216 protein-coding genes, 1 other RNA gene, 1 pseudogene and 1 riboswitch are annotated in these 225,843 nt (G+C 61.2%); of the genes and pseudogenes, 128 read left to right on the plus strand and 90 right to left on the minus strand.

The window, feature by feature from the left end; genetic code table 11:
- Positions 1-146 precede the first annotated feature (146 nt).
- Positions 147-614: a TIGR02444 family protein gene (locus BMX59_RS05615; protein WP_092241734.1), complete on the minus strand. Its 468-nt coding sequence runs from the start codon at positions 612-614 to the stop codon at positions 147-149.
- A 50-nt stretch (positions 615-664) separates the two neighbouring features.
- Here BMX59_RS05615 and BMX59_RS05620 point away from each other — a divergent pair, with 50 nt between their 5' ends.
- The 5 genes from BMX59_RS05620 (at position 665) to BMX59_RS05640 (ending at position 6,406) form a co-directional block, all read left to right on the plus strand.
- Positions 665-2,575, plus strand: coding sequence for an ATP-binding cassette domain-containing protein (locus BMX59_RS05620; protein ID WP_093120463.1), 1,911 nt, complete (start codon positions 665-667; stop codon positions 2,573-2,575).
- Positions 2,575-3,147 carry a mechanosensitive ion channel family protein gene (locus tag BMX59_RS05625; protein ID WP_028618427.1) on the plus strand — a complete coding sequence of 191 codons (573 nt, stop codon included), beginning with the start codon at positions 2,575-2,577 and terminating at the stop codon, positions 3,145-3,147. The genes BMX59_RS05620 and BMX59_RS05625 overlap by 1 nt, the downstream gene beginning before the upstream one ends.
- 88 nt (positions 3,148-3,235) lie before the next feature.
- Entirely contained in the window at positions 3,236-3,868 is a 633-nt protein-coding gene (locus tag BMX59_RS05630; protein WP_028618426.1) for a LysE family transporter, read from the plus strand.
- 184 nt (positions 3,869-4,052) lie between these two features.
- A complete protein-coding gene (locus BMX59_RS05635) occupies positions 4,053-5,948 on the plus strand; it encodes an FTR1 family protein (protein ID WP_093120465.1) in 1,896 nt (631 codons plus the stop codon).
- A gap of 2 nt (positions 5,949-5,950) precedes the next feature.
- Positions 5,951-6,406, plus strand: a complete 456-nt coding sequence (locus tag BMX59_RS05640; protein ID WP_071490476.1) for a YaiI/YqxD family protein — start codon at positions 5,951-5,953, stop codon at positions 6,404-6,406.
- A 180-nt stretch (positions 6,407-6,586) separates the two neighbouring features.
- On the opposite strand, the gene elbB is transcribed toward BMX59_RS05640, so the two are convergent.
- Positions 6,587-7,252 (minus strand): isoprenoid biosynthesis glyoxalase ElbB, encoded by a 666-nt coding sequence (gene elbB, locus BMX59_RS05645; RefSeq protein ID WP_071490475.1) that lies wholly within the window; start codon positions 7,250-7,252, stop codon positions 6,587-6,589.
- Positions 7,253-7,368: 116 nt separating this feature from the next.
- On the opposite strand from elbB, the gene BMX59_RS05650 reads away from it, so the two are divergent.
- Positions 7,369-8,604: a sterol desaturase family protein gene (locus BMX59_RS05650; RefSeq protein ID WP_092241740.1), complete on the plus strand. Its 1,236-nt coding sequence runs from the start codon at positions 7,369-7,371 to the stop codon at positions 8,602-8,604.
- Here BMX59_RS05650 and BMX59_RS05655 read toward each other — a convergent pair.
- Positions 8,585-9,220 carry a DedA family protein gene (locus BMX59_RS05655; RefSeq protein ID WP_071490485.1) on the minus strand — a complete coding sequence of 212 codons (636 nt, stop codon included), beginning with the start codon at positions 9,218-9,220 and terminating at the stop codon, positions 8,585-8,587. The genes BMX59_RS05650 and BMX59_RS05655 overlap by 20 nt on opposite strands.
- 208 nt (positions 9,221-9,428) lie before the next feature.
- Here BMX59_RS05655 and hemB point away from each other — a divergent pair, with 208 nt between their 5' ends.
- Both hemB and ppk1 read left to right on the plus strand, forming a co-directional pair.
- Positions 9,429-10,442: a porphobilinogen synthase gene (gene hemB / locus BMX59_RS05660; RefSeq protein ID WP_093120468.1), complete on the plus strand. Its 1,014-nt coding sequence runs from the start codon at positions 9,429-9,431 to the stop codon at positions 10,440-10,442.
- 18 nt (positions 10,443-10,460) lie between these two features.
- Positions 10,461-12,683: a polyphosphate kinase 1 gene (gene ppk1 / locus BMX59_RS05665; protein ID WP_058426437.1), complete on the plus strand. Its 2,223-nt coding sequence runs from the start codon at positions 10,461-10,463 to the stop codon at positions 12,681-12,683.
- A 134-nt stretch (positions 12,684-12,817) separates the two neighbouring features.
- On the opposite strand, the gene ppx is transcribed toward ppk1, so the two are convergent.
- A complete protein-coding gene (gene ppx / locus BMX59_RS05670; protein WP_092241744.1) occupies positions 12,818-14,320 on the minus strand; it encodes an exopolyphosphatase in 1,503 nt (500 codons plus the stop codon).
- Positions 14,321-14,763: 443 nt separating this feature from the next.
- Between ppx and BMX59_RS05675 the strand changes: the two genes are divergently transcribed.
- The 4 genes from BMX59_RS05675 to BMX59_RS05690 all read left to right on the plus strand — a co-directional run bounded on the left by BMX59_RS05675 (position 14,764) and on the right by BMX59_RS05690 (position 19,295).
- The gene (locus BMX59_RS05675; RefSeq protein WP_092242381.1) at positions 14,764-15,417 is read left to right on the plus strand and encodes a DUF1120 domain-containing protein; all 654 of its coding nucleotides are present in this window, start codon (positions 14,764-14,766) and stop codon (positions 15,415-15,417) included.
- 186 nt (positions 15,418-15,603) lie between these two features.
- Complete coding sequence (locus BMX59_RS05680; protein WP_093514186.1) at positions 15,604-16,251, plus strand: fimbria/pilus chaperone family protein; 648 nt, start codon at positions 15,604-15,606, stop codon at positions 16,249-16,251.
- A 7-nt stretch (positions 16,252-16,258) separates the two neighbouring features.
- Positions 16,259-18,775 (plus strand): fimbria/pilus outer membrane usher protein, encoded by a 2,517-nt coding sequence (locus BMX59_RS05685; protein WP_256572935.1) that lies wholly within the window; start codon positions 16,259-16,261, stop codon positions 18,773-18,775.
- Positions 18,765-19,295: a DUF1120 domain-containing protein gene (locus BMX59_RS05690; RefSeq protein ID WP_175486659.1), complete on the plus strand. Its 531-nt coding sequence runs from the start codon at positions 18,765-18,767 to the stop codon at positions 19,293-19,295. The genes BMX59_RS05685 and BMX59_RS05690 overlap by 11 nt, the downstream gene beginning before the upstream one ends.
- On the opposite strand, the gene BMX59_RS05695 is transcribed toward BMX59_RS05690, so the two are convergent.
- The 4 genes from BMX59_RS05695 to BMX59_RS05710 are packed head-to-tail and all read right to left on the minus strand — an operon-like array spanning position 19,276 to position 22,116.
- Positions 19,276-20,013: an amino acid ABC transporter ATP-binding protein gene (locus BMX59_RS05695; protein ID WP_092241746.1), complete on the minus strand. Its 738-nt coding sequence runs from the start codon at positions 20,011-20,013 to the stop codon at positions 19,276-19,278. The genes BMX59_RS05690 and BMX59_RS05695 overlap by 20 nt on opposite strands.
- A complete protein-coding gene (locus tag BMX59_RS05700) occupies positions 20,000-20,650 on the minus strand; it encodes an amino acid ABC transporter permease (protein ID WP_092241748.1) in 651 nt (216 codons plus the stop codon). The genes BMX59_RS05695 and BMX59_RS05700 overlap by 14 nt, the downstream gene beginning before the upstream one ends.
- Positions 20,647-21,315 carry an amino acid ABC transporter permease gene (locus tag BMX59_RS05705; protein WP_017736949.1) on the minus strand — a complete coding sequence of 223 codons (669 nt, stop codon included), beginning with the start codon at positions 21,313-21,315 and terminating at the stop codon, positions 20,647-20,649. The genes BMX59_RS05700 and BMX59_RS05705 overlap by 4 nt, the downstream gene beginning before the upstream one ends.
- Positions 21,316-21,330: 15 nt before the next feature.
- Complete coding sequence (locus BMX59_RS05710) at positions 21,331-22,116, minus strand: transporter substrate-binding domain-containing protein (RefSeq protein ID WP_071490465.1); 786 nt, start codon at positions 22,114-22,116, stop codon at positions 21,331-21,333.
- 256 nt (positions 22,117-22,372) lie between these two features.
- Between BMX59_RS05710 and BMX59_RS05715 the strand changes: the two genes are divergently transcribed.
- From BMX59_RS05715 to BMX59_RS05740, 6 genes are all read left to right on the plus strand, one after another.
- A complete protein-coding gene (locus tag BMX59_RS05715) occupies positions 22,373-23,068 on the plus strand; it encodes a FadR/GntR family transcriptional regulator (protein WP_093120474.1) in 696 nt (231 codons plus the stop codon).
- Between the two features lie 121 nt (positions 23,069-23,189).
- Positions 23,190-23,519, plus strand: coding sequence for a thioredoxin TrxA (trxA, locus tag BMX59_RS05720; RefSeq protein ID WP_003213989.1), 330 nt, complete (start codon positions 23,190-23,192; stop codon positions 23,517-23,519).
- Positions 23,520-23,754: 235 nt separating this feature from the next.
- Positions 23,755-25,014 (plus strand): transcription termination factor Rho, encoded by a 1,260-nt coding sequence (gene rho, locus BMX59_RS05725; RefSeq protein ID WP_016973082.1) that lies wholly within the window; start codon positions 23,755-23,757, stop codon positions 25,012-25,014.
- A gap of 153 nt (positions 25,015-25,167) precedes the next feature.
- Positions 25,168-27,150, plus strand: a complete 1,983-nt coding sequence (locus tag BMX59_RS05730; protein ID WP_093120476.1) for an acyltransferase family protein — start codon at positions 25,168-25,170, stop codon at positions 27,148-27,150.
- A 59-nt stretch (positions 27,151-27,209) separates the two neighbouring features.
- Positions 27,210-28,676 carry a 4-hydroxy-3-polyprenylbenzoate decarboxylase gene (gene ubiD, locus BMX59_RS05735; protein WP_092241754.1) on the plus strand — a complete coding sequence of 489 codons (1,467 nt, stop codon included), beginning with the start codon at positions 27,210-27,212 and terminating at the stop codon, positions 28,674-28,676.
- Complete coding sequence (locus tag BMX59_RS05740; RefSeq protein WP_092241756.1) at positions 28,676-29,644, plus strand: CDP-6-deoxy-delta-3,4-glucoseen reductase; 969 nt, start codon at positions 28,676-28,678, stop codon at positions 29,642-29,644. The genes ubiD and BMX59_RS05740 overlap by 1 nt, the downstream gene beginning before the upstream one ends.
- Here BMX59_RS05740 and BMX59_RS05745 read toward each other — a convergent pair.
- Entirely contained in the window at positions 29,641-30,123 is a 483-nt protein-coding gene (locus BMX59_RS05745; RefSeq protein WP_093120481.1) for a sn-glycerol-3-phosphate transporter, read from the minus strand. The genes BMX59_RS05740 and BMX59_RS05745 overlap by 4 nt on opposite strands.
- A 329-nt stretch (positions 30,124-30,452) precedes the next feature.
- Between BMX59_RS05745 and BMX59_RS05750 the strand changes: the two genes are divergently transcribed.
- A complete protein-coding gene (locus BMX59_RS05750; protein WP_092241760.1) occupies positions 30,453-32,840 on the plus strand; it encodes a TonB-dependent receptor plug domain-containing protein in 2,388 nt (795 codons plus the stop codon).
- Between the two features lie 26 nt (positions 32,841-32,866).
- Positions 32,867-33,520 carry a gamma-glutamylcyclotransferase gene (locus BMX59_RS05755; protein ID WP_092241762.1) on the plus strand — a complete coding sequence of 218 codons (654 nt, stop codon included), beginning with the start codon at positions 32,867-32,869 and terminating at the stop codon, positions 33,518-33,520.
- Here BMX59_RS05755 and glpT read toward each other — a convergent pair.
- Both glpT and BMX59_RS05765 read right to left on the minus strand, forming a co-directional pair.
- Positions 33,517-34,854 carry a glycerol-3-phosphate transporter gene (gene glpT / locus BMX59_RS05760; RefSeq protein ID WP_025857408.1) on the minus strand — a complete coding sequence of 446 codons (1,338 nt, stop codon included), beginning with the start codon at positions 34,852-34,854 and terminating at the stop codon, positions 33,517-33,519. The genes BMX59_RS05755 and glpT overlap by 4 nt on opposite strands.
- A gap of 187 nt (positions 34,855-35,041) precedes the next feature.
- The gene (locus BMX59_RS05765; RefSeq protein ID WP_093120485.1) at positions 35,042-36,019 is read right to left on the minus strand and encodes an NADPH:quinone oxidoreductase family protein; all 978 of its coding nucleotides are present in this window, start codon (positions 36,017-36,019) and stop codon (positions 35,042-35,044) included.
- Between the two features lie 150 nt (positions 36,020-36,169).
- Between BMX59_RS05765 and BMX59_RS05770 the strand changes: the two genes are divergently transcribed.
- Positions 36,170-36,577 (plus strand): flagellar basal body-associated protein FliL, encoded by a 408-nt coding sequence (locus BMX59_RS05770; protein WP_093120488.1) that lies wholly within the window; start codon positions 36,170-36,172, stop codon positions 36,575-36,577.
- 97 nt (positions 36,578-36,674) lie between these two features.
- On the opposite strand, the gene BMX59_RS05775 is transcribed toward BMX59_RS05770, so the two are convergent.
- From BMX59_RS05775 to BMX59_RS05790, 4 genes are all read right to left on the minus strand, one after another.
- A complete protein-coding gene (locus BMX59_RS05775) occupies positions 36,675-37,793 on the minus strand; it encodes an ABC transporter permease (RefSeq protein WP_092241763.1) in 1,119 nt (372 codons plus the stop codon).
- Positions 37,793-40,510, minus strand: a complete 2,718-nt coding sequence (gene rbbA, locus BMX59_RS05780) for a ribosome-associated ATPase/putative transporter RbbA (protein ID WP_093120491.1) — start codon at positions 40,508-40,510, stop codon at positions 37,793-37,795. Before rbbA ends, BMX59_RS05775 begins: the two co-directional genes overlap by 1 nt.
- Positions 40,507-41,472 (minus strand): HlyD family secretion protein, encoded by a 966-nt coding sequence (locus BMX59_RS05785; protein WP_093120494.1) that lies wholly within the window; start codon positions 41,470-41,472, stop codon positions 40,507-40,509. Before BMX59_RS05785 ends, rbbA begins: the two co-directional genes overlap by 4 nt.
- 69 nt (positions 41,473-41,541) lie before the next feature.
- The gene (locus tag BMX59_RS05790) at positions 41,542-41,991 is read right to left on the minus strand and encodes an EVE domain-containing protein (protein ID WP_093120496.1); all 450 of its coding nucleotides are present in this window, start codon (positions 41,989-41,991) and stop codon (positions 41,542-41,544) included.
- 195 nt (positions 41,992-42,186) lie between these two features.
- On the opposite strand from BMX59_RS05790, the gene BMX59_RS30410 reads away from it, so the two are divergent.
- Positions 42,187-42,336 (plus strand): hypothetical protein, encoded by a 150-nt coding sequence (locus tag BMX59_RS30410; RefSeq protein WP_010207387.1) that lies wholly within the window; start codon positions 42,187-42,189, stop codon positions 42,334-42,336.
- A gap of 7 nt (positions 42,337-42,343) precedes the next feature.
- Here BMX59_RS30410 and BMX59_RS05800 read toward each other — a convergent pair whose 3' ends face one another.
- From BMX59_RS05800 to BMX59_RS05815, 4 genes are all read right to left on the minus strand, one after another.
- Positions 42,344-42,973: a 5-formyltetrahydrofolate cyclo-ligase gene (locus BMX59_RS05800; protein ID WP_093120499.1), complete on the minus strand. Its 630-nt coding sequence runs from the start codon at positions 42,971-42,973 to the stop codon at positions 42,344-42,346.
- Between the two features lie 56 nt (positions 42,974-43,029).
- Positions 43,030-43,208, minus strand: a non-coding RNA gene (gene ssrS, locus BMX59_RS05805) — 6S RNA.
- Positions 43,209-43,238: 30 nt separating this feature from the next.
- Complete coding sequence (locus BMX59_RS05810) at positions 43,239-43,556, minus strand: cell division protein ZapA (protein ID WP_058426457.1); 318 nt, start codon at positions 43,554-43,556, stop codon at positions 43,239-43,241.
- Positions 43,553-43,762, minus strand: a complete 210-nt coding sequence (locus BMX59_RS05815) for a TIGR02449 family protein (RefSeq protein ID WP_007982902.1) — start codon at positions 43,760-43,762, stop codon at positions 43,553-43,555. The genes BMX59_RS05810 and BMX59_RS05815 overlap by 4 nt, the downstream gene beginning before the upstream one ends.
- Positions 43,763-43,900: 138 nt before the next feature.
- Here BMX59_RS05815 and BMX59_RS05820 point away from each other — a divergent pair, with 138 nt between their 5' ends.
- The 9 genes from BMX59_RS05820 to gcvH all read left to right on the plus strand — a co-directional run bounded on the left by BMX59_RS05820 (position 43,901) and on the right by gcvH (position 53,297).
- Positions 43,901-44,458 carry a YecA/YgfB family protein gene (locus tag BMX59_RS05820; RefSeq protein WP_058426458.1) on the plus strand — a complete coding sequence of 186 codons (558 nt, stop codon included), beginning with the start codon at positions 43,901-43,903 and terminating at the stop codon, positions 44,456-44,458.
- 20 nt (positions 44,459-44,478) lie between these two features.
- Positions 44,479-45,801, plus strand: coding sequence for a Xaa-Pro aminopeptidase (gene pepP, locus BMX59_RS05825; protein WP_071490452.1), 1,323 nt, complete (start codon positions 44,479-44,481; stop codon positions 45,799-45,801).
- Positions 45,798-46,985, plus strand: coding sequence for a 2-octaprenyl-6-methoxyphenyl hydroxylase (gene ubiH / locus BMX59_RS05830; protein WP_093120501.1), 1,188 nt, complete (start codon positions 45,798-45,800; stop codon positions 46,983-46,985). The genes pepP and ubiH overlap by 4 nt, the downstream gene beginning before the upstream one ends.
- On the plus strand, positions 46,978-47,463 hold the full coding sequence (locus BMX59_RS05835) for a DUF4442 domain-containing protein (RefSeq protein ID WP_093120504.1): 486 nt from the start codon (positions 46,978-46,980) through the stop codon (positions 47,461-47,463). The genes ubiH and BMX59_RS05835 overlap by 8 nt, the downstream gene beginning before the upstream one ends.
- Before the next feature lie 9 nt (positions 47,464-47,472).
- Entirely contained in the window at positions 47,473-48,690 is a 1,218-nt protein-coding gene (locus BMX59_RS05840) for a 2-octaprenyl-3-methyl-6-methoxy-1,4-benzoquinol hydroxylase (RefSeq protein WP_175486661.1), read from the plus strand.
- Positions 48,691-48,850: 160 nt separating this feature from the next.
- Positions 48,851-49,855, plus strand: coding sequence for an extracellular solute-binding protein (locus BMX59_RS05845; protein ID WP_071490448.1), 1,005 nt, complete (start codon positions 48,851-48,853; stop codon positions 49,853-49,855).
- Positions 49,856-50,004: 149 nt separating this feature from the next.
- The gene (locus BMX59_RS05850; protein WP_092241776.1) at positions 50,005-51,621 is read left to right on the plus strand and encodes an ABC transporter permease; all 1,617 of its coding nucleotides are present in this window, start codon (positions 50,005-50,007) and stop codon (positions 51,619-51,621) included.
- 156 nt (positions 51,622-51,777) lie between these two features.
- Complete coding sequence (gene gcvT / locus BMX59_RS05855) at positions 51,778-52,860, plus strand: glycine cleavage system aminomethyltransferase GcvT (RefSeq protein ID WP_093120511.1); 1,083 nt, start codon at positions 51,778-51,780, stop codon at positions 52,858-52,860.
- 53 nt (positions 52,861-52,913) lie between these two features.
- On the plus strand, positions 52,914-53,297 hold the full coding sequence (gene gcvH, locus BMX59_RS05860; RefSeq protein WP_071490445.1) for a glycine cleavage system protein GcvH: 384 nt from the start codon (positions 52,914-52,916) through the stop codon (positions 53,295-53,297).
- Between the two features lie 42 nt (positions 53,298-53,339).
- Here the strand turns inward: gcvH and BMX59_RS05865 are convergent, their stop codons facing one another.
- From BMX59_RS05865 to BMX59_RS05890, 6 genes are all read right to left on the minus strand, one after another.
- Entirely contained in the window at positions 53,340-54,479 is a 1,140-nt protein-coding gene (locus BMX59_RS05865) for a DegT/DnrJ/EryC1/StrS family aminotransferase (protein ID WP_093120513.1), read from the minus strand.
- Between the two features lie 174 nt (positions 54,480-54,653).
- Positions 54,654-54,968, minus strand: coding sequence for a DUF2388 domain-containing protein (locus BMX59_RS05870; protein ID WP_003176799.1), 315 nt, complete (start codon positions 54,966-54,968; stop codon positions 54,654-54,656).
- A gap of 69 nt (positions 54,969-55,037) precedes the next feature.
- Positions 55,038-55,484 (minus strand): NfeD family protein, encoded by a 447-nt coding sequence (locus BMX59_RS05875; protein ID WP_071490443.1) that lies wholly within the window; start codon positions 55,482-55,484, stop codon positions 55,038-55,040.
- A 10-nt stretch (positions 55,485-55,494) separates the two neighbouring features.
- Positions 55,495-56,415 carry an SPFH domain-containing protein gene (locus BMX59_RS05880; protein WP_010207363.1) on the minus strand — a complete coding sequence of 307 codons (921 nt, stop codon included), beginning with the start codon at positions 56,413-56,415 and terminating at the stop codon, positions 55,495-55,497.
- 77 nt (positions 56,416-56,492) lie between these two features.
- Complete coding sequence (locus BMX59_RS05885; protein ID WP_093120516.1) at positions 56,493-58,172, minus strand: GspE/PulE family protein; 1,680 nt, start codon at positions 58,170-58,172, stop codon at positions 56,493-56,495.
- Between the two features lie 83 nt (positions 58,173-58,255).
- On the minus strand, positions 58,256-58,594 hold the full coding sequence (locus BMX59_RS05890; protein WP_093120519.1) for a hypothetical protein: 339 nt from the start codon (positions 58,592-58,594) through the stop codon (positions 58,256-58,258).
- Positions 58,595-58,721: 127 nt separating this feature from the next.
- On the opposite strand from BMX59_RS05890, the gene BMX59_RS05895 reads away from it, so the two are divergent.
- Complete coding sequence (locus BMX59_RS05895; protein ID WP_010207358.1) at positions 58,722-59,192, plus strand: Lrp/AsnC family transcriptional regulator; 471 nt, start codon at positions 58,722-58,724, stop codon at positions 59,190-59,192.
- A gap of 110 nt (positions 59,193-59,302) precedes the next feature.
- Here the strand turns inward: BMX59_RS05895 and BMX59_RS05900 are convergent, their stop codons facing one another.
- Positions 59,303-60,670 (minus strand): CYTH domain-containing protein, encoded by a 1,368-nt coding sequence (locus BMX59_RS05900; protein WP_093120522.1) that lies wholly within the window; start codon positions 60,668-60,670, stop codon positions 59,303-59,305.
- Positions 60,671-60,828: 158 nt separating this feature from the next.
- On the opposite strand from BMX59_RS05900, the gene argE reads away from it, so the two are divergent.
- Together argE and argA are read left to right on the plus strand one after the other, a co-directional pair.
- Positions 60,829-61,977, plus strand: coding sequence for an acetylornithine deacetylase (gene argE, locus BMX59_RS05905; RefSeq protein ID WP_071490438.1), 1,149 nt, complete (start codon positions 60,829-60,831; stop codon positions 61,975-61,977).
- 135 nt (positions 61,978-62,112) lie between these two features.
- A complete protein-coding gene (gene argA / locus BMX59_RS05910; protein WP_071490437.1) occupies positions 62,113-63,414 on the plus strand; it encodes an amino-acid N-acetyltransferase in 1,302 nt (433 codons plus the stop codon).
- Positions 63,415-63,446: 32 nt separating this feature from the next.
- Here the strand turns inward: argA and BMX59_RS05915 are convergent.
- A pseudogene (locus BMX59_RS05915) lies at positions 63,447-64,050 on the minus strand (ABC transporter substrate-binding protein).
- 370 nt (positions 64,051-64,420) lie between these two features.
- Between BMX59_RS05915 and BMX59_RS05920 the strand changes: the two are divergent.
- The 8 genes from BMX59_RS05920 to BMX59_RS05955 all read left to right on the plus strand — a co-directional run bounded on the left by BMX59_RS05920 (position 64,421) and on the right by BMX59_RS05955 (position 71,593).
- Entirely contained in the window at positions 64,421-65,791 is a 1,371-nt protein-coding gene (locus BMX59_RS05920) for an OprD family porin (RefSeq protein WP_092241793.1), read from the plus strand.
- A gap of 290 nt (positions 65,792-66,081) precedes the next feature.
- On the plus strand, positions 66,082-66,720 hold the full coding sequence (locus tag BMX59_RS05925; protein ID WP_093120525.1) for a peroxiredoxin: 639 nt from the start codon (positions 66,082-66,084) through the stop codon (positions 66,718-66,720).
- A gap of 196 nt (positions 66,721-66,916) precedes the next feature.
- Positions 66,917-67,510, plus strand: coding sequence for an NADPH-dependent FMN reductase (ssuE, locus tag BMX59_RS05930; RefSeq protein WP_058426479.1), 594 nt, complete (start codon positions 66,917-66,919; stop codon positions 67,508-67,510).
- A gap of 95 nt (positions 67,511-67,605) precedes the next feature.
- The gene (locus BMX59_RS05935) at positions 67,606-68,574 is read left to right on the plus strand and encodes a sulfonate ABC transporter substrate-binding protein (protein ID WP_071490434.1); all 969 of its coding nucleotides are present in this window, start codon (positions 67,606-67,608) and stop codon (positions 68,572-68,574) included.
- Positions 68,575-68,599: 25 nt separating this feature from the next.
- Positions 68,600-69,748 (plus strand): FMNH2-dependent alkanesulfonate monooxygenase, encoded by a 1,149-nt coding sequence (gene ssuD, locus BMX59_RS05940; protein ID WP_071490433.1) that lies wholly within the window; start codon positions 68,600-68,602, stop codon positions 69,746-69,748.
- A 9-nt stretch (positions 69,749-69,757) separates the two neighbouring features.
- The gene (ssuC, locus tag BMX59_RS05945) at positions 69,758-70,546 is read left to right on the plus strand and encodes an aliphatic sulfonate ABC transporter permease SsuC (protein WP_071490432.1); all 789 of its coding nucleotides are present in this window, start codon (positions 69,758-69,760) and stop codon (positions 70,544-70,546) included.
- A complete protein-coding gene (gene ssuB, locus BMX59_RS05950) occupies positions 70,543-71,349 on the plus strand; it encodes an aliphatic sulfonates ABC transporter ATP-binding protein (RefSeq protein ID WP_092241799.1) in 807 nt (268 codons plus the stop codon). The genes ssuC and ssuB overlap by 4 nt, the downstream gene beginning before the upstream one ends.
- A 28-nt stretch (positions 71,350-71,377) precedes the next feature.
- Positions 71,378-71,593: a TOBE domain-containing protein gene (locus BMX59_RS05955; RefSeq protein WP_003213899.1), complete on the plus strand. Its 216-nt coding sequence runs from the start codon at positions 71,378-71,380 to the stop codon at positions 71,591-71,593.
- Positions 71,594-71,707: 114 nt separating this feature from the next.
- Here BMX59_RS05955 and BMX59_RS05960 read toward each other — a convergent pair whose 3' ends face one another.
- Positions 71,708-72,337 (minus strand): TetR/AcrR family transcriptional regulator, encoded by a 630-nt coding sequence (locus tag BMX59_RS05960; protein WP_093120529.1) that lies wholly within the window; start codon positions 72,335-72,337, stop codon positions 71,708-71,710.
- 147 nt (positions 72,338-72,484) lie between these two features.
- On the minus strand, positions 72,485-73,861 hold the full coding sequence (locus tag BMX59_RS05965; protein WP_003213894.1) for a glutamine synthetase family protein: 1,377 nt from the start codon (positions 73,859-73,861) through the stop codon (positions 72,485-72,487).
- Between the two features lie 597 nt (positions 73,862-74,458).
- Between BMX59_RS05965 and BMX59_RS05975 the strand changes: the two genes are divergently transcribed.
- From BMX59_RS05975 to BMX59_RS06005, 7 genes are all read left to right on the plus strand, one after another.
- Positions 74,459-75,817 carry a glutamine synthetase family protein gene (locus BMX59_RS05975; RefSeq protein ID WP_003176780.1) on the plus strand — a complete coding sequence of 453 codons (1,359 nt, stop codon included), beginning with the start codon at positions 74,459-74,461 and terminating at the stop codon, positions 75,815-75,817.
- 58 nt (positions 75,818-75,875) lie between these two features.
- Positions 75,876-77,240, plus strand: a complete 1,365-nt coding sequence (locus BMX59_RS05980) for an aspartate aminotransferase family protein (protein WP_092241813.1) — start codon at positions 75,876-75,878, stop codon at positions 77,238-77,240.
- Between the two features lie 196 nt (positions 77,241-77,436).
- Positions 77,437-78,531, plus strand: coding sequence for a polyamine ABC transporter substrate-binding protein (locus tag BMX59_RS05985; protein ID WP_093120911.1), 1,095 nt, complete (start codon positions 77,437-77,439; stop codon positions 78,529-78,531).
- Between the two features lie 151 nt (positions 78,532-78,682).
- Positions 78,683-79,777, plus strand: a complete 1,095-nt coding sequence (locus BMX59_RS05990) for a polyamine ABC transporter substrate-binding protein (protein WP_071490428.1) — start codon at positions 78,683-78,685, stop codon at positions 79,775-79,777.
- Between the two features lie 64 nt (positions 79,778-79,841).
- Positions 79,842-80,984 (plus strand): ABC transporter ATP-binding protein, encoded by a 1,143-nt coding sequence (locus tag BMX59_RS05995; RefSeq protein ID WP_010207336.1) that lies wholly within the window; start codon positions 79,842-79,844, stop codon positions 80,982-80,984.
- Positions 80,981-81,901, plus strand: coding sequence for an ABC transporter permease subunit (locus BMX59_RS06000; RefSeq protein WP_092241816.1), 921 nt, complete (start codon positions 80,981-80,983; stop codon positions 81,899-81,901). The genes BMX59_RS05995 and BMX59_RS06000 overlap by 4 nt, the downstream gene beginning before the upstream one ends.
- On the plus strand, positions 81,898-82,782 hold the full coding sequence (locus BMX59_RS06005; protein WP_058426490.1) for an ABC transporter permease subunit: 885 nt from the start codon (positions 81,898-81,900) through the stop codon (positions 82,780-82,782). Before BMX59_RS06000 ends, BMX59_RS06005 begins: the two co-directional genes overlap by 4 nt.
- A 102-nt stretch (positions 82,783-82,884) precedes the next feature.
- Here the strand turns inward: BMX59_RS06005 and BMX59_RS06010 are convergent, their stop codons facing one another.
- A complete protein-coding gene (locus tag BMX59_RS06010; RefSeq protein WP_071490426.1) occupies positions 82,885-83,523 on the minus strand; it encodes an HD domain-containing protein in 639 nt (212 codons plus the stop codon).
- A 276-nt stretch (positions 83,524-83,799) separates the two neighbouring features.
- Between BMX59_RS06010 and BMX59_RS06015 the strand changes: the two genes are divergently transcribed.
- Complete coding sequence (locus tag BMX59_RS06015) at positions 83,800-84,765, plus strand: GlxA family transcriptional regulator (RefSeq protein WP_093120535.1); 966 nt, start codon at positions 83,800-83,802, stop codon at positions 84,763-84,765.
- A 7-nt stretch (positions 84,766-84,772) separates the two neighbouring features.
- On the opposite strand, the gene BMX59_RS06020 is transcribed toward BMX59_RS06015, so the two are convergent.
- The gene (locus tag BMX59_RS06020; RefSeq protein ID WP_093120538.1) at positions 84,773-87,136 is read right to left on the minus strand and encodes a penicillin acylase family protein; all 2,364 of its coding nucleotides are present in this window, start codon (positions 87,134-87,136) and stop codon (positions 84,773-84,775) included.
- A 28-nt stretch (positions 87,137-87,164) separates the two neighbouring features.
- Positions 87,165-87,740 (minus strand): DUF6436 domain-containing protein, encoded by a 576-nt coding sequence (locus tag BMX59_RS06025; protein WP_093120541.1) that lies wholly within the window; start codon positions 87,738-87,740, stop codon positions 87,165-87,167.
- Positions 87,741-87,839: 99 nt separating this feature from the next.
- Between BMX59_RS06025 and BMX59_RS06030 the strand changes: the two genes are divergently transcribed.
- Positions 87,840-88,763, plus strand: coding sequence for a phospholipase BipL (locus tag BMX59_RS06030; RefSeq protein WP_071490482.1), 924 nt, complete (start codon positions 87,840-87,842; stop codon positions 88,761-88,763).
- A 42-nt stretch (positions 88,764-88,805) separates the two neighbouring features.
- Here BMX59_RS06030 and BMX59_RS06035 read toward each other — a convergent pair whose 3' ends face one another.
- Positions 88,806-89,558: a DUF2059 domain-containing protein gene (locus BMX59_RS06035; RefSeq protein ID WP_071490422.1), complete on the minus strand. Its 753-nt coding sequence runs from the start codon at positions 89,556-89,558 to the stop codon at positions 88,806-88,808.
- A gap of 131 nt (positions 89,559-89,689) precedes the next feature.
- Between BMX59_RS06035 and BMX59_RS06040 the strand changes: the two genes are divergently transcribed.
- Positions 89,690-90,322: a 2OG-Fe(II) oxygenase gene (locus BMX59_RS06040; RefSeq protein WP_071490421.1), complete on the plus strand. Its 633-nt coding sequence runs from the start codon at positions 89,690-89,692 to the stop codon at positions 90,320-90,322.
- 2 nt (positions 90,323-90,324) lie between these two features.
- Entirely contained in the window at positions 90,325-90,807 is a 483-nt protein-coding gene (locus BMX59_RS06045; protein ID WP_093120544.1) for a 2-thiouracil desulfurase family protein, read from the plus strand.
- On the opposite strand, the gene BMX59_RS06050 is transcribed toward BMX59_RS06045, so the two are convergent.
- A complete protein-coding gene (locus BMX59_RS06050) occupies positions 90,758-91,285 on the minus strand; it encodes a transporter substrate-binding domain-containing protein (protein ID WP_093120548.1) in 528 nt (175 codons plus the stop codon). The genes BMX59_RS06045 and BMX59_RS06050 overlap by 50 nt on opposite strands.
- A 134-nt stretch (positions 91,286-91,419) precedes the next feature.
- On the opposite strand from BMX59_RS06050, the gene BMX59_RS06055 reads away from it, so the two are divergent.
- A complete protein-coding gene (locus BMX59_RS06055; protein WP_058426501.1) occupies positions 91,420-91,860 on the plus strand; it encodes a DUF4399 domain-containing protein in 441 nt (146 codons plus the stop codon).
- A gap of 64 nt (positions 91,861-91,924) precedes the next feature.
- Here BMX59_RS06055 and serA read toward each other — a convergent pair whose 3' ends face one another.
- Positions 91,925-93,154 (minus strand): phosphoglycerate dehydrogenase, encoded by a 1,230-nt coding sequence (serA, locus tag BMX59_RS06060; protein WP_093120551.1) that lies wholly within the window; start codon positions 93,152-93,154, stop codon positions 91,925-91,927.
- A gap of 205 nt (positions 93,155-93,359) precedes the next feature.
- Between serA and BMX59_RS06070 the strand changes: the two genes are divergently transcribed.
- The 4 genes from BMX59_RS06070 (at position 93,360) to BMX59_RS06085 (ending at position 97,624) form a co-directional block, all read left to right on the plus strand.
- On the plus strand, positions 93,360-94,754 hold the full coding sequence (locus BMX59_RS06070) for an FAD-binding oxidoreductase (RefSeq protein WP_016979015.1): 1,395 nt from the start codon (positions 93,360-93,362) through the stop codon (positions 94,752-94,754).
- 21 nt (positions 94,755-94,775) lie between these two features.
- Complete coding sequence (locus BMX59_RS06075; protein ID WP_071490417.1) at positions 94,776-95,441, plus strand: fumarylacetoacetate hydrolase family protein; 666 nt, start codon at positions 94,776-94,778, stop codon at positions 95,439-95,441.
- Between the two features lie 227 nt (positions 95,442-95,668).
- A complete protein-coding gene (locus tag BMX59_RS06080; RefSeq protein WP_093120554.1) occupies positions 95,669-96,595 on the plus strand; it encodes an SdiA-regulated domain-containing protein in 927 nt (308 codons plus the stop codon).
- A 120-nt stretch (positions 96,596-96,715) separates the two neighbouring features.
- Entirely contained in the window at positions 96,716-97,624 is a 909-nt protein-coding gene (locus tag BMX59_RS06085) for an SdiA-regulated domain-containing protein (protein WP_092241850.1), read from the plus strand.
- On the opposite strand, the gene rpiA is transcribed toward BMX59_RS06085, so the two are convergent.
- Positions 97,611-98,285 (minus strand): ribose-5-phosphate isomerase RpiA, encoded by a 675-nt coding sequence (gene rpiA, locus BMX59_RS06090; RefSeq protein WP_016979019.1) that lies wholly within the window; start codon positions 98,283-98,285, stop codon positions 97,611-97,613. The two genes, BMX59_RS06085 and rpiA, sit on opposite strands and share 14 nt — an antisense overlap.
- A gap of 137 nt (positions 98,286-98,422) precedes the next feature.
- Here rpiA and ilvA point away from each other — a divergent pair, with 137 nt between their 5' ends.
- The gene (gene ilvA, locus BMX59_RS06095; protein ID WP_092241852.1) at positions 98,423-99,937 is read left to right on the plus strand and encodes a threonine ammonia-lyase, biosynthetic; all 1,515 of its coding nucleotides are present in this window, start codon (positions 98,423-98,425) and stop codon (positions 99,935-99,937) included.
- 40 nt (positions 99,938-99,977) lie between these two features.
- Positions 99,978-100,391, plus strand: coding sequence for a DUF2269 family protein (locus BMX59_RS06100; RefSeq protein WP_093120559.1), 414 nt, complete (start codon positions 99,978-99,980; stop codon positions 100,389-100,391).
- Between the two features lie 102 nt (positions 100,392-100,493).
- Here the strand turns inward: BMX59_RS06100 and BMX59_RS06105 are convergent, their stop codons facing one another.
- Complete coding sequence (locus BMX59_RS06105) at positions 100,494-101,150, minus strand: histidinol-phosphatase (protein ID WP_092241857.1); 657 nt, start codon at positions 101,148-101,150, stop codon at positions 100,494-100,496.
- Between the two features lie 143 nt (positions 101,151-101,293).
- Here BMX59_RS06105 and BMX59_RS06110 point away from each other — a divergent pair, with 143 nt between their 5' ends.
- On the plus strand, positions 101,294-101,773 hold the full coding sequence (locus BMX59_RS06110; protein WP_003176750.1) for an RNA pyrophosphohydrolase: 480 nt from the start codon (positions 101,294-101,296) through the stop codon (positions 101,771-101,773).
- Positions 101,774-101,795: 22 nt separating this feature from the next.
- Entirely contained in the window at positions 101,796-104,075 is a 2,280-nt protein-coding gene (gene ptsP, locus BMX59_RS06115; RefSeq protein ID WP_093120561.1) for a phosphoenolpyruvate--protein phosphotransferase, read from the plus strand.
- A 125-nt stretch (positions 104,076-104,200) separates the two neighbouring features.
- Here the strand turns inward: ptsP and BMX59_RS06120 are convergent, their stop codons facing one another.
- Positions 104,201-104,947 (minus strand): NRDE family protein, encoded by a 747-nt coding sequence (locus tag BMX59_RS06120; protein WP_092241863.1) that lies wholly within the window; start codon positions 104,945-104,947, stop codon positions 104,201-104,203.
- A 120-nt stretch (positions 104,948-105,067) separates the two neighbouring features.
- On the opposite strand from BMX59_RS06120, the gene BMX59_RS06125 reads away from it, so the two are divergent.
- The 3 genes from BMX59_RS06125 (at position 105,068) to BMX59_RS06135 (ending at position 107,629) form a co-directional block, all read left to right on the plus strand.
- Entirely contained in the window at positions 105,068-105,850 is a 783-nt protein-coding gene (locus BMX59_RS06125; RefSeq protein WP_071490409.1) for a sulfite exporter TauE/SafE family protein, read from the plus strand.
- Positions 105,851-105,928: 78 nt separating this feature from the next.
- Entirely contained in the window at positions 105,929-106,741 is an 813-nt protein-coding gene (lgt, locus tag BMX59_RS06130) for a prolipoprotein diacylglyceryl transferase (RefSeq protein ID WP_071490408.1), read from the plus strand.
- Positions 106,742-106,795: 54 nt separating this feature from the next.
- Positions 106,796-107,629: a thymidylate synthase gene (locus BMX59_RS06135; protein ID WP_092241868.1), complete on the plus strand. Its 834-nt coding sequence runs from the start codon at positions 106,796-106,798 to the stop codon at positions 107,627-107,629.
- Positions 107,630-107,767: 138 nt separating this feature from the next.
- Here BMX59_RS06135 and cadR read toward each other — a convergent pair whose 3' ends face one another.
- Positions 107,768-108,208: a Cd(II)/Pb(II)-responsive transcriptional regulator gene (gene cadR, locus BMX59_RS06140; RefSeq protein ID WP_092241870.1), complete on the minus strand. Its 441-nt coding sequence runs from the start codon at positions 108,206-108,208 to the stop codon at positions 107,768-107,770.
- An 85-nt stretch (positions 108,209-108,293) separates the two neighbouring features.
- Between cadR and BMX59_RS06145 the strand changes: the two genes are divergently transcribed.
- The 3 genes from BMX59_RS06145 to BMX59_RS30050 all read left to right on the plus strand — a co-directional run bounded on the left by BMX59_RS06145 (position 108,294) and on the right by BMX59_RS30050 (position 112,375).
- Positions 108,294-110,546: a heavy metal translocating P-type ATPase gene (locus tag BMX59_RS06145; protein ID WP_093120565.1), complete on the plus strand. Its 2,253-nt coding sequence runs from the start codon at positions 108,294-108,296 to the stop codon at positions 110,544-110,546.
- 16 nt (positions 110,547-110,562) lie between these two features.
- Positions 110,563-111,426, plus strand: coding sequence for a LysR family transcriptional regulator (locus BMX59_RS06150; RefSeq protein ID WP_092241872.1), 864 nt, complete (start codon positions 110,563-110,565; stop codon positions 111,424-111,426).
- A 172-nt stretch (positions 111,427-111,598) separates the two neighbouring features.
- The gene (locus BMX59_RS30050) at positions 111,599-112,375 is read left to right on the plus strand and encodes a sce7726 family protein (protein WP_139212850.1); all 777 of its coding nucleotides are present in this window, start codon (positions 111,599-111,601) and stop codon (positions 112,373-112,375) included.
- A 2-nt stretch (positions 112,376-112,377) separates the two neighbouring features.
- Here BMX59_RS30050 and BMX59_RS06155 read toward each other — a convergent pair whose 3' ends face one another.
- The gene (locus BMX59_RS06155; RefSeq protein WP_092241877.1) at positions 112,378-113,454 is read right to left on the minus strand and encodes a beta family protein; all 1,077 of its coding nucleotides are present in this window, start codon (positions 113,452-113,454) and stop codon (positions 112,378-112,380) included.
- Positions 113,455-114,115: 661 nt separating this feature from the next.
- On the opposite strand from BMX59_RS06155, the gene BMX59_RS06165 reads away from it, so the two are divergent.
- From BMX59_RS06165 to BMX59_RS06185, 5 genes are all read left to right on the plus strand, one after another.
- A complete protein-coding gene (locus BMX59_RS06165; protein WP_093120570.1) occupies positions 114,116-115,180 on the plus strand; it encodes a putative 2-aminoethylphosphonate ABC transporter ATP-binding protein in 1,065 nt (354 codons plus the stop codon).
- A gap of 1 nt (position 115,181) precedes the next feature.
- Positions 115,182-116,888, plus strand: a complete 1,707-nt coding sequence (locus tag BMX59_RS06170; protein ID WP_093120572.1) for a putative 2-aminoethylphosphonate ABC transporter permease subunit — start codon at positions 115,182-115,184, stop codon at positions 116,886-116,888.
- 18 nt (positions 116,889-116,906) lie between these two features.
- On the plus strand, positions 116,907-117,932 hold the full coding sequence (locus BMX59_RS06175) for a putative 2-aminoethylphosphonate ABC transporter substrate-binding protein (protein ID WP_093120574.1): 1,026 nt from the start codon (positions 116,907-116,909) through the stop codon (positions 117,930-117,932).
- 112 nt (positions 117,933-118,044) lie between these two features.
- Positions 118,045-119,178 carry a TIGR03364 family FAD-dependent oxidoreductase gene (locus BMX59_RS06180; RefSeq protein ID WP_092241893.1) on the plus strand — a complete coding sequence of 378 codons (1,134 nt, stop codon included), beginning with the start codon at positions 118,045-118,047 and terminating at the stop codon, positions 119,176-119,178.
- Positions 119,178-119,732 carry a phosphonate degradation HD-domain oxygenase gene (locus BMX59_RS06185; protein WP_093120913.1) on the plus strand — a complete coding sequence of 185 codons (555 nt, stop codon included), beginning with the start codon at positions 119,178-119,180 and terminating at the stop codon, positions 119,730-119,732. Before BMX59_RS06180 ends, BMX59_RS06185 begins: the two co-directional genes overlap by 1 nt.
- On the opposite strand, the gene BMX59_RS06190 is transcribed toward BMX59_RS06185, so the two are convergent.
- Together BMX59_RS06190 and BMX59_RS06195 are read right to left on the minus strand one after the other, a co-directional pair.
- On the minus strand, positions 119,729-121,096 hold the full coding sequence (locus tag BMX59_RS06190; RefSeq protein WP_093120578.1) for a DUF3482 domain-containing protein: 1,368 nt from the start codon (positions 121,094-121,096) through the stop codon (positions 119,729-119,731). The two genes, BMX59_RS06185 and BMX59_RS06190, sit on opposite strands and share 4 nt — an antisense overlap.
- Positions 121,089-122,459 (minus strand): DUF2868 domain-containing protein, encoded by a 1,371-nt coding sequence (locus BMX59_RS06195; protein WP_093120581.1) that lies wholly within the window; start codon positions 122,457-122,459, stop codon positions 121,089-121,091. The genes BMX59_RS06190 and BMX59_RS06195 overlap by 8 nt, the downstream gene beginning before the upstream one ends.
- A gap of 69 nt (positions 122,460-122,528) precedes the next feature.
- On the opposite strand from BMX59_RS06195, the gene BMX59_RS06200 reads away from it, so the two are divergent.
- Positions 122,529-123,041, plus strand: coding sequence for a dihydrofolate reductase (locus tag BMX59_RS06200; RefSeq protein WP_092241902.1), 513 nt, complete (start codon positions 122,529-122,531; stop codon positions 123,039-123,041).
- A gap of 75 nt (positions 123,042-123,116) precedes the next feature.
- Here BMX59_RS06200 and BMX59_RS06205 read toward each other — a convergent pair whose 3' ends face one another.
- The gene (locus BMX59_RS06205) at positions 123,117-124,508 is read right to left on the minus strand and encodes an L-cystine transporter (RefSeq protein ID WP_071490396.1); all 1,392 of its coding nucleotides are present in this window, start codon (positions 124,506-124,508) and stop codon (positions 123,117-123,119) included.
- Between the two features lie 240 nt (positions 124,509-124,748).
- Here BMX59_RS06205 and BMX59_RS06210 point away from each other — a divergent pair, with 240 nt between their 5' ends.
- The 4 genes from BMX59_RS06210 (at position 124,749) to BMX59_RS06225 (ending at position 130,078) form a co-directional block, all read left to right on the plus strand.
- The gene (locus BMX59_RS06210; RefSeq protein ID WP_071490395.1) at positions 124,749-125,807 is read left to right on the plus strand and encodes a phosphorylcholine phosphatase; all 1,059 of its coding nucleotides are present in this window, start codon (positions 124,749-124,751) and stop codon (positions 125,805-125,807) included.
- A 213-nt stretch (positions 125,808-126,020) separates the two neighbouring features.
- Entirely contained in the window at positions 126,021-126,554 is a 534-nt protein-coding gene (locus BMX59_RS06215; RefSeq protein ID WP_093120584.1) for an RNA polymerase sigma factor, read from the plus strand.
- A complete protein-coding gene (locus BMX59_RS06220; RefSeq protein ID WP_092241912.1) occupies positions 126,551-127,498 on the plus strand; it encodes a FecR family protein in 948 nt (315 codons plus the stop codon). The genes BMX59_RS06215 and BMX59_RS06220 overlap by 4 nt, the downstream gene beginning before the upstream one ends.
- Before the next feature lie 132 nt (positions 127,499-127,630).
- Complete coding sequence (locus BMX59_RS06225) at positions 127,631-130,078, plus strand: TonB-dependent siderophore receptor (RefSeq protein ID WP_093120588.1); 2,448 nt, start codon at positions 127,631-127,633, stop codon at positions 130,076-130,078.
- Positions 130,079-130,152: 74 nt separating this feature from the next.
- Here the strand turns inward: BMX59_RS06225 and BMX59_RS06230 are convergent, their stop codons facing one another.
- From BMX59_RS06230 to BMX59_RS06245, 4 genes are all read right to left on the minus strand, one after another.
- Positions 130,153-131,562: a surface-adhesin E family protein gene (locus tag BMX59_RS06230; RefSeq protein ID WP_093120591.1), complete on the minus strand. Its 1,410-nt coding sequence runs from the start codon at positions 131,560-131,562 to the stop codon at positions 130,153-130,155.
- A gap of 122 nt (positions 131,563-131,684) precedes the next feature.
- Entirely contained in the window at positions 131,685-133,526 is a 1,842-nt protein-coding gene (gene ilvD, locus BMX59_RS06235) for a dihydroxy-acid dehydratase (protein WP_092241922.1), read from the minus strand.
- 225 nt (positions 133,527-133,751) lie between these two features.
- The gene (locus BMX59_RS06240) at positions 133,752-134,942 is read right to left on the minus strand and encodes an MFS transporter (protein ID WP_093120595.1); all 1,191 of its coding nucleotides are present in this window, start codon (positions 134,940-134,942) and stop codon (positions 133,752-133,754) included.
- Between the two features lie 125 nt (positions 134,943-135,067).
- A complete protein-coding gene (locus BMX59_RS06245) occupies positions 135,068-136,264 on the minus strand; it encodes a class I SAM-dependent rRNA methyltransferase (RefSeq protein ID WP_092241933.1) in 1,197 nt (398 codons plus the stop codon).
- Positions 136,265-136,541: 277 nt separating this feature from the next.
- Here BMX59_RS06245 and BMX59_RS06250 point away from each other — a divergent pair, with 277 nt between their 5' ends.
- Together BMX59_RS06250 and mutM are read left to right on the plus strand one after the other, a co-directional pair.
- The gene (locus BMX59_RS06250; protein ID WP_170856052.1) at positions 136,542-137,354 is read left to right on the plus strand and encodes an HDOD domain-containing protein; all 813 of its coding nucleotides are present in this window, start codon (positions 136,542-136,544) and stop codon (positions 137,352-137,354) included.
- A gap of 21 nt (positions 137,355-137,375) precedes the next feature.
- Positions 137,376-138,188 (plus strand): bifunctional DNA-formamidopyrimidine glycosylase/DNA-(apurinic or apyrimidinic site) lyase, encoded by an 813-nt coding sequence (gene mutM / locus BMX59_RS06255; RefSeq protein WP_093120601.1) that lies wholly within the window; start codon positions 137,376-137,378, stop codon positions 138,186-138,188.
- Positions 138,189-138,310: 122 nt separating this feature from the next.
- On the opposite strand, the gene BMX59_RS06260 is transcribed toward mutM, so the two are convergent.
- The 5 genes from BMX59_RS06260 to BMX59_RS06280 form a co-directional block, all read right to left on the minus strand.
- Positions 138,311-138,562, minus strand: a complete 252-nt coding sequence (locus BMX59_RS06260; RefSeq protein ID WP_003176712.1) for a YfhL family 4Fe-4S dicluster ferredoxin — start codon at positions 138,560-138,562, stop codon at positions 138,311-138,313.
- A gap of 100 nt (positions 138,563-138,662) precedes the next feature.
- On the minus strand, positions 138,663-139,142 hold the full coding sequence (gene coaD, locus BMX59_RS06265) for a pantetheine-phosphate adenylyltransferase (protein WP_003176711.1): 480 nt from the start codon (positions 139,140-139,142) through the stop codon (positions 138,663-138,665).
- Between the two features lie 114 nt (positions 139,143-139,256).
- On the minus strand, positions 139,257-140,852 hold the full coding sequence (locus tag BMX59_RS06270; protein ID WP_092241939.1) for a GMC family oxidoreductase: 1,596 nt from the start codon (positions 140,850-140,852) through the stop codon (positions 139,257-139,259).
- Positions 140,853-140,888: 36 nt separating this feature from the next.
- Positions 140,889-141,434 (minus strand): twin-arginine translocation pathway signal protein, encoded by a 546-nt coding sequence (locus BMX59_RS06275; protein WP_092241941.1) that lies wholly within the window; start codon positions 141,432-141,434, stop codon positions 140,889-140,891.
- A 28-nt stretch (positions 141,435-141,462) separates the two neighbouring features.
- Entirely contained in the window at positions 141,463-142,890 is a 1,428-nt protein-coding gene (locus BMX59_RS06280) for a coniferyl aldehyde dehydrogenase (RefSeq protein WP_092241944.1), read from the minus strand.
- Between the two features lie 146 nt (positions 142,891-143,036).
- On the opposite strand from BMX59_RS06280, the gene BMX59_RS06285 reads away from it, so the two are divergent.
- Positions 143,037-143,708: a TetR/AcrR family transcriptional regulator gene (locus BMX59_RS06285; RefSeq protein WP_016976019.1), complete on the plus strand. Its 672-nt coding sequence runs from the start codon at positions 143,037-143,039 to the stop codon at positions 143,706-143,708.
- Between the two features lie 33 nt (positions 143,709-143,741).
- Positions 143,742-144,596 (plus strand): sulfurtransferase, encoded by an 855-nt coding sequence (locus BMX59_RS06290; protein ID WP_093120607.1) that lies wholly within the window; start codon positions 143,742-143,744, stop codon positions 144,594-144,596.
- Here the strand turns inward: BMX59_RS06290 and BMX59_RS06295 are convergent.
- The 4 genes from BMX59_RS06295 to BMX59_RS06310 form a co-directional block, all read right to left on the minus strand.
- Positions 144,583-145,575 carry a hydrolase gene (locus BMX59_RS06295; RefSeq protein WP_093120610.1) on the minus strand — a complete coding sequence of 331 codons (993 nt, stop codon included), beginning with the start codon at positions 145,573-145,575 and terminating at the stop codon, positions 144,583-144,585. The genes BMX59_RS06290 and BMX59_RS06295 overlap by 14 nt on opposite strands.
- A 216-nt stretch (positions 145,576-145,791) precedes the next feature.
- Entirely contained in the window at positions 145,792-146,400 is a 609-nt protein-coding gene (rsmD, locus tag BMX59_RS06300; protein WP_071490383.1) for a 16S rRNA (guanine(966)-N(2))-methyltransferase RsmD, read from the minus strand.
- A complete protein-coding gene (locus BMX59_RS06305) occupies positions 146,400-147,890 on the minus strand; it encodes a M16 family metallopeptidase (protein WP_092241953.1) in 1,491 nt (496 codons plus the stop codon). Before BMX59_RS06305 ends, rsmD begins: the two co-directional genes overlap by 1 nt.
- Positions 147,883-149,238 carry a M16 family metallopeptidase gene (locus BMX59_RS06310; protein ID WP_093120613.1) on the minus strand — a complete coding sequence of 452 codons (1,356 nt, stop codon included), beginning with the start codon at positions 149,236-149,238 and terminating at the stop codon, positions 147,883-147,885. The genes BMX59_RS06305 and BMX59_RS06310 overlap by 8 nt, the downstream gene beginning before the upstream one ends.
- Positions 149,239-149,469: 231 nt before the next feature.
- Here BMX59_RS06310 and ftsY point away from each other — a divergent pair, with 231 nt between their 5' ends.
- From ftsY to rpoH, 4 genes are all read left to right on the plus strand, one after another.
- On the plus strand, positions 149,470-150,810 hold the full coding sequence (ftsY, locus tag BMX59_RS06315; RefSeq protein WP_093120617.1) for a signal recognition particle-docking protein FtsY: 1,341 nt from the start codon (positions 149,470-149,472) through the stop codon (positions 150,808-150,810).
- On the plus strand, positions 150,807-151,478 hold the full coding sequence (ftsE, locus tag BMX59_RS06320; protein ID WP_003234627.1) for a cell division ATP-binding protein FtsE: 672 nt from the start codon (positions 150,807-150,809) through the stop codon (positions 151,476-151,478). Before ftsY ends, ftsE begins: the two co-directional genes overlap by 4 nt.
- Positions 151,475-152,500, plus strand: coding sequence for a permease-like cell division protein FtsX (gene ftsX / locus BMX59_RS06325; RefSeq protein WP_016976026.1), 1,026 nt, complete (start codon positions 151,475-151,477; stop codon positions 152,498-152,500). The genes ftsE and ftsX overlap by 4 nt, the downstream gene beginning before the upstream one ends.
- A 129-nt stretch (positions 152,501-152,629) precedes the next feature.
- Positions 152,630-153,484, plus strand: coding sequence for an RNA polymerase sigma factor RpoH (gene rpoH, locus BMX59_RS06330; RefSeq protein ID WP_003176698.1), 855 nt, complete (start codon positions 152,630-152,632; stop codon positions 153,482-153,484).
- Between the two features lie 191 nt (positions 153,485-153,675).
- Here rpoH and mtgA read toward each other — a convergent pair whose 3' ends face one another.
- Positions 153,676-154,398: a monofunctional biosynthetic peptidoglycan transglycosylase gene (mtgA, locus tag BMX59_RS06335; protein ID WP_071490379.1), complete on the minus strand. Its 723-nt coding sequence runs from the start codon at positions 154,396-154,398 to the stop codon at positions 153,676-153,678.
- A 74-nt stretch (positions 154,399-154,472) separates the two neighbouring features.
- Here mtgA and BMX59_RS06340 point away from each other — a divergent pair, with 74 nt between their 5' ends.
- From BMX59_RS06340 to trmB, 4 genes are all read left to right on the plus strand, one after another.
- On the plus strand, positions 154,473-154,850 hold the full coding sequence (locus BMX59_RS06340) for a DUF423 domain-containing protein (protein WP_093120621.1): 378 nt from the start codon (positions 154,473-154,475) through the stop codon (positions 154,848-154,850).
- 71 nt (positions 154,851-154,921) lie between these two features.
- Entirely contained in the window at positions 154,922-155,122 is a 201-nt protein-coding gene (thiS, locus tag BMX59_RS06345) for a sulfur carrier protein ThiS (protein WP_058426546.1), read from the plus strand.
- Positions 155,123-155,174: 52 nt separating this feature from the next.
- Positions 155,175-155,969 carry a thiazole synthase gene (locus BMX59_RS06350; protein WP_058426547.1) on the plus strand — a complete coding sequence of 265 codons (795 nt, stop codon included), beginning with the start codon at positions 155,175-155,177 and terminating at the stop codon, positions 155,967-155,969.
- A gap of 9 nt (positions 155,970-155,978) precedes the next feature.
- Positions 155,979-156,704 carry a tRNA (guanosine(46)-N7)-methyltransferase TrmB gene (trmB, locus tag BMX59_RS06355; RefSeq protein WP_058426548.1) on the plus strand — a complete coding sequence of 242 codons (726 nt, stop codon included), beginning with the start codon at positions 155,979-155,981 and terminating at the stop codon, positions 156,702-156,704.
- Positions 156,705-156,845: 141 nt separating this feature from the next.
- Here the strand turns inward: trmB and BMX59_RS06360 are convergent, their stop codons facing one another.
- The 9 genes from BMX59_RS06360 to BMX59_RS06400 all read right to left on the minus strand — a co-directional run bounded on the left by BMX59_RS06360 (position 156,846) and on the right by BMX59_RS06400 (position 163,461).
- Positions 156,846-157,169 (minus strand): DUF3392 domain-containing protein, encoded by a 324-nt coding sequence (locus BMX59_RS06360; protein ID WP_058426549.1) that lies wholly within the window; start codon positions 157,167-157,169, stop codon positions 156,846-156,848.
- Between the two features lie 18 nt (positions 157,170-157,187).
- Positions 157,188-158,390, minus strand: coding sequence for a radical SAM family heme chaperone HemW (hemW, locus tag BMX59_RS06365; protein ID WP_093120624.1), 1,203 nt, complete (start codon positions 158,388-158,390; stop codon positions 157,188-157,190).
- The gene (rdgB, locus tag BMX59_RS06370; RefSeq protein WP_025859581.1) at positions 158,387-158,983 is read right to left on the minus strand and encodes an RdgB/HAM1 family non-canonical purine NTP pyrophosphatase; all 597 of its coding nucleotides are present in this window, start codon (positions 158,981-158,983) and stop codon (positions 158,387-158,389) included. The genes hemW and rdgB overlap by 4 nt, the downstream gene beginning before the upstream one ends.
- The gene (locus tag BMX59_RS06375) at positions 158,980-159,414 is read right to left on the minus strand and encodes a DUF4426 domain-containing protein (RefSeq protein WP_092241971.1); all 435 of its coding nucleotides are present in this window, start codon (positions 159,412-159,414) and stop codon (positions 158,980-158,982) included. The genes rdgB and BMX59_RS06375 overlap by 4 nt, the downstream gene beginning before the upstream one ends.
- 21 nt (positions 159,415-159,435) lie before the next feature.
- On the minus strand, positions 159,436-160,056 hold the full coding sequence (gene metW, locus BMX59_RS06380; RefSeq protein WP_078050562.1) for a methionine biosynthesis protein MetW: 621 nt from the start codon (positions 160,054-160,056) through the stop codon (positions 159,436-159,438).
- Positions 160,057-160,063: 7 nt separating this feature from the next.
- A complete protein-coding gene (locus BMX59_RS06385; RefSeq protein WP_071490374.1) occupies positions 160,064-161,203 on the minus strand; it encodes a homoserine O-succinyltransferase MetX in 1,140 nt (379 codons plus the stop codon).
- Between the two features lie 119 nt (positions 161,204-161,322).
- The gene (locus BMX59_RS06390; RefSeq protein ID WP_025859579.1) at positions 161,323-161,913 is read right to left on the minus strand and encodes a YggT family protein; all 591 of its coding nucleotides are present in this window, start codon (positions 161,911-161,913) and stop codon (positions 161,323-161,325) included.
- A 9-nt stretch (positions 161,914-161,922) separates the two neighbouring features.
- On the minus strand, positions 161,923-162,741 hold the full coding sequence (proC, locus tag BMX59_RS06395) for a pyrroline-5-carboxylate reductase (protein WP_093120628.1): 819 nt from the start codon (positions 162,739-162,741) through the stop codon (positions 161,923-161,925).
- Positions 162,742-162,774: 33 nt separating this feature from the next.
- Positions 162,775-163,461, minus strand: a complete 687-nt coding sequence (locus BMX59_RS06400) for a YggS family pyridoxal phosphate-dependent enzyme (RefSeq protein WP_092241976.1) — start codon at positions 163,459-163,461, stop codon at positions 162,775-162,777.
- A gap of 57 nt (positions 163,462-163,518) precedes the next feature.
- Here BMX59_RS06400 and BMX59_RS06405 point away from each other — a divergent pair, with 57 nt between their 5' ends.
- Complete coding sequence (locus BMX59_RS06405) at positions 163,519-164,553, plus strand: type IV pilus twitching motility protein PilT (RefSeq protein ID WP_093120632.1); 1,035 nt, start codon at positions 163,519-163,521, stop codon at positions 164,551-164,553.
- A gap of 126 nt (positions 164,554-164,679) precedes the next feature.
- Here BMX59_RS06405 and BMX59_RS06410 read toward each other — a convergent pair whose 3' ends face one another.
- Positions 164,680-165,315: a C40 family peptidase gene (locus BMX59_RS06410; RefSeq protein WP_071490370.1), complete on the minus strand. Its 636-nt coding sequence runs from the start codon at positions 165,313-165,315 to the stop codon at positions 164,680-164,682.
- A gap of 268 nt (positions 165,316-165,583) precedes the next feature.
- Here BMX59_RS06410 and BMX59_RS06415 point away from each other — a divergent pair, with 268 nt between their 5' ends.
- Entirely contained in the window at positions 165,584-165,994 is a 411-nt protein-coding gene (locus BMX59_RS06415) for an NINE protein (RefSeq protein WP_162276412.1), read from the plus strand.
- Between the two features lie 85 nt (positions 165,995-166,079).
- Here BMX59_RS06415 and BMX59_RS06420 read toward each other — a convergent pair whose 3' ends face one another.
- The 7 genes from BMX59_RS06420 to gshB all read right to left on the minus strand — a co-directional run bounded on the left by BMX59_RS06420 (position 166,080) and on the right by gshB (position 171,966).
- Positions 166,080-167,351, minus strand: a complete 1,272-nt coding sequence (locus BMX59_RS06420) for a dihydroorotase (protein ID WP_093120635.1) — start codon at positions 167,349-167,351, stop codon at positions 166,080-166,082.
- Complete coding sequence (locus BMX59_RS06425) at positions 167,348-168,352, minus strand: aspartate carbamoyltransferase catalytic subunit (RefSeq protein ID WP_058426561.1); 1,005 nt, start codon at positions 168,350-168,352, stop codon at positions 167,348-167,350. The genes BMX59_RS06420 and BMX59_RS06425 overlap by 4 nt, the downstream gene beginning before the upstream one ends.
- Positions 168,353-168,376: 24 nt before the next feature.
- Entirely contained in the window at positions 168,377-168,883 is a 507-nt protein-coding gene (gene pyrR / locus BMX59_RS06430) for a bifunctional pyr operon transcriptional regulator/uracil phosphoribosyltransferase PyrR (RefSeq protein WP_093120638.1), read from the minus strand.
- A gap of 73 nt (positions 168,884-168,956) precedes the next feature.
- A complete protein-coding gene (ruvX, locus tag BMX59_RS06435; protein WP_003195067.1) occupies positions 168,957-169,394 on the minus strand; it encodes a Holliday junction resolvase RuvX in 438 nt (145 codons plus the stop codon).
- The gene (locus BMX59_RS06440; RefSeq protein ID WP_071490368.1) at positions 169,394-169,963 is read right to left on the minus strand and encodes a YqgE/AlgH family protein; all 570 of its coding nucleotides are present in this window, start codon (positions 169,961-169,963) and stop codon (positions 169,394-169,396) included. Before BMX59_RS06440 ends, ruvX begins: the two co-directional genes overlap by 1 nt.
- 67 nt (positions 169,964-170,030) lie before the next feature.
- Positions 170,031-170,936 (minus strand): energy transducer TonB, encoded by a 906-nt coding sequence (locus BMX59_RS06445; RefSeq protein ID WP_058426564.1) that lies wholly within the window; start codon positions 170,934-170,936, stop codon positions 170,031-170,033.
- Positions 170,937-171,012: 76 nt separating this feature from the next.
- Entirely contained in the window at positions 171,013-171,966 is a 954-nt protein-coding gene (gshB, locus tag BMX59_RS06450) for a glutathione synthase (protein ID WP_028618297.1), read from the minus strand.
- 239 nt (positions 171,967-172,205) lie between these two features.
- On the opposite strand from gshB, the gene pilG reads away from it, so the two are divergent.
- The 21 genes from pilG to madM all read left to right on the plus strand — a co-directional run bounded on the left by pilG (position 172,206) and on the right by madM (position 192,848).
- Positions 172,206-172,613, plus strand: coding sequence for a twitching motility response regulator PilG (pilG, locus tag BMX59_RS06455; RefSeq protein WP_071490365.1), 408 nt, complete (start codon positions 172,206-172,208; stop codon positions 172,611-172,613).
- Positions 172,614-172,659: 46 nt separating this feature from the next.
- On the plus strand, positions 172,660-173,025 hold the full coding sequence (pilH, locus tag BMX59_RS06460) for a twitching motility response regulator PilH (protein ID WP_014720320.1): 366 nt from the start codon (positions 172,660-172,662) through the stop codon (positions 173,023-173,025).
- Positions 173,026-173,037: 12 nt separating this feature from the next.
- Positions 173,038-173,562, plus strand: coding sequence for a chemotaxis protein CheW (locus BMX59_RS06465; RefSeq protein ID WP_093120641.1), 525 nt, complete (start codon positions 173,038-173,040; stop codon positions 173,560-173,562).
- A complete protein-coding gene (locus BMX59_RS06470) occupies positions 173,559-175,610 on the plus strand; it encodes a methyl-accepting chemotaxis protein (RefSeq protein ID WP_071490363.1) in 2,052 nt (683 codons plus the stop codon). Before BMX59_RS06465 ends, BMX59_RS06470 begins: the two co-directional genes overlap by 4 nt.
- Positions 175,611-175,777: 167 nt before the next feature.
- Positions 175,778-181,582, plus strand: coding sequence for an Hpt domain-containing protein (locus tag BMX59_RS06475; RefSeq protein ID WP_093120644.1), 5,805 nt, complete (start codon positions 175,778-175,780; stop codon positions 181,580-181,582).
- Positions 181,575-182,030 (plus strand): chemotaxis protein CheW, encoded by a 456-nt coding sequence (locus BMX59_RS06480; protein ID WP_058426570.1) that lies wholly within the window; start codon positions 181,575-181,577, stop codon positions 182,028-182,030. The genes BMX59_RS06475 and BMX59_RS06480 overlap by 8 nt, the downstream gene beginning before the upstream one ends.
- Positions 182,031-182,314: 284 nt before the next feature.
- Positions 182,315-182,698, plus strand: a complete 384-nt coding sequence (locus BMX59_RS06485) for a polymorphic toxin type 44 domain-containing protein (protein ID WP_081049329.1) — start codon at positions 182,315-182,317, stop codon at positions 182,696-182,698.
- Positions 182,676-183,095: a hypothetical protein gene (locus tag BMX59_RS06490; RefSeq protein ID WP_058426571.1), complete on the plus strand. Its 420-nt coding sequence runs from the start codon at positions 182,676-182,678 to the stop codon at positions 183,093-183,095. The genes BMX59_RS06485 and BMX59_RS06490 overlap by 23 nt, the downstream gene beginning before the upstream one ends.
- Positions 183,096-183,423: 328 nt before the next feature.
- A complete protein-coding gene (locus BMX59_RS06495) occupies positions 183,424-183,663 on the plus strand; it encodes a DUF6124 family protein (RefSeq protein WP_092241997.1) in 240 nt (79 codons plus the stop codon).
- A 61-nt stretch (positions 183,664-183,724) separates the two neighbouring features.
- Positions 183,725-184,354, plus strand: coding sequence for a nucleotidyltransferase domain-containing protein (locus BMX59_RS06500; protein WP_092242000.1), 630 nt, complete (start codon positions 183,725-183,727; stop codon positions 184,352-184,354).
- Positions 184,317-184,751, plus strand: coding sequence for a hypothetical protein (locus tag BMX59_RS06505; RefSeq protein ID WP_092242400.1), 435 nt, complete (start codon positions 184,317-184,319; stop codon positions 184,749-184,751). Before BMX59_RS06500 ends, BMX59_RS06505 begins: the two co-directional genes overlap by 38 nt.
- A 133-nt stretch (positions 184,752-184,884) precedes the next feature.
- Complete coding sequence (locus tag BMX59_RS06510) at positions 184,885-185,607, plus strand: hypothetical protein (RefSeq protein WP_093120649.1); 723 nt, start codon at positions 184,885-184,887, stop codon at positions 185,605-185,607.
- 120 nt (positions 185,608-185,727) lie between these two features.
- On the plus strand, positions 185,728-187,398 hold the full coding sequence (gene mdcA / locus BMX59_RS06515) for a malonate decarboxylase subunit alpha (RefSeq protein WP_093120652.1): 1,671 nt from the start codon (positions 185,728-185,730) through the stop codon (positions 187,396-187,398).
- Positions 187,399-188,232 carry a triphosphoribosyl-dephospho-CoA synthase gene (locus tag BMX59_RS06520; protein ID WP_092242009.1) on the plus strand — a complete coding sequence of 278 codons (834 nt, stop codon included), beginning with the start codon at positions 187,399-187,401 and terminating at the stop codon, positions 188,230-188,232.
- The gene (locus tag BMX59_RS06525) at positions 188,232-188,531 is read left to right on the plus strand and encodes a malonate decarboxylase subunit delta (RefSeq protein WP_071490357.1); all 300 of its coding nucleotides are present in this window, start codon (positions 188,232-188,234) and stop codon (positions 188,529-188,531) included. Before BMX59_RS06520 ends, BMX59_RS06525 begins: the two co-directional genes overlap by 1 nt.
- Entirely contained in the window at positions 188,524-189,366 is an 843-nt protein-coding gene (locus tag BMX59_RS06530) for a biotin-independent malonate decarboxylase subunit beta (RefSeq protein WP_093120655.1), read from the plus strand. Before BMX59_RS06525 ends, BMX59_RS06530 begins: the two co-directional genes overlap by 8 nt.
- A complete protein-coding gene (mdcE, locus tag BMX59_RS06535; RefSeq protein WP_092242015.1) occupies positions 189,363-190,133 on the plus strand; it encodes a biotin-independent malonate decarboxylase subunit gamma in 771 nt (256 codons plus the stop codon). Before BMX59_RS06530 ends, mdcE begins: the two co-directional genes overlap by 4 nt.
- On the plus strand, positions 190,127-190,714 hold the full coding sequence (locus BMX59_RS06540; RefSeq protein ID WP_093120659.1) for a malonate decarboxylase holo-ACP synthase: 588 nt from the start codon (positions 190,127-190,129) through the stop codon (positions 190,712-190,714). The genes mdcE and BMX59_RS06540 overlap by 7 nt, the downstream gene beginning before the upstream one ends.
- Positions 190,711-191,610, plus strand: a complete 900-nt coding sequence (gene mdcH / locus BMX59_RS06545; protein WP_093120662.1) for a malonate decarboxylase subunit epsilon — start codon at positions 190,711-190,713, stop codon at positions 191,608-191,610. Before BMX59_RS06540 ends, mdcH begins: the two co-directional genes overlap by 4 nt.
- Positions 191,611-191,677: 67 nt before the next feature.
- Positions 191,678-192,082: a malonate transporter subunit MadL gene (madL, locus tag BMX59_RS06550; RefSeq protein ID WP_015886323.1), complete on the plus strand. Its 405-nt coding sequence runs from the start codon at positions 191,678-191,680 to the stop codon at positions 192,080-192,082.
- A 1-nt stretch (position 192,083) separates the two neighbouring features.
- Positions 192,084-192,848 carry a malonate transporter subunit MadM gene (madM, locus tag BMX59_RS06555; RefSeq protein WP_092242027.1) on the plus strand — a complete coding sequence of 255 codons (765 nt, stop codon included), beginning with the start codon at positions 192,084-192,086 and terminating at the stop codon, positions 192,846-192,848.
- A 98-nt stretch (positions 192,849-192,946) separates the two neighbouring features.
- Here madM and BMX59_RS06560 read toward each other — a convergent pair whose 3' ends face one another.
- The gene (locus BMX59_RS06560; protein ID WP_092242030.1) at positions 192,947-193,867 is read right to left on the minus strand and encodes a LysR family transcriptional regulator; all 921 of its coding nucleotides are present in this window, start codon (positions 193,865-193,867) and stop codon (positions 192,947-192,949) included.
- Positions 193,868-194,010: 143 nt separating this feature from the next.
- Here BMX59_RS06560 and BMX59_RS06565 point away from each other — a divergent pair, with 143 nt between their 5' ends.
- A complete protein-coding gene (locus BMX59_RS06565) occupies positions 194,011-194,628 on the plus strand; it encodes a PAQR family membrane homeostasis protein TrhA (RefSeq protein WP_058426584.1) in 618 nt (205 codons plus the stop codon).
- Here BMX59_RS06565 and BMX59_RS06570 read toward each other — a convergent pair.
- On the minus strand, positions 194,623-195,525 hold the full coding sequence (locus BMX59_RS06570) for a LysR family transcriptional regulator (protein WP_093120666.1): 903 nt from the start codon (positions 195,523-195,525) through the stop codon (positions 194,623-194,625). The two genes, BMX59_RS06565 and BMX59_RS06570, sit on opposite strands and share 6 nt — an antisense overlap.
- Positions 195,526-195,612: 87 nt before the next feature.
- On the opposite strand from BMX59_RS06570, the gene BMX59_RS06575 reads away from it, so the two are divergent.
- Both BMX59_RS06575 and BMX59_RS06580 read left to right on the plus strand, forming a co-directional pair.
- Positions 195,613-196,857: a D-amino acid dehydrogenase gene (locus tag BMX59_RS06575; RefSeq protein ID WP_371914365.1), complete on the plus strand. Its 1,245-nt coding sequence runs from the start codon at positions 195,613-195,615 to the stop codon at positions 196,855-196,857.
- 34 nt (positions 196,858-196,891) lie between these two features.
- Positions 196,892-197,794 (plus strand): transporter substrate-binding domain-containing protein, encoded by a 903-nt coding sequence (locus tag BMX59_RS06580; protein ID WP_093120672.1) that lies wholly within the window; start codon positions 196,892-196,894, stop codon positions 197,792-197,794.
- Between the two features lie 3 nt (positions 197,795-197,797).
- Here the strand turns inward: BMX59_RS06580 and BMX59_RS06585 are convergent, their stop codons facing one another.
- Together BMX59_RS06585 and BMX59_RS06590 are read right to left on the minus strand one after the other, a co-directional pair.
- Positions 197,798-198,517: a 16S rRNA (uracil(1498)-N(3))-methyltransferase gene (locus BMX59_RS06585; RefSeq protein ID WP_071490347.1), complete on the minus strand. Its 720-nt coding sequence runs from the start codon at positions 198,515-198,517 to the stop codon at positions 197,798-197,800.
- Positions 198,518-198,547: 30 nt separating this feature from the next.
- The gene (locus BMX59_RS06590; RefSeq protein ID WP_093120675.1) at positions 198,548-199,954 is read right to left on the minus strand and encodes an adenosylmethionine--8-amino-7-oxononanoate transaminase; all 1,407 of its coding nucleotides are present in this window, start codon (positions 199,952-199,954) and stop codon (positions 198,548-198,550) included.
- A 273-nt stretch (positions 199,955-200,227) separates the two neighbouring features.
- On the opposite strand from BMX59_RS06590, the gene BMX59_RS06595 reads away from it, so the two are divergent.
- Complete coding sequence (locus tag BMX59_RS06595) at positions 200,228-200,779, plus strand: cytochrome b (protein WP_092242044.1); 552 nt, start codon at positions 200,228-200,230, stop codon at positions 200,777-200,779.
- A 32-nt stretch (positions 200,780-200,811) separates the two neighbouring features.
- Positions 200,812-201,390: a YceI family protein gene (locus BMX59_RS06600; RefSeq protein ID WP_092242046.1), complete on the plus strand. Its 579-nt coding sequence runs from the start codon at positions 200,812-200,814 to the stop codon at positions 201,388-201,390.
- 65 nt (positions 201,391-201,455) lie between these two features.
- Here the strand turns inward: BMX59_RS06600 and BMX59_RS06605 are convergent, their stop codons facing one another.
- The 5 genes from BMX59_RS06605 to ahcY all read right to left on the minus strand — a co-directional run bounded on the left by BMX59_RS06605 (position 201,456) and on the right by ahcY (position 208,023).
- Positions 201,456-203,339 carry an RNA helicase RhlE2 gene (locus BMX59_RS06605; RefSeq protein WP_071490343.1) on the minus strand — a complete coding sequence of 628 codons (1,884 nt, stop codon included), beginning with the start codon at positions 203,337-203,339 and terminating at the stop codon, positions 201,456-201,458.
- A gap of 221 nt (positions 203,340-203,560) precedes the next feature.
- Entirely contained in the window at positions 203,561-204,352 is a 792-nt protein-coding gene (locus BMX59_RS06610; protein ID WP_092242049.1) for a substrate-binding periplasmic protein, read from the minus strand.
- A gap of 63 nt (positions 204,353-204,415) precedes the next feature.
- The gene (locus BMX59_RS06615; protein WP_092242051.1) at positions 204,416-205,498 is read right to left on the minus strand and encodes a hypothetical protein; all 1,083 of its coding nucleotides are present in this window, start codon (positions 205,496-205,498) and stop codon (positions 204,416-204,418) included.
- A 76-nt stretch (positions 205,499-205,574) separates the two neighbouring features.
- Positions 205,575-206,420, minus strand: coding sequence for a methylenetetrahydrofolate reductase [NAD(P)H] (gene metF / locus BMX59_RS06620; RefSeq protein WP_093120680.1), 846 nt, complete (start codon positions 206,418-206,420; stop codon positions 205,575-205,577).
- Between the two features lie 193 nt (positions 206,421-206,613).
- Positions 206,614-208,023 (minus strand): adenosylhomocysteinase, encoded by a 1,410-nt coding sequence (ahcY, locus tag BMX59_RS06625; RefSeq protein ID WP_092242059.1) that lies wholly within the window; start codon positions 208,021-208,023, stop codon positions 206,614-206,616.
- A gap of 21 nt (positions 208,024-208,044) precedes the next feature.
- A riboswitch (S-adenosyl-L-homocysteine riboswitch) is annotated at positions 208,045-208,151 on the minus strand.
- Between the two features lie 198 nt (positions 208,152-208,349).
- Between ahcY and BMX59_RS06630 the strand changes: the two genes are divergently transcribed.
- The 3 genes from BMX59_RS06630 to BMX59_RS06640 all read left to right on the plus strand — a co-directional run bounded on the left by BMX59_RS06630 (position 208,350) and on the right by BMX59_RS06640 (position 211,733).
- Positions 208,350-208,754 carry an acyl-CoA thioesterase gene (locus tag BMX59_RS06630; RefSeq protein ID WP_092242066.1) on the plus strand — a complete coding sequence of 135 codons (405 nt, stop codon included), beginning with the start codon at positions 208,350-208,352 and terminating at the stop codon, positions 208,752-208,754.
- Positions 208,755-208,857: 103 nt separating this feature from the next.
- Positions 208,858-210,789: a patatin-like phospholipase family protein gene (locus BMX59_RS06635; protein ID WP_093120915.1), complete on the plus strand. Its 1,932-nt coding sequence runs from the start codon at positions 208,858-208,860 to the stop codon at positions 210,787-210,789.
- 56 nt (positions 210,790-210,845) lie between these two features.
- Positions 210,846-211,733 (plus strand): formate/nitrite transporter family protein, encoded by an 888-nt coding sequence (locus BMX59_RS06640; RefSeq protein WP_092242068.1) that lies wholly within the window; start codon positions 210,846-210,848, stop codon positions 211,731-211,733.
- Here BMX59_RS06640 and BMX59_RS06645 read toward each other — a convergent pair.
- Positions 211,727-212,986 (minus strand): cation:proton antiporter, encoded by a 1,260-nt coding sequence (locus tag BMX59_RS06645; protein WP_071490336.1) that lies wholly within the window; start codon positions 212,984-212,986, stop codon positions 211,727-211,729. The genes BMX59_RS06640 and BMX59_RS06645 overlap by 7 nt on opposite strands.
- A 203-nt stretch (positions 212,987-213,189) precedes the next feature.
- On the opposite strand from BMX59_RS06645, the gene BMX59_RS06650 reads away from it, so the two are divergent.
- A complete protein-coding gene (locus tag BMX59_RS06650; RefSeq protein WP_010207167.1) occupies positions 213,190-213,576 on the plus strand; it encodes an MAPEG family protein in 387 nt (128 codons plus the stop codon).
- A gap of 114 nt (positions 213,577-213,690) precedes the next feature.
- Here BMX59_RS06650 and BMX59_RS06655 read toward each other — a convergent pair whose 3' ends face one another.
- Entirely contained in the window at positions 213,691-214,875 is a 1,185-nt protein-coding gene (locus BMX59_RS06655; RefSeq protein WP_092242073.1) for a murein transglycosylase A, read from the minus strand.
- A gap of 129 nt (positions 214,876-215,004) precedes the next feature.
- Here BMX59_RS06655 and BMX59_RS06660 point away from each other — a divergent pair, with 129 nt between their 5' ends.
- Positions 215,005-215,454 (plus strand): c-type cytochrome, encoded by a 450-nt coding sequence (locus tag BMX59_RS06660; RefSeq protein WP_092242076.1) that lies wholly within the window; start codon positions 215,005-215,007, stop codon positions 215,452-215,454.
- 6 nt (positions 215,455-215,460) lie between these two features.
- Here the strand turns inward: BMX59_RS06660 and BMX59_RS06665 are convergent, their stop codons facing one another.
- The 5 genes from BMX59_RS06665 to BMX59_RS06685 all read right to left on the minus strand — a co-directional run bounded on the left by BMX59_RS06665 (position 215,461) and on the right by BMX59_RS06685 (position 220,439).
- A complete protein-coding gene (locus BMX59_RS06665) occupies positions 215,461-215,856 on the minus strand; it encodes a DUF1090 domain-containing protein (RefSeq protein ID WP_092242082.1) in 396 nt (131 codons plus the stop codon).
- 44 nt (positions 215,857-215,900) lie between these two features.
- Positions 215,901-217,565: an NAD-dependent DNA ligase LigB gene (gene ligB / locus BMX59_RS06670; RefSeq protein WP_093120689.1), complete on the minus strand. Its 1,665-nt coding sequence runs from the start codon at positions 217,563-217,565 to the stop codon at positions 215,901-215,903.
- A 95-nt stretch (positions 217,566-217,660) separates the two neighbouring features.
- The gene (locus BMX59_RS06675; protein ID WP_093120692.1) at positions 217,661-218,011 is read right to left on the minus strand and encodes a hypothetical protein; all 351 of its coding nucleotides are present in this window, start codon (positions 218,009-218,011) and stop codon (positions 217,661-217,663) included.
- A gap of 222 nt (positions 218,012-218,233) precedes the next feature.
- On the minus strand, positions 218,234-219,424 hold the full coding sequence (metK, locus tag BMX59_RS06680; RefSeq protein WP_071490330.1) for a methionine adenosyltransferase: 1,191 nt from the start codon (positions 219,422-219,424) through the stop codon (positions 218,234-218,236).
- Between the two features lie 19 nt (positions 219,425-219,443).
- Positions 219,444-220,439: an ArsR/SmtB family transcription factor gene (locus tag BMX59_RS06685; protein ID WP_093120695.1), complete on the minus strand. Its 996-nt coding sequence runs from the start codon at positions 220,437-220,439 to the stop codon at positions 219,444-219,446.
- A 261-nt stretch (positions 220,440-220,700) separates the two neighbouring features.
- Here BMX59_RS06685 and tkt point away from each other — a divergent pair, with 261 nt between their 5' ends.
- The 5 genes from tkt to BMX59_RS06710 all read left to right on the plus strand — a co-directional run bounded on the left by tkt (position 220,701) and on the right by BMX59_RS06710 (position 225,728).
- Positions 220,701-222,698, plus strand: a complete 1,998-nt coding sequence (tkt, locus tag BMX59_RS06690) for a transketolase (RefSeq protein WP_093120698.1) — start codon at positions 220,701-220,703, stop codon at positions 222,696-222,698.
- A 138-nt stretch (positions 222,699-222,836) separates the two neighbouring features.
- The gene (epd, locus tag BMX59_RS06695) at positions 222,837-223,895 is read left to right on the plus strand and encodes an erythrose-4-phosphate dehydrogenase (protein ID WP_071490327.1); all 1,059 of its coding nucleotides are present in this window, start codon (positions 222,837-222,839) and stop codon (positions 223,893-223,895) included.
- Positions 223,896-223,912: 17 nt separating this feature from the next.
- A complete protein-coding gene (locus BMX59_RS06700; RefSeq protein ID WP_093120701.1) occupies positions 223,913-225,076 on the plus strand; it encodes a phosphoglycerate kinase in 1,164 nt (387 codons plus the stop codon).
- A gap of 29 nt (positions 225,077-225,105) precedes the next feature.
- Positions 225,106-225,333, plus strand: coding sequence for a hypothetical protein (locus tag BMX59_RS06705; protein ID WP_092242101.1), 228 nt, complete (start codon positions 225,106-225,108; stop codon positions 225,331-225,333).
- A gap of 59 nt (positions 225,334-225,392) precedes the next feature.
- Positions 225,393-225,728 (plus strand): MliC family protein, encoded by a 336-nt coding sequence (locus BMX59_RS06710; RefSeq protein WP_071490324.1) that lies wholly within the window; start codon positions 225,393-225,395, stop codon positions 225,726-225,728.
- Positions 225,729-225,843: the final 115 nt, after the last annotated feature.

Raw genomic sequence — 225,843 nt, forward strand, 5'->3', positions numbered from 1 at the left:
AAACCAGCCGCCAAGCCAGCGGCCAAACCTGCTGCTGCCAAGCCAGCAACACCTGCTGCCGCCCCGGCTGCAGCCACCGCTCCAACTGCACCGGCCAGCAGCACGCCTGCCCCGGTAGCGCCAAGCACCACCCCAACCAGCGCCTCCTAAGTGCTGGTGGCCGCGACGCGCAGCTGTTGCAGCGCGTCGTGGTCAAGGTTGGCGGTGTCCTCAGCCGCCAGTCCTTCCAACCATCGTTGCTGACCCTGCGCATCGCCTGTCGGCCATGTTTGTGCCAACGCTTCCAGGCGCTCCAGCAACTGCCGTTCGGCGTCCAGCTCCAGGGTCTTGACCCGCTCGCGTAAGCCCGCCAAATCCTGATCCTGCAGCGCCATGGCGCGCCATTGCATGCGCACCTGTCGTAACGGTTTGATTACGTGTGTCTGCCAAGACCCGGCGATCTGTTTCAGCGCCTGCATGCGCTCGGCGGTCGCTATCACCGCACGCTGCTCGAGCCACGCACCACACAGCAACAGGCACACGTCCGCACCTTGCTCCTGCAAACGCAGGCAAGCGGCCTCGCATCCTGAGCGGGCGTAAGTCGAGAGGGCAAAGCTCCACAGGTCAGCGCACATATTCACACCCAAGCCAGCGGCCAACGAAGCTGGTAGACTCCGCCGCCATTATGATCCGACTTCAAAGCCTAACATTACAGCGTGGCCCGCAACGTCTTCTCGAAGACGCCGAGCTGACCCTGCACGCCGGTCACAAAGCCGGCCTGATCGGTGCCAACGGCGCCGGCAAATCCACGTTGTTCGCTCTGTTGCTGGGTGAGCTGACCCCGGATTCCGGGGACTGCCTGCTGCCGGCCGACTGGCGCATCGCCCATATGCGCCAGGAGATCGACACCCTCGACCGTATTGCAATCGACTACGTGCTCGATGGCGATCTGCGCCTGCGCCAGGTGCAACACGACCTGGCCGAGGCCGAGAAAGCCCAGGACGGCGCCGCACAGGCGCGCCTGCACTCGGAACTCGACAGCGCCGACGGCTACACGGCTGACGCCCGGGCGCGCAAAATGCTCGCCGGCCTTGGCTTTACCAACGAGCAGATGGACCGCCCCGTCGCCGACTTCTCCGGCGGCTGGCGCATGCGCCTGAACCTGGCGCAGGCGTTGATGTGCCCGTCTGACCTGCTGCTGCTCGACGAACCGACCAACCACTTGGACCTCGATGCGATCCTGTGGCTGGAAGACTTCCTCAAGAATTATCAGGGCACCTTGCTGTTGATCTCCCATGACCGGGATTTCCTCGACGCCGTGGTCGACAACATCGCCCACGTCGAGCAGAAAAAGATCACCCTCTATCGTGGCGGCTACACTGCGTTCGAACGCGCCCGCGCCGAACGCCTGGCCCAGCAGCAACAGGCGTACGAGAAGCAGCAGGCGCAACGTGCGCACATGGAAAGCTACATTGCCCGCTTCAAGGCCCAGGCCACCAAGGCCCGGCAGGCCCAGAGCCGGATCAAGGCCCTGGAGCGCATGGAAGAGCTGTCGGCGGCCCACGTCGACTCACCGTTCGACTTCGTGTTCCGTGAGTCGGTGAAGATCTCCAGCCCGTTGCTGGATCTTTCCGATGCGCGTCTGGGCTACGGCGACAAGACCATCCTGGAAAAAGTGAAGCTGCAGCTTACGCCGGGTGCGCGTATCGGTTTGCTCGGCCCCAACGGCGCGGGCAAGTCGACGCTGATCAAGAACCTGTCAGGCGAGCTGTCGCCACTGGCTGGGCGTCTGACCCGTGGCGAGAACACTGTGGTGGGTTATTTCGCCCAGCATCAGTTGGACTCGCTGGACTCCAAGGCCAGCCCGCTGCTGCACTTGCAGCGCCTGGCGCCAACCGAGCGCGAACAGACCCTGCGCGACTTCCTCGGTGGTTTCGATTTCCGTGGTGCGCGTATCGACGAGCCGGTGCTGAATTTCTCCGGCGGCGAAAAAGCCCGTCTGGCCCTGGCGTTGATCGCCTGGGACCGTCCGAACCTGCTGCTGCTCGACGAACCGACCAACCACCTCGACCTGGAAATGCGCCTGGCGCTGACCATGGCCTTGCAGGAGTTCAGCGGTGCAGTACTGGTGGTGTCTCACGATCGCCACCTGCTCAAGAGCACCACCGACAACTTCCTGCTGGTGGCGGACGGTAAAGTCGAAGAGTTCGACGGCGACCTGGATGACTATGCGCGCTGGCTGACGGATTACCGCCTGCGCAACGCGCCGATCAGCAACACCCCGGTAAACCCGGACAAGACCGACAAGAAAGCCCAGCGCCAGGCCGCCGCCGCGCTGCGTCAACAGCTGGCGCCGCACAAGCGTGAAGCCGACAAGCTGGAAGCCGAGCTGGGCAAGGTGCATGAGCGCCTGGCCAGGATCGAAACCAGCCTGGGCGACAGTGCCGTCTACGAGGCGGCCCGCAAGGACGAACTGCGCGACCTGCTGGCTGAACAGGCCAAGCTCAAAGTACGCGAAGGGCAATTGGAGGAAACCTGGATGGAGGCCCTCGAATTGCTGGAAACCCTGCAAGCGGAGCTGGAGGCGCTGTCCTGATGGAGGCGTTGCAACTGCCGATACCGACGCAGTGGGTCGAACCCGTATGGGTCGGCGTGCAAATCCTGCTGATCCTGCTGGCCGGCTACCTCGCCCAGCGTTTTGTCGCCAAGGGCCTGACTCGCCTGGGTGAGCGCTATCCGTTCCCGCCGCAATTGCTGATGCCACTGCGCGGTGGCTTGCGCTGGCTGATCATGGGCAGTGCGCTGATCTTTGTGCTGGGTCGCCTGGGCGTGTCCGCCACGGTGTTGTGGACGGCACTCTCCGGGTTTGTCGCGGTTGCCGCCGTGGCGTTCTTCGCCATGTGGTCGGTGTTGTCCAACCTGCTGTGCGCCATTCTGATTTTCACCGTCGGGCCCTTTCGCCTGGGTGACATCGTCGAACTGGTGGATACCGTCGACAAACCGGGCGTGAAGGGTCGGGTCGTGGCGATCAACCTGCTCTATACCACGTTGGTCGAAGTGGCAGAGGCCGGTACCGACAGTGCGATGGTGCAGGTGCCCAACAGCCTGTTCTTCCAGCGCTCGGTGCGCCGTTGGCCAGGTACCCATGTCTTTCCGGGCGACCGCTAGTATTCACATCCTGTAAAAATCTATAGCCATCCTTTGGTCGGCGGAGTTAGCTTAAGGCACAACAGCAAACTCCCTCCTGAGGTGTGTAATGGCACTCGATACGTGGCTGGCCTTTTTCCTGGCCAGTTGGATCATCTCCCTTTCCCCTGGCGCTGGCGCCATCGCCTCGATGTCCAGCGGCCTGCAATACGGCTTCCTGCGTGGTTACTGGAATGCCATCGGCCTGCAACTGGGCCTGGCGATGCAGATTGCCGTGGTCGCGTGCGGCCTGGGTGCCATTCTGGCGACATCCTCCACCGCTTTCTATGCGATCAAATGGTTTGGCGTGGCGTACCTGGTGTACCTGGCCATCAAGCAATGGCGCGCCCTGCCCATGGACATGACCGATGACGCGGCCGTGCGCCCGATCGGTAAACCGATGGCGATGATGTTCCGTGGCTTCCTGGTCAACGCCAGCAACCCCAAGGCCCTGGTGTTCATGCTGGCGGTCCTGCCGCAATTCGTGAACCCACAGGCGCCGCTACTGATCCAGTACCTGATCCTGGGTGCGACGATGATCTGCGTCGATATGGTGGTGATGGCGGGGTATACGGGCTTGGCGTCGAAGGTGTTGCGCCTGTTGCGCACGCCTAAGCAGCAGAAACGGATGAATCGTACGTTTGCGGGGTTGTTTGTGGGGGCTGCGGGTTTCCTGGCCAGCTTGCATCGTGCCACGGCCTGACTGACGAAACGGGATTGAAAATGGGGGAGGGGCGAGCCCCCCTTCCACATGGGTGTCGATACCCACCCTCCAACTGTTCTGACAACTACTCTTGCCTCAACCCACGACAAATCACTTGTGCCTTGAGTCAAACGCTTTAACGTTTGACAATGTGTTACTTCGTATTTCCATTTGAGATTCATTCATGACTGCCCCTTTTCGCTTTCTCGCCTGGCTGGTTTTGCCGGCGTTGATGTCGTGCAGCTTCAATCTGTTGGCCGCGACGGCCGAGGGTGCCCCACAAGCCCTGCATTTGCTGGATTACATTGGCGCTGACTACCCAGCGACGGTGGAGGCGGGCAAGGTCATTGATGAGTCCGAATACCGTGAACAGCTGGAGTTTCTCGGGGTGTTGCAGGGCCTGGTGGCAGAGCTGCCGCAGCGCCCGGAACGTGCGGCGTTGGTCAAAGGCGTCGACGAACTGTCAGCGGCTGTAACCGCCCATCAGGACGGTACGACAGTCGCCCGCCAAGCGCGTCAGTTAGGTGCCCAACTAGCCGTGGCCTACGAAGTCAGCCAGGCCCCGGCGATCACCCCTGATCCAACACGAGGCGCGCCGCTCTATGCCCAGCATTGCTCGGTGTGCCACGGCACCGCAGGTGCAGGTGACGGCCCGGCCAGCGTGGGCATGACGCCATCACCGGCCAATCTGCGTGACGCTGTGCGCTTGGATCGCCTGAGCCTCTACGCGATCTACAACACCCTGGGCCTGGGTGTTGAAGGCACCGACATGCCGTCTTTCGCCGATCAACTGGACGACCGCCAGCGCTGGGACCTGGCTACCTACATCGCCGGCTTTACTGCCGACCCGGCGGCTGCAAAAAGCGAGCAACCGTTCAACCTCGCCGACTTGGCCCGCCAGACCCCCAATGAAGTTCTGGCGGCCAACGGCCCAGCCGCCGCCGCTACGTTCCGCGCCCAGCGTGCGCAGCCGCCGCAGGTCAAGCGTGGCCCGGCGCAGTTGCTCGACTACACCGCGGCCACCCTGGACAAGAGTCTGGTGGCGTTCCAGAAGGGCGATCATGAGCAGGCCTACGACCTGTCTGTGGCTGCGTACCTGGAAGGTTTCGAACTGGTAGAAAGCTCGCTGGATAACGTCGACGCCAACGTGCGCAAGGACACCGAAAAGGCGTTGATGGCCTACCGGCAGTCGTTGCAGGACGGTTTGCCGGTTGAACAGGTGCAACAACGCCTGGACGTGGCCAAGGGCAAACTTACCGAATCCGCCGGTCTGCTTGGCGGTGATGGCTTGAGTTGGTCGCTGAGCTACATCTCCGGTTTGCTGATCCTGTTGCGTGAAGGTCTGGAAGCGATTCTGGTGCTGGCGGCGATCCTTGCGTTCCTGCGCAATACCGGCCAGCAATCGGCGGTGCGCAGCGTTAACGTCGGCTGGGGCCTGGCGCTGCTGGCGGGCCTGGCAACCTGGGCATTGGCCGCGTATGTGATCGATGTGAGCGGTGCCCAACGCGAGTTGCTTGAAGGCTGCACGGCGCTGTTTGCCAGTGTGATGGTGCTGTGGCTCGGCGTGTGGATGCACGACCGCCGCCACGCCGCCGCCTGGCAGGACTACATCAAGAGCAGCCTGGTAGGCGGCGGCGGGCGCTTCGGTTTTGCGGTGCTGGCGTTCTTCTCGGTGTACCGCGAGCTGTTCGAAGTGATCCTGTTCTACGAAACCCTGTGGCTGCAAGCCGGGCCGGCGGGGCATAACGCGGTGCTGGCGGGTGGCGCCACGGCGCTGGTGCTGTTGGTGGGCCTGGCGTGGGTGATCCTGCGGGGTTCGGCGAAGCTGCCGCTGGCGTTGTTCTTCGGCATCAACGCGGCGTTGCTGTGTGCGCTGTCGGTGGTGTTTGCCGGCCATGGGGTGAAGGCGCTGCAGGAGGCCGGCATCTTCGGCACCCGGCCGGTGGCGTTCTTTGATTTCGATTGGCTGGGCATCCACGCCGATGCGTACTCGTTGAGTGCACAGGCGGTGGCGATCCTGGCGATTGTGGTGCTGTACGGTCGCAGCCGTCTGGCCGAAAAGCGCCGGGTGGTTGCCTGAGCATGCGGGTGTGGATCGATGCCGACGCCTGCCCTCGGGCAGCCAAGGACCAGGTGGTGAAGTTCGCCCTCAAGCGCCAGTTCGAGGTGGTGCTGGTGGCCGGTCAGAGCCAGATCAAGCCGAGCTTCTCGTGTGTGAAGCTGATTGTGGTGCCCAGCGGCCCGGATGCGGCGGATGACTACCTGGTGGAGCACGCGGAGCCCGGGGAGCTGGTGATCTGCAGCGATGTGCCGCTGGCTGACCGCCTGGTAAAGAAGGGCGTTACGGCGCTTGATCCACGCGGCAAGGAGTTCAGCCCCGCCAACATGAGTGAACGGTTGGCGGTGCGCAATCTGTTCACTGATCTGCGTGAGCAAGGCCAGATGGGGGGCGGGCCACCGCCCCACGGGGAGAAGGAAAAGCAGGCGTTTGCCAATGCGCTGGACCGCATTCTTACACGCTTGATGCGCCAACCCTGATCCGTGGCGAGCGGGCTTGCCCCGCGTTGGGCGGCGAAGCCGCCCCAATTCAAGCGATGCGGTGATTCCGTTAGACCATGGCTGCAGGTTTTAGGGCTGCTGCGCAGCCCAACGCGGGGCAAGCCCGCTCGCCACAACAAGCTGAGTCACCTACAAGCCTGCTCACCATAGGTGGGGCTATCAGTCGTTCTCGTGGGTCAGTTCCAGCACCCGATCCACCAGCTTGTTGATCCCTGAAGCGACCTCGCTGATGTTCTTGCCGAGCATATAGGCCGGGGTGCTCACCAGCTTGCGTGCCTTGTCTTCGACGATATCTTCCACCCCGCACTCCTGGTGGGTAGCGCCCATCTTGTCCAGTGCGGCGGCGGTGTCGGCGCAGTTGCCGATGGTGCAGGTCACGCCGGGGCCGTAGATTTTCGCCGCCAGGGCCGGGGAGATGCAGATCAGGCCCACGGGCTTGCCCGCTTCGGCAAAAGCTTCGGCCAGTTCCAGCACCTGCGGGTTGACGCTGCAGCCGGCACCCTCCACGGCAAAGTTCGAGAGGTTTTTCGCCGCGCCAAACCCACCGGGCACGATCAGCGCGTCGAAATCGCCGGCGTTGGCTTCGCGGATATCTTTCACGTCACCCCGGGCGATCCGCGCCGACTCCACCAGCACATTGCGCGACTCGGGCATCTCTTCGCCGGTGAGGTGGTTGATCACATGCAGTTGCGCAATATCCGGGGCAAAGCATTGGACCTGAGCGCCACGCTGGTCCAGGCGCAGCAAGGTGATCACGCTTTCGTGGATCTCTGCGCCGTCGTACACGCCGCAGCCGGAAAGGATCACTGCAATCTTTTTGCTCATGGGCATTTCTCCTGGGGTCTTGGCGTTAAATGTCTACTAATTTGTCATCTGTTGCCAATGGGATCTCACGCCGCTGCACCTAATCTTGATGTAACAAAAATAGACCGGACCAGACCATGGACTTCGTGCCTTACGCGGTACCGTTTTTCATTGCCTTGATCGTCGTGGAGTTGCTTGCCGACCGTTGGCGCGGCGAGCGTAACTACCGGGTGGCGGATGCCATCAACAGCCTCAGCACCGGGGTGCTGTCCACCACCACGGGGCTGCTGACCAAGGGCGTGGGGATTTTGACCTACGCGTTCGCCCTCAAGCATCTTGCCGTTATCGATCTGCCGGCCCAAAGCGTCTGGACCTGGGTGTTCGCCTTCGTGTTCTACGACTTCTGCTACTACTGGCTTCATCGCATGGGGCACGAACGCAACATCCTGTGGGCCGCACACTCGGTGCATCACCAGAGTGAGGACTACAACCTCAGCACCGCACTGCGCCAGACCAGTACCGGCTTCCTGCTGAGCTGGATTTTCTACCTGCCCTTGGCCGTACTCGGCGTGCCATTGGTGGTGTTTATCAGCGTGGCATCGCTTAATTTGCTCTATCAATTCTGGGTGCACACCCGGCACGTGCCGAAGCTCGGCTGGTACGAGTGGTTTTTCGTCACGCCATCCAATCATCGGGCTCACCATGCACAGAACGCTCTCTACATGGATCGTAACTATGGCGGTGTGTTCATTATTTGGGACCGGCTGTTCGGTACCTTCCAGGAGGAAGACGACAACGAACCGGTGATTTTCGGCGTAACCACGCCGTTGGCCAGTTGGAATCCGCTATGGGCCAACCTGCAGTTCTATGCCCAGTTGTGGAGTGATGCGCGGCGCACCGAGCGTTGGTGGGACAAGCTGCGCATCTGGTTCATGCGCACCGGCTGGCGCCCGGCGGACGTGAAGGCCAAGTACCCGATGGCCAGGCACGACCTGAGCCAGTTCCGTAAATTCGACGTGCCACTGGACGTGCGTCAACAGGTGTACATCGCACTGCAATTTGCGGCCTATGTTGGCTTTGGCAGCTATCTGATGAATTTCGGCGAAGGTTTGCCCACGGCGGCACTGATCCTCGGTTGGAGTGCCATGGCGCTGGGGCTGTTTACCTTGGGGGTGGCGCTGGAGAACCGGCCTTGGACGTTGAAGGCCGAGCTTTCGCGGCTGGTGCTGAACGTACCGCTGGTGTGGCTGGCACCGTTGGTCGGGTTATGGCCGGCCAGCAACCTGGGCTGGCTGGGCCTGCTGAGCTACAGCTTGCTCAGTGTGATTGGCCTCTACTGCTGCAGAAGCCGGTTTACTCGACTGGTGTCTTAGGCGGCTCGACCGGGTCCGGCTCTGCTGCGAGCCGGGCCTTGGCGTCGGCGCAGGCCTCGCGGGCGATGCGTGCATTCTTGATGCGACGGCGCAGCCACAGGCCGAAGCCCAGTATCAGCAAGGCACCCAATACCCACAGCTCGTATTTCTTGATGCTGCCCAGCATGCCTTCCAGTACGGCGCCGAAGTGATAGGCCGCAGCGCCCAAGGCCAAAGCCCAGATCGCAGCGCCAATGCCGTTGAGGATCAGATAGCGCAACGGTGGATAGCCGGAGAGGCCGATCGCCACTGGCATGACGGTGCGCAACCCGTACACGAAGCGAAAGCTCAGTACCCAGATATCCGGGTGCTTGCGGATATGCTCCAGTGCCTTGTCACCCATCAATTGCCAGCGTGGCTTGCGCGCCAACAGCTTGCGGCCGTGTCTGCGACCCATGTAATACCAAAGCTGGTCGCCGGCGTAGCTGCCGAAAAAGGCAACGACCACCACCAGGTTGATATCCATGTATCCACGGAACGCCAGGAAGCCTGCGAGAACCAGAATGGTCTCGCCTTCAAAGAAAGTGCCCAGGAAGAGCGCAAAGTAGCCGAAGTCATGCAGGAATTGTTGAAGCATGGTCTGGGGTGCTGGCGAAATGAACGCGCAGCCTACGCCTTCATGAAGATTCATGAAAGTATCGAGATGTGTCACGAAGTGAACAATTCCTACGGAAATGCCGAATGCGACTACAGGTCGCATCCTTAAGCACAACTGTCATACCTTCGTCATAATGGCCGCTTATAACTGCATCGCTCGCCCGTAAACCCGGGCTCAGGAGTCTGTCGTGAGCTTTACCCCTGCCAATCGCCTGTTCCCCGCCACCCGTCTGCGTCGCAATCGTCGTGATGATTTTTCTCGCCGTCTGGTGCGTGAAAACGTGCTGACGATCGATGATCTGATCCTGCCGGTGTTTGTGCTGGACGGGGAAAAACGTCGGGAAGCGGTGGCTTCGATGCCGGGCGTGGAGCGCTTGACCATTGATCTGCTGCTTGAAGAAGCCGCTGGTTGGGTCGAGTTGGGGATTCCGGCCTTGGCACTGTTCCCGGTCACGCCGTCTGAACTCAAGTCGCTGGATGCTGCCGAAGCCTGGAACCCGGACGGGATCGCCCAGCGCGCCACCCGTGCCCTGCGCGAGCGTTTTCCGCAGCTTGGGGTGATCACCGACGTGGCGTTGGACCCGTTCACCACCCACGGACAGGATGGCATTCTTGACGAAGACGGCTATGTTCAAAACGACATCACCGTCGATGCGCTGGTCAAGCAAGCCTTGTCCCATGCGGCAGCCGGCGCCCAGGTGGTTGCCCCGTCGGACATGATGGACGGCCGCATCCAGGCGATTCGTGAAGCCCTGGAGCTGGCCGGCCACGTCAACGTGCGGATCATGGCCTACTCGGCCAAGTACGCCAGCGCCTATTACGGCCCGTTCCGCGATGCGGTGGGCTCGGCGCTGAACCTGGGCAAGGCCAACAAGGCCTCGTACCAGATGGACCCGGCCAACAGCCATGAAGCCCTGCACGAAGTGGCGGCCGACCTGGCCGAAGGTGCTGACATGGTGATGGTCAAGCCGGGGATGCCGTACCTGGACATCCTTTACCGGGTCAAAGACCAATTCAAAGTGCCGACCTTTGTCTATCAGGTCAGTGGCGAATACGCCATGCACATGGCTGCAATACAGAATGGATGGCTGAGCGAAGGGGTGATCCTTGAATCCCTGACAGCCTTTAAACGCGCCGGGGCTGATGGCATCCTGACCTACTTCGCCGCCCGCGCCGCCCAATTGCTTAGAGAGCAACAATAGCCCTCACAGGAACACTCGATGAATACCGAAGGACTCACAGAAGTTGCCGTAAAAGACGCTCACCCGGTGGTTGAACAAGTCACCGAGACCCCGCCGGAGCATGAGCCCGCCGCGCCCGTCGTGGTGGCCGAACCGCCCGTGCCGGCCCCGGTAGCGGCGGTGACCAACCTGGATGACAGCAGCCTGTACATCCACCGCGAGCTGTCACAACTGCAATTCAACATCCGTGTGCTGGAACAGGCGCTGGATGAGTCCTACCCGCTGCTGGAGCGGCTCAAGTTCCTGCTGATCTTCTCCAGCAACCTGGATGAGTTCTTCGAAATCCGCGTGGCCGGCCTCAAGAAGCAGATCACCTTCGCCCGTGAACAGGCCGGCGCCGACGGTCTGCAGCCGCACCAGGCCCTGGCGCGCATCAGCGAGCTGGTGCACGGCCATGTGGACCGCCAGTACGCGATCCTCAACGACATCCTGCTGCCGGAGCTGGAAAAGCATCAGGTCCGTTTCATCCGTCGCCGTCACTGGACCACCAAGATCAAGACCTGGGTGCGTCGCTACTTCCGCGACGAGATCGCGCCGATCATCACCCCGATTGGCCTGGACCCGACTCACCCGTTCCCGTTGCTGGTGAACAAGAGCCTCAACTTCATCGTGGAGCTGGAAGGTATCGACGCCTTCGGTCGCGACTCGGGCCTTGCAATCATCCCGGCGCCCCGTTTGCTGCCACGGATCATCAAGGTACCGGAAGAGGTGGGGGGCGCAGGCGATAACTATGTATTCCTATCCTCCATGATCCATGCGCACGCCGATGACCTGTTCCAGGGCATGAAGGTAAAAGGCTGCTACCAGTTCCGCCTGACCCGTAACGCCGACCTGGCGCTGGACTCCGAAGACGTCGAAGACCTGGCCCGTGCCCTGCGCGGCGAGCTGTTCTCGCGGCGCTACGGCGATGCGGTGCGCCTGGAAGTGGCCGACACCTGCCCGAAACATCTGTCGGACTACCTGCTCAAGCAGTTCAACCTGGGCGAGACCGAGCTGTATCAAGTCAATGGCCCGGTGAACCTGACGCGCCTGTTCAGCATCACCGGCCTGGACAGCCATCCGGAGCTGCAATACACGCCGTTCACCCCGCAGATCCCGAAACTGCTGCAAAACAGCGAGAACATCTTCAGCGTGGTGAGCAAGCAGGACATCCTGCTGCTGCACCCGTTCGAGTCCTTCACCCCGGTGGTCGACCTGTTGCGCCAGGCCGCCAAGGACCCGCATGTGTTGGCCGTACGCCAGACCCTGTACCGTTCCGGCGCCAACTCGGAAATCGTCGATGCCCTGGTCGACGCCGCGCGTAACGGCAAGGAAGTCACCGCGGTGATCGAGTTGCGTGCGCGGTTCGACGAAGAGTCCAACCTGCAACTGGCCAGCCGTCTGCAAGCAGCCGGTGCGGTGGTGATCTATGGCGTGGTCGGCTTCAAGACCCACGCCAAGATGATGCTGATCCTGCGCCGTGAAGCCGGCGAGATCGTGCGTTACGCCCACTTGGGCACCGGCAACTACCACGCCGGCAACGCCAAGCTTTACACCGACTACAGCTTGCTGACCTCCGACGACGCCTTGTGTGAAGACGTCGGCAAATTGTTCAGCCAGTTGATCGGCATGGGCAAGACCTTGCGCATGAAGAAGTTGCTGCACGCGCCGTTCACGCTCAAGAAGGGCATGCTCGACATGATTGCCCGCGAGACCCAGTTCGCCCTCGACGGCAAGCCGGCGCACATCATCGCCAAGTTCAACTCGCTGACCGATCCGAAGATCATCCGCGCGCTGTACAAGGCCAGCCAGTCCGGCGTGCGCATTGACCTGGTGGTGCGCGGCATGTGCTGCCTGCGCCCTGGCATTGTCGGGGTTTCGCACAACATTCATGTGCGCTCGATCATCGGCCGCTTCCTGGAGCACACACGGGTGTTCTACTTCCTCAACGGCGGCGAAGAGCAGATGTTCCTCTCCAGCGCCGACTGGATGGAGCGCAATCTCGATAAGCGCGTAGAGACGTGCTTCCCGGTGGAAGGCAAGAAGCTGATCATGCGGGTCAAGAAGGAACTGGAAAGCTACCTCACCGACAACACCCACAGCTGGAGCCTGCAGTCGGACGGCCGCTACGTGCGCAACACGCCGACCGGTAACCAGAACCCGCGCAGTGCGCAGGCGACGTTGCTGGAGAAGTTGGGTAGCCCGATTCTGACGGTGAACTAAAACCCTGCGGGGGTCTAAAAATGTGGGAGGGGGCTTGCCCCCGATGGCGGTGTGTCAGTCACCAAATACTTGGACTGATCCACAGCTATCGGGGGCAAGCCCCCTCCCACAATTGTTTTGCAGAGTTCTTCAGATCAGCGCAGGTTCAGGCTGAACCCCACCCGCTTCAGCCACTCCGCTTCCAGGCCAAAATCCGCCTGGGTCAGCTGGTTCTCATCCAGCCAGCCTTTCGGGAATACCACATCCAGGCTGTCGCCGTCGGCGCGCAGGGTCACCTGGGGCATTGCCTGGGTGCCACGGATGTGGTGGAACAGGATCGCAAAGCGCAGCAGCACGCACAGGCGGATCAGCTTGATGCCTTCGTCGCCGAATTCAGCAAATTTGTCCTTGGGGATGTTACGGCGATGGCCGCGCACCAGCAGGGCGAGCATTTGCTGGTCTTCACGGGAGAAGCCGGCCAGGTCCGAGTGCTCGATCAGGTAGGCGCCGTGCTTGTGGTAATGGTAGTGGGCGATGTCCAGGCCCACTTCATGCACCTTGGCGGCCCAGCCCAGCAACTCGCGCCAGACGCCGTCTTCCAGGTCCCAGTCCTCGGCCACCTGGTCGAAGGCGTGCAGGGCTTTGCGCTCCACGCGGGCGGCTTGTTCCAGGTCGACGTGGTAACGCTCCATCAACGAAGTGAGGGTGCGCTCACGCACGTCTTCGTGGTGATGGCGACCCAGCAGGTCATAAAGCACGCCTTCGCGCAGGGCTCCGTCACAGTGGTCCATGCGTTGCAGTTCAAGAGCATCGAAGATCGCTTCGAGAATCGCCAGACCGGCCGGGAAGATCGCGCGACGATCAGGCTTGATACCGTCGAAGTCGATTTTCTCGGCATCCCCCAGCTTGAACAGCTTGCGCTTGAGCCACGCCAGGCCCTCGGCGTTGACCTCGCCGGTGCCATGGCCGCCCGCTTTCAGTGCCAGGCCGATGGCGCGGATGGTGCCGGACGAGCCGATGGCTTCATCCCAGGTCAGGCGGTGCAGGGCGTGTTCGATGCTCATGATCTCCAGCCGCGCCGCGGTGTAGGCCTGGGCGTAGCGTGCCGGGGTGATCTTGCCGTCTTTGAAGTAACGCTGGGTGAAGCTGACGCAGCCCATCTGCAGGCTTTCGCGCAGCAATGGCTCGAACCTTTGCCCAATGATGAATTCGGTACTGCCGCCGCCAATGTCGGCGACCAGGCGTTTGCCTGGTGTATCGGCCAGGGTGTGGGACACGCCCAGGTAGATAAGACGGGCTTCTTCACGGCCGGAGATGACTTCTACCGGGTGCCCGAGGATCTCCTCGGCGCGGCGGATGAATTCACCACGGTTACGCGCTTCACGCAACGCGTTGGTGCCGACGATTCGAACGGCGCCCAGGGGCATGCCGTTGATCAGTTGCGCAAACCGCTTCAGGCAATCGAGCCCGCGTTGCATGGATTCTTCGTTGAGCTGGCGCTCGTCGTCGATCCCGGCAGCCAGTTGCACTTTCTCTCCGAGCCGCTCAAGGATGCGGATTTCACCGTTCTGGGCCTTGGCCACGACCATGTGAAAGCTGTTGGAGCCCAGGTCGATGGCGGCGATCAGGGACAGATTCTTGGCTTGGGATTGCGGCATGGTTTGGGGTCTCGGTCGATAACCTGACCATCGTGCCACGATCGACCGCTGGCGCCAACGCGTAGTGCGCCGGTAATTTTCCTGCGGGTGTCTGTGAGGAATTCTTGTGGGAAATGTAGGGTGGTTTTCAGGGCTATCAACGAAAGCGGTTTTAGCTTTGTAGGAGTATTTAACTTTTTATTGTCATCATGCTGTTTATGATTTTGCCTACAAGGGAGCGGTTAATAATTTATTGATTTTGCATTTGTGCCTACTCGGTATTTTGACATGGCTCACTGCTTGTCTTTACGGTTCCCACAACAACTGGCGCCCCATCTGATTCTTTAATCACGAGCCAAAACGACAGACTGTCACCCGGCAATTTCGCCGTGGTGTTATTTATTTATGGTCGGAGTTTTCGGCTGTCGTAAATGCACCTACTCATTACAGATGACAGGTTGATCATGAAAAAAATGCTTGGTGTGACAGTGGGTGCTCTTTGCTTGGCCGCAAGTATTGGGGCTCATGCTACGAATGTTGCCGAACTGATTGTACGGGGGACTATCAAGCCAGTGGCTTGCAACCTCAGCCTCGCTGGAGGCGGCATCGTCGATTATCAGACAATTCCAGCCGCAAACCTGTCCCCGACGCAGTTCAATCCTCTTGCAGCTAAAACGGTCAGCTTGAGCATCAGTTGCGGCCAGAGCCCAGCGCAGTTCCGAGTGGCGCTCACAGACCTGCAACCTGCCCAAAGCAAGGTGGTAGGTATCCTCGGTGCCGGGTTCACCGAGGCGCAGAACTACAGCCTGGGCCTTGCCAATGGCAAGCGCACTGGTGGGTACTCCGTCACGCTCAAGGACCTGAGATCGTCCACTGGGAGCCTGAGCCCCATCATGCGGAGCAGTCAGGGCGCGTCCTGGCAGATCAGTGACGGTAAAGTCGCGCAATCGCCAGCCCAGTATTCATGGCGTAGCGGTGCCACTGCGGTACCTGCATTCGTTACCACGCTTACAGGCACGCTTGAAGTGAAGGCCGTTATCAACCGCGCGAACGATTTGGACCTGGCCCGCGATGTAACGCTGGACGGTCGCACCAGTCTGTTAGTGGATTACATCTAAAAACATCATTAACGGCCGACATTTATCCAGAGATACTTACCTGTCTCTGTTAAATGTCGGTAGTTGTAATGTGTGCATTTGTTGGTGTTCGACTTCTTTTGGTTGTGGGGAAAATCGGTGAATGGTTTATCAATAACCGTTATTTCGTTGCTGCGATATATAGGTTTGTCTCTTTTTTCGTGCGGTATGGCCATGGCAGACGGAATGCAGCCCGAAACAACCGTTGTCATTCTGAATGAGGAAGAGGGCGAGGCAACGCTTAATGTTAAAAATACGGACCCTGGCCCTGCATTGCTTCATTCCGTCATACAAAACATACCCGAAGACCCCGAACACTTGTTGATCGTGACGCCCCCGATTACACGGGTCGAAGCGGGCGACACCCAACTTGTTCGCTTTATCAGTACTACAAAGCAACCCCTCAAGACCCAGCGCCTGAAACGCGTTTCCTTTGAAGGTATCCCTGAGGCACGTGCACCCGGCGGTGCGACCATTGGTATCACCCTGCGCCAGAGCCTGCCATTGATCCTGCATCCCAAAGGCTTGCCCAGGCATGACGCGCCCTGGCAGTTGCTGACATGGGAGCGTAAAGGAGATCAGTTGAGGGTCCACAACAACAGCGCTTACGTCGTCCGCCTAGGGATGGAAGTGCAGCTGCATCCGCAGGCAAGCGTGGCAACGTTGCCGAGAACCTACATCCTGCCGGGCGAAGTGCTGACGCTCGCGTCGGCAGGCTCTGTGGCGGGAGTGGTGGCGGTGGAGATTCACCCGGCCACGGTCTACGGGTTTACGGTGGACAGTTACCGCGCACCCGTTACGGCTGGTGCGGATTGACGGGCCTATGAAAAAGATCAGGCCTACCCGTCGCTCTGCCAATAGCGTGCCGAGCAGTGTTTCCCAGGCTCGCTCCAGGATTCTGCTGGGGCTCGCGACGCTCTGGAGTCTGCCCGGCACCAGCGCAGCGGTTGGGCTGGGGCAGGGGTTTGACTTGGCCGCGTTGACCTCCCTTGGAATAGATCCACAGGTTTCTGAATACTTTCGCAGCGCAGCGCGCTTTCGCGAAGGTGTCCATGTCGTCGGGCTGCGAGTCAATGGCACGCCGCTGGGGTTGGTTGACGCGCGTTTCGATTATCAGGGCCAGTTGTGCTTCACTCCTGCGTTGCTGGCAAAAGCCGGTCTGGTTACCCCGTCCAGGCTTCTGCGCGAGGGCATCACCCCTGACCAGGCCTGCCATGATTTTGTTGGAGAATACCCGGCGACCATGGTGCGTCTGCGCCCTAGCAGCGATGAGGTCGCCCTGGTGGTGCCGACCCAGTCCCTGCGTGCGCCGGAGTGGGAGGGCGGGGATTTTTCCGAGGGTGGCGCGGCCGCCATCTTCAACTACGACGTATGGGGTTTTGATACCCACTCTCGCGGTAGGCTAAGTCGCGTCGTATCGGCCTATACGGAGGCGGGATTCAACCTGGGTAACTGGATCGTTCGCAGCCGCCAGTTCTATATCTCCGACAATGGCAAGACGCGTACCGAACAGGTAAGCGCCTATGCCCAGCGTGATATCGCGGCGTTGCAGTCGACCTTCCAGGTGGGGCAGATTTCCAGCAACAACCCGATTTTTGGCGGTGTGCAACTGACCGGCGTGCAGTTCTCTCCAGACGGCCAGCAGCGCAGCGGTGCGGGCGACAGCAATGTCGTGGTTGAAGGGCTGGCTCAAAGCCAGTCGCGGGTGGAAGTTCGTCAATCAGGCGCATTGATCCATTCCACCCTGGTGCCGGAAGGTCCGTTCAGGCTGACCGGTTTACCGTTGCTGAACAGCACCAGTGACCTTGATGTGAGCGTGATTGACGTGCGTGGGGCAACGCGCAGTTTCGTGGTGCCCGCTGCGTCCTTTCGGGGTGGGGCTCCGATCAAGCCGGGATATTACTTTTCCCTCGGCAAGGTGCGTGAAACGTCCATCGACAACCAGGATTCGCCCGTGGTTGCCATGGGCAGCGGCACCTGGGGGCTGGGCCAGCGCTCGTCGTTGGGTTTCGGTCTGCTGAGTACCGATGAGTACCAATCGGCAGGTGGAACCCTCAGCAGTGTGTTTTTCCATCAGATGACCGTGGGCGTGCGCCATAACCTTTCCCGTGATGCTCAAGATGAGGTGGGTGGCACGCGTAGCACGCTGTCATTGGGGGCTCCTTTATTCGCCAATCTTGATATCAACCTGAGCGCTTCGGTACAGAGTCGCGGTTACCGGGAGGTACTGGACGCCGGTCAGGCTTCGCGGGGGTACAGCCTCGATGCCCGTTTCAAGCGCCAGTACACGGCAGGTTTGAGCTGGACGGCCCCATACCTGGGTGGATTCTCCCTCGGTTTCACCCGTAGCTCTCAGTTTGACGGGCAATCCAGCGATCACCTCTTTGCCTCGTGGAACGACACCTTCAAAGGCGTAGGGGTCGCACTGATTGCCGACGCCCAGGTCGGTGCGACCGCCCCTCGGCGCCATGACCCGGTTCGAGGTGGCCGCCGCGACGAGCGGCTGGACGAGGGCACGTCGGTCAGGCTGCAGGTCACGGTGCCCCTCGGCACTGATCGGCGCATGACCACTTACGTCAGTCGTCGAGGTGACCGGCTGGAAGCTGGCACCGCCCTCAGCGAGCGGGTCAACGACTATGTGAACTATGAGGTCGGTGTCGATCGGGACGTGAAAGAACGAGAACAAAGCGTGCGCGCTCGTGTGGGTGTCTTGCCGCGGTATACCCGCGTGACCCTGGGCGTCAGCCGTGACCCGTCGAACACCAACTATTCCGGCCAACTGCAAGGCGGCATCGTGGCCCATGAGCACGGGGTGACCTTCTCGCCGTATACCGTGCAGGACACCTTTGGCATTGTGTCGGTGGGAGATATCGGAGCGGCCAAGGTCTCCACGCCCCAAGGGCCGGTATGGACCGATTTCAGTGGCCAGGCGGTGATCCCCGGGCTGCAGGCCTACAGCAACAACCACCTGCAGGTGCAGACCCAGTCGCTGCCCAAGCGCGTCGACTTGAAGAACGGCACCAAGGTACTCGCTGCCGGTCGGGGGTCAGTCAATATTCTCAACTTTGATGTGGTGAAAGTCCGTCGTCTGTTGCTTGAAGCCCAGGATGAACGGGGTCGGCCACTGCCTCAAGGCGCTGCAGTGTTCGGTCAGGACAACACCTTTGTGACCAGTGTGGTGGGTGACGGCATGATTTTCCTCAGCAATATCGATGGTCCGCAAACCTTGAAGGTTTCACTGCCGGATTCGCAATCCTGCGTGCTGCAAGTCAACCCGGAGCAAGAGCCTGACGATGACAAACTCTATGAAACCGCACCGGTGGTCTGCCATGTTCGCTAAGCACAGGAACCTGTGGCTGTTGTTGGTAGCCCTGGTGACGACCCAAGCGCAGGCTGAAAACTGCCGGATGACCCTGAGTGAGCCCCGTGTCGACTATGGCGTGATTCGCCCTGCGCAAGCCTCCTCCGGCAGGGCGCTAATGACGCTGGACACGCCGCGTACGCTGCACTTGAGCGTGCTTTGCGCGGATCCTTCGGCAATGGCGCTGCGTTTCAGCAGTGTCGCCGCCGATGCACAGGGCTTTCAGTTCGGGCGACAAGGGCGTTTCACCTTGAACCTGAGGCAGGCTCAGGTCGATGGCAGGCCGGTATCGTGGCAGTCCGATGACACCTCCAGCGGACAGCTGCTACCGGGTCGTACGTTGTATGCAAGCGCAAGCGGTACGCTGGTGATGGGCCGTCGGCTGACAGCCCAAGTAGAGGTCACGGTTCAACTGCCGGCCAATGCCCTCGCGGTGCCTCGGGAGACGCTGCTGGAGGGCCATGGCCAATTCGAACTGGTCAGCCCGGCTGTTCCGTAGAACCAATGAAGCTCGCCAGCTCGGCGGTTTGCGGGTGGGCGAATAGCACTTTGGGATCGCCCACCTCATGCACTTTGCCCTGGTGCATGAACACCAGCTTGTCGCCGACTTCACGGGCGAAGCGCATCTCGTGGGTCACCATGATCAGGGTCATGCCGTCCTTGGCCAATTGGCGCACCACGCTGAGCACTTCATTGACCAGTTCCGGGTCGAGGGCCGAGGTGATTTCATCGCATAACAGCACCTTGGGCGACATGGCCAAGGCGCGCGCAATCGCCACGCGTTGTTGCTGGCCGCCGGACAAGCGATCGGGGTAAGCGTCGAATTTTTCACCCAGCCCGACGCGCTCCAGCATTTGCCTGGCCAATTGCGCCGCTTTGGCCTTCGATACTTTCTGCACCACTTGCGGCGCGAGCATGACGTTCTCGCCTACCGTCAGGTGCGGGAACAGGTTGAACTGCTGGAACACCATGCCGACTTTCTGCCGCAGGCTGCGCAGATCGGCGCGGGCGGCGTCGAGGTACTCGCCATCGACCTCGATCACGCCGTCGTTGATGGACTCCAGGCCGTTGAGCGTGCGCAGCAATGTGGATTTGCCCGAGCCACTGCGGCCAATGATCGCCACCACCTGGCCTTCATCCACGGTCAGGTCGATGCCCTTGAGCACATGGTGATCGCCGTAATACTTATGCAGGGCGGAAATTCTAAGCAGAGGCATGCAGTCTCCTTTCCAGGTAGCGGGCACTGAGGGACAGGGGGTAGCAGAGTAAAAAGTAACCAAGGGCCACCAGGCCGTAGACCATGAAGGGTTCGAAGGTGGCGTTGGCGAGCATGCCGCCGGTCTTGGTCAGTTCGGTGAAGCCGATGATCGAGGTCACGGCGGTGCCCTTGACCACCTGTACCGAGAAGCCCACCGTCGGCGCTACGGCAATGCGCAGTGCCTGGGGCAGGATCACATAGCGCAGTTGCTCCAGCGGGTTGAGCGCCAGGCTGGCCGACGCTTCCCATTGCCCGGGGGCGATGGAGTCGACGCAGCCGCGCCAGATCTCGGCGAGGTAAGCGCTGGTAAACAGAGTCAGGGCAATCGCCGCCGCCAGCCAGGGCGAGATATCCACACCCAGCAGGGCTATGCCGAAAAACACCAGGAACAGCTGCATCAATAGCGGTGTGCCCTGAAACAGTTCGATATAGGTGCGCGCCACATTGCGTGGGAAGGCGTTGCGGCTGATGCGCATCGTCATCACCAGCAAGCCGATCACGCCGCCCCCGACAAACGCCACCAGTGACAGCAGCAGCGTCCATTGCAGGCCGGTGGCCAGGTTGCGCACGATGTCCCAGAACGAGAAATCACTCATCGACTGTTCCTCATCACGAAGCGGCGACCGATCCAGTTGAGCAACTGGCGAATCATCAGCGCCATGCACAGGTACACCAGGGTGGTCAGGGCGTAGGTTTCGAACGCACGGAAGTTGCGCGACTGGATAAAGTTGGCGGCAAAGCTCAGTTCCTCAGTGGCGATCTGCGAGCACACCGCCGAGCCGAGCATTACGATGATGATCTGGCTGCTCAGGGCCGGCCACACCTTGCCCAGCGCCGGCAGCAGTACCACGTGGCGGAAGGCTTCGAAGCGCGTCATCGCCAGCGCCGCAGCGGCTTCCAGCTGCCCGCGAGGAATGGCCTGGATACCGGCGCGGATGATTTCCGTGGAGTAGGCCCCCAGGTTGATCACCATCGCCAGCACGGCGGCTTGCCACTCGGTGATCTTCAGCCCCAGCGACGGCAGGCCGAAGAAGATGAAGAACAACTGCACCAGGAACGGTGTGTTGCGGATCAACTCGACATAAACGCCGAAGAACCAGGCGAACGGTTGGATCTTCCACGCCCGCACCACAGCGCCAACGGTGCCCAGGGCCACGCCGAGGATGGCGCCGATGGCCGTGAGTTCGAGGGTGAACAGCGCGCCGCGCAGCAGCAGGTCGGTGTTGGCCAGCACCGGCACAAAGTCAAATTGATACGCCATGAGTCAGCTCCGCTTTCAGAGATCGGCGGGCAGTGGCTCTTTCAGCCATTGCATAGCGTTCTTTTCCAGGCTGCCATCGGCCTTGGCCGCGACCAGGATCTGGTTGACCTTATCCAGCAATGCCGGCTCGTTCTTGTTCACGCCCACGTACACCGGCGAGTCCTTGAGCTTTACCTTCAGCGCGGGTACGCGTTTTGGGTTGCGTTCGCTGATCGCCACCATTACCACGTTGCCGCTGGCAATCAGGTCGACCTGGCCGGCCAGGTAGGCGGCGATGGTCGAGTTGTTGTCTTCGAAGCGCTTGATCGTGGCTTCCTTGGGGGCGACGGCGGTCAGTTCGATATCTTCGATGGCGCCACGGGTCACGCTGATGGTTTTGCCCTTGAGGTCGTCGGTGCTACTGATGGCGGCTTCAGGCGGGCCGAACACGGCCAGGTAGAACGGCGCGTAGGCCTTGGAGAAGTCGATGACCTTTTCCCGCTCAGGGTTCTTGCCCAGGCTGGAGATCACCAGATCGACCTTGCCGGTGGTGAGGAACGGAATACGATTGGTGCTGTTGACCGGGGTCAGTTCCAGCTTGACCTTGAGCTGGTCGGCCAGCAGCTTGGCGGTGTCGATGTCCAGACCACGTGGCTTCATGTCAGGGCCGACCGAGCCGAAGGGCGGGAAGTCCTGGGGTACGGCGACCTTGAGGGTGCCACGGGCGACGATGTCGTCCAGACCATTGGCCTGGGCGGGTGCCTGGCTCAGCATCAGGCTGGCAAACAGGGCAGTAAGCAGGGCGCTGTAGCGTTTGGTCATGGCAACTCTCCGAGAAGGGCGAAGGGATTTTCTGGGTTTGCCCAGTGCACAGCCCATGCCATCAACCTCAGAATGGTCTGCAGGGCCAGTATTTGTTGAGTTCTGGTGGTCGGACTGGTCTGAACAGTGTCGGGGCTTTGCGCACTGTTTTCGAGCGTCGGCAAAACCCCGCGAGCCCCTTTGGGGCGTGGCTTGCCGCCCGCCACGAATAGCTTTACAACTAGCCACTCAGTTGACTGGAAACTTGACTTTTTTTATGAATTCCATTGCCCAAGCCGTACCGGAAGCGGCCCTGCAGGCCATCCGCAAACTGATCAAGGAGCAAGGCTTCGGGCCGGGCGATGCACTGCCGTCCCAACGTGATCTGGCAGTGCAGTTGGGGGTGAGCCGAGCGTCGTTGCGTGAGGCATTGTCGTCCCTCAGTGCGTTGGGTGTGGTCAGTGTGCAGCCGGGCAAGGGCGTGTTCGTGCAGGCGGTCGAGGAGTCACCGGGGTTCGCCTGGCCCTTCGCGGCGCAGGCTACGCCACTGGATATCTTCCAGTTGCGCTATGCCCTGGAGGGTTTTGCGGCGGGTTTGGCGGCGGTGACGCTGACCCTCGATGAGTTGGACAGCCTGGAAGACAATGTCGAGGCCATGCGCAAGGTGCTCAAGGCCGGCGACTTCGAAGCCGCCGCCAGGCTCGACTTCGAATTTCACCAGCGCATCCTGCTCGCCAGCGGCAACCAGGCGATGGTGAGCATTCTGAGCGCGAGTGCCGAAGTTTTTCTGGAGAGTCAGAAGCTACCGTTCATCCGACCGGAGCGAGCCATGGAAACCTGGCAGGAGCACCGCCGGATAGTGCGCGCGCTGGCCCGGCGCGCCAGCGCGGCGGCGCAAAAAACCATGCAGGAGCACGTACGCAATGCGGCGTTGCGCACCGGCATAGCCTTCGTGACTCCCATAACGTCCTGAGTTGGGCTATACCCAGACTCATGGGCCATCATAGGAAGACTCAATCAGAGGCGGCTTCCTGAACGGGGGAAGGGCGGCTATGATGGGCCACGTTTTTTTTGCTTACAATCCGGAGACATCCATGAGCAACGATCTTATCAAGCACGTCACCGACGCGACCTTTGAGGCCGAAGTACTCAAGGCTCAAGGCCCGGTGCTGGTTGACTACTGGGCTGAATGGTGCGGCCCTTGCAAAATGATCGCTCCAGTCCTGGACGACATTGCGACCACCTACGAAGGCAAGCTGACCATTGCCAAGTTGAACATCGACGACAACCAGGAAACCCCGGCCAAGCACGGCGTGCGTGGCATCCCGACCCTGATGCTGTTCAAGAACGGCAACGTCGAAGCGACCAAGGTAGGCGCGCTGTCGAAGTCTCAGCTCCAAGCTTTCCTGGACGCGAACATCTAAGCGTCGTCAAAAAGGCCCCGCAAAATAGCGGGGCTTTTTCGTGAAACAGGGCTAGACGCTCCGAAACTCAGGTGGTACATTCGGCCCCGCACTGGTTTCTCCACTGCCCCCTGCAAGCCGTCGCCGACGCATTCCTTTTCGATTAGTACGCGATCCTGTCGCCTTCTCTGCGGCGCGGCCTCATTAAGCCAAAAGCTTAATTTCCCCCCTCCATAAATGATTACGTCATTCCTATATGAATCTGACTGAACTCAAGCAAAAGCCGATTACCGACCTGCTCCAATTGGCCGAAGAAATGGGCATAGAAAATATGGCCCGTTCGCGCAAGCAGGACGTGATTTTCTCCCTGCTCAAGAAGCACGCGAAAAGCGGCGAGGAAATCTCCGGTGATGGCGTGCTGGAGATTCTCCAGGACGGCTTCGGCTTCCTCCGCTCTGCTGACGCGTCCTATCTCGCCGGCCCAGACGATATCTACGTCTCGCCAAGCCAGATCCGTCGCTTCAACTTGCGCACCGGTGACACCATCGTTGGCAAGATCCGCCCACCGAAGGAAGGCGAGCGTTATTTCGCCCTGCTCAAGGTCGACACGATCAACTTCGATCGTCCCGAGAACGCGAAAAACAAGATTCTCTTCGAGAACCTGACCCCGCTGTTCCCGACCGTGCGCATGAAGATGGAAGCCGGTAACGGTTCCACCGAAGACCTCACCGGTCGTGTGATCGACCTGTGCGCCCCGATCGGCAAGGGCCAGCGTGGCCTGATCGTCGCCCCGCCGAAAGCCGGTAAGACCATCATGCTGCAGAACATTGCCGCGAACATCGCGCGTAACAATCCTGAAGTTCACCTGATCGTGCTGCTGATCGATGAGCGTCCGGAAGAAGTAACCGAAATGCAGCGCACCGTGCGCGGCGAAGTGGTTGCCTCCACGTTCGACGAGCCGCCAACCCGCCACGTGCAGGTTGCCGAAATGGTGATCGAGAAGGCCAAGCGCCTGGTCGAACACAAGAAGGACGTGGTGATCCTGCTCGACTCCATCACCCGTCTGGCCCGTGCCTACAACACCGTGATCCCGAGCTCCGGCAAGGTATTGACCGGTGGTGTCGATGCCCACGCCCTGGAGAAACCGAAACGTTTCTTCGGTGCCGCGCGGAACATCGAAGAAGGCGGCTCGCTGACCATTATCGCCACCGCACTGGTTGAAACCGGTTCGAAGATGGACGAAGTGATCTACGAAGAGTTCAAGGGTACCGGCAACATGGAACTGCCACTGGATCGTCGCATCGCGGAAAAACGCGTGTTCCCGGCGATCAACATCAACCGTTCCGGCACCCGCCGCGAAGAGTTGCTGACCGCTGACGACGAACTGCAGCGCATGTGGATCCTGCGCAAGCTGCTGCACCCGATGGACGAAGTAGCCGCCATCGAGTTCCTGGTCGACAAGCTGAAAACCACCAAGACCAACGACGAGTTCTTCCTGTCGATGAAGCGTAAGTAGTACGACGTTTCAGGTCGAAAAAATGGCGCACCAAGGGGCGCCATTTTTTTGCGCCAAAAAAGGGAGGTTTGTGCGGCATAAGTGTCAGTTAAGAAACAAAAAAGGGGAGTGAGGCTACGCTCACTCCCATTCGTATCAGGTTGACTACGTTTTATGACTGTTCTTGCTTACCGAAGAGACATCGATGGGCTACGCGCCGTTGCAGTGCTGGCTGTGGTGCTGTTCCATTTTGGGGTGCCCGGTGTAACAGGCGGCTTCGTCGGTGTAGATGTATTTTTCGTGATTTCAGGGTTCCTGATCACCTCGATCATCTGTCGGGAACGCCAGGCCGGGCGCTTCAGCTTTGTGGATTTCTGGGCGCGGCGTGCCCGGCGCATCCTGCCGGCGCTGTTTGTCATGATGGCGGCCACCCTGGCGGTGGGCTGGTTCCTGTTGGCGCCCAAGGACTACGAGGAGCTTGGGCGGTCGGTGCACTACCAGGCGATCTTCACCTCCAACCTGCTGTTTTCTCGCCAGCACGGTTACTTTGAGGCGGCCTCCGACATCAAGCCGTTGTTGCACACTTGGTCGCTGGCGGTCGAAGAGCAGTTCTACATCATCTTCCCGCTGCTGTTGACCTTGCTGGCCAGTCGCCTGAAGCATTGGCGCCTGGCGCTATTCGGGATTTTGCTGGTGTCGTTCGGCATGAGCCTGTGGGCGGTGGTTCATGCGCCGCAAAAGGCGTTCTACCTGTTGCATCTGCGTGCCTGGGAGTTGCTGGCCGGCGCCATGCTGGCGGTGATGCCCCTGCGTGAATGGCGAGCGTCGCCCGCTCTGGCCCAAGGGATCAGCCTGTTGTCGATGACACTGATACTGATCGCCGTTTTAGTCTTCGATTCAGCCACACCGTTTCCCGGCGCGGCCGCGTTGTTGCCGGTGCTGGGTGTGGTCGGGCTGATCTGGGCCAACGGCCAGCAACCCACCTGGGTCGGGCGCCTGCTGAGTTCACGGGTGATGGTGGGCGTGGGGTTGATTTCCTACTCCTGGTACCTGTGGCACTGGCCGGTGTTCGTGTATGCCAGCTATGCCGCGGTTGATGGCCTGAGCCCGCTGGAACTGGGCGGTCTGATGCTGCTGAGCCTGGTGTTGGGCTACCTGTCCTGGCGTTTTGTGGAAACTCCGTTTCGGGAGAAGCGCCTGCTGCCCGGGCGTAAGGCGATTCTGGCGGCGGCGTGCGTCGGGATCCTGTGCCTCGGCATCACAGGTGTGGCGTTGCGCAAGGCCGACGGTGTGCCATCGCGCTTATCCGAGCAGGCCCTGCGTTATGCCCAGGCAAAAAAGTGGAGCCCGGAGTTGATGGCGTGCATGGCCGACAAAGACACGCCCGACGAGCGGCTGTTCTGTTATTTCGGTTCTAAAGACAGCGCGGTTTCCGCACTGGTATGGGGTGACAGTCACGCCACGGCCTTGATTCCAGCACTTGAGATGGCGGCCAAGCGGCACGACATCAGCCTGGTAGAGGCCAGTTTTGCGGGTTGCGTGCCTTTGGATGGCCTGGAAAACATTGCCCGCTGCGCCCATTTCAATCATCGCGTGGAAAAAGCGCTGGCCGAGCGATCCTTCAGCGATGTGGTGCTGGCGGCGCGCTGGAGCTTGTACCTCTATGGGCAGATGTCAGGTGACAAAGAGCACGCGCTCAAGGACCCCGCGACAGGTCAATACGTGCGTGCCATCGCTGAGCAACGCTTCGCTGAGGGGCTGCGCGAGCGCATCAAGGATTTGCGCGCCGCAGGCCATAGAGTCTGGCTGATCAAGGAGGTGCCGTTGCAGGAAATCATCGTGCCTTACCGTCTCAGTCGCCTGGCGATGATGCACCGGCCGGTGGACCGAGAAGGCCTGCCCGTGGCCGAGCACCTCAAGCGCCAAGCCTTTATCTCCCAGCTGTTTGACGAGTTGGCAGCGGCCGACAGCGGTGTCACGGTGCTCGACCCCGCGCCCTTGCTGTGCGGCGCCGATGGCTTGTGCCGGGTTGAGTTCAACGGCCGAGCGCTGTACACCGATGACAATCACCTCTCTGATGTCGGTGCGCGGCACGTCGAGGCCTTCCTGGAGCCGTTGTTTCGTTCGCTGCAATCACGAGGGCTAACGGCCAATTAAGCTGCCAGCCGCCCTCAGAGCAGGTAGGATGTACGCCTATTTTACGGGTGGCATGGTTAATGAAATTCAAGGATCTTCGGGATTTCGTGCAGCAACTTGAGCAGCGCGGAGAGTTGAAACGTATTCAGATGCCGATTTCCCCGGTGCTGGAAATGACTGAGATTTGCGACCGTACCCTGCGTAACAAGGGCCCGGCGCTGCTGTTCGAGAACCCGACCGGCTTTGATATCCCGGTGCTCGGCAACCTGTTCGGTACGCCGGAGCGCGTGGCCTTTGGCATGGGCGCCGAGTCGGTCAGCGAATTGCGCGAGATCGGCAAGCTGCTGGCCTTCCTCAAGGAGCCCGAGCCGCCCAAGGGCCTCAAGGATGCCTGGTCGAAGCTGCCGATCTTCCGCAAGATCATTGCCATGGCCCCCAAAGTGGTCAAGGACGCGGTGTGTCAAGAGGTGGTCATCGAAGGCGATGACGTCGATCTCGCCATGCTGCCGGTGCAGACCTGCTGGCCCGGCGACGTCGGCCCGCTGATCACCTGGGGCCTGACCGTCACCAAAGGCCCGAACAAGGACCGCCAGAACCTCGGCATCTACCGCCAGCAAGTGATCGGCCGCAACAAGGTCATCATGCGCTGGTTGAGCCACCGTGGCGGCGCGCTGGACTACCGTGAGTGGTGCGATAAGCATCCCGGCAAACCCTTCCCGGTCTCCGTGGCCCTGGGTGCCGACCCCGCCACTATCCTCGGTGCCGTGACCCCAGTGCCCGACAGCCTGTCCGAATACGCCTTCGCCGGTCTGCTGCGCGGTAATCGCACCGAGCTGGTGAAATGCCGCGGCAACGACCTGCAAGTACCGGCCACTGCCGAAATCATCCTCGAAGGTGTGATCCACCCGGGTGAAATGGCCGATGAAGGCCCTTACGGCGACCACACCGGCTACTACAACGAAGTCGACAGCTTCCCGGTGTTCACCGTCGAGCGCATCACCCATCGGATCAAACCGATCTACCACAGCACCTACACCGGCCGGCCGCCGGACGAGCCGGCGATTCTCGGCGTGGCACTCAACGAAGTGTTCGTGCCGATCCTGCAGAAGCAATTCCCGGAGATCACTGACTTCTACCTGCCGCCGGAAGGCTGCTCGTACCGCATGGCCATCGTGACCATGAAAAAGTCGTACCCAGGTCATGCCAAGCGGGTAATGCTCGGTGTGTGGTCGTTTTTGCGACAGTTCATGTACACCAAGTTCGTTATTGTCACCGACGACGACATCAACGCCCGCGACTGGAACGACGTGATCTGGGCCATCACCACGCGCATGGACCCCAAGCGCGACACGGTGATGATCGACAACACGCCAATCGACTACCTCGACTTCGCTTCGCCGGTGTCGGGCCTGGGTTCGAAGATGGGCCTGGATGCCACCCACAAATGGCCGGGTGAAACCACCCGCGAGTGGGGCCGGGTGATCGTCAAGGATGAAGCCGTCACTGCCCGTGTCGATGCGATCTGGAAAGAATTGGGAATAGATTGATGCGTGTAACCCTGCAACCTTCCGGCGCCGTGCTGGAGCTGGTCCCTGGCGAGCGAATCCTCGAAGGCGCACGCCGCCTGGGCTACGAGTGCCCACAGGCCTGTCGCAACGGTGTGTGCCATGTGTGCGCCGCGCTGTTGGTGGAAGGCCGCGTGCAGCAGGCTGGTGAAGTGCGTGATCACGGTGAGTTCTACACCTGTATTGCCGAGCCGCTGGAAGATTGCATTGTGTTGTGGGATGGCGTGCTGGCGCCGGGAGAGTTGCCGTTGCGCAAGCTGTCGTGCCAATTGAGTGAGTGCGTAGAGGTCGGTGGCGATGTGTGGCGAGTGCGCCTGCGTGCGCCGGCTGGCAAGGCGGTGCGTTACCACGCCGGGCAATACCTGATGATCGAGCGGGAGAATGGCGAGAAATCCGCCTTCTCCCTGGCGTCGGCGCCTCATGCCGGGCGTGAGCTGGAGTTACATGTACTGGCTCGCGAGGACAGCGCGCGCACTTTGCTTGCGCAACTGCAGCGCAACCAGATGGCCCGCGTCGAGCTGCCGTTTGGCGACACCCACCTGGCCGAGCTGCCCGATGGGCCGCTGGTGTTGATCGCCGCCGGCACCGGCATGGCGCAGATGCACAGCCTGATCGAACATTGCCGCGCCTCCGGCTTCAAGCACCCGGTGCACCTGTACTGGGGCGTGCGTCGACCGGAAGATTTCTACGAGATCGAACACTGGGATCAGTGGCTGCAACTGCCCAACCTGTTCCTGCACAAAGTCGTCAGCGATCTGTGCGGTTGGGAAGGGCGCTGCGGGTTGTTGCATGAAGCGGTGTGCGAAGATATTGCCGACCTCAAGTCGGTGCACGTCTACGCCAGCGGCTCACCGGCCATGGTCTATGGCACCTTGGATGCGTTGGTCGAAGCCGGCATGGATGCGCACCAGATGCGGGCTGATGTGTTTGCCTATGCGCCGCGTGCTTAAAATCGTACGCCGGTCGTCACCATCGCTGCATTGAACCCCAGCAACACCAATTCCGCCGCTACCGGCCCGTAATGGGCGCCCACCGACGGAATGATCACCGGCGCCACGCCGAAACGGTTCAACGGGATCTTGTCGCGGTACTTGCCGCGATAGCCCTGGATCGCCCCACCGGTCAGCTTCAGGTACACCGGATAGTCCGCCAGGTCGTAGCGTTTACCCGCGTACGCGTAGAACGAGCGCTGGCTGAACGAGTTGCGAAACGTCGCCCCGCCATACACAAAACCTGAGGCTTCATTGCGCTCCAGGCCGATCAGGTCCTGGTTGTTGTTGTGGTTCGGGTCCGGCGCAAAGTGCCGGGTGTAGACGCTGGTCTGGGCGTACCAGAAACCTTTGTCGTCCTCGGTGGCTGGTGCTTCGCCCGCCAGAGCGGTGGTGGCCTGGGCCAGGAACAGCAGGCCAGGCAGTCGGAATTTTTTCATGGGTGCGACCTCGATAGTCTGTTTGACAGGCGGCTAGGTGGGTCGTGACGTGTGCGCTATTTTGACGGCTTGGCGCGTTCCCAGGCTGAACCGGGACTGAAACTACCGGGATTGGCACGCGCAATCCTGACGAATGGGCGAGTTTGCATATGCAATCGCTTATGCTTTAAAGGTATTTAATTTGTTACATGAATATCCTTAAGCTATATCGCAACGGACTACCGACTCATTCACAACCACCAATCACTGACCGCCACCGCCCGCCAGCCGGACCGATCGTATGAACTCAGAACGCGATGTTCTGGTTTTTTGATTCAAAGGGGAGCGGTATGGGGAGCTACAAGCAACACGCGCTGTACACGGCGATTTTGTCAGCCAATTTGCTGACCGCCGTGGGTTTCAATCCTGTCTTCGCGGCCGAAACCTCGGCTACCGATGCACCCAGGCTCGACACCGTGATCGTCACCGGCACCCGGGCCCAGGAGCGCACGGCCAGTGCTTCGCTGTCACCCATCGATGTGATTTCCGGCGATACCCTGCGCAGCACCGGCTCCGATGAGCTGGGCGCCGTGCTGGCGCGGCTGATTCCGTCGATCAACTTCCCGCGCCCGAGCCTGGTGGACGGTGCCGAGCTGGTGCGTCCTGCGCAGTTGCGTGGCCTGTCGCCAGATCAGGTGCTGGTGCTGGTCAATGGCAAGCGTCGCCATACCAGCGCGTTCGTCAACCTGGGCGGTGCGGTGGGTCGCGGCTCTGCGCCGGCGGACCTGAATGCGATCCCGCTGTCGGCGGTAGACCATATCGAGGTGCTGCGCGATGGCGCTTCCGCGCGCTACGGCTCGGACGCCATTGCCGGGGTGATCAACGTGATCCTCAAGCACGCCGACCATGGTGGCTCGATCTCTACCAAGTTCGGCGAATACAAGAAGGGCGACGGTATCCAGCGTAATGTCAGCGGCAATACTGGCCTGGCGCTGGGCGATAACGGCTTTATCAACCTCTCGGCCGAAGGTGCCGATAACGATTACACCAACCGTGCGGGAGATGATTACCGCCCAGGCAGTGTCGGCTCCACCACCTACGGCCAGCGCGTGTTCCGCCAGGGCGAGCCGGCCACCAATGAGGGCAAGTTCCAGTTCAACTCGGAATATTCGTTCAACGATGCTGCCGAGTTCTACACCTTCGGCGGCTACAGTAAGCGGCGCGGTGAGACGGCGGCGTTCTACCGGGCGAGCAACGCTTCCAATAACATCCCGGCGCTCAACCCCAACGGTTATCTGCCGCTGATCAAGGGCAACCTGGAAGACACCTCGCTGGTGGTGGGCCTGCGTGGGCTGTTGGCCTACGACTGGCATTACGACCTGTCGGCCAACTACGGCAAGAACCAATACGAGCTGGGCACGGAAACCATCAACACCTCCCTGGGCCTGGCCACGCCGCGCAAGTTCGACAACGGCACCCTGAGCAACGACCAGAAGCAAGTCAGCCTCGACCTGTCCCGTGAGTTCGACGTGGGCTTGCTGCCATACCCGGTCTCCGTGGCCTTTGGCGGTGAATACCTGCGCCAGGGTTACGAGATTGAAGCGGGTGAACCGGCGTCCTACTACCAGACCGGCAGCTCGGGCCTCGGTGGCTTCCGTGATGCCGACGCCGGCAGCAGTTCGCGCCACAACTGGGCCCAGTACCTGGACCTGGAAACCAACTTCACCGAAAAACTCAGCGCATCGGCCGCCGTGCGGCATGAGGATTACAGTGACTTCGGTTCCAATGTCAGCGGCTCGCTGTCGGCCCGTTACGACTTCACCCCGCAGGTGGCCTTGCGCGGCAGTATCTCCAACGGTTTCCGCGCACCGTCCCTGGCGCAGCAGAACTTTGCGTTTACCTCGTCGCAATTGATCGGCAGTGATATCCGCGAGGCCGGCACCTTCCCGGCGTCGAGCCAGGTGGCCCGCCTGCTGGGCGCGGAAGACCTCAAGGCCGAGAAGTCGCGCAACTACAGCCTTGGCCTGGTACTGGAACCTGCCGACGACCTGACGGTAACGGTGGACGTGTACCGCATCGATATCCGCGACCGTATCAGTCTGTCGTCCAACCTTAACCTGGACCCGGCCACCCAGGCCTATCTGCGCGCCAATGGTGTCGGCAATATCAACTACACCACTGCCCGCTACTTCACCAACGCCACCGACACCAGCACCGACGGCGTCGACCTGGTGGCCAACTATCGCTATCAGTTCGATAACGGCATCCGCTGGAACAGCACCGTGGGCTACAACTACAACCACACCCGGGTGACGGACGTAAAGCCCAACCCGGCCATCCTCGACAGCCTGGGTGCCAACCTGGTGCGGGTAGACCGTCGCGAAAAGAGCGGTTTGTTGGGCGATACCACGCCTGAGCACAAGCTGAGCCTGGGTAACGACTTCACATTCGGCAATTGGGCGCTGCACAGTAACCTGGTGCGCTATGGTGAATTCACCAGCTACCAGGCCGACAAGGTCAACGACCAGACCTTCAAGGCGGCCTGGGTCCTGGATTTGTCGGCGGACTACAAGTTGAAGAACTGGACCTTCACCCTGGGCGGCGACAACGTCACCGATAAATATCCGGAGAAGGTCAACGCGTTTGCCAGCAGCGGTGGGAATTTGGCCTATAGCACTTTTTCGCCATACGGTTACAGCGGTGCGTTCTATTACGGTAAAGTTGCCTACAACTGGTAAAGCACAGGAGACCTAAGCGATTTGCCATGACCGTTATTGAATCCGATCTTTTGCAATTGGCTTACCCTCCGCGGCTCGATCTTGGGCCGCAACTCACTCACGAACAGTTGATGAGCTCGATGCAGGCCACTATGGCGCGGCATAAGGGTGGGCCGGTCTGGTTATTCGCTTATGGTTCGCTGATCTGGCGCCCTGAATGCTCCTCGACCGAGCGGGTGCGGGCACGGGTCCACGGTTATCACCGGGGTCTGTACCTGTGGTCCCATGAGCATCGGGGGACACCGGAGTTGCCGGGATTGGTGTTTGGTCTGGATCGCGGCGGCTCCTGCAGCGGGTTTGCCTACCGTTTGCCGGACGATCAGTTGGAGGCCTCGCTGTACGCCCTGTGGCAGCGCGAGATGCCTTACCCGTCCTACCGGCCACACTGGCTCAGCTGCCGTCTGGAAGATGGCAATACCGTACAGGCGCTGGGGTTTGTGTTGGAACGGCACTTGCCCAGTTACGCCGGTAACTTGCCCGATATCGTGCTGAACCATGTGCTGCAAAGCGCTTGCGGGCGTTACGGCACCACTCGCGATTATGTCGAGCAGACCGTCAACGCCCTGCGTAGCCACGCCATGCCAGATAAGAACCTGGAGGCGCGGCTCAAGCGCTGTGCAAAGGATTGCCCAGGCGGTTAACGCGCCGAGCTGACGCTGTTGGTGTGCCACAGGGTTGGGATCAGGAAGGCGATTGCCAGCAGGCACGCGCCGATCAGCAGCACGAAACCACCGTCCCAGCCGAAATGGTCCACGGTGTAACCCATGGCCGCACTGGCTGCCACCGAGCCGCCCAGGTAACCGAACAGGCCGGTGAAGCCCGCAGCGGTGCCGGCGGCTTTCTTCGGTGCCAGTTCCAGCGCCTGCAGGCCGATCAGCATCACCGGGCCGTAGATCAGGAAGCCGATGGAGAACAGCGCGATCATGTCGATCATCGGGTTGCCCGGCGGGTTGAGCCAGTACACCAGGGTCGCCACGGTCACCAACGCCATGAACACGATGCCGGTCAGGCCACGGTTGCCACGGAAGATCTTGTCCGACATCCAGCCGCACAACAGCGTGCCCGGGATACCGGCCCACTCATAGAAGAAGTACGCCCACGACGATTTATCCACCGTGAAGTGCTTGGCTTCTTTCAGGTAGGTCGGTGCCCAGTCCAGTACGCCATAGCGCAGCAGGTAGACAAACACGTTGGCGAAGGCGATGTACCACAGCATTTTGTTGCGCAGCACGTACTTGACGAAGATTTCCTTGGCGCTGAATTCGTCTTCGTGGCTGGCGTCGTAGCCTTCCGGGTAATCGTTCTTGTATTGCTCGATTGGCGGCAGGCCTACCGATTGCGGGGTGTCGCGCATGGTGATGAAGGCAAAGGCCGCGACCAGCAACGCCACGGTGGCCGGTACGTAGAACGCCGCGTGCCAGTCGTTGAACCAGGCCATGCCCAGCAGGAACAGCGGGCCGATCAGGCCGCCGCCGACGTTGTGCGCCACGTTCCACACTGACACCACGCCGCCGCGTTCTTTCTGCGACCACCAGTGCACCATGGTCCGTCCACTTGGCGGCCAGCCCATGCCCTGGGCCCAACCGTTGATGAACAGCAAAATGAACATCATGGTCACGCTGGACGTCGCCCAAGGTGCGAAACCGAAAATGAACATCACCCCGGCGGAAACCAGCAGGCCGAAGGGCAGGAAGTAGCGCGGGTTGGAGCGGTCGGACACCAGGCCCATGAGGAACTTGGACAGACCGTAGGCAATCGCGATAGCCGACATCGCCAGGCCCAGTTCGCCGCGGGTATAGCCCTCGTCGATCAGGTAAGGCATGGCCAGGGAGAAGTTCTTGCGCAGCAGGTAGTACCCGGCGTAACCGAAGAAAATACCGGCGAAGATCTGCCAGCGCAGGCGTCGGTAGGTACTGTCTATTTTTTCTTCAGGCAGGGGCGCCTGATGTGCGGCAGGACGAAAGAAAGCAAACATTCAAGAGCTCCAGATTTCTTGTTTTGACTGCGGATGCGAATGTTACAGTTTCGTTACCGAAAATAGCATCGCCTCTTATCTGTAAACAACAAGAAATGAACCCTAATGAATGTTCCCTTACGAACACCGGAGATCAAAATGTGTGAGAGGGGCTTGCCCCTCCCACATTGACCCTATTTCAAATTTTTTATCGAGTCTGGACGACCACTTTACCAACCGCCTTGCGCTGCCCCAGATCATTGATTGCCTGGGCGGCCTGTTCCAGCGGATACACCTGCGACACCAACGGCTTCAACTTGCCCTCGCCGTACCAGGTGAACAACTGCTGGAAGTTCGCCGCATTATCCTGCGGCTGGCGCTGAGCGAACGAACCCCAGAACACCCCTACCACCGCCGCGCCCTTGAGCAGCGCCAGGTTCACCGGCAACTCCGGAATGCGCCCGCTGGCAAACCCCACCACCAGCAAGCGGCCGTTCCAGGCGATGGCGCGGATGGCCTGGTCAAACAGGTCGCCGCCCACCGGGTCGTAGATCACATCGGCGCCATTGCCGTCCGTGAGGCGCTTGATCTCGTCTTTCAGGCTGGTTTCGCTGTAGTTGATCAACTCATCGGCGCCGGCGGCCTTGGCCACCGCGAGTTTGTCGGCGCTGCTGGCGGCGGCGATCACACGGGCGCCCATGGCTTTGCCGATTTCCACGGCGGCCAGGCCCACACCGCCGGAAGCGCCGAGCACCAGCAGGGTTTCGCCGGCTTGCGGGTTGGCCCGTTGCTTGAGCGCGTGCATCGACGTGCCGTAGGTCATGCTGAACGCGGCGGCGGTGTTGAAATCCATGCTCGGCGGGATCGGCAGTACGTTATAGCCCGGCACCGCGACCTGTTCGGCAAAGCTGCCCCAGCCGGTCAGCGCCATGACCCGGTCACCGACTTTCAAGTGGCCGACTTTTTCGCCCACTTCACTGACCACGCCTGCCGCCTCGCCACCCGGCGAGAACGGAAAGGGCGGCTTGAACTGGTACTTGCCCTCGATGATCAGCGTATCCGGGAAGTTGACCCCGGCCGCGTGCACGTCCAGCAGGATTTCGTTCTTCTTGATCGCAGGGCTTGCGACATCTTCCAGCACCAGGGTTTCGGCAGGGCCGAAGGCTTTGCACAGCACAGCTTTCATCGGACTATTCCTTTTGGCGTCGTGGCCGATAAGTGTAGGAGGGTACGCCCGTGGGTCAACGAGCATGCCCAGGCCTGATAAGCCGCCATAAGCTTGTGCTCTGCCTTGCTAGCGTTATGCTACCCGGCAACCGAATGTGAGGAATGAACTGTGAAAGCGTGGATCCTGTTGATGCTGGCCCTGACCTTGCCGATGGCGGCCCAGGCCGAAGAAGCCAAAGAAGGCGAGGCGCCGAAGGTCAGCTATATCAGCCTGAGCCCGCCGTTCGTGGGCAACTACGGCCTGGATGGCACGGCGAAACTCAAGGTGTTCAAGGCCGACATCGCCCTGCGCGTGACCGGCACCGAAGCGGCCGCCGCCGTCAAAGCCAACGATGCGTTGATCCGTAACCAGTTGGTGGCGCTGTTCACCCAGCAGACCAATGAGGCGATGAGCACCGTCGAGGGCAAGGAAAAACTGCGCCAGGAAGCGTTGAAGCAAACCCAGCAAGTGATGAGCGATGAGACCGGCAAGCCGGTGGTGGAAGACCTGTTGTTCAATAACCTGATCATCCAATAAGTCGCTACGCGACTATCGGGGGCAAGCCCCCTCCCACAGTTGGAATGCGATCAAATGTGGGAGGGGGCTTGCCCCCGATGACGGCGGTACAGGCGCCTCAGGACGCCAGGCTTTTCCTGAACCGCGCCAACGCCACCACAAAAAACACCAACCCAATCCCCGCCAGCGCCAGCAAGTCCGGCCACACCACGCTCACCCCCGCATCACGAAACAGAATCGCCGCACTCAAACTCACAAAATGCGTCGACGGCGACCCCTGCATCACCCACTGCAACCACTCGGGCATGCTGTCCAGCGGCGTACTGCCGCCTGAGAGCAACAGCATCGGGATAATCACCGGAATTGCCAGCAGGCCGAATTGCGGCGTCGAACGGGCGAGCGTGGCGAGGAAAATCCCCAGCGCCGTGCTGGCAAACAGGTACAGCGCTGTCACGAACAGGAATAACCCCAGCGATCCGGCCAGTGGTACACCGAGCAAGCCTCTGACCACCACCTCCAGCGACAGCCAGGTGCACAGCACCACCACCAGCATGTTGCTCCAGATTTTTGCCAGCATGATTTCCAGCGCCGTCAGCGGCAGCACCAGCAGGTGGTCGAGGGTGCCGTGTTCACGCTCACGCAGCAGGGCAGTGCCGGTGAGGATAATGGCGAGGATGGTGATGTTGTTGACGATCTGGATCACCGCCAGGAACCAGCCGCCCTCCAGATTGGTGTTGAACAGCGCCCGGGTAGTGAGCTGCGCGGGTGCCCGGCTGGCGGCATCGGCTTGTCCGCTGTAGGTCAGCAGTTCCCGCTGGAAAATCCGCCCGATGTAGCCCGCCCCCATGAACGCCTGGCTCATCGCCGTGGCATCCACATTCACCTGCACCCCCGGCTGGCGCCCCGCCAACAGGTCAGCCTGGAAGTTCGCCGGCACATTGATTACGAAGGTGTACTTGCCGCTGTCCATGACCCTGTCCAATTGGTCATAGGCCAACGGTGCAGGCGCCTGGAATTCGGGCGGTTGCAGCGCTTCGGCCATCTGCCGTGAGAGGGCGCTGTGGTCTTCATCGACAAACGCTACGCTGGCATTGTGCACACCGATCACCGAACCGGCGGCGGGCATATAGATGGCGACGGTGAAGGCGTAGAACAGAAACAGCAGCAATACGCTGTCGTGGCGCAGGCTGGTCAGTTCCTTGATTCCCAGCCGCAGAATGTGCGCGAACTTATGCATCAGGCCTCCTGCTTCTTGAGCATGACCAGGCTCAGCCCGGTAAACCCGACGAAGAACCCGAACAGCGCCAGGCACTGGGGCCACAACTGGCGCAGGTCCAGGGCCTTGGTGAAGGTGCCCACGGCAATATCCAGGAAGTGCCCCGCCGGAAACAACATACCCATCAAGGCCGCCGCGCCCTCCAGGGACGAGCGCGGCACGATCAGCCCGGAGAACTGGATCGTCGGCAAGCTGGTGATGATCATGGTGCCGAGGATCGCCGCGATCTGCGTACGGGTGAAGGCCGAAATCAGCAGGCCCATGCTGGTGGTCGCCAGCACGTAGAGCAGGCCGCCGAACGCCAGGGTGAGGGCGCTGCCCTTGAAGGGTACGCCGAACAGCCAGCGGTTCATCGCCACCAATACCGCCAGGTTGACCAGGCTCACGGCCAGGTACGGTGCCTGTTTGCCGAGCAGGAACTCCAGTCGGGTCAGCGGCGTGGCGTAGAAGTTGGTGATCGAGCCCAACTCCTTTTCGCGCACGATGCCGAGCGCGGTGAGCATGGCCGGGATAAATGCCAGGATCAGCGCCATCACGCCGGGGCCGATGGCATTCACGCTGACCACGTCCTGGTTATAGCGAAAGCGCGTTTCCAGCCTGGCGGCGGCCGGGGTGTTGCGCGGCAGGCTGCTCAGTTCGGCCAGTTGCTGCAGGTTCTCCTGATGCACGGCCTCGACATAGTTACGGCTGGTTTCCGCGCGAAACGGCATGCCGCCTTCCAGCCACGCGGCCACCGTAGGCTGGCGGCCGGCATAGAGATCGCGGCCAAAACCAGGCGGGATCTCCAGGGCCAGTTTGATTTCTGAACGTTGCAGGCGCCGGTGCAGTTCAGTCGAGTCCTGGATCGGCGCTTGCTCGGCGAAATAGCGCGAACTGCGAAACGCCTCCAGGTAGGCGCGGCTTTGCGGCGTCTGGTCCTGGTCGTAGACGGCGAAGGCGAGGTTTTCCACATCCAGGGAAATGCCATAGCCGAAGATCACCATCATGAACATCGCCCCCAGCAGGGCGAAGGCCATGCGCACTCTGTCGCGCAGCAGTTCCTTGCCTTCGCGGCTGGCTACGGCCACCAGGCGGGCCAGGCTGAACCCACGTTTACTCATGGGCGGTGTGCTGGTTTCGCTGACAGTCTTGGCGGGCACGGTAGGCTCGGCTTCGCCCTGGGCGTGCTCCAGGCAGGTGACGAACGCCGCTTCCAACGTATCGCCGTGGAATTGCTGTTGCAGCGCATCCGGCGTATCGCAGGCCAGCACCTTGCCCGCGTGCATCAGGGAGATGCGGTCGCAGCGCTGGGCTTCGTTCATGAAGTGGGTGGACAGGAAGATGGTCACGCCTTGCTCGCGGGACAGCTTGATCAGCAATCGCCAGAAGTCATCCCGCGCGGCCGGGTCGACGCCCGAGGTGGGCTCGTCGAGAATCAGCACTTCCGGACGATGCAGCACCGCCACCGCCAATGACAAGCGTTGGCGCAGGCCCAAGGGCAGCTCGCCGGACGGTTGCTCGGCGACGTTACCGAGGTCGAAACGCTGGATCAGCTCATCGATGCGCGGGCCGCTGTCCGCCTTGGGCAGGTCGAACAGTTGCGCATGCAGCACCAGGTTCTGGCGCACGCTGAGTTCGCCGTACAGCGAGAAGCTTTGCGACATGAAACCCACGCGCTTGCGGGTGGCCAGGTCCTTGGCGTTCACCGGGTTGCCCAGAAGCGTCGCGCTGCCCTCGGTGGCCGGCATCAGCCCGGTGAGGACTTTCATGGTGGTGGTCTTGCCGCAGCCGTTGGAGCCGAGGAAGCCGAAGATCTCGCCGCGACCAATGGCGAAGCTGACCTTGTTCACTGCGGTGAAATCGCCAAAACGCAGGGTCAGGTCATGGGCCTCGATGGCGATATCGGTGTTGTCGCTTTGCCTCGGCGGGATCACCAGCGGCTGGTTGTCGTGAGCACTGTCACCCTGGAAGTGGGTGAAGGCTTCGTCCAGCTTGCCGCTGGGTGTCGCGGCGGCCAAGTCGCTGCTCAGGCCATCGGCGATCAGCTTGCCGCGATCGAGCATCAGGCAGTGTTCGAACTGCTCGGCCTCTTCCATGTAGGCCGTGGCCACCAGCAGCGTCAGTTGCGGGCGTTCGCTGCGTACGCTGTCGACCAGTTCCCAGAAGCGCCGACGTGACAGCGGATCGACGCCGGTGGTGGGTTCGTCGAGGATCAGCAGGTCCGGGTCGTGGATCAGCGCGCAGCACAAACCGAGCTTCTGCTTCATGCCACCGGAGAGCTTGCCCGCCGGGCGTTCGGCGAAACGCGCGAGGTCGGTGGCCAGCAGCAGGTTGTGCATGCGCTGGTCGCAATCGGCTTGGGACAGGCCGAACAGCGTGGCAAAAAAGCGGATGTTTTCGCTGATGGACAGCTCGGGGTACAGGTTGCCGCCCAAACCCTGGGGCATAAAGGCAATGCGCGGGTACAGGCTGTTGCGGTGGCGGCGATCTTCGATGGCGCCGCCGAGCACCTGCAACTGGCCGTCCTGGAGCTTTTTAACCCCGGCGATCAAGCCCAGGAGGCTCGACTTGCCTGCGCCATCCGGGCCGATCAACCCGCAGCGCGTACCAGCCGGCAGGCTGAAAGCGATATCAACCAGGGCCTGTTGCTTGCCGTAGCGATGATGGATCCCCGTGGCCTGCAGCGCCAGGGCGGTCATTGCAAGTTGGCCGGCCAGTCAATGTCAGCCGTGCGCACATAACCGGCGCCGGGCATGCCCGGTTTGGCCTGGGGCACGGCGCTGGGTTGGGTCAGGCGCAGTTTGACGCGGAACACCAGTTTCTGGCGTTCGTCGCGGGTTTCCACTTCCTTGGGGGTGAACTGGGATTTGGCGGCGACGAAGCTGATCCTGGCCGGCAGCGGCTGGTCGGGCAGGGCGTCGAGCAGGATGCGTGCGTCGCTGCCGACGGTGAGGCGGCCGGTCACGGAAGCGGGCAGGTAGAGGTTCATGTACTGATCATTAGGATCGATCAGTAGCAGCACGCGGCCACCCGCGCCGAGCACTTCGCCGGGCTCGGCCAGGCGCAGCTGGATGATTCCGTCGATGGGCGCGCGCAGGCTGCTGTCGTCGATCTCGCTGGTGAGCTGGGCGACCTGGGCCTGGGCGGCGCCAATCGCGGCTTTCACCGAATTGACCTGGGCCTGGGCGGCAGTCACCGCGGCGTTGCCGGTGTTCTGCCGGGCTTGCTGCTGGTCGATCAACTGGCTGCTGGCGAAGCCGCGCTTGTACAGCTCCTGGGTGCGCTTGAGTTCCTGGTTGGCCAGCAATTGTTCGCTCTGGCGCAGTTGTACGTTGGCCTCGGCAGCGGCGAAGTTTTCCTTGGCGCGCAGCACTTCGGCCTCGGCCTGGGCGCGTTGGGCTTCGAGGGTGCGGGTGTCCATGCGCGCGAGCAGTTGGCCTTTGAGCACCTTATCGCCTTCGTCTACCCGCACTTCGGCCAGGCGCCCGGGGATCTTGGCAGCGATCTGCACTTCGGTGGATTCCAGGCGCCCATTGCCCATGCTCAGGCCTTCGGGCAGGCGGTCCTGGGTGGAGCGCCAATAACCGAAGCCGCCGGCACCCAGCAACAGGGCGATGAGGGCAACGGCGAATAGGCGGGAGGTGTGGTGGTTCGTCGACATGGCTGCTTCCTGCGGCGTTAGCGTCCTAGTGTGAGCGGTTTGCCCCGGTGCGGCGTTGACGCCGGTCAGTCAAATCAACTTGATGACGGCGGCCCATTGCTCGGGCGTGACGGGCATCACCGAAAGCCGGCTGCCTTTTTGCACCAGAGGCAATTCGGCAAGGGCCGTTTGCTGTTTGAGATAGCCCAGGCCGAGCACCTTGGGAAAGGTCTGGACATGGGCGACGTTGATCGCGCTCCACGGATTTTTTTCCGGGCTGGCCTTGGCGTCGAAGTAGTGGCTTTCGGGCTCCAGCGCGGTGGGGTCCGGATAGGCCGCCTCGATGATTTTGCCGATGCCGGCAATACCCGGCTCCGGGCAACTGGAGTGATAGAAGAAAAACTCGTCACCCACCGCCATGGCCCGCAGGAAGTTACGCGCCTGGTAATTGCGCACCCCGTCCCAGCGGGCTTCGCCGAGTTTTTCCAGGCCTTTGATGGAGAGTTCGTCGGGCTCGGATTTCATCAGCCAATAGGCCATTTTCGGGCTCCTGAAATAAGCAGTGGGCAAGTTGTCCTGCAATTTAATGACAAACCGACAGTCGGTTGGCGCCAAGGTTTGCGTGTTGGTTCACGTTACCGCAGAATGCCGGCTTTTAAAGCTTGACGCAGCTGCAACGGACTACTTTGGAACGTTGTTGTCATCGTGTACGAGATGCCTGAAGGGGGGCAATCGATGCAACGTAAACCGGATTTACTATGGATTTTGGTGATTTTGTTTGGTCTGGGCGTCGTGACCACCGGGTATGCCCAAAGCTTGTGGTCGAACAAGACCGATGCGCCCGTTGAACTGGCTCAGCAGCAGCCGCAACCGTTCAAGCGCTGACCCTTCTTCAAGGCGCCGCTGACTCCAGTGGCGTCTTCGCAATATACCAATGCTTATCGGTGACGGTGCCCGCCAACGGCACATCCCAGCTTGCCTGTGCCAATCGACCGACCTTCTGACATTCATGGGCCAGGCCCAGCAGCGTTGGCTTGCGCCAGCTCCGGCGGCGCGCCAGATAAGCCAGGCTGCGGTCGTAGAACCCGCCACCCATGCCCAGGCGTCCGCCGACATCATCGAACCCCACCAACGGCAGCAGCACCAGGTCCAGCGCCCAGACGTTGCGTTGGCGGCTGATATTCACCCGTGGTTCCAGGATGCGAAAGCGATTGGGCAGCAGCTTTTCCCCAGGTCTCACCTGTTGAAACACCATCTTGGTGCGGGGCCAGGCGCTGAGTACCGGCAGGTAGGTGGCTTTGCCCCGGCGCTGTGCTGCACGCAGCAGCAAGCGCGGATCGATTTCACCGTCCGTCGGTAGATACAAAGAAATATGCTTGGCCCGGCGAAACAGCGGATGCTGTGCCAGTTGCCGATACAGGCCCTGGGCGGCCTTGCGCTGCTCGCTCGGCGTGAGGGCGCGGCGGGCTTTGCGCAACATGCGTCGAAGTTGCGGACGGGAAAGCGGCGCAGGTTCGGTCATGGTTTCGGCTCATAAAACAATGCCAGTCCGGAGACTGGCATTGAGTTTGGGAATTCAGGCTCCCCGACAGAGCCGCTGTCGACTTAGCCCTTGAACCCGAAAGTTCAAGGTGGAAGATGCAGTAGGCTTTAAGGCTTTCCGTCTAGCGGACATGCACACCAGCCCAACGTGCAACTTCCAGGGTAGTGCGAATCGGCTCAGGGACATCGCCGACTGGCAAACACGCCAGGGAGTGGGGCGAGTATACCTTAAACCGTCGCGGCAATCAGCCCTTGGGTGCTTCCGGGTCGCTGGAAAGCACCAGATCGACACGTTCCAGCAAGTCACGCACCTGCTCACGCGTCGAGCCGCTGGCCTGCACGTCAGGGCGTTCCTGCTTATGCAGCAGATCGTGGGTAATGTTCAGGGCGGCCATCACGGCGATGCGGTCAGCGCCGATGACTTTGCCGCTGCTGCGGATTTCACGCATCTTGCCATCCAGGTAGCGGGCGGCGCTCACCAGGTTGTTGCGCTCTTCCTGGGGGCAGATGATCGAATATTCTTTGTCGAGGATCTGCACGGTGACGCTATTGCTTGAACTCATGAGTCTTGCTCCAGGGCCTTCAGGCGCGAAATCATCGATTCGACCTTACGCCGGGCGATTTCGTTTTTTTCAATGAGGTGAGCGCGTTCCTCGCGCCAGGTCTTTTCCTGAGCTAATAGGAGTCCGTTTTGACTCTTAAGTTGCTCGACCCGAGTAATTAGCAATTCGAGTCTGGCCATCAGCGCTTGCAGGTCGGTGTCTTCCATTGGGTTCCACTGGATTTGTCTGATGAATGGCAACTGCAGGATAAACGATCTGACGCCCTTGATAGTCTTGGTACGTCTGCCGGTGCTAGGATACAGCGCTCCATTCTAGACATTGCGCCGTCTGGCGCCTAGCTCACCATGCCTATTCAGAACTCCCCGTACGATGCTTTCTCCAAACTGCTGAGCGCCAGCGGCCACCCCTGCTCACCAGCCGAACTGCACGGCGTGTTGCTGGGCCGTAGCTGTACCGGCGTCGGCTTTGATGCCGACAACTGGCTGGCCGACGTGGCCGAGCTGCTGGAAACCGAACCGACCGACAACGTGCGCAACGCGCTGATCGGCCTGCAAGAGATGGTCAAGGGCGAGCTGACCGGTGATGACGTCACCGTGGTCCTGCTGCTGCCGACCGACGACGCGCCGCTTACCGAGCGTGCCGCCGCACTGGGCCAATGGTGCCAGGGCTTCCTCCACGGCTTCGGCGTGAACGCCGGCGGCCTGGAACTGAGCACCGACGCCAAGGAAGTGCTGCAGGACCTGGCAGCCATCTCCCAGGTGCAAGACGCCCTGGAAGAGTCCGAAGACGGTGAGGGCGACTACATGGAAGTGATGGAATACCTGCGCGTCGCGCCGCTGCTGCTGTTCACCGAGACCAAAAAATCGGCTGAGCCGGCTGCACCCAAGCCGTCGCTGCACTAAGAAAGGAAATCCATCTGCCCATGATCCATATCCCGAAAGCGGAATACACCCGGCGCCGCAAGGCGCTCATGGCGCAGATGGAACCCAACAGCATCGCGATCCTGCCGGCCGCCGCCGTGGCGATCCGCAACCGTGATGTCGAGCACGTCTACCGCCAGGACAGCGACTTCCAGTACCTGAGCGGCTTCCCCGAGCCGGAAGCGGTGATCGTGCTGATGCCCGGTCGCCAGCACGGCGAGTACGTGCTGTTCTGCCGCGAACGCAACGCCGAACGCGAACTGTGGGACGGCCTGCGCGCCGGCACCGAAGGCGCAATCCGTGACTTTGGCGCCGACGATGCCTTCCCCATCACCGATATCGACGACATCCTGCCCGGCCTCATCGAAGGCCGCGACCGGGTGTACTCGGCCATGGGCAGCAATGCGGAGTTCGACCGGCACCTGATGGAATGGATCAACGTGATCCGCTCCAAAGCCCACCTGGGCGCCCAGCCACCGAACGAATTCGTTGCGCTGGATCATCTGTTGCACGACATGCGCCTGTATAAATCGGCGGCGGAAGTGAAAGTGATGCGCGAGGCGGCGCGAATCTCCTGCGCGGCCCACGTGAAGGCGATGCAGGCCAGCCGGGCCGGGCTGTATGAGTTCAGCCTGGAAGCCGAGCTTGATTACGAGTTTCGCAAGGGCGGCGCAAAAATGCCGGCCTATGGCTCCATCGTCGCTGCCGGGCGCAACAGCTGCATCCTGCATTACCAGCAGAATGATGCGGTGCTCAAGGACGGCGACCTGGTGCTGATCGACGCCGGTTGCGAGATCGACTGCTATGCCAGCGACATCACCCGCACCTGGCCGGTCAATGGCAAGTTCTCGCCGGAACAAAAGGCGATCTACGAGATTGTGCTGGCCTCCCAGGAAGCGGCCTTCGCCGAGATCGCCCCGGACAAGCATTGGAACCAGGCCCATGAGGCGACCGTGCACGTCATCACCGCCGGGTTGGTCAAGCTGGGATTGTTGCAGGGTGACGTCGACGAACTGATCGCCAGCGAAGCCTATAAGGCGTTTTACATGCACCGCGCCGGCCATTGGCTGGGCATGGATGTACATGATGTGGGCGAATACAAAGTGGGCGGTGAATGGCGTGTGCTGGAAGTCGGCATGGCGTTGACCGTGGAGCCGGGGATCTACATTTCGCCGGACAACCAGAACGTGGCAAAGAAATGGCGTGGCATTGGCGTACGCATCGAGGACGACGTGGTAGTGACCAAGCAAGGCTGTGAAATCCTGACCGGCGGTGTGCCCAAGACCGTCGCCGACATCGAAGCGCTGATGGCGGCTGCCCGATGAGCCGGGTTAACCTGGCGATCATCGGCGGCGGCCTGGTGGGTGCCAGCCTGGCACTGGCGTTGCAGGCCGGGGCCAGGGCCCGTGGCTGGAAGATCGTGCTGATCGAACCCTTCGCGCCGGGCGACAGCTACCAGCCGAGCTACGATGCACGTTCGTCGGCGCTGTCCTTCGGCGCCCGGCAGATCTATCAGCGCCTGGGCCTGTGGCAGGACATTTCCCGCCGCGCCGAGCCGATCAAGCAGATCCATGTGTCCGACCGTGGGCGTTTCTCCACTGCACGTCTGTCCGCGATGGAGGAGGGCGTGCCGGCCCTCGGCTACGTGGTGGAAAACGCCTGGCTGGGCCAATGCCTGTGGCAAGGCCTGGACAAAGACGTGGTCAGCTGGCGTTGCCCGGCCGAGGTCACACGCATGGAGCCGCTGCCCGATGGCTACCGCCTGACCCTCAATGATGAAACCGTGCTGGAGTGTGATCTTGCCGTACTGGCCGACGGCGGCCGCTCCGGCCTGCGCGAGCAATTGGGCATTGGCGTGAAAACCCGCCCGTACAATCAGAGCGCGCTGATCGCCAACATCACCCCCAGCGAAGCCCACAACGGCGAGGCGTTCGAGCGCTTCACCGATGAAGGCCCGATGGCCTTGCTGCCGCTGCCAGACAACCGCTGCGCGCTGGTCTGGACCCGCATCGGCATGGATGCGCAGCGCCTGGCCAGTCTCGATGAGCGCAGTTTCCTGAGTGAATTGCAGGGTGTGTTCGGCTATCGCCTGGGCACCCTCAAGCAGGTCGGTGCCCGCCACCTGTATCCGCTGACGCTGGTGGAAGCCGAGGAGCAGGTGCGTTCGCACCTGGCGATCCTTGGCAATGCCGCCCACAGCCTGCACCCGATTGCCGGGCAAGGCTTCAACCTGTCCCTGCGTGACGCGAATGCCCTGGCCGAGGCCTTGCTGGCCGGGCCGCAAGTGCCGGGTGATTTAGCCACCTTGCAGGGCTATCGCGAGCGCCAGCGCCTGGACCAGAGCCTGACCGTGGGCTTCTCCGACCAGGTCACCCGCCTGTTTGCCAGCGCCCAACCGTTGGTCGCGGTGGGGCGCAACCTGGGTTTGCTGGGCCTGGACCTGTTGCCGCCGGCCAAGCGCTGGTTCGCCCGGCAGGCCATGGGCCTGGGCACGCGCCCCGATGCGTAAGTGGTTGATCGCGCGTCTGGGCAAGGCGCGGTTGTTGCGTTGGATCATGACCCTGTACCCGCCGTATCTGGGCGCGGGGGTCAGCGTGCAGCACATGAGCGCCGATTTCCGTCACGTCAAAGTGCGCATGGGCCTGGGCTGGTACAACCGCAACTATGTCGGCACGCAATTCGGCGGCAGCCTGTACTCGATGGTTGACCCGTTCTACATGTTGATGCTGATGGAGAACCTGGGCCGCGACTACATCGTGTGGGACAAGGCTGCGAGTATCGATTTCATTTCGCCCGGCAAAGGTCCGGTGTATGCCGAATTCTCCATCGACGAGACCTTGCTGGACGAGATCCGTCGACACACCGAAGGTGGCGAGAAGTACCTGCCCCACCTCGAGGTGCAGATTCATGACGGCTCCGGCACCCTGGTGGCGCGGGTCGAAAAAACCCTTTACGTGCGGCGCAAGCCGCCAGTGAGACAGGCTTAAAGCATGGATATGCGCGCAGATGTGCTGATTGTCGGGGCCGGAATGGTCGGAAGCGCCCTGGCGCTGGCGTTGCAGGGCAGCGGCCTGCAGGTGCTGCTGCTCGACGGCAGCCCGCTGAGCGTCAAGCCGTTCGACCGTGACGCGGCGTTTGAACCCCGCGTGAGCGCCTTGTCGGCTGCCAGCCAACGCATCCTCGAACGTCTGGGCGTGTGGGACGGCATCCTGTCGCGCCGCGCCAGCCCTTATGGCGAGATGCAGGTGTGGGACGGCAGCGGCACCGGGCAGATCCACTTCTCGGCGGCCAGCGTACATGCCGAGGTGCTCGGGCATATCGTCGAGAACCGCGTGGTGCAGGATGCCTTGCTCGACCGTCTGCACGACTGCGACCTGGGCCTGCTGGCCAATGCGCGCCTGGAACAGATGCGCCGCTCCGGCGATGACTGGCTGCTGACCCTGGCCGACGGGCGCAAATTGCGCGCGCCGCTGGTGGTGGCCGCCGATGGTGCCAACTCCGCCGTACGCCGCCTGACCGGCACTGCCACCCGCGAATGGGATTATCTGCATAACGCCATCGTTACCAGCGTGCGCAGCAGCCAGCCGCATCAGCGTACGGCGTGGCAACGCTTTACCGATACCGGCCCGCTGGCATTTTTGCCGCTGGTGCGGGATGGGCATGAGGATTGGTGTTCGATCGTCTGGTCGACCACGCCGGCCGAGTCCGAGCGCTTGATGGCGCTGGATGATGAACGTTTCTGCCGTGAACTGGAACGCGCCTTTGAAGGGCGCCTTGGTGCGGTGCTGAGCGCCGACCCGCGCGTGTGCGTCCCGTTGCGTCAGCGCCACGCCAAACGCTACGTGGCCGAAGGCCTGGCATTGATCGGCGACGCGGCCCACGTCATCCACCCATTGGCGGGGCAGGGCGTGAACCTGGGCTTCCTTGATGCGGCGACATTGGCTGAAGTCTTGTTGGCGGCGACCGAGCGCGGCGAGCGCCTGGCGGACGTGAAGGTGCTGAGCCGATACGAGCGTCGACGCATGCCGCATAACCTGGCGCTGATGGCGGCGATGGAGGGCTTTGAGCGGTTGTTCCAGGCCGATCAACTACCGCTGCGCTGTCTGCGCAACGCCGGGCTGAAGATGGTCGACCAGATGCCCGAGGCCAAGGCCGTGTTCGTACGCCAGGCTCTCGGCCTGACTGGCGATCTCCCGGACCTTGCCAAACCCTGATATTGAAATGCGACCCCTTGTGGGAGGGGGCTTGCCCCCGATGAGGCCATCAGCCTACAAGCAATATCCGTCATGCAACATCTGGTAACGCCTCCACCGAGCGCTACCAAATGTGAGTCCTTATCATTTGCCCTCTTTTTGCAAATGAGAGACCGCACCCATGTTGGCACCCAAGCGCCTCCTGACTGCCCTGGCACTCACCCTGATCGGCAGCACCACCGTGCAGGCCGCCGACGAAGTGGTGGTCTACTCCTCGCGTATCGATGAGCTGATCAAGCCGGTCTTCGACGCCTACACCCAAAAAACCGGCGTGCAGGTCAAGTTCATCACCGACAAGGAAGCGCCGCTGATGCAGCGCATCAAGGCCGAGGGCGCAAACGCAACCGCCGACCTGTTGCTCACCGTCGATGCCGGCAACCTCTGGCAGGCCGAGCAGATGGGTATCCTGCAACCGTTCACCTCCCCGGTGATCGACAAGAACATTCCCCTGCAATATCGCTCGTCAAAACACACCTGGACCGGCTTGAGCCTGCGCGCACGCACCATCGCCTATTCCACCGACCGGGTAAAACCGGGTGACCTCACCACCTACGAAGCCCTGGCCGACAAACAATGGGAAGGCCGCCTGTGCCTGCGTACGGCGAAAAAGGTCTACAACCAGTCGCTGACCGCCACCCTGATCGAAACCCACGGCGCGGCCAAGACCGAAGAGATCGTCAAGGGTTGGGTCAACAACCTGTCCACCGACGTGTTCTCCGATGACATCGCCGTGCTCGAAGCCATCAACGCCGGGCAGTGCGACGTGGGTATCGTCAACACCTACTACTATGGCCGCCTGCACAAGCAGAAGCCGGACCTGGCCGTGAAGCTGTTCTGGCCGAACCAGGGTGACCGTGGCGTGCACGTGAACCTGTCGGGTATCGGCCTGACCCAGCACGCGCCGCATCCGGAAGCCGCCAAGGCGCTGGTGGAGTGGATGACCACGCCTGAGGCGCAGAAGATCTTTGCCGACGTGAACCAGGAGTTCCCGGCCAACCCGGCGGTGCCGCCGTCAGCCGAAGTGGCGACGTGGGGCAAGTTCGTCGCGGATACCTTGCCGGTGGAAGTCGCGGGCAAGCGCCAGGCTGAGGCTATTCGGTTGATGGATCGCGCCGGCTGGAACTGACACACTACGGGTCAAAATGTGGGAGGGGGCTTGTCCCCGATAGCGGGATATATCAGTTCACTCATCATGGACAGATCCACCGCCATCGGGCGCAAGCCCCCTCCCACATTGGATTGAGTTGAATTTAAGACATTCATTGAGAGCTGACTTTGGCCCACCCCGCCCAACGCCGCTGGTACCTGCCGGTCTTTACCGTCGCCGCCCTGGTGCTGTTGCCGCTGAGCGTGCTGTTGCTGTCCTGGCAAAGTATCGATGCACAGGTCTGGTCGCACCTGTGGGAAACCCAGATGCCGCGCCTGCTGGGCAACACGCTCATCCTGGTGCTGGGCGTCGGCATTGGCGTGACCCTATTGGGCGTCAGCCTGGCCTGGCTGACCAGCCTCTGCGAATTCCCCGGACGACGCTGGCTCGATTGGGCACTGATGTTGCCGTTCGCCATTCCTGCCTATGTGCTGGCCTTTGTATTTGTCGGCCTGCTGGACTTCTCCGGCCCCGTGCAAACCCTGTTGCGTGAATGGTTCGGCACCGGGCTGCGCCTGCCACGGGTGCGCTCCACCGGCGGTGTGATCATCGTTCTGGTCCTGGTGTTCTATCCCTATGTTTATCTATTGGCGCGCACCGCATTCCTGGCCCAGGGCAAAGGCCTGATGGAGGCCGCGCGGGTGCTCGGGCAATCGCCATGGCGAGCGTTCTGGCACGTGGCTCTGCCCATGGCGCGCCCGGCGATTGGGGCTGGAGTCGCCTTGGCGTTGATGGAAACCCTGGCGGATTTCGGCGCGGTCTCGGTGTTCAACTTCGATACGTTCACCACCGCCATCTACAAGACGTGGTACGGCTTCTTCAGTCTTTCCAGCGCCGCCCAACTGGCCAGCCTGTTGCTGCTGGTGGTGATGCTGGTGCTGTACGGCGAGCGGCGCGCCCGCGGCGCCAGCCGGCCGGGCAATGAGCGGCCACGGGGCAAGGCGTTGTACCACCTGCGCGGGGTCAAGGCGGCCGCAGCCAGCAGTTGGTGCGGGTTGGTGTTCGCCTGCGCGTTTGTCATCCCGATGCTGCAACTGGTGGCCTGGTTCTGGCAGCGCGGCCGCTTCGATCTGGATGAGCGCTATTCGGGCCTGATCCTCCATACGCTTTACCTGGGCGGCATCGCGGCCTTGATCACGGTCAGCGTGGCGCTGGTACTGGCGTTCGCCAACCGCCTGGCGCCGACACGGGCGATCCGTTCCGGTATCAGCCTGGCCAACGTTGGCTATGCCTTGCCGGGCTCGGTGCTGGCGGTATCGATCATGTTGGCGTTCAGCTATCTGGACCGTGAACTGGTGGTGCCGCTGTCCGGCTGGCTCGGCGGGGCGGGCAAGCCGTTGTTGCTGGGCAGCCTGTCGGCGTTGGTGCTGGCGTATCTGGTGCGTTTCCTGGCGGTGGCCTATGGGCCGTTGGAAAACAGCCTGGCGCGTATCCGTCCGTCCCTGCCGGAAGCTGCACGCAGCCTTGGCGTCAGTGGTCCACGACTGTTTTGCAAAGTGTATCTCCCGTTGCTGTTGCCGGGGACGTTGAGCGCAGCACTCCTGGTGTTTGTCGATGTGCTCAAGGAAATGCCTGCCACCTTGCTGATGCGCCCGTTCGGCTGGGACACGCTGGCGGTGCGGATCTTTGAAATGACCAGCGAAGGCGAGTGGGCACGGGCCTCTTTGCCGGCGTTGACCCTGGTGCTGGTGGGCCTGTTGCCCGTGATCGGGCTCATCCGACGCTCTGCACGGCAAATCGGTTAGGTGCCAGTCCTACGGCTTGCGGCTACAATGCGCGGCATTCGGTGCGCTTCGTCTTTTGGAGCGGGTCGCTGGACGTGGCTGCAGGCCTTGTGAATCAAGGTGTTCAGCGCGGACAGTCGCTCCGCGCACCTTCGCCAAGCCCGGAAGGAGAAACCCATGGGACAGCGTACGCCTCTGTATGACCTGCATCTCGCCCTCGGCGCGAAAATGGTCGATTTTGGCGGTTGGGATATGCCTCTGCACTACGGCTCGCAAGTTGAGGAGCACCATCAGGTGCGACGCGACTGCGGGGTGTTCGATGTATCTCATATGACCGTGATCGATGTCAGCGGCCCCCAGGCCAAGGAGTGGCTGCAGCACCTGCTGGCCAATGATGTCGAACGCCTGCACGACTGCGGCCGTGCGTTGTACAGCGCCATGCTCAACGAGCAGGGCGGCGTGGTGGACGACATGATTGTCTACCGAACCGAGGCCGCCTATCGGCTGGTGGTCAACGCCGCCACCCGCGACCAGGATATGGCCTGGATGCACGCGCAACTGGGCGACTATCAGGTGCAACTGCATGAGCGCGCCGAGTTGGCGATGCTGGCCATCCAAGGCCCCCACGCCCGGCAGAAGATCGCTGAGCTGGTCACTCAATCGCGCAGCAACCTGATTCACCAGCTCAAGCCCTTCGAAGGCCGCGCCGATGGTGACTGGTTTATCGCACGTACCGGGTACACCGGCGAAGACGGCCTGGAAATTGTCCTGCCTGCCGATCAGGCACCGGGCTTTTTCAATGACCTGGTGGGCGCTGGTATTTCACCCATCGGCCTCGGCGCCCGCGATACCTTGCGCCTGGAAGCGGGCATGAACCTGTACGGCCAGGACATCCACCAGGAGGTTTCGCCCCTGGCGTCGAATATGGCCTGGAGCATCGCCTGGGAACCGGCCGAGCGTAATTTCATTGGCCGCACCGCACTGGAAGCGGAAAAAGCAGCTGGTGTGCAGTTCAAACTGGTCGGGCTGGTGCTGGAAGAACGCGGGGTTTTGCGTGCTCACCAGGTGGTTCGTATCGCCAATATTGGCGAAGGGGAGATCACCAGTGGTAGTTTCTCTCCTACGCTGAGCAAATCCATTGCGCTGGCGCGTGTACCGACGGCAACCGCTGATCGGGCCGAAGTGGAAATCCGCGGCAAGTGGTACCCGGTTCGAGTGGTCAAACCGACCTTCGTGCGCCATGGCAAAACCTTGATCTAACCTATTTCCGGCAGGCCGAAGGCCGCTGACATTACTTCTTGAGGACACAGACTATGAGCGATATCCCTGCCGACCTGCGTTTTGCCGAAAGCCACGAATGGGCACGCCTGGAAGCTGACGGCACCGTGACCGTCGGTATTTCCGACCATGCCCAGGAAGCGTTGGGTGATGTGGTGTTTGTTGAGTTGGCCGAAGTGGGCGCCCAGTTTGACGCGACTGGCCAGGCGGGTGTGGTTGAGTCGGTCAAGGCCGCCTCGGATATCTACGCCCCGGTTGCAGGCGAAGTGATTGCCGTCAACGAAGAACTGAGTGGTAGCCCGGAGCTGCTGAACTCTGATCCCTACGGCGCTTGGATCTTCAAGCTCAAGCCAAGCAACCCGGCTGATCTGGATAAATTGCTGGATGCTGCCGGCTACAAAGCCGCCATCGGCGAGTGATCCTGTTGCGGGAGCCGGTCAAACGGCTCCCGCAATGTGTTTTCAGGGCTGTAGAACCGCCTTCACGGCTGCCACCGACCGCTCCACATCCGCCTCTGTCATCGCTGTAAACATCGGCAACGACACGATCAAACGCCCCACTCTCTCCGCTACCGGGAACATGCCTTCCTTGAACCCTTGTGCCCGATAAAGGCTCAGCAGGTGGATCGGCGGGTAGTGATAGCCAATGCCGACGCCATGAGCCTGCATCTGCTCCATGAAGGTGGCGCGGGCTGGCAGACCGTCTTGACGTTCCGGCAGCACCAGTTGAAACAGGTGCCAGTTGCTGTTCTCGAAGTCTGCCGGCGGCAGTTGTGCGCCGTACTGCTCTTCAAAGTCACTGCCAAAGCATTTGAAGTAGTGCCGCGCCAGGTTCTGGCGGTGAGCAGTGATCTGCTCGATATGGGCAAATTGCCCCAGGCCAATGGCGGCGGCGATGTCGGTCATGTTGAACTTGCCGCCCAATACATCCACGTCGAGGCCGTCGAAGCCGGTGCGGGTAACGCCCTGCAGGCGGTATTTTTCCGCCAGCCGTGCCTCTTCGGCGTTGTTCAACACCAGGCAGCCGCCCTCGGAAGAGGTGATGTTCTTGTTGGCCTGGAAACTGAACGACACAAAATCCCCGGTGGCGCCAATACGCTCGCCATCCCAGCTGGAACCCAGCGCCTGCGCCGCATCTTCGATAATGCGCAGGTTGTACTTGTTCGCCAGTGCATACAGCATCGGCATATCCAGGGGCAGGCCGGCCAGGTAGACCGGGATGATCGCCTTGGTGCGCGGGGTAATCGCCGCTTCCACCTGGGACAGGTCGATATTGCGGGTCACCGGGTCAATATCGGCAAACACCGGCGTAGCGCCCACTTCCAGGATCACGTTGGCCGTGGCCACCCAAGAGATTGGCGTGGTGATGACTTCATCGCCCGGACCGATGCCGGCAATGCGCAAGGCAATCTCCATGGTGCAGGTGCCCGAGTTGAAGGTGCGCACCGGCCTACCGCCAAAGTACTCCGACAACTGCGCCTCGAATGCCTGGACCTTCGGCCCGCTGGTTATCCAGCCCGAGCGCAGTACATCGCCGACCGCTGCAATGGTGGCTTCATCAATGGTGGGTTTGGAAAACGGCAGGAAGGGCAGTTGGCTCATGACGACGAAGGCATCCGTTTCAGGTTGGCGATGAGTAAGCGAGGTATCAGTACCGGCATGGTTGCACGGGTTGACTGAATATAGCCTGTCGCCCGTGAATGAATTGTCATGCGCGGGGAAAAACGTGGACAAAAAAATGCCGCTTCAACAGCGGCATTTTTCAGAGCGATGGAATCACTCGGTGACAGCATTTTTCGCAAGGATGGCGTTGGCCAACTCCATGTCCGTGGCCTGCAGACCAGGGTTATCAGCGCGAACTTTCTGCATTGCTGCTTCCAGGTATGGACCACGGATGCCGCCGTCGCTGGCAACGAAGCTGCCTGCGTCGTCTTGTGCAGCGACCACCAGCTTGTGGTCCTTGAAGGTCAGGTACGTCGAGCCGGTAGTGGCGCCGGACGAGATGACATTGCGCCAGAAACTGTCGGCCATGGCTGATCCGACAGGGAGGGAAAGCACAGCAAGGGTTGCGACAGCATATTTGAGACGCATGATGGGTGACTCCGGGTGGGTTATCTGTACTTTATGATTGTAGTTAGCCCAATCGAGTTCCATCACTGACTAAACAGTTTCAACCCTTAACACCACGCCTTCCTGGCCAACCACCCGTACTTGAGCGCCTACGGGGCTGTCCGGGCCGGTCACCATCCACACGCCATCACCGACTTTCACCTTGCCCCGGCCATCCACAATCGCCTGGTGCACCACGAAGGTGCGGCCGATCAGCTCGGAGCCGCGTTCGTTGAGCCCCGGCTGGTCGCTGGCCTTGGCGCTGCTGCGCTGACGTTTCCACCAGTACACCGCCGTCATTATCGACAACACGGCAAACAGCAGGAGTTGCCATTCCAGCCCCAGGGGTGGCACCAGGAACTTGATCACGCCCACGGCCGCCGCGGCGATACCCATCCACAACAGGTAACCGCCAGCGCCGAATACCTCAAGAATCAGCAGTACCGTGCCCAGTGCCAGCCAATCCCAGAACGACAGATGCTGCAGGAAATCCCACATGGCGCTGGCCTCAGCCTTTCTTGTTGTCGAACGTTGCCTTGACGATCTCGCCGATACCGCCAACTGCGCCGATCACCTGGCTGGCTTCCAGCGGCATCAGGATGACCTTGCTGTTGTTGGCCGAAGCCAGCTTGCCCAGGGCGTCGATGTATTTCTGTGCGACGAAGTAATTGACCGCCTGCACGTTGCCCGACGCGATTGCTTCCGATACCACCTGTGTGGCGCGGGCTTCGGCTTCGGCCTGACGCTCACGGGCTTCGGATTCAAGGAACGCCGCCTGGCGGCTACCTTCGGCCTCGAGAATCTGTGCCTGCTTCTTGCCTTCGGCCGTCAGGATCGCCGAGGCGCGCAGGCCCTCGGCTTCGAGGATCTGCGCACGCTTGATCCGTTCGGCTTTCATCTGGCCCGACATCGCGGCCATCAGGTCGGCGGGCGGGCTGATGTCCTTGATCTCGATACGGGTGATCTTGATCCCCCATGGCGCGGTGGCTTCGTCCACGGTCTTCAGCAGTTTTTCGTTGATGCCGTCACGCTGGCTGAGCATGGCATCCAGTTCCATGGAGCCGAGCACGGTACGGATGTTGGTTTGCAGCAGGTTGCGGATGGCGTGTTCGAGGTTGTTCACCTCGTAGGCGGCCTGGGCGGTGTTGACCACCTGGAAAAAGCACACGGCGTCGATCTGCACGGTGGCGTTGTCGGCGGTGATGACTTCCTGGGGCGGGATATCCAGTACGCTTTCCATCACGTTGATCTTGCGACCGATGCGGTCCATGACCGGGATGATGATGTTCAAGCCAGGCTTGAGGGTATTGGTGTAACGGCCGAAACGCTCGACCGTCCATTGGTAGCCCTGGGGGACCACCTTGAAGCCCATGAACAGGATGGCGATGGCCAGCCCCACGAAAAGAAGCAGTACGGTTCCGATCTGCATAGCGATTCCCTATCTGATGGTGTCAGTGAAACGACGTTGGGCCGATTGTAACGGTGTTGTCACCGATAAGAACGGTTTCACTGCTTAACAAACAAAGGATTTGTTACCGAATCCCCGGGAGTCACCCGCAAGACTTCCGCCACCGTGGTGAGCCCCGCCGCGACCTTCTGCATGCCGGCCATACGCAAGCTGCGCATGCCGTGAGTCACTGCTGCCTGGCGCAGGGCCTGCACATCGGCCCCAGGCGTGATCAAAGTCCTGAGCGCTTCGTTCAAAACCATGATTTCGTAAACGCCGGCCCGCCCCTGATAACCGCTGTGTCGACATTCGACGCACCCGACCGCTTCATGGGCGTCACCCAACGCACGCTTGCAGTGGGGGCACAGAACCCGCACCAAACGCTGCGCCATTACGCCGAGCAAGGTGGCTTTGATCAAATAATGCGCAATGCCCAGCTCCTGCAGGCGGCTGATGGCGCTGGGCGCATCGTTGGTATGCAGGGTCGACAGCACCAGGTGCCCGGTCAATGCAGCCTGGATCGCCATTTCGGCGGTCTCCTGGTCGCGGATCTCGCCGATCATGATGATGTCCGGGTCCTGGCGGAGCAGGGCGCGGATGCCGCTGGCGAAGGTCAGGTCGATATTGTGCTGAACCTGCATCTGGTTGAACGCCGGCTCGACCATCTCGATCGGGTCTTCCACCGTGCACAGGTTGACTTCCCGCGTGGCCAATTGCTTGAGCGTGGTGTAGAGGGTGCTGGTCTTGCCTGAACCGGTAGGGCCGGTGACCAGGATGATGCCGTTGGTCTGGCTCGTCATGGCTTGCCAGCGTTGCTGGTCCTCAACCGATAAACCAAGCTGGTCAAAGCCCTTGAGCAGCACCTGTGGGTCGAAGATCCGCATCACCAGCTTTTCACCAAATGCCGTGGGCAAGGTGGACAGGCGCAGTTCCACTTCCGCTCCGGTCGGGCTTTTGGTCTTGACCCTGCCGTCCTGGGGCCTGCGCTTTTCCGCCACGTTCATGCGGCCCAGGCTTTTGAGGCGGCTGACGACTGCCATCGTGACCTGGGGCGGGAACTGATAGACGTCGTGCAACAACCCGTCGATGCGAAAGCGCACACGGCCCTGTTCACGGCACGGTTCAATGTGGATATCGCTGGCACGCTGGCCGAAAGCGTACTGCAACAGCCAGTCGACGATGTTGACGATATGCGCGTCGTTGGCATCCGGCTCCTGGTCGCTGGCGCCGAGGTTGAGCAGTTCGTTGTTGCCCGGTGCCGCAACTTTTTGATCGGCGCCGCTGACGGACTTCGCCAGCCGGTAGAACTCGCCAATACAGCGCGTTATGTCATGGGGGTTGGCAACCACACGCTTGATCGAGCGCTTGAGCACCTGCGCCAGCCCGGCTTCCCAACTGGTGACGTGGGGCTGGGCGCTGGCGACGGTGACCGTCTGCGCGTCCACCGCCACTGCAAGGATGGCGTGGCGTTGGGCGAACGCATGGGACATCAGCGGCACGACCGTCGCCACATCGATCTTCAACGGATCGATGCGCAGGTACGGTTGCCCGGCATGCTGGGCCAGCCATTCGGTCAGGGTTTCCAGACTGGGGCCAAGGGCTGCGATGCTTTCCAGGGGATGCAAGGTGTTGCTGGCCGGCAGCGCCGACAACTGCTGTGCAACTTCCGGGGTGATCACTCGCCCTTCGAGCAGAGCCGGCAGCAGCTGACGCAGTTCCAATCGTTGATCAACCGGCATGGAGATTTTCCTGAGGGCAGTGGGCGTAAATCCCAGGCTAGCCAGCCCCTGAATATCTTCCTCCCGGCGTGTATTGCAGGGTCTTACTGAGCAACCGCCATCACTGCCTGAGGCGCCACGGAATCAGCCGACCACACGTCCAGTGTGCACACGCTGATCAGGTTTCGAATCTTTTCACCGATCACCTGGGCACGGTGCCAGCTCAGGCCGTCCATCACGATGGCGATGTTCAACAGGTCTTCTTCGCGGTTGACCGTAACCTGCTGTGGCGTGAGGAATTGCAGAGCGAAATAGTTGAGTACCCGGCACACAACGTCGGGCTCCGCCTCGGCGACGATGTGGTAATGGGCCTGGCAATGGGTGCTGTTGACGGCCCACGCATCGATGCGGGTGGCGGGGTGGTTGGTTTCGACGGCATGCATGGGAAAGCTCCGGATTCGACTGGAGAAATTTTTACATTCGCCACGGGAGATTTCTTATCTAAGATGGGCCTTATTTGTCGAAAATCGAATCAATCAATTCAGAATAAGTGCGATGGAGGGTATTTATATGCACAGCGAGTTGGACGCCTACGACCGCCGTATCCTGGCCCTGTTGCAAGAAGACGCTTCGCTCTCCAGCGCGCAGATCGCCGAACAGGTCGGCCTGTCCCAGTCGCCTTGCTGGCGACGTATCCAACGGCTCAAGGAAGAGGGCGTGATTCGTGGCCAGGTGACCTTGCTGGATCGCAAGAAGATCGGCCTCAACACGCAGATATTCGCCGAGGTGAAACTCAACGCCCACGGCCGCTCCAACTTCACCGAGTTCACCGATGCGATTCGCGGGTTCCCGGAAGTGCTGGAGTGTTATGTGCTGATGGGGGCGGTGGACTTTCTGCTGCGTATCGTCACCTCGGACATCGAGGCGTATGAGCGGTTTTTCTTCGAGAAACTGTCGATGGTGCCGGGGATTCAGGAGGTTAATTCGATTGTGGCTTTATCCGAGATCAAGTCCACCACCAGCCTGCCAGTACTGCGCTGACAGGGATGGCCTCATCGCGGGCAAGCCCGGCTCCCACATTGGATTGGGTTCACAGATTTCTATGTGTGAACCCAGTCAGTGTGGGAGCGGGCTTGCCCGCGAAAGCGTCCTTACAGGCGCAGCAAGGTCTTCCACGCCCGGTTCTGATACACCGCAATCGCCTGATGCATCCGCGCATCCAGCGACTCATCGGTAATCGGCTGGTTGGCCAGTTGCACCAGCTTGTTCAGCTCGCCGTACAGACGGTCCAGTTCCGGAATGTCGACCACCTGGCGCGCATGGTGCAGCCAGGCCTGGATGCGTTCGATACGCGGCAGTTGCTCGGCCAGGTCTTCCGGCTGTTGCTGGTAGCGCGGCAGTTGCAGGGCGACAGCGTCGTCGGCCAGCAGGCGCGGCAGCCAGTTGGTGATTTGCGCGGCGCCCTGGCGGTTGCCACGCACGGTGCGGTCGGCGGTCCAGCTGCGGGCGAGCAGCCAGCGTGAAGCGTTCAGTGAGAACAGGCCCCAGCGCACGTCGTCCAGTTCTTCGGCGAACTGTTCCGGTGCGGCTTTGCGGATGTCCTCGTCGTCATCACCGGCCTGTACCAGTGGACGCCAGTCTTCCAGCAGGGCATCGAGCGCGCTGCGCAGTTCGCTGGTGGACTGACGCGGTGCCGCCTGGCCAAGGCTGCCGACCAGGGCACGCAGTTCGCCGAGGTTGTCGACCCAGTCTTGCAGCAGGCGCCAGTGGCCATTGAAACGGTATTGCTCGGCCAGGCGTTGGCTGCTGCCCAGCAGGTGCCACATGATCGCAGCGAAGGCATCGTCCAGCGGCATTTCAACGTGGATCTGCGGCGCCGGCAGGCTCAGGGAGTAGCTGCTGGCGTCGTACAAGCGGTAGCCGCGCTCGGCCTTGCTGATATCGCACGGCATCAACGCCAGGGTCGCGGCCAGCTCGGCGGCCAACTCCAGCAGGGCGGCCGGTTCGCCTTCGCGCAGTTCCAGTTCCAGCTCGCAGATTTCTTCTTTCTGCTTGCCGACCACCACGTGGCCCAGATCCAGGGCGGCTTCGATCACCACCTTGGCCTTGCCGCGACCCCAGGCGATTTCGGCGCGCTCACGCACGAAGTCGGTGGTGAAGATCGGCTTGAGGGTCTTTTTGTCCAGCTCGGCCAGTTGCTCGGGCCAGCATTCGCCGTCGAGCTTCTTCACGTCGAGCTTGGCTTTAGGCAGTTCCCAGTTGTATTCGTTACGTTCCGACAAGCCGGCGACGCTCTGGCCGCGGGTCTTGAGGGTCTGGATGATGTCGTCACCGTCCTTGCGCAGGCGCAGGGCGACTTTGGCCTGGGCCAGGTCGCGCTCGGGGGTGTCGAAGTACTGGTTCATCAACTCACGGCGTTCCCAGCCACTTTTGTTGCGTTTTTTCAGGAGCGGGTGCTCACGCAGCGCGGCGAGGGTCTCGCGGCTGACGCGGAGCTTGATTTCAGTTTCTTTTTGCATGGCCGGAACATCCAGGATCGGGAGCGCAGCCGGGGAAATGAGTGGCTGCCAAGGTCGTGCAGTGTACAGGACTGAGCCCGGCAACGCGCCGCAACGGTTTATTGTGTCGTGCAGATGGCTCTATAGTGAGGCTCATCCGGGAAGTCGAGAGGCCGAGCATGCCGTTACCGTCCATGAAAGAGCAGTTTGCCGCGTTGATTGCCGCGCCATCCGTGAGCTGCACCCAGGCGTCTCTCGACCAGACCAACCGCCCGGTGATCGACTTGCTCGCCGCTTGGCTGGGGGATCTGGGTTTCGCCATCGACATCCAGCCAGTCAGCCCCGGCAAGTTCAACCTGTTGGCCAGTTACGGCAGTGGGCCCGGAGGCCTGGTGCTGGCGGGTCATAGCGATACCGTCCCTTATGACGCAGCGCTGTGGAAGACCGACCCGCTCAAGCTGACGGAAGTTGACGGCCGTTGGGTAGGATTGGGCAGCTGCGACATGAAGGGCTTTTTCGCGCTGGCCATCGAAGCGGTGTTGCCGCTGCTGGATCAGCCGTTCAAACAGCCGCTGCTGATTCTCGCCACCTGTGATGAAGAAAGCTCCATGTCCGGTGCTCGCGCACTGGCCGAAGCGGGCCGCCCGCTGGGTCGCGCAGCGGTGATCGGCGAGCCGACCGGCCTCAAGCCGATCCGCCTGCACAAAGGCGTGATGATGGAACGCATCGATATTCTTGGCCAAAGCGGCCACTCGTCGGACCCGAGCCTGGGCCACAGCGCGCTTGAAGCCATGCACGACGCCATCGGCGAACTGCGCGGCCTGCGCCTGGCCTGGCAGCGCGAGTATCGCAACCCTCAGTTCAGCGTGCCGCAACCGACCATGAACTTCGGTTGCATCCACGGCGGCGACAACCCCAACCGCATCTGCGGCCAGTGTTCCCTGGAGTTCGACCTGCGCCCACTGCCGGGCATGGACCCCCAGGTGCTGCGCGATGCGATCCGCCAGAAGCTCCAGCCGGTGGCCGAGCGCCATCAGGTCAAGATTGACTATGCGCCCCTGTTCCCCGAAGTACCGCCGTTCGAGCAACCGGAAGATGCCGAACTGGTACGGGTGGCGGAACGATTGACCGGCCATCGTGCCGAAGCAGTAGCGTTCGGCACCGAAGCGCCTTATCTTCAGCGCCTTGGTTGTGAAACCCTGGTGCTCGGCCCCGGCGACATCGCCTGCGCACACCAGCCGGGCGAATACCTCGAAATGTCACGCTTGACGCCTACAGTGCGTCTATTGCGGGAACTGATCGAACATTACTGCCTGAAACCTGCATAAATTAACCCCTGCCTGTTCGTACATAGAAGGAGAGTGAGCGTGTCGCCAAGCCTGTTCCGACGATAACCATCAGCCCGCCGTGCGCTTTCACGATTCATCCTTTTTCGGCTGCTTTTTATTACAGGCCCAGGTTCTATGCCCGACTACGTTAACTGGCTTCGCCATGCGTCCCCCTACATCAATGCCCACCGCGACTGTACCTTTGTGGTCATGCTGCCTGGCGATGGTGTGGAACATCCCAACTTCGGCAATATCGTCCACGACCTGGTGCTGCTGCACAGCCTGGGTGTGCGATTGGTGCTGGTCCACGGTTCGCGCCCACAGATCGAAGCGCGCCTTGAAGCGCGGGGCCTGACCCCGGCTTACCACGAAGGCTTGCGCATCACCGATGCCGCAACCCTGGAGTGCGTGATCGACGCGGTCGGCCATCTGCGTATCGCCATCGAAGCGCGCCTGTCGATGGACATGGCCTCGTCGCCGATGCAGGGCTCGCGCCTGCGCGTTGCCAGCGGCAACCTGGTGACGGCACGTCCGATCGGTGTACTCGAAGGCGTGGACTACCATCACACTGGCGAAGTGCGCCGCGTCGACCGCAAGGGTATCAATCGCTTGCTGGATGAGCGCTCCATCGTGTTGCTGTCGCCGCTGGGGTATTCGCCCACCGGTGAGATCTTCAACCTGGCCTGCGAAGACGTCGCGACCCGCGCCGCCATCGACCTGGGCGCCGACAAACTGCTGCTGTTTGGCGCCGATATGGGCTTGATCGATGAGAACGGCCGCCTGGTACGCGAGCTGCGCCCGCAACAGGTGCCGGCTCACCTGCAGCGCCTGGGTAAAACCAACTATCAGGCCGAATTGCTCGATGCCGCCGCCGAAGCGTGCCGGGGTGGAGTAGGGCGCAGCCATATTGTCAGCTATGCCGAAGACGGCGCCTTGCTCACCGAGCTGTTTACCCGGGACGGCGGCGGTACGCTGGTGGCCCAGGAGCAATTCGAGCAGGTGCGCGAAGCGGCGATTGAGGATGTCGGCGGTTTGCTCGACCTGATCAGCCCGCTGGAAGAGCAGGGCATCCTGGTACGCCGTTCGCGGGAAGTGCTGGAACGTGAGATCGAGCAGTTCAGCGTGGTGGAGCGCGAAGGCATGATCATCGCCTGTGCAGCGCTGTATCAGATCGCCGATTCGGACGCGGGAGAGCTGGCTTGCCTGGCAGTGAACCCGGAATATCGCCATGGCGCTCGTGGCGATGTGTTGCTGGAGCGCATCCAGGCCCGTGCCCGGGCGCAGGGGTTGAAGACCTTGTTTGTCCTCACCACCCGCACCGCGCACTGGTTCCGTGAGCGGGGGTTTGTGCCGAGCAGTGTCGACCGCCTGCCGTCGGCGCGGGCGTCGCTGTACAACTATCAGCGTAATTCGAAGATCTTCGAGAAGGCCCTGTAACCCACACCCTGTAGGAGCCGGTTAACCGGCTCCTACAGGGTGCAGGGCTTGACGAATTTGTCGGTCACGAAGGCCGAGTCATCCGGCAGCACTACCTCAACCTTCCCCTGCTACTCCAAGAGCTTCGCCGTCTCCCCGATCGCCTTCGCCATGCCGCCTTTTGGCAGCGCATCGGTTTGTTGTGCCTGGGCATCCGGGAATGTCGTGCCGGCTAGCAGCTCATGAATGTCTGCGGCGTCGGTGCCTGTCATTTTCGCGATTTTCTGCAGCGGTTTCGAATCTACTAATGAGAGGTTGAGACAAACGGCGTCGCGATGGTTTTACCGAACAAATCCTTGGGTGCGTCAATGTGGCTGTCCTTACGCACCACCGATGCTTCAGAAGTATTGATCTGGGCCGATACGATGAACGCGACGATGGATAGATTCCGTGATGCCGCTGCGGCAGCGGCGCTGGAACCGAGGTTGCCGATTTGCACGTCGCCCGAGGCGATGGCGGTTACGACTTCCGGCCCACTGTTGAATGGCGCCAGGCAATTTTCTAGCCGATGGGCAAATCGGCCGCTTTGACACCAAAAGAAACTATTAGTGACACAAAAACTGTAACAAATTGACGGGAGGATATGCGTTTGGCCATGATGGCGTCGCCTTTTTGATCGTGGGTGACGTATGCAACCTTACGGCCACACTAATCGATCTAAAAAAGTGCTAACAAATACCCTTTAGGAATTAGCTTGTGAAGCGGTTCGTCTACGCTGACGGGTTCGCGTCATGCAAAGGCTTATTCCCGAATCGTATGAAAAAGAATGAAATAATTCTTTTTGGGTGTATGAAAAACTCATTACCCTGCAGGGACCAAATCAACTGCGATTAGACGAAGGTAGTAGACACACAAGGTTACGATTGACTTGGTGGTCACTATCTGGCGCTAATCGCGCATCTGTGGATCGAGGGCGTCAGACCCGAGACCAAAGAAATACAAAAATTAGAAATGAGAGGAGCGGTACATGAAGAAGTCAACATTGGCGTTGGCCGTAGCTTTGGCTGCGATTGCCCAGCAGGCAAACTCCGCCGGTTTCATCGAAGACAGTAAGGCAACACTGGGGCTGCGTAACTTCTACATCAACACCGATAACCGTGACGGTCACCCTAACGCCACGTCCAACACGCGTAGCAAAAACGCTGAATGGGGCCAAGGCTTCGATCTACGTTTCATCTCGGGTTACACCCAAGGTACTGTGCAGTTCGGTGTTGACGCGATCGGTCTGTACGGCGTGCGTCTGGATTCGAGCCGTGCTGATCACGGTAACTACACTGGCACTGCTTCGGGCGGTACCATCTTCCCAAGCGACGGCAACAAAGCTGTCCACGATTACGCCAGCCTGGGCGTGACCGGTAAGGTGAAGATCTCCCAGACCGAACTGAAGTTGGGCACCCTGCAGCCAAAACTGCCGGTTATCGTGACCAACGATGGTCGTCTGCTGCCGCAAACCTTCCAAGGTGGCCAGATCACCACCAACGACATCAAGGATTTGACCTTGGTGGCCGGTCAGGTGGAAAAGGCCAAGGGCCGTAACTCCAGCAATAACGAAAACCTGTCGATTGGCGGCGCCAACGGTAGCTCCAACTACAACGCCGGCAAGTTCAGCAACAAGTTCTACTACGCCGGTGGTGACTACAAGCTGACCAAAGACCTGACTGCCCAGTACTACTACGGCAATCTGGAAGATTTCTACAAGCAGCACTTCCTTGGTCTGACCCACAACTGGGCAATCGGTCCAGGCGTTCTGAAGTCTGACCTGCGTTATTTCAACAGCTCGGACGATGGCAAGAACGGCAACACTGCCGCTTACTACTCCAGCGGTAACTACAACAACTTCAACGCGGGTAAAGGCAAGGTCGACAACAACCTGTACAGCGGCCTGTTCCTGTACACCGTTGCCGGTCACACCTTCGGTGGTGGTTACCAGGTCAGCAATGGTAGCAGCGACTTCCCTTGGTTGAACCAGGGCGACGGCTCGTCGGCTTACATCACTACCGACATGCAGATCCAGAAGTTCGCCCGCGCTGGCGAGCGTACCTGGCAAGCTCGCTACGCTTATGACTTCGCAAAAGTCGGTGTACCTGGCCTGACCGCTGGTGTTGTTTACCTGAAAGGTAGCGACATCGACACCATCGCCAACAACAACGGTCGTGCCGAAACCACTGGTCAATCCGAGTGGGAGCGCGACATCACTGTTGCCTATGTGATTCCGGAAGGCCCGCTGAAAAACCTTGGTGTTGCCTGGAAAAACGCTATGTGGCGTACCGACCTGGCGAACACCCGTTCCCAGGACGAAAACCGCCTGATCGTCAGCTACTCGCTGCCACTGTTCTAGTAGCGTGACGCTTTTGTAAGCCTGTAAAACCCTGCCCGGTGCAACACCGGGCAGGGTGTCTTGCTTTCAAGTCGGGCCAAACCCCCGCAGGCCCTTCCTGACCCCTCTTTGTACAGCGTCTCAAGGCCTTCTCGAACCTTGGAAACGATGTTGCTCCTCGTCTGCCCCCGCGTCCAATGAACAGATTTTTAATATTCCTTTATCGTCTAGATAAATTGATATTTATTCTTTTTAAATAATCCACAATCCATGCACAGTGGGCTCCATAAGCACTCACCAGGAGCCACACCATGAGCCTAAGACTGGGCGATATCGCCCCCGACTTCGAACAGGATTCCAGCGCCGGCACGATTCGTTTCCACGAATGGCTGGGCGATAGCTGGGGTGTGCTGTTTTCCCACCCGGCGGATTTCACCCCGGTGTGCACCACCGAGCTGGGTTTCACCGCCAAGCTCAAGGACGAATTCGCCAAGCGCGGCGTCAAGGCCATCGCCCTGTCGGTCGACCCGGTGGATTCGCACCACAAGTGGATCGAAGACATCAACGAAACCCAGAACACTGTTGTCAACTTCCCGATCCTGGCCGACGCCGATCGCAAAGTGTCCGACCTCTACGACCTGATCCACCCCAACGCCAGTGACACACTCACCGTGCGTTCCTTGTTCGTGATCGACCCGAACAAGAAGATCCGCCTGACCATTACCTACCCGGCCAGCACCGGGCGCAACTTCCACGAGATCCTGCGGGTCATCGACTCGTTGCAGCTCACCGACAGCCACAAGGTCGCCACGCCCGCCAACTGGCAGGACGGTGATGAGGTGGTGATCGTGCCTTCGCTCAAGGATGAGGAAGAGATCAAGAAGCGCTTTCCGAAGGGCTATCGCGCGGTGAAGCCGTACCTGCGCCTGACACCACAACCGAATCGCTGATCACATAGCAGGGGTTTTGAGGCCGTTTCGACGGCCTTTTTTTTCGGCTGCGATTTCATATCTGGCATATGCATTTAAAGAATAAACAAATGAAAAAATAAGATTTATAGATATATGAATCTGCTGATAAGGTCTGTTCCATCTTGGCGCCATCGTCACACAGCGAACCGCCGACACCTGCTCAAGGAATTCCTGCATGTTGGTCGTAACACTTGGAGGCAGCCCCAGCCAGCGCTCCCGCTCCGGGGTATTGCTGGATAAAACCCGTCAGTGGTTGCAAGACAAAGGCGTAGAAGTGGTGAGTTACCAGATACGGGACTTCCCGGCTGAGGACCTGCTGCATGCGCGCTTCGACAGCCCCAAGGTCATCGACCTGTTGCAACAAGTGGCTAACGCTGACGGCCTGGTGATCGCTACGCCGGTGTACAAGGCCTCGTTCTCCGGCGCGCTGAAGACCGTGCTGGACCTGCTGCCCGAACGCGCCCTGGCCCACAAGATCGTGTTGCCGATGGCCACCGGCGGCAGCATCGCCCACATGCTGGCGGTGGACTATGCCTTGAAGCCGGTGCTGTCGGCGCTGAAGGCCCAGGAATTGCTCCACGGCATCTTTGCCGAAGACAGCCAGATCGCGTATGGCGAAGGCAGTGCCCAGGCGCAGTTGGTGCCAGTGCTCGAACAGCGTTTGCACGAAGCCCTGGAAACACTGTACGGCGCAATGGCCCGTCGCCCGAAACCGCTGGACCCCCACGTGTTGAACGAACGTTTGTTGAGTGCTCGCTGGAGCATCTGAGCCTCACTGATATACCGAAACACTCACCTTACTCAGCCGCCAACGGCCAAGCAGGTGCAGCCAAAACCCCTAATCGCATTTTTGGAGAGAGCGCCATGCGCACTGTCATCTTGCGTCGTGGTCTGGTCGCACTGTTTGCTGCGGCTGTGTCCTTCGGCGCCATTGTTCAAGCTCAAGCCGCCGAGACCCTGCGGATCGGCTATCAGAAATACGGCACGTTGGTGCTGCTTAAGGCCAAGGGCACCCTGGAAAAACGCCTGGCGGCCCAGGGCGTTAATGTCCAGTGGACCGAGTTCCCTGGCGGCCCCCAGCTGCTTGAAGGCCTGAATGTCGGCTCCATCGACTTTGGCGTGACCGGCGAAACCCCGCCGGTGTTCGCCCAGGCTGCCGGTGCCGACCTGCTCTACGTGGCCTACGAACCACCGGCGCCGACCAGCGAAGCGATCCTGGTGCCGAAAGACTCACCGATCAAATCCGTGGCCGAGCTCAAGGGCAAGAAAATCGTGCTCAACAAAGGCTCCAACGTGCACTACCTGCTGGTGCGGGCCCTGGAAGATGCCGGCCTGAAATACACCGATGTGCAAACCGTATTCCTGCCGCCCGCCGATGCCCGTGCCGCTTTCGAGCGTGGCAGTGTGGACGCCTGGGTGATCTGGGACCCGTACCAGGCCGCCGCCGAGAAACAACTGCAGGCCCGCACCCTGCGTGACGGCACCGGCATCGCCGACAACCATCAGTTCTACCTGGCGACCAAACCGTATGCCGAACAACACCCGCAAGTGATCAAGGCGCTGGTGGAAGAAGTGCGCGCCGTGGGCGAATGGTCCAAGGCCAACCCCCAGGAAGTCACCGAACAAGTCGCACCGCTGCTCGGTCTGCCGGCTGACATCACCCTGACCTCGGTAAAACGCCAGGGCTACGGCGCGCTGTTCCTGACCCCGGAAGTGGTCGCCGCCCAGCAGAAAATCGCCGACAGCTTCTACCAACTCAAATTGATCCCCAAACCCTTGAGCATCAAGGACGTGATCTGGACGCCACCCGCCGCCGTTGCCAACGCGCCGTAATCCGACTTCTTCAGGAGACAACTCCATGAGCCTCAATATTTTCTGGTTCCTGCCTACCCACGGCGACGGCCATTACCTTGGCACCGCCGAAGGCGCTCGCGCCGTTGACCACGGTTATCTGCAGCAAGTGGCCCAGGCCGCCGATCGCCTGGGATTCGGTGGGGTGCTGATCCCGACCGGGCGCTCCTGCGAAGACTCGTGGCTGGTGGCCGCTTCGCTGATCCCGGTGACCCAGCGCTTGAAATTCCTTGTCGCGCTGCGCCCCGGGATCATTTCCCCGACGGTGGCTGCGCGTCAGGCCGCGACCCTGGATCGTCTGTCCGGTGGCCGTGCGTTGTTCAACCTGGTGACCGGCGGCGATCCGGAAGAATTGGCCGGCGACGGCTTGTTCCTCAGCCATGAGGAGCGCTACCAGGCCTCGGTGGAGTTCACCCGCATCTGGCGCCGTGTGCTGGAAGGCGAGACCGTTGATTACGACGGCGAGCACATCAGCGTCAAAGGCGCCAAGCTGCTTTACCCGCCGATCCAGCAACCGCGTCCGCCACTGTACTTCGGCGGCTCCTCCGAAGCGGCCCAGGACCTGGCAGCCGAGCAGGTGGAAATGGTGTTGACCTGGGGTGAGCCACCGGCCGCTGTCGCGGAAAAAATCGAACAGGTACGCGCCAAGGCCGCCAAGCTCGGGCGTACCGTGCGCTTTGGTATCCGCCTGCATGTGATCGTGCGTGAAACCAACGAAGAAGCATGGAAGGCCGCCGACAAACTGATCTCCCACCTGGATGACGACACCATCGCCCGTGCCCAGGCCTCTTTGGCACGCTTTGATTCTGTCGGCCAGCAACGCATGGCGGCGTTGCATGGCGGCAACCGCGACAACCTCGAAGTCAGCCCCAATCTGTGGGCCGGCGTCGGCCTGGTGCGTGGGGGTGCGGGGACGGCGCTGGTGGGCGATGGCCCGACCGTGGCGGCACGCGTCAAGGAGTACGCCGCGCTGGGTATCGACACGTTTATTTTCTCCGGTTATCCACACCTGGAAGAGTCGTATCGCGTTGCCGAATTGCTGTTCCCTCACTTGGATATCGAGCGACCCGAGCTGCCGAAAAGCGCCGGCTACGTCAGCCCGTTCGGCGAGATGGTCGCCAACGATATCCTTCCCAAAGCTGCGTCACAGAGCTGAGGCCGCCCCATGAGCTATGAAAAACTAAGCCACCGCGTGGCGCCCTGGGTACTGCCGGTGCTATTGCTCGCGGTGTGGCAGTTGTCGGTATCGGCGGGGTGGTTGTCGACCCGTATCCTGCCGGCGCCCAGTGCCGTGATTGCTGCCGGCGTGCATCTGGTCGCCAGCGGTGAGATCTGGACGCACCTGGCGATCAGTGGCTGGCGTGCCGGCCTGGGGTTTGTGATCGGCGGCAGCATCGGCCTGGTCCTGGGCTTTATCACTGGCTTGTCGAAGTGGGGCGAACGCCTGCTGGACAGTTCGGTGCAGATGATCCGCAACGTGCCGCACCTGGCGCTGATTCCGCTGGTGATCCTGTGGTTCGGCATTGATGAGACGGCGAAGATTTTCCTGGTTGCCCTCGGCACGCTGTTCCCGATCTACCTGAATACCTACCACGGCATCCGCAATGTCGACCCGGCGTTGGTGGAGATGTCGCGCAGCTACGGCTTGTCCGGGTTCAGCCTGTTCCGCCAGGTGATCCTGCCGGGTGCGCTGCCGTCGATCCTGGTGGGCGTGCGCTTTGCCCTGGGCTTCATGTGGCTGACGCTGATCGTGGCGGAAACCATATCGGCCAGCTCCGGCATCGGCTACCTGGCGATGAACGCCCGTGAATTCCTGCAAACCGACGTGGTGGTGTTGGCTATCGTGATGTACGCCATCCTCGGCAAACTCGCCGATCTGGCTGCTCGTGGCCTGGAGCGTGTGTGGCTGCGCTGGCACCCGGCCTATCAAGTGAATAAAGGGGGTGCGGCATGACAGCTCAACAACCTCCGCGCCTGCTCAAGGGCATCCCCCTGGCGGTACGCAAGTTGCGCAAGGCCTTTGGCGCACGGGAAGTGCTCAAGGAGATTGACCTGCACATACCTGCCGGCCAATTCGTGGCGGTGGTCGGCCGCAGTGGCTGCGGCAAAAGTACCTTGCTGCGCCTGCTGGCCGGGCTGGACAAAGCCAGCGGCGGCGAGCTGCTGGCCGGTTCCGCACCGCTGAGCGAAGCGCTTGAAGACACGCGGTTGATGTTCCAGGAAGCGCGCCTGTTGCCATGGAAAAAGATCATCGACAACGTCGGCCTTGGCCTTAAAGGCGATTGGCGCCCCAAAGCGTTGGAAGCCCTGGAGGCGGTCGGCCTGGCTGAACGTGCCAACGAGTGGCCGGCGGCGCTGTCCGGTGGGCAGAAGCAACGCGTGGCCCTGGCTCGTGCGCTGATCCACCAACCGCGCCTGCTGTTGCTGGATGAGCCGCTGGGGGCGCTGGATGCCCTGACCCGCATCGAGATGCAGCAACTGATCGAAAACCTGTGGCAGAAGCATGGCTTCACCGTGTTGCTGGTAACCCACGATGTCAGCGAAGCCGTGGCAATTGCCGACCGCGTCATCCTGATCGAAGACGGCGAAATCGGCCTCGACCTGATCGTCGACCTGCCACGCCCGCGTGCACGGGGCTCACATCGCCTGGCCGCGTTGGAAGCTGAAGTGCTCAACCGTGTGCTGTCGTTGCCCGGCTCGCCACCGGAACCCGAACCTGTTTCACCGCTGCCTACGCAATTGCGTTGGGCTCAATAACTCACTCGTCCCCTGAAGGAAGAACACCATGACTATTAAAGCCATCAACGTGCGTAACCAGTTCAAAGGCACCATCAAGGAAATCGTCGAAGGCGACGTGCTGTCGGAAATCGACGTGCAGACCGCGTCCGGCATCGTCACTTCCGTGATCACCACCCGCTCGGTCAAAGAGCTGGAGCTGGTGATTGGCAGCGAAGTGATTGCCTTCGTGAAATCCACCGAGGTGTCGATCGCCAAGTTGTGATCGCGCTTGAGACCGCCATCGGGGGCAAGCCCCCTCCCACATTTTGAATGTATTCACAAGTCAAAGTGTGGGAGGGGGCTTGCCCCCGATGAGGCCGGCCCAGCCCCCACAAAATTAACGCTTGGGCAGATAGGGCGGCAGGTACAGCCCTACATAGGCATCAAACACCCGCATCCCTTCCTCCGCCATGCGCGGCGTGATCAACCCATGCTGATGCACCGAGCGTGCATACACGCGGTCGCTCAACTCCAGCGCCAGCGCGAACACATCCACGTCTTTCGGCAAGGTCGGCACTTCGAAGTGCCGGTTGAACACCGCGAGCATCAAATCTCCCAGCTCCAGATCATGCTGACGATCCGCCTGGGTCACTTCGGTCAGCCCATGCTGGGCCAGGATCAACTGGCGTGCGGCGGCGTCGTGCTCGTAGATGCTGAGCATGCGCTGTTCGACGATGCAGGACAGGTCGCGCCAAAGCTTGAGTGAGTCGTGGTCGATGGGCGCCTGAATCGCCGCCCGGAAAGCGGCATGCACATCGGTGGTCAGAGCTTCCAACAGCGCCGGCACACTGGCGAAGAAGTGATACACCGACGACGGCGGAATCTGCGCCCGCTCGGCCACGCCGTAGATCGACAAACCCGCCACGCCTTCGGCAGCCAGCAAGGTGCGGGCGGCGTCGAGGATCGCGTCGATCCGGGCCTGACTGCGGGCGCGGGGTTTGCGAAGGGCGGCGGGGCGGGTGGTCATGGAAGTCTCCTACAAGGCAGCGGGTATTGTACGCAGAGCCTGAAGATGATCCATACCTGGGGCGAGGGCTTTTGTGGTGAGCGAGTTTGTTGTGGCGAGCAGGCTTGCCACAACAAGCCTGCTCACCACATTTACAGTCGCAACCGCTTACACGGTATGCAGGTACCAGTTGTACTCAAGGTCGGAGATGGAGTGTTCGAACTCTTCCAGCTCACTTTCCTTACAGGCTACGAAGATATCGATGTATTTAGGATCGATGTACTTGGCCATCACCTCGCTGTCGTCCAACTCGCGTAATGCATCGCGCAGGTTGTTCGGCAGGCTTTGCTCGTTTTGCTCGTAGCTGTTGCCTTCCACTGGTGCGCCAGGCTCGATCTTGTTGGTCAGGCCGTGGTGCACGCCTGCCAGGACCGAAGCCATCAGCAGGTAAGGGTTGGCGTCGGCGCCGGCCACGCGGTGTTCGATACGTACGGCATCGGACGAGCCGGTCGGTACGCGAATCGCCACGGTACGGTTGTCCAGGCCCCAGCACGGCGAGTTCGGCACGTAGAACTGTGCGCCGAAACGACGGTAGGAGTTGACGTTGGGGCACAGGAACGCCATCTGGGCGGGCAGGGTCTCGAGCACACCGCCGATCGCGTGACGCAATGCGGCGTTCTGCTCGGGATCCTCGCTGGCAAAAATGTTCTTGCCGTCTTTGTCCAGGATCGAGATGTGTACGTGCAAACCGTTGCCTGCCTGGCCCGGATACGGCTTGGCCATGAAGGTGGTGTCCATCTCATGGTCGTAGGCGATGTTCTTGATCAGGCGCTTGAGCAGTACCGCGTAGTCGCAGGCCTTGATCGGGTCGGCCACGTGGTGCAGGTTCACTTCGAACTGCGCCGGGGCACTTTCCTTGACGATGGCGTCGGCCGGGATGCCTTGTTCTTTCGCACCTTCCAGGATGTCCTGGAGGCAGTCGACATATTCGTCGAGGTCGTCGATCAGGTAGACCTGTGTCGAGTGCGGGCGTTTGCCGGAAATCGGCGAGCGGGGCGGTTGTGGGCGACCGTTCACGTTCTCCTGGTCGATCAGGTAGAACTCAAGCTCGAAGGCGGCGCAGATGGTCAGACCGAGGTCGTCGAATTTGCTTACAACTTGGCGGAGCACTTCGCGCGGATCGGCGAAGAAAGGTTCACCTTCCAGTTCGTGCATGGTCATCAGCAGTTGCGCGGTGGGGCGCTTTTGCCAGGGTTCATTGCACAGGGTGTCGGGGATCGGATAACAGATTCGGTCAGCATCACCGATGTCCAGGCCCAGGCCGGTGCTTTCCACCGTAGAGCCGTTGATATCCAGGGCAAATAAAGAGGCAGGCAGGTTAATGCCCTTCTCGTAAACCTTGTGGAGGCTGGTGCGTTCGATGCGCTTGCCGCGCACCACACCATTCATATCCGCAATTAGAAGGTCTACGTACAGAACCTCAGGATGATCCTTAAGGAACGCGTTCGCTTCGTTAAGCTGAACGGCACGCGGGGGTACCGACATGATGCAACACCTTTGTTGTTAAAAATATCAATCATTGATCTTTTCTGGTTTCAGTCAACCCGAACGGCATGCCGAAGTCAAGCGAGGCCTTTTTTGCCCTAAAAAAGCGCCGTGAAGGCTTTTTTGGGGCTTTTTGGGGCGGTTTTTTGGGTTTGAGAGGCTTGGGACTCGCAGGCTTGAGCGGGCCGTGTTGTATTTTTTACGGGGGTGTTGTGTAAAAAAATGAACAAGGCTAAGCTCGATTCAAACCCATAACAGCAATAATACCGGGGTGCTTCATGTTTCACCTGCCGCCCAACGGCGTCTTGGCCTGCTTCAGCCAGGCTGTGTCATCCGTATTTTCCTCCCGCATGATAGCGCGCCCCCCGGCCAATATTCTTGACGCCCGGTCTACCCTCTTTTTTGCTTCCTCATTTGTCAGAGAGCGGCGTGCGCCCTGCGTGCTGCTCAAGATTGCGCACAACTTTGGCGTGAGGAATGCAACGCAGCAGCAAATGGCAGGTAAGCTCCTACCCTGAACGAAAAAACGACGCGGATGCTGCGTCAAACAACGCCTGGCCTTTAATGGATGCCAGGAAACCCAGCCCAGAGGCATTTATGAGTAACAACCTCGACCAGCTCACCGATTGGTTGAAAGACCACAAGATCACAGAAGTCGAATGCATGATTGGCGACCTCACCGGTATCACCCGGGGCAAGATCTCGCCGACCAACAAGTTCATTGCCGAAAAGGGCATGCGCCTGCCCGAAAGCGTTCTGCTGCAGACCGTGACCGGCGACTATGTCGAAGACGACATCTATTACGAATTGCTCGACCCGGCCGATATCGACATGATCTGCCGCCCCGACCAGAACGCCGTGTTCCTGGTGCCTTGGGCCATCGAGCCGACCGCCCAGGTGATCCACGACACCTACGACAAGCAAGGCAACCCGATCGAGCTGTCGCCGCGCAACGTGCTCAAGAAGGTCCTCAAGCTCTACGCCGACAAAGGCTGGCAGCCCATCGTGGCGCCGGAGATGGAGTTCTACCTGACCAAGCGCTGCGAAGACCCTGACTTCCCGCTGCAACCGCCGATTGGCCGTTCCGGGCGCCCGGAAACCGGTCGCCAGTCCTTCTCTATAGAAGCCGCCAACGAATTCGACCCGTTGTTCGAAGACGTCTACGACTGGTGCGAACTGCAGGAACTGGACCTCGACACCCTGATCCACGAAGACGGCACGGCGCAGATGGAAATCAACTTCCGTCACGGCGATGCCCTGTCCCTGGCCGACCAGATCCTGGTGTTCAAGCGCACCATGCGCGAAGCCGCGCTCAAGCACGACGTGGCCGCCACCTTCATGGCCAAGCCGATGACCGGCGAGCCTGGCAGCGCGATGCACCTGCACCAGAGCATCATCGACATCGCCACCGGCAAGAACGTCTTCTCCAATGAAGACGGGACCATGAGCCAGCTGTTCCTCAATCACATTGGCGGCCTGCAGAAATTCATCCCTGAACTGCTGCCGCTGTTTGCCCCCAACGTGAACTCGTTCCGCCGCTTCCTGCCCGACACCTCGGCGCCGGTCAACGTCGAGTGGGGCGAAGAAAACCGCACCGTCGGCCTGCGCGTACCGGATGCCGGCCCGCAGAACCGCCGTGTGGAAAACCGCCTGCCGGGCGCCGACGCCAACCCGTACCTGGCGATTGCCGCCAGCCTGTTGTGCGGCTACATCGGCATGGTCGAAGGCCATAACCCGAGCGCGCCGGTGGTGGGCCGTGGTTACGAGCGGCGCAACCTGCGCCTGCCGTTGACCATCGAAGACGCCCTGGAGCGCATGGAAAACAGCAAGACCATCGAGAAATACCTGGGTCAGAAATTCATCACAGGCTACGTCGCGGTCAAGCGGGCCGAGCATGAAAACTTCAAGCGCGTGATCAGTTCGTGGGAGCGGGAATTCCTGCTCTTTGCCGTCTGATACGCCGGGCGCGCCCTTTGAACGGCGCGCCCTTTACTGAAAAGTCTAGGAGATTGGTATGTCCAGCAACAACCCGCAAACCCGTGAATGGCAAGCCTTGAGCAGCGATCACCACTTGGCGCCGTTCAGCGACTTCAAGCAATTGAAAGAGAAAGGCCCACGGATCATCACCAAAGCCCACGGCGTTTACCTGTGGGACAGCGAAGGCAACAAGATCCTCGACGGCATGGCCGGCCTGTGGTGCGTGGCGATCGGTTATGGCCGCGATGAACTGGCTGACGCCGCCGCCAGGCAAATGAAAGAACTGCCGTACTACAACCTGTTCTTCCAGACCGCTCACCCGCCAGTGCTGGAACTGGCCAAGGCCATTTCTGACATCGCACCAGCCGGCATGAACCACGTGTTCTTCACCGGTTCCGGCTCCGAAGGCAACGACACCATGTTGCGCATGGTCCGCCACTACTGGGCGATCAAGGGCCAGCCGAACAAGAAAACCATCATCAGCCGCAAGAATGGCTACCACGGTTCCACCGTGGCCGGCGCCAGCCTGGGCGGCATGACCTATATGCACGAGCAGGGCGACTTGCCGATCCCGGGCATCACTCACATCGCCCAGCCGTACTGGTTTGGCGAAGGCGGCGACATGAGCCCCGAAGAATTCGGCGTGTGGGCTGCCAACCAGTTGGAAGAAAAGATCCTGGAGCTGGGCGTGGACAACGTCGGCGCCTTTATTGCAGAGCCGATCCAGGGTGCCGGTGGCGTGATCGTGCCGCCGGCAACCTACTGGCCGCGCATCAAGGAAATCCTCGCCAAGTACGACATTCTGTTTATCGCCGACGAAGTGATCTGCGGTTTCGGCCGCACCGGTGAGTGGTTCGGTAGCGACTTCTACGACCTCAAGCCCCACATGATGACCATCGCCAAGGGCCTGACCTCGGGCTACATCCCCATGGGCGGCCTGATCGTGCGCGATGACGTGGTGGCGGTGCTCAACGAAGGTGGTGATTTCAACCACGGCTTCACCTACTCCGGTCACCCGGTGGCCGCTGCAGTGGCGCTGGAAAACATCCGCATCATGCGCGATGAAAAAATCGTTAACCGTGTGCATGATGAAACGGCACCGTATTTGCAGAAACGTCTGAGGGAGTTGGCGGATCATCCGCTGGTGGGCGAAGTGCGCGGCGTGGGCATGCTCGGTGCCATTGAACTGGTGCAGGACAAGGCCACCCGCAAGCGCTACGAAGGCAAGGGTGTCGGCATGATCTGCCGCACGTTCTGCTTCGAAAATGGCCTGATCATGCGCGCCGTGGGTGACACCATGATCATTTCGCCGCCGCTGGTGATCAGCAAGGCAGAAATCGACGAGCTGGTGACCAAGGCTCGGCAGTGCCTGGACCTGACTTTGGCGGCATTGCAGGGCTAAGTGCTAGGCTCAGAACGCAGCGGCTTTCGGGTGCTGCGTTCAGGGCAGTTATAAATGAGGCTTTGGTTGAAAGCCGGCCTCGGAACTTGCCAGACTGTCGCCCTGTTTTGTTGCCCTTTGGCTGGGCTACTCAACATTGAAAGCTTGTGGCCCAAAAAAGAAAAAATCGGAGCATCACCAAATGAAGGCATTAGGTTTGAAGAACGCTGGCAAGACCCTCCTCGCCTTGTCCCTGATGGGCGCAATGGCGGGCGCGGCCCAGGCAGACGATAAAGTGCTGCACGTCTACAACTGGTCCGACTACATTGCACCGGACACCATCGCCAACTTTGAAAAAGAGTCGGGCATCAAGGTGGTGTACGACGTTTTTGACAGCAACGAAACCCTGGAAGCCAAGTTGCTGGCAGGCAAGTCCGGTTACGACATCGTCGTGCCGTCGAACAATTTCCTCGCCAAGCAGATCAAGGCCGGTGTCTACCAGGAGCTGGACAAGTCCAAGCTGTCCAACTATGACAACCTGAACAAATCCCTGCTCAAGGCCGTGTCGGTCAGCGACCCGGACAACAAGCACGCCTTCCCGTACATGTGGGGCTCGATCGGCATCGGCTACAACCCGGAGAAGGTCAAGGCCGCGCTGGGCGTGGACAAGATCGACTCGTGGGACGTGCTGCTCAAGCCTGAAAACATCGCCAAGCTCAAAAGCTGCGGCGTGAGCTTCCTCGATTCGCCAACCGAAATGCTGCCGATCGCGCTGCACTACCTGGGCCTGCCGACCGACAGCCAGAAGAAAGACGACCTCAAGCAAGCCGAAGCGCTGTTCCTGAAGATCCGTCCTTCGATCGGCTACTTCCACTCGTCCAAGTACATTTCCGACCTGGCCAACGGCAACATCTGCGTGGCCGTGGGTTACTCGGGTGACATCCAGCAGGCCAAATCCCGCGCGGCCGAAGCCGGTGGCAAGGTCAAGGTGGCCTATGACATTCCGAAAGAAGGCGCTGGCAGCTTCTTCGACATGGTCGCCATCCCTAAAGATGCCGAGAACGTCGACGCGGCCTACAAGTTCATGAACTACCTGCTCAAGCCGGAAGTCATGGCGTCGATCACCAACAGCGTGCGTTTCCCGAACGGTAACGAGAAGGCCACCGCACTGGTCGACAAAGATATCACCAGCGACCCGGGCATCTACCCGCCAGCGGAAGTGCAGGCCAAGCTCTACGCCATTGCCGACCTGCCGGCTGCGACCCAGCGTGAAATGACACGCAGCTGGACCAAGATCAAGTCCGGTAAGTAAGCCCTGAAACCGGTGGAGGGGCAGTTTGACTGCCCCTCTCACAAATTAAATAACAGAAAGTTTTGCCGGATCGGTTTATCGAGGGTAAGTTGCGCGCCGGTTTTGTTGCCGGGCAACAACTTTGGGCCCAACTATTTAAGAGGACCTCCACTTGCCAATTTCTTTATTTCGCAAAGCCATGCTGGTGGGTGCAGGTATCACGCTGACGTTGAGCGTACAGGCCGCACCGACCGTGCATATTTATAACTGGTCGGATTACATCGGCGACGACACCCTGGCCAACTTCGAAAAGGCCAGCGGCATCAAGCCCGTGTATGACGTGTTTGACTCCAACGAAACCCTGGAAGGCAAGCTGCTGGCCGGGCGTACCGGCTACGACGTGGTGGTGCCGTCCAACCACTTCCTGGGCAAGCAGATCAAGGCCGGGGCATTCCAGAAGCTCGACAAGTCGTTGCTGACAAATTACGCCAACCTTGACCCGGCGCTGCTCAAGCGCCTGGAAAAAAACGACCCGGGCAACCAGTACGCCGTACCGTACCTGTGGGGCACCAATGGCATCGGCTACAACGTCGATAAAGTGAAGGAAGTGCTGGGCGTCGACCATATCGATTCCTGGGCCGTGCTGTTCGAGCCGGAAAACATGAAGAAACTGGCGACGTGCGGCGTGTCGTTCATGGACTCGGCGGACGAAATGCTGCCGGCAGTGCTCAACTACATGGGCCTGAACCCCAACAGCGAGAACCCTGAAGACTACAAGAAGGCCGAAGCCAAGCTGCTCAAAGTGCGGCCCTACGTGACCTACTTCCATTCTTCCAAATACATCTCGGACCTGGCCAACGGCAACATCTGCGTGGCGGCCGGGTTCTCCGGCGATGTGTTCCAGGCCAAGGCTCGCGCAAGCGAAGCGGGCAAGGGCGTGAACATCGCCTACGCGATTCCGAAGGAAGGCGGCAACCTGTGGTTCGACGTGCTGGCCATCCCCAAGGATGCCACCAACGTCAAAGAAGCCCACGCCTTCATCAACTATTTGCTGCAACCTGAGGTGATCGCCCAGGTCAGTGATTACGTCGGTTACGCCAACCCTAACCCAGGGGCGGACAAACTGATGAAGCAATCGATACGCACGGACGAAGCGGTTTACCCACCGCAGGCGGTACTCGACAGGACCTTCGTCAACTTCGAGCTACCCCCGAAAGTGCAACGTTTGATGACCCGTAGCTGGACCAAGGTCAAGACGGGCAAGTAAGGCTCAAACTATCCAAGGTTCGCCCGCCTCGGGCGCACAGAAATTTTTGTTGGGAGTTTCGTAAATGGCAGTTGCCTCCGGCGCCTATAAGAAAGCCCTCGAAGGGGACCAGACACCGAAGAAGGTGCTGGTCAAAATCGACCGGGTCACGAAGAAGTTCGACGAGACGATTGCCGTGGACGACGTGTCCCTGGAAATCAAGAAGGGCGAGATCTTCGCCCTGCTCGGCGGTTCGGGTTCGGGCAAGTCCACCTTGCTGCGCATGCTCGCAGGTTTCGAGCGCCCGACCGAGGGCCGCATCTACCTCGACGGCGAGGACATCACCGACATGCCGCCCTACGAGCGGCCGATCAACATGATGTTCCAGTCCTACGCCCTGTTCCCGCACATGACCGTGGCGCAGAACATCGCCTTCGGCCTGCAACAGGACAAGATCCCCAAGGCCGAGATCGACGCCCGCGTGGCCGAGATGCTCAAACTGGTGCAGATGAGCCAGTACGCCAAGCGCAAGCCGCACCAGTTGTCCGGTGGCCAGCGCCAGCGTGTGGCCCTGGCCCGTTCCCTGGCCAAGCGTCCGAAACTGCTGTTGCTCGATGAGCCCATGGGCGCTCTCGACAAGAAGCTGCGTTCGCAGATGCAACTGGAGTTGGTGGAGATCATCGAGCGCGTGGGCGTGACCTGCGTGATGGTGACCCACGACCAGGAAGAGGCCATGACCATGGCCGAGCGCATCGCGATCATGCACCTGGGCTGGATCGCCCAGATCGGCAGCCCGATCGACATTTACGAAACGCCTACCAGCCGCCTGGTGTGCGAGTTCATCGGCAACGTCAACATCTTCGACACCCAAGTGGTCGATGACGCCGAAGGCCACGCGGTGCTCAAGTGCCCGGACCTGGACCGCGACATCTATGTGGGCTACGGCATCGCCACCTCGGTGGAAGACAAGTCGGTAACCTACGCCATCCGCCCGGAAAAACTGTTGGTCACCACCGAAATGCCGACCTGCGAGCACAACTGGTCCAGCGGCAAGGTGCACGATATTGCCTACCTGGGCGGCCATTCGGTGTTCTACGTGGAGTTGCCGAGCGGCAAGCTGGTGCAGTCCTTTGTGGCCAACGCCGAGCGCCGTGGCCAGCGGCCAACCTGGGGTGACCAGGTCTACGTATGGTGGGAAGACGACAGCGGCGTGGTACTGCGCTCATGAACATGAAGAAGCTCAAGCGCCGCCTGCAACGAATAACGCCCAGTGGTCGTCATGCGGTCATTGGCATTCCCTTCCTGTGGCTGTTCCTGTTCTTCATGCTGCCGTTCTTCATCGTCCTGAAGATCAGTTTTGCCGAAGCCGACGTGGCGATCCCGCCGTATACCGAGATCTACACCTTCGTTGAGCAGAAACTGCAGTTGGTGCTCAACCTGGGCAACTACGCGATGCTCGGCGACGACGAGTTGTACATCGCTGCGTACCTGGGCTCGCTGAAAATGGCGTTCTTCAGCACGCTGCTGTGCCTGTTGATCGGCTACCCGATGGCCTATGCCATCGCCAGTGCGCGCAAAGAGATGCAGACCGTGCTGGTGCTGCTGATCATGATGCCGACCTGGACCGCGATCCTGATCCGCGTGTATGCGTGGATGGGCATCCTCAGCAACAACGGTTTGCTCAATGGCTTCCTGCTGTCCATCGGGTTGATCAACGAGCCGCTGCAGATCCTCAACACCAACATCGCGGTGTATATCGGCGTGGTCTATTCGTACCTGCCATTCATGATCCTGCCGCTGTACGCCAACCTGGTGAAACACGACCAGAGCCTGCTGGAAGCCGCTTCGGACCTGGGTTCGAGCACCTTCAACAGCTTCTGGAAGATCACCGTGCCGCTGTCCAAGAACGGCATCATCGCCGGTTGCATGCTGGTGTTCATCCCCGTCGTGGGCGAGTTCGTGATCCCGGAACTGCTGGGCGGCCCGGAAACCCTGATGATCGGTAAAGTGTTGTGGCAAGAGTTCTTCAACAACCGTGACTGGCCGGTGGCCTCTGCCCTGGCGGTGGTGATGCTGGCGATCCTGATCGTGCCGATCATCCTGTTCAACCGCAGCCAAGCCAAAGAGATGGAGGGCAAGGTATGAAGCGCTTCAGTTTCTCGAGTTTCATGCTGGTGGCGGGGTTGCTGTTCATCTACCTGCCGATGCTGATCCTGGTGATCTACTCGTTCAACGAATCCAAGCTGGTGACAGTGTGGGGCGGTTGGTCGATCAAGTGGTACGTGGGCCTTCTGGACAACACCCAGTTGATGGGCTCTGTGGCGCGTTCCCTGGAAATCGCCTGCTACACGGCAGTGGCCGCGGTAGCGCTGGGCACCCTGGCGGCCTTCGTGCTGACGCGCATCAGCCAGTTCAAGGGCCGCACGCTGTTTGGCGGCCTGGTGACCGCGCCATTGGTGATGCCCGAGGTGATCACCGGTCTGTCGCTGTTGCTGCTGTTCGTGGCCATGGCGCAGATGATCGGCTGGCCCCAGGAGCGTGGCATCGTCACCATCTGGATCGCCCACACCACGTTCTGCGCGGCGTATGTGGCGGTGGTGGTGTCGGCGCGCTTGCGTGAGCTGGACCTGTCGATCGAAGAAGCGGCGATGGACCTGGGTGCGCGGCCGTGGAAGGTGTTCTTCCTGATCACCATCCCGATGATTGCGCCGTCGCTGGCGGCGGGCGGCATGATGTCGTTCGCGTTGTCCCTGGATGACCTTGTGCTTGCCAGTTTCGTATCGGGCCCGGGCTCGACGACCCTGCCGATGGAAGTGTTCTCGGCGGTGCGCCTTGGGGTCAAACCCGAAATCAACGCCGTGGCCAGCCTGATCCTGCTGGCGGTGTCGCTGGTGACCTTCCTGGTGTGGTTCTTCAGCCGGCGTGCCGAAGAGATGCGCAAGAAGGCCATTCAGCAAGCGATTGAAGAAGCCGCTGCCGATGGCTGGCAGCAGCCGGACAAGCGCCGGGCAGCTGCACCGGTCTAAATGTGGGAGGGGGCTTGCCCCCGATGACAGTGTGTCAGCCAATGGATATGTGGCTGATGCTCCGCTATCGGGGGCAAGCCCCCTCCCACGTTTGACTGCATTTCAAGTCCAGGGCGACTTGCGGATCACCTCCACAAAATTCATCGGTTTGAACCCTGGCTCCTGATCCACCAGCACATCCGTCTTCACGTTGCCGAACGTGGTCTGAGGACGATGGCGCAAGCCGTCGGCAAACGCGCAGATGATGCACTCCTTGAACCCCTCGCCGCGTGGGTGCGCATGCACCACGGCTTCGCGCTGCAAGCTGGAAAACGCGGCGTAGTCCATGCCCAGCACGTCCATTTCGACGCCGGCCGTCACCAGTGCCACAGTCGGGCGCAAATGCTGCGGCACGCCCGGCGTGGTGTGCAGGGCGATGGACAGCCACACCTGTTCGATATCGTCATCGCTCAGCCCGTACGGCTTGAGGAACGCGGCTGCGGCGTTGGCGCCATCCACTTCGAAGCGCTCGTTGTCACTGCGATGCCCCTCCACCAGGCCCAAGTCATGGAACATCGCGCCGACGTAAAGCAGCTCCGGGTTGTAGGCCAGTTGCTTGCGTTCACCGCTCAAGGCGCCGAACAGGAATACCCGGCGCGAGTGGTGGTAGAGCAGGTCGGATTCGACGTCGCGGATGTATTCGGTGGTGGCCTTGGCCAGGGCGCTGTCCGGAATCGGGATGCCGGCGATGGTGGTGGTCATGGTGGTTCTCCTCAACAAAGCGCCGGGGGTGGCGCCGATGAGTCCAGTCTGTTCGCGTGCCCGCCAAGGGGCCATCGCGGCGGGGGAGCGATCCCGGCCAATGTGCTGGCATATCACGCCAAGGGTGTACTCGGGCAAATGTGGGCGCTGGCTTGTCGGATCGCCGCACCGCTGCGATATCATCACCTCGGTATACCTGATGGACCGAGTCGCTTGCATCGCAGGCAAGCCAGCTCCCGCAGGGTTTTGCGTTCGCCCGGACATAAAGGTCTACCCATGCAAAAAACCGTCGCCATCCTGATCTTCCCCGGCGTCCAGTCACTGGACGTGAGCGGTCCCATGGACGTGTTCTGCGAAGCCAACCGTTTTCTGCCGTCGCAGGATCATTACCGGTTGGACGTCATCGGCTTCGGTCACGGCAACATGGTTGCTTCCAACGGCCTGTCATTGCAGGCCCACCGGCACTACAGCGAAGCGTTGCAAGCATATGACCTGCTGCTGGTGGCGGGTGGTCCGCAGTTGCCCTTCGAAGACTTCGGCGCCGAGTTCGATGCTTGGTTGCGTGGCGCCACGGCGCGTGCGCAGCGCTTCGGCTCGATCTGCAACGGCGCTTTCCTGCTGGCCCGCGCCGGGCTGCTGGACGGGAAAACCGTCACCACCCACTGGAACGATGCGGCGGATCTGGCGCGCTTGTGCCCCACGGCTCAGGTCGAAGCCGACCGTCTCTACGTGCAGGACGGCAGTCTCTACACCTCGGCCGGGGTCACGGCGGGCATCGATCTGTCGTTGTATCTGTTGGCCCAGGATCATGGCCCGGAAGTCGCGCTGAGCGTGGCCAAGCGCCTGGTGGTGTTCACCCAGCGGTCGGGCGGGCAGTCGCAGTTCAGCCCGTTTCTGACGCCCCACGCCGAAACCACCTCGGCGGTAGCGCTGGTGCAGTTGTATGTGTTGGCGAACCTGACCGGGGACCTGACCATTGCCGATCTGGCCAAGGCCGCGAACATGAGCGCACGCAACTTCTCCCGGGTGTTTGCCCGTGAGGCGCGGATCACGCCGGCGGAGTTTGTCGAGCGGGCGCGGGTGGATGCGGCGCGGGTCATGCTGGAAAGCAGCCCCGCACCGCTCAAGACCGTGGCCTACCAATGCGGCTTTCGCGACGCCCAGCACATGCGCAGTGTGTTCAACCGCCGCCTGGGCGTGACGCCGCAACAGTTCCGGCTTAACTTTGCGGCGCCGGTATAGGCGCCGGTTACTGCGGCGCGCGCGCGGGCAACAGCTTCAGTGTCCCGCGCGTATTGGCCGTCACTTCCTCATCGGTGAAATGCGCCTGTTCGTAGCCACCTTCAATGTAGGTTTCGGCCTGGTCGCTGTAGTGTCGGTCAAACGGCACGCCACTTTGCCCGACCGGGTTGATGGTCAGTGCGTGAGCCGCATCGGCGAAGTCGATCAAGCGGCGGGTCGAGGGGCCGTAGGTGACCGGCCACGGCGCCGGGCCGATCATGGCCGACTGGTTGTTCGGCACTTCATGGGTGCCCGGCGCAGGGAACGGGCCGACGTTGAACACCTTGTCCAAAGGCTTCTGCATGCCCAATGGATGGCCGTGGGTCAGGGTATGCGCGGTGCCCCACTGCCATTGGCCCGGGTCATCGCCGAGGGTGGCCTTGAGGTGCGCGAGGCTGTTGTCCCAGGCGAGCTTGACGGTGTCGGCGCGCTTGCCATCCCACCACGGTGAGTCCGGCGTGGCGGCCAGGCGTGGCAGGGCGGCATCGATCACGCGGGTGGTGAGCAGGGTCTTGAACATGCCGTCGCCGAGTTTCGGGTGGAAGGCCGCGTCGGCCAGGTTGAACAGGAACTGGTTGAACAGCGTGGCGCTGGTGGAGTCCAGCGGGTAGTCACCTTTCCAACGTGCAAGCTGCTCCATCAGTTTCAACTCTGCCGGGTCCTTGACCACCTCACGCAGTACCGGCAACAGCGGCGCCAGCAGGCGCGGGCCGAAAGCGGTGGTGGTGCCCAGTTGCAAGGCCTGGCTGTTGTTCACGTCCCATTTCACGCTCTTGTCGCTCAACTGCGTATTCAACTGCTGGCCACGGTCGGCCAGGTTGTAATAGCCGGGGATCTCCATACCGGTGGGCGACGCGGGCTGCGCATTGGCCGACACCACATAGCCGCGTGCCGGGTTTTCTTCCTGCGGGTTGGCGCTGAAGGGGTAGAAACCCGGTTTATCGGCCTGTTCGGTACTGCCATCGAGGATGAAACCGGGGTTGATTCCGGCCGGGCGAATCGGCAGTTGCGCCGCCGCCCACCAGCCGATATCGCCCTTGGCGTTGGCCCACACGATATTCAGGCCCGGCGCGGACACCTTGGCTGCAGCGGCTCGCGCCTTGGCCAGCGTGTCGGCGCGGTTGAGCTGGTAGAAGCCTTCGAGGATAGGGTTCTGGGTATCGAGGAACGCCCACCACATGGCAATCGGGGTCTTGCCGGCGTTCTCGCCGAGCACGTCATTGATGATCGGGCCGTGGGGCGATTGGCGCAGGGTCAACGTCACCGGCGCCTGGCCCTTCACCGCGATCTGTTGCTCGGTGCGGGTCATGTCGACCCACTGGCCGTGGTACCAGACCTGGTTGGCATTGTCCGGGTTGACCTTCTCGGCGATCAGGTCGAGGTCGTCGTTCTGGAACATGGTCAGGCTCCAGCCGAAATCCAGGTTGTGTCCCAGGAATGCCATCGGCACCAGTGCGTTGTGATAGCCATACAGCTCGAAACCCGGCGCCGACAGCTGCGCTTCGTACCACACCGATGGCACCGAGAAACGAATATGCGGGTCACCCGCCAGCAACGGCTTGCCGCTCTTGGTACGGTTGCCGCTGATGGCCCAGGCGTTACTGCCTTCGAACTGCGGCAGGCCGTTGTCGGCCAGGGCCTGTTCGCTCAGTGACGCGAGGGCGCCGAGGGTCTGCCAGTCGCTGGCGGCGAGGTTGAGGGCGCCCTTGGGCTGCCAGTCGAGGTCAAAGATTTTCAGGTAGTCGCTGCCCAACTGGTCGCGTACGTAAGTCAGCAAAGGCTCGGTGCGAAACGCGGCGGCAAAGCTGTAGGCCATATACCCGGCGACGCTGATGGTGTCTTCGGCGGTGAACGGCCGCTTGGGGATGCCCAGCACGTCGAACTCCATCGGGCGGGCGTGGCTGTCCTGATACTGGTTGATCCCGTCCAGATAGGCTTGCAGGGCCTTCCAGTGCGCCGACTCATGATCCAGTTGCGCCACATAGGTCGCGGCGCGGTCGCGAATGCGCAGGCTGCGCAACAGTTTGTCGGTCTCCAGCACCTTCGGTCCGAGCACTTCGGCCAGTTCGCCACGCGCCAGGCGCCGCATGATTTCCATCTGGAACAGACGGTCCTGGGCATGCACATAGCCCAGGGCGCGATACAGGTCGGTTTCGTTCTCGGCGCGGATATGCGGCACGCCACGGTCGTCGTAGCGCACCGTGACCGAGCCTTGCAGGTTGGCCAGCGTCACCGTGCCCTGGCGGGTGGGCTGCTTGCTATAGACGTATGCGCCTGCGCCAAGGGCAGCCAGCACGACCAGAACCGCGAACACCTGCAAGACGCGCTTCATGAACATTCCTTACCAAGAGAGAGGCGGGTTACGAGCCTTTTGGCCACGAACAATAGCAGCCCACCGCCAGGGTGTGAGTAGCATTTATCTCGCGCCCCGCTTCAAGGGCCTTCAGGATCGGCTCAATAAAGCTGTTGCTGGAATTGCACGTAAGGCCCTCGCTGTAGGGCCCGAAATACGCGAGCTTGCCTGTGCGATCCCAGATCCCCACGGCCGGGCTGGCCGGCACCTGGTCGGCGCCGGGCAGGGCGGTGAGGGTTTTCATCGTGCGCAGGTTGTCGGGCAGTTGGCCGTGGCTGCCGGGCTTTTGCAGGGCGTAGAACTCGACGCCTTGGGGCGCGTACTGCTCGATCAACTCGCCCAGGTGCTGCTGGTTGCCGACGTTGCACGGGCAGGCTGGGTCCCAGAAGTGCACCAGGCGGATCGGGCCGGGGCCGGCGAGGTCGGCGGGCAGCTTCAATGGATCACCGGAAAACACCGCCGTGTGTTCGCTGAAGGCGCGCAGGTAGCGGCCCTGGAACCAGTCATACGCCGCCCACAGCACGCCGGCGCAGATAACCAGGATCAGGCTGGCGAATAGAGCGGTGCGGTAGGGCTGTCGCATTCAGATGTATCCTCGGAGGTCGCGTAGCTTGCCATGCTTGTCCTGACAGATGAATATCGCAGCTCGATATTCATCTTCGCCGCCAGTCTGGAAGCCTTTATGCCTGTCACCTTTGACCCCGATCATCTGCGCGAAAGCTTGCAGCCCCTGGTGGATGCGCAACCGCTTTCAGCCGAGGCACGGGTCTACCAGCGTTTCTATGGGCTGGACCAGGCGGTGAGTCGCCTGGGGCGCTTCGAGGTGGATGGATTCGAGGTGGTCGCGCAAGTGTGGTGGCCGCCCACACCGGTGGCCACGATGTTCATGTTCCACGGCTTCTACGACCACATGGGGCTGTACCGTCATGTGGTGAAGTGGGCGCTGGACCAGGGCTTCGTGTTGATCGCCTGCGATCTGCCCGGGCATGGGCTGTCCAGCGGCGCGCGTGCCAGCATCGACGATTTTGCGGTGTACCAGCACGTGGTGCAGGCCCTGTTTAGCCAGGCCGAAGCCCTGCAATTACCACAACCCTGGCACCTGTTCGGGCAAAGCACCGGCGGCGCGGTGGTGGTGGACCACCTGCTCAACCACGGCGCCGACAGCCCCGCCCAGGGCAAGACCTTCCTGCTGTCCCCCCTGGTGCGGCCGCGTGCGTGGGGCTGGTCGCAGGTCAGCTATTACCTGCTGCGCCCCTTCGTCAAAGGCATTGCGCGGCGGTTCAGCGAAAACACCAACGACCCCGCGTTCAAACCGTTCCTTGAAGCCGACCCGCTGCAGCCGCGCCAGTTGCCGACCGCCTGGGTGGGCGCCTTGGCGCGCTGGATCAAACACATCGAAGCCGCACCGCGCAGCCCTCGGCGGCCGGTGATCGTGCAGGGTGAAGAAGACATGACGGTGGACTGGCAGCACAACCTGCAGGTGTTGCGGAGCAAGTTCGACCAGCCGGAGGTGTTGATGCTGCCGCGTGGCAGGCATCACTTGGCCAATGAGATTCCGGAGATTCGCGAGCAGTACTTCAGGTATCTCACCCAGCACCTGAACTAAGACGATCCAAATGTGGGAGGGTGCTTGCCCCTCCCACATTTTTTACTGCGCAAGGCTTGAGGTGCTTTGGCCGACCGCCAGGCCCGCGCGAATAGCGGCAAGGGCTGCCTGGTAATACGCCTTACCTTCCGGCGACTCCGCAAACGTCGCGAATTCTTCCAACTCCGGGTCGGACAGATCCCGATAGACGTACAGCAGCGTGTTGTTCAGATCCTTGTCGATCTGCTGCATCAACCGTTCACGTTGACCGTTCAACATGCCTTGGGCCTGGCCGCCGCCCAGCAGGCCGGGGATCATCTGGCTCAGGCTGTCGGCCGCCACGCCGGCAATCGCCAGGCTGACTTCCGCGCCGGCTTCACGGGCCGGCAGGGCCTGGGCCAGATGGCCGATGATCAGGCTGCGTGTGGCGCCGGCTTCGATTTTCGGCAAACCCTGGGCGTTTTTCGCCAGTTGGTCACGGCGGGTGGCGAGCAATTCGGCGGCGACAATCTTGCGGCCCAGGGGCGATTGGAAAAACGCCAAGGCAGGCGCAGGGTCCGCCAGGTGCTTGCGCAATTGCGCTTCGGCACGCTGGTCCATGGCCTGGGCGGCAAAGCGTTTATTGCTGTTATCCACCAGCGCCTGGTACACCGCCGGCGGCAGGCTATTGCGATAGCGTTGCTGGGCGGCACTGAGGGCGTCATTGAAATGCGCACGTTGTTCGGCCCAGCCGGCGACCTTGTACAACTGGTCATGGCCGTCTGCCCAGGCGGGCAAAACGCAGAACATCAGCAAGGAAAAAAACAAACGACGCATAGGGACTCCTGTCAGTCGGCCACTATTGTCCGTGTCGGGCGTAGGATTTGTCGAGAAGTCCTATCAGTCACCTGACTAAAGTGTATTCAGACGCTCGGCGGCTCTGTCGGATTCAGAGGCGTATGGATACTATGCGCGCCATGCAAATGCCCTTCGATCACCCCTTGCTGCAACGTATTGTCGACGACCTGGCCGAAAAGGGCTGGTCCCGACAGGACGGCTTCCTGCCCCAGGCTCTGACCCTGGAACTGGCGGCTGAGTGCCGTAAACGCAAGGCCGAAGGTGAGCTGGCCCCGGCAGCGGTAGGGCGCGGCCCGAGCCAGGAGATCCGTGAAGGCATTCGCGGTGACCACATCCAGTGGCTTGAAGAGGGCGATGCGGCGGTTTGCGACACCTATATGGCGGTGATGGACAGCCTGCGCCTGGCCATGAACCGTGGCCTGTTCCTGGGCCTGGAAGACTTCGAAAGCCATTTCGCGATGTACCCGCCGGGGGCGTTTTACCTCAAGCACCTGGACCGTTTCCGCGACGATGACCGGCGCATGGTCTCGGCGGTGATCTACTTGAACGATGCTTGGCTGCCCGAACATGGCGGCCAGTTGCGCATGTACCTCAAAAACGGCGTCGAATACGACGTGGTGCCCACCGGCGGTAGCCTGGTGGTGTTCCTGTCGGGCGAGGTGCCCCACGAAGTGATGCCCGCCACACGCGAACGCCTGTCCCTCACCGGCTGGTTTCGCCGGCGGGGCAACGAGCCGTTCTGAGCATGCAAAAGATTCTGATCAGCCGCTGCCTGCTCGGGCACAAGGTGCGTTACGACGGTGGCGCCAGCGGGCCGTTCGACCAGTTGGCCGCGTGGCAGGCCGAGGGGCGTTTGGTTGCGATCTGCCCGGAAGTGTCGGGTGGTTTGCCGACACCGCGTCCGCCCGCCGAGATTCCCGGCGGGCAGGGTGTGGATGTGTGGGAGGGGCGTGCCCAGGTGCTGACGGCCGAGGGCGAAGATTTCAGCGCAGCGTTCCTTGATGGTGCCCGCCAGGCACTGGCTCTGGTTCAACGCCACGCTATCCGCATCGCCGTGCTCAAGGCCAATAGCCCGTCCTGTGGCAACCTGCTCACCTATGACGGTACTTTTACCGGCGTGAAAGTGAGTGGCGAGGGCGTAACCGCGGCACTGCTCAAGCGCCACGGCGTGCAGGTGTTCAGTGAGCTGGAGCTGCCTGAGGCTGCGCGGGCACTGGCGCGGCTGTAGTTGGGGTTTCTCCTTCAAACCACTTCTGCGACAGCGCCTTTAACCGGCCATCCTCCTTCACCCGCTTCAGCGCGCCATCCAGGCTCGTCTTGAACGCCGGGTTACCCTTCTGGAACGGGATCACCAAATCAGGCTTCTCGCGATAAACCTCGCTGAAATCGAACTGATCCTCAAGGTCGGCAGTCTTAGCGATATGGTTGATGGCCACGTCGTACTTGCCGGTTGCCACGCCGGGCAGCAAGTCGACGTCATCGGTGGTGATGAACGAGGAGCGCACATCCATTTCCTTTGCCAGCAGTTCACCCAGTTCCACTTCGAAACCGGTGAGTTTGTCGCCTTCCTTGAAGTTGAACGGAGGTGTATTGGCTTCAAGGGCGATGCGCAGTTCGCCACGATCGAACACATCATCGACCAGCTCGGCGTGAGCCAGGGGGCTCACAAGGGGAAGCAGCAGTAACAGGCCAGGCGAAAAGCGCATGGTCACTCCTAGAGAATTTTTATGTGCGAGGCGCCGGTCAGCATCGCTTTGCTATGGTGTTGAGTGCCTTGGACAGCAATTTGTCGCGAAGTTGTCTTAACCCTACAGATTTCACAGAAAAACTGGAGAAGCGAATGAAAGCCCTTTTGTCCCGTGCCACCCTGGCCTCCCTGATGCTGGGTGCTTCGATGTTGGCAAACGCTGCTGATGTTCCCCGCACCCCCGCACCCAAGGGCGCCGAGGTGTTTATCGTCTCGCCCAAAGATGGCGCCACCGTCGACAAGACCTTCACCGTCAAGTTTGGCGTGAAGGGGCTGGACCTGGAACCGATCGACAAGCAGGTGCCCGGTGCCGGTCACCATCACCTGCTGGTCGACCAGGACGTGACGTCGCTCAAAGCAGACGAGGCGATCCCGGCCACCGCCACCTCTATCCATTTCGGCAAGGCGCAAACCGAAACCGAACTGACACTGGCCCCAGGCAAGCACACCTTGCAACTGGTGGCGGGCGATAACGTGCACCGCCAGTTCGAGCCCACTGTAGCCTCGAAAGTGATCACGGTTAACGTCAAGTAAGATTTGTTCAGATGCAAAAAAGGGAGCCCCGAGGGGCTCCCTTTTTCGTGGTGCGGTCGAAACCTTAGAACAACACGCGGCTACGGATAGTGCCGTTGATGTGCTGCAGCTTCTCTTGCGCCAGGTCCGAGTACTCGGCGTCGACGTCGATCACCACGTAGCCGACCTTCTCATTGGTCTGCAGGAACTGACCGGAGATGTTGATGCCGTTTTCCGCGAAGACCTTGTTGATCTCCATCATCACGCCAGGGATGTTCTGGTGGATGTGCAGCAGACGGTGTTTGCCAGGGTGAGCCGGCAGGGCCACTTCCGGGAAGTTCACGGACGATACCGAGGTACCGTTGTCGCTGTACTTGACCAGCTTCTCGGCCACTTCCAGGCCAATGTTGGCTTGGGCTTCAGCGGTGGAACCGCCGATGTGCGGGGTCAGGATCACGTTGTCCAGGCCACGCAGCGGGCTTTCGAAGATGTCGTCGTTGGAGCGAGGCTCAACCGGGAACACGTCGATGGCGGCGCCGATCAGGTGCTTGTCCTTGATCGCATCGGCCAGGGCGTCCAGCTCGACCACGGTGCCGCGTGCGGCGTTGATCAGGATGCCGCCCTTCTTGATGGCGCGGATTTCTTTGTCGCCGATCATCCACTGGGTCTCGGCGGTTTCCGGAACGTGCAGGGTCACGATGTCGGACATGCCCAGCAGCTCGGTCAGGCTGGCCACTTGGGTGGCGTTGCCCAATGGCAGCTTGGTCAGGGTGTCGTAGAAGAACACCTGCATACCGAGGCCTTCAGCCAGGACCGACAACTGAGTGCCGATCGAGCCGTAACCGACGATGCCCAGCTTCTTGCCGCGGATCTCGAAGGAGTTGGCCGCGCTCTTGATCCAGCCGCCACGGTGGCAGGAAGCGTTCTTCTCGGGAATGCCGCGCAACAACAGGATGGCCTCGGCCAGCACCAGCTCCGCCACGGAACGGGTGTTGGAGTACGGTGCGTTGAACACCGCGATGCCGCGCTCGCGCGCAGCAGAGAGGTCGACCTGGTTGGTGCCGATGCAGAAACAGCCGACCGCCACGAGTTTCTTGGCGTGATCGAAGATTTCTTCGGTCAGCTGAGTGCGGGAGCGAATGCCGATAAAGTGCGCGTCGGCGATCTTTTCCTTGAGCTGGGCTTCCGGCAGAGAACTGGTGATGTACTCAATGCTGGAGTACCCGGCGGCCTTCAGTACTTCGACGGCCGATGGGTGGACGCCTTCCAGAAGAAGGAACTTGATCTTGCTCTTATCGAGAGAAGTCTTGCTCATCTGCGTAAACCTGTATCCCGGAGAAAAATGGCAGGGAATCGGATCGCTTAAGCTGACCCGGACGGCAGGAAAGCCGTCACCGCAGAAACGCCCTTGGGCTCTGTCCTGCGGGGGCGGTATGCTAGCATACGCGCCCCGCTAAACACTCATTCCTGCGACGTGAAGCGTTCTCAGGATGACCATGAATTGTTCGAGAGTTCTGTCGATGACCCATCCTGCCCTGATTGATGAGCTAAAGACCCTGGTTGAGCCCGGCAAAGTGCTGACCGATGCAGACTCCCTGGAGGCTTACGGCAAGGATTGGACCAAGCACTTCGCACCCGCCCCGACCGCCATCGTCTTCCCCAAGACCACTGAGCAGGTCCAGGCCATCGTGCGTTGGGCCAATACCCACAAGGTGGCGCTGGTGCCATCCGGTGGGCGTACTGGCCTGTCGGCCGCTGCCGTGGCGGCCAATGGCGAAGTGGTGGTGTCGTTCGACTACATGAACCAGATCCTCGACGTGAACCTCACCGACCGCACCGCCGTGTGCCAGCCGGGCGTGGTCACCAAGCAATTGCAGAACGTTGCCGAAGAAAAAGGCCTGTACTACCCGGTGGACTTCGCGTCGTCGGGTTCCAGCCAGATTGGCGGCAACATCGGCACCAATGCCGGCGGAATCAAGGTCATTCGCTACGGCATGACCCGCAACTGGGTGGCCGGCATGAAGGTCGTCACCGGCAAGGGCGATGTACTGGAGCTGAACCGCGACCTGATCAAGAACGCTACCGGCTACGACATGCGCCAACTGTTCATCGGCGCCGAAGGCACCCTGGGCTTTGTGGTCGAAGCCACCATGCGCCTGGATCGTGCGCCGAAAAACCTCACCGCCATGGTGCTCGGCACTACTGACTTTGATTCGATCATGCCGGTATTGCACGCGTTCCAGAGCAAGCTGGACCTGACCGCCTTCGAGTTCTTCTCCGACAAGGCCCTGGCCAAGGTCATGGGCCGTGGCGACGTGCCGGCGCCGTTCGAAACCGAGTGCCCGTTCTATGCGCTGCTGGAATTCGAAGCCACCACCGAAGAAGTCGCCAACCACGCACTGGAAACCTTCGAGCACTGCGTGGAACAAGGCTGGGTGCTGGACGGTGTGATGAGCCAGAGTGAAACCCAGCTGCACAACCTGTGGAAACTGCGCGAGTACATCTCCGAGACCATTTCCCACTGGACCCCATACAAGAACGATATTTCGGTGACTGTCTCCAAAGTACCGGCGTTCTTGAAGGAAATTGACGCGATCGTCGGCGAGCACTATCCGGACTTCGAAATCGTCTGGTTCGGCCACATCGGCGACGGCAACCTGCACCTGAACATCCTCAAGCCGGAAAACCTGAGCAAGGACGAGTTCTTTGCCAAGTGCGCCACCGTAAACAAGTGGGTGTTCGAAACCGTCGAGAAATACAACGGCTCGATCTCCGCCGAACACGGCGTTGGCATGACCAAGCGCGATTACCTGACCTACAGTCGCTCGCCGGTTGAAATCGAATACATGAAGGCTGTCAAAGCGGTGTTCGACCCGAACGGGATCATGAACCCTGGCAAGATCTTCGCTGTTTAATCGCCCTGAAGGAGTCGTTCCATGAGCTACCAGCACAAGTATGTCGACGGCACCAACATCCACTTTCCGGTGGGGAAAGTGGTGTGTATCGGGCGTAACTACGCCGAACATGCCAAGGAACTGGACAACCCGGTACCGACCGAACCGTTGCTGTTCATCAAGCCGGGCAGCTGTGTGGTGCCGTTGGGCGACAGTTTCACTATCCCCACCGAGCGCGGTTCGGTGCATTACGAAGCGGAGATCGCGGTGTTGATCGGCAAGCCATTGTCGAACAAGCCCAGCCGTGAAGAAGTGCTGGATGCCATCTCCGGCTTCGCCCCGGCCCTGGACCTGACCCTGCGCGACAAGCAGGCCGAGTTGAAAGCCAAGGGCCTGCCGTGGGAAATCGCCAAGTCCTTCGACGGCGCGGCGGTGATTGCGCCGTTCGTGGTGGGCAGTACCTTTGCGGACGTGACCGACATCGGCATCCGCCTGACCATCAATGGCGAGGTGCGCCAGGACGGCAACAGCGCGCAGATGCTCAACCCGATCATCCCGATGATCCAGCACATGGCCGGCTGCTTCTCGCTGCAGGCGGGCGACGTGATCCTCACCGGCACCCCGGCCGGTGTAGGCCCGCTGAATGTGGGGGATGAGTTGGTGCTGGAACTGGCGGGCCAGCATCGTTTTGAAAGCGTTGTTCGTTAAGCACTGACAAAACGTGGTCAAAATTGTGGGAGGGGGCTTGCCCCCGATGGCGGTGTATCAGTCAAACATCTGTTGCCTGACACTCAGCAATCGGGGGCAAGCCCCCTCCCACATCCCAGGCTTTTGCATTTTTTTCACACGCCATCCGGATAATCCTCAGCCTCGTTCGCGCAGGCCCGTTGTTCCTGTGCTATCACCTAACGCTGACTTTCCGGAAAAAGCGCCCAATGGCCGTGTCCCTGCCCTCCGCTTCACCCAAGCCGCGTTCCCGCTTTGCCATGCGCTGGTATTCCTGGCTGTTGCTGACAGGGGTGATCCTGTATGGCGTGGCCTGGGCCCTGCACTGGGATGATCGCGGTGTGTTGTGGGTGCTGGAGCGCTTTGAGACGCCGGCTGAACGCCAGCAGAGCGTATGGCTGCCGGACTACCATGCGGTCATCGATGGCAAGCTCTTGCCGGGGATGGAGAAGGACGAAGCGTCAGACGTTGCCTACAACCCACAGACCAAAACCCTGTTTTCCGTGATGGGCAAAAACCCGTTCCTGGCCGAGTTGAGCCTGCAAGGCGATGTATTGCGCAAGATGCCGCTCAACGGCTGGGACAACCCGGAAGGCGTGACCGTGATGGAGAATGGCCTGTTGGCAGTGGTCGACGAGCGCCAGCACACCCTGACCATCGTCAAGGTCGATGCGAGCACCACCCAACTGAACAAGGCCGACTTCACCAGCTATGACCTCGGCCCGTCCAAGGACCAGAACAAGGCCTTCGAAGCCATCACCTGGGACAAGCGTAACCAGCAGTTGATCCTTGGCGAAGAGCGCCCGCCCGCGCTGTTTACCTGGAAAAGCGACGGCGGCCCGACCCTGGCGGGCGATAAACAAACGCTGGCGAGCAAAGAACTGGACATGCGCAACCTCTCGGCCCTGTCCGTCGACCCGCGTACCGGGCATTTGCTGGTGCTGTCGGCCGACTCCCATCTGTTGCTGGAGCTGGACGAGAAGGGCCAGCAAGTCAGCTTCATGACCCTGCTCGGCGGTTTCAATGGCCTCAAGCACACCATTCCCCGTGCCGAAGGGGTGACCATGGACGAGGAGGGCACGCTGTACATCGTCAGTGAGCCAAACCTGTTCTATCGGTTCGAAAAGCAGAAATAGCACACCGATTACGTCAGATATGTCTCTGTGAGCGGCATCTGCCAGACATCCGGGCGTGTTTAAGTTTAAATTCAGATGGGCGTGATATTCATTCGCCACTTTTGAATTTGAGCCCGCCCGATGCAACGACTAGCCCGCCCCAAACCCCTGTTCATCATGCTTGCGCTGATCGCCCTGGTCAGCGCCGGGGCCGTTGCGCAGCATTTTCGCCTGTTCGAACGTGCCTGGTTCAATTGGCAGGTATGGCGCCAGCCAGCGGACGAACGCTCCATCGGGCTGGCGGACTACCGCGTCACGCTGGAGGCCCAGGCCATTGAGGGGCTCGACGACGATGTCTCGGCCCTGACCTACGACCCGGTGCGCAAAAGCCTGTTCACCGTCACCAATAAAAACGCCGAGCTGATCGAATTGTCCCTGGAGGGCAAGATCCTGCGGCGCATCCCCTTGATCGGGTTCGGCGATGCCGAAGCCGTGGAGTTCATCAGCGACAACATCTATGTCATCAGCGATGAGCGCCAGCAGCGGCTGATCAAGGTGCATGTGGACGATGACACCCAATTCCTCGACGCCGCCGATGCAGAGCAGATGACCCTGGGTTTGCATGTCGGTGGCAACAAGGGCTTTGAAGGCCTGGCCTACGACTCGGTGGGCAAGCGCCTGTTCGTGGCCAAGGAGCGCGACCCGATGCTGATCTATGAGGTGCATGGCTTCCCGCATTTCAAACCGGAAAAAACCTACTCGGTACACGTGATCAATAACCCCAAGCGCGATGCCGGGTTGTTTGTGCGTGACCTGTCGAGCCTGCAATACGATGAGCGCAGCGGCCATCTGCTGGCGCTGTCGGATGAGTCGTTTCTGGTGCTGGAACTGGATATCGACGGTCGCCCGTTGAGCAGTCTGTCACTGCTCAACGGACGCCATGGCCTGACGAAGCGAGTGCCGCAGGCCGAAGGCATCGCCATGGATGACGAGGGCGCGCTGTACCTCGTCAGCGAGCCGAACCTGTTCTACGTCTTCAAGAAGCCTTGAGGGTTTTGACGCCTTCGGCGGTGCCCAGCAGCAGCACATCGGCCGGACGCGCCGCGAACAGGCCGTTGGTGACCACGCCGACAATCGCGTTGATCTGCGTTTCAAGCTCCACCGGATTGGTGATCTGCATGTTGAACACATCGAGGATAATGTTGCCGTTGTCGGTCAGCACACCTTCACGGTACACCGGGTCGCCGCCCAGCTTCACCAGCTCGCGGGCCACGTGACTGCGGGCCATCGGGATCACTTCCACTGGTAACGGGAAGGCACCGAGCACCGGCACCAGCTTGCTGGCGTCGGCGATGCAGATGAAGGTCTTGGCCACAGCCGCGACGATCTTCTCGCGGGTCAGGGCTGCGCCGCCGCCCTTGATCAGGTTCAGGTGTTCGTCGCTTTCATCGGCTCCGTCGATGTAGAACTCCAGGTCGCTCACGGTGTTGAGCTCGTACACCGGAATGCCGTGGCCCTTGAGGCGTGCGGCGGTGGCTTCGGAGCTGGCCACGGCGCCATCGAATGCGCCCTTGTGCTGGGCCAGTGCATCGATAAAGCAGTTGGCGGTGGAGCCGGTGCCGACACCGACGATGCTCTTGTCGTCGAGTTTAGGAAGGATTAAATCGACGGCGGCCTGGGCCACTGCCTGTTTGAGTTGATCCTGGGTCATGCGGGCTCCGGAACGGGCGGGGAGTTATCGAGGGGCGCGAGTATAACCCAACAAAACCTCTGGATTCGTGTGGTCGCCCGCCCAAACGCTGGGTTAGACTCCTTGGCCCTGCCCAACCCGCCCAGTGATATCCGCCGATGCTTGAACAGTACGTCAAAAAGATCCTCACCTCGCGCGTTTACGACGTTGCCGTAGAAACCCCGTTGCAGACCGCCCGTCAGCTCTCCGAGCGGCTGGGCAACCAGGTCTGGCTCAAGCGTGAAGACTTGCAGCCGGTGTTCTCGTTCAAGATTCGCGGCGCCTATAACAAGCTGACTCAACTGAGCGCCGAAGAACGAGCGCGCGGCGTGGTCACCGCGTCGGCCGGCAACCATGCCCAGGGCCTGGCCCTGGCGGCGAAGGTGCTGGGGGTCAAGGCCACCATCGTGATGCCCAAGACCACGCCTGAAATCAAGGTCGAAGGCGTGCGCTCCCGTGGCGGCAAAGTGGTGCTGCATGGCGATTCGTTCCCGGAAGCCCTTGCCTACTCGCTCAAACTGGTCGACGAAAAAGGCTACGTGTATATCCACCCCTACGATGATCCGCACACCATTGCCGGGCAGGGCACCGTGGCGATGGAGATCCTGCGCCAGCATCCAGGGCCGCTGGACGCGATTTTCGTACCGGTGGGCGGCGGCGGGCTGATCGCCGGTATTGCGGCGTACGTGAAATACCTGCGCCCCGAGATCAAGATCATCGGCGTCGAGCCGGACGACTCCAACTGCCTGCAAGCCGCCATGGCTGCTGGCGAGCGCGTTGTGCTGCCGACCGTGGGCATCTTTGCCGATGGCGTGGCGGTGGCGCAGATCGGCCAGCACACCTTCGACATCTGCAAGGACTATGTGGATGAAGTGATCACTGTGAACACCGACGAGATCTGTGCGGCGATCAAGGACATCTACGACGATACCCGTTCCATCACCGAGCCGGCAGGGGCTTTGGGCGTGGCCGGGATCAAGAAGTACGTCGAGACCCGTGGTGTCACCGGACAGACCCTGGTCGCCATCGACTCCGGCGCCAACGTCAACTTCGACCGCCTGCGCCACGTGGCCGAACGCGCCGAGCTGGGTGAAGGCCGCGAAGCCATCATCGCCGTGACCATCCCCGAGAAGCCCGGCAGCTTCAAGGCGTTCTGCGAGGCCGTGGGTAAACGCCAGATCACCGAATTCAACTACCGCTACCACTCCGGCAGCGAGGCGCACATCTTTGTCGGCGTACAGACCCATCCGGAAAACGATCCGCGCAGTGCCCTGATCGCCAGTCTGACCCGCCAGGGGTTCCCGGTGCTGGACCTGACCGAGAACGAACTGGCCAAGTTGCACATTCGTCACATGGTGGGCGGGCACGCGGCCAAGGTCAGCGATGAAGTGGTGTTGCGCTTCGAGTTTCCGGAGCGTCCGGGGGCGTTGTTCAACTTTCTTAACAAATTGGGCGGGCGCTGGAACATCTCGATGTTCCACTATCGCAACCACGGCGCAGCAGACGGCCGTGTAGTCGCCGGCCTGCAAGTGCCGGCGGATGAACGTCACCTGGTACCGGCCGCCCTGGAAGCCATCGGCTACCCGTACTGGGATGAAAGCGATAACCCGGCCTACAAACTGTTCCTCGGTTGAGCGACTACGCTGAAGGGGCGGCCTTCAAGGAAAACGACACATGGAAACCCTGACCACCCTGAAAGTTATCCACATGGCAGCCACCGTGGTGTTGCTGCTCAGTGGCCTTGGCCTGGCGCTGCTGGCCTGGCGCAAACGCAGCGCCGGCCCGGCGGTGACCGTGCAGCGCCCGTGGGCGTTCGTCTGGTTGCTGATGGGCGTGTGCGTGGTCAGCATGCCGTTTACCGGCTGGTGGCTGGTGCACCTGGTTGGCTGGCCGCTGGGCCAGACCTGGATCCTGGGTTCCAGCATCCTCTATACCGTGGCGGCGCTGGCCTGGTTCTGGCTGGTGGCGCGGCTCAATCGCCTGCGCAAAGGCGAGGGTGGTAGCCTGAACTTCACGCTGGTGCTGGCGGTGGTCAGTCTGGCGGGGTTTGTGGCGATTGCCGGTCTGATGGGCGCCAAGCCGGTTTAAGGCTTTGGACCGAGTCGTCTGCATCGGGGGCAAGCCCCCTCCCACATTTTGACCGTGTGAACCCGATCAAGTGTGGGAGGGGGCTTGCCCCCGATAGCTTCATCAGCTGCGCAGCGTGATCACCGGCCAGCCGCGTTTCTCGGCCTCGGCCCGCAGATTCGGGTCCGGATCCACCGCCACCGGGTGAGTCACTTGCTCCAGCAGCGGCAAGTCGTTCATCGAGTCGCTATAGAAATAGCTGTCTTGCAGGCTGTACCCGGTTTCTTCCAGCCAGCGGTTCAAGCGGGTCACCTTTCCTTCACGGAAGCACGGCACATCGGTGCTGCGCCCGGTGTAGCGGCCGTTTTCCATCTCGCACTCGGTGGCGATCAAGGTTTCAACGCCCAGGCGTGCGGCAATCGGCGCGGTGACGAAACGGTTGGTGGCGGTGATGATGACCAACTTGTCACCGGCGGCGCGGTGTTTGGCCAGCAGCTCAATGGCCAGCGGCAGCATGATCGGCTCGATGCAGTCGCGCATATAGTCGTTGTGCCACTCGTTCAACTGGGTGATCTCGGTGCGGCCGAGGATCTCCAGGCAGAAGTTCAGGTAGGCGGCGTTGTCCAGCTTGCCGGCCAGGTAATCCTGGTAGAACTCGTCGTTGCGGGCCTTGTAGGCCACCGGGTCGAGAATCCCGCGTTCACAGAGGTAATCGCCCCAGGCGTGATCGCTGTCACCGCCGAGAAGGGTGTTGTCCAAGTCGAATAAAGCCAGGCGCATTGCAGTTACTCGCTGAAAAGTCTGTAAAAAGGCGTCCAGAATACGGTCTTTTCACAAGAGTGCACATAAGGTACGAAGCCTCGTTGCCGCTTCATCAACCTTTGTGGAACAATGCGGCGACATGCGTTTGCGAGGTTGTTGCCGTGATCGACCCCGATGGTTTCCGTCCTAATGTCGGGATTATTCTTACGAATGATGCCGGACAGGTGCTATGGGCTCGCCGAATCAACCAAGATGCCTGGCAGTTTCCTCAAGGTGGAATCAACCCCGACGAGACCCCTGAAGACGCCTTGTACCGCGAGTTGAACGAAGAAGTCGGCCTTGAGCGCGAAGATGTACAGATTCTGGCCTGTACCCGTGGCTGGTTGCGCTATCGTTTGCCGCAACGCCTGGTGCGTACCCACAGCCAACCGCTGTGTATCGGCCAGAAGCAGAAATGGTTTCTCCTGCGCCTGATCTCCAATGAGCAGCGGGTGCGGATGGATTTGACCGGTAAACCGGAGTTCGATGGCTGGCGCTGGGTCAGCTATTGGTATCCGTTGGGCCAGGTGGTGACATTCAAGCGCGAGGTTTATCGTCGCGCGCTCAAAGAGCTTGCCCCGCGCCTTTTAGCGCGCGACTGACGACGGAGTTCGACCCCGAGCCATGCTCAATACGCTGCGCAAGATCGTCCAGGAAGTTAACTCCGCCAAGGATCTCAAGGCGGCGTTGGGGATTATTGTGTTGCGCGTCAAGGAAGCCATGGGCAGCCAGGTCTGCTCGGTTTACCTGCTGGACCCCGAGACCAACCGTTTTGTGCTGATGGCCACGGAGGGCTTGAACAAGCGCTCCATCGGCAAGGTCAGCATGGCGCCCAATGAAGGTCTGGTGGGCCTGGTGGGGACGCGTGAAGAACCCCTGAACCTTGAAAACGCGGCCGATCACCCGCGTTATCGCTACTTTGCCGAAACCGGTGAAGAGCGTTACGCCTCGTTCCTTGGGGCACCGATCATTCACCACCGCCGCGTCGTCGGCGTGTTGGTCATCCAGCAGAAAGAGCGCCGTCAGTTCGACGAAGGTGAAGAAGCCTTCCTCGTGACCATGAGCGCGCAGCTCGCCGGGGTTATCGCCCACGCCGAGGCCACTGGCTCGATTCGCGGCCTGGGGCGCGAAGGCAAGGGTATCCAGGAAGCCAAGTTCGTTGGTGTACCCGGTTCGCCAGGCGCTGCGGTCGGTACGGCGGTGGTCATGCTGCCGCCGGCGGATCTGGACGTGGTGCCGGACAAGACCGTCACCGACATCGACGCTGAAATCAAACTGTTCAAGACCGCCCTGGAAGGCGTGCGCGCCGACATGCGCAACCTGTCGACCAAGCTGGCCACCCAACTGCGCCCCGAAGAGCGCGCGCTGTTCGACGTGTACCAGATGATGCTCGACGACGCGTCGCTGGGTAATGAAGTCAAGACCGTGATCAAGACCGGCCAGTGGGCCCAGGGCGCGCTGCGCCAGGTGGTCACCGATCACGTCAACCGTTTCGAACTGATGGACGACGCCTACCTGCGCGAACGGGCCTCGGATGTGCGTGACCTCGGTCGCCGTCTGCTGGCGTACCTGCAGGAAGATCGCACCACCAACCTGGTCTACCCCGACAACACCATCCTGATCAGCGAAGAGCTGACCGCGACGATGCTTGGCGAAGTGCCGGAAGGCAAACTGGTCGGCCTGGTGTCGGTACTCGGCTCGGGTAACTCCCACGTCGCGATCCTGGCCCGGGCCATGGGCATCCCGACGGTGATGGGCCTGGTGGACCTGCCGTATTCCAAGGTGGATGGTATCGACATGATTGTCGATGGCCATCGCGGCGAAGTCTTCACCAACCCCAGCGAAGTGCTGCGCAAGCAATACGCCGAAGTGGTCGAGGAAGAGAAGCAACTGGCGCTGGGCCTCGATTCATTGCGCGAGTTGCCATGCGTGACCACCGATGGTCACCGTGTGCCGCTGCTGGTGAATACCGGCCTGCTCGCCGACGTGGCCCGTGCGCAACAGCGTGGCGCCGAAGGGGTGGGGCTGTACCGCACCAAAGTGCCGTTCATGATCAACCAGCGTTTCCCGAGCGAGAAGGAGCAACTGGCGATTTATCGCGAGCAACTGCAGGCCTTCCACCCGTTGCCGGTGACCATGCGCAGCCTGGACATCGGCGGCGACAAGTCACTGTCGTATTTCCCGATCAAAGAGGACAACCCGTTCCTCGGCTGGCGCGGCATTCGCGTCACCCTCGACCACCCGGAAATCTTCCTGGTTCAGACCCGCGCCATGCTCAAGGCCAGCGAAGGCCTGAACAACCTGCGCATCCTGCTGCCGATGATCTCCGGCACCCATGAGCTGGAAGAGGCGCTGCACCTGATCCACCGCGCCTGGGGCGAAGTACGCGATGAAGGCGCCGACGTACCGATGCCGCCGATTGGCGTGATGATCGAGATCCCGGCGGCGGTGTACCAGGCCAAGGAACTGGCGCGGCAGGTGGACTTCCTGTCAGTGGGGTCCAACGACCTGACTCAATACCTGCTGGCTGTGGACCGTAACAACCCACGGGTGGCCGACCTCTACGACTACCTGCACCCGGCGGTGCTGCAAGCCCTGCAACATGTGGTGCGCGACGCCCATGCCGAAGGCAAGCCGGTGAGCATCTGCGGCGAAATGGCTGGTGACCCGGCGGCGGCGGTGCTGTTGATGGCGATGGGCTTTGACAGCCTGTCGATGAACGCCACCAACTTGCCTAAGGTGAAGTGGATGCTGCGCCAGGTGGAGCTGAGCATGGCCAAGGAGCTGCTGGCGAAGTTGATGACTATCGACAACCCGCAGGTTATCCACAGCTCGTTGCAGTTAGCCTTGAAAAACCTGGGACTGACGCGGATGATCAACCCGGCCTCGGCCAAAACCTTGTAAGGCCTGACACAAATCAAAATGTGGGAGGGGGCTTGCCCCCGATGAGGGAGTGTCAGCAGCAAATGTGTTGCTGACACACCGCTATCGGGGGCAAGCCCTCTCCCACATTTGGTTTTGTGGTGTGGCTAGATATTGAGTTCAACCTCGCCAAGCCGCCCACCATGCGGCCCAAAACTGCGCTCCACCATCCGCCGCGACCCATCCGCATTCACGATCAACGCCGTACTCGCCCTGGTCCCATAACTTGGGCTGGCGATAAACACGCTCGACAATAAACTTTCCGTCGCCAACCCCACCCCTGTATCTGGCAGATCGGCAAACGGCGCTGTCTGCGGATCACTCAAAATCCCCAACAGTGCCTCCGGCTGCGGATCATCCAACAGCGCGCTCAACGCCGCCCTGGCCTTGAGCAACTTGGGCCACGGCGTATCCAGCCCCGCGTTGGATAGCCCATACACCCCGGCCTTCAGGCGCGTGGGCTCGGTATGGTTGGCGTTGTAATGCCACAGCTCATCCCGCGTTCCCACCAGCAGATTGAATCCGGCATATTCAATCGAACGGCCGTTAACATCGGCTAAATATTCGTCAATCGGCAGCGAACCGTTGAGAAACCGCGCCACTAATTCCCCCCGTGACTTACGGGCCGGCGGTTGATGAGGATCACGGATATTGGTCAGGGCAGCGAAGCGCCCGTCGGCGTTCACTCCCAGCCAAGTGCCACCGGCTTCCTGGTCACGGCCGGCGTACACCTGTGGCGCATCCGGCCACTGGGCCAGCGGCAGGCTGGGGCGGGCGTAGAACTCATCGCGGTTGGCCGCGACGATCAGCGGCTGGGCGTGGCCCGGCCGCCAGGCAAAAACAATCAGGCACATCAGGCGATCCCTTTTGTGTTTTCAACCACTCTACCCACTCAAGCAGAGGCGTTCCATCGTATCCAGTTGGGTCGCACGCCTTCCATCCGTTAACATGCCGGACTTGGTTCGGGGGCTCCCATGGAATTTCTGCTGTATTTGCTGCTCGGCGCCTGTGCGGGCGTGCTCGCCGGGCTGTTCGGCGTGGGCGGCGGGATCATCATCGTGCCGGTGCTGGTGTTCAGCTTCACCTTGCAGGGGTTTGACCCGCAGGTGCTGACCCACCTGGCGGTGGGTACTTCCCTGGCGACGATCATCTTTACCTCGGTGAATGCCGTGCGTGAACACCACCGGCGGGGCGCGGTGCGTTGGCCGATCTTTGTGTGGATGACCGTGGGCATCCTGATTGGCGCCGGCTTTGGCGCGCTGACTGCCGAGGCGATTTCCGGCCCGCACCTGCAAAAGATCATTGGCGTGTTTGCCTTGCTGGTGGCCGTGCAACTGGCCCTGGAGGTCAAGCCCAAGGCCAGCCGTACGGTGCCGGGCAAGGTTGGCCTGACCGTGGCGGGGACGTTTATCGGCTGGGCCTCGGCGATTTTCGGAATTGGCGGCGGTTCGCTGACCGTGCCATTCCTGACCTGGCGCAGCGTGCCGATGCAGCAGGCGGTGGCCACTTCATCGGCCTGTGGCTTGCCGATTGCGGTGGCCAGTGCATTAAGTTTCATGATTCTGGGCTGGCATGACCCGCTGTTGCCCGCTCATAGTCTAGGGTTCGTGTATTTGCCAGCGCTGTTGGGCATTGCCCTGACCAGCATGGTGTTCGCCCGTTTCGGCGCACGCCTGGCGCATCGCTTGTCGCCGCGGTTGCTCAAGCGGTTGTTCGCCGGGTTGCTGTTCTGTGTCGGTTTGAACTTTTTGCTTTGAAAAAACTTGAGTAATGCAGGCTTAATCGCGGCCCGGCATGGTCCGCACGCTTAACGAATGATTTAACGAGGAGTCGCAATGCTGCCTTACCCGCAGATCGACCCGGTGGCCCTGGCCATCGGTCCGCTGAAAATCCACTGGTACGGGTTGATGTACCTGATCGGCATCGGCGGTGCCTGGTTTCTGGCCTCCCGACGCCTGAACCGGTTCGACCCGACCTGGACCAAGGAGAAACTCTCCGACATGGTCTTCTGGCTGTCGATGGGGGTGATTGTCGGCGGGCGACTCGGCTACGTGCTGTTCTATGATCTGTCCGCGTACATCGCCAACCCGACATTGATCTTCGAAGTATGGAAAGGCGGCATGGCGTTCCACGGCGGCTTTATCGGTGTGATGATCGCTGCCTGGTGGTTCGGTCGCCGCAACGGCAAGTCGTTCTTCCAACTGATGGACTTCGTCGCGCCGATGGTGCCGATCGGCCTGGGCGCCGGGCGTATCGGCAACTTCATCAACGCCGAGTTGTGGGGCAAGCCGACCGACGTGCCGTGGGCCATGGTGTTCCCGCCGTTCAGCGATCCGGCGCAACTGCCGCGCCACCCGTCGCAGCTCTACCAGTTTGCGTTGGAAGGCGTGGCGCTGTTCCTTATCCTGTACATCTTTTCGCGCAAACCGCGCCCGACCATGGCGGTTTCCGGCATGTTCGCGCTGTTCTATGGGATCTTCCGCTTTATCGTCGAGTTCGTGCGTGTGCCGGATGCGCAACTGGGCTACCTGGCGTTCGGTTGGGTGACCATGGGCCAGATCCTCAGCCTGCCGATGATCATCGGTGGCCTGGGCCTGCTGTGGTGGGCGTACAACCGCCCGCAACCTCTGAAGAACACCGCGCTTTAAATTCGAATGCCCAGATCTTTATCTGGCCTGGGCTTCAACGATACGGGTACCAACATGAAGCAATATCTCGAGCTACTGAACGACGTCGTGACCAATGGATTGACCAAGGGCGATCGCACCGGTACCGGCACCAAAGCCGTGTTTGCCCGTCAGTATCGGCATAACCTGGCCGACGGCTTCCCGCTGCTGACCACCAAGAAGCTTCACTTCAAAAGCATTGCCAATGAACTGATCTGGATGTTGAGCGGCAACACCAACATCAAGTGGCTGAACGAAAACGGCGTGCGCATCTGGGACGAATGGGCCACCGAAGACGGCGATCTGGGCCCGGTGTACGGCGAACAGTGGACCGCCTGGCCAACCAAGGACGGCGGCACGATCAACCAGATCGACTACATGGTCCACACCCTCAAGACCAACCCCAACAGCCGCCGCATCCTGTTCCACGGCTGGAACGTCGAGTACCTGCCGGACGAAACCAAGAGCCCCCAGGAAAACGCCCGCAACGGCAAACAAGCCCTGCCACCGTGCCACCTGCTGTACCAGGCGTTCGTGCATGACGGTCACCTGTCGATGCAGCTGTATATCCGCAGCTCCGACGTCTTCCTCGGCCTGCCGTACAACACCGCCGCGCTGGCCTTGCTCACCCATATGCTGGCCCAGCAGTGCGACCTGATCCCCCATGAGATCATCGTCACCACCGGCGACACCCACGCCTACAGCAACCACATGGACCAGATCCGCACCCAGCTGGCGCGCACGCCGAAGAAGCTGCCGGAACTGGTGATCAAGCGCAAACCTGCGTCGATCTACGACTATAAGTTCGAAGACTTCGAGATCGTGGGCTACGACGCCGACCCAAGCATCAAGGCTGACGTCGCCATCTAACGACTGTCCTGGTGTTAAAGTGTGGGCTTATGTGGGAGGGGGCTTGCCCCCGATAGCGGTGGATCAGCCAAGTATTGGGTGGCTGAAACTCCCCATCGGGGCAAGCCCCCTCCCACATTGGAACCGTGTTGCCTTGAGTTAATGGCCGTGGCTTCTGCCCACATGTGAGGGCTCGGCCTCGCTGGCGGCAACACCTCCGCTGACCTCCAGTTGCTGCAAAATCCCACAGTGATCCCCGCCACCACAGCGCTGGCGCAGGTCCAGCAATTGCTCCTGCAACGCCAACAGCCCATCGATCCGCGCTTTCACGTGGTGGATATGCTCGTCGATCAGCGCATTCACGCTTTCGCACTGGTCCTGGGGGCTGTCCCGTAGCCCCAGCAGGCTGCGGATTTCTTCCAGGGTCATGTCCAGGCTGCGGCAATTGCGGATAAACACCAACCGCTCGGTGTGTGCCTGGGTGTATACGCGGTAGTTGGCATCGGTGCGCGCCGGCGGCGGCAGCAGGCCTTCCTTCTCGTAGTAACGGATGGTTTCCACCGGACAGTCGGTCAGTTTGGCCAGTTCGCCGATCTTCATCGCAACAATCTCCAAATGGGTGCTTGACCCTATAGTGGCTACAGGGTCTTTACTTGGCAACAGGCACCTTTACGGACGCGACAGAATGAGCGATTCCATCCACACCCCGCATAAACACGAGCATGATCACGATCATGGCCCGAAAAAACTCACGCCCGTGCATGACCATGGCCACGGCGGCTCCTGCTGTTCCGGCACCCCAGCCCCGGCGTTGGTGCAATTGAGCGAAGCGCCCACCGCCGGCTCGCGGCTGAGCACCTTTCGCATCGAAGCCATGGACTGCCCCACCGAGCAGACGCTGATCCAGAACAAACTAGGCAAGCTTGCGGGTGTGCAGCAACTGGAATTCAACCTGATCAACCGCATCCTCGGTGTCACCCACGACCTGCCGACGACGGCGCCGATCATCGACGCCATCAAGTCCCTGGGCATGCAGGCCGATCCCATCGAAGAAGGCACACCCGCCGCCGAACCGCCCGCCAAGAAACACTGGTGGCCGCTGGCGTTGTCCGGCATCGGCGCGTTGGGCGCCGAAGTGCTGCACTTCACCAGCGCCGCGCCGACCTGGGTGATTGCCATCGTCGCGCTGGTGTCGATCCTCAGTGGCGGGCTCACCACCTATAAGAAGGGCTGGATTGCCCTGAAAAACCTCAACCTGAACATCAATGCCCTGATGAGCATCGCGGTAACCGGTGCGATCCTGATCGGCCAGTGGCCGGAAGCGGCGATGGTGATGTTCCTGTTCACCGTGGCCGAGTTGATCGAAGCCAAATCCCTGGACCGTGCGCGCAATGCCATCAGCGGCTTGATGCAGATGACGCCCGAGCAGGCCACCGTGCAACAGGCTGATGGTTCGTGGGCTGAGCAAGAGGTCAAGAGTATCGATCTTGGCGCCATCGTGCGGGTAAAGCCTGGCGAGCGCATCGGCCTGGACGGCGAAGTCACCGCTGGCCAATCCACCATCGACCAGGCGCCGATCACTGGTGAAAGCCTGCCGATTGAAAAGACCGTGGGCGACAAAGTCTTCGCCGGCACCATCAACCAGGCTGGCTCCCTGGAATATAAAGTCACTGCCGCCGCCAACAACTCCACCCTGGCGCGCATCATTCACGCGGTGGAGCAGGCCCAGGGCGCACGGGCACCGACCCAGCGCTTCGTCGACAGCTTCTCGAAAATCTACACCCCGGCGGTGTTCCTGTTTGCCCTGGGCGTGGCGGTGATTCCGCCGTTGTTCATGGCCGGCGCCTGGTTCGACTGGATCTACCGCGCCCTGGTGCTGCTGGTGGTCGCCTGCCCGTGTGCACTGGTGATTTCCACCCCGGTGACTATCGTCAGCGGCCTCGCGGCGGCAGCGCGCAAAGGCATCCTGATCAAGGGCGGCGTGTACCTGGAGGGCGGTTACAAGCTCGATTACCTGGCTCTCGACAAGACCGGCACCATTACCCACGGTAAACCGGTGCAAACCGATTACCTGGCGCTATTCCCCAACGTCGAAGACAGCGCACCGGCATTGGCCGCCAGCCTGGCTGGGCGTTCCGATCACCCGGTGTCGCTGGCGATCGCCAATGCGGCTGTGGATAAAAATCTGCCTACCCACGTTGTGGATAACTTTGCCGCCCTGGCCGGTCGCGGCGTGCGCGGCGAGATCAACGGCGAAACCTACCATTTGGGCAACCACCGCCTGGTGGAAGACCTGGGCCTGTGCTCGCCGGTGCTGGAAGAAAAACTCTTCGCCCTGGAGAAACAAGGTAAGTCCGTGGTGCTGCTGCTCGACAAGTCCGGCCCACTGGCGCTGTTCGCCGTGGCCGACACGGTCAAGGACAGCAGCCGCGAAGCCATCCAGCAGTTGCACGAACTGGGCATCAAGACTTTGATGCTTACCGGTGACAACACCCACACCGCCCAGGCGATTGCCGCGCAGGTTGGCATCGACCAGGCCCAGGGCGACCTGTTGCCGACCGACAAGCTGCAAGCCATCGAAACCCTCTACGGCCAAGGCCACCGCGTGGGCATGGTCGGCGACGGCATCAACGACGCCCCGGCCCTGGCCCGCGCCGAGATCGGCTTTGCCATGGCTGCAGCGGGTACCGACACGGCTATCGAGACTGCTGATGTGGCCTTGATGGACGATGACCTGCGCAAGATTCCGGCTTTCATTCGTCTGTCGCGGCAAACGTCGAGTATCCTCAAGCAGAACATCGCCCTGGCGCTGGTGATCAAGGCGATCTTCCTCGCGGTCACCTTCCTGGGCATGGCCACGATGTGGATGGCGGTGTTCGCCGACATGGGCGTGAGCTTGCTGGTGGTGTTCAATGGCCTGCGCCTGTTGCGCAAATAGACGATGAGAGGGTGGTGTGCTGAGTGCCGAGTTGAAGGCGTTTTATATGGTCGCCCGCCTGGGCAGCATTACCCAGGCGGCGAAAAAACTCGGCCTGAGCCAACCCACGGTCACCACCCAGATCCGCAATCTGGAAAGCCAATACGGCATTGAATTGTTCTACCGTGGCGGGCGTCGCCTCACCGTCAGCGACGAGGGCGCGCGGCTGCTGCCGATGGTCAAGGCGCTGTTGCAGCAGGAAGCGGATATCGAGTTTTTCCTGCGCAACAACGGCCAGGTCCAAGGCGCACTGAGGATTGCCGCGACGGCGCCGTACTACATCCTCGACCTGGTCAAAGCCTTTCGCGAACGCCTGCCGCAGGTGGAAGTGTCGGTGGAAATCGGCAACTCCCAACAAGTGCTAGAAGCCTTGGACGATTACCGCGTCGACGTTGCCGCCTCCTCGCAACTGCTGGAAGACCCACGCCTGATTCGCCGTGTTCTGGGCACCGACCCGTTGGTGCTGGCGGTGCACCGCAACCATCCGTTGGCCAAGCTCGACCATGTGCCGCTCAACGCGTTGGCCGGGCACACGCTGTTGATGCGTGAAGCGGGCTCTACCACGCGACGTTTGACCGAAGAACTGTTGCAGAGCGCAGGTGTGAGCTTCGGACCGCTGCTGGAAATCGGCAGCCGCGAGTCGATTCGTGAAGCGGTGCTGCGCAACATCGGCATCAGCATCATTGCCCGCCAGGAAGTGCCCCATGACCCGCAATTGCGCGTGCTGACCATCGAGAACGCGCCGCAGATTCCGGAGTATCTGTACTGCCTCAAAGAACGGAAAAGTGCTCGCCTGCCGGCGGCTTTTCTGGGGCTGGCGCAGGAAATGTCAGGATGTTGAAGATGAAAATCAGTCGGCTATATGCTCAAATTTATGGATGTCTGCTGAGGTTTGGGAGTCAATTGCGCTCTCAAGGCGGCCAGATTTTCTGTCGTTACCGAATGGCCGGGCTGTGTTATTTTGGTACGTGAATGCTGATCGTGTGTTTTTATAACTTTATTATGGTTTATATATGTTGAATGAGCAGATGATTAAAGCTGCAGTCATCGCGAAAATTCAGACCAAGGTTAATAGTGATGGCGCGGTACTTATAAATGAGATGGTTTTTTCTCATGGAGCTCGACGTGCTGATTTGGCGGTGGTTAATGGAAATCTCCATGCTTTCGAGATCAAAAGTGACTTAGATACGCTTCGTAGATTAGAGGGGCAGGTTTCGGACTACTCATCAAGGTTCGACAAGCTAATTTTGGTTGTGTCTGAAAAGTTTGTTGAGCATGCATTGCAAAGTAATGAAAAAATAGGTGTTTGGAAGGCGTCATTAGATCTCAATGGTAAGGTCCGGCTTCAAGTAATACGTCCAGGAAGACTTGACCGGGTACGAGATGTTGGTTTCTTGTGTGATTTTCTTTTGAAGTCTGAATTAATAGATTTAGTAAGAGCTCACAAGAAATATACGTATCTTTCAAGGCTTTCTCGTGAGAATTTGACTGCGTTAGCTTTAGATATACCGATTTCAATAATTAGAGATTTTATGCTTAGGGCAATAAAGCTCAGGTATGAAAAAACGAGTTCTCTGTTTTTCGCTACATGCTCTGATGGCGTCGTCTCTCCTAATGAAATGGATAACCTTAGCCGTTCAAAGGTTCGGCGAAAAGAGATGGAGGAACTATTTAAATGCCCAAGAGCGTTGGGTGCGAATGTTGAGCGGCGAGAAATAAACCTATCTAGGTTTTTCCCAAAAGGGGACATTCCTGAAAATATCCCCCGTTTTGTATTGGTTCCTTCCTAATACTAGAAGATCCAATCGTCTTCATTTTCTGGAACGCCAACCTTAAGGCGTTCCAGTTGATAGTTTATATGTAGATTTACTCGGACGGAAATTGCCGTCACCGGTGCATTTATTGTATCGCCGACTCGGCTAACTGTATTCTTTAACATCTGTGCGCCCCAGCTTTCGCTTTCGGCAATTTCAGGGTGTTCTCTTAATAGCACTGCCGCTGCATCTATGAAACCTTCACCTTTGGTCCGAGGGCGGCGCTCGAAAAACCAAAATCCGTCGCTAGGTATATCTAATCGAGGCAGAAATACTCCCCCAAGGTCATCGTAAACCACTGAATGTATGGATGCATGATCCCCATAAATTACTATATCTGAGCCAATTTCTTCGAATAATAGATTTTCTAAAATATCTATTTTCCCTGATGTTTCGCTTTTTTCATTTAAGAAAGGTGTTACTGATCTTGGGAAACTAGTGCCAGCTAGTACTCGTGGGACTTCTGGTACTTCTTCAACTATTGTGTTTATTGTTTTTAATATGCTTTCCAGTACCCCAGGTTTGATGTTTTTTGTTGATATGTCTCTAATGAATCCGGCATCTATAATTATTAGAGATTTTTCGGGTTGCTCCAGAGCATACAAGGAGTTTAGAGTGTGTTCTAAATCTGTTTTAAAGTCTTTAATTCGGAATACAGGAGGGCGTTGTAGACGCTCTAAATTAAGTGCCTGCCTGACAATTTCACGGCCCTTTGCTCCTGGTGTGAATTGTACAGTAGGAATAATGTTCTCATTTTTTTCAACAAAACTAATCCAGCTTTTAAAATTATCCTCAGGATTCATGAGGTCTCTTACGGCTTGGTTTTGATGCTGGATTTCTCTAGTAAGGTCTAGAATATAGTTTCGCTGACCTACACATTCAGTGATTTTTGCAATGGCTTTTTCACATCCGTCAGAGTTACGCCATTTCCCTAAAATTATCACCGGAGTAAGGCTGTCTTTAGATTTTTCGTCAAGATGCGAATAACCGCTGAGCTCAGCTTGCCGTGTACGAATTATCGGGTAATATTTAAAATCTTTGAAGTTGATGTTCATCGCTCGTCCCTCCGTTCCGCTTGGCTCTCTAAGTGAGCTGCAAGTTTATTTCTGATTGTGTCTTTTAGAGGCTCTGGATTTATCATTGAGGAAAGAGAGTTTGAAATATTTCTATAAGAAACGAGATCGTTTTATTGGGAGATTAGGTCGTTCTGATATTTCATGGATTCGTTTTTGAATTTTATTGCCTCGTCTTTGGCAAGAATTAAATCGTCCTCAAATTTTTCTAGAGCTCTAAATGCTGTGATGCTTAGGGCTAGGGTAATAACCGCAGACGCGATCCATCCAGAGAGTGAAACGATATTTGCGTTACTCTCTGGAGATGTCAGATATATGCTGATGGCGACGCTGGAGAGACCGACAAGTAAACTGATTATTGAGACTACCCTGTCAACGTTTTTTATCATTTTTGAGTCCACTTCAAAAGCGATTGATGCTGGATCGTAGCTGGTTTGGGTGTCAGTAAACAGCGGTAAGTCGTGTCCAGTGATTCAGCTTCTGTTTCGTGATCTTACTGGTGTGGCGTTATTTAGGTTCTCCGGAAGAAATATTGCCTACCCAAATCCACGAATACCACTATCACCGGGTTTTGCCTTTCTGCCACATCAGGGACGCATTGCCCCCCTAGCATGGCCTTCATCCGTTCGATGAGGTGCCTTGCATGAACACAGCCCTGACCCAACCCGGTGCGCCCATGAAGGTGCGGGGTATCCAGAAACGCTTCGGCGCCTTTACCGCGCTGGACAACGTGTCCCTGGACGTCGCCGCTGGCGAGCTGGTGTGCCTGCTGGGCCCGTCCGGTTGCGGCAAGACCACCTTGCTGCGCTGCATCGCCGGCCTGGAACGCCAGGACAGCGGCGAGCTTTACCTGGGCAGCCGTGACGTTTCCCTGCTGCCGCCTCAGGCGCGGGACTACGGCATTCTGTTCCAGTCCTACGCGTTGTTTCCCAACCTCACTGTCGAAGCGAACATCGGCTACGGCCTCACCGGCAGCGGTCGTGATGAAGTGCGCCAGCGTGTTGGCCAGATGCTTGAACTGGTCGGCCTGGTCGGCAGTGAAAAGAAATACCCCGGCCAGCTGTCTGGCGGCCAGCAGCAACGCGTCGCTTTGGCCCGTGCCTTGGCGCCCGCGCCTTCGTTGTTGTTGCTGGATGAACCGATGTCGGCCCTCGACGCCCGCGTGCGTGAGCATCTGTGCACCGAGCTGCGCCAACTGCAACGGTGCCTGGGCATTACCACGCTGATGGTCACCCACAATCAGGATGAAGCGATGCTGATGGCCGACCGCATCGCCGTGATGAACAACGGCAAGGTCGAGCAATACGCCACGCCCCAGGAGATCTACGACCGTCCGGCCACGCCGTTCGTGGCGGAGTTTGTCGGCCAGGGCAATTGGCTGCCGTTCAGCCGCAACAGTGCCAGTCACGCCCAGGTCGGCGGGATGAACATGCGCCTGGCCGACGATGCCGGCATGGCCAAGTCCGGCCGCCTGTTCTGCCGTCCGGAGGCGATCAGCGTCAACCCGGCGGTGCATGAAGAAAACCTGTTCCCGGCCAAGGTGCGCGAGATCACCTTCCTCGGCAATCGCTGCCGTATGAGCTTTGAACTGGAGCAATTGCCCGGCCACCCGCTGCTCGCCGAACTGGCCCCGGAAGCCATGCCGCGCCTGGGCGCACAGGACATCTGGGTGGCCTTGCCGCCGCGCAGCCTGCAGGTGTTTGCCTGAGATGGCTGCTGTGATGACACTGCCACGCCAGGTATCCCGCACCGAAACCGGCGACAGAATTTTCGTCGTCGGCGGCAAACTGCTGTGGCTGTTGCTGCTGGGCCTCGCTGTATTGATGCCGTTGCTGGCGATCTTCTGGCGCGGTTTCAGCAGCGAGGCCGGGCAGGGCGGTGGCCTGGTGGCGGCGCGGGAGCTGGTGACCAGCGCCAACTTCCATTGGCTGCTGGGCAATAGCCTGAAAGTGTCCCTGAGCGTGGCGGCCATCGTCGTACCGCTGGCCTACCTGTTTGCCTACGCCCTGCAACGCACCTTGATTCCCGGCAAGGCGATCTGGCGCGGTATGTCACTGCTGCCGCTGATGGCGCCGTCGATGCTGCCGGGCATTGCGCTGGTCTATCTGTTTGGCAACCAGGGCATGCTGCGCGGGCTGCTTTCGGAGAACATCTACGGTTTCTGGGGCATTGTGCTGGGGGAGGTGATCTACACCTTCCCACATGCCTTGATGATTCTGCTGTCGGCGCTGTCCCTGGCGGATGCACGCCTGTTCGATGCCGCCTCCAGCATGGGCGCCAGCCCGGCCCGGGCGTTTCGCAGCATCACCTGGCCGGTCACGCGCCAGGCGGTGTTCGCCGCGTTTTGCCTGGTGTTCACCCTGACCATCACCGACTTCGGTGTGCCCGTGGTGGCGGGTGGCGATTATCAGGTGCTGGCCCTGGAGGCCTACAAGGCGGTGGTCGGCCAGCAGCAGTTCGGGCGCGGTGCGCTGATCGGCATGGTGTTGCTGTTGCCGGCGTTGTTCAGCTTTGGGGTGGATGCCTGGCTGCGCCGCCGTCACGGCGACTCCATGAGCGGCCGTGCGCAAGTGTTTCAACCGGTGCCGTCGGCCTTGCGAGACGCCTGCTACCTGGCCATCGTGCTGCTGATCTGTGCGGTATTGCTGTTGGTGTTCGGCATGGCGGTGTATTCCTCGCTGGTGAAATTCTGGCCGTACAACCTGTCGCTGTCCCTCAACCATTACCAGTTCGAGGACACAGCCGGCGGCGGTTGGCTGGCTTACCGCAACAGCCTGACCCTGGCCCTGTGCACCGCGTTGATCGGCAGCGTGCTGATCTTCACCGGCGCCTACCTGATGGAAAAAACCAAGGGCCAGAAGGGCCTCAACCTGGCCCTGCGCATGCTCAGCTTCGTGCCGATGGCCGTGCCGGGCCTGGTGCTGGGCCTGGGCTACGTGTTCTTTTTCAACCTCAACGGCAATCCGCTGCATGTGTTCTACGGAACCATGACCCTGCTGGTGGTGTGCACCATTGCGCATTATTTGACCACTGCACAGATGACCGCGACCACCGCACTGCGCCAGCTCGACGCCGAGTTCGAAGCCGCCGCGCTGTCCCTCAAGGCGCCGCTGTACCGGCATTACTTGAAGGTGACGGTGCCGATCTGCCTGCCGGCGCTGCTGGACATCGTGCGCTATCTGTTTGTGTCGGCGATGACCACCGTGTCCGCCGCGATCTTCCTCTACAGCCCCGACACCATCCTCGCCGCTGTTGCCGTGCTGAACATGGACGACGCCGGCAACGTGGGCGGTGCGGCGGCCATGTCGACCCTGATCCTGTTCACTTCGGCCGGCGTTTCGCTGCTGCTGGCGTGGGCTTCACGTGGCGCGTTGCGCCGCTCCCAAGCCTGGCGCCAGACCGCGCCCGGGCAATAATCCTGAAGGAGGTGTTCCATGTTCAAGCCCCTGGCGCTGGTCGCGGCGGTACTCACGGCATTCAGCGTGAATGCCTTTGCCGCAAAAACCGAGTTGACCGTGTACACGGCCCTCGAAGCCGAGCAATTGAAGACCTACAAAAAGGCCTTCGAACAGGCTAACCCCGACGTCGAAATCAAATGGGTGCGTGACTCCACCGGCATCATCACCGCCAAGCTGCTGGCCGAGAAAGACCGCCCGCAAGCCGACGCAGTGTGGGGCCTGGCCGCCTCCAGCCTGGCGATCCTCGACCAGCAAGGCATGCTGGACAACTACGCGCCCAAAGACCTGGACAAGATCGGCAAGAACTATCGCGATGCCGCCAACCCACCGGCGTGGGTCGGCATGGACGTGTGGGCGGCGACCATCTGCTTCAACACCGTTGAAGCCGAGAAACAGGGCCTGACCAAGCCGGTGAGCTGGCAGGACCTGACCAGGCCTGAGTACAAGGGCAAGATCGTCATGCCCAACCCGGCCTCGTCCGGCACCGGTTTCCTTGACGTCAGCGCCTGGCTGCAGACCTTCGGCGAAAAGCAAGGCTGGCAGTACATGGACGACCTGCACCAGAACATCGGTCAGTACGTTCACTCCGGGTCCAAGCCGTGCAAGCTGGCGGCTTCCGGTGAATTCCCGATCGGCATTTCGTTTGAATACCCGGCCGTACAGCTGAAACGCCAGGGCGCGCCGTTGGACATCATCCTGCCGAAGGAAGGCCTGGGCTGGGACATCGAAGCCACCGCCGTGATCAAAGGCACCGCGCACAAGGACGCCGCGCAGAAGCTCGCCGACTTCTCCGCCAGCCCGGCGGCCATGGAGCTGTACAAGGACAACTTTGCCGTGCTCGCCCAGCCAGGTATCGCCAAGCCGCAGACCGAATTGCCGGCCGACTACGAGCAGCGTTTGATCAAGAACGACTTTGCCTGGGCGTCGAAGAACCGCGACAGCATCTTGACCGAGTGGCGCAAGCGCTATGACGGCAAGTCGGAGAAAGTGGCAGGGCAGTAAGGTTTTTCGTTGGGGCTACTGGCCTCATCGGGGGCAAGCCCCCTCCCACACTAATCGAACTGTGGGAGGGGGCTTGCCCCCGATGGCGGTCTGCAAAACAGGACATTACGATATGACACACCACAGCGACCTGCTGATCATCGGTGCCGGCATCCTCGGCCTGTCCCACGCCTACGCCGCCGCCAAACGCGGCCTCAAGGTCAAGGTGTTCGAACGCAGCGCCACGCCCTTGGGCGCTTCGGTGCGCAACTTCGGCCAGGCGCTGGTGACCGGCCAACCACCGGGGCCGATGCTCGACCTGGCACGCGAAAGCCGTGAGATCTGGGGCCATTGGGCGCAGGTCGCAGGGCTGCAACTCAAGCGCAACGGCGCCTACCTGTTCGCCCGCACCGAAGCCGAAGAGCATCTGTTGGAAGCGTTCTGCGCTGGCCGTGCGCAGGAACACGGCTACAACGTCGACCTGCTGCAAGGCGCAGCGATGAAGGACCTGTACGGCGGCCAGTTCCGCCATCACCGCGCTGCGTTGCATGGCAAGGACGATCAGCAACTGTATTCGCGCGAAGCGATCCCGGCGCTGATCAACTACCTGGCGCAAGAGCTGAAGGTGCAGTTCTACTTCTCTACGCTGGTGCGCGACGTCGAACCGGGCCAGTTGCACAGCACGGCAGGCAGCTTTCGCGCTGAACAGATCATCGTGTGCTCCGGCCACGACTACCAGACCCTGCTGGCCGAAGCGATGGCCGAACTCAACCCGAGCATCTGCCGCCTGCAAATGCTGCGCGCGCGGCCAGCGGTGAACCTGAACCTGCAACACGCGTTGCTCACCGGCTTGAGCTGCGTGCATTACGGTGCCTTTGCCGACCTGCCGGAAGCCGCGCCGGTGCAGGCGCAAATCCTGCGGGAGGCACCGCACCTGCATGAGCACGGTATCCATTTGCTGATCAGCCCGACGCCCCATGGCGAACTGATCATCGGTGACTCCCATGACTACGGCAGCGATGCATCGCCGTTCAATGCCGAGCAGGTCGATGACTGGATGATCGCGCTGGCCGAGCAGACCCTGGGCTGCAAGATCCAGGTCGTGGAGCGCTGGCAGGGCGTGTACGGCTCACGCGGGCCGGCGCCGTTTTCGTTCCTGCGGGCGGCGCCGGGTGTGAGCGCGGCGTTGATGCACACCGGTGTGGGCATGAGCGTGGGGCCGGCAATGGCTGAGCGAAATATCACAACCTTGTGGGGGGCGGCGTGATCAACCCGGAACAGACCATCGCCGAAGTCTTCGGCTTGTACGAACAGCACGGCACGGCGGATTACATCGGCGAGCCGGTGTCGCAGATCGAGCACATGTCCCAGGCCGCACAGTTGGCCATGGCCGAAGGCTTCGATGATGAAGTGGTGCTGGCGGCGTTTTTCCACGATATCGGGCACTTGTGCGGCGATGGCGGCGAAAACATGGGCGGCTATGGCGTGGTCAGTCATGAGCAGTTCGGCGCCGATTACTTGCGTCGTGCAGGCTTCAGCGAGCGCATGGCCAAACTGGTGGAGTATCACGTGCAAGCCAAGCGCTACCTGACCTTCAGCCAGCCGGGTTATTACGCCCGCCTGAGCGAAGCCAGCCGCCGTACGCTCGGGTACCAGGGCGGTGTAATGACTCAGGAAGAGGCGCAGGCGTTTGAACAAGATCCGCTCTGCGAGATCAGCCTGCGCATGCGTCATTGGGACGAGCAGGCCAAGGCAATGCACGTGCCGGTGCTCGACCTCGAGGTACTCAAGGCCAAGGCGCGGCAGGTGCTGGCGGCTTAGGTTTCGTCGAGGCGCCGGGCCAGTGCTTCGATCTGTTCCTGGCGCTCAGCCTGGCTGAGCTTGGGGTGAGGGTTGAGCGACGACCACTGCGGGTGGGCGCGGGCTTTGTGCAATGCATCCGGCAACTTGCCCTCGCGCCAGGTCTTGTCCTGGGGCGTGTCGACCTTGATGCTGTGCATCGCCGCATGGCCGCGCAGGTCCAGAGCCTTGAGCAACTGGCGTTGGCGCAGGGCGAGCAGGCGCAATACGCTGTCGTCCACGGTCAGCTCGCGCTGGCCTTTGATCTTGCCCAGCAGCCGGCTGCCATAGCTGCGTGCGGTTTGCAGCGCGCCACCGGCAATGGCGCCGGCCAGGGCGGCGGCGCCCAAGGTCAGGCCGCCGACCAACAGATCCACACCGGCACCCGCCGCTGCGCCTGCGGCGATTCCGCCACCGACGCGCACGCCGAGTTGCTTGAGAGTTTCCGGGTTGAACAGGTCGTCGCCCCAGCGCCCGTCCAGCAGCGGCAAGTCACTGGCGGCGGCATCCTGCGGGCGGAAGCCGAACAGCTTGAGCAGCGCTTCCACACACTTTTGTTCGCGTTGGCGCACGGCTTTGCGCAGGTCGCCGATGGCGTGTTGTTCATCTTCGGTGACCACGCTACGGCGGCAGGCGGCGCAGTCGATCAGCAGTTCGGCGATCAGCCGGGCGGCGCTTTGCTGGCGGGCCTGGCGCTGCGCCCCTTGATCCAGGATCAGCCGTTCCAATTGCGGCCGTGCGTTTTCCAGCAGCAGGGCGAGGCTTTCATACAGGCGCCGCTCGCCGTCTTCCGGCGGTGCCACGCTGTCGAAGCGCACCAGCGCGTGCAGGCCAAGCCGAGCCAGGGCTTCGCGCCAGTCCGGCTCGCGGTGGTCGCTGCTGCTGACAAAGTTGAGCACCGGCAGCAACGGCTTGCCGCAACTGGCCAGCACTTGCAGCTCGTCGCGGTATTTGGCCAGTACCGGCTCGCGGGCGTCGATCACATACAGGCCGGCGTCGGAGGCCAGGAGTTGGCGCAGCACCTTGGCTTCCTGTTCGAAACGCTGGCGCGCTTCGCTGCCTTCCAGGAACCGCGCCAGGCGGGCCGGGCCGTCGAGGCGTTCGCCGGGGCGATCCAGGCGCTCCAGGTAATCGAGCAGGGCGATGGCGTCTTCCAGGCCGGGGGTGTCGTACAGCTCCAGCAGGGCTTCGCCGTCCACCGACAAGCGTGCGCCTTCCACATGCCGTGTGGTACTGGGACGATGGGACACTTCGCCGAAGCCCACATCTCGCGTAAGGGTGCGCAGCAGCGACGTCTTGCCGACATTGGTGTGGCCAACCACGGCGAGTTTCAGGGGCTTAGTCATGACCGGTCTCCAGCCAGTTCAGCGGTGCGCAGTCGGCAAAGGGCAATTCAAGCTGTTGCAGCGCGGTGTGCCAGTCGCCCAGGCGCTCGGCATCGAGGGCCTGGCCGGGCGGCGCTTGCAGCAGCCACACGCGGGTGGCGGTGGCGCTGCGGGCGAGTTCGGCGATCAGCGCCAGGCTGCCGCGATCCGGCGAGCGGCGCGGGTCGCAGGCGATGGCCAGGCGTGCGGGCGGGAAGCGCGTGAGTTGTTCCAGCAGTTTGTTGCGCGATTCGCGGCTGTCGAGGATCCCGGCGTTCTTCACGTTGTGCGGCAGTTTGGGCGGCCAGGGGCGCTGGTCGTCCAGTTCGATGGCCACCAGCAGCGCGCCGTCGCTTTGCAGTTCGCTGACGCCGCCGCTGACGTGATGCAGTTGTTCGGGGGCGGCATCGTTGACCCCGAGGCGCTCACTGCTCGGCATCAGGCGCTCGCGCAATTGGCTGTAGCCGGGCAGGTTGAGGTCCAGGCGCAGGGCGGCGCGTCCACGTTTCCAGCGCCACAGGCAGAGCAGGGCAAGGATCAAGCGGGGCAACAGGCCATAGACCAGCAGCACGCCCACCAGCCATGCGGCCCAGGCCTGGCGGGCGCTTTCGATATTCAGCGCGGAATCGCCGCTGGCGCGGATCATCTCGACAGTCGGCACATTGAAGCCCAGCAGGGCGGGCAGGGCGCCGAGGGCCTGGGTGACGGCGACGAAGGTGTCGGCGCCGAGAATGGTGGTTTCCCACACGAAGCCGTAGCGGCGGGTGGCGAGTAGTGTCAGCAGAATCACCAGGGCGCTGAGCAACGCCAGCAACCACAGGCTATTGACCAGCACACCTACGGCCCAGCGATTGAGTTTCTGCCGTTGCAACAATAGCAGCAGTGCGGGCGCCAGCTGCGCAGCCTTCGCGTCACGGGCGAGTTTTTCGCTGAGCCATAACCACAGTCGCCCCAGGCTGGCGCTGTGTTCACCGGCAAACAGCAGGCCCAAGGCCCAACTGATCAGCAGGATCAGGTTCAAGCCGAGCAAGCTGCCCAAGGCCCAGAACACATTCACCGGGACCAGACCGTTGCCCAGCGCGGCAAAGGCCAGGCCCGCACCGCTGATCACCGCGACGACCGCCAGCAGCACCAGCGCCAGACGTGCGCCTTGCAACCAGCGGGTGAGGGCGGTCGTGAGCCCATCGCGCTCGGCCAGGTGCAGGGCGCGGTGCTGGATGCGCGTCGGCATGTCGCCACCGACGGTGCGGGCCAGGCGGCTGGCTTCCAGGTCTTCCAGAGGGCCGGCGTGTTCTTCGCGCAGGCGCACGGTTTCTGTCAGCCAGAGTGTGTGCAAAGGAGTCACGCGTTGTCCTGTCGTGTTTGTGAGCCTGGAGCATAACCCCTGGCTCGGGGCTCTGGTATTCTCGTCGCCATGAAAAAAACTCTCCCTTTAAGCCTGATCGCAGCCCTCGGTGAAAACCGTGTGATCGGCGTCGACAACAGCATGCCCTGGCATTTGCCGGGGGATTTCAAATATTTCAAGGCCACCACGCTCGGCAAGCCGATCATCATGGGGCGCAAGACCTGGGACTCCCTGGGCCGACCGTTGCCGGGGCGCTTGAACATCGTGGTCAGCCGTCAGACCGATCTGGCGCTGGAAGGTGCGGAAGTTTTTCCGTCTCTGGAGGCCGCGCTAGAGCGCGCTGAGGAATGGGCAACGGCGCAAGGCGTTGACGAGCTGATGCTGATTGGCGGTGCTCAGTTGTATGCGCAGGGGCTGGAGCAGGCGGATCGGCTGTATTTGACGCGGGTGGCGTTGAGCCCGGAGGGGGATGCCTGGTTTCCGGAGTTTGATCGGGGCCAGTGGAAGTTGGTTTCCAATCTGGAGAATCCAGCTGAAGGTGATAAGCCTGCTTACAACTTTGAAGTCTGGGAAAAAGCTTAAAAGCATCGGGGGCAAGCCCCCTCCCACATCTTGACCGTCAAGTGTGGGAGGGGGCTTGCCCCCGATTGCTATCTATCAGGCTTGCGCTAATTCCGCATGCTCATCCGCATTCAACAACGCCTTGTCCGTCTGCCCCATGACCTGGCTGGTAATCGCCCCCGCCGTCATCGAGCCATTCACGTTCAACGCCGTACGGCCCATGTCGATCAGCGGCTCCACGGAAATCAGCAGCGCCACCAGTGACACCGGCAAGCCCATGGCCGGCAGCACGATCAGCGCGGCGAAGGTCGCACCGCCGCCCACGCCGGCCACACCGGCCGAACTCAAGGTCACAATCGCCACCAGGGTCGCGATCCACAGCGGGTCCAGCGGGTTGATGCCCACGGTCGGCGCGACCATCACCGCCAACATCGCCGGGTAGAGGCCGGCGCAACCGTTCTGGCCGATGGTCGCGCCGAACGAGGCGGCAAACCCAGCGATGGATTGCGGGATGCCCAGGCGACGGGTCTGCGCTTCAATGCTCAGCGGGATCGCCGCCGCGCTGGAGCGGCTGGTGAAGGCAAAGGTCAGCACCGGCCACACCTTGCGGAAGAAGCGCAGCGGGTTGATCCCGGCCAGGGACAGCAGCAGGCCGTGCACCACGAACATCAGGCCCAGGGCCAGGTACGACACCACCACGAAACTGCCGAGCTTGATGATGTCTTGCAGGTTGGAGCCGGCGACCACTTTGGTCATCAGCGCCAATACGCCATACGGCGTCAGCTTCATCACCAGGCGCACCAGGCGCATCACCCAGGCTTGCAGGGTGTCGATGGCGTTGAGGACTTTCTGGCCCTTTTCCACGTCATCCTTGAGCAGTTGCAGTGCGGCAACCCCCAGGAATGCGGCGAAAATCACCACGCTGATGATCGAGGTCGGCTTGGCCCGGGCCAGGTCGGCGAACGGGTTGGCCGGCACGAACGACAGCAGCAGTTGCGGGATATTCAGGTCGGCGACCTTGCCCGCGTAATCGCTCTGGATCACTTGCAGGCGCGCCATTTCCTGGGTGCCGGCCACCAGGCCTTCGGCGGTGAGGCCGAACAGGTTGGTCAGGGCGATGCCGATCAGCGCCGCAATCGCGGTGGTGAACAGCAGTGTGCCGATGGTCAGGAAGCTGATCTTGCCCAGGGACGAGGCGTTGTGCAGGCGTGCCACGGCGCTGAGGATCGACGCGAATACCAGCGGGATCACGATCATTTGCAGCAGTTGCACATAACCGTTGCCGACCAGGTCGAACCAGCCGATGGAGGCCTTGAGTACCGGGTTGCCGTCACCGTAGACCGTGTGCAGCACGGTGCCGAACACCACGCCGAGTACAAGGGCAAACAGCACCTTCTTGGCGAGGCTCCAGTTTGTGCGACGGGTTTGTGCCAGGCCCAGCAACAGGGCCACGAACACCAGTAAGTTGAGAATCAGGGGCAGATTCATTGAAGCTCCGTTGAGAAGGCAGCCAATCGCGCGAGCCTGCGATTGCGAACCGGAAAGCCTAACAGCTTGAAATATATTGATTTAATACCGATATGGAATGGTGACTGTCGTTTTTGGAATAAGCCCTTGACGCTCAGGCACATGTCCTTGGCGCGTTCACGACGCAAGCGGTCGTGCTCGGGCGATAACTGTCACAGGGATTTGTTAGCGTCGATGTTTTTCACTCAGGGAGAAACGCATATGAAGCTCGCTTCGAGATTGTTTGCCGCCGCACTGTGCTTGGGCCTTGCCGGGCCAACCATGGCCGCTACCGAGTTGAAACACTGGCCGGCCCCGGCCGCCGAGCAACTGAACAAAATGATCGCCGCCAACGCCAACAAGGGCAATTTCGCGGTGTTCGACATGGACAACACCAGCTACCGCTACGACCTCGAAGAGTCCCTGCTGCCCTACATGGAAAACAAGGGCCTGATTACCCGCGACAGCCTTGATCCGTCGCTCAAGCTTATGCCGTTCAAAGACACTGCCGACCATAAGGAAAGTCTGTTCAGCTACTACTATCGCCTCTGCGAAGTGGACGACATGGTCTGTTACCCGTGGGTTGCCCAGGTGTTCTCGGGGTTCACCCTCAAGGAGCTCAAAGTGCAGGTCGATGAGCTGATGGCCTCCGGCAAGCCCGTGCCCGTCACTTATTTCGAAGGCGACGCCATTAAGAAGTCCGAGGTGCAACCGCCGAAAGTCTTCACCGGCCAGGCCGAGCTATACAACAAACTGATGGAAAACGGCATCGAGGTGTATGTGATGACCGCCGCTTCCGAAGAGCTGGTGCGCATGGTCGCCGCCGATCCGAAGTACGGCTACAACGTCAAGCCCGAGAACGTCATCGGCGTGACCACCTTGCTCAAGGACCGCAAGACCGGCGAGCTGACCACCGCGCGCAAACAGATCACCGCCGGCAAGTATGACGAAAAGGCCAACCTGGGCCTGGAACTCACGCCCTACCTGTGGACCCCGGCGACCTGGATGGCCGGCAAGCACGCGGCGATCCTCACCTACATCGACGAATGGAAAAAGCCGGTACTGGTGGGTGGCGACACCCCGACCAGCGATGGCTACATGCTGTTTCACGACGTGGACGTGGCCAAGGGTGGTATCCACCTGTGGATCAACCGCAAGGACAAATACATGACCCAGTTGAACGGCATGATCGCCAAGCACGCGGCGGCGCAGGCCAAGGAAGGGTTGCCGGTGACGGCGGACAAGAACTGGGTGATCGTCAAGCCTGATGAAATCCAGTAAGTCCGAGGTGGCTTTAATCGGGGGCAAGCCCCCTCCCACAGTTGACCGAGTTCCAACATGAGAATGCAGTCAGTGTGGGAGGGGGCTTGCCCCGATAGCTATCTGATTGACAGGCCAAAAGCCACAGCAAAAATAGATATCAATTGCGAACCAATCTCATCATCTGCTAGCGTGCGCACTTCCTGAACCCTCCGTTCTTCTCAAGGTAGTGCTGTGTCCTCCTGGAATTCGCAGATAGCGCGCCTGTTCGCGGAGCAGAAGAAAGCCCTCGAAGCCTTCGTCACCCGCCGCACCGGCAGCGCCCAGGTGGCCGCCGACCTGACCCAGGAATCGTTCCTGCGCCTGGCACGTCTGGACTCCGGCGAGAAGATCGACAACCTGCCAGCCTTCCTCTTCACCATCGCCAGCAACCTGGTGCGCGATCACCAGCGCCAGGCCATCCGCCGTGAGCGCCTGGATGCCGGCGAGCCCAGCGAAGAACTGCCGTGCGGCAACCCCGGTGCCGACGAACAACTGGCCGCCTACCAGCAGGAGCAACTGATGCAGGACGCAATCCTGGCGTTGCCCGAGGCGACTCGGCAGATCTTCCTGCTCTATCATGTCGACGAACTTTCCTACCGCGAGATTGGCGAACGCCTGTCGATCAGCCCGCGCAGCGTGGAATACCAACTGCGCCGCGCCTTGATTGAATGCCGTGCCTACATCAAGACGCGGCTCGCCTGCGACACACAAGGACGTCGGTCATGACTGCGTTACCCACTGCCGACGCGTTGTTCGAAGAAGCGTCCGCCTGGTACTTCCGCTTGCAGGCCGAGGACGTGACCCCGGCCGAGATGGACGCTTTTGCCGCCTGGCTCGGGCAGGGCCAGCCCCAGGACGACGCGTGGCAGGAAGTGCAGGCGATGCTCGGCGGTTTGCGTGAACCGGCACGGCTGATCCGCCGCGCCGAGCAGGTCGCGTGGCGCAAACCCGCGCGGCGTTGGGCTTATGCCGCTGCCGTGCTGCTGGCGGTTGGGTTGACCGTGCAGAACACGCCCTGGCTCGACCGCCTGCGCGCGGACTACGCCACCGGCACCGGCGAAACGCGCACAGTCGAGTTGGCGGACGGCTCCCAGTTGCAGCTCAATACCGACAGCGCCGTTCAGGTACGCATGAGCAGCGGTGAGCGTCAGATTCGTCTGTTGCGCGGGGAAGGTTTTTTCAGCGTGACCAAAGACCCGGCGCGGCCCTTCGTGGTGCAGTCCGGCGAGGGCTGGGTGACGGTGGTCGGCACCCAGTTCAGCGTGGCAAGGCGGGATGCGCAGACGCGGGTGCAAGTGGCGCAGGGCAAGGTGCAGGTCAGCGCGGGCGCCGGTGAGCCGGTCTACCTGGAGCCGGGACGGGCCGTGGAATATCAGGGCCAGCACCTTGCCGAGGCCCACGGTTTCGATGCGGCCAGCGGTTTCGCCTGGCGCCAGCGACAACTGGTGTTCCGCCAACAACCGCTGTCGGAAGTGGTCAGCGAGTTGAACCGCTACTGGCCTGGCAAGACCCTGGTGCTGGGCGATGCGCTGCGCAATCGCGTGGTGTCCGGCGTGTTCGAGATCGACAAACCGGAAGCCGTGATCAAGGCGCTGGAATACACCCTCAACCTGCGCGCTGAGCACTACACCCCGTATTTACTGGTGTTGCGCGAAGGCAAAGCCTCTTAGCGGCAACTTTTGCAAAATATTTTCAGGGTTTCCCCGCAAGCCATCGTCCTTGATCACTGAGGCGTAAATAGTAAGCACTCTCAAGTAGTGCGGCGCCGATCACAGACTTTTTTGCACCGGGGAGCACCATCCATGGCACACCGATTCGCCGCGCGGCCCTTGCTGGCACTGGCTATTTCCATGGCCTGCGGCACTGCGCCGTTGTATCTGCAGGCCGCCGAAACCACCCAGGCCCAGACTTATCGATTCGATATTCCGGGGCAAAGCCTGGACGGTGCGCTGGCGGCATTTTCGGCAGTGACACGGGTGCAGGTACTGGTGAATGGTGAGTTGACCCAGGGTGTGGTGTCACCGGGGGTGAAGGGCAACCTGGGGCAGCGTGAAGCCTTGGGGCAACTGCTCGGCGGCACGGGGTTGAGTGCGGCGTTTATCAATGCCGATACCGTTACCCTGGAAAAGCGTGTGGACGCCGGTGGCGCCCTCGAAGTCGGCGCCACCACCATCAGCGCCGAGCGCCTGGGCGTCACCACCGAAGGCACCGGCTCCTACACCACGGGTGCCGTGACCATCGGCAAGGGCGAGCAGAAACTCAAGGACATCCCGCAGTCGGTCAGCGTCATGACCCGCAAGCAGATGGACGACCAGAACACCACGAAGCTCTCCGACGTGGTCAAGCGCACGCCCGGCCTGACGGCGACCAAATCTCCTGGCCCTGGCATGTTCATCTTCTCCCGTGGTTTCGAAGTCGGCACGCTGCAATACGACGGCGTGGGAATCCCGCGTAACACCTATACGCTGGGCAGCTACCTCACGGAAAACATGGCGATCTATGACCGCGTCGAAACCCTGCGCGGCCCGGCGGCCTTGCTGCAAGGCGCGAACAGCCCCGGCGGCACCATGAATCTGGTGCGCAAGCGTGGCCAGCAGGCAACGACAGTGACCATCACCGCCAAGGCCGGCTCGTGGGACCACTATGGCACCCAAGTCGATGCCGGTGGCCCGCTCAACCCGGAAGGCACCTTGCGCGGCCGGTTTGTGGCGGATTACGACACCACCAACTCCTTCGTCGACTACGCGGGCGGCTGGAATCAGACCGTCTATGGCGCCGTCGACTACGACTTCACGCCAGACACCACCGTGGGCGTCGGCATCAGCAACCAGAAAGGCCACTCACGCCCCAACTTCATGTCGCTGCCCCGCTACGCCAATGGCAGTGATATCGGCCTGCCGCGCTCGACCTTTGTCGGCGCCAGCTGGAACCGTGCCGTCAACAACCAGACCCAGGTGTTCGCCGACCTGGAGCATCGTTTCAACGATGACTGGAAGGTGAAGGCCGCGCTGGTGGCGATGGACGAACACAACGACGCGACCTACCAGGCGACGTGGGATACTGTCCCCAACCCCGGCGACACGGGCAATGTGCGCTACATCGACTGGGTGACCGACTTCAATACCAAAAGTCGCGGCGCGGATGTGTATGTCAACGGCAAGTTCGACGGCCTGGGTTTCCAACAGGAAATGGTTCTGGGCGCCAACTATTCCAAACTCACCACCGACGACCAGTGGGCGCGGGCGGCAACGAATGGCGCGGATATTTTCAACATCGACCATAACCGTGTGCAGCGCGACAAATACCAGTTGTTCCAGGCGGGGAACGCCTCGAAGAGCTGGTATGACATCCGTCAGAAAGGCATCTATGGCACCTGGCGCGTCAAGGTGCTGGACCCGTTCACGCTGATCCTCGGCGCGCGCACCAGTTGGTATGAGTACTCCTATATTGGCCAGAACGGCCGCCAGGGCGTGTACGGCGTTGCCGAGGAAAGCACCACGCAAACCTCCGGCAAGGTCACGCCGTATGCAGGCCTGGTCTATGCCCTGAACGATCAATGGTCGGCCTACGCCAGCTACGCCGATGCGTTCGAGCCGCAAACCAACCTGACCACCTCCGGATCTCTGCTCAAGCCTATCGAGGGCAAGAACTACGAGCTGGGCATCAAGGGTGAACTGGCCGATGGCCGCCTCAACACTTCATTCGCGATCTTCCGCTACGACCAGGAAAATCGTGGCGTCCAGGACCTGCAAGGGCCGATGAACTGTAATGGCTGGTACTGCTCGGTGGCCTCGGGCAAGGTCCGCAGCCAGGGTTTTGAAGCCACATTGGGCGGTGAAGTGCTGCCGGGTCTGCAACTGGTCTCCAGCTACACGTACAACACCACCAAGTTCCTCAAGGACGACACCTACGAAGGCAAGGTCTTCAGCACCTGGACGCCCAAGCACCTGCTCAAGGTGTGGGGCGATTACCAGTTGCCGGGGGACTGGCAGAAGGTCAGCGTCGGCGCTGGCGTAACGGCGCAAAGCAGCACCGTCGCCTACGATCGCACCTTCAGCGTGCCGGGCAATGCACTGTGGGATTCGCGGGTGGCCTACAAGATCAACCAGGAATTCACCGTCGCGGCGAACCTGAACAATATGTTCGACAAGAAGTACTACATCCCGGCGTACAACGCGAACTGGGGCAGTAACTACTATGGCGACCCGCGCAATGTGATGTTCACCATGACCTACACCCCACAGTTCTGAGTGCAACCGGAATAAAAATGCCCCGCACGTGGCGGGGCATTTTCATGGGATCAAACAACCCACGCTATCGCGCGTCACTTCACCGATTTCAAATGCCAGTTCCATTGCGCAACCAACGCGTTCTCACCCAATTTGATGAACAGCCCATAGTCGCTCAGGTAGGCTGCCTGGTAAGTCCAACCTTTCATCTGAACGCAGTCGAGTACCTTTGCTTGCCCCTTCAGGTCCGGGGTCAGAGTGGCGGCCGGGATTTCCCGAGCGACCTTGCAGGTCACGGTTCTTGGCTCGCTGTTCTCCGGCGAAGGACTGCCATCGGGGTTGATGGATTTTGACCACGTTTGGGTGTAGCTCACCTCACTGGCGAGGGGCAAGTTACGCCAATCGCCTTGAAAGCTCAGGCCAACCAAGAGGCGTGTCTTCACCTTGTCAGTGCCTGTTTTGCGGTCGAGACCTTGGCTGTCCAGATCAAACAGGCCTTGGAAGGTCAGCTCCTGGTTAAAGCCAAGTGCCGAGTCGCGTGTTTGTACCAGCGTCTGACCCGATGCTTTGTCGACACTGATGAATGTCTGCTTGGTCTGGTCGCCCACGCGGGTGTTGTTGAAGAGCACGGCGTCATAGTCGTAGGCCAGCTCGCTCAGGGTGCGGGTTGGCGCAGGCAGGCCGAGCGCTCGGATGGCCGCCAGTACGGCTGGGTTGGCATTGGTTGCGCTGGCAGCGGGTGGCAATGCCTGGCGCGCCTTGAAAGCGGGTAACCGGGCCAGCTCCACCGGCGCCTGGCACAGAGCCTTGAAGAGCTGGGCATGTTCGCCGGAAGCTTGATCCAAGGCTTGCGGCTTGAATTGTCGACGGATTTCGCCGTTGATCATCTGGCGCGTTTCATCGAGGTTGAACTGGCTCATCAACGTAATGGTGCGTTGTGTGCAATCCAGGGTCAGCCGCTCCTGCCGTTGAGTAAACAACGATGCGGTCTTGGCGACCTGATAGTGCAGGTAATCCTCTGCGGCCCAGACGGATATCTGACTGCCTTGCTGCTGCACGCTGTTACGGTCGATCAGCAGCCAGCCCTGATCGGCAGAGGTTTGCAGCACCCGCCAGTCGGGCAGGGGGCGTGCCTTGCATACGCTCTGCAATTGAGCGCTTTGCTGCAGTTGTTGGGCCTGTGCCGCTGGCAGGTCGACGCCTGTTGCCGGTGAGGGAGTAAAAGCCCGCAGGCCCGTGCGCGTGGGGTAGAACATCCTTCCAGGACCTTGTGTGCAGTAGGCGTCGAACTGCACAGAGATCGGGTTTTGCTGCAAGTCGACGGAGTACGCGACTCTGTCGCCGTTGCGCAGGATGGTGTAGTCGAGCGCCGGCAGTGTCATGGCTTCGTTGAAGAGTGCCAGGCCTGGGTCCACCTGAGGCTTTTGCAGCGAGCTGCAACCGGCCAACGCCAATAGGGAAAGCGCCCATGCAGCTGGGCGTAGAGCGGTAAAGCGGGCATCCATGCGGGTAACTTCCTTGAGAATACAGATGCGCCTGTTATCGGCCGGCGTATGAAAAACTACAGCGTCAGAACGCCAGGCAAAAAAATGCCCCGCACTTGGCGGGGCATTTTCATGGGCGAGGCTTACAGGCCGTCGAGCATCGCCTTGTTACGCACCGCGCCCTTGTCGGCACTGGTGGCCAGCAGGGCATAGGCTTTCAATGCGGTGGTGACTTTGCGCGGACGCTTCTCCACCGGTTTCCAGCCTTTCTTGTCCTGCTCGACCCGGCGTGCCGCCAGTTCTTCGTCGCTGATCAGCAGGTTGATCGAGCGGTTCGGAATGTCGATCAGCACCTTGTCGCCGTCCTGCACCAGGCCAATTGCGCCACCGGCAGCGGCTTCCGGCGAAGCGTGGCCGATGGACAGGCCCGAAGTACCGCCGGAGAAGCGGCCGTCGGTCAGCAAGGCGCAGGCTTTGCCCAGGCCCTTGGATTTCAGGTAGGACGTCGGGTACAGCATCTCCTGCATGCCCGGGCCGCCTTTCGGGCCTTCGTAGCGGATGATCACGATGTCGCCTTCCTTCACTTCGTCGGCGAGGATGCCGCGCACGGCGCTGTCCTGGCTTTCGAAGATCTTCGCGTTGCCTTCGAACACATGGATCGACTCATCCACACCGGCGGTTTTCACCACGCAGCCATCCAGGGCGATGTTGCCGTACAACACGGCCAAACCGCCTTCTTTCGAGTAGGCGTGCTCGACACTGCGGATGCAGCCGTTTTCACGGTCGTCGTCGAGGGTGTCCCAACGGGTCGACTGGCTGAACGCGGTTTGCGTCGGGATACCGGCCGGGCCAGCCTTGAAGAAGGTGTGCACGGCTTCGTCGTCAGTCTGGGTGATGTCCCACTTGGCGATGCCTTCGGCGATGGATGGACTGTGCACGGTCGGCAGATCGGTGTGCAGCAGGCCGCCACGAGCCAGGGAGCCTAAGATCGAGAAGATTCCGCCGGCGCGGTGCACGTCTTCCATATGGTACTTCTGGATGTTCGGCGCGACCTTGCACAGTTGCGGCACGTGACGGGACAGGCGGTCGATGTCGCGCAGGTCGAAATCGATCTCGGCTTCCTGGGCCGCGGCCAGCAAGTGCAGGATGGTATTGGTGGAACCGCCCATGGCGATGTCCAGGGTCATGGCGTTCTCGAACGCCTTGAAGTTGGCGATGTTACGCGGCAATACCGACTCATCGTTCTCGCCGTAGTAACGCTTGCACAGCTCGACGATGGTGCGGCCGGCCTGCAGGAACAGCTGCTCGCGGTCGCTGTGGGTGGCCAGCGTCGAGCCGTTGCCCGGCAAGGCCAGGCCCAGGGCTTCCACCAGGCAGTTCATCGAGTTGGCGGTGAACATGCCGGAGCACGAGCCGCAGGTTGGGCAAGCACTGCGCTCGTATTCCGCGACCTTCTCGTCAGAAGCGCTGGAATCGGCGGCGATGACCATGGCGTCGACCAGGTCGAGGCCGTGGGAGGCGAGTTTGGTCTTGCCGGCTTCCATCGGGCCGCCGGAGACGAAGATCACCGGGATGTTCAGGCGCAGGGCGGCCATCAGCATGCCAGGGGTGATCTTGTCGCAGTTCGAGATGCAGACGATGGCGTCGGCGCAGTGAGCGTTGACCATGTATTCCACGGAGTCGGCGATGATCTCGCGGCTCGGCAGGGAATACAGCATGCCGTCATGGCCCATGGCGATGCCGTCATCCACGGCGATGGTGTTGAATTCCTTGGCGACGCCACCGGCGCGTTCGATCTCGCGGGCGACCAGTTGGCCCAGGTCCTTGAGATGGACGTGGCCGGGTACGAACTGGGTGAACGAGTTGGCAATCGCGATGATCGGCTTCTTGAAGTCGTCATCTTTCATCCCCGTGGCACGCCATAGTGCGCGCGCGCCGGCCATGTTGCGGCCGTGGGTGGATGTTTTCGAGCGGTAATCTGGCATGGAGCACTCCGGGCGGCTAATCGGTATCAAAAGGGAGTGAGCTTCTATTGACGTCTGGAACACCCGAAAAATGGCCGTGTGTCCGGAAGTTGCCACTCGCGTCGCGGGATCGCCGCTTGCTTGGGCCTCGAGCTCATAAACCCGCCGGGGGATGACTGGCGATGAATAGGCCGATTCTACACCGCTGGCGGCGGGAGGGAATGACCGAAACCGTGAAGATAGCGGCTACGGGACGTGCGGGTGACGCCGCGCCCATGCGTTCAGGGCCAGGGCGACGGCGCTCAGCATCAGAAAGCACAGACCCAGCGCGGTACTCAGATGGTGGGTAAAGGTGCTGATGAATGCACTGATAAGACCACCGGCAATGAATAGCACTGCCGCCACCGCTGAGGCCGCCGTCCCTGCATTGTCCGGAAACAAGCTCATGGCCTTGGAATTGGAAATGGGGCGGGTGATGGTCGTGCCTGCTGTGCAGAGCAGCATGGGCACCAGCACGGTCGGGGTTGATAAGCCGAACTGATAGGCGAGGACCAGCATGACGATGCCCGAGATCGCGATCAGCACCAGCCCGGTGGCCATCTGGGTCGCGGCCGGTAGTCGCTTGTGCAACAAGCCCGCACTGACACCGCCCAGTACATAAGCGGCGCCGTAGAGGAGCAGGGTCAACGAGTATTCGTGGGGCGTCAGCTGCAACTGGTCCATGAAAATCAGCGGTGACACAACGATGAACGAGAAATGACAGGCGAAGGTAATCGCGGAGATCGTGGCATAGCTGGCGAAGTGCCGGCTGGCGAAGACCTTGGTGTAGGCCTTGAACATGCTTTGGCGGCTTGGTGCCGCTTGAGGCAAGCCGCCATGGAGTAGCCGGTGAGCCATGATCAGGGTGGCTGCACAGAGCGCTATAAACACATAGAAGCTGCCTTGCCACCCCCCGTGCAGTTGCAGCCACGCGCCCAGCAGCGGGGAAACCGAAATGAAAATTCCCCCGGCCGTAGCCATGGCGATCCGCAACCGCTCTTGTTCTCTGCCGAAGAAAAGGTCCTGCACCAACGCTTGGGACAGTATGAAACCGCCGCAACCCATGGCCTGGATGACGCGAAAGAACAGGAATTGGGCGGTCGTGCTGGCGGTTAAACACCCGGCCGCACCCATGATTGCGACGAGCATGCTGGCCAGTAGCAGCTTCTTGCGGCCGATCCTGTCGGACAGCGGGCCGATCAACAGCATGGCGCAGGAAAAGCCAATGGCGAACAGGCTGACCGAGCGGGCGACCTGGGTGGTGGAGGTGGAGAAGTGTTCCGCCAGGGCGGGAAAGGAAGGCAGCACGACGTCAAGCGGGAAGACGCCCAGCAGGGTCATGGTCATCAGCCAGAAAACAATGAAAGGTTTTTCAGCCTGTGTGATTGCCGTCGACATGGGCGAGCCTCGATTCCGTGAGGGAGTCGAGGATCAAGTCTGAGTAGAGGAAAGTCAAAGCCTGGTTTTGAGCGAAACTTCCTGAAAGCCTGTAGGAACCCGGAGGCCCCTACAGGCCAGCGGCATCAGCTATTCGGCAACAACCGGCACGTAATGCTCTTGATATACCGCGTCTCGGCAATCGCCGGATGCACCGGATGATCCGGACCCTGGCCACCACGTTCGAGCATCTGGATATTACGGTCCAGGTGACGGGCGCTGGTCAGCAGGATGTTTTGCAGGTCATCTTCCGGCAAGTGCATGGAGCACGACGCGCTGACCAGGATGCCGTCCTTGCTGAGCAGGCGCATGGCTTGCTCGTTGAGGCGGCGGTAGGCGCCTTCGCCGTTCTTCATGTCTTTTTTTCGTTTGATGAAGGCCGGTGGGTCGGCGACGATCACATCGAAGCGTTCTTCGCTGGCTTTCAGTTCTTTCAAGGCTTCAAACACGTCGCCTTCGATGCAGGTCATCTTCTCGGCAAAGCCGTTCAGCGCGGCGTTGCGCTCCACGCCGTCGAGGGCGAAGGCGGAGGCGTCGACGCAGAACACTTCACTGGCGCCGAAGGCCGCAGCCTGCACGCCCCAGCCACCGATGTAGCTGTACAGGTCCAGCACGCGCTTGCCCTTGGCATACGGGGCCAGGCGGGCGCGGTTCATGCGGTGGTCGTAGAACCAGCCGGTTTTCTGGCCCTGGATTACCGGGGCTTCGAACTTCACGCCGTTTTCTTCCAGCGCTACCCACTCCGGCACCAGGCCGAACACGGTTTCGACGTAGCGGTTGAGGCCTTCGGCATCGCGCGCGGCGGAGTCGTTCTTGAACAGGATGCCGCTTGGCTTGAGCACTTGGGTCAAGGCAGCGATCACGTCTTCTTTATGGGCTTCCATGGTCGCCGAGGCGATCTGCACCACCAGGATGTCGCCGAAACGGTCGACCACCAGGCCCGGCAACAGGTCGGAGTCGCCGTAGACCAGGCGGTAGAACGGCTTGTCGAACAGGCGGTCACGCAGGGACAGGGCGACGTTCAGGCGGTGCACCAGCAGCGACTTGTCCAGCTGCAACTTGATGTCGCGCGACAGCAGGCGGGCGCAGATCAGGTTGTTCGGGCTCATGGCCACGATGCCCAGGGTCTTGCCGCCGGCCGCTTCGAGGATGGCCTGGTCACCCGCCTGGAAACCGTGGAGTGGGGTGGCGGCCACGTCGATTTCGTTGCTGTAGACCCACAGGTGGCCGTTGCGCAAACGACGATCGGCGTTGGCTTTGAGACGCAGGCTTGGCAGGGACATGACGTCGCTCCGGAAAAAAGAGCGGGAGTATACCTGTTGCGAAGCGGTTCATGTGGGCGTGGGCTTGCCCGCGATGCAGGCGGCGCGGTGTATCTGACGTACGGCGGTGATGCCATCGGCAGCAAGCCCCCTCCCACATTTAGTCCGGTTTCAATCGGGCATTTGGGTGTCGGTCAGGTTTGCTTAGAGGTTAGAATCGCCGCCTAGCCCAGAGTATGTACTTATGTCCCAAGAGCTTTCCGCCGAACAGATCCAACAGGCCCTGCAGGGCATCAGCGTGCCGCCCCAGCCGCAAATCATGGTGGATTTGCAGATGGAGCAATACATGCCCGATCCGGACCTGGAAGTGATCGCGCGGCTGATCTCCCAGGACCCGGGCCTGTCGGGCGCACTGCTGAAGATCGTCAACTCGTCGTATTACGGCCTGAGCAACAAGATCGCGTCGATCCAGCGCGCAGTGAACCTGTTGGGCAGTCGTTCGATCATCAACCTGATCAACGCGTTGTCGATCAAGGGCGAGATGAGCGACGACACCATCGTCACCCTCAACCGCTTCTGGGACACCGCCCAGGATGTGGCCATGACCTGCCTCACCCTGGCCAAGCGCACCGGCGCCCAGGCGGTGGACGAGGCCTATGCCCTGGGTCTGTTCCATGACTGTGGCGTGCCGCTGATGCTCAAGCGCTTCCCCAACTACATGGCGGTGCTGGAGCAGGCGTATGCCAATGCCGGCCCCGATTGCCGCGTGGTCGACACCGAGAACAACGCGTTCAACACCAACCATGCCGTGGTCGGCTACTACACCGCCAAATCCTGGCGCCTGCCGCAGCATGTGACCGACGCCATCGCCAACCACCACAACGCCTTGGCGATCTTCAGCGATGAGTCGTCGCGCACTCCGCAGCTCAAGAACCTGCTGGCGATCCTGAAAATGGCCGAGCATATCTGCTCGTCCTACCGTGTACTGGGCAGCCAGACGGTGGACCATGAATGGAATACCATCGGCCACCTGGTGCTGGACTACGTGGGGCTGTCGGACTACGACTTCGAGAGTATGAAATTGTCGATCCGCGAACTGGGCGCCCACTGATCCTTCCTTAAAGAGGCACCTATGCCCGAGTTACCAGAAGTCGAAACCACCCGGCGCGGGATTGCGCCGCACCTGGAAGGCCAGCGGGTCAGCCGCGTGGTGGTGCGCGAACGGCGCCTGCGCTGGCCGATTCCGGAAGACCTCGATGTGCGCCTGTCCGGGCAGCGCATCGTGCTGGTGGAGCGGCGGGCCAAGTACCTGTTGATCAATGCCGAAGTGGGCACCTTGATCAGCCACCTCGGCATGTCGGGCAACCTGCGTCTGGTAGAGGCCGGCATGCCGGCGGCCAAGCATGAACATGTGGATATCGAGCTCGAATCCGGCCTGGCCCTGCGCTACACCGATCCTCGGCGTTTTGGCGCGATGCTCTGGAGCCAGGACCCGCACAACCATGAACTGCTGATCCGACTGGGGCCGGAGCCGCTGACCGACCTGTTTGACGGCGAGCGTCTGTTCCAGCTGTCCCGTGGGCGGTCGATGGCGGTGAAGCCGTTCATCATGGACAACGCGGTGGTGGTGGGTGTGGGCAATATCTACGCGACGGAAGCGCTGTTTGCGGCGGGGATCGATCCGCGTCGTGAGGCGGGTGGTATTTCGCGAGCGCGTTATTTGAAGCTGGCGATCGAGATCAAGCGCGTGCTGGCGGCGGCCATCGAGCGTGGCGGCACCACGCTGCGCGACTTTATCGGCGGCGACGGGCAGCCGGGGTATTTCCAGCAGGAACTGTTCGTCTATGGCCGGGGCGGCGAGGCGTGCAAGGCCTGCGGCAGCGAATTGCGCAATGTGGTGCTGGGACAGCGGGCGAGTGTGTTTTGCCCTAAGTGCCAGAGCTGATTGATGGGTGATTGCTGATATTGCCATCGGGGGCAAGCCCCCTCCCACAGTGAAAGTGTTCGCAATCCAAATGTGGGAGGGGGCTTGCCCCCGATGAGGTCATGACAGGCGCTAAAGGTGGGTCAGGCCTTGCCGGTAATCTTGCGGTACTTCTCCATCAGTTGCTCTTGCGTCTCTGGATGGGCTTCATCCAGCGGGATGCAATCCACCGGGCACACTTGCTGGCACTGAGGCTCGTCGTAGTGGCCGACGCACTGGGTGCACAGGTTGGGGTCGATCACGTAGATCTCTTCGCCTTGGGAAATCGCGGCGTTCGGGCACTCGGGTTCGCAGACGTCGCAGTTGATGCAATCGTCGGTGATGATCAGGGACATGGAAACTCCTGCCAGGGCCGTCCGCCAAGGCATCTGAAAACTAATGCGCGCAATTGTGCCGCATTGGCGCCCGCAGTGCGAGCAGGCGCCGATTGGGGGCTTATTTCTTGAAGCGCAGGGTCAGTGCATCCGCCACGGCCGGGTGCACGAACTTGGTGATATCTCCGCCCAAAGCGGCAATTTCACGGACCAACGTCGAGGAAATGAACGAATAGCGTTCCGACGGTGTGAGGAACAGGCTTTCCACGTCCGGCGCCAGTTGGCGGTTCATGTTGGCCAACTGGAACTCGTACTCGAAGTCCGACACTGCACGCAGGCCGCGCAGGAACACATTGGCGTTCTGCTCTTTGGCGAAATGCGCCAACAGTGTGGAAAAGCCCACGACTTCCACATTGGGCAGGTGTTTGGTGACCTCACGCGCCAACTCCACACGCTGTTCCAGGGGAAACAGCGGGTTTTTCTTGGGGCTGGCCGCGACCGCGATGATCACATGGTCGAACAAGCGTGAGGCACGTTCGACCAGATCGCCATGGCCTTTGGTAATCGGGTCGAAGGTACCTGGGTACAACACTCGGTTCATCGCGTCGTCCTGGCGGAGTCCGTTGGGGAACCGGATGGTATCGCAGCCGTCCCGGTCGGGAAAGTCAACTTATGCAGAAGAAAGCACTATAGACACGGCGAATACCGTGTTTTTTCACGCTGTTTTCAGACGTTCGGCCAACGCTGTCGCCAGTTGGGCGGTCAAACCGTACACCGATAATTGTGGGTTGGCCCCAATGCTGGTGGGGAATAGAGAGCCATCGTGGATCGACAGGTTGCGCAACTGATGATGGCGCCCCAGGCTGTCGGCCACTGCATTTTTCGGGTCTTCGCCCATGGCGCAACCGCCCATCACATGGGCGCTGCCCAGGCAGGTGCGATGCAGTTCCAGATTGAGGCCTTCAATCAGCGTGCGCGCTTCGCCCAGGGTTTTTACGTAGCGGGCATCGTGATGCAACGGCTTGACCGACTTGGCGCCCGCCGCGAACTGGATCTCGGCCATGCTGTGGAAGGCACGACGCAAGCCATTCCAGGCGTAGTCCGACACCTGGTAGTCGAGCACCGGCGTGCCATCGCCACGTAGCTCCACGCTGCCGCCCGGGCTGTCGGGGTGGAAGCCGTCGCGCAGCAGTGCCAGCATCGCGTGGGTGTTGGGCAATTGGCTCATGTCCAGGGCGTTCTGGGTGCCGTAACCGCCGAGCAGGGTGCTGGCCAGCGCCGGGTGCAAGGGCGGCGCCTCCAGCTTGTACGACATTTTCCCCGTGGTGCCGTCCTGCCACTGGAAATGGTCGGAATAGATCGACTGCGGCGCGCCGTAGAACGGGTTGATCACCTCGTCGAACAGCCCGGCGGAGAAGTTCACCAAGTGCAGGAATGTGCGTTTGCCCAGCCGCGAGTGCGGGTCGGGCGCGTCCGAGCGCATCAGCAGCGCGGGGCTGTTGATGCCGCCGCCCGAGAGCACGTAATGTTTGGCCTTCACCGTGATCTTGCGTCCGGTAGGCGCCACGCAACGCTCGTCCATCGCCATACATTCCAGGCTACTGATGGTGTCGCCGCTGTATTTGAGGCGCTCGGCGCGGGCCAGGTACAACAGCTCGCCGCCTTTTTCCAGCGTGGACGGGATGGTGGTCACCAGCATCGATTGCTTGGCGTTGACCGGGCAGCCCATCCCGCAATAGCCCAGGTTGAAGCAGCCGCGCACATTGCGCGGGATCACATGCCAGCTGTAACCGAGCTTTTCGCAGCCTTTGCGGATCACATCGTTGTTGGGGTTGGGTGGCAGGGCCCAGGGCGCGATGCCCAGGCGTTGTTCCATCTTTTCGAACCAGGGCGCCATTTCGGCGCTGCTGTGGCCCTTTACGGCGTACTCGCTGGCCCAGTGGGCGAGGGTGGCGTCCGGGGTGCGGAAGCTGGACGTCCAGTTGATCAGCGTAGTGCCGCCCACGGCTCGGCCCTGCAGGATGGTGATAGCGCCGTCCTTGCTCATGCGACCGATGCCCTCCTGGTACAGGCTGGTGTAGGCCTCGTCCTCCAATAGCTTGAAGTCGCTGCTGGTCTTGAGCGGGCCTTCTTCGATCAGCAGCACCTTGTAGCCGGCGGCACTGAGGACTTCGGCAGTGGTGCCGCCGCCGGCACCGCTGCCGATGATCACCACATCGGCTTCCAGGGTCAGGTCGTTATCGAGGGTGGCGCCATTGTGGGTTTTCCAGCCACGGGCCATGCCGTCGCGGAACAGGTCGGGTACGGGCATCAGGGTCGTCTCTTGTTTTTATGGGAGGGCGGCGAATCAAATCTTCGGCGGACCGGGGTAACCGCAATGGGCCCAGGACGCCGGCTGGAAATACCAGGCCATGATCACCAGCTTGAGCAGCGAGCCCTGGCCCATGCGCAGCAGGTTCAGGTAGCTGTTTTCCCAACGGTGCAGGAAGTTGCGGATCTGCTCGCCGCTGGCGTTTTCCCAACTGCCCCAGATTCCGGTCAACGGTCCACGGGTGACGCCCATGCCCAATACGTCGAACAGTTGCTGGGTAAGCTTGAACATCTCCGGCGACAGGTGTTGCAGGCTGAAGTCGAGCTTCTTGAGGGTGTCTTCAATCCCGCTGGCAACTTCCTGGGCGCTGGCCACGCCTTCGAGCAGCACCGGGATGACCGCGCGCAGGAACGGCAAGTCACTGCTGCGCAGCATGGCAAAACCGCTGGCCGGCGTGCTGCTGGAGCAACCGCTGAGGCTGGCGCCCAACCCGGCGGTAGCCAGGAAGGCGCTGGCGCACAGGCCAATCTTCAAGACGCCGCGCCGCGACAGCACGGGTGAATCAGTCAGGCTAGGGTTCATTGTTATTGTTATCCCGTGGGTGGCGGTTTCAGCGAACGAACAGCTTCTGGATCAACGTCTGGATGGCTTTGCCGTAGGGCGGGTAGATCAGCTTCGCCGCGTTAAGGCGCTGTTTCACCAGCACCCCCTTGGCTTTGCTGAACGTCAGGAAGCCTTCATGCCCGTGATAGTGGCCCATACCCGACGGGCCGATGCCGCCAAAGGGCATGTCGTCCTGAGCCACATGCAGCAGCGTGTCGTTCAGGCACACGCCGCCGGAATGGGTTTCGTGGAGCACGCGGTCCTGCTCGCGCTTGTTGTAACCGAAGTAGTACAGGGCCAGTGGGCGAGGGCGTTGGTTGATGTAGGCAAAGGCCTGGTCGATACCGCGATACGGCACGATCGGCAGCACCGGGCCGAAGATCTCGTCCTGCATCACGGTCATGTCATCGCTGACATTCAGCAACAGGCTGTGGGCCATGCGCCGCGCCTGGCCCTGGTCATACAGCGGGATCAGGGTGGCGCCCTTGTCGGTGGCGTCCTTGACGTAGGCATTCAGCCGGGCCAGTTGTCGTTCGTTGATGATGGCGGTGTAGTCCGGATTGTCGGCCAGGGTCGGATAAAATCCGCGAACGGCCTGGGTGTAGGCCTCGACGAAGCCGTCGACGCGGTCTTCCGGCACCAATACATAGTCGGGCGCGACACAGGTTTGGCCGGCGTTCAACGCCTTGCCGAAGGCGATGCGTTCGGCGGCGTCCTTGAGTGGTACATCCGCAGACACGATGGCCGGCGACTTGCCGCCCAACTCGAGGGTGACCGGTGTGAGGTGTTCGGCCGCCGCACGCATCACATGCTTGCCGATGCTGGTGGCGCCGGTGAACAGCAGATGGTCGAAGGGCAGCTTGGAAAACGCCATGCCCACCTCGGCTTCGCCCAGCACTACGCACACCAGGTCTTCGGGGAAGATTTTCGCCAGCAGCACCTTGAGCAAATCGCCAGTGGCGGGGGTGGACTCACTGAGCTTGAGCATCACCCGGTTGCCCGCCGCCAACGCGCCGACCAGCGGACCAATGGCCAGGTACAGCGGGTAATTCCAGGGCACGATCACGCCAACTACGCCCAACGGTTGATAGATGACTTTGGCCGAGGCCGGTTGGAAGGCAATGCCTACAGCTCGCCGGGATGGTTTCATCCAACCCTTGAGGTGTTTGCTGGCATAGTGAATGCCATGCAGGCTGGGCATCAGTTCGGCAAACAGGGTTTCGTCGGCACTGCGGTGGCTGAAGTCCTGGCTGATCGCGTTGATCAGTGCCTGGCGCTCGTCGCTGAGCAGGTCGCGCAGGGCCTTGAGCCATTGCTGGCGCTGCGCGGCCGATGGCATCGGGTTGGCGGCGTAGGCACGACGCTGGGTGTCGAACAGGCGCTGGAGTGAGTCCAGTGCCTGGGAATCTTGCAGGTAGGCAACGTTGGCAGACATGGCGGCGTTCCCGATTGTTATAGGTCTGCCTGGATTTTTAGAGTCATTACTCTAAATTGTCAAATAACATTGCAGCAACATCCGGTTTTATCCGTGCAAGGATAGGCCGTAAGATGCCTTATCACGTGTACAGAAGCTGATCCCCTATGGCACCACGAGTAAAGACCAGCGAGCGCATTGTGCAAACCAGCCTGGAGCTTTTTAACCAGCAGGGCGAGCGCAGTGTGAGCACCAACCACATTGCCGCCCACATGGAAATTTCGCCGGGCAACCTGTACTACCACTTCCCCAACAAGCAGGCGATCATCGCCGTGCTGTTTCGTGAATACGAAGCCCTGGTGGACAGTTTCCTGCGCCCACCCCAAGGCCGCGCCGTCACCGTCGAAGACAAGCGCTTCTACCTGCAGGCCGTGCTGGCCGGTATGTGGCGCTACCGTTTCCTGCACCGCGACCTCGAACACCTGCTGGAAAGCGACCCGGAACTGGCCACCGGCTACCGGCGCTTTTCCCAGCGCTGCCTGACCCAGGGCGGCGCCATTTACCAAGGGTTTGTCGACGCTGGCATCCTCAATATGGACCCTGTGCAAACCGAAGCCCTGACCCTCAATGCCTGGATCATCCTCACCTCCTGGGTGCGCTTTCTGTGCACCACCAATGAAAACTCCGCCCACCTGAGCGCCGAGGCGATCAAGCGCGGGGTGTATCAGGTGCTGGTGCTGGAGGCGGGGTTTGTCACGCCCCAGGCGAAGGAGGCCGTGGATGCGTTGTTCAAAGAATTTTACGTGCCGTTGAATCAGGCATTGGAAGAAGTGAAGTAGGACCTTTCCCGAATCTGTTCATAGGAGTCCGTCATGCCGCTTGCCCAACTGATCAGCCCCCAGCAATTGGCCGAGCGCCAGAAGGCCGGCGGGTTGGTGATCCTCGATTGCCGTTTTGCCCTGGAAGACCCTGACTACGGGCTCTGCAGCTATGCCGAAGGGCATATCGAGGGCGCGCAGTACGCTGACCTGGAACGCCACCTCAGTGGGCCAGTGATCAAGGGCGTGACCGGTCGCCATCCGTTGCCGGCCGCAGATACCTTCGCCGAGCAATTGCGTGCCTGGGGGATCAACGCCGACACCGATATCGTGCTGTATGACGACGGCCCCGGTGCCTATGCCGCACGGGCCTGGTGGTTGTTGGCGTGGCTGGGCAAGCGCGATGGCGTGTTTATTCTGGATGGTGGCCTCAAGGCCTGGCATGCGGCGGGTTTCCCGCTGAGCCTGGACGCGCCGGTGGTTGAGCCGGGCGCCTTCGTTGGTACGCCAGATAATCGCCTGGTGCTGGATGCCGAACACCTGCAAAAACGCCTGGGCCAACCCGGCCTGATCTTGCTCGACGCCCGTGCACAGCCGCGCTTTCGCGGTGAAGTCGAGCCGATCGACCCGGTGGCCGGGCACATCCCTGGGGCGCAGTGCGCGGCGTTCAACGAAAACCTGGGGGCTGACGGCCGCTTCCTGCCGGCAGACCAACTCAAGCAACGCTTCGCCGCCCAACTGCAAGGTCGCTCGCCGGATGAACTGGTGGCGTACTGCGGCTCAGGGGTGACGGCGTGCCACAATCTGTTTGCCCTGAGCCTGGCCGGTTACCCGTTGGGCAAGTTGTATGCAGGGTCGTGGAGCGAGTGGATCACCGATCCGGCACGGGCCATCGCTACCGGCGACTGAGCAACCAGGTCGGAATACGGCGCTCCAGGTAATAACCGGGGCGCTTCAGTGTTCCATCGACAAAACCGACATGCCCGCCCTTGGCCAGCAATTCGAATTCGGTGCAGTCCGACAGCTCACTGGCCTCGGGCAGGCTGTGGGCAAACACAAACGGGTCATCGGCGGCCTGGATGATCAGGGTCGGCGTGCGGATATCGCTCAGGTAATAGCGACTGGAGGCGCGGCGGTAATAGTCCTCGGCGTTCAGGAAACCGTGCAGCGGCGCGGTGACCCGGCCGTCGAAGTCCCAGAACGTGCGCATCTTGTCCAATGAGCCCAGGGCCTCAAGCGTCTTCAACCCCTCCGCACGACCATCCTCTAGAAAGCGCCGTTGCTTGACGCGGATATAGGCCAGCATTTCCCGCATGAAATGCTTCTGATAAACCCGCGAGAATCCCAGGCCGATGCGATCCGCGCACTGGTCCAGGCGAAACGGCACCGATACCGCCGCCGCGCCTTGCAGCCCTGATGCTTCGCCGGTTTCGCCCAAATGCTTGAGCAGCACATTGCCGCCCAGTGAATAACCCACCGCATACAGCGGCGCCAGCGGTCGCTTGGCGCGCAGATGGGCAATCGCCGCGGCCAGGTCTTCGCTGGCGCCGGAGTGATAGCTGCGCGCCAACAGGTTTGGTTCGCCCGAGCAGCCACGCCAATTCAGCGCCGCGCTGGCCCAGCCTTGCGCAGCCAGGGCTTTTTGCAGACCGGCCACGTAGGGCGAATTGGAGGAACCGGTCAACCCATGCAGCACCAGCACCAACGGTGCTTGCGCGTCATGGGGGCCATGCCAATCGAGGTCGAGGAAGTCGCCGTCTTCCAGCCACAGGCGTTCGCGTTGGCGTTCGATGTGGGTGGTAGGGCGCCACAGCGGCCCCCACAGTGTTTGCAGGTGGGGGTTGCCGAGGCCGAAGGCGGGGGTGAACAGGTCGGAAGAAGGGGTCATGACTCTCTCTGCTGCGGATGCATTCAACCGCATTCAACTGTGGCGAGCGGGCTTGCCCCGCGTTGGGCTGCGAAGCGGCCCCAAAACCAGTAATGATGTTCTAACTGAGCAATCGCGGTGTTCTTGGTGGGGCTGCTGCGCAGCCCAACGCGGGGCAAGCCCGCTCGCCACAACAAGCCCGCTCACTACAGAAAGCCCGCTCGCCACAAACAGAGGTCAGGCGGCGCTGCGTTGCCACAACGCGTAATACACCCGTCCGGACTTCTGTTCCCGGTGCAGGCGCCAGGTGGCCGGCAAGCCCAGGGTAGAAGGGGCGGTCTCGCTTTCAGTGTAGATCCACGAATCCGCTGCCAGCCATTGGCGATCTTCCAGCAATGCGCACACGGTTGGCAGCAAGTTCTGGTTGAACGGCGGGTCGAGGAACACCACGTCGAACTCGCTGGCCGGCTGGGTTTCCAGGTAGCGCAGGGCGTCGGCGGTTTGCACCTGGCCGGTGGTGCAGCGCAGGGTGCCCAGGTGTTCCTTGAGGCTGGACACCGCCACGTTGCTGGCGTCCAGCGCCTGACCCAGGGCGGCGCCACGGGACAGCGCCTCCAGGAACAGCGCACCACTGCCAGCGAACGGGTCCAATACCTTGGCGCCTGCAATGTATGGAGCCAGCCAGTTGAACAGGGTTTCACGCACGCGGTCAGGCGTCGGGCGCAGGCCTACGACGTCGGGGAAGCTCAGCTTGCGGCTGCGCCATTCGCCGCCAATGATGCGCAGCTGGCCCACACCGTTATGCACGTTGTGGACAGGTTTTTTCGGGCGAGATGAACTGGCCATTAATGCTCCGGAACCCCGAGCGGCTGCTCGGCGGGTTTATCAGTGGGGGGCGGTAGTGGCTTTTGCGCAATCGTCGGGCCGGCGGTCACGATGACCATCTTGTCGGCGCTCAAGTGTTTATTCATTGCAGCCTTGACCTGCTCTACGGTCAGGGCCTGGGATTGTTTCATGAAATCTGCCAGATAGGTCAGCGGCAGGTTGTAGAAACCCATCGCGCCCAACTGCCCCGCGATATCGGCGTTGCTGGCGGTCGACAGCGGGAAACTGCCGGCCAGCTCGCGCTTGGCGTCATCCAGTTCTTTTTGCGTCGGGCCGGTCTTGAGGTAGTCGGCCACCACGTCCTCGACCAGGCGCAGGGTGCCGCCGCTCATTTCGGCGCGGGTCTGCAGATTGATCATGAACGGGCCACGCACCTGCATCGGTGAGAAACCGGAGTACACGCCGTAGGTCAAACCACGTTTTTCACGCACTTCGCTCATCAAGCGAGTGCCGAAACCGCCACCGCCGAGGATCTGGTTACCCAGGGACAAGGCTGCGTAGTCCGGGTCGGCACGGTCGATGCCCAGTTGCGCGAACAGCAAGTGAGTCTGTTTGGACGGGAACTCGATACGAGTCAGGCCCGGTGTGGGTTCGGTCGGCTGAGCAATTTTTGGCAGCGCCGGGCCCTTGGGCAGCGATGCAGAAACCTTGGCCGTCATGGCTTCGGCTTCGGCGCGGGTCAGATCGCCCACCACCGCAATCACCGCGTTGCCTGCTGCGTAAGCCTTGGCGTGGAACGCCTGCAACTGCGCGATGGTGATCTTTGGCACGCTCTCGGGCGTGCCTTCGCTCGGGTGCGCGTAAGGGTGATCGCCGTACAGGCGCTTGAACAGTTCAAGGCTGGCCAGCTTGCCGGGGTTCTGCTTCTGGTACTCGAAGCCGGCGAGGATCTGGTTCTTGATCCGGGCCAGGGAGTCGGCCGGGAAGGTCGGTTTGCCGATCACCTGGTCAAACAGGCTCAGGGCGGCGTCGCGTTTGCTACTGTCGCTGAGGCTGCGCAGGGACACCAGCGCCATGTCGCGGTACGCACCATTGCCAAAGTCCGCGCCCAGACCTTCGAAATCACGGGCGATCTGGCTCACATCCTTGCCCGGTACGCCTTCGTTGAGCATGGCGTTGGTCATCAGCGCCAGGCCGGGTACGTTGCCGTCCTGGCTGCTGCCGGCGGCGAACAGGATGCGCATGTCAAACATCGGCAGTTCATGGGCTTCGACGAACAGCACCTTGGTGCCTTCGGCGGTGGTCCAGGTCTGTACGTCGAGCTTGCGGTTGGTCGGCGCCTTGTCGTCCAGTTCCGCCAGGGATTGCAGCTTGCTGCTCGATTGGGCTTTTTCCAGTGCCTGGCTGGCGACGGACTCGCTCGGACGCAGGAAATACACGGCGCTCGCCGCAATCAGGGTGACGACGATCAGGCCGGGGAAGATCAGGCGGCTGCTTTTGCGATCACTCATGAGCGGTCTCCTCAGGCAAAACATGGGCGACGCTCAGACGTTCGCGGGTGAAGTAGGTGCGCGCGGCTTTCTGGATATCTTCCGGGGTCACGCTTTGCAGGTCGGCGAGCTCCGTGTCCATCAGTTTCCAGGACAGGCCGACAGTCTCCAGGGAGCCGATGGCCGTGGCCTGGCTGGTGATGGAGTCACGCTGGTAGACCAGGCCGGCAATGACCTGGGCGCGGATGCGTTCCAGTTCTTCGGCGGTCGGCGGCTTGGCCTTCAACTCTTCCAGCAGGCGCCACAGGCCGGCTTCTGCCTGGGCGACGGTTTTCTTCTTCTGCTGATTCGGCGTGGCGCTCAGCATGAACAGGGTATCGCCACGGGTGTAGGCGTCGTAGTTGGTGGACGCAGCGGAAACCAGCTCTTCGCCACGTTCCAACTGTTCGGAGATGCGGGCGCTGTAGCCGCCGTCCAGCAAGGCCGAGATCAGGCGCAGGGCCTGTACCGAACGCTTGTCTTCGGCGGTGGCCAGGCCTGGCACGTTGAAGCCCAGCATTACGCTCGGTAGTTGGGTTTTCACATGCAGCGTCAGCAGGCGCTCGCCGGGCTCGGCCAGTTCCATCGGGATCTTGGCCGGTGGTACGTCACGCTTGGGGATCGGGCCGAAGTAGCGCTGGGCCAGGTTTTTGACCTCGTCCGGGGTGACGTCGCCGACCACCACCAGGGTGGCATTGTTCGGGACATACCAGGATTGGTACCAGTGGCGCAGCTCTTCGACTTTCATGCGGTCCAGGTCGGCCATCCAGCCGATGGTCGGCGTGTGGTAGCCGCTTGCCGGGAATGCCATGGCCTTGAAGCGCTCGTAGGCCTTGGACATCGGGTTGTCGTCGGTGCGCAGGCGGCGCTCTTCCTTGATCACCTCGATCTCGCGGCTGAACTCGTCGGCCGGCAGGCGCAGGCTGGCCATGCGGTCGGCTTCCAGCTCGAAGGCGACGCCCAGGCGGTCGCGGGCCAGCACCTGGTAGTAAGCGGTGTAGTCATCGCTGGTGAAGGCGTTCTCTTCGGCGCCCAGGTCGCGCAGGATCAGCGAGGCTTCGCCGGGGCCGACCTTGGCGCTGCCCTTGAACATCATGTGTTCCAGGGCGTGGGACAAACCGGTCTGGCCCGGGGTTTCGTAGCTCGAACCGACCTTGTACCAGACCTGGGAAACCACCACCGGGGCGCGATGATCTTCGCGCACGACCACCTTGAGGCCGTTGTCCAGGGTGAATTCATGGGTGGGTTGTGTGTCGGCAGCCAAGGCTGAAAGAGGCAGACAAACTGTGCTGAACAGCAGGCCTGCGGCGCGGCGGGCTAGAGCATTCATTCGTTTTTAAACCTGTTGGGCTGCCCGCTTGGTCTTAGCGTCGGCGGGCGAGGAGGTGCTAGGATACTGATCCGACTGAGGGACGGCCACTGCGGCCGTCTTGTTGAGGCCCTATTTTGGCCTTCAAAATGTTGCGCATGAACGAGCTGGCTAAAAAACAGTCTGTTACGCATCGAATTTTATTTACCGGCGCGCCCCTTGGCGCGTCGCTACCTTGAGATAGCCGTCTCCATGTTTGGTTCCAACGACGACAAGAAGACCCCAGCCGCGGCTGGCGAGAAGAAAGGCCTGTTCGGATGGCTGCGCAAAAAACCGCAGGAAACCGTCGACGAACACCCGCCGGTTCAACCTGAACCTATCCCTGAGCCAACAGTAGAAGCCGAACCGGTTGCCGAAACCCCGGCGCCGGTGGTATTGCCGATGGCCGAGCCGGTGTTGCAGCCGGTCGTCGAGGCTGTCCCGGAACCCGAGCCGGAACCCGAGCACAAACCGTGGCCGGAACTGCCGGTGGCTGAAGAGCCCGTGGCGCTGGTCGAAGATGTGCAGGCTGAGCACATCGCCCCGCCGATTCCGGCTGTGGCCGAGGTGGCAGTGCCTGCTGTTGTCGAGCCGGAGCCCGTCGTCGCACCTGTCGAAACCAGCAAGACCGGCTTCTTCGCCCGTCTCAAGCAAGGTCTGAGCAAGACCAGCGCCAGCATTGGCGAAGGCATGGCCAGCCTGTTCCTGGGCAAGAAGGTCATCGATGACGAACTGCTGGAAGACATCGAAACCCGCCTGCTCACCGCCGACGTGGGCGTCGAAGCCACTGCCGTGATCATCCAGAGCCTCACCCAGAAGGTCGCGCGCAAACAGCTGACCGACGCCGACGCGTTGTACAAATCCCTGCAGGCCGAGCTGGCCGCGATGCTCAAGCCGGTGGAAGCGCCGCTGGTGATCACCCCGAAAAAACCTTTCGTGATCCTGGTGGTGGGCGTCAACGGCGCCGGCAAGACCACCACTATCGGCAAGCTGGCCAAGAAGCTGCAGTCCGAAGGCAAGAAAGTCATGCTGGCAGCCGGCGATACCTTCCGTGCCGCCGCGGTTGAACAACTGCAGGTGTGGGGCGAGCGCAACAAGATCCCGGTCATCGCCCAGCACACCGGCGCCGATTCCGCCTCGGTGATCTTCGATGCCGTGCAAGCCGCCAAGGCCCGTAACATCGACGTGCTGATCGCCGATACCGCCGGTCGCCTGCACACCAAAGACAATTTGATGGAAGAGCTGAAAAAGGTTCGCCGTGTGATCGGCAAGCTCGACGCAGACGCGCCGCACGAGGTTCTGCTGGTACTGGACGCTGGCACCGGCCAGAACGCCATCAGCCAGGCCAAGCAATTCAACCAGACGGTACAACTGACCGGCCTGGCATTGACTAAGCTCGACGGCACGGCCAAGGGCGGCGTGATCTTCGCCCTGGCCAAGCAGTTCGGGTTGCCGATTCGTTATATCGGCGTCGGTGAAGGCATCGACGACCTGCGCACCTTTGAAGCCGAACCCTTTGTACAGGCACTGTTTGCCGAGCGGGAGCGTTCATGATTCGATTCGAACAGGTCGGTAAACGCTATGCGAACGGGCATGTCGGCTTGCATGAGCTGAGCTTTCGAGTGCGTCGCGGCGAGTTTCTATTTGTAACCGGTCACTCCGGCGCAGGCAAAAGTACGTTGTTGCGCCTGCTGCTGGCCATGGAGCGTCCGACCACCGGTAAGTTGCTGTTGGCGGGCCAGGACCTGGCCACCATCAGTAACGCGCAGATTCCGTTCCTGCGCCGCCAGATCGGCGTGGTGTTCCAGAATCACCAGTTGCTGTTCGATCGCACCGTGTTCAACAACGTGGCGCTGCCGTTGCAGATCCTCGGGCTGTCCAAGGCCGAGATCGTCAAGCGCGTGGACTCGGCCCTGGAGCGCGTGGCGCTGTCGGACAAGACCGATCTCTACCCTGGCGACCTGTCCACCGGCCAGCAACAGCGCGTCGGTATCGCTCGCGCTATCGTCCACCGCCCGGCCCTGCTGCTGGCGGACGAACCCACCGGTAACCTCGACCCGCGCCTGGCGGCCGAGATCATGGGCGTATTCGAAGACATCAACCGCCTGGGCACCAGCGTGCTGATCGCCAGTCACGACCTGGCACTGATCGCGCGCATGCGCCATCGCATGCTCACTCTGCAACGCGGCCGCCTGATCGGTGACGGGGAGGCCGGCGTATGAGTGCAACACGCAGCCCTAAAGTCTCCGAGCGCGTGGCGCCGAAACCGGCCGACCCGCAACCGCCGAAGAAAAAACACGACCACGATGACGACGGCCCGGACTTCAGCACCTTGCTGCGCGCCTGGATCGAAAGCCATCGCGCCAGCCTGGTCGACAGCCTGCGCCGCCTGGGCAAGCAGCCGATCGGCAGCTTTTTCACCTGCCTGGTGATGGCAGTGGCCCTGAGCCTGCCGATGGGCCTGTCGCTCCTGCTTAATAACGTGGAGCGCCTGGGCGGTTCCTGGCAGCGCGCAGCGCAGATTTCGCTGTACCTGAATATCGACGCCAGTGCCAAAGATGGCGAAGCGTTACGCGACGACATCAAGAACATCCCCGGCGTGGCGGATGCCGAGTACATCAGTCGCGATCAGGCGCTGGAAGAGTTCCAGCAACAATCCGGCCTGGGCGAGGCGCTCAAGGAGCTGCCACAGAACCCGCTGCCGGGCGTGGTCCTGGTGACGCCGAACGAAGTCGACAAGCCGGCGCTGGAAGCCCTGCGACAAAAACTCGCAGAGATGCCCAAGGTGCAACAAGCGCAACTTGATCTAGTCTGGGTAGAGCGCCTGGCCGCGATCCTCAAGCTGGGCGACCGCTTTGTGTTCGGTCTGACAGTGCTGTTGGTGTCTGCATTACTTTTGGTGATAGGTAATACCATTCGTCTTCATATTGAAAACCGTCGCACCGAGATAGAAGTGATTAAACTGGTCGGCGGCACGGACAGCTATGTGCGTCGGCCTTTTCTGTACATGGGCGCGCTTTATGGCTTTGGTGCCGGGATTTTGTCCTGGGGCGTGCTGGCTTTTGGCCTGGACTGGCTGAACGACGCGGTTGTCGGGCTTGCCGGACTCTACGGCAGTGATTTCGCCCTGGCTGGCGTGCCGGTAGCCGATGGTCTGAGTCTCTTGCTTGGCGCGGTATTGTTGGGGTATATCGGTGCTTGGATTGCGGTCGCTCGTCATTTACGTGAGCTGGCACCTAAGTAGTTAATGTCAGATTAATGTGGTTTCGTTTGTATTGACCGTATTGGTGGTTTAGGGAACTTGTCCTACGGTTCCCGGTCAATTTTCGCAGTGCTTCACTGCACGAGTTATGTGAGTCGGAGGTTTTTTCGTATGACCACTTCTTTGCAACCTGCTTATGCCTTGGTCCCGGGTGCGAACCTGGAAGCCTATGTGCACACGGTCAACAGCATTCCATTGCTGACGCCCGAGCAGGAGCGTGAACTGGCCGAGAGTCTCTACTATGAGCAGGATTTGGGGGCGGCTCGGCAGATGGTGCTCGCCCACCTGCGTTTTGTCGTACATATCGCCCGTAGCTATAGCGGCTACGGCCTAGCTCAGGCTGACCTGATCCAGGAAGGCAACGTCGGCCTGATGAAGGCTGTAAAGCGCTTCAACCCCGAGATGGGTGTGCGCCTGGTATCGTTTGCCGTGCACTGGATCAAGGCGGAAATCCACGAGTTCATCCTGCGCAACTGGCGCATCGTGAAAGTCGCGACCACCAAGGCCCAGCGCAAACTGTTCTTCAACCTGCGCAGCCAGAAAAAACGCCTGGCGTGGCTGAACAACGAGGAAGTCCACCGCGTGGCCGAAAGCCTTGGTGTGGAACCGCGTGAAGTGCGCGAGATGGAAAGCCGCCTGACCGGCCACGACATGGCCTTCGACCCCGCTGCTGAAGCGGACGACGACAGTGCCTTCCAATCGCCGGCCAACTACCTGGAAGACCACCGTTACGACCCGGCGCGTCAACTGGAGGATGCGGATTGGAGCGACAACTCCAACCACAACCTGCACGAAGCGCTGGAAGTGCTGGACGACCGCAGCCGTGACATCCTCTACCAGCGCTGGCTGGCAGAAGAAAAAGCCACGCTGCACGACCTGGCGCAGAAGTACAACGTGTCGGCCGAGCGGATTCGTCAGCTTGAGAAAAGCGCGATGAACAAGCTTAAGTTGTCGATCGCCGCCTAAAACGCTGCGAAAAGAAAAAAATGCCCCGATCGGAAGATCGGGGCATTTTTGTTTGTGCTCAAAGAGTTTCAGGTCAACTCAATTTAATGTGGGAGCTGGCTTGCCTGCGATGAGGCCGTGTCAGCCAAAACAACTGTTGACCGACCCACCGCTATCGCAGGCAAGCCAGCTCCCACAGGAACCGCGGGGTGTCAGTCGGACCAGGGTGCTTTGCGTGAGTTGTTCAGCTCAACCAGATACCCATCCCCACCCAACTGGCTCATCTGCTGGCGAATCCAAGCCGCTCGCCTCGCCACATACGCCGTCGGGTGACTGGCACTCCACACCCTCGGGTTAGGCAGTACAGCAGCCAAATAGCTGGCCTGCTGTCGCGATAACCCCTTGGCACTCACCCCAAAGTGATGCCGCGCCGCCGCTTCCGCGCCGAACACGCCTTCATCCCACTCAACACTGTTGAGATACACCTCAAGAATCCGCTGCTTGGGCCACAACACCTCGATCAACCCGGTAAACCAGGCTTCCAGGCCTTTGCGCAAATAGCTGCGGCCGGCCCACAGGAACAGGTTCTTCGACACCTGCTGGCTCAACGTACTGGCACCGCGAATCGAGCCGCCGCGCTCGTTGTGCAGGATCGCCGCCTGGATCGCACCGAAATCAAAGCCCCAATGCTGCGGGAAGCGCTGGTCTTCACCGGCCATCACCGCCACTTTGAGGTCATCGGAGATCTCGTCCCACGGCACCCAGGTGCGCTGCAGGTCAATGGGTTCGCCGTCGAACCAGGATTCGACCTTGCGCTCCACCATCAGCGCGGTGAAGGGCGGCGGGACGACACGAAATAGCAGCACCAGCAGCACACTGCCGATGGCAAACCATTTGACGACGTTGAGAAAGCGTTTGAAGAGGAGACGCAGCATAGAGATGGCTTGGCCGAACCCGTTGAGCGGGCCATTATACAGACCCGGCCCTTTGAGTCTGACTGGAGTTCCTCATGCTGCGTGGCTTTCTGATGTTGGCTGCCTTTTTCGGCTTCACCGGTGTCGCCCTTGGGGCCTTCGCCGCCCACGGCCTGAAAAATCGCCTGAGCGCCGAGTACCTCGCAATTTTCCACACCGGCGTGACCTACCAACTGGTGCACACCCTGGCGCTGTTCGGCGTGGCGCTGCTGGCGGCGCACATCCCCGGCCGGTTGGTCAACTGGGCGGGCATCTCGTTTACCGTTGGCATCCTGCTGTTCTCCGGCAGCCTGTATGTGCTGACCCTGACCGGCATCAGCAAGCTCGGGATCATCACGCCGTTTGGCGGCCTGGCCTTCCTGCTTGGCTGGTTCTTCCTGGGCCTGGCGGCGTGGCGCTTGCAGGCAGCCTGACCAAGGGACTTGGGCCGGCAACCTCAATCGGGCTAGAATGCCGACCCCTAAAAACGATGGCGGCCCGTGGCATGCGCATTCAGTTGAACGGCGAATCCTTTGAACTGCCCGACGGTGAAACCGTTGCGGCCCTGCTGACCCGACTGGACCTGACCGGGCGGCGCGTCGCAGTGGAACTCAACCTGGATATCGTCCCGCGTAGCCTGCACGCCGAGACCGCACTCGCCGAAGGCGACCAGGTCGAAGTGGTCCACGCCATCGGCGGCGGCTGATCGCGCAGTTTCCTGAATTCTGCAGAACCTCACCCCATTCCGAGGATTTCCCATGAGCATCGTTCGTAGCGACAAGCCTTTCGTCCTGGCCGGCCGTACCTACCAGTCCCGCCTGCTGGTCGGCACCGGCAAGTACCGCGACATGGAAGAAACCCGCCTGGCCATCGAAGCCTCGGGTGCCGAGATCGTCACCTTCGCCGTGCGCCGCACCAACCTCGGCCAGATCGAGGGCGAGCCGAACCTGCTTGAAGTGCTGTCGCCGGATCGCTACACCTTCTTGCCGAACACCGCCGGTTGCTACGATGCCATCGAGGCCGTGCGCACCTGCCGCCTGGCCCGTGAGCTGCTCGACGGCCACAACCTGGTGAAGCTGGAAGTGCTGGCCGACCAGAAAACCCTGTTCCCCAACGTGATCGAAACCCTCAAGGCCGCCGAAACCCTGGTCAAGGAAGGTTTCGACGTGATGGTCTACACCAGCGATGACCCGATCATCGCGCGCCAACTGGCGGAAATCGGCTGCATCGCGGTGATGCCACTGGCCGGCCTGATCGGTTCCGGCCTGGGTATCTGCAATCCGTACAACCTGCAGATCATCCTCGAAGAAGCCAAGATCCCGGTGTTGGTGGATGCAGGCGTGGGCACGGCCTCCGACGCAACCATCGCCATGGAACTGGGCTGTGACGCGGTGCTGATGAACTCGGCCATCGCCCACGCCCAGCAACCGATCCTGATGGCCGAAGCCATGAACCACGCCATCGTCGCGGGCCGACTGGCCTACCTCGCCGGCCGCATGCCGAAAAAACTCTACGCCAGCGCCTCCTCGCCGCTGGATGGTCTGATCAAGTAAGAGCCATTGATGACTGAATCAAACGAAACGCCGAACACCCTGGAAGCAGGCGACGAGTCCAAGCACCGCCGCATCAAGAGTTTTGTGATGCGCGCCGGTCGCATGACCGAAGGCCAGCAAAAGGGCCTGGAGCAAGGCACGCCGCTGTTCGTGTTGCCATTGGCCGACGCGCCGGTGGACTACGACCAGGTGTTCGGCCGTTCGGCCCCGCGTTCCCTGGAAATCGGCTTCGGCATGGGCCACTCCCTGCTGGAAATGGCCGCCGCTGCGCCGGACCAGGACTTCATTGGCGTGGAAGTCCACCGCCCAGGTGTCGGCGCGCTGCTCAACGGCGTGTTGACCCAAGGCCTGACGAACCTGCGGGTCTATGACTGCGACGCGATCGAAGTGCTCAACCGCTGCATCGCCGACAACAGCCTCGACCGCCTGATGCTGTTCTTCCCGGACCCATGGCACAAAGCCCGTCACCACAAGCGCCGCATCGTCCAGGCCTCCTTTGCGGAGCTGGTGCGCAGCAAGCTGAAAGTGGGCGGCATCCTGCACATGGCCACCGACTGGGAACCCTACGCGGAGTACATGCTGGAGGTGATGAACGTCGCCCCCGGCTACCGCAACCTGGCTGAAGACGGCAAATGCGTGCCACGCCCGGCCGAGCGGCCGATCACCAAGTTCGAGCGTCGTGGGGAGCGGTTGGGGCATGGGGTGTGGGATTTGAAGTTCGAGAAGTTGGCGTAACCGGCCCCTGGCTTCAAATGCAATCAAATGTGGGAGGGGGCTTGCCCCCGATAGCGGTGGATCAGTCAGCTTATCTGTAGCTGACCCACTGCAATCGGGGGCAAGCCCCCTCCCACATTTGTTTTTGCAGTGTGCTATGGATCAGCGGCGGTCTGCGACTACGCCGATCAGTACCAGTACCACGATCAACACCGGCGCCAGGCTATAGTTATTGAACTGGCTCAACCCCCGCACAATCCACGGCGTGGCATAGATCAGCGCCGCGCCGCTGCCGATCATGCACACCAGCGCCATCAACGGCACGCGCAACGCACCCGCGATGCTGCCCAGGCGTGCTTCGATCCAGCCCTTGATATCGGCGCCGAACAGCACCAGCAGGCAGCCCACGAGGGCCAGGGAGATTTCCGACAGGTTGCTGCGGCTCCAGCGGGATACGGTGGCGAGCAGGTCGAGTACCAAATCCATTCGATTTCCTTAAGAGCGTCAGCTCAAAAACTTCTGCAACAGATCATTGAGAAAGAGTTGCCCGCGGTCGGTCGCCGCCAGGCGTGACGGTTCGACCTGCATTAAGCCACTTTGTTCTGCCTCGCGGCGGCCTTCATCGAGGCTCGCCAGATCCAGACCGGTACGCTCGGCGTAGAGCCTTGCATCGACCCCTTCGGTGAGGCGCAGGGCGTTCATCAGGAACTCGAATGGCAACTCTTCGTTGGTCAGCTCCTTCGCGCCGGCCTGGAAGCTTTTGGCCGGGTTTAGGTAGTCCTTCGGTGCACGGGTCTTCCAGGTGCGTACGATGCGCCCGTCCGGATGGCTGAGCTTGCCGTGTGCGCCGGCACCGATGCCGATGAAGTCACCGAAGCTCCAGTAATTGAGGTTATGCCGCGCCGGGCGACCTGGTTGGGCATAGGCAGATACTTCATATTGCGCGTAGCCGTGTTCGGCAAGCAACGCCTGGCCGGCTTCCTGGATGTCCCACAGGGTGTCGTCTTCCGGCAGTGCAGGCGGCTGGTTCCAGAACACGGTGTTGGGTTCCAGGGTCAGCTGGTACCAGGACAAGTGCGTCGGCTTCAGCGCGATGGCCTGGCGCAAGTCGCTCAAGGCATCGTCCAGGGACTGATCGGGCAGCCCGTGCATCAAGTCCAGATTGAAGTTATCGAACCCGGCCTGGCGCGCCATGCCAGCGGCACGTACGGCTTCGTCGCCATTGTGGATGCGGCCCAGGGCCTCAAGCTTTTCCTGCTGGAAGCTCTGGATACCGATGGACAGGCGATTGATCCCCAGCTTGCGATAGGCCACGAACTTTTCTTGCTCGAACGTCCCGGGGTTGGCTTCCAGGGTGATCTCGATATCGCCGGCAAACGGGATGCGGGCTTCCACGCCCTTGAGCAACCGCCCCAACGCTGCGGCGCTGAACAGGCTGGGCGTGCCGCCGCCGAAGAAGATCGAACTGAGTTCGCGGCCATGCACTGCGTGCAGGTCCTGATCGAGGTCGGCCAACAGGGCGTCCACATACTCCTCTTCCGGCAGCACTTTACTGGCGGTGTGGGAGTTGAAGTCGCAATAAGGGCATTTGCGCACGCACCACGGGATATGGATATACAGCGCCAGGGGCGGCGGCACAGGCAAGGCCGCCCGAGGTGTTTGCGCGCCGCCGTGGATCAGCGGCTGCGCAGAGGTGTTCAGGGTCATTTCAGGCTCAGGCGTTGGCGCAGCAAATCCATTGCGCGGGCACGGTGGCTGATCTGGTTCTTGTCGGCCGGGCTCAGTTCGGCACTGGAAACGTTACGTTCCGGCACCCAGAACAACGGGTCATAGCCAAACCCATGCTCGCCGCTGGCCGCATGCAGGATGCGCCCGTGCCACAGGCCTTCGCACAGGATCGGCAGCGGGTCATCGGCATGCCGTACCAGGGCCAGCACGCAGACGAACTGTGCGCCGCGCTCGGCGTCCGGTACGTCCTTGAGCGCGTCCAGCAGCTTGGCGTTGTTGGCGGCATCGCCCTTGCCGTCGGCGTAGCGTGCCGAATAAATGCCCGGTGCGCCGCCGAGGAAATCGACGGCCAGCCCCGAGTCATCCGCCAGCGCCGGCAGGCCGGAGATGCGTGCGGCGTTGCGTGCCTTGAGGATAGCGTTCTCGACGAACGACAGGCCGGTCTCTTCCGGTTCCACCTGGCTGAACTCGCCAATCGAGCGCAACTGCACGGAGTCGCCGAGCATGGCTTGCAGTTCTTTGAGTTTGCCGGCGTTATGGCTGGCCAGTACGAGTTGGGTGAGGTTCATTATTCCGCCGGAAACAGTTCCTGGTTGAACTGGAAGCTATGGGCTTTGCCGCCGGTTTCAACGTTGATGGTAAACGTCTTGTATTCGCGCTGCGTCACGGAGTAGGGCGCCAGGTAATTAATGCCGCCTTTCTCGTTGATCTGCTTGAACGTCAGGACTTCACTCTTGCCGCCCAAGTCCTTGATGGTGCCGGTCACTTGCGCGGCCACCGGGGTCACGCCCTTGATCACCGTCACGTTGATCAAGCCCTTTTCCTTGCTGCGCACCACGCCGACGGCCTGGGCGGTTTCCGGTTGCAGGAAGCTGGAGGTGAACGTGTTGTAGTGGACGGTGATATCGCCGAAGTCTTTCTTGCGATTGGCATCGATAGCGTCGGCGGCCAGGGCGCTGGCGCCCAGGCACGCGGTCAATAGAAATACAGCCAGGCGTTTCATGAGCGTCCCTCTTGAAGATGATTAGACGGCAATCTTGTGGTCCGTCAGGCCAGGACTGCTGACCCGGTAAATACCGATTTCGCCCAACAGATTGGGCCATAGTTTACTTGCCCAGCCGTGACGATGCTGTTGATCGACGGCAAGGCGGTTGATCACCTTGGCTTCACGCTCACTGCACAGGGCTTCGAAGTCTTCGAAGGTGCAGAAATGGATGTTCGGCGTGTTGTACCAGGTGTACGGCAGGAAGTCCGACACCGGCATGCGGCCCTTGGTGGCCAGGTACCAGCGGCAGCGCCAGTGCCCGAAGTTGGGGAAGGTGATGATGCACTGGCGGCCTACGCGCAGCATTTCGTCGAGGATGCGGTCCGGGTAGTGCACCGCCTGGAGGGCCTGGGTCATCACCACGATGTCGAAGCTGTTGCTGGCAAAGTTGCCCAGGCCCTTGTCCAGGTCCTGCTCGATCACGTTGATGCCCTTGGCCACGCACTGGGCGATGTTGTCCGGGTCGTTTTCCAGGCCGTAGCCGGTGACTTGCTTGTTGTCGCGCAGCCAGCTCAGCAGTTCGCCATCGCCGCAGCCCAGGTCGAGCACGCGGCTGCCGGCGGGGATCCACTCTTGGATGATTTCCAGGTCGGCTCTCATGGCGTTCTCACACAGTAATCCGGTTCATGTAATTGCCGAACGCCTGCAAGTAACGCGGGATCGGGATCAGGAAGGCGTCGTGGCCTTGCGGTGCATCGATCTCCAGGTAGCAGACGTCCTTGCGTGCAGCCATCAGCGCGTCCACCAGCTCGCGGGAGCGGGCCGGCGAGAAGCGCCAGTCGGTGGTGAAGGACATCACGCAGAACTTGGCCGTGGCGCCTTCGAAGGTTTTCGCCAGGTCGTCGTCGTGGTTGGCGGCCGGGTCGAAGTAGTCCAGCGCCTTGGTCATCAGCAGGTAGGTGTTGGCGTCGAAACGCCCCGAGAACTCCTCGCCCTGGTAGCGCAGGTAGCTTTCCACCTGGAACTCGACGCTGTGGAAGTCGTAGTTGAGCTTCTCGCTCTTGAGGCCACGGCCGAATTTCTCGCCCATGGAATCATCGGACAGGTAGGTGATATGCCCGACCATCCGCGCCAGCATCAGGCCGCGCTTGGGAATCACGCCGGCTTCCTGGAACGAACCACCGTGGAATTCCGGGTCGGTAAGGATGGCCTGGCGTGCCACTTCGTTGAAGGCGATGTTCTGCGCCGACAGCTTGGGGGCCGAGGCGATTGCCAGGCAATGGCGCACGCGGTCCGGGTAGGTGATGGTCCATTGCAGCGCCTGCATGCCGCCCAGGCTGCCGCCGATCACTGCCGCCCACTGGTTGATACCCAGCAGGTCGGCGAGGCGCGCCTGGCTGTGCACCCAGTCTTCCACGGTGAGCACCGGGAAGTCGGCGCCGAACGGCTTGCCGGTTTCCGGATTGAGGCTGCTGGGGCCGGTGGAACCGTTGCAGCCGCCCAGGTTGTTCAGGCTGACCACAAAGAACTTGTTGGTGTCGATGGGTTTGCCGGGGCCGATGCAACTGTCCCACCAGCCGGGCTTGCGATCCTCGGCAGAGTGAAAACCGGCCGCGTGGTGATGGCCGGACAAGGCGTGGCAGATCAGCACGGCGTTGCTCGCCGTGGCGTTCAGTTGGCCATAGGTTTCATAGATCAGGTCGTAGGCAGGCAGCGAACGGCCGCAGGCCAGGGCCAGCGGTTCGCTGAAGTGCGCCACTTGGGGCACGACCAGTCCAACAGAATCGGGGGGAAAGGCAGCTGGCATCGACCCTGCTCTCGTTTAAATGAGGCGTAAGTCTAAAGACCGCTGCACCTAGCGGCAAGCAATGGCCTGAGCGGTTTGAAATGTGGGAGGGGGCTTGCCCCTCTCACATTTGCTTTGCGTCAGATCAGCAGACGCAAAATCTCCGGCATCCCGGTCATGGCTGCCAGGTTGTTGATCACCAGCATGTCCAGCAACTTGAGCACCATGAACGCCAGGATCGGCGAGATATCCAGGCCGCCGAGGTTCGGCAGCAGGCGGCGGAATGGCGCCAGGGCCGGCTCGCAGATCTGGTTCACCAGCTCGGCGCCAGGGTTGTGGCTACCGGGGGCGACCCAGGACAGGATCACGCTGATGATCAGGGCGAAGAAGAAGATCTTCAGGAACAGCGCGGTCACGCCGATGATGGCCCAGATCAGCAACTGTACGAAATTGCCGGTGGTGCCGTAGGTCAGCAACAGGGTCAGCGCCATCAAGGCCAACTGCACCAGGATTGCCAGCACCAGCGACGACATGTCCAGGCCGAACAGGCTCGGGATGATCCGGCGCAATGGCTTGAGCAGCGGCTGGGTGGCCTTGACGATGAACTGGCAGAGCGGGTTGTAGAAGTTCGCACGCACCAGTTGCAGCACGAAGCGCATCAGGACGATCAGCAGGTACAGGCTGCCGAGGGTTTGCAGCACGTAGACGGCTGCGGTGTTCAAACCAATCATGTTGGCTCCTTATTTGCCCAGTTGTTCGGCGAGTTCCGCCGAGCGGCGCGCAGCGGCACCCAGTGCTTTTTCCACCAGGGCTTCAAAGCCCCCGGCCTGGAACGACTCGATGGCCGCCTGTGTGGTGCCGCCCGGCGAGGTCACGCGGCGGCGCAGCTCGGCGGCGTCCACATCGCTGGACACCGCCATGCGCGCAGCACCCAGGGCGGTCTGCTCGGCCAGTTGTTCGGCAATGTCCTTGGACAGGCCCAGCTTCACGCCGGCGGCGGTCATGGCTTCGATCAGCAGGAAGAAATACGCCGGGCCGCTGCCGGATACGGCGGTGACCGCGTCCAGTTGCTGCTCCTGTTCCAGCCACAGCGCGACGCCCACGGCGGACAGCAGTTCTTGCGCCTGGTCGCGTTGTTCGGCGCTCACTTGGGCGGTGGCGTACAAGCCGCTCACGCCCTGGCTGACCAGGGCTGGCGTGTTGGGCATGCAGCGCACGATCGGCTGTGCGCCGAGCCAGGTGTTCATGCTGGCGCAGGTGATGCCGGCCGCAATCGACACCACCAGCTGATGCGGCTGCAGGCTTGGGCGCAGGCTTTCGCACACCGCCTTCATGGCCTGCGGCTTCACTGCCAGCACGATCACGTCGACGCCCTGGATGGCCTCGGCGTTGTCGGCAAAGGTTTCAATACCGTGCTCGGCGCTGACGCGGGCACGGGTGTCTGCGCCCGGGTCGCTGGCGCGGATCTGCGCGGCATCCAGGCCCTTGGCCCGCAGGCCACCGATCAGGCTGGCCGCCATGTTACCGGCGCCGATAAAGGCTATACGCGTGTCTCTCATGACAGGTCCTTAGCTAAATGGAAGTCAGCCATTTCATGGCTGGCCGTAGTCGCGGGCGCCAAACAGGGCGGTACCGATCCGCACCCAGGTGGCGCCTTGGGCAATGGCCGACTCAAGGTCGTGGCTCATGCCCATGGAAAGTGTGTCCAGCGGCAGGTTCAAACTGGCTTGCAGCTCGCGCACGGTGGCGAAGGCTGCATCTTGCGCGGCGCGCTCTTCGGTCGGCTCGGGGATTGCCATCAGGCCACGCAGCTTCAGGCGCGGCAGGGCGCTGATAGCGTTGGCCAGGGCTGGCAGGTCGGCGGGTGTACAGCCGGACTTGCTGGCTTCGCCGCTGACGTTGACCTGAATGCAGATGTTCAGCGGTGGCAGGTCGGCCGGGCGTTGTTCGGACAAGCGTTGAGCGATTTTCAAGCGGTCCACGGAATGCACCCAAGCGAAGTTCTCGGCAATAGCGCGCGTCTTGTTCGATTGAATGGGGCCGATGAAGTGCCAACTCAAGGGCAGGTCGGTTAATTCGGCCTGTTTGCCCAGGGCTTCCTGCAGATAGTTCTCGCCAAAATCGTGCATCCCGGCGGCATAGGCTTCGCGCACGGCTTGCGCGGGTTTGGTCTTGCTCACGGCCAGCAGGTGGATGCTGCTTGCGTCACGTTGCACGGCGTCAGCTGCGGCGCGGATGCGCTGGCTAACCTGGCCGATGTTGTCTGCTATCGTCGACATTCAAGATGCGCCCGTGGATATGGAGTCCGCGGCATTCTACTGGAAATGGAAAGCCCTATGGATATCACTGAATTACTCACGGTCAGCGTGCGCCGTGGCGCCTCCGACCTGCATTTGTCCGCCGGACTGGCGCCGATGCTGCGGGTGGATGGGGAGGTCTGGCCGCTGGATGGGCCGGTGCTTTCACCTACCCAAGTAGCGGACTTACTGAGCCCTTTGCTCAATCAGCACCAACAAAAGGATTTCGAAACATCTCTTGAAACGGATTTTGCCTTCGAACTGCCCGGTGTGGCGCGGTTCCGCGCCAATGTGTTCCGGCAGGAGCGGGGCATGGGCGCGGTGTTTCGCGCCGTACCGTCCGAGGTCCAGAGCCTGGAGCGCCTCGGCCTGGGGGAAGTGTTCCAGCGTATCGCCCAGCTGCCGCGCGGCCTGGTGCTGGTGACCGGCCCTACCGGCTCGGGCAAGTCCACTACCCTGGCGGCGATGATCGACTTTCTCAATCAGCATCGACGCCAGCACATCCTCACCCTTGAAGACCCTATCGAGTTTATCCACAAGCCGAACATGGCATTGATCAACCAACGCCAGGTGCACCGCGACACCCATAGCTTTTCGGTTGCCCTGCGCTCGGCGCTCAGGGAAGACCCGGACGTGATCCTGGTGGGTGAACTGCGCGACCTGGAAACCATCCGCCTGGCCCTGACGGCGGCTGAGACCGGGCACCTGGTATTCGGCACCTTGCATACCTCGTCGGCGGCAAAGACCGTGGATCGGCTGGTGGATGTGTTTCCGGCGGGGGAAAAGGCCATGGTCCGCTCGATGCTGTCGGAGTCGTTGCAGGCAGTGGTGTCCCAGGTGCTGGTGAAGAAGATCGGCGGGGGGCGGGTGGCGGCCCATGAAATCATGTTGGGTACGCCGGCTATTCGCAATCTGATCCGTGAGGACAAGGTGGCGCAGATGGTCTCGGCGATCCAGACGGGTGGGGCGCTGGGGATGAAGACGTTGGATATGAGCTTGAAGGCGTTGGTCGGGGAGGGGGTGATCAGTCGGGAAGAGGCGCAGCAGAAGGCGAGGGTGCCTGGGGAAATATGAAGGTCCAAATGTGGCAGGGGCTTGCCCCCGATAGCAGTGGATCAGTTAGCTTATTTGTAGCTGATCCACGGTAATCGGGGGCAAGCCCCCTCCCACATTGTTCACCCACCGCACTCCAGCCTGGAATCAGCGCTGGACCACCCGCAGGTTGTTCTGCTCTTTGGGCAATACCCGCTTGGCAATCACGTAGTTCTTGTCCCAGAACGGTTTCTTCAGCGTGTCGATGCTGACCGCTTTGCCACGGCGTGGTGCGTGGATGAAACGGTCGTTGCCCAGGTAGATGGCAACGTGGTTCACCTGGCGGCTCTTCAATTTGAAGAACAGCAGGTCACCCGGTTTCAAGTCCTTGCGATCAACCTTCTGCCCGTGGCCGGCGGCCATGGCGTTGGAGGTGCGTGGCAAATCCACGGCGGCTACGTCGTTAAACGCATATTTCACCAAGCCGCTGCAGTCGAACCCTTTACTTGGGCTGCTGCCGCCCCAACGATAAGGAGTACCGAGCACGTTGACGGCACGGCTGAGCACGGTGCTGCTCTGCCTGGTGTTGACGCCTACCAGGCCGGCCGTTGCCTTGCCGTGGGCCTTGCTCAGTTGAGTCGGGCGGTTGACGGTCAGCTTGACCGACTTGGCGGTGCTTGGCGTGCTGTGGACTTTAGGGGTGAAACCGTTAACGTTGGGAAGTCGTTGCTCACGATTGGTGGCGTGGGCGGCCAGTGGCATTAATAGGCAAATGGTTAGCCATGTCTTGAAAAATGGTCGCATTAGGCGTGGCTCTTATGGGTTTGCGCGCAACTTTATAACAGCTTTTTGTGTCGTTCTCAGGCCGTTTGTCGACTGAACCTTGACGTCAAAATCAGGAAAAACGCGACGATTCGCCGCAATTGTCCTACACAAGTCAGGTGGCATAAGGCTTTCAGGGCAGGGAAGATACCATTTGCCGTACGTCGGGCGCCCGTAAAAAAGTCACAAAGAAAATGAAAAAATTTATCTATCGAGGCAAAAGAGGTACGCGATGAACACCTATCAGCAGATTGGCGAGCAGCAAGACACCCACAGCAAGGTCATCGGTTACCTGCTGTGGATTTTCGGTTTTACCGGGGCGCATCGCTTCTATTACGGCAAGCCGGTGACCGGAACGATCTGGTTTTTCACCTTTGGCTTGCTGGGTATCGGCTGGCTGATCGACCTGTTCCTGATCCCGGCCATGGACCGTGAAGCGGACCTGAGGTTTACCGCCGGACCCATCGAATACAACGTGGCCTGGATCCTGTTGGCGTTTCTCGGGGTATTTGGCGTGCACCGCATGTACCAGGGCAAATGGATCACCGGCCTGATCTACCTGCTGACCGGCGGTTTGTTCCTGGTTGGGGTGCTGTATGACTTCTGGACGTTGAATACGCAGATATCGATCCGCAATGCCGAGCGCAACAGCGGCCGCTGATCTTTAACTTCTGGTGGAGATCAACATGTGGGAGGGGGCAAGCCTCCTCCCACATTGATCATGCCCACATTAGAGGTGGGATTTTTCAGGCCGGGTAGCTGATGCGGCCATCCACCAGGGTGTAACGCACCGTCGCCGGCAGGCTATGGCCGATGAACGGGCAGTTTTCACCTTTGGATAGCCATTGCTCCCCCGCAATCGTGGAACTGGCCGGATCAAAAAGCACCAGGTCCGCCGCCGAACCCACCGCCAACTTGCCCGCTGGCAGGCGCAAGGCCTCGGCCGGGCCGCTGCTCAGGCGTGCCAACAATGTCGGCAAGTCCAGCAACCCATCCTCTACCAACGTCATCGCCAGAGGCAGCAACAGTTCGACACTGCTGATGCCCGGCTCTGTCGCGCCAAACGGTGCCAGCTTGGCATCCCTCTCATGGGGCTGGTGATGGCTGGAAATCGCCGAGACCACACCGGATTTCACCGCCGCGCGCAAACCGTCGCGGTCAGCCAGGGTACGCAGTGGCGGTTGCACGTGGTACAGGCTGGAGAAGTCGATCAGCGCTTCGTCCGTCAGGATCAGCTGATAAAGCGCCACATCCGCTGTCACCGGCAAGCCACGGGCCTGGGCCTGGGCGATCAGGGCCACGCCCCGCGCGCTGGTCAGCTGGCTGAAGTGCGCGCGCACGCCGCTTTGTTCCACCAGCAGCAGGTCACGGGCCAGGGCCACGGTCTCGGCGGTTTCCGGGATGCCCGGCAGGCCGAGGAAGCTGGCCACGGCGCCTTCATGGACCAGGCCGCCTTCGGCCAGGTCACGGTCCTGGGAATGGAAGATCACGGTAAGGTCGAAAGTCGCCGCGTATTCCAGGGCACGTAACAGCGTGCGGGTACTGCGAAAGCTATCCAGGCCGTTGCCGAAGGCCACGCAACCGGCGTCGCGCAGGGCGATCAGTTCGGCGAGTTGTTCGCCTTCCAGGCCTTTGCTCAAGGCGCCGATAGGGAACACTTTGCAGTTGCCGGCTTCACGGGCGCGGTCGAGGATCAGCTCGGTCACGGCCGAGGTGTCCAGCACCGGCCTGGTGTGCGGTGGGCAGCACAGGCTGGTTACCCCACCGGCTGCGGCAGCGCGGGTTTCGCTGGTGATATTGCCCTTGCGGCTGTAGCCCGGCTCGCGCAGGGCGACGTTCAGGTCAACCAGGCCAGGCGCGGCCACCAGGCCTTTGGCGTCGATCGTCTCGCTGGCGCTGAAGCCTGCGGGCGCGGCGCCAATGGCGATGAGCTTGCCGGCGTCCAGATGCAGATCGGTAACTTGATCCAGGCCACTGGCCGGATCGATGACGCGGGCGCCGAGGATGCTGAGCTTCACTGGGCGTTCTCCTGCTCGAATTGACGTTGCGCGGTTTGCCCGCTCATGGCCATGGACAGCACGGCCATGCGTACGGCGATGCCGTAGGTCACCTGGTTGAGGATCACCGACTGCGGACCGTCGGCCACCGCCGACTCAATCTCCACGCCACGGTTGATCGGGCCCGGGTGCATCACGATGGCATCCGGCTTGGCGCCGGCCAGGCGTGCGGTGGTCAGGCCGAACAAACGGTAGAACTCGCCTTCGCTCGGTAGCAGGCCACCGGCCATGCGCTCGCGTTGCAGGCGCAGCATGATCACCACGTCCACGTCCTTGAGGCCTGCGGCCATATCGGTGTAGACCTTCACGCCGTACTGTTCGATACCGATGGGCAACAGGGTTTTCGGCGCAATCACGCGAATATCCGGGCAACCCAGGGCTTTGAGGGCCAGCATGTTCGAGCGCGCGACCCGCGAATGCAGGATGTCGCCGACGATGGCCACCGAGAGATTCTCAAAGCTGCCTTTGTGCCGACGAATGGTGAGCATGTCGAGCATGCCCTGGGTCGGGTGGGCGTGGCGGCCGTCACCGCCGTTGATGATCGCCACCTGCGGGCACACGTGTTCGGCGATGAAGTGCGCGGCGCCGGAGTCGCCGTGGCGTACCACGAACATGTCGGCGGCCATCGCTTCCAGGTTGCGCAGGGTGTCGAGCAGGGTTTCACCCTTGCTTGCCGACGAGGTGGACACGTTCAGGGTGATTACATCGGCCGACAGCCGCTGGGCGGCCAGTTCAAAGGTGGTGCGGGTGCGGGTGGAGTTCTCGAAGAACACGTTGCAGATGGTTTTGCCGCGCAACAGCGGGACCTTCTTCACCGCCCGGCCACCGACTTCGAGGAACGAGTCGGCGGTGTCGAGGATTTCGGTGAGCAGTTCGCGGGGCAAACCGTCGAGCGACAAGAAGTGTCGCAACTGGCCCTGAGCATTGAGCTGCAGCGGGCGCTTGGCATCTAGAGGCGTCATCGCGGGGACTCTTTACAAGGCGGTTTAAAGGGCGAGGTCTTGCAGTTCGAGTACGAGCGGCGTGGGACCGAGCAATTTTACCCGTTGATGGGCTTCTAGCGACAGGGTGGCGCCGACCACATCCGGGCTGATCGGCAATTCGCCGGCGTCCAGGTCCAGCAGGCACACCAGGGTCACGCTGGCCGGGCGGCCATAGTCGAACAGTTCGTTCATGGCGGCACGGATGGTGCGACCGCTCATCAGCACGTCGTCGATCAGCACCAGGTGCTGGCCTTCGATCTCGAAAGGCAGGGCCGACGGACGCACTTGTGGGTGCAGGCCGTTCTGGCTGAAATCGTCGCGGTAAAAGGAGACGTCCAGGGTGCCCAGGGGCGAATCGCTGCCCAGTGCTTTCAACAACGCCTGGGCCACCCACACACCGCCGGTGCGAATACCGATGAAGCGCGGCTCGCTGATGTTACGGTGTTGCAGATGGGCCGTGAGGCTGGTGGCCATCTGGCTGATCAGTTCGGCGGGGTTCGGCAGGCTCATGCAGGCTCCTTCAGGACCTTGGCGCAGGCAAGGTCCGGGCTCAAACGTAAAAAGACGCGGCAAGCCGCGTCTGTCAGGATTCAAATAAAGCGGTGTTTTCATCCAGCCAACCCTGCAACAGCAGGGCGGCGGCGATGGCGTCTACCGGGTTGTCGCGGTAGCTGCCTTTCTGCCCGCCACGGTCGCGTCGCTCGCCTTTGGCTTCAAAGGTGGTGAGGCGTTCGTCGTGGGTATAGAAGGGCAGGTTGTAGCGGCCATTGAGGCGGCGGGCGAATTTTTCGGCACGCAGGCACATGTCGCTGGGGGTGCCGTCCATGTTCAGGGGCAGGCCGACCACGACCGCGTCGGGCTTCCACTCTTTGATGAGGGCTTCAACCTGGTTCCAGTCCGGCACGCCGTTCTGGGCTTTCAAGGTGCACAGCTCACGGGCCTGGCCGGTGATCACCTGGCCTACGGCTACGCCGATCTGTTTGGTGCCGTAGTCAAACCCGAGGATCAGACGCAAAGCCATCAGGCGTGTCCCGCCTGGCTGGTCAGCAGGTTGAGGTTGATCCCCAGCGTCGCCGCAGCTGCGTCCAGGCGCAGTTCACTGGCGGTGTTGAACAGGATGTCGGCGTCGAACGGGCAGGTCAGCCAGGCATTGCTGGCCAGTTCGGCTTCCAATTGGCCGGCTTCCCACCCCGCGTAACCGAGGGTGATCACGCTTTGCTCAGGCCCCACGCCGTCGGCGATGGCGAACAACACGTCCTGGGAAGTGGACAGCGATACGCCGTCCAGATCGACCGTGGCCTGGAACTTCGGCCCGCTCGGGTGCAGTACAAACCCACGATCAGTCTGCACCGGCCCGCCGATGTAAATCGGCACGCCCTGGCACCGGGCCGGCGGGTCAAGCTCGGGGCGCAGTTGCTCAAGGATATCCGCCAGGTTCAGCTCTTGCGGGCGGTTGACCACCAACCCCATGGCACCATTGGCCGTGTGCTCGACGATGTAGGTCAAGGTCTGCGCAAAGTTCGGGTCGGCCATATGGGGCATGGCGATCAGGAATTGATGCTTGAGGTAGGTCGGGCTGACGTTTTTCATGTTCGATAGTGTGGCGGTGGAGGGGCGAACTGACAAGCTGGTGATGTGCCACAGCTGGTAATTGTCATCAATTGCTCGACAGCCGATCACCCTTGGCAAACTTCCAGGTGCGGATGATTTCCAGGCGGTCGACGTCGTTCAAATCGCCGCTGAACGGCGCAAAGGGCGCGGCCAGGCGCACGATGCGCTGGGCGGCCTGGTCCAGCAACGGCTGGCCGGACGACTCGAGCACCTGCACTTCATAGAGCGTGCCGTCGCGGTTGATTGACACCAATAGTCGCAAATTTCCGTAAATCTGCTGGCGTCGGGCTTCCTCCGGGTAATTGAGGTTACCGATACGCTCGACCTTCTTGCGCCACTCGTCTTTGTACCAGGCGCCTTTGTCGCGCATGGTCGATGCGGCGTTCAGCCGATAGATGCGCGGGCGCTTGGCGTACAGCTGCTGTTCGTTGGCCAGTTCGGCTTCGAGGCTGGAAATTTCGTCGGACAGGGTCGAACTGTCGAAAGTCGGTGCCGGTTTTACAGGCTCGGGCGTGGGTTCGGTCTTGGTTTTTTCGCGCTGGGCCGGGGCTTTCTGCGGTTTGGGTGCGATGGTGGTCACGGCGGGCTTGGGCGCTGCCTGCTTGACCTCCGGCTTGGGCGCCGGTGGTGGGGTGACTTTGTTGACCTTGTTGTCCTGGAACGGCGCCACTTCGGTGGTCTTCGGCACGGCTTTCTTGTCGAGGGTGCCGCTGCCTTGCTGGTTGTCCTGGGCGAGAAAGTCAGCCTTCTCGGGCTTCTTTTCGCTCTTGAACGTGGCGAGGGTGATTTCCAGGGTCTGGGTGATTTGCTTGGGTTCGACCATGGTGAAACCCACGCCGAGGATCAGGGCCAAGTGAATCAACGCTGCCAGGAACAGGGTAAATCCGAGCCGATCAGCCGGGCGCACGCCGCTGTGGGAGAGTTCGGGGGGTAGCTCGGACGGGAGTGTCATGACAAAAAACCAACATCGCGCGTTTCACAGGTGGGGCATGATAGCGCAATGTTGGTGCGTGTCCGGCTGTTCTATATCACTTGGCTTGCAGCTTGCGCTCAATGGCGGCCATCAACATTTCGCCGATGTTCGTGCCAAATGCGTTGTCGATCTCGCGAATGCAGGTGGGGCTGGTGACGTTGATTTCGGTGAGGTTCTCGCCGATGACGTCCAGTCCCACGAACAGCAGGCCTTTTTCGCGCAGGGTCGGGCCAACCTGGGCGGCAATCCAGCGGTCCTTGTCCGATAGAGGGCGGGCTTCGCCACGACCACCGGCCGCCAGGTTGCCACGGGTCTCGCCGGCGGCCGGGATGCGCGCCAGGCAGTAGTCCACCGGCTCGCCGTCAATCATCAGGATGCGCTTGTCGCCGTCCTTGATCGCCGGCAGATAGGCCTGGCCCATGATCTGCTGGGTGCCCAGGGCGGTCAGGGTTTCCAGGATCACCGACAGGTTCGGGTCGCCGGCGCGGTGGCGGAAGATCGAGGTGCCGCCCATGCCGTCCAGCGGCTTGAGGATCACATCACCATGCTTGGCAGCGAACTCGCGCAGCACATCGGCGCGGCGGCTGACCACGGTCGGTGGTGTGCACTGTGGGAACAGGGTGGCGAACAGCTTTTCGTTGCAGTCGCGCAGGCTCTGCGGCTTGTTGACGATCAGCACGCCGGCGCGCTCGGCCTGCTCCAGCAGGTAGGTGGAGTAGACGAATTCCATGTCGAACGGCGGGTCCTTGCGCATCAGGATCACGTCCAGGTCGCTCAGTGGGCTGTCGATTTCGTCTTGCAGCTCGAACCACTTCTCAGGGTTGGCAAACACCTGCAGCGGGCGCATACGTGCGCGGGCCTCGCCGTCACCCTGGTAAAGATCGCGCTGCTCCATATAGAACAAGGTCCAGCCGCGGGCCTGGGCGGCCAGGAGCATGGCCAGCGAGCTGTCCTTTTTATAGGAAATGCTGGCGATAGGGTCCATGACAATGCCGACGCGAACGCTCATGGGGGATTTCCTCTAGCAAATTAGGGCGCATAAAAGTGGCGTCAGAGTGGCGCTGCGGCTGTTGTGGGTCAAGGAAAAACCACCTGGCCGGTTGCTCGATAGATTGCGCCCGGAGACTGTGCTAAAAAGACTGCCACGGCGCAGCAGCCCTTGAATTCCAAGGCTTGCGGCGCTCATCCTGTGCAACATCAGGCAGTACACACCGAAAACCGATTCGCTGTGGCGATGGCAGAGCAGATATGGAACAGCATTCCAACGCCTTGAGAGTGATGGTGATCGACGATTCGAAGACGATCCGCCGCACCGCCGAGACCTTGTTGAAGAACACGGGGTGCGATGTCATCACGGCCATCGACGGTTTCGATGCCCTGGCCCGGATTGTGGATCATCACCCGCACATTATTTTTGTCGACATCATGATGCCGCGCCTGGATGGCTATCAGACCTGCGCGCTGGTGAAGAACAACCCGGCGTTCAAGTCGATCCCGGTGATCATGCTGTCGTCCAAGGACGGCTTGTTCGACAAGGCCAAGGGGCGCATCGTGGGTGTCGATCAGTTTTTGACCAAGCCTTTCAGCAAGGAAGAACTGCTGGGCGCGATCAAGGCCTACGTGCCAGGGTTCGCCGTAGTAGAACAAGCACACTGACGCCGCCTCACAAGGGCCGGCGTCCACCTATGTAGTGGGGAAAACCATGGCACGTGTTCTGATCGTCGACGATTCGCCGACCGAAATGTACAAACTGACCGGCATGCTGGAAAAGCACGGCCACCAGGTCCTCAAGGCTGAAAACGGTGCGGATGGCGTGGCCCTGGCCCGCCAGGAAAAACCCGACGCCGTCCTGATGGACATCGTGATGCCGGGCCTCAATGGCTTCCAGGCCACCCGCCAGCTGTCCAAGGAGCCAGAAACCAACGGCATCCCGATCATCATCATCACCACCAAGGACCAGGAAACCGACAAGATCTGGGGCGCACGCCAGGGCGCCAAGGACTACCTGACCAAGCCGGTGGATGAAGAAACCCTGATCGCCACCCTGAACAAGGTGCTGGCCGGCTGACGGTTCGCCATCATGACCGAGTCGCAAACCGCCTTTGAGCTGCTGCTGGACATCGACCGCCGCTGTCGCCTGTTGGCCGCCGACCTGCCGTCCCAGGAAACCCGCCTGCAACGCTGGAGCGGGATCGGCTTTCGCCTGGGGCAGCACTGGTATGTGGCGCCCATGGGCGAAGTTGCCGAAGTCCTGCATGAACCGCGCTGCACGCTGATGCCCGGGGTCAAGGCCTGGGTCAAGGGTGTGGCTAACCTGCGTGGGCGCTTGTTGCCGGTGATGGACCTGGGCGGGTTCCTCGGCCTCGAGCTGTCCAAGGCACGCAAACAGCGGCGCGTACTGGTGGTGGAATTCAACGATTTGTTTGTCGGGCTGCTGGTGGACGAGGTGGTGGGAATGCAGCATTTCGCACAAGACGCACTGCTGGCGAGTGCCGCCCCCGGCGCGCCGTTTATCCAGGGACGTTTCGAGGGCAGCCCGCAGTGGCAGGTCTTCAGCCCCTTCGCCCTGGCCCAGGCCCCAGGCTTCATGGATGTTGCCGCATGACCACCGTTACCCCGCCAAAACCTCAGGCCGCGTCGCGCAGTCGTTCCCAGATCATTGTGCTGTTCATTGCACTGATCGTGTTCATCATGTTGCTGTTTGCCAACTTTGCGTACCTCAACACCCAGTCCACCTATGACAAGCAGTACATCGGCCACGCCGGTGAGTTGCGCGTGCTGTCCCAGCGCATTGCCAAGAACGCCACCGAAGCCGCCGCCGGCAAGGCTGCTGCGTTCAAGTTGCTGGGCGATGCGCGCAACGACTTCGCCCAGCGCTGGGGCTACCTGAAAAAAGGTGATCCGGAAACCGGCCTGCCGGCTGCGCCCAGTGCGGTACGTGCCGAAATGCGTGCGGTGCAGACCGACTGGGAAGCGCTGCTGAAAAACACCGACGCGATTCTCGCCAGTGAGCAGACCGTGCTGTCCTTGCACCAGGTCGCGGCGACCCTGGCGGAAACCGTTCCGCAGTTGCAGGTGGAGTCGGAAAAGGTCGTCGACATCCTCCTGCAACGCGGTGCCCCGGCCAGCCAGGTCGCCCTGGCCCAGCGCCAGTCGTTGCTGGCCGAGCGTATCCTGGGGGCGGTGAACACCGTACTGGCCGGCGACGAAACCGCCGTGCAGGCCGCCGACGCCTTTGGCCGCGATGCCAACCGTTTCGGCCAGGTGCTCAACGGCATGCTCCAGGGCAACCCCGGCCTGCGCATCACCCAGGTCGAAGACCGCGATGCCCGCGCGCGGCTGGCGGAAATCGCCGAGCTGTTCGAGTTTGTCTCCGGCTCGGTGGATGAAATTCTCGAAACCTCGCCGCAACTGTTCCAGGTGCGCGCTTCGGCGAGCAACATCTTCAACCTGTCACAAACCCTGCTCGATGAAGCCTCGCACCTGGCCACCGGTTTCGAAAACCTGGCCAGTGGCCGCAGTTTCGACACCATCGGCGGCTATGTACTGGGCCTGCTGGCGCTGACCTCGATCATCCTGATCGGCCTGGTGATGGTGCGCGAGACCAACCGCCAACTGCATGAAACCGCCGAGAAGAACGAGCGCAACCAGAACGCGATCATGCGCCTGCTGGATGAAATCGAAGACCTGGCCGACGGCGACCTCACCGTGACGGCCTCGGTGACCGAAGACTTCACCGGCACCATCGCCGACTCCATCAACTATTCCGTCGACCAGCTGCGCGATCTGGTTGCCACCATCAACCTCACCGCCGGGCAAGTCGCCGGTGCGGTGCAGGACACCCAGGCCACTGCCATGCACCTGGCCCAGGCCTCGGAGCACCAGGCCCAGCAGATCGCCGAAGCGTCCACGGCGATCAACCAGATGGCCCAGTCCATCGACCAGGTGTCAGCCAACGCCGCCGAATCGTCGGCGGTGGCGGAGCGCTCGGTGGAAATTGCCAACAAGGGCAACGAGGTGGTGCACAACACCATCCACGGCATGGACAACATTCGCGAACAGATCCAGGACACAGCCAAGCGCATCAAGCGCCTGGGCGAGTCGTCCCAGGAAATTGGCGATATCGTCAGCCTGATCGACGATATTGCCGAGCAGACCAACATCCTCGCCCTCAACGCAGCGATCCAGGCGAGCATGGCCGGGGACGCCGGGCGCGGCTTTGCAGTGGTGGCCGATGAAGTGCAACGCCTGGCCGAGCGTTCGTCGGCGGCGACGCGGCAGATTGAAACCCTGGTGCGGGCGATCCAGGCCGACACCAACGAAGCGGTCATTTCCATGGAGCAGACCACCACCGAAGTGGTGCGCGGCGCACGGTTGGCCCAGGATGCCGGGGTGGCGCTGGAAGAGATCGAAGGCGTGTCGAAAACCCTCGCAGCGTTGATCCAGAGCATCTCCAACGCGGCGCAGCAGCAGACGAGTTCGGCGGGGCAGATCTCCCTGACCATGAACGTGATCCAGCAGATCACCACCCAGACCTCTTCGGGCTCCACGGCCACCGCAGAAAGCATCGGCAACCTGGCGAAAATGGCCAGCCAGCTGCGCCGGTCGGTGTCGGGGTTCACCTTGCCAGCGGCTAAACAGGCTGATGATTGAAATGCACTACACATGTGGGAGGGGGGTTGCCCCCGATAGCAGTGGGTCAGTCACCCAATCTTTGACTGATGCACCGCCATCGGAGACAAGCCCCCTCCCACATGTGATCTCTATCTGTCTTGATATCTCGCACCACCAGCAACCCATGAATTCCAAGCGGAGCAGTTATGGTTGATCGGCACGACTACGTGGCCCTCGAATGGGTCAAGGGCGACATTGCCGAAACCCTGAAACAGGCCCGTTCGGCGCTCGATGCGTACGTCGAAACCTCAGACGGCGATGCCATCGGCGAGTGCCTGGCGTGTGTCCATCAAGTGCATGGCGCGCTGCAAATGGTCGAGTTCTATGGTGCAGCCCTGCTGGCCGAGGAAATCGAAGAGCTGGCGCAGGCCCTGCAAGCCGACCGTGTGAGCCAGCGCGACGAAAGCATCCGCCTGCTGCAACAGGCCCTCAACCAATTGCCGCTGTACCTGGACCGTGTGCACAGCGCCCGCCGCGACTTGCCGCTGGTGGTGTTGCCATTGCTCAATGACCTGCGCAGCGCGCGTGGTGAAAGCCTGCTGTCGGAGACCAGCCTGTTCAGCCCGCAACTGCTGAGCATCGCGCCGCTGCCTGATGAGGCCCTGGCCCAACGTGCCGTGCCCGACCTGAAAGAACAACTGCGCCAGTGGCACCAACTGCTGCAACAGGCCTTGGCCGGGTTGCTGCGCGAAGACCATGGCCCCAGCAACCTGGAAGACATGGCGCGGGTGTTCGCGCGCCTCGAAGCCTTGTGCCAGGGCGCGCCGTTGTTGCCATTGTGGCAAGTCACCTCGGCGCTGGTCGAAGGCATGCTCACCGGCGTGATCGCCAACAGTCCGGCGCTGCGCAGCCTGCTCAAGGCCAGCGACAGACAGCTCAAGCGCCTGCTGGCCCAGGGCATCGGCGGGATCAATCAGGCAGCGCCGGATGAACTGCTCAAAAGCCTGTTGTTTTACGTCGCCAAGGTCACTCGGCCGACGCCGCGCATGCAAAGCCTCAAGGAACGCTACGGCCTGGATGAGGCCTTGCCCGACAGCGCGGTGGTCGACGCCGAGCGCGCGCGCCTGGCCGGGCCGGACCGCAACGCCATGGGTTCGGTGCTGGGCGCGTTGTGCGAAGAGCTGGTGCGGGTCAAGGAGCGCCTCGACTTGTTCGTACGCAGCGACCGCCAGCACACCAGCGACCTGGATGCGCTGCTCGCACCGCTGCGGCAGATCGCCGACACCCTGGCGGTGCTGGGTTTCGGCCAGCCGCGCAAGGTCATCATCGATCAACTCGCCGTGGTACTGAGCCTGGCCCAAGGCCAGCGCGAGCCTAACGACGCTGTGCTGATGGACGTCGCCGGCGCCTTGCTCTACGTCGAAGCCACACTGGCCGGCATGGTCGGCACCGTCGAGCCGGAAAGCCGCGAAGAAAGCCGCCTGCCCACCACCGATCTGACCCAGATCCACCAATTGGTGATCCGCGAATCCTGCCAGTGCCTCAAGCAAGCCAAGGAACTGGTGATCGACTGCATTGAAGCCGACTGGGACCGCCAGCGCCTGGAGTCCCTGCCCGAGCTGCTGAGCCAGGTGCGTGGCGCCCTGGCGATGATCCCTTTGCCCCGTGCGGCGAGCCTGATGCGCGGATGCACGGATTACGTCGACGAACAGTTGATGGGCAGCGATGCGCCACCGTCCGAGATGCAATTGGCGCATTTCGCCGACGTGATCAGCAGCCTGGAGTATTACCTCGAGCGCATGCTCCAGGACCCCGATGCCGCAGGTGAGCGCGTGCTGGAGTTGGCCACTCAAGGCTTGGCGGCGCTGGGTTACCTGCCCGTCGAGAAACCCTGGCGCCAGGCGTTGGTTGCACCCGATGCCACACTGCCGGCCGAGCTTGCGCCGAGCCAATCGCAGTACGACGCCCTGGCCAGTCCGACGTCGCGCCTCAACCCGCCGGCCCTGCAACGCCCCGGCAGCCTGTTGCCGCCGCCCGCCGACGAGGAGCCCATCGACGACGAACTGCGCGAAGTTTTCCTCGAAGAGACCGACGAAGTCCTCGAGGTGCTGCACCGTCATCTGCCCAGCAGCGCGGACAAAACCGCCCAAGGCGAAATGCGCCGCGCTTTCCACACCCTCAAGGGCAGCGGCCGCATGGTGCGCGCCCTGGTCTTGGCCGAGCTGGCCTGGGCCGTGGAAAACCTGCTCAACCGTGTGCTGGAGCGCAGCGTGGTGCTCGGCCCCGAGGTGCAACAGGTGCTGGATGAAGCGGTGGCCCTGTTGCCGGAATTGATTGCTGACTTTGCCATCGACGGCCAGCGCCAACGTGATGAAGTCGACGCCCTGGCCGCCCGCGCGCACGCCTTGGCCAGCGGTACACAAGTAGCGGCCGCCGAACCCCATGACCCGATGTTGCTGGAGATTTTCCGCAACGAAGCCCAGAGCCACCTGGACAGCCTCAACCACTTCCTGCAACAGGCCGCCGAGCATGTGCCGCTGCAAGTCAGCGATGAGCTGCAACGCGCCCTGCACACCCTCAAGGGCAGCGCCTACATGGCCGGCGTGCTGCCGATCGCCGAACTGGCGCGCCCGCTGGACCACCTGACCCGCGAGTACAAGGCCCACCGTCTGCCGCTGGACCTGGATGAAGTGGAGTTGCTGCTGGAAGCCGAAGGTCTGTTCCAGCGTGGGCTGCGCGACCTGGACAGTGATCCCTTGGCGCCGATCAACGGTGCAGAGGGCCTGATCAAGCGCACCCAAAGCCTGTTGGATCAGCAGCTTGAAGCGCTGCTCGACGTGCGCATCAAGCGCGATCCGCAGCTGATCGCCAACTTTCTGGCCCAAGGCATGGACATCCTGCTCGACGCCGAAAGCCTGCTGCGCCGCTGGCAGCAGCACCCCGGCGAGCGCCAGGAGCTGACTGCGCTGCTGGATGAACTGACCACCCTGGGCGAGGGAGCGCATGTTGCGGATCTGCACGCCATCGACGAACTCTGCGAAGCCCTGCTCGACCTCTATGGCGCGGTGGAGGAGAGCAGCCTGGCGGTGAGCGAGCGGTTTTTCCACGAGGCCGAGCAGGCCCATGAAGCGCTGATCAGCATGCTCGACCAACTGGCCGCCGGCCAGGAAATCAGCCCGGCGCCGGCCCGTGTCGAGGCCTTGCGCGAGCTGCTCGATGAAGCCCTCGACCCGTCCGCCACCGGCTTGATCAAACGCGATGGCAGCCAAGTGCTGAGCATTGCCGAACTGGGCGCCGCCACCCAGCAGTTGGATCACGAAATCACGATGGACGACGAGATCGTCGAGATCTTTCTCGAAGAAGCCGTGGACATCCTCGACAGCGCCGGCCAGTCGCTCAAGCGCTGGTTGCTGGAACCTGACAACGCCGCGCCGTTGTCGTCGTTGCAGCGCGACCTGCACACCCTCAAGGGCGGTGCACGCATGGCCGAGATCGGCCCGATTGGCGACCTGGCCCATGAGTTGGAATGCCTGTACGAAGGGTTGGTGGACCGTCGCTACAGTTACTCCACCGAGCTCTCCCAGGTGCTGATGGCCAGCCATGAGCATCTGGCCTTGCAGCTTGAAGAGCTCCAGCATCACCAACCCTTGAGTGACAACGCCGAGTTGATCGCCAAGGTGCGGGCGTTGCGCCAAGGCAACGCGCCTGCCGCATCCGCCGCTGCGCCAGCAGCGTCGGGCGCCGACCCGGAATTGCTGGATATCTTCCTCGAAGAGGCGGCCGACATTCTCGACAGTTCCAGTGCAGCGCTGTCGCGCTGGCAGGCCGAGCCCGGCAACCGCCAGGAAGTGGAAACCCTGTTGCGCGACCTGCACACCCTCAAGGGCGGCGCGCGCATGGTCGAGATCACCCCCATTGGCGACCTGGCTCACGAACTGGAATTCCTCTACGAAGGCCTGTCTGCCGGCTTGCTCGCGCCGTCGCCTGAGCTGTTCGCGTTGCTGCAGGGCTGCCACGACCGCCTGGCGCAGATGATCGATGCCGTGGCGGACGGCTTGCCGGTCGGCTCGGTGGACAAGCTCATCGAGCGCATCAAAAGCCTGGTGCACCCAAACCAGGAGCCGGTGACGCCGGTGGCGTTGCCCGCAGGCAAGGCGGAGGCCGTGGTGGACCCGGCTGCCGACATGGTGAAGATCTCCGCCGAGCTGCTGGATGATCTGGTCAACCTGGCCGGTGAAACGTCTATTTTCCGCGGCCGTATCGAGCAGCAGGTCAACGACGCACGCATCGTCCTCACGGAAGTGGAAACCACTCTCTCACGCATGCGCGACCAGCTGCGGCGTCTCGACACCGAAACCCAGGGCCGCATCCTCAGCCGCCAGCAGGCCGAGGCCGAGCGCCTGGGCTACGAAGAATTCGACCCGCTGGAGATGGACCGCCATTCGCAGTTGCAGCAACTGTCCCGTGCGCTGTCCGAATCGGCCTCCGACCTGCTCGACCTCAAGGACACCCTTGAACGCCGCAACGAGGACGCCCATGGCCTGTTGCAACAACAGGCACGCATCAATACCGAGTTGCAGGAAGGCCTGATGCGCACGCGCATGGTGCCGTTCGAACGCATGCTGCCACGCCTCAAGCGCATCGTTCGGCAGGTGGCGGGCGAGTTGGGCAAAGACGTGGAATTCATCGTCGGCAACGCCGAAGGCGAGATGGACCGCAATGTGCTGGAACGCATGGCGGCGCCCCTGGAACACATGTTGCGCAATGCCGTCGACCACGGCCTGGAGTCCCGCGATGCGCGACTGCTGGCCGGCAAGCCGGAGAAAGGCCGCATCACCCTGGACCTGACCCACGAAGGCGGCGATATCGTCTTCGATATGCGCGACGATGGCGCCGGCGTGCCGCTGGAAGCCGTGCGGCGCAAGGCGATCAAGCGTGGCCTGCTCGGGGCGCATCAAGAGATGAGCGACCGCGACGTGTTGCAGTTCATCCTGCAGCCGGGGTTCTCCACGGCTGAAAAGATCACGCAGATTTCCGGGCGCGGCGTGGGCATGGACGTGGTGCATGAAGAGGTTCGCCAGCTCGGCGGCTCGATGGTCATTGACTCGACCCCGGGCGAGGGTGTGCATTTCCGCATTCGTTTGCCGTTCACCGTATCGGTCAACCGTGCACTCATGGTGCAGTGCGCGGACGATCAATACGCGATCCCGCTCAACACCATCGAGGGCCTGGTGCGGGTGCTGCCCCATGAACTGGCCGGGCATTACCAGCAAGACCCGCCGTATTATGAATACGCCGGCCAGCGTTACGAACTGTTCTACCTGGGCGACCTGCTGCACACCGTCAGCCGCCCCAAACTGCTGGGCCAGTATCAACCGGTGCCGGTACTGCTGGTGCAGTGCAATGAACGGCACGTGGCCATCCATGTGGACGCCATGGCCGGCACGCGGGAGATTGTGGTCAAGGGCCTGGGGCCGCAGTTTGCCGGTGTGCAGGGCTTGTCTGGCGCGACGATCCTGGGCGATGGTCGCGTGGTGCTGATCATTGACCTGCTGGCGCATATCCGTGCGCGGCAACCCGCGCTGCCGGCCCAGCCGGTCAACGCGCCACTGATCCTCAACGACCCGCTGAAAAAGCGCCCGTTGCTGGTGCTGGTGGTGGACGACTCGGTTACCGTGCGCAAAGTCACCAGCCGCCTGCTGGAGCGCAACGGCATGAACGTGCTCACCGCGAAAGACGGCATCGATGCGCTGGCAGTGCTGGAAGAACATACACCGGACCTGATGCTGCTCGACATCGAAATGCCGCGCATGGACGGCTTCGAAGTCGCCACCCAAGTGCGCAACGACCCCCGGCTGATGCGCCTGCCGATCATCATGATCACCTCGCGCACCGGCCAGAAACACCGCGACCGCGCCATGGCCATCGGCGTCAACGACTACCTCGGCAAGCCGTACCAGGAATCGGTGCTGCTCGAAAGCATCGCCTACTGGAGCAAGTCCCATGCTTGACCACCGCACCAGCCAACTCACCGGCCTGCTGCTGCCCCTGGCCGATCGCCACCTGGTGCTGCCCAACGTCGCCATCGCCGAGCTGATCGACTTCCAGCGCGGCGAACCGGCCAGCGACGCGCCGCCGTGGTACTTGCGACAAGTGACCTGGCGCGACCGGCAGATCCCGCTGATCAGCTTCGAAGCGGTGTGCGGCGAAGCAAGCGTGACCGGCGAACGCTCGCGGATCGTGGTGCTGAATGCGCTGGGTGGGCGGCCGACGTTGAAGTTTATTGCGCTGGTGATCCAGGGGATTCCACGGTCGTACAAGCTCGACAGTGAGTTGAGCTACGTGGATGTGCCGCTGTGCCCGCTGGAGCTGGCGGCGGTGCAGGTGGGCGAGCATGTGGCGAAGGTGCCGGATTTGCTCGGCCTGGAGGCACTGCTGGTAGAGTCCGGCCTGGCCTGATCCCTCATTCTCAATCCCAGTGAATATCAAAATGTGGGAGGGGGCTTGCCCCCGATGGCTGACTGTCAGTTGATACTTCTATACCTGACCCACCGCAATCGGGGGCAAGCTCTGTCTTACATTTGATCCTCTGTGTTTGACAGGCCGTCGCGACCCAAACCGCCCAAAAATGTCGGAACTGAATGTTATTTGTGTAAGTAATTTCTTTAACTGGATTGGGCCGGTTTTCTGGCCTGAGTGGGATGCTAGGTTCGGCGCTTCCCTTTGCCAGTAAGGACACGCAAATGGCTGTGCCGTTAATGCCTCCCGGTGTTTCAATGTTTGAAAATATGGCGATTGCCAAGTGCAAGCGCATCCATCTCAGGCCGGGTTCGGCGTTTGCCTATTCTTGGTTTTATTCGCAGGTCAGAGCTGCAGGGCCGTGGAACTACAAGAAGCAAGGGCGTCAATACGAGGCTTTTGGTAATTTCAATTACGGTGCCACGGGCACGGTGTTAGGCATTCCCGATCATGTGTTACTGCGGGCTGCAGGAGTTGCTCAAACCATCGCCAAAACCACCCTGCCGGATTTTGGCTCATGGTGGGGAGATGATCCTTTTGGTGATGACCCGCGAGATCAATATTGGATAAGGAGAGGTATCGAGTATGCGATTTCACAAGGCTACTGAAGGCCTCATACCGATCCTGCGTAACTGCCTGCTGGTGGGCTGCCTGATTTATATCGCAGGCAGTTGGTTACTATCACCCGGAACACCGGATTTGGACGAAGTGGTGTTGAAGCATTCCTTGGGCAACGGCTCCTCGATCTATGGCGCGCGGGATGGCCAAGGCGGTGCAACGGTGGGCTTTTCATACCGCTACTACGTGCATAGGAACTTGAGTAACGATCGGGAAATACTCACCACATTGGTGTCGGCGCATCCTTTTCTGAAAACCAAGGAACCCAATGTTCAAGTGAGTGAGCATGAGGGCGTGCTTACATTGGATATTCAGGGGCGAGTGTACGAGTACAACAGCTATGCCCTCGAAGGTCTTGGCCCGATCAAGGTGGTGATGGGGCTGTGATGGACTGGGCTTCGGATTTTTCCTGCAAGATTTTGGGCTGTGCATGAACTTGTCGGGCGCGGACAGCGCGCCTAGTCTTCGTCCCGTCATCGCAAAAAACGGTGACACGGACGTGCAAGTCCGACGAAACTGTTTAGGCGTACAAACGCCCAGCCATCCAACGGGCGTTTTTTGTGCTCGCTGCTTTATGGCGGCTGCGCGCAGGAGGTCTTCGGACCTGCTGGGTGTCCTAAACAGGCCCGGTCTTGCACACCTGCGCACGGTCGCCACCCTTATTCGCGTGCAAGCGAAAGGTGGCGCTCCTTACTCACTGTTTAGGAGTTTCATCATGATCAAACCAACCCCCAATCCGCCCCTCTTCACCGTAAACCCTCACCAAGACACCGAAACCCTGCTGGTCAACGCCAGCGAAACCCTGTCCTCCCTCAACGCACTCACTTGCAACCTCGCCTTCGACCTGGACACCTCCCAGCGCGCGATCATGCTCGGCATCCAGCAAATGGCGGAGTTGGGGCAATTGCTGGTGGATCGTGCCCTGGAACAGATTTCCCCTTATCCAGCCGCTTAAAACTTGATCGTTCCCAAAAAGGGACCTATCGTTCCCTTTTTGGGACTCTTTGGCCGCTGCCATGCAAACCTTGCCGCTCAGCACCGCGCTCTTCACCGCTACCCAGCAAAAAGTGCTGGGTCTACTTTTCGGCAAGCCCGACCAAAGCTTCTTTACCAATGAAATTGCACGCTGGGCCCAGGTTGGCAAGGGTAGCCTTACGCGTGAACTGGAACGTTTGCAGTTGGCAGGCATCTTGAGTATGACGCGCCAGGGCAACCAGACCCATTACCAAGCAAATCCTCAATGCCCGATCTACTCGGAATTGTTAGCCATCGTGCGCAAGACCCTGAGCCTGGACGAGCCCTTGCGTAATGCACTGGCATCTTTCGCCGAGCAGATAACCTGGGCCTTTGTCTACGGTTCCATCGCCAAGGGCGAAGCACACTCATCCAGTGACATAGATCTCATGTTGATCGGCGAAAGCCTCAACTACAGTGAAGTCATGGAGCAGCTCATGCCGCTGGAAGAGCAGCTGGGCCGCACCATCAACCCGACGCTTTACACCCCTGAAGACTGGATCGGCAAATGGAATGCGGGGAACAGTTTTGTGCAGCGGGTCGTGCAGCAGGACAAGATCAATCTGATTGGGGGCAACCCCCTGGAATCCACGGATGGACAGCAAGGTAAACCTGGAGAATCTGCAACGTAGCGGCGGTTTGAAGGCTGAGCCGCCGGATCGCAAAGAGTGTGATGGGCTGATGCGTTCAGCCAGGGATCGGCTGAGGGATGCCGGCAACCCACAGTTATCATTCGCCAGTCGTTTCGACCTGGCTTACAACGCGGCTCATGCTATCGCCCTCACGGCCTTGCGCTTGCAGGGGTATCGCTCGGACAAACGCTATCTGGTGTTTCAATGCCTGGTTCACACCACAGGTGCCGGCAAGGTGCAGGTGAGGTTGTTGGCGCTGTGTCATGAGCGTCGGAACCTGGCGGAGTACGAAGGGTATATGGATGAGGACGAGCCGCTCTTAGCCCAGTTGATTGACAGCACGACCACGTTGCAGGGAAACGTGGAGGGCCTGTTGGCTGGATATCAGTGGGCATGACTCGATCAAAAATGTAGGAGAGGCGTCCTGGTGAATTGTGACGGGGTGCGGATCACTTGTTCCTTTCCCATCGTAAAGATCCCCACCCCACTGCCGATAGCCAAGGAAGTTTTTCGACAGAAGTATCGACGCAATGTGGCTTTTGGATGGGTTTGCCTGGCTGTACGACCTCAACCGGTTTACCGGCACGCTTCTGATGTGGTTTGGCGTGCTGGTGCTCACGGCAGCGGTGACCATGAACGTGCAGTCCAATCGTGGGAAGCTGTGGGGGTTCATGATTACCACCGCAGGCGCGGTGTTTATCCTGGTGTACCTCGAAAGCCTCAAGCTGGTCGGCGCCGATAAGGCTATCAAAGGCGTGGTGAGCAACTTTGTGGTCATGACCCTGGGCGGTCTTGGCTCGGGCCTGCTGGCGGTGGCGATAACCCAAGGACCCACCCCTGAAGAAGACAAACAGGCTCGAGGGTTTATCCGTGATCGTCTGCTGGACGCGCTTGAATACGCCTTTGTGTACGTCGCGATTTGCGCGTTCACCGTGTTCGCGGTGTGCTTGCCACTCAACCTGCTGGGCTGGCCTCCCGTCGACGAGCACGACTTGCTGAGCCTGCTGATGGTGTGCCTGGGTGCCCTGCTGGGTTACGCGATAACCTCCCGTCCCAATCGCTTGAGAAACTGGGAGCAACTGGGCGGCTGTGCGCTGGTGGCGCTGCTCTTGCTGCTGTCGCCGGTTTACGCCCAGGCGCTGTCGGGCCTGTGGGAGTGGAGTTGGGCGGCTGTGTTGGGGCTGCACGGTTTTGCCGCGTTGGCGTTGTTAAGAACCATATGGTTCCACCGCAGCGAATGGCAAAGCACCTGAACGCTCGTGTTCATTGAGCCATCATTAATCCAGGCGTAACAGTCCAGCGCTCAGCTTGATTGATGGCCCCCTCAATCACTCCTAAGGTAAGCCCCACGACAGCAAACCCGTGGAGCGACCATGACAACAACAATCACCCCCGACTCACGCTGGACGCGGCGGCGCGACGAGAAGCAGCGGCGGCTCGGGCTGGTCAGGCAATACGCAGACGGTGCGGTGCTGCCCAGCGACAGGATCGTCGAGGCGCTTGAGGCGCTGATCCTCCCCGGCGACCGCGTGGTGCTGGAAGGCAACAACCAGAAACAGGCTGATTTCCTCTCGCGCTCCCTGGCCAAGGCCGACCCGGCCAAGCTCCACGATTTGCACATGATCATGCCCAGTGTCGGCCGCTCCGAGCACCTGGACCTGTTTGAAAAAGGCATCGCCCGCAAGCTGGACTTTTCCTTCGCCGGCACCCAATCCCTGCGCATCAGCCAGTTGCTCGAAGACGGCCTGCTGGAAATCGGCGCGATCCACACCTACATCGAACTCTATGCGCGGCTGGTGGTGGACCTGATCCCCAATGTGGTGCTCTCCGCCGGTTTCATGGCCGACCGCGCCGGCAACATCTACACCGGCGCCAGCACCGAAGACACTCCGGCGCTGATCGAGCCAGCTGCGTTCAGCGATGGCATCGTCATCGTGCAAGTCAACCAGTTGGTGGACGACGTTACCGACTTGCCCCGCGTCGACATCCCCGCGAGCTGGGTGGACTTTGTGGTGGTGGCCGACAAGCCGTTCTATATCGAGCCACTGTTTACCCGCGATCCCCGCCACATCAAGCCGGTGCATGTGTTGATGGCGATGATGGCGATCCGTGGCATCTACGAAAAACACAACGTGCAGTCCCTCAACCACGGCATCGGTTTCAACACCGCCGCCATCGAGCTGATCCTGCCGACCTACGGCGAATCCCTCGGCCTCAAGGGCAAGATCTGCCGCAACTGGACACTCAACCCGCACCCCACGCTGATCCCCGCCATCGAAAGCGGCTGGGTGGAAAGCGTGCATTGCTTTGGCACCGAACTGGGCATGGAAAACTACATCGCCGCCCGCCCGGATGTGTTCTTCACCGGTCGCGACGGCTCGATGCGTTCCAACCGCATGTTCTGCCAGCTCGCCGGCCAATACGCGGTGGACCTGTTTATCGGCGCCACCCTGCAAGTCGACGGCGACGGCCATTCCTCCACCGTGACCCGTGGCCGACTCGCCGGTTTTGGTGGTGCGCCGAACATGGGCCATGACCCACGCGGTCGCCGCCATGGCACACCCGCATGGCTGGACATGCGCCACGACGATGCGCCCGAAGCCTTGCTGGAGCGCGGCAAAAAACTCGTGGTGCAAATGGTCGAGACCTTCCAGGAAGGCGGCAAACCCACCTTCGTCGACACCCTCGACGCCGTGGAAGTCGCACGCAAAAGCGGCATGCCCCTGGCGCCGATCATGATCTACGGTGATGACGTCACCCATCTGCTCACCGAAGAAGGCATCGCCTACCTGTACAAGGCGCGCTCCCTCGAAGAGCGCCAGGCGATGATCGCCGCTGTCGCGGGCGTCACGGCCATCGGCATGCGCCACAACCCCAAGGACACCGCACGCATGCGCCGCGAAGGCCTGATCGCCTTGCCCGAAGACCTGGGGATTCGCCGCACCGACGCCACCCGCGAGTTGTTGGCCGCCAAGAGTGTAGCCGACCTGGTGGACTGGTCTGGCGGCCTGTACAACCCGCCCGCCAAATTCAGGAGCTGGTAAATGCGCGCCCTCAAACTGCATGAACTCAGCCTTGCGGATCGCCTGGCTGACATGGCCGTCGATGCGCTGATCGATGAAGCCGACCTGTCGCCCAAACCCGCCCTGGTGGATAGGCGTGGCAACGGCGCCCATAGCGATTTGCACTTGGGCCTGATGCACGCTTCGGCGTTGTCGCTGTGGCCGATGTTCAAGGAAATGGCCGAGGCCGCGATTGAGATCGGTGAAGTCGGTTTGCCCCTGCGTGAAGCCCTCGGGCGTCTTGGCCGTGACGGTGAGCAGGCAATGCTGACCACCACCAACGGCGTGAACACCCATCGTGGCGCGATCTGGGCACTCGGGTTGCTCACCGCCGCCGCCGCGCTGCAACCACGCGCCGTGACGCTGACTGCCGCCAGACTGGCCCTGCTCCACGACCGTTTCGCCCCACAACCCATGAGCCATGGTGCCCAGGTTGCCCAACGCTACGGCGCACGCGGTGCCCGTGAAGAAGCGCAGCTCGGCTTCCCGTCCGTGGTGCAACGTGGCCTGCCGCAACTGCGTAAAAGCCGCCTGCACCATGCCGGTGAACAGAACGCTCGCCTGGACGCCTTGCTCGCGATCATGACCGAGCTGGCCGACACTTGCGTGCTCTACCGCGCCGGCACCGAAGGCCTTCAGGCCATGCAGCACGGTGCCCAAGCCGTGCTGGACGCTGGCGGCAGCGCAACCCTGGCCGGTCGCCGCCAACTGCATGAGCTGGACCAGCAACTGCTGGCCCTGAATGCCTCCCCCGGCGGCGCCGCCGACCTGTTGGCCGCCTGCCTGTTTATCGACCGCCTCGACGGAGCGTTGTGATGGAAACCTTATCCTTTGAATTCCCCGCCGGGCAGCCGCCAAAAGGCCGTGCGCTGGTGGGTTGCGTCGGCTCGGGCGACCTGGAAGTGCTGCTGGAACCGGGCACGCCGGGCACCCTGACCATCCAGGTGCAGACTTCGGTGAACGGCGCCGAACAACGCTGGCAACATCTGTTCGAGAGGATGTTCCAGGAGCAGACGCCACCGGCCTTGAACATCGATATTCACGACTTCGGTGCCACCCCTGGCGTGGTGCGCCTGCGCCTGGAGCAGGGTTTCGAGGAGGTCGGCCATGACTGACTTGCTCGCCAGACACAGCTTCGTCGAGCTGGGCGCTCGGCAGCGCGCCAAGGCTTTGCTGGACGTTGGCTCTTACCGCGAATTGATCGACCCGTTCCAGCGTGTCATGTCGCCGTGGCTCAGCCGCCAGGGTGTGGTGCCCCAGGCCGATGACGGTGTGGTGATCGCCAAGGGCAGCCTCGGCGGGAAACCGGTGGTGATTGCCGCCATCGAAGGCAACTTCCAGGGCGGCAGCCTTGGCGAAGTGGGCGGTGCGAAAATCGCCGGCGCATTGGAACTGGCGGCCGAAGACAATCGCAAGGGCATCCCGACCCGCGCTGTGTTGTTGCTGGAGACTGGTGGCGTGCGCTTGCAGGAGGCCAACCTGGGCCTGGCGGCGATTGCGGATATCCATGCGGCGATTGTCGACCTGCGTCAGTACCAGCCGGTGATCGGCGTGGTGGCGGGCAGTGTCGGTTGCTTTGGCGGCATGTCCATCGCGGCCGGGTTGTGCAGTTACCTGGTGGTCACTCGAGAAGCACGCCTTGGCTTGAATGGCCCGCAAGTGATCGAACAGGAAGCGGGGCTTGAAGAGTACGACTCCCGCGACCGGCCCTTCATCTGGAGCCTTACCGGCGGCGAGCAACGCTTCAACAGTGGCTTGGCCGACCGTTACGTGGCGGACGATGTGGCCGAGATTCAACAGACTGTGAGTGCGCTGCTGCAACAAGGCCTGCCCGCCCGACAACGCAGCCGCCAATCCGAATATTACCTGGCGCGCCTGGCCGAACTGGACGCTACGCCGCAGATAGACCCGGCGACGGTGCGCGCGCTGTATCAAGGAGAACGCTCATGAGAGGTTTGCAGTGGTTCAACGCATTGAGCGCCGGCGCCACGCCTGTCGAGGGTTTGCCGAACTCCGTGAAAGTGGCCGACGGCCTGCTGGGCGAACAAGCCGTACGCTTTATCGCCGTGGTCACCGACGCCCAAAACCGTTTCCCCCGCGCACGCAATGGCGAAGTCGGTTTGCTGGAAGGTTGGGGGTTGGCGAAGGCTGTCGATGAAGCCATCGCCCGTGGCGACAAGCGCCCAATCATCGCCATTGTCGACGTGCCCAGCCAAGCCTACGGCCGGCGCGAAGAAGCCCTCGGCATCCACCAGGCGCTGGCGGCCGCCGCCGACAGCTACGCTCGCGCACGGCTGGCCGGGCACCCGGTGATCGCGCTGCTGGTGGGCAAGGCCATGTCCGGCGCGTTCCTCGCCCACGGTTACCAGGCCAACCGCCTGATCGCCCTGCGCGACCCCGGCGTGATGGTGCACGCCATGGGCAAGGCTTCGGCGGCGCGGGTGACCCTGCGCAGCGTCGAAGAGCTGGAAGCCCTGGCCGCCAGCGTGCCGCCGATGGCCTATGACATTGACAGCTATGCCAGCCTCGGTCTGTTGTGGGAGACTCTCTCGGTCAGCCAGATCGAACAGCCCACTGCGGACGACGTGGCGCGGGTCGGCGATTGCCTGGTGCATGCGATCAAGGATATCGGCAACACCGACTTGAGCAGCCGCCTCGGCGCTACCAACCGCGCCGCCTCCAGCCACGTGCGCCAACTGCTGCGGGAGCAATGGTGAACGCCCACGACCTGCTCTGGGGCATGACCCCGGCGCACCTGCCCGCTGACGCGCCGGGGTGGGCGAAGGATGCGGTTGGCACGGTAGTCGTGCGTCGCGCCATCGTCGCGCCTGGCTTTGTCGCGGTGGGCGTGCGTGGGCGTTTGCGCGAGCAGCGGTTTGCCGCGTTGATGCCGATGGCAGCCGTACAGCGGCGGGTCGCGCCGGAAGCGTTGCGCGATGTGGTGTCGACAAGGGATCTACCGGCATTGCAGGCCCTCGATCAACTGCGGCCCGTGCTGGCGCCATTGAGTTGGGGCGTCACGGGCAGTGCAGGTTTTGAGTTGGCAACGGGCATTGAAGCCCTGCATGCCCAGAGCGACCTGGACCTGATTCTGCGCACGCCCGAGCCGCTGGATCGCAACGATGCACGCGACCTGCTGGCCACTTTGGATGAAGTTACGTGTGCCGTGGACCTGCAACTGCAGACACCTTTCGGCGCCGTCGCCTTGCGCGAATGGGCCGGTCCATCACGGCGGGTGCTGTTGAAAACCGCCAACGGTGCGCATTTGGTCATTGATCCCTGGCAGGCCGTGGCATGAGCAGCCTTCTGGTGTTCCCAGGGCAGGGCGCCCAGCGCCCGGGCATGCTCCAGGCGGTGCCGGCCGACGTGCTGGAGCAGGCCAGCGATGCCTTGGGTGAAGACGTTCGCACCTTGGATTCGGCCGAGGCCCTGGCCAATACCCGCGCTGTACAACTCTGCCTGCTGATCGCCGGTGTCGTCCATGCCCGCCAGCTGCAACACACCCCGGATTACGTTGCAGGCCTGTCCATCGGTGCTTACCCGGCTGCGGTGATCGCCGATGCCCTGGACTTCAGCGATGCAATCAAGCTGGTCAGCCTGCGCGGTGAGCTGATGCAAAACGCTTACCCACAGGGCTACGGCATGACCGCGATCATCGGCCCCGAGTTATCCACCGTCGAAAACCTGCTGGCCGAAATCCACAGCCCTGAAACCCCGGTGTATCTGGCCAATATCAATGCCGATAATCAGACCGTCATCGCCGGCAGCGACCAGGCCATGAAACGTGTCGCCGACCGCGTCAAGGGCAACGGCATCGCCAAGCGCCTGGCTGTCAGCGTGCCCTCCCATTGCGCATTGTTGGACCAACCGGCACAGGCCCTGGCCCAAGCCTTCGGTACGCTCAAGACGCCGCGCATCACCTACCTGAGCAGCACCCGCGCACGGCCGATTCACAACCCCGAGCAACTGCGCGACGACCTGGCCTTCAACATGTGCCGCGTCGTCGACTGGCGCGGCACCGTGCAAAGCGCCTACGAGCGCGGCGTGCGCCTGCAAATCGAACTGCCACCGGGCGCGGTGCTCACCGGCCTGTCACGCCGGGTGTTTGAACAAGGCACGGTGATCGCCTTTGAGGGCGCACGCCTGGACACCTTGCAGGCCCTGCTGCAAGAGGAGGAGCGCCGCCACCGATAAAGCACTGCCCAAGGCTTTCGAAGCACAACAACAACAATTTCGATAGAGCACTTTGAGGACAACAACAATGATTATCTACGGTGTGGCATTACTGGCGATCTGTACGCTCGCGGGCGTGATCATGGGCGACATGCTCGGCGTGTTGCTGGGTGTCAAATCCAATGTGGGCGGGGTGGGGATCGCGATGATCCTGTTGATCTGCGCCCGCCTGTGGATGCAAAAGCGCGGTGGCATGACCAAGGATTGTGAAATGGGCGTTGGCTTCTGGGGCGCGATGTACATCCCGGTGGTGGTGGCGATGGCTGCGCAACAAAACGTGGTCACCGCCCTGCACGGCGGCCCGGTGGCGGTGCTCGCCGCGATTGGTTCGGTAGTGGTATGCGGTTGCACGATTGCCCTGATCAGCCGCACGCACAAGGGCGAACCGTTGCCCGATGAAGAGCCGCTGATTGCTCCAGTGGGAGGTCGCTGATATGTGGGATCTCATCGAAAAAGGCCTGGAACACAACGGCCTGATCACCGCGTTTGCCTTCGTGGGTGTGGTGATGTGGATTTCCGTGGTGCTGTCCAGGCGCCTGACCTTCGGGCGCATTCATGGCTCGGCGATTGCCATCGTCATCGGCCTGGTATTGGCCTGGGTCGGCGGTACGATCACCGGTGGCCAGAAAGGCCTGGCGGACCTGGCGCTGTTCTCTGGCATTGGGTTGATGGGTGGGGCAATGCTGCGCGACTTTGCCATCGTCGCCACGGCGTTCGAAGTGCAAGCCACCGAGGCGCGCAAGGCCGGGATGATTGGCGTGATCGCGCTGCTGCTGGGGACGATCCTGCCGTTCATCGTAGGCGCGAGCATGGCTTGGGCGTTTGGTTATCGCGATGCGATCAGCATGACCACCATTGGCGCAGGGGCTGTGACCTACATCGTCGGCCCGGTGACCGGCGCGGCAATTGGCGCGACCTCGGATGTGATGGCGCTGTCGATTGCCACCGGCTTGATCAAGGCGATCCTGGTCATGGTCGGTACGCCGGTCGCGGCGCGCTGGATGGGCTTGGACAACCCGCGTTCGGCGATGGTGTTTGGTGGGTTGGCCGGCACCGTCAGCGGTGTGACGGCGGGGCTGGCGGCGACGGATCGGCGGCTGGTGCCGTATGGCGCGCTGACGGCGACGTTCCACACCGGGCTGGGCTGCCTGCTTGGGCCTTCGTTGCTGTATTTCATTGTGCGCGGCCTGGTTGGGTAAGGGGTCTATCAGGGCCTCATCGGGGGCAAGCCCCCTCCCACATTTGAACTGCGAACACATTCAAGTGTGGGAGGGGGCCTGCCCCCGATGGCTGTGTGTCAGGCTGACACTTGGCGATTGGCATACATCCGACACTCCGCCAACAACGCCAGCAGGTTCGGGTCCCTTTCCTTGGCCTTCAGGAACACCACCCCGATATGCTGCTGCAACCGATACCTGGGTTGCAGCGGTATCAGCTTCACGCGGTTCTCATACACCGCCGCGATCCGCCCCGGCAGCAGCGCATAACCCACGCCCGAGCTGACCATGCTCAGCAGCGTGAAGATATCATTGACCTGCATCGCCACCTTCGGCTCGAACCCCGCCTGCTTGAACACACGGTTGCCATCCTGGTGCGTGGCGAAGCCTTGGGTGAGGGTGATGAAGGTCGCGTCGCGCACGTCGGCGAGGTCGATTTCTTGCTCGCGGTCGAAGGGTGAGTCGGCCGGGGTGGCGAGGAATATATCGTCGGAAAACAGCGCGATCTGTTCGCAGTCGGGGTCGTTGGCGTGCTCATCCAAGGAGATGAGGATCGCGTCTACTTCCATGTTCTTGAGCTTGTAGAGCAGGTCGAAGTTGGAACCCAGGATCAGGTCGATATTGAGCTCGCTGCGGCGGATCTTCAGGCCCATGATCAATTGCGGCACGGTTTTCACCGTCAGCGAATACAGCGAGCCCAGTTTGAAGCGTTCGGCGGAGAACCCGGCGGCTTCGCGGGTCAGGCGTACGCTGTCGACCACGTCGGCCACCAGTTTCTGCGCACGTTCTTCGAGGACGTACGCGCTTTCCAGCGGGGTGAGGTTGCGCCCTTCATGCTTGAACAGAGGGCAGCGCAGGGCGTTTTCCAGGGAGTGGATGGCGCGGTGTACGCTCACATTGCTGGTTTGCAGCTCGGCGGCGGCGCGGGTCAGGTTGCCGGTGCGCATGAACGCCAGGAAGATTTCCAGTTTCTTGAGGGTGAATTCTTCGTCGATCAGCATGGCCGTGGCTCTTGTTCGAATGCCGTCGATTGTGCCCGCAAAACCGTTCGGCGTCGCCGGAACGTCATAAGCCGCTTGCACTCTTATGCGCAAGGCTGGACGCTTGCCAGCCAGTCCTAACGGTTACAGGAGGCCAGTGACAGATGTACCACGGGGAACGATTCAACGCCTGGAGCCATTTGCTCGGTGCAGTCGCGGCGTGTATTGGCGCCGTGTGGATGTTGGTGGTGGCGAGCCTGGACGGCAGCCCCTGGAAGATCGTCAGCGTGGCGATCTATGGGTTTACCTTGATGGTGCTGTACAGCGCGTCCACCGTGTACCACAGCGTGCAGGGGCGGCGAAAAGAGATCATGCAGAAGGTCGATCACTTTTCGATCTACCTGTTGATCGCCGGCAGCTACACGCCATTTTGCCTGGTGACCCTGCGCGGGCCGTGGGGCTGGACGCTGTTCGGGATTGTGTGGGGGCTGGCGGTGATCGGGATTTTGCAGGAGATCAAGCCGCGCTCGGAGGCGCGCATCCTGTCGATCGTGATCTATGCGGTGATGGGCTGGATCGTGCTGGTGGCGGTCAAGCCGTTGCTGGCAGCATTGGGGACGGCCGGGTTTATCTGGCTGGCCTCGGGCGGGGTGTTGTACACCGTCGGCATTATCTTTTTTGCCTTGGAGGATCGCCTGCGGCATTCCCATGGCATCTGGCATTTGTTTGTGATCGGCGGCAGCCTCCTGCATTTTGTGGCGATCATGCATTACGTCTTATAGCCGCTCCATAAGCTCCCTGGCACGGTGGCCAAAAATCTCCAGCAGATTGGCCAACATATGCGGCGGCGCCTCGTCGGCGCGGGTCAGGGCGTACAGGGTGATTGGCAGCGGCGGGGTCAGGGGGCGGATGCAGGTAGTGGTTGTCGACGCGCCCAGCGCGGTGAAGGGGTCGATCACCGTCAGACCCGCGCCGGATTCCACCATGGCGCGGGCCAGGGAATAGGTTTGCACCGAGATTGTCACCCTGGGCGGTGGGTCGACGTTTTCCAGGTAGCTGTCGAGCTTCGCCGCCAATGGGTCGGCGCTGGAGAGGCCGATCAGCGGTGCGCCTGCCAGGTCAGCCAACGACAAGGGCTGGCTCAGTTCGGCTGGCGGCCAATAGCCTTTGGACGCCAATGCCACCAGCACACCGCCCGCCAGCACCTGCGTGGTCAACCCCGGATGGCCGGAAAAGTTGAGCGTCAGCGCCAGGTCAATCTCACGCATCAGCAGCTTCTGCACCAGCTCGCGGCTATGGTCGCTGGACAGCTCGCAGGTCATGTCCGGGTAATCGTTTTTCCACTGCAGAATCGCCGGCGGCAGCAGCGACAGCGCCAGCGCCGGGATCGCGCCGATGCGCACACTCTGGCCCGGTTCTCGGCGCAAGGCCTTGGCCAGGCGCCGCACACCCTGCAGGCTATCGGTGACTTTCTCCACTTCGCTTTCCAGCGCCAGGGCTTCCGGGGTGGGCAGCAACTTGCCGCGTACCCGCAGGAAGAGGGGGAAGCCCAACTGCAATTCGGCGTGTTGCAACACTTTGGTCACCGCCGGTTGCGAGACATGCAGCAATTGCGCGGCGGCGCTGACCGAACCGGTCTGGCGAATGGCCTGGAAGATTTCGATATGACGCAAGCGCATGGCAAGTCCATAACCTTTGTTTATAGGTGACCCATCTTTATTCATTGTCGGTGGCCTGTCACCTGCTCTTAGGCTTGAGGCCTCTTGATTCAACGGTGGGCGGCAAAGATGGTGTGCATCATTGGCGGTGGGGTGATTGGTCTGGCCAGCGCATACGCGTTGGTGCGTACAGGTCATGAGGTGACGGTGATCGATGCACGCGAGACCCTGGGCAGTGAGACCAGCTTCGCCAACGGCGGGCAATTATCCTATCGCTACGTGGCGCCCCTGGCCGATGCTGGCGTGCCGCTGCAAGCCATTGGCTGGTTGCTGCGTGGTGACTCGCCGCTGAAGCTGCGCCCGCGCCTCGACCCCCGGCAATGGCGCTGGATGGCGGCGTTCCTGGGTGCCTGCCGTGGCTCGGTGAATAAGCGCAATGCCGCGCACCTGTTGCGCCTGGCCTGCCTGAGCCAGGACACCTTGCAGCAGTGGCGCGAGCACGACCACCTGGACGGTTTCGACTGGCGGCGCAACGGCAAGCTAGTGACCTTTCGCAACGCCAGCTCCTTTGAGCATGCCCGCGGCAAGGTCACCGATATCCTGCAACAGCAGGTGCTGTCGGCCGCTGATTGCGCTCGCCTGGAGCCGGCGCTGGCGGGCGGTGGATTTGTCGGCGGGATCTATACACCCAATGAAGAGGTCGCCGATTGTCATGCCTTCTGCCAGCGATTGGCGGCGCGGCTGGAGGCATCGGGGCGTTGCACCTTCTTGTTGGGGCGCAAGGTCACCGGGATCCGCCATGCCGAGGGCGCGGTGCAGGCCATCGAGATCGATGATGAAGTGATGCCGGTCGAACACCTGGTGCTGGCGGCGGGGTATCGCAGCGCCGAGTTGGGCGTGTCGCTGCCGCTGTACCCGCTCAAGGGCTACAGCCTCAGCGTGCCGATTGGCGCTCGGCACCAGGCGCCGAACGTGAGCATCACCGACTATGACCGCAAGATGGTCTACGCACGTATCGGCGAACAACTGCGGGTCGCCGCCATGGTCGATATCGTCGGTTTCGACGCCCGCCTCGAACCCAAACGCCTGGCGCTGATGAAACGCCAGGCCGTGCAGACGTTTCCGCTGGCGGGGGATTACGCCCACGCAGTGGAATGGGCCGGCATGCGCCCGGCCACCCCGACCGGTGTGCCGCTGATTGGCGCGGGTGTCTACCGCAACCTGTGGCTGAACCTGGGTCACGGCGCACTCGGCTTCACCCTGGCCTGTGGCAGCGGCCAGTTACTGGCCGAGTTGATCGGCCGGCGAACGCCTTCCATTGATATGCAGGGCCTTACGCCTCGCGCTGCGTAAAGACTCACAAACCGAAAACCAACGGAGAATAACAATGAAAAAGATCCTGTTGACCGGCTGCACCCTGGGGCTTTTGCTGGCCGCGCAGGCCCATGCCAATCAAACGCCGCTGGACGGTACGCTGGGCAAGATTGCCGACGCCAAGTCCATCACCTTGGGCTATCGCGATGCGTCGGTACCGTTTTCCTACGTGGGGGATAACAGTGGCAAACCCATGGGCTATTCGGTGGAGTTGGCGAACAAGATCGTCGAGCGCATCCAACAGAAAACCGGGGTGGCCAAGCTCACTGTGAAGTACAACCTGGTGACGTCTCAGACTCGTATCCCGCTGGTGCAGAACGGTACCGTCGACCTGGAGTGTGGCTCCACCGGGGTGACCGCCGAGCGCCAGAAGCAAGTAGCGTTCTCCTACGGGTTTATCTATGTGAAGGGGCAGTTGCTCACGGCAAAAGACAGTGGCATCCAAGGCTTTGCGGACCTTGCAGGCAAGAACGTGGTGACCACGGCCGGCACCACCAACGAGCGTTTCCTCAAGAGCTACAACGCCGAGCACAAGGCCAATATCTTCGTGATCAGCGCCAAGGACCATGGCGAAGCCTTCAAGATGCTTGAGACCGGCCGCGCGGCGGCGTTCTACATGGACGACGCGTTGCTCTACGGCGAACGCGCCAAGGCCAAGGACCCGCACAACTGGGTGGTGGTGGGCGAGGAGCAATCGCGGGAAATCTACAGCTGCATGGTGCGCAAGGACGACCCGCAGTTCCTGGCGGTGGTCAACGAGACGCTCGCAGACCTGTACCGCAGCGGCGAGATCAATGGGATTTACCAGCGCTGGTTCGAACAGCCGATTCCACCCAAGGGCCTGAACCTGGAGTTCCCGATGACCAGCGAGTTGAAGGCGATCATTGCCCAGCCGATCAGCGATCCGGTGGAGTAACCCCTAGAAGTCGCCCCACAACTGCTGGGCGACGGCCAGCGCCACCACCGGCGCCGTCTCGGTACGCAACACCCGCGGGCCGAGGCGGGCGGCGTGGTAGCCGGCGCCTTGGGCGGTTTCGACTTCATGGTCGGTCAAGCCGCCCTCGGGGCCGATCAGAAAGGCCAGGCTGGCAGGCTTGGCATGGCTGATCATCGGCTCGGCCACCGGGTGCAGCACCAGCTTCAACTGCGCCTCGGTCTGCTTCAACCAGTCTGCCAGCAGCAGCGGCGGGTGGATCGCCGGCACCGTCGAACGCCCGCATTGTTCACAGGCGCTGATCGCCACCTGGCGCCAGTGCAGCAAGCGTTTGTCGGCACGCTCGTCCTTGAGGCGTACTTCGCAACGCTCGCTGAAAATCGGCGTAATCGCGTTGACGCCCAGTTCGGTGGCTTTCTGGATCGCCCAGTCCATACGCTCGCCCCGTGACAGGCCCTGGCCGAGGTGGATATGCAGCGGTGATTCGGCCTGGCCTGCGAAGCACTCTGTCAGTTGCACAGTGACGCGTTTCTTGCCGACTTCCAGCAGCGTGCCCAGGAACTCCTGGCCGGAGCCGTCGAACAATTGCACGGCATCGCCTTCGCCCATGCGCAGCACGCGGCTGATGTAGTGCGCCTGGGCTTCGGGCAGTTCGTGGTCGCCGATGCTCAGCGGGGTGTCGGTGAAAAAGCGGGACAGTCTCATTTCTGTTCTCTGAAAAAGGAGTGCGGGCAATCAGCCCGGATCACGGAAGCCTGGGTGGAAGTCTTTTGGCACCGCCACACTGACTGTGCTGTTGGTGGCGATATCGATGCCTTCGCTGGCGACCTCGGCGAGGAAGTCGATCTGCTCCGGGGTAATCACATAGGGCGGCAGGAAGTACACCACACTGCCCAGCGGCCGCAACAGCGCACCGCGCTCCAGGGCGTGCTCGAATACCTTCAAGCCACGGCGTTCCTGCCACGGGTAGGCGGTCTTGGTGGCTTTGTCCTGGACCATCTCGATGGCCAGCACCATGCCGGTCTGGCGTACTTCCGAGACGTGAGGGTGGTCCACCAGGTGCGCAGTGGCGGTGGCCATGCGCTGGGCCAGGGCCTTGTTGTTCTCGATGACGTTGTCTTCTTCAAAGATATCCAGCGTCGCCAGTGCCGCCGCACACGCCAGCGGGTTGCCGGTGTAGCTGTGGGAGTGCAAGAAGGCGCGCAGGGTGGGGTAGTCGTCGTAGAACGCGCTGTACACGTCTTCGGTGGTGACCACGGCTGCCAGCGGCAGGTAGCCGCCGGTGAGCGCCTTGGACAGGCACAGGAAATCCGGGCGGATACCGGCTTGCTCGCAGGCGAACATGCTGCCGGTACGGCCGAAGCCAACAGCGATTTCGTCGTGGATCAGGTGCACGCCGTAACGGTCGCAGGCTTCGCGCAATAGCTTGAGGTAAACCGGGTGGTACATGCGCATGCCACCGGCGCCCTGGATCAGCGGTTCGATAATCACAGCGGCCACGGTGTCGTGGTGCTCGGCGAGGGTCTGTTCCATCACCCGGGCCATCGTGCGCGAGTGGTCTTCCCAGCTCACGCCTTCGGGGCGCAGGTAACAGTCCGGGCTTGGTACTTTGATGGTGTCGAGCAACAGCGCCTTGTAGGTCTCGGTAAACAGCGGCACGTCGCCCACCGACATCGCGGCGATGGTTTCGCCGTGGTAGCTGTTGGTCAGGGTGACGAAGCGCTTCTTGTTCGGCAGGCCGCGGTTGAGCCAATAGTGGAAGCTCATTTTCAGCGCGACTTCGATGCACGACGAGCCGTTGTCGGCATAGAAGCACCGGGTCAGGCCTTCGGGCGTCATCGCCACCAGACGCTCGGACAGCTCGATCACCGGCTGGTGGCTGAAACCGGCGAGGATCACGTGTTCCAGTTGATCGACCTGGTCCTTGATGCGCTGGTTGATGCGCGGGTTGGCGTGGCCGAACACGTTGACCCACCAGGAGCTGACGGCGTCGAGGTAGCGCTTGCCTTCGAAGTCTTCCAGCCATACGCCTTCACCGCGCTTGATCGGGATCAGCGGCAGTTGCTGGTGGTCTTTCATCTGGGTGCAGGGATGCCACAGCACGGCAAGGTCGCGTTGCATCCACTGGTTGTTCAAGCCCATCGGTGATCTCCTCGAAGCGGTCCTGCGGCCGGCGCAGGTGAAACAATCGCGCAAGCCTATGCAATGGGCGGCTGTGTCACAAGCCATTACCGGTGAATTCGCAGTAAACGCGAGACGGTCTGTCACGTTTCTAAGGAATAGTCCTTAATCCATTGTTAACGTACTGTGCATAACCTCTTGATCGTATTTCTCGATATTTCAAAGCGAAATTTTCGGCTTTAATTCGATAGGTAAATCGCTAGTCTTGGGCACAGTTCTTACGGGATTAAGTACATGCAGCTACGCAATTCACCGGCCCGCTATGGTTGGGTCAGCATGGTTTTGCACTGGGGCGTGGCCCTGGTGGTGTTTGGCTTGTTCGCCCTGGGCCTGTGGATGGTCGGCCTCGACTACTACAGCGCCTGGCGCAAAGAAGCGCCGGACCTGCACAAGAGCATTGGCATCACGCTGTTCGCCATCATGCTGGTGCGTATCGTCTGGCGCCTGGTGAGCCCGCCGCCGCCACCGTTGGCCAGTTACAGCCGCATGACCCGTATCGGCGCGGCCTTTGGTCACGCCTTCCTTTATCTCGGGCTGTTTGCCGTGATGATCGCCGGTTACCTGATTTCCACCGCAGACGGTGTCGGTATCCCGGTGTTTGGTCTGTTTGAGATTCCTGCCGTGGTTTCCGGGCTACCGGACCAGGCAGACACCGCCGGCGTGGTGCACTTGTACCTGGCCTGGGTGTTGGTGGTCTTCGCCGGCTTGCACGGCGTGGCTGCATTGAAACACCACTTTATCGATCGTGATGCGACCCTCACGCGAATGCTGGGGCGCAAAGCCTGATGTTCAACCTCGACTCACAAGGAATAGAAAGCATGTTGAAAAAGACCCTCGCTGCTCTGGCAATCGGTACTGCCCTGCTGTCCGCAGGCCAGGTGATGGCTGCTGACTACAAGATCGACAAAGAAGGCCAGCACGCCTTCATCGACTGGAAAATCAGCCACCTGGGCTACAGCTACATTCACGGTACCTTCAAGGACTGGGACGGCACCTTCAGCTGGGATGCCGCCAAGCCAGAGGCCAGCAAAATCGCGGTCGATGTGAAGACCGCCAGCCTGTGGTCCAACCACGCAGAGCGTGACAAGCACATCGCCAGCAAAGACTTCCTGGACGTTGCCAAGTTTGCCGACGCCAAGTTTGTGTCCACCGCAGTCAAGCCCACTGGCGAAAAAACCGCTGACGTAACCGGCGACCTGACCTTCCACGGCGTAACCAAGTCTGTGACCTTCAAGGCCACTTTCAACGGTGAAGGCAAGGATCCATGGGGCGGCGAACGTGCCGGCTTCAACGCCAAGACCACCGTCAACCTGAACGACTTCGGTATCAAAGGCCCAGGCCCGTCCTCGCAGACAGTGGACCTGGACATCTCGCTGGAAGGTGTCAAGCAGAAGTAATTTCTGCCTGCACAAAAAAAGCCCCGCATCGAAAGATGCGGGGCTTTTTTATGGGGCTTGTAAACTCAGCGATTGCGTGTCAGCAGCGCTGGCTTCTCACCACGAGGACGGCCTGGCAACTGATCCAGTTGCTCCGGTGTCGGGAAGCGATCTACTTTCGACTCCTTGTGGATGATCTTCGGCGCCGGGCCACCGCGCGGGTTCTGCACAGCCGGTTCGGACAAGCGAGGCTGGTCGTCACGGGCCGGGCGGCGATTGTTGTTGCGCGAGTCTTCGCGACGGGCCTGGCCGTCACGGGGTGCGCCATTGCGCGGGCCATTGCGCTTGGCAGGCGGCGTACCGGTGGTACCGCCGCTGCTGTTGCGAGGGCCATTCTGACGGCCGCCCTGTGGCTGGCCGCCACGTGGAGCGCCTGCACCCGCGCCCTGCGCCGGAGCACCAGGGCGACGGCCACGGCCTTGGGCCGGTTTGGCCTGGGGCACGTAGTCAACGCGGTTACCGAAGTTATCCACATCGTCGTCGAGGAACTCGTCCGGAGCACGGTCGGCAGCAGCGCGTGGCGGTTGGCTCGGCTGGCGCTGTTCGCGGGCCGGGGTGCCTTCGCGGGGTTTCTGCTCACGGGCCGGGCGTTCGCCACGGCCGCTGGTGGCGGATTTTTCCTTGCCCTTGTCCTTGCCCTTGTCGCGACGACCACCGCCACCCCCGCCGCCGTTCGGGCCATCGCCCTTCGGACCGCGTGGGTTGCGCGGGTTGCGCACGTCCGGGCGCTCGCGCGCTTCTGGCTTTTCGGCCTCCACGGCGCTGGCATCGAAGCCCATCAGGTCGCCATCGGCGATTTTCTGCTTGGTCATGCGCTCGATGCTTTTCAGCAGTTTTTCTTCGTCCGGCGCGACCAGGGAGATGGCCTCGCCCGAACGACCGGCACGGCCGGTACGGCCGATACGGTGTACGTAGTCTTCATCGACGTTCGGCAGCTCGAAGTTGACCACGTGCGGCAGTTGGTCGATATCCAGGCCGCGAGCGGCGATATCGGTGGCCACCAGGATGCGCACCGAGCCGGCCTTGAAATCAGCCAGGGCCTTGGTGCGCGCGTTCTGGCTCTTGTTGCCGTGGATGGCGACGGCGGTGAGGCCGTGCTTGTCCAGGTACTCGGCCAGGCGGTTGGCGCCGTGCTTGGTGCGGGTGAACACCAGCACCTGTTCCCAGGCGCCTGCGGTGATCAGGTGCGCCAGCAGCGCACGCTTGTGGCTGGCGGCCAGGCGGAAGACGCGTTGCTCGATACGCTCGACCGTGGTGTTCGGCGGCGTGACTTCGATGCGCTCCGGGTTGTGCAGCAGCTTGCCGGCCAGGGCGGTGATGTCCTGGGAGAACGTGGCCGAGAACAGCAGGTTCTGGCGTTTGGCTGGCAGGCGGGCGAGGACCTTTTTCACGTCATGGACAAAGCCCATGTCGAGCATGCGATCGGCTTCGTCCAGCACGAGGATTTCCACGTGGGACAAGTCGACGCTGCCTTGGCCGCACAGGTCGAGCAAACGACCGGGGCAGGCCACCAGCACGTCGACGCCACGGGACATGGCCTGAACCTGTGGGTTCATGCCGACGCCGCCGAAGATGCAGGCGCTGACGAACTTCAGGTCGCGGGCATACAGCTTGAAGCTGTCATGCACCTGGGCGGCGAGTTCGCGGGTTGGGGTCAGGACCAGTACGCGCGGTTGGCGTGGGCCGTGACGCTGGGATTTGTCCGGGTGACCGTTGGGGAACAACCGCTCCAGAATCGGGAGGGCGAAACCGCCGGTTTTACCAGTACCTGTCTGAGCCGCAACCATCAGGTCGCGACCTTGCAACACGGCGGGAATGGCCCGCTGTTGCACCGGAGTAGGCTCGGTATAGCCCGCTGCCTCGATGGCGCGGACTAAAGCCTCGGAGAGACCGAGGGAAGCAAAGGACATGAGTAATCCTGTTTTAGTTAGGGCTTGGCCCAAAGGGATAATCTTGCCGGGCGTGAATGGCGCTTAGGGGAGCGCAACCCCGTCCGGTCCTGCTGCGTCTGGCGGGCACTCCACCGGCTCGCGCGGGCTGAAAGCTGCGCTGTAGCGGGGTTGGGTGCCTTTTTCAAGACCTCAGCGGCCGGGCGTGAGCCTGGCGGAAAGGCCGGAGTATAACAGAGCAATCACTGTGCGCTGCTTTCCTGCTGCTCAACGGTGCGTTCAGAGGCCGTAATGGCCTGGATTCCACCATATTTGGCACTCAAGGCGCTATAGGCCGGCTCTTGCTTGAAGCGTTTGAGCTCGGCGGCAAAGCGCTGTACCAGGAGGTCCATGCCTGCGCCACGGCGTACCGCGAGAAATTGCTGCTGGCGACTGACCACGGCCGGCGCCTGGCTGACCTTGCCTTCCAGGCCCAGCGCCTTGATCACATGCTGGCCCACTCGACGGTCGGTGATCACCAGGTCGATGCGTCCCAGCATCAATTTGCCGAAGTTGGCCTCATGGCTCGGTGCCGGTTCACGATTGAACAGGGGGGAGTCGCTGAACGCCGCGCCGTACAGGTAGCCTGGCGACGTGCCGACGGTCAGGCCGCTCAGGTCTTCGAGGTTGTGCACGGGGTGGGGACGCTCATTGGCGTAGAACAGCGTGAACTCCACTTCGGACAACGGCTCACTGGGGTATAGCAGCAAGGCGTCGCGCTCATGGCTGTGGAAAATATCCAAAGCGCCATCGGCATGGCCTTGGTCCAGCATGGCCAGGCAGCGCTTCCAGGGCAGGAACTGCCATTCCACATCTACGCCCAGGCGCTGGAACACAATCACCGTGGTTTCATAATCCAGCCCCCGCATGCTGCCCTGGTCCTCATACACGTAGGGCGCCCAGGGCTCGGTGACAATGCGCAGTTTCTCGCCATAAGCGGCGAGGCTCAGGCAAGTGAAGAGGGCGGCAGTCAACAACTTCAGAATGACGGGCATGCCCTGAGGTTACGACGCTCCCGCACTAAAGAGAAGCTCTGGCACGCGCATCTGCGGGCGGGGCTATTTGCCCGGTGAGGCCATCAAGTGTTCGTAGATCGCTGCCCGCCGCTCGCCGAGGATCAGGCGTACCACGGGGTTGGCAAACCAGTGCTCCAACTGATGAGTGTCGATCGGGCGCTTCTGGCGTTCTTCCAGGTTCTGCCGGGCCTTGTCCCACCAAACCGGGCCACACGCCTGGTCGAACTCGTTCTCATGCTCGTAGCAGCCGTAGAGAATTTCACGGATGAATTGCTGCTGGTGCTTGGGCAGCACCAGCGTGATCAGCTTGTACAGAAGGCGCTGCAGGCGGGGAGGGCGTGGCAGGTGCGAGGACACCTTGCGAGTGTCGGCCAACGCCAGTGCGCTGGTGGGCGCGGCCGCATGCTTGGCGATCCAGGCCTTGACCTTGGCGCGAAACAGCTGCTTGCGACTCCAGTAGTGGTGGATCAGGTCCGGGCATTCGCGCACGTTGACGGTGCGATAGGCGGCGATCGACAGGCAGAACTCTTCGAGGGTGTACGCGCCTTGGGCATAGGGGAACAGTTCGTCCATCAAGGCGATGGAGCGGTCGAGGATGTGCGCATCCTGTTGCGTCAGGCCCATGACCCCGGAGTTGAGCGTCATCATGTCATCGTCGGCCACGCCCATGTCCAGCAGGCGCTGGCGCAAGGCGGTGTAGAGAATGCTCTCGTGGTTGTCGCCGTACTTGCTGTAGAAGGCATTGCACAGCAGGGTGCCGGGTTGCACGCGCTCGAACAGGTCCATCGGTGAGTGATGGAAGAAGGTATCGGTGTCGATCAGCATGGCCACCGGCGATTCTTCCAGCACTTGGCGCAATACCACATGCTTGGTACGGAAGTGATAGCCGTGGGGTTCGCTCCAGCGTTTGCGGGTAGCTTCGTCCAGCGGGCGTACGCGTACCGGCAAAAGGCGATAGGGCTCGGGGTTGTCGCTGAATACCTGGATATCCACGGCGGCTTCCGGGGTTGCCTGCAGGAAAGCCAGCGCACTGGCGATGCTGAACACCGCTTCCTGGTGGTAGGTCTCGGAGCCGAAGACCAGGTAGACCAGTTGTGGGCGGGACGGCGTGGGCACTGTATTCATGGACTGCTGGGTTCCGTGGGCATGTAAAACGACAAAGGCCCTCGTAGACGAGGGCCTTGGCACTGCCGGGCAACCTTCAGCGTGGCAGCTTGAGGTTGTTCCAGATTGCAAGGCTTGGTTCAGCCTGGTTCAGGGTATAGAAGTGCAACCCTGGCGCGCCACCTTGCAACAATTCTTCACACATTGTGCTGATGACCTGTTCGCCGAACGCCTGGATGCTCTTGACGTCGTCGCCATAGGCTTCCAGTTGTTTGCGCACCCAGCGTGGGATCTCGGCGCCGCAGGCATCGGAGAAACGCGCCAGTTTGCTGTAGTTGGTGATCGGCATGATGCCTGGCACGATCGGGATGTTCACGCCCATGGCTCGTACACGCTCGACGAAGTAGAAGTAGCTGTCGGCGTTGAAGAAATACTGGGTGATTGCGCTGTCGGCGCCGGCGTTGGCCTTGCGCACGAAGTTCTGCAGGTCCTCTTCGAAATTGCGTGCTTGTGGATGCATCTCCGGGTAAGCCGCGACTTCGATATGGAAATGGTCGCCGGTTTCTTCACGGATGAAGCTCACCAGGTCATTGGCGTAGCGCAGCTCGCCGCTGGCCATGCCCATGCCGGACGGCAGGTCACCGCGCAGGGCGACGATGCGCTTGATACCAGCAGCTTTGTACTGGGTCAGCAGGCCGCGCAGGTCGGCCTTGCTGTCGCCCACGCATGACAAATGCGGAGCGGCGGGAACTTTGACCTGGCTTTCCAGCTGCAACACGGTGTTGATCGTGCGGTCACGGGTCGAGCCGCCAGCGCCGTAGGTGCAGGAGAAGAAGTCCGGGTTGTAGCTGGCCAACTGCGTGGCAGTCGCCATCAGTTTTTCATGCCCAGCATCGGTCTTGGTCGGGAAGAACTCGAAGCTGTAGCGACGGTCTTGGGACATGGTAATAACCCTTTGAAACTCAGATACCGGAAGTCATGCACCGATTTAATGTAGGAGGGGCTTGCCCCCGATGAGGGTGTGTCAGTCGACATATCTGTTAACTGGCATTTCGTTATCGGGGGCACGTCGAATCGTCGCACCGCCCCTCCCACATAAAGGCCCGCCCTCACAAGGAGAGCGGGTGGTAAGCAAATCAGTAGCGGTAAGCGTGCGGCTTGAACGGACCTTCGACGGTCACGCCGATGTAGTCGGCCTGGGTCTTGGTCAGTTGAGTTACCACGCCGCCGAAGCCGCGGACCATTTCCAGGGCCACTTCTTCGTCGAGTTTCTTCGGCAGTACTTCCACGGTCAGGCGCTCGGCTTTCTGGGCAGGCGACAGGTCGGCGTACTTCTGGCCGAACAGGAAGATCTGGGCCAGTACCTGGTTGGCGAACGAGCCATCCATGATGCGGCTTGGGTGGCCAGTGGCGTTGCCCAGGTTAACCAGGCGGCCTTCAGCCAGCAGGATCAGGTAGTCGTCGTTCTGTGGGTCGAAATCACCCGCGCCGGTACGATGAACCTTGTGCACCTGAGGCTTCACTTCTTCCCATGCCCAGTTCTTGCGCATGAAAGCGGTGTCGATCTCATTGTCGAAGTGACCGATGTTGCAGACCACGGCACGTTTTTTCAGGGCGGCGAGCATGTTGGCGTCGCAGACATTCACGTTACCGGTGGTGGTGACGATCAGGTCGATCTTGCCCAGCAGGGCCTTGTCGACGCTGGCGGCGGTGCCGTCGTTGACGCCGTCGATGAACGGCGAAACCACTTCAAAACCGTCCATGCAGGCTTGCATGGCGCAGATCGGGTCGACTTCGGAAACCTTGACGATCATGCCTTCCTGACGCAGGGACTGGGACGAACCCTTGCCCACGTCGCCGTAGCCGATCACCAGGGCTTGCTTGCCCGACAGCAGGTGGTCGGTGCCGCGCTTGATGGCATCGTTCAGGCTATGACGGCAGCCATACTTGTTGTCGTTCTTGCTCTTGGTCACCGAGTCGTTGACGTTGATGGCCGGAATTTTCAGCTCGCCCTTGGCCAGCATGTCCAGCAGGCGGTGCACGCCGGTGGTGGTTTCTTCGGTCACGCCGTGGACGCGGTCGAGGATCTGCGGGTACTTCTTGTGCAGCAGCTCGGTCAGGTCGCCGCCGTCGTCGAGGATCATGTTGGCATCCCAAGGCGCGCCATCTTTGAGGATGGTTTGCTCCAGGCACCACTCGTACTCTTCTTCGGTCTCGCCTTTCCAGGCGAACACCGGGATACCGGCAGCAGCGATTGCGGCAGCGGCCTGGTCTTGAGTCGAGAAGATGTTGCAGGACGACCAGCGCACTTCGGCACCCAGGGCAACCAGGGTTTCGATCAGCACGGCAGTCTGGATAGTCATGTGGATGCAGCCGAGGATCTTCGCGCCCTTGAGCGGCTGCTCAGCGGCGTACTTGCGACGCAGACCCATCAGGGCAGGCATTTCGGATTCGGCGATAAAGGTTTCGCGACGGCCCCAGGCAGCGAGGGACATGTCGGCGACTTTGTAGTCGTTGAAATCTGCAGGCGTGTTGACAGCGCTCATGAAGAGCCTCCATTCGTAGTGTGCGAATGGGCGCCGTTGAGCGTTTAGTATCAGGCCAGGTGGACCAGGCCGGACAACGCCCCATCCGAGCCTGACAGGTTGAACCTGCTGCAGCGCCCCTCGGACAGGTGGCGGGAGAACGGTATCAACCGAAGATAACCGTTTTGAAGCGGGGGCGATTATAGCCGTGTGCGCCAGACTTCCCAAGCCTTTCTGTCGGCCATATGAAGATCGCTCATGGGGTTGATAGGCAATGGCGCGTAGAGCTTGGGGCGGGCGTCTGCCATGATGTTGCCCATCATTGGGCAACACGCTTTGGAGTGAACATGAACTTCCACACCCGCAAATGGGTAAAACCCGAAGACCTCAACCCCAACGGCACCCTGTTCGGCGGCAGCCTGCTGCGCTGGATCGACGAAGAAGCGGCCATCTACGCCATTGTTCAACTGGGCAACCAACGCGTCGTCACCAAGTACATCTCCGAAATCAACTTCGTCAGTGCCTCGCGCCAGGGCGACATCATCGAACTGGGCATCACCGCCACTGCGTTCGGTCGCACCTCCATCACCCTGACCTGTGAAGTGCGCAACAAGATCACCCGCAGTAGCATTCTTACCGTGGAAAAAATGGTTTTCGTCAACCTTGGTGAAGATGGCCTGCCAGCGCCTCATGGCCGCACTGAGATCAGGTATGTGAAGGATCAGTTCAAGGACGACATTCCTCCACTGTAATCGCGGCCCGGGTCGATTTGCTTTACCAAATCATTCCGGATGGACCTGTCCCGGCTCTCGCGTCACTCAGGATGACATCCTGTAGAGAATGGCGCGTATGAATATGAAAGTGTCAAGCTCGCATTTCACTGCTCAGTCTCAGCCGCCGGAGAATGTAGAAAAGAATATAAAGACATCGCTGGTCAAAGACGTGGGCGAGCGCAAAGTGAGCCTTGAGCGATTCAGCGATGGCCGGGTGGAAGTGGTTTCGTCACCGCCGCCGCTTACGCATCTGGTATTGAGTGGGGGTGGGGCCAAGGGCATTGCTTTCCCGGGCATGGCCCAGGCACTTGAAAACCACAAGGCACTGGCGGGCGTCAAAGTGATCTCCGCGTCCTCCGTGGGCGCGATTTCTGCTGTGTTGCTGGCCAGTGGCATGGATGCCAGGACCTTTGAAAACCTGTCGAACAGACTCAACCTGCCTGAATTGCTGAACAGCAAGAATTCTTTTATGGCAAAGCTACAGAATGCCAGTACTGAAATTGGAAAACTGGCAGGGCGCTTGCCAGGTACGGCGGGAAATATCGCGCAGTTATTGTTCACCCTGATACCGCGCCTGCAAACCGAAGCGCAGGCCCTGAAAGACCTGATCGGCAATGAGGCGCGCAAGTCGCTGCTGGCGAAGGTCGCCGGGACCCGGCGGGTAGACCGGCCCGCTGGCGTCATGAAGATTGCAGACCGGCTCAGTGCCGGGAAAGGACCGACGTTTCGCGACATTGAGGTGTTGAGTCGTCACATTGCTGCGGTCAAGCAGCTCAACATCACGGGAACCGGTCTGTTCGATGGCCGACCGCAGTTGGTGGTGTTCAATGCGAGCACCACACCGGACATGGACATTGCCCAGGTGGCTCTTATATCTGGCTCATTACCTGGGTTGTTCAAAAGCCCGATAGAGCGGGGCCATGCCTTTCAGGAGCACGCTGAGCAAACGGCATTTCTGGATGGTGGACTGCTGGTCAACACGCCGTCTTCTGCGGTGATTGATCCGCCTTTTCCAGAAAGCCCTCTGAGCAAGAGCGAGTCACTGGTCGTCAGGTTCGAGTCCGAAAACCCGGAGCCTGCCAAGGCAGGCAGCGTTGTGAGCGGCTTGCTCGATAGGATCATTGGTGTCCCGCATGCGGCTGCCTGGGGGTATCAGGAAGACAAGCTCAAGGCACAAGCGGATCAGACCGTCGTATTACCGCTGAAATCAGAAAAGGGCGACTTCCGTGGCGTGTTCGGTGGCACGGTCAATTTCACCATGACCGACGATCAGAAGAAGCATCTGCAAACGTCGGCGCGTACGGCGGTAAGTGCGCACCTGGAAAAGCGTGCGGCGTTGCGTGAGCGTTACCAATTCCAGTCATTGGACGACGCGGTGTTGGCCATGGACGACAAAATGCTGGCGAGCGTTGAGAGTTATCTGGAGAAGGATCCCGCCGCCAAGGATGTGCTGATGTTTCGCAAGAGCGCACAGCAAGCAATGCAGGAACTGGAGGCCGCCATTACCGAAGCCAATCAGGCCAGTGACAAGCTGACGGTGACTCCCAGGTTGGCGGCTGCGTTGCGTAACCTGGATGCACTGGCACGTCGTCCCGAGCGTGTCGAGTGGTTGGGACGGCGTCTCAACGCAGCCGGAAGGCCTAATTTTCAGCAGCTTCTGCAAGTGATGAACAGACAGCCTCCTGGCAACGAAGTGGCGATGTCGAAGGTCATGACGAACGCGGTTGTGCAGATGAACAGGCGTGATCTGGCGGTAAAGGCCGAAAATTTCACGCGGGAAGTCATTTACCCGTCGCTCTATCGGCCTGGCCAGCCGCAGGCCAATATCGAATTGCTGCGGCGTGCCGCCCGTGACTTGGCGGATGCCACGACGCCACAGGCGTTCAACAACGTGCGCGACGGCATCGTCAAATACTACAAGGCGCGTAGTAAACCCTGGAGTACCCCGATCCGCTCTACCACTGTAGAAGCCGCCATAGCCTGGCGCATACCAGTTAAATCGTCAGGCCACTGAACAGCCATCGTCGGGCCGTGTCGTAGCTACAGGTACCCCTCGGACTCTGGTAAATCATGGCCACCCAAACAGACGGCAAGACCCCCAACCTGTCGCAGGAAGAGCAGCAGGACGTGGACAAGAACCAGCCGCCTCGCGCGGCGGTGCTGCACGAAATCATCCGCACCCAGGGCGACCAGGAGCTCGAGCGCAGCGTCGCCGCCCTATGGTGGTCGGCGCTGGCTGCCGGCCTGACCATGGGTCTGTCGCTGATGGCCATGGGGCTGCTCAACTCGCGTCTGCCGGAGGGCGAAGCCTTCAAGGTGATCGCCAGCTTCGGTTACTGCGCGGGCTTCCTGGCGGTGATCCTCGCGCGCCAACAGTTGTTCACCGAAAACACCCTGACGGCCGTGCTGCCGGTGATGAGCAAGCCCACCCTGGGCAACGCCGGGCGCCTGCTGCGGTTATGGTCGGTGGTGCTGGTGGGTAACCTGTGCGGCACCTTGCTAGTGGCGTACGTGATGCTGCACCTGCCGATCTTCGATACCAGGACCGACATGGCCTTCCTTGAGATCGGGCGCAAGATCATGGAGAACGACCCCGGCCAGATGTTCGCCAAGGGCATCGTTTCCGGCTGGATGATCGCCACCATGGTATGGATGATCCCGTCCATGGAGAGCGCCAAGATGTGGATCATTATCTTGATCACCTACCTCATGGCATTGGGCGACTTCACTCATATCGTTGTCGGCTCGGCGGAGGTGTCGTACCTGGTGTTTGCCGGCGAGTTGCCGTGGAGTGACTTCTGGCTGGTGTTTGCCGGGCCGACCCTGGCGGGCAATATCATTGGCGGCAGCTTTATCTTTGCGTTGATCAGTCATGCGCAGATTCGCAGCGAAAGCAGCCTGCCGGGCAAAAAAGCTGCGGACCCGAGGCATCCGCAGCGGATCAACAAGGATCAGTGAGTGTCAGGCGCGGCCTGGGGCTCGTCCCGGGTTACGCGCTTGACCAGCTTGCCGATGCTCAAGCCCTGCAACAGGATCGACGACAGCACCACGATGTAGGTGATGCTCAGCAGCAAATCGCGCTCCGGGCTCAGTGGCAAGGCCAATGCCAGCGCCACTGAAACCCCACCGCGCAAACCACCCCAGGTCAGGATGCGGATGGTCCCGCGTGGCACCGTGCGCCAGCGGCGCAGCAACAGAATGGCCGGAGCGACCGTCAGCAGGCGCGACAGCAGGATCGCCACGGCCAGCAGGCTGGCGGCGAACACGTGCAGCCAGTTGAACGGCAACAGCAACAGTTCCATGCCGATCAGTGCAAACAGCAGGGCGTTGAGCATGTCATCGAGCAGCTCCCAGAAGCCGTCGAGGTAGCGACGGGTCATGTCGTTCATTGCCAGCTTGCGCCCCAGGTTGCCGATGATCAGGCCGGCGACCACCATCGCGATCGGTGCCGAGACGTGCAGTTCGGTGGCCATTGCCGAGCCGCCGATGACCAGAGCCAGGGTCAGCATCACTTCGATCTGGTGCTGCTCGATACTCTTGATCATCAGGTAAACGAGGTAGCCGATCAGGCCACCGAACACCACGCCGCCGATGGCCTCATGGGCAAACAGCATGGCGGTAGCGCCCACGGTGGGCGTCTCGCCCAACTGTGCGATCCCCAGCAGTACGGTAAACACCACGACTGCCGTGCCGTCATTGAACAGCGACTCGCCGACGATGGTGGTTTTCAGGGGTTTGGAGGCATTGGCGGTACGCAGTACGCCCAGCACCGCAATCGGGTCGGTGGGGGAAATCAGTGCACCGAACAGCAGGCAGTAGAGGAAGCTCACATGCCAGCCAAACAAGGCAAAGATGTAATACGCCAGGCTGCCGATCACTACGGTGGCGATCAGCACGCCGAAGGTCGCCAGCAGGCCGATGGGCCAGCGGTAGCTGCGCAGGTCGTTCAGGTTGACGTGCAAGGCGCCGGCGAACAGCAGGAACGAGAGCATCCAGTTCATCAACAAATCGCCGAAGTCGATCTGGCCGATCAGTTGCTGGATGCGTTCCTCAAGACCGGGGTAGCCGAGAAAACTCAAGCCTTGCAGGATCAGTGAAAACACCAGCGCCGTGACCATCACGCCGATGGTGGGTGGCAGGCCGATAAAGCGAAAGTTCACGTAGGTGAGCAGGGTGGTGAGGCAAATGAAGGCGGCGACAAGTTCAAGCATCCGGGGTCCTTGGAAGGTGGGGAGAGAGCGTTGATGGGGGATGGACCGCAACAGCGGCACGATGTTGCAGGAGTGGGGACAAATCACCGATAGAACCTTTCCGGACGTGGCGGTTCATAGCGGTGTGTGCGGTTTTACAGGTTTAGTGCTAAAACTCTAATTTCTGTTTAAAACTTAAAACAAAATTAAAAAAGGAATCAGTGATGACGGTGGCCTTCTGGTGTGTGTTGATCGCAATTTTCCTGCCTTATCTGTGTACAGGCGTGGCCAAGTTCAGTGGTGGTAAGTTCGGGCCACGGCAGAACCACGACCCCCGGGCGTTCCTGGACACCCTCGAAGGGTTTGCCAAGCGTGCGCATAGTGCGCAGCTCAACAGCTTTGAAGTCACGCCAGCGTTTGCGGCTGCAGTGATCATCGCGCACCTGGCCGGTACGGCCGAATTGGTGACCATCAATGTGCTGGCTGTGCTGTTTATCACCAGCCGCCTGCTGTACATCATCTGTTACCTGGCGGACTGGGCGATGCTGCGTTCGCTGGTGTGGTTTGTGGGGATGGCGTTGATTGCGAGTTTCTTCTTTGTCTCGATCTGACGGTTGAAGCCGATTCCTTGGGTGTGGGCTTGTTGTGGTAAGCGCGCTTGCCACAACAAGCCTGCCCACTGGCAAGCCCGCTCACCCCAATGAACCAAGTTGGACAGACCGCTTTCACGTCCCGCTAGGTGCATCCGGTACATGCGGCAGTGCTGCGCCCTTGGGCCACAGCATCCAGATCTGCCCCTGCTGTTTCATGTTGCCCGCCAATTCTCCCGCTGCGTCGCCGGTGCCCCAGAACAGGTCCGCGCGCACTTCGCCCGTGATCGCACCGCCGGTGTCCTGGGCGGCGACGGGCCTTGTGATAGGTGAACCGTCCGGTTTGGAAGTCGATAGCCACAGCAGGCTGCCCAGTGGAATCACCTTGCGATCCACCGCCACACTGTAGCCTGCGGTCAACGGCACGTTCAGCGAACCGCGCGGGCCTTCGTTACTGTCGGGGCGGGCGCTGAAGAAGACGTAGCTGGGGTTGCTCGCCAGCAGTTCCGGGATGCGCTGCGGGTTGGCCTTGGCCCAGGCGCTGATGGCGCCCATGGTCACATCTTCTTTCTTCAACTGCCCTTGCTCCACCAACCAGCGGCCGATGGGGCGATAGGGGTAGCCATTCTGGTCACCATAACCGACGCGCAGTTGGCGCCCTCCGGCCAGTTGGATCCGGCCTGAGCCCTGGATTTGCAGGAATTGCAGGTCCATCGGGTCAGTCAGCCAGGCAATCGGTTTGGCCGTGGAGCCTTGGCCATTGATGGCGCTGGCGTCGTCGTAGGGCTTGAGTACGCGACCTTCCAGGCGACCGCGCAGGCGTTTGCCCTTGAGTTCGGGGTAGATGCTTTCCAGGTTAACGATGATCAGGTCGTCCGGTACGCCATACACCGGCACATTGGCTTTGGCGGTTTTGGTCAGGCTGCCGGGGTAGACCGGCTCGTAGTAACCCGTGATCAAGCCGTTCGGGGTGTTGTCGGCCGAACGCAGGCCGAACACATCCAGGCGCTCCTTGAGAAACCCGCGTACGGCCACGGCATTGCCGGGCACCGTAGCGGCGGCTGCGCAGGTCGCGCCCCAGATCGGGTCGGCCTTGAGGCGTTGGCAGGCGCTGCGCCAGGATTCGAAACCGGCCAGCAAATCGTTGTCGGATACTGCGGGTAGCGCTTCCCACGGCGCGCTGACATAGGTCGCGACGGCGTGAGGCTTGGAAGTTTCATCTTTGGCAGCTTCTTTACCCGCATCGCAGCCGGCCAGCAGCACGATTATCGGCAGAGCCCACGCCAGGCGGCGGCTCCAGGGTTTCGACATGACATACATACAAACACTTCCTGAAGCGATTGCCCGCGCTGTAACACCTTCGGGCAACCCTTATTATTAATAGGGCTATTGGTCTTTGTGGGTGGGGCGAGGATACTGGCCGCCGTTTCCCGTGACCTCGAAGCCACCATGACTTTTAAACGACTGACTGTTGTACTGCTGGCCTGCCTGGCCCTGTCCTCCTGCGGCGGTGTCGATCCGAATTCGCCGCTGGGCCAGCGCAAGGCAATCTTCAAACAGATGCTCAAGACCGGCGAAGACCTGGGCGGCATGTTGCGCGGGCGCATTCCGTTCGACGGCGCCAAGTTTGCCGAGGGTGCGGTCAAGCTCGACGCCTTGTCCCATGAGCCTTGGAAACATTTCCCAAGCGTGCGCGAAGAAGATAACACCAGCGCCAAGGACGATGTCTGGCAGAAACAGGCGCAATTCCAGCAACTGGCCCGCAACCTTGAAGCGGCCACCGGCGAATTGGTGACCGCCAGCCAGGTGCAGCCCTACAAGGCCAGTAACCTGGGGCCGGCCGTGCAGAAAGTCGAAGATGCCTGCAGCGCCTGCCATAAACAGTTCCGGGACCACTGACCGGTTTTACTGGTCGAGTTCTTCCACCGCGTCCTGCAGTTCCTTGCGGGACTCGGCGAGCTTGTCCTTGCGCTTGTTGATCTTGTCCGCGTCGCCTTTTTTCATGGCCTTGTCGAGGTCGGCCTGACGGCGGCTGACTTCGTGCTTGGCGTCGAGTACCTTGTTTTCACGCTCCTTCTTCAGGGACGCGTCGGTGCAGTTGGCGGTGACTTCACTCAGGGCTTTTTCCAGGCCGGCTTGTTGCGCGCTGTTGCCGTGGGCCTTGGCTTGTTCGATCTGGGTGCTGATGGCTTGGCGTTTGGCGGCGCAGCCGGTGAGGGGAGCGGCTTGTTCAGCGGCCAGCAACGGTGTGGTCATGAAGCTTGCGACGGTCAGCAAGGCAAAAGGGATTAGAAATTTCATGTGGGGCTCCAAAGTCGCAATCTGATGGCGAGGGGCAGCGGGGTTCAAAACCCGTCTATCCCCGCCATGCGTAATGTTTCAGCCAAGGCCTGTACATGCGGGTCGCGAAAAAAAGCGCTCAATTGCGCTGCGCGGCCCGGGCCGATGCCATCAATGTTCAGCCAGGCCTGGGTGTCTCTGGCGACCAGCGTCTGCCAGTCGCCCTCCAGGTTGTTACGTGCCGCAGGCGGTACACCCAGGGCCTTGAGCCATTGTGCAAAGGGCCGCTGCCGAGCGCTGTGAAGGCTTTCGAGTAGGCGTTCGCGGCTGCGATCACCGAAGCCATCAATGTTAGCAAGCTCTGCCGCGTCCAGGGTTAACCAATCGAGAAAGCCTGCGATTAGACCGGCCTGGATCAATACGTTCCAGGTTTCGCGACCTACGTGTGGCAACGCGAGGCCCTGGTTGCCGCTGAGCCAGGTAAGGCGTGCCAGTAATTGTTCCTCGCAATCGGGGTCCAGTTGCCAGCAGCTCAGCGCATGGAATTTGGCAGGGTTGGGCACTGGCAGGTCCACCCTGGTGGTACTGCGCAAAATGACCGCGTCCAACCGAGGAATAACCTGGCCCGCCAGGCTGACCGCGACCTGGTCGCCAGGTCGGATATCCAACGCTTGCCAGCGTACCAATGAGCCGACACTTACCCGGCTGATTTTCCGGTCGTCCAAGCGTACCGGCTCCAGTTCCAGCATGGGGGTGATGCGTCCGGTGCGTCCGACCTTGAACTCAACGTTGCGCACCAGTGCCAACGCCTTGGCCGCTGGGTACTTCCAGGCGACTGCCCAATACGGCGCATTAACCTGCCAGCGTTCGGCGGGTGCGTGCTGCGCCTGGTGCAGCACCACGCCATCGCTGGCGAACGGCAATGGATGGTTGTACCAATAGGTGCGCCAATGCGAGGCTTCGGTGATGTTTCGAATGGGATGGCTGTAGCGTCGGCTATCGGTGAAGCCCCAGCGTGCCAGTGTGGCGAGGCGTTCGGTAAATGTCGCCGGCCCTTTCGGCCAAGCCCAGACGAACAGGCCAATGCATGCGGCGTCGCTGTCGCTCAATTGCTTGCGGTTCATCAACCCGGCTACCTTGCTGCGGGCATTGAGCCCGCCATTTGCCGACTGCACATGGTCGCCGAGGTGCCAATAGAGTTCGCCTTGCAATACGAGATCAATGGGCTCGGGCAACTGCTGGACTATGCCGGGGATTTTGCGCGCTGAGGCAGACCAGTCGTGACCCCTTGCTCCATCGCCGCGGCTGATGACTTGGCTCAGGCGCCCCTTGCGATACACCAGGGTCACCGCCACACCGTCCACCTTCGGTTGAATCCAGACATCCTCGCGGTTGACCAGCCAGGCAGCGACTGCCTGTTCATCCAGCAGTTTCTCCAGGCCGGTATGGGCAACGGGATGCGGCCGGGTACCGCGTGCGCTCGCCAGTGGGTTGTCGGGCGTCAAAGGGGTGTCGGGGAAACACTGGCGCCAGTGGGCCAGTCGCTGGCGGGCCTGGTCGTAGAGCTCATCGCTCACAGGGGATTGGCCGAGCCGGTGGTAGCTGTCATCCCACTGGCGGAGTTGTTCGGCCAGGGTGCTGACCTGTGCCCGAGCATCGTCGGGGCAATCTTCGGCCCACAGGCTGAACGATAAAATACTGAGTAAAAGGGCTATCGGTAGGCGCATCATGAGCATCCTTGCTCGAAAAGGGTGCCCAGCCTAATGGAACCCTGCGGCCACAAAAAAGCCCCGACAGCGCGGGGCTTTTTACCGGGTGTTTCTGTTTACTTGAACAGGCCGCCCAGGGCTTTCACCGCGTCAGGTTTATCAGCCTTGGCTTCCTGTGTTTGTTGCTTGGCATCGGCTTTGGCCTGCGCTTCGGAAAGTTTGTCACAGCCTTTGTTGATCTGGTCTTGAGCGGCTTTGAAGGCCTTCACTTTCAAGGTGTCCTTCTGGACTTCGGCTGCATCGATCCTGGTTTGCAGGTCTGCGGCTTGCTTCTGGCAGTCGCCGGAATTGCCGCCACCGAGCTGCGAGCTCAGGGCACCGCTCAGTGCGCTCAGGTCGGCGGCGTGGACCGGCAGGGTGAACAGGCTGAGCAGAAGGGCGGCAGGGGCGAGCGTGGAGATGCGCATGAAAAACCTCAATGTTCGATTGCCTGCGCGCTTGGAACTCCCGGGCTGGCGCAGGGCAATATCCAAATAAGGTGAGAGGCCCGAGAGGGCGCGGATTCTAGAGGGCCATCATTGGGCCTGCAAGCTTTGGATCCAAAAAGTGTGAGGGGTGTCGCGCAAAGTGCGATGCAATAAAAAGCCCCGCCAGGCGAACCTGGCGGGGCTTTTGTGCACCTTGAGCGTTTACAGGCCGGCGGCGGTGCGCAGGTCGTTGGCGCGGTCGGTTTTTTCCCAGGTGAAGGTGGTGAAGGTGTCGTCGCCGACAGTCTTCTGCGCAGGGGTACGGCCGAAGTGGCCGTACGCTGCGGTTTCCTGGTACATCGGGTGCAGCAGGTCGAGCATGGTGGTGATCGCGTAAGGGCGCAGGTCGAAGACCTCACGCACCAGCTTGACGATCTTATCGTCGCTGATCTTGCCGGTGCCGAAGGTATTCAGCGAGATCGACGTAGGCTGGGCCACGCCGATAGCGTAGGAAACCTGGATCTCGCAGCGCTCGGCCAGGCCGGCCGCGACGATATTCTTCGCCACGTAACGACCCGCGTAGGCTGCCGAGCGGTCAACCTTGGACGGGTCTTTACCCGAGAACGCGCCGCCGCCGTGACGGGCCATGCCGCCGTAGCTGTCGACGATGATCTTGCGACCGGTCAGGCCGCAGTCGCCTACCGGGCCACCGATGATGAACTGGCCTGTCGGGTTGATGTGGAACTGGGTGTCCTTGCTCAGCAGTTCGGCCGGCAGCACGTGCTTGACGATCAGCTCCATCACGCCTTCGCGCAGGTCGGCGTAGGACACGTCTGGGTTGTGCTGGGTCGACAGTACAACCGCGTCGATACCCACGACCTTGCCGCCTTCGTAACGGCAGGTCACCTGGGACTTGGCGTCAGGGCGCAGCCACGGCAGCAGGCCGGATTTGCGGGCTTCTGCCTGACGCTGCACAAGCTGGTGCGAGAAGGTGATCGGTGCTGGCATCAACACGTCGGTTTCGTTGCTGGCGTAGCCGAACATCAGGCCCTGGTCGCCGGCGCCCTGGTCTTCCGGCTTGGCGCGGTCTACACCCTGGTTGATGTCCGGGGACTGCTTGCCGATGATGTTCATCACGCCGCAGGTCGCACCGTCGAAGCCGACGTCGGAACTGTTGTAGCCGATGTCGGTGATCACATCACGAACCAGTTGCTCCAGGTCAACCCAGGCGGTGGTGGTCACTTCGCCAGCGATGATCGCTACACCGGTTTTCACCAGGGTCTCGCACGCCACACGGGCGAACTTGTCTTCAGCAATGATGGCGTCCAGCACCGCATCAGAAATCTGGTCGGCGATTTTGTCCGGATGCCCTTCAGACACGGACTCGGAGGTGAAAAGGGAGTATTCGCTCATCTCGATGTTTTCCTGATATTTACCGATGGTGAGTGTCGCCAGCCGGCCGCTGAAAATGGCGGACCTGGATCTGGAAACCATTGCGTAAACCTACATAGAGGCTATCCCCGGGAACGAGTCCCGCAGCGGTGGCCCAACGGGCCAGATCATCCTGTTCAAAACCCAACCAGAGATCACCGCAGGCCTCCCTGGCCCAATTCTGGTTGTGGCTGCATAAATCCGTAACCAGCAGGCTACCGCCGGGGTGCAGCAGCCCGGCCATTTGCTTGAGGGCCTCGGCGGGGGCGGCGAAATGGTGCAAGACCATATTCAGCACCACGCAGTCGGCCTTGATTGTCGTGCTGCTCAGTGCGTCGGCCAGTTGCAGGCGGACATTGCCCAGCGACTCGCGCTCGCAGAGCTGGCGTGCCAGGTCGAGCATCGCCGGGCTGTTGTCCAGCGCCGTGACCTGGTGAAACCGCCGCGCCAGTTCCGGCAGGAAACCGCCATCGCCCGGTCCGACTTCCAGCGCTGTGGCCTCGTCGCTGAAGCTCAGCTTGTCCAGCAGCGCCAGTACGCTGTCGCGGTATTGAGCCAGGCCAGCGATCAGGTCCTGCTGGGCGCGAAACTTCTCTGCTACCCGCGCGAAAAAGTCCTGGCTGGCGGCGGCGCGCTGCCCGTGGACCTGGCCGATGCGCGATTGCACATCAAACGGCAGGCTCAGGTTGTCCACCTCTTCGAGCAGCGCGGTGTGCAGCTTGCCGCCCAGCAGTTCGGTGTGGGGCAGGGCGCGCCGATAGAAAATCGCATTGCCTTCACGGCGGGTCGCCACCAGCTCGGCCTGGGCCAATACCTTCAGGTGGTGGCTCATGCCGGACTGACCGATGGCGAAGATCTGCGCCAGCTCCAGCACGCCAAAGGAATCGTTGGCCAGTGCGCGCAACACGTTCAAACGCAACGGGTCGCCAGCGGCCTTGCACAAGGCTGCCAGTTCATCGCCGTCGTCGGGGCGCAGTGAGGGCATGGGTATATTCATAAGGCCAGCAGTCTAGTGACGGGTGGGCGTCCCCGCAAGGCCAATATCAAAAAGTTTTGATATTGGTCGATAAGTGGCGGTTATAAGCAGTCGCTATAACCTTTAGACGAAAAGCTTGAAGGGTTCTGCAAGGTATTGACGCCCAAAGCACAGGAAAAACCTCCTCAAGTGACTATCTGTCATTGCCCGCAGGCGGTGGCTGAGGGAAAATGCCGGTCCTTTTTTCCGTTTCTTTTATATTCAAACCTCAGGAGATCAGCGATGCCCAGCCGTCGTGAGCGTGCCAACGCCATTCGTGCCCTCAGCATGGATGCCGTGCAAAAAGCCAACAGCGGCCATCCCGGTGCCCCGATGGGCATGGCGGATATCGCCGAAGTACTTTGGCGTGACTACCTGAAACACAACCCGAGCAACCCGTCGTTCGCCGACCGTGACCGCTTCGTGCTGTCCAACGGCCATGGCTCGATGCTGATCTACTCGCTGCTGCACCTGACCGGCTACGACGTCACCATCGACGACCTCAAGAGCTTCCGCCAGCTGCACAGTCGCACCCCGGGCCACCCGGAATTCGGCTACACCCCAGGCGTCGAGACCACCACCGGTCCCCTGGGCCAAGGCCTGGCCAACGCCGTAGGCTTCGCGCTGGCTGAAAAAGTCCTGGGCGCGCAGTTCAACCGCCCTGGCCACGACATCGTCGACCACCACACCTACGTATTCCTGGGTGATGGCTGCATGATGGAAGGCATTTCCCATGAAGTCGCGTCCCTGGCCGGCACCCTGGGCCTGGGCAAGTTGATTGCCTTCTACGACGACAACGGCATCTCCATCGACGGCGAAGTCGAAGGCTGGTTCACCGACGACACCCCGAAGCGTTTCGAAGCCTATAACTGGCAGGTGATCCGCAATGTCGACGGTCACGATCCGGAAGAGATCAAGACCGCCATCGATACCGCCCGCAAGAGCGCGCAGCCGACCCTGATCTGCTGCAAGACCACCATTGGCTTCGGTTCGCCGAACAAGCAGGGTAAAGAAGACTGCCACGGCGCCCCACTGGGTGACGCGGAAATCGCCCTGACCCGTGAGGCCCTGAAGTGGAACCACGGCCCGTTCGAAATCCCGGCTGACATCTACGCTGAGTGGAGCGCCAAGGAAAAAGGCCTGGCCACCGAAGCCGAGTGGGACCAGCGCTTCGCGGCCTACTCCGCCGAATTCCCTGAGCTGGCCAACGAACTGGTGCGCCGCCTGGCCGGCGACCTGCCTGCCGACTTCTCGGAAAAAGCCTCGGCCTACATCGCCGAAGTCGCGGCCAAGGGCGAGACCATCGCCAGCCGCAAAGCCAGCCAGAACACCCTGAACGCCTTCGGTCCGTTGCTGCCAGAGATCCTCGGCGGTTCGGCTGACCTGGCCGGTTCCAACCTGACCCTGTGGAAAGGCTGCAAAGGTGTCTCGGCGGAAGACGCCAGCGGCAACTACATGTACTACGGCGTGCGTGAGTTCGGCATGAGCGCCATCATGAACGGCGTGTCCCTGCACGGCGGCCTGGTGCCTTACGGCGCGACCTTCCTGATGTTCATGGAATACGCCCGCAACGCCGTACGCATGGCTGCGCTGATGAAGAAACGCGTGATCCACGTGTACACCCATGACTCCATCGGCCTGGGCGAAGACGGCCCGACGCACCAGCCGGTCGAGCAACTGACCAGCCTGCGTACCACGCCGAACCTGGATTGCTGGCGCCCAGCCGACGCGGTGGAATCCGCCGTGGCCTGGAAGCACGCCATCGAGCGCAAGGACGGCCCATCGGCGCTGATCTTCTCGCGTCAGAACTTGCAGCACCAGGTGCGTACCGACGCGCAGATCGCCGACATCAGCCGTGGCGGCTACGTGCTCAAGAGCTGCATCGGCGAGCCGGAGTTGATCCTGATCTCCACCGGTTCCGAAGTGGGCCTGACCGTCCAGGCTTACGACAAGCTGACTGCCCAAGGCCGCAATGTGCGTGTGGTATCCATGCCGTGCACCAGCGTGTTCGAAGCCCAGGACACCGGCTACAAGCAGTCGGTATTGCCGTTGCAGGTCAGCGCGCGTATCGCCATCGAAGCGGCTCACGCCGACTACTGGTACAAGTACGTGGGCCTGGAAGGCCGCGTGATCGGCATGACCACCTACGGTGAGTCGGCGCCGGCGCCAGCGTTGTTCGAAGAGTTCGGCTTCACCCTGGAAAACATCCTGGGCCAGGCTGAAGAGCTGCTGGAAGACTAAGTCAGTCTGCGTTGTCTGTACTGGCGCCATCGCGGGCAAGCCCGCTCCTACATTTGGATCGCGGTCTAATGTGGGAGCGGGCTTGCCCGCGATAGCGATGGTGCTTTCAACACCGAACTCACCTTGATCGAGAACCCCATGCCTCAACCGCGTCCCTACAAAGTTGCACTCAACGGCTACGGCCGCATTGGTCGTTGCGTCTTGCGTGCTCTGTTCGAGCGAGGGACGACGGCCGGGTTTGAAATTGTTGCAATCAACGACCTGGCTGACATGGCCAGCATCGAATACCTGACACGCTTTGACTCCACCCACGGCCGCTTCCCCGGCGAAGTGCGGGTCGAGGGCGATTGTCTGCATATTAATGGCACTTGCGTGCAGGTCTTGCGCAGTGCCACCCCCGAAGCCATCGACTGGAAAGCACTGGGCGTCGACCTGGTGCTGGAATGTTCCGGTGTCTACCACACCCGTGCCGATGGTCAGCGTTTCCTCGACGCCGGCGCGCCGCGTGTGCTGTTTTCCCAGCCGATGGCCAGCGAGGCAGATGTCGACGCTACCATCGTCTACGGCATCAACCAGGATTGCCTGACCGGCGATGAGCGGCTGGTGTCCAACGCCTCCTGTACCACCAACTGCAGCGTGCCGCTGTTGCGCTTGCTGGATCAGGCGATCGGCCTGGACTATGTGTCGATCACCACGATTCACTCGGCGATGAACGATCAGCCGGTAATCGACGCCTATCACCACGAGGACCTACGCCGTACGCGCTCTGCGTTTCAGTCTGTGATTCCGGTGTCTACCGGCCTGGCCCGGGGTATCGAGCGACTGCTGCCGGAACTTGCCGGGCGAATCCAGGCCAAAGCCGTACGGGTGCCGACGGTGAACGTGTCCTGCCTGGACATCACCATGCAGACCGTCAGCGATACTGACGCGACGGAGGTCAACCGGATCCTGCGCGATGCCGCCACCAGCGGCCCGCTCAAAGGCTTGCTGGCCTACACCGAGTTGCCCCACGCCAGCTGTGATTTCAACCATGACCCGCATTCGGCGATTGTCGATGCCAGCCAGACCCGCGTTTCCGGCCCGAGGCTGGTGAACATCCTGGCCTGGTTCGACAACGAATGGGGGTTTGCCAACCGAATGCTGGATGTTGCGGAACATTATCTGCACATCGCCTCTAAACAACCTCATCAACAGTAATTCAGGAACTGCGACCCATGACCGTGTTGAAGATGACCGACCTCGATCTGCAAGGTAAGCGCGTACTGATCCGCGAAGACCTCAACGTCCCAGTCAAGGACGGTGTAGTCACCAGCGATGCGCGAATCCTGGCTTCGCTGCCGACCATCAAGCTGGCCCTGGAAAAAGGCGCGGCCGTGATGGTCTGCTCCCACCTGGGTCGCCCGACCGAAGGTGAGTTCTCCGCCGAAAACAGCCTCAAGCCTGTGGCCGACTACCTGAGCAAAGCCCTGGGCCGCGACGTGCCACTGGTGGCTGACTACCTGGGTGGTGTGGACGTGAAGGCCGGCGACATCGTGATGTTCGAAAACGTGCGCTTCAACAAGGGCGAGAAAAAGAACAGTGATGAACTGGCCCAGCAATATGCGGCACTGTGCGACGTGTTCGTGATGGACGCCTTCGGCACCGCCCACCGCGCCGAAGGTTCCACCCACGGCGTAGCCAAATACGCCAAGGTCGCTGCGGCTGGCCCACTGTTGGCCGCTGAACTGGACGCACTGGGCAAGGCCCTGGGCGCGCCGGCCCAACCTATGGCGGCCATCGTCGCTGGTTCCAAGGTGTCGACCAAGCTGGACGTGCTCAACAGCCTGAGCCAGATCTGCAACCAGCTGATCGTCGGCGGCGGCATTGCCAACACCTTCCTGGCGGCCGCCGGTCACCCGGTAGGCAAGTCCCTCTACGAGCCAGACCTGCTCGACACGGCCCGTGCCATCGCCGCCAAAGTCAGCGTACCGCTGCCGGTGGACGTGGTAGTGGCCAAGGAATTCGCCGAAAGCGCCGAAGCCACCGTCAAGCTGATCGCTGACGTGGCCGCCGACGACATGATCCTGGATATCGGCCCGCAAACAGCGGCCAACTTCGCTCAATTGCTGAAAGCTTCGCAGACCATCCTGTGGAACGGCCCGGTCGGTGTGTTTGAATTCGACCAGTTCGGCAACGGCACCAAAGTGCTGGCCAACGCCATTGCCGAAAGCTCGGCCTTCTCCATCGCTGGTGGCGGCGACACGTTGGCGGCGATCGATAAATATGGCGTTGCTGAGCAGATCTCCTACATTTCTACCGGTGGCGGTGCGTTCCTCGAATTCGTCGAGGGCAAGGTACTGCCGGCCGTTGAAGTGCTGGAAACCCGAGCCAAAGGCTGAGGCTCGTGATCCGGAAAAGGAGTATTCCCATGATCAAATCGTTGGCATTGGTGATCGCAGCGGGCCTGTTGGCCGGCTGCGGCAGCACGCCGAACGCGAAGTCTGCGGCAGATGAACCTGCCTCCGGGCAGAAAAAGAGCTGCTACCAGGCTGACTGGCAAGCCGAAACCATGCCGGTGATCAACAAGCGCATCGGCAACGAACGGCTGGAGAAATACGACTCCGCGCCCAACGGTCAGGAACAGGGTTGCCCTTGACGGGTCTGATCAACTAACCGACAGCAGCGGCGGCCATGGTCGCCCTGTGAGGATTGGCAATGAAAGGCGTTTTCGCCCTGGCAGCCCTGGCCTTGTTGGCCGGCTGCAGCAGCATGAACATGTTCAACGGCAAGGCCGAAACGGCCGACAAGTGGACCACCTGGACCTGCGACAGCAAGGCCGAGGTCAACTGGCGCTTTGCCAACCCGGCTAAATCCGAGGTGGATGTACGCCTCGGCGGTTCCGACCAGGTCTACCGCCTCAAACAGGACGTTGCCGCCTCGGGCGTACTGTATGCCAACGACCAATTGGCGTTTCACACAAAAGGTGAGGAAGGCCTGGTTTACTGGGTTGCCACCGATGATTTGATTGGGCGCGGCTGCAAAGCGCAGTAAGACCACGATCTCAAGACAAATGAGGTCCAAATGTGGGAGGGGGCTTGCCCCCGATAGCAGTCTGTCAGTGATGAGTCATTTGACTGATCCACCGCGATCGGGGGCAAGCCCCCTC

This window comes from Pseudomonas sp. NFR09 (assembly GCF_900111535.1).
In the GTDB taxonomy this organism is placed as follows: Bacteria; Pseudomonadota; Gammaproteobacteria; order Pseudomonadales; family Pseudomonadaceae; genus Aquipseudomonas; species Aquipseudomonas extremorientalis.

Coding starts and splice junctions, on each gene's coding strand:
- mutM (WP_093120601.1), top strand. CDS start 137,376: ATGCCCGAGTTACCAGAAGTCGAAACCACCCGGCGCGGGATTGCGCCG.
- gshB (WP_028618297.1), bottom strand. CDS start 171,966: ATGAGCGTTCGCGTCGGCATTGTCATGGACCCTATCGCCAGCATTTCC.
- BMX59_RS06050 (WP_093120548.1), bottom strand. CDS start 91,285: ATGCGCTTTTCGCCTGGCCTGTTACTGCTGCTTCCCCTTGTGAGCCCC.
- BMX59_RS05835 (WP_093120504.1), top strand. CDS start 46,978: ATGCGTAAGTGGTTGATCGCGCGTCTGGGCAAGGCGCGGTTGTTGCGT.
- BMX59_RS06495 (WP_092241997.1), top strand. CDS start 183,424: ATGATCAAACCAACCCCCAATCCGCCCCTCTTCACCGTAAACCCTCAC.
- metK (WP_071490330.1), bottom strand. CDS start 219,424: ATGAGCGAATACTCCCTTTTCACCTCCGAGTCCGTGTCTGAAGGGCAT.
- BMX59_RS05960 (WP_093120529.1), bottom strand. CDS start 72,337: ATGACCACCCGCCCCGCCGCCCTTCGCAAACCCCGCGCCCGCAGTCAG.
- BMX59_RS05965 (WP_003213894.1), bottom strand. CDS start 73,861: ATGTCGGTACCCCCGCGTGCCGTTCAGCTTAACGAAGCGAACGCGTTC.
- ssuC (WP_071490432.1), top strand. CDS start 69,758: ATGAGCTATGAAAAACTAAGCCACCGCGTGGCGCCCTGGGTACTGCCG.
- mdcA (WP_093120652.1), top strand. CDS start 185,728: ATGACAACAACAATCACCCCCGACTCACGCTGGACGCGGCGGCGCGAC.
- BMX59_RS06605 (WP_071490343.1), bottom strand. CDS start 203,339: ATGTCCTTTGCTTCCCTCGGTCTCTCCGAGGCTTTAGTCCGCGCCATC.
- ahcY (WP_092242059.1), bottom strand. CDS start 208,023: ATGAGCGCTGTCAACACGCCTGCAGATTTCAACGACTACAAAGTCGCC.
- BMX59_RS06475 (WP_093120644.1), top strand. CDS start 175,778: ATGGTTGATCGGCACGACTACGTGGCCCTCGAATGGGTCAAGGGCGAC.
- BMX59_RS06585 (WP_071490347.1), bottom strand. CDS start 198,517: ATGAGACTGTCCCGCTTTTTCACCGACACCCCGCTGAGCATCGGCGAC.
- ptsP (WP_093120561.1), top strand. CDS start 101,796: ATGCTCAATACGCTGCGCAAGATCGTCCAGGAAGTTAACTCCGCCAAG.
- BMX59_RS06040 (WP_071490421.1), top strand. CDS start 89,690: ATGCGCGCCATGCAAATGCCCTTCGATCACCCCTTGCTGCAACGTATT.
- BMX59_RS05750 (WP_092241760.1), top strand. CDS start 30,453: ATGGGGAGCTACAAGCAACACGCGCTGTACACGGCGATTTTGTCAGCC.
- BMX59_RS05820 (WP_058426458.1), top strand. CDS start 43,901: ATGCCTATTCAGAACTCCCCGTACGATGCTTTCTCCAAACTGCTGAGC.
- ftsX (WP_016976026.1), top strand. CDS start 151,475: ATGAGTGCAACACGCAGCCCTAAAGTCTCCGAGCGCGTGGCGCCGAAA.
- BMX59_RS05815 (WP_007982902.1), bottom strand. CDS start 43,762: ATGGAAGACACCGACCTGCAAGCGCTGATGGCCAGACTCGAATTGCTA.
- BMX59_RS06445 (WP_058426564.1), bottom strand. CDS start 170,936: ATGACACTCCCGTCCGAGCTACCCCCCGAACTCTCCCACAGCGGCGTG.
- BMX59_RS06290 (WP_093120607.1), top strand. CDS start 143,742: ATGCCGCTTGCCCAACTGATCAGCCCCCAGCAATTGGCCGAGCGCCAG.
- BMX59_RS05630 (WP_028618426.1), top strand. CDS start 3,236: ATGGCACTCGATACGTGGCTGGCCTTTTTCCTGGCCAGTTGGATCATC.
- BMX59_RS06630 (WP_092242066.1), top strand. CDS start 208,350: ATGAACTTCCACACCCGCAAATGGGTAAAACCCGAAGACCTCAACCCC.
- BMX59_RS06125 (WP_071490409.1), top strand. CDS start 105,068: ATGGAATTTCTGCTGTATTTGCTGCTCGGCGCCTGTGCGGGCGTGCTC.
- BMX59_RS06525 (WP_071490357.1), top strand. CDS start 188,232: ATGGAAACCTTATCCTTTGAATTCCCCGCCGGGCAGCCGCCAAAAGGC.
- BMX59_RS06260 (WP_003176712.1), bottom strand. CDS start 138,562: ATGTCCCTGATCATCACCGACGATTGCATCAACTGCGACGTCTGCGAA.
- BMX59_RS05655 (WP_071490485.1), bottom strand. CDS start 9,220: ATGCTTCAACAATTCCTGCATGACTTCGGCTACTTTGCGCTCTTCCTG.
- BMX59_RS05700 (WP_092241748.1), bottom strand. CDS start 20,650: ATGAGTGATTTCTCGTTCTGGGACATCGTGCGCAACCTGGCCACCGGC.
- BMX59_RS05865 (WP_093120513.1), bottom strand. CDS start 54,479: ATGAGCCAACTGCCCTTCCTGCCGTTTTCCAAACCCACCATTGATGAA.
- ruvX (WP_003195067.1), bottom strand. CDS start 169,394: ATGGCTTTGCGTCTGATCCTCGGGTTTGACTACGGCACCAAACAGATC.
- BMX59_RS06120 (WP_092241863.1), bottom strand. CDS start 104,947: ATGTGCCTGATTGTTTTTGCCTGGCGGCCGGGCCACGCCCAGCCGCTG.
- BMX59_RS05710 (WP_071490465.1), bottom strand. CDS start 22,116: ATGACCAAACGCTACAGCGCCCTGCTTACTGCCCTGTTTGCCAGCCTG.
- BMX59_RS05890 (WP_093120519.1), bottom strand. CDS start 58,594: ATGCATGCCGTCGAAACCAACCACCCCGCCACCCGCATCGATGCGTGG.
- BMX59_RS05625 (WP_028618427.1), top strand. CDS start 2,575: ATGGAGGCGTTGCAACTGCCGATACCGACGCAGTGGGTCGAACCCGTA.
- BMX59_RS06470 (WP_071490363.1), top strand. CDS start 173,559: ATGACCACCGTTACCCCGCCAAAACCTCAGGCCGCGTCGCGCAGTCGT.
- BMX59_RS06035 (WP_071490422.1), bottom strand. CDS start 89,558: ATGCGTCGTTTGTTTTTTTCCTTGCTGATGTTCTGCGTTTTGCCCGCC.
- BMX59_RS06105 (WP_092241857.1), bottom strand. CDS start 101,150: ATGCGCCTGGCTTTATTCGACTTGGACAACACCCTTCTCGGCGGTGAC.
- BMX59_RS06005 (WP_058426490.1), top strand. CDS start 81,898: ATGAAGCGCTTCAGTTTCTCGAGTTTCATGCTGGTGGCGGGGTTGCTG.
- madM (WP_092242027.1), top strand. CDS start 192,084: ATGTGGGATCTCATCGAAAAAGGCCTGGAACACAACGGCCTGATCACC.
- BMX59_RS06655 (WP_092242073.1), bottom strand. CDS start 214,875: ATGTATGTCATGTCGAAACCCTGGAGCCGCCGCCTGGCGTGGGCTCTG.
- BMX59_RS06580 (WP_093120672.1), top strand. CDS start 196,892: ATGAAAAAGATCCTGTTGACCGGCTGCACCCTGGGGCTTTTGCTGGCC.
- BMX59_RS05675 (WP_092242381.1), top strand. CDS start 14,764: ATGAAAAAAATGCTTGGTGTGACAGTGGGTGCTCTTTGCTTGGCCGCA.
- BMX59_RS06565 (WP_058426584.1), top strand. CDS start 194,011: ATGTACCACGGGGAACGATTCAACGCCTGGAGCCATTTGCTCGGTGCA.
- BMX59_RS06400 (WP_092241976.1), bottom strand. CDS start 163,461: ATGTCGACGATAGCAGACAACATCGGCCAGGTTAGCCAGCGCATCCGC.
- BMX59_RS06705 (WP_092242101.1), top strand. CDS start 225,106: ATGATCAAATCGTTGGCATTGGTGATCGCAGCGGGCCTGTTGGCCGGC.
- BMX59_RS06385 (WP_071490374.1), bottom strand. CDS start 161,203: ATGCCAGCTGCCTTTCCCCCCGATTCTGTTGGACTGGTCGTGCCCCAA.
- ubiH (WP_093120501.1), top strand. CDS start 45,798: ATGAGCCGGGTTAACCTGGCGATCATCGGCGGCGGCCTGGTGGGTGCC.
- hemW (WP_093120624.1), bottom strand. CDS start 158,390: ATGACCCTGAACACCTCTGCGCAGCCGCTGATCCACGGCGGCGCGCAA.
- metF (WP_093120680.1), bottom strand. CDS start 206,420: ATGTCCCAAGACCGTCGCTACAGCTTCGAGTTCTTCCCGACCAAGACC.
- gcvH (WP_071490445.1), top strand. CDS start 52,914: ATGAGCGATATCCCTGCCGACCTGCGTTTTGCCGAAAGCCACGAATGG.
- BMX59_RS06245 (WP_092241933.1), bottom strand. CDS start 136,264: ATGTCCCTGCCAAGCCTGCGTCTCAAAGCCAACGCCGATCGTCGTTTG.
- BMX59_RS06425 (WP_058426561.1), bottom strand. CDS start 168,352: ATGACGCCTCTAGATGCCAAGCGCCCGCTGCAGCTCAATGCTCAGGGC.
- BMX59_RS05935 (WP_071490434.1), top strand. CDS start 67,606: ATGCGCACTGTCATCTTGCGTCGTGGTCTGGTCGCACTGTTTGCTGCG.
- BMX59_RS06465 (WP_093120641.1), top strand. CDS start 173,038: ATGACCGAGTCGCAAACCGCCTTTGAGCTGCTGCTGGACATCGACCGC.
- argE (WP_071490438.1), top strand. CDS start 60,829: ATGCCGTTACCGTCCATGAAAGAGCAGTTTGCCGCGTTGATTGCCGCG.
- BMX59_RS06085 (WP_092241850.1), top strand. CDS start 96,716: ATGCAACGACTAGCCCGCCCCAAACCCCTGTTCATCATGCTTGCGCTG.
- metW (WP_078050562.1), bottom strand. CDS start 160,056: ATGAGAGCCGACCTGGAAATCATCCAAGAGTGGATCCCCGCCGGCAGC.
- BMX59_RS06000 (WP_092241816.1), top strand. CDS start 80,981: ATGAACATGAAGAAGCTCAAGCGCCGCCTGCAACGAATAACGCCCAGT.
- ppx (WP_092241744.1), bottom strand. CDS start 14,320: ATGCCGCAATCCCAAGCCAAGAATCTGTCCCTGATCGCCGCCATCGAC.
- BMX59_RS06700 (WP_093120701.1), top strand. CDS start 223,913: ATGACCGTGTTGAAGATGACCGACCTCGATCTGCAAGGTAAGCGCGTA.
- proC (WP_093120628.1), bottom strand. CDS start 162,741: ATGAGAGACACGCGTATAGCCTTTATCGGCGCCGGTAACATGGCGGCC.
- BMX59_RS06070 (WP_016979015.1), top strand. CDS start 93,360: ATGACCCATCCTGCCCTGATTGATGAGCTAAAGACCCTGGTTGAGCCC.
- BMX59_RS06225 (WP_093120588.1), top strand. CDS start 127,631: ATGGCACACCGATTCGCCGCGCGGCCCTTGCTGGCACTGGCTATTTCC.
- BMX59_RS06340 (WP_093120621.1), top strand. CDS start 154,473: ATGCTGCGTGGCTTTCTGATGTTGGCTGCCTTTTTCGGCTTCACCGGT.
- pilH (WP_014720320.1), top strand. CDS start 172,660: ATGGCACGTGTTCTGATCGTCGACGATTCGCCGACCGAAATGTACAAA.
- mtgA (WP_071490379.1), bottom strand. CDS start 154,398: ATGCTGCGTCTCCTCTTCAAACGCTTTCTCAACGTCGTCAAATGGTTT.
- BMX59_RS05765 (WP_093120485.1), bottom strand. CDS start 36,019: ATGAAAGCTGTGCTGTGCAAAGCCTTCGGCCCTGCCGAAACCCTGGTG.
- BMX59_RS06510 (WP_093120649.1), top strand. CDS start 184,885: ATGTGGCTTTTGGATGGGTTTGCCTGGCTGTACGACCTCAACCGGTTT.
- BMX59_RS06600 (WP_092242046.1), top strand. CDS start 200,812: ATGTTGAAAAAGACCCTCGCTGCTCTGGCAATCGGTACTGCCCTGCTG.
- BMX59_RS06660 (WP_092242076.1), top strand. CDS start 215,005: ATGACTTTTAAACGACTGACTGTTGTACTGCTGGCCTGCCTGGCCCTG.
- BMX59_RS06570 (WP_093120666.1), bottom strand. CDS start 195,525: ATGCGCTTGCGTCATATCGAAATCTTCCAGGCCATTCGCCAGACCGGT.
- BMX59_RS06590 (WP_093120675.1), bottom strand. CDS start 199,954: ATGGGCTTGAACAACCAGTGGATGCAACGCGACCTTGCCGTGCTGTGG.
- BMX59_RS06010 (WP_071490426.1), bottom strand. CDS start 83,523: ATGACCACCACCATCGCCGGCATCCCGATTCCGGACAGCGCCCTGGCC.
- BMX59_RS06490 (WP_058426571.1), top strand. CDS start 182,676: ATGCGATTTCACAAGGCTACTGAAGGCCTCATACCGATCCTGCGTAAC.
- BMX59_RS05650 (WP_092241740.1), top strand. CDS start 7,369: ATGGACTTCGTGCCTTACGCGGTACCGTTTTTCATTGCCTTGATCGTC.
- BMX59_RS05715 (WP_093120474.1), top strand. CDS start 22,373: ATGAATTCCATTGCCCAAGCCGTACCGGAAGCGGCCCTGCAGGCCATC.
- BMX59_RS06485 (WP_081049329.1), top strand. CDS start 182,315: ATGGCTGTGCCGTTAATGCCTCCCGGTGTTTCAATGTTTGAAAATATG.
- BMX59_RS06530 (WP_093120655.1), top strand. CDS start 188,524: ATGACTGACTTGCTCGCCAGACACAGCTTCGTCGAGCTGGGCGCTCGG.
- argA (WP_071490437.1), top strand. CDS start 62,113: ATGCCCGACTACGTTAACTGGCTTCGCCATGCGTCCCCCTACATCAAT.
- BMX59_RS06390 (WP_025859579.1), bottom strand. CDS start 161,913: ATGATTGGTTTGAACACCGCAGCCGTCTACGTGCTGCAAACCCTCGGC.
- rbbA (WP_093120491.1), bottom strand. CDS start 40,510: ATGACCGCCCTGGCGCTGCAGGCCACGGGGATCCATCATCGCTACGGC.
- BMX59_RS06205 (WP_071490396.1), bottom strand. CDS start 124,508: ATGAATCTGCCCCTGATTCTCAACTTACTGGTGTTCGTGGCCCTGTTG.
- BMX59_RS05880 (WP_010207363.1), bottom strand. CDS start 56,415: ATGCAGATCGGAACCGTACTGCTTCTTTTCGTGGGGCTGGCCATCGCC.
- BMX59_RS06135 (WP_092241868.1), top strand. CDS start 106,796: ATGAAGCAATATCTCGAGCTACTGAACGACGTCGTGACCAATGGATTG.
- BMX59_RS05995 (WP_010207336.1), top strand. CDS start 79,842: ATGGCAGTTGCCTCCGGCGCCTATAAGAAAGCCCTCGAAGGGGACCAG.
- BMX59_RS05695 (WP_092241746.1), bottom strand. CDS start 20,013: ATGCCTCTGCTTAGAATTTCCGCCCTGCATAAGTATTACGGCGATCAC.
- BMX59_RS05790 (WP_093120496.1), bottom strand. CDS start 41,991: ATGGCCTATTGGCTGATGAAATCCGAGCCCGACGAACTCTCCATCAAA.
- mdcE (WP_092242015.1), top strand. CDS start 189,363: ATGAGAGGTTTGCAGTGGTTCAACGCATTGAGCGCCGGCGCCACGCCT.
- gcvT (WP_093120511.1), top strand. CDS start 51,778: ATGGGACAGCGTACGCCTCTGTATGACCTGCATCTCGCCCTCGGCGCG.
- BMX59_RS06650 (WP_010207167.1), top strand. CDS start 213,190: ATGACGGTGGCCTTCTGGTGTGTGTTGATCGCAATTTTCCTGCCTTAT.
- pyrR (WP_093120638.1), bottom strand. CDS start 168,883: ATGAGCCTGCCGAACCCCGCCGAACTGATCAGCCAGATGGCCACCAGC.
- BMX59_RS06280 (WP_092241944.1), bottom strand. CDS start 142,890: ATGTCTGCCAACGTTGCCTACCTGCAAGATTCCCAGGCACTGGACTCA.
- BMX59_RS05895 (WP_010207358.1), top strand. CDS start 58,722: ATGCACAGCGAGTTGGACGCCTACGACCGCCGTATCCTGGCCCTGTTG.
- BMX59_RS05900 (WP_093120522.1), bottom strand. CDS start 60,670: ATGCAAAAAGAAACTGAAATCAAGCTCCGCGTCAGCCGCGAGACCCTC.
- BMX59_RS06375 (WP_092241971.1), bottom strand. CDS start 159,414: ATGAAACGCCTGGCTGTATTTCTATTGACCGCGTGCCTGGGCGCCAGC.
- BMX59_RS05730 (WP_093120476.1), top strand. CDS start 25,168: ATGACTGTTCTTGCTTACCGAAGAGACATCGATGGGCTACGCGCCGTT.
- BMX59_RS06045 (WP_093120544.1), top strand. CDS start 90,325: ATGCAAAAGATTCTGATCAGCCGCTGCCTGCTCGGGCACAAGGTGCGT.
- elbB (WP_071490475.1), bottom strand. CDS start 7,252: ATGAGCAAAAAGATTGCAGTGATCCTTTCCGGCTGCGGCGTGTACGAC.
- BMX59_RS06615 (WP_092242051.1), bottom strand. CDS start 205,498: ATGAATACAGTGCCCACGCCGTCCCGCCCACAACTGGTCTACCTGGTC.
- BMX59_RS05845 (WP_071490448.1), top strand. CDS start 48,851: ATGTTGGCACCCAAGCGCCTCCTGACTGCCCTGGCACTCACCCTGATC.
- ilvD (WP_092241922.1), bottom strand. CDS start 133,526: ATGCCAGATTACCGCTCGAAAACATCCACCCACGGCCGCAACATGGCC.
- BMX59_RS06165 (WP_093120570.1), top strand. CDS start 114,116: ATGAACACAGCCCTGACCCAACCCGGTGCGCCCATGAAGGTGCGGGGT.
- ppk1 (WP_058426437.1), top strand. CDS start 10,461: ATGAATACCGAAGGACTCACAGAAGTTGCCGTAAAAGACGCTCACCCG.
- pilG (WP_071490365.1), top strand. CDS start 172,206: ATGGAACAGCATTCCAACGCCTTGAGAGTGATGGTGATCGACGATTCG.
- BMX59_RS05875 (WP_071490443.1), bottom strand. CDS start 55,484: ATGTGGGATTTCCTGCAGCATCTGTCGTTCTGGGATTGGCTGGCACTG.
- BMX59_RS05775 (WP_092241763.1), bottom strand. CDS start 37,793: ATGCATAAGTTCGCGCACATTCTGCGGCTGGGAATCAAGGAACTGACC.
- ssuD (WP_071490433.1), top strand. CDS start 68,600: ATGAGCCTCAATATTTTCTGGTTCCTGCCTACCCACGGCGACGGCCAT.
- BMX59_RS06500 (WP_092242000.1), top strand. CDS start 183,725: ATGCAAACCTTGCCGCTCAGCACCGCGCTCTTCACCGCTACCCAGCAA.
- BMX59_RS06055 (WP_058426501.1), top strand. CDS start 91,420: ATGAAAGCCCTTTTGTCCCGTGCCACCCTGGCCTCCCTGATGCTGGGT.
- BMX59_RS06480 (WP_058426570.1), top strand. CDS start 181,575: ATGCTTGACCACCGCACCAGCCAACTCACCGGCCTGCTGCTGCCCCTG.
- BMX59_RS06305 (WP_092241953.1), bottom strand. CDS start 147,890: ATGAGTGATCGCAAAAGCAGCCGCCTGATCTTCCCCGGCCTGATCGTC.
- BMX59_RS05785 (WP_093120494.1), bottom strand. CDS start 41,472: ATGTCGACGAACCACCACACCTCCCGCCTATTCGCCGTTGCCCTCATC.
- BMX59_RS05685 (WP_256572935.1), top strand. CDS start 16,259: ATGAAAAAGATCAGGCCTACCCGTCGCTCTGCCAATAGCGTGCCGAGC.
- BMX59_RS06310 (WP_093120613.1), bottom strand. CDS start 149,238: ATGAATGCTCTAGCCCGCCGCGCCGCAGGCCTGCTGTTCAGCACAGTT.
- BMX59_RS05885 (WP_093120516.1), bottom strand. CDS start 58,172: ATGCCGGTTGATCAACGATTGGAACTGCGTCAGCTGCTGCCGGCTCTG.
- pepP (WP_071490452.1), top strand. CDS start 44,479: ATGATCCATATCCCGAAAGCGGAATACACCCGGCGCCGCAAGGCGCTC.
- BMX59_RS05925 (WP_093120525.1), top strand. CDS start 66,082: ATGAGCCTAAGACTGGGCGATATCGCCCCCGACTTCGAACAGGATTCC.
- BMX59_RS06275 (WP_092241941.1), bottom strand. CDS start 141,434: ATGAACCCTAGCCTGACTGATTCACCCGTGCTGTCGCGGCGCGGCGTC.
- mdcH (WP_093120662.1), top strand. CDS start 190,711: ATGAGCAGCCTTCTGGTGTTCCCAGGGCAGGGCGCCCAGCGCCCGGGC.
- BMX59_RS05755 (WP_092241762.1), top strand. CDS start 32,867: ATGACCGTTATTGAATCCGATCTTTTGCAATTGGCTTACCCTCCGCGG.
- BMX59_RS05980 (WP_092241813.1), top strand. CDS start 75,876: ATGTCCAGCAACAACCCGCAAACCCGTGAATGGCAAGCCTTGAGCAGC.
- BMX59_RS05955 (WP_003213899.1), top strand. CDS start 71,378: ATGACTATTAAAGCCATCAACGTGCGTAACCAGTTCAAAGGCACCATC.
- BMX59_RS06270 (WP_092241939.1), bottom strand. CDS start 140,852: ATGCCCGTACCCGACCTGTTCCGCGACGGCATGGCCCGTGGCTGGAAA.
- rho (WP_016973082.1), top strand. CDS start 23,755: ATGAATCTGACTGAACTCAAGCAAAAGCCGATTACCGACCTGCTCCAA.
- ssuE (WP_058426479.1), top strand. CDS start 66,917: ATGTTGGTCGTAACACTTGGAGGCAGCCCCAGCCAGCGCTCCCGCTCC.
- serA (WP_093120551.1), bottom strand. CDS start 93,154: ATGAGCAAGACTTCTCTCGATAAGAGCAAGATCAAGTTCCTTCTTCTG.
- BMX59_RS06675 (WP_093120692.1), bottom strand. CDS start 218,011: ATGCGCATCTCCACGCTCGCCCCTGCCGCCCTTCTGCTCAGCCTGTTC.
- coaD (WP_003176711.1), bottom strand. CDS start 139,142: ATGAACCGAGTGTTGTACCCAGGTACCTTCGACCCGATTACCAAAGGC.
- BMX59_RS06080 (WP_093120554.1), top strand. CDS start 95,669: ATGGCCGTGTCCCTGCCCTCCGCTTCACCCAAGCCGCGTTCCCGCTTT.
- BMX59_RS05690 (WP_175486659.1), top strand. CDS start 18,765: ATGTTCGCTAAGCACAGGAACCTGTGGCTGTTGTTGGTAGCCCTGGTG.
- BMX59_RS05635 (WP_093120465.1), top strand. CDS start 4,053: ATGACTGCCCCTTTTCGCTTTCTCGCCTGGCTGGTTTTGCCGGCGTTG.
- BMX59_RS06440 (WP_071490368.1), bottom strand. CDS start 169,963: ATGAAAAACGTCAGCCCGACCTACCTCAAGCATCAATTCCTGATCGCC.
- BMX59_RS06610 (WP_092242049.1), bottom strand. CDS start 204,352: ATGCCCGTCATTCTGAAGTTGTTGACTGCCGCCCTCTTCACTTGCCTG.
- BMX59_RS06520 (WP_092242009.1), top strand. CDS start 187,399: ATGCGCGCCCTCAAACTGCATGAACTCAGCCTTGCGGATCGCCTGGCT.
- BMX59_RS06410 (WP_071490370.1), bottom strand. CDS start 165,315: ATGCGACCATTTTTCAAGACATGGCTAACCATTTGCCTATTAATGCCA.
- BMX59_RS06145 (WP_093120565.1), top strand. CDS start 108,294: ATGAGCGATTCCATCCACACCCCGCATAAACACGAGCATGATCACGAT.
- BMX59_RS05680 (WP_093514186.1), top strand. CDS start 15,604: ATGGCCATGGCAGACGGAATGCAGCCCGAAACAACCGTTGTCATTCTG.
- BMX59_RS05975 (WP_003176780.1), top strand. CDS start 74,459: ATGAGTAACAACCTCGACCAGCTCACCGATTGGTTGAAAGACCACAAG.
- ubiD (WP_092241754.1), top strand. CDS start 27,210: ATGAAATTCAAGGATCTTCGGGATTTCGTGCAGCAACTTGAGCAGCGC.
- BMX59_RS06210 (WP_071490395.1), top strand. CDS start 124,749: ATGAAGCTCGCTTCGAGATTGTTTGCCGCCGCACTGTGCTTGGGCCTT.
- lgt (WP_071490408.1), top strand. CDS start 105,929: ATGCTGCCTTACCCGCAGATCGACCCGGTGGCCCTGGCCATCGGTCCG.
- BMX59_RS05705 (WP_017736949.1), bottom strand. CDS start 21,315: ATGGCGTATCAATTTGACTTTGTGCCGGTGCTGGCCAACACCGACCTG.
- BMX59_RS06240 (WP_093120595.1), bottom strand. CDS start 134,942: ATGTCGACGGCAATCACACAGGCTGAAAAACCTTTCATTGTTTTCTGG.
- BMX59_RS06710 (WP_071490324.1), top strand. CDS start 225,393: ATGAAAGGCGTTTTCGCCCTGGCAGCCCTGGCCTTGTTGGCCGGCTGC.
- BMX59_RS06295 (WP_093120610.1), bottom strand. CDS start 145,575: ATGACCCCTTCTTCCGACCTGTTCACCCCCGCCTTCGGCCTCGGCAAC.
- BMX59_RS06170 (WP_093120572.1), top strand. CDS start 115,182: ATGGCTGCTGTGATGACACTGCCACGCCAGGTATCCCGCACCGAAACC.
- BMX59_RS05745 (WP_093120481.1), bottom strand. CDS start 30,123: ATGAAAAAATTCCGACTGCCTGGCCTGCTGTTCCTGGCCCAGGCCACC.
- tkt (WP_093120698.1), top strand. CDS start 220,701: ATGCCCAGCCGTCGTGAGCGTGCCAACGCCATTCGTGCCCTCAGCATG.
- BMX59_RS06020 (WP_093120538.1), bottom strand. CDS start 87,136: ATGAAGCGCGTCTTGCAGGTGTTCGCGGTTCTGGTCGTGCTGGCTGCC.
- BMX59_RS06505 (WP_092242400.1), top strand. CDS start 184,317: ATGGACAGCAAGGTAAACCTGGAGAATCTGCAACGTAGCGGCGGTTTG.
- BMX59_RS06540 (WP_093120659.1), top strand. CDS start 190,127: ATGGTGAACGCCCACGACCTGCTCTGGGGCATGACCCCGGCGCACCTG.
- BMX59_RS05840 (WP_175486661.1), top strand. CDS start 47,473: ATGCGCGCAGATGTGCTGATTGTCGGGGCCGGAATGGTCGGAAGCGCC.
- BMX59_RS06200 (WP_092241902.1), top strand. CDS start 122,529: ATGAAAAAAACTCTCCCTTTAAGCCTGATCGCAGCCCTCGGTGAAAAC.
- BMX59_RS06560 (WP_092242030.1), bottom strand. CDS start 193,867: ATGCTGATCGACGAAGAATTCACCCTCAAGAAACTGGAAATCTTCCTG.
- BMX59_RS06180 (WP_092241893.1), top strand. CDS start 118,045: ATGACACACCACAGCGACCTGCTGATCATCGGTGCCGGCATCCTCGGC.
- BMX59_RS06635 (WP_093120915.1), top strand. CDS start 208,858: ATGAAAGTGTCAAGCTCGCATTTCACTGCTCAGTCTCAGCCGCCGGAG.
- rpoH (WP_003176698.1), top strand. CDS start 152,630: ATGACCACTTCTTTGCAACCTGCTTATGCCTTGGTCCCGGGTGCGAAC.
- BMX59_RS06230 (WP_093120591.1), bottom strand. CDS start 131,562: ATGGATGCCCGCTTTACCGCTCTACGCCCAGCTGCATGGGCGCTTTCC.
- BMX59_RS05810 (WP_058426457.1), bottom strand. CDS start 43,556: ATGAGTTCAAGCAATAGCGTCACCGTGCAGATCCTCGACAAAGAATAT.
- madL (WP_015886323.1), top strand. CDS start 191,678: ATGATTATCTACGGTGTGGCATTACTGGCGATCTGTACGCTCGCGGGC.
- BMX59_RS30410 (WP_010207387.1), top strand. CDS start 42,187: ATGCAACGTAAACCGGATTTACTATGGATTTTGGTGATTTTGTTTGGT.
- BMX59_RS06175 (WP_093120574.1), top strand. CDS start 116,907: ATGTTCAAGCCCCTGGCGCTGGTCGCGGCGGTACTCACGGCATTCAGC.
- BMX59_RS06405 (WP_093120632.1), top strand. CDS start 163,519: ATGGATATCACTGAATTACTCACGGTCAGCGTGCGCCGTGGCGCCTCC.
- BMX59_RS06075 (WP_071490417.1), top strand. CDS start 94,776: ATGAGCTACCAGCACAAGTATGTCGACGGCACCAACATCCACTTTCCG.
- BMX59_RS05920 (WP_092241793.1), top strand. CDS start 64,421: ATGAAGAAGTCAACATTGGCGTTGGCCGTAGCTTTGGCTGCGATTGCC.
- glpT (WP_025857408.1), bottom strand. CDS start 34,854: ATGTTTGCTTTCTTTCGTCCTGCCGCACATCAGGCGCCCCTGCCTGAA.
- ligB (WP_093120689.1), bottom strand. CDS start 217,565: ATGATGCGCCTACCGATAGCCCTTTTACTCAGTATTTTATCGTTCAGC.
- ssuB (WP_092241799.1), top strand. CDS start 70,543: ATGACAGCTCAACAACCTCCGCGCCTGCTCAAGGGCATCCCCCTGGCG.
- ilvA (WP_092241852.1), top strand. CDS start 98,423: ATGCTTGAACAGTACGTCAAAAAGATCCTCACCTCGCGCGTTTACGAC.
- BMX59_RS06190 (WP_093120578.1), bottom strand. CDS start 121,096: ATGACTAAGCCCCTGAAACTCGCCGTGGTTGGCCACACCAATGTCGGC.
- ftsE (WP_003234627.1), top strand. CDS start 150,807: ATGATTCGATTCGAACAGGTCGGTAAACGCTATGCGAACGGGCATGTC.
- BMX59_RS05870 (WP_003176799.1), bottom strand. CDS start 54,968: ATGCGTCTCAAATATGCTGTCGCAACCCTTGCTGTGCTTTCCCTCCCT.
- BMX59_RS05615 (WP_092241734.1), bottom strand. CDS start 614: ATGTGCGCTGACCTGTGGAGCTTTGCCCTCTCGACTTACGCCCGCTCA.
- BMX59_RS06030 (WP_071490482.1), top strand. CDS start 87,840: ATGCCTGTCACCTTTGACCCCGATCATCTGCGCGAAAGCTTGCAGCCC.
- BMX59_RS06285 (WP_016976019.1), top strand. CDS start 143,037: ATGGCACCACGAGTAAAGACCAGCGAGCGCATTGTGCAAACCAGCCTG.
- BMX59_RS06155 (WP_092241877.1), bottom strand. CDS start 113,454: ATGAACATCAACTTCAAAGATTTTAAATATTACCCGATAATTCGTACA.
- BMX59_RS06350 (WP_058426547.1), top strand. CDS start 155,175: ATGAGCATCGTTCGTAGCGACAAGCCTTTCGTCCTGGCCGGCCGTACC.
- BMX59_RS05640 (WP_071490476.1), top strand. CDS start 5,951: ATGCGGGTGTGGATCGATGCCGACGCCTGCCCTCGGGCAGCCAAGGAC.
- BMX59_RS05800 (WP_093120499.1), bottom strand. CDS start 42,973: ATGACCGAACCTGCGCCGCTTTCCCGTCCGCAACTTCGACGCATGTTG.
- BMX59_RS05740 (WP_092241756.1), top strand. CDS start 28,676: ATGCGTGTAACCCTGCAACCTTCCGGCGCCGTGCTGGAGCTGGTCCCT.
- BMX59_RS06665 (WP_092242082.1), bottom strand. CDS start 215,856: ATGAAATTTCTAATCCCTTTTGCCTTGCTGACCGTCGCAAGCTTCATG.
- rsmD (WP_071490383.1), bottom strand. CDS start 146,400: ATGGCCAGTTCATCTCGCCCGAAAAAACCTGTCCACAACGTGCATAAC.
- BMX59_RS06220 (WP_092241912.1), top strand. CDS start 126,551: ATGACTGCGTTACCCACTGCCGACGCGTTGTTCGAAGAAGCGTCCGCC.
- BMX59_RS06685 (WP_093120695.1), bottom strand. CDS start 220,439: ATGAATATACCCATGCCCTCACTGCGCCCCGACGACGGCGATGAACTG.
- trxA (WP_003213989.1), top strand. CDS start 23,190: ATGAGCAACGATCTTATCAAGCACGTCACCGACGCGACCTTTGAGGCC.
- BMX59_RS06640 (WP_092242068.1), top strand. CDS start 210,846: ATGGCCACCCAAACAGACGGCAAGACCCCCAACCTGTCGCAGGAAGAG.
- BMX59_RS06360 (WP_058426549.1), bottom strand. CDS start 157,169: ATGGATTTGGTACTCGACCTGCTCGCCACCGTATCCCGCTGGAGCCGC.
- BMX59_RS06645 (WP_071490336.1), bottom strand. CDS start 212,986: ATGCTTGAACTTGTCGCCGCCTTCATTTGCCTCACCACCCTGCTCACC.
- BMX59_RS06595 (WP_092242044.1), top strand. CDS start 200,228: ATGCAGCTACGCAATTCACCGGCCCGCTATGGTTGGGTCAGCATGGTT.
- BMX59_RS06100 (WP_093120559.1), top strand. CDS start 99,978: ATGGAAACCCTGACCACCCTGAAAGTTATCCACATGGCAGCCACCGTG.
- rpiA (WP_016979019.1), bottom strand. CDS start 98,285: ATGACCCAGGATCAACTCAAACAGGCAGTGGCCCAGGCCGCCGTCGAT.
- BMX59_RS06025 (WP_093120541.1), bottom strand. CDS start 87,740: ATGCGACAGCCCTACCGCACCGCTCTATTCGCCAGCCTGATCCTGGTT.
- trmB (WP_058426548.1), top strand. CDS start 155,979: ATGACTGAATCAAACGAAACGCCGAACACCCTGGAAGCAGGCGACGAG.
- BMX59_RS05620 (WP_093120463.1), top strand. CDS start 665: ATGATCCGACTTCAAAGCCTAACATTACAGCGTGGCCCGCAACGTCTT.
- cadR (WP_092241870.1), bottom strand. CDS start 108,208: ATGAAGATCGGCGAACTGGCCAAACTGACCGACTGTCCGGTGGAAACC.
- BMX59_RS06015 (WP_093120535.1), top strand. CDS start 83,800: ATGCAAAAAACCGTCGCCATCCTGATCTTCCCCGGCGTCCAGTCACTG.
- ftsY (WP_093120617.1), top strand. CDS start 149,470: ATGTTTGGTTCCAACGACGACAAGAAGACCCCAGCCGCGGCTGGCGAG.
- BMX59_RS30050 (WP_139212850.1), top strand. CDS start 111,599: ATGTTGAATGAGCAGATGATTAAAGCTGCAGTCATCGCGAAAATTCAG.
- thiS (WP_058426546.1), top strand. CDS start 154,922: ATGCGCATTCAGTTGAACGGCGAATCCTTTGAACTGCCCGACGGTGAA.
- epd (WP_071490327.1), top strand. CDS start 222,837: ATGCCTCAACCGCGTCCCTACAAAGTTGCACTCAACGGCTACGGCCGC.